This window comes from Caballeronia sp. LjRoot34 (assembly GCF_964253815.1).
In the GTDB taxonomy this organism is placed as follows: domain Bacteria; phylum Pseudomonadota; class Gammaproteobacteria; order Burkholderiales; family Burkholderiaceae; genus Caballeronia.
Map to the genome: position 1 here is coordinate 1,896,857 of NZ_CAXUSB020000003.1, position 209,738 is coordinate 2,106,594.

Genomic DNA, 209,738 nt, shown 5'->3' on the forward strand with positions numbered 1-209,738 from the left:
CTTGCAACGGCGTTCTTTACGGCGTTACCGGGCAGTGCTGGTAGTGCTACGCCCGCGCTGGCGAGCCTTGGCAGTGGCAGTGGTGAGTCGCTCTCGGCAGGGTTGCCGGTGGCTGCGCCTGTGCTCGCTTCCGCGAGCAATCCGGCGCCTCCGGGGTCGCCGTTGGCGGGGCCGGGCGGTGCAGGGACGGGCGTGCCGGGCCTGAGCCTTCCACAGGGCAAGGCGCCGGGCGCCAACCTGCTTCCGTCGGCGCCTACGCACGTCTTGTCATTGGGCAATCGCGTGCCGGCGCTGGCGCCACATGCCGTTTCGCAAAACAACGTACCTGACTCTGTGACGAGCGCCGCGCCGGCGTTGGAACCGCGCTTCGGCGGCGCCGCGCTTGGCGTCGGCGTGCCCGATGGTGCGCAACGAGATCAGCCGGCGGCGTCGCCGTTTTATTTCTTGCGGGACGCGGGCGCATCATCCGGCGCGAACCGCGAGCTGCCGTTGCCTGGTCATGATGTACCGACGGCTGAATCGTTCGGTCTGCCGTCTATCGATGACTTGCTTCCGTTCAACAGCCGCGAGCGGGCGGGGTCGGCGGGTGGCGAGCCCGATCGTGCCGGCGCGTTCTATTTTCTCGACAACGCGCGTGCGCCGCATTCGAACGAGCACTTGCCGCAGACCGGTTCGGCGCATCCGCCATTTGATGTCAACGCTATTCGTCGCGACTTCCCGATTCTGCAAGAGCGCGTGAACGGACGTCAGCTCGTCTGGTTCGACAACGCCGCGACCACGCACAAACCTCAATCGGTTATCGACCGCCTGTCGTATTTCTACGCGCACGAGAACTCGAACATTCACCGTGCCGCGCATGCCTTGGCAGGACGTGCAACCGATGCATACGAAGGGGCGCGCGATACGGTGAGGCGCTTCATTGGCGCCGCATCGGCGGAAGAAATCATCTTCGTGCGGGGCACGACGGAAGGCATCAACCTGATCGCGAAGACCTGGGGCGTGCAAAATGTTGGCGAGGGCGACGAGATCATCGTCTCGCATCTGGAGCATCACGCCAACATCGTGCCGTGGCAGCAACTCGCCGCACAAAAGGGCGCGACGCTGCGCGTGATTCCTGTCGACGACTCCGGTCAGGTCCGTCTCGACGAGTATCAGAAGCTGCTCAACAGCCGCACGAAGATCGTCTCGGTGACGCAGGTATCGAACGCATTGGGTACCGTTGTGCCGGTGCAGGAGATTGTTGCAATGGCGCATCGTGCAGGCGCTCGGGCGCTGGTTGACGGCGCGCAATCGGTCTCGCACATGCGGGTGAACGTGCAGGAAATCGATGCTGATTTCTTCGTGTTTTCGGGTCACAAGCTGTTCGGCCCGACCGGTATCGGCGTGGTCTATGGCAAACGCGATCTGCTTGAAGACATGCCGCCATGGCAGGGCGGCGGCAACATGATCGCGGACGTGACGTTCGAGCGGACTGTGTTCCAGGCGCCGCCAAATCGCTTCGAGGCGGGCACGGGCAACATTGCCGATGCGGTAGGCCTTGGGGCTGCGATCGATTACGTGACGCGTGTGGGTATCGAGAATATCGGGCGCTACGAACACGATCTGTTGGCCTACGCGACGAGCGTATTGCAGCCGGTCCCAGGCGTGCGTTTGATCGGTACAGCGAAGAATAAAGCCAGCGTATTGTCGTTCGTGCTGAAAGGCTATGAGACGGAAGAGGTCGGGCAGGCGTTGAACGAAGAAGGGATTGCCGTGCGTTCAGGTCATCATTGCGCCCAACCAATTCTCCGGCGTTTTGGCGTGGAGGCGACCGTGCGGCCGTCGCTAGCTTTTTACAACACCTGCGATGAGGTCGACAGGCTTGTGTCCGTCGTGCGCCGGCTTTCGTCGCGGCGGTAGGCTGTAAACGAGTAAGGCAGCGTGCGGTCAACGAGGCCGCGCGCTGACAAGATGGCATCACCCGGTCACGGTCCCTATGTGTTACTGCAGGGGGATTATCTCTTGAGAGCCGCTTATCCGCCACGCTCCCTGGGCCACTTTGGGAACGGCCAGACTTCCGCGCCCGGTTGTTCCACGCGGACGACCTTAGCAGCCCGCCCGCGGCATCCACACGACGTTCGGAGGCCGCTTCGTACGTAACTGGACGCAAAGATCTTCCCGGACCCGCAGTCGCACTGGAAAAACCAGCGTGCACCGTTCTTGCCGTGATTCACGTAGTGAGACGCAGTGAGTTGCCCAAAGCGATGGCCGGGTGCTATTTCAATCTGACGCAAGCAGCCGCACGATAGAGTCTTGCGGTACTTGACGCTTTGAGCGTCGAGTACCTTTTCGACGCCGCATGCGCACTTGAAAAGCCAGCGAGAACCATCCTCGCGTGCTACAGCGGTAAGCCTGCCAAACGTCCGGCCGGTGATATCGATTGCCATCTTGAGTTTGAGTCAGCTCACAGCAAAACTGCTTGTCGTAAAAATTCCAGGGCTTTCATTTCGTTCGCGTGACCAGGACGTGCGTTGCCGGCGAGTGTCCTGGATCGGCCTCCGCTATTGGTTCAAAACCTTGCAGACCACCTCGATTGGTCGAGGAATCATACCAACATCATCTTGCGGGGCGGGGCCGTCGTGATATGAAAGCCCGCGATCGCGGTCAAATCCTCATATTATCCGGCGCTATATAGCTGCCATGATTAACGAAGGCGCGCAGGTCGTGCGTCAGCGCATAGCTTTGCGCCCCCTTGATGTCGATCTGACTTTATTGCACGGGTGATGGCTTTCCGCGCTATCGCGGCGGTCCGATGATGTATGCCGACACGGTTGGACTCGCCAGCGTGCTCGCGGGCGTTCGCGAGTTCGCTAAGCAACACCGTTGGTCAGGTCGCCTGCGGGTTATCGTTGGGCTACCGCGAGCAGTCCCGCATCCGCTGTTCCGGTGCGGGCGGCCGCAAGATGCCCTTCGATATCTGCGAGCTCCCTGAGCAACCCCATGACGGTGCATCGTTGCATCTCAAGCAACCCTGGCTCTTCCAGCAACAACGACAGCCGGGCATGCCAGTAATCAGGCCGCATCACATGGGGTGCACATTGAAAAATGGACGCACGCATGATGCGGCTCACGTGAAGAATGTCGTTCTCGATGACTGGATTCATGGCTCACCTCGGGACGTTGCCTTTTCACGAAGTTTGATTACATGGCAAGGACGTTCACGGCGAACGTAGGCACTTGCGCGCGGGCCATGTTCGGCCGCGCACGTAATCTCGAGTACATGAGCTCATGAGAGAACTCGCCACGCGCAGCATTGAACTGCTGGAGCGCGGCGAGTGTGCGACGCCCGGGGTCCGGGTCGATCGGCGTCGCTTCATGGCGTGCCGGCCTGTACCGCCCAACTCTCCCCATACCCGCAGAGGCGGCGAGAGGGCGCCAGGACCTTGCGGGAACCGCGCTCTTGAGCGCAGGGGAAGAATGCGAAATATTTGTCTCGGATGAAAGTTCGATGGGTGCATGGCGGGGGGTATCGTTCAACATCGTCTTGCTCTTCCTCTTGTCAGTAAGAGTCGAGGCTGTGATTGCGCAACCGCGGGGCGATAACACGCGGGCCTACTGGAGGCAAACCACGGAGTAGTCGACCGTACGCCGGTAGACGCTCCTGTTCAGCCATGAGACAAATGTGAATTCAACGTAGGCGTTGGCGCCGATAAAGAGCCAGGTATGCAGAACAGGCGACACGGTTAATTCCTTTGAAAGGGTGCGACGATTAAAGGAAACACGGTTAGGCGCAGTAATTTGCGGGCACGAGAAGGGCCTGCTACTGGGTCGCGGTTCTGCACAGGAGATGAGGACGAAGGTATCGGGGGAACTTTCCCGAAGTCATCGGAGGTGTGCTGATCGCGATGACTGTAGGTTAGTTAGCGCAGAAGGGAGAATCTATTCTACGGTGGGGTCGCGCGATGCCTCGATGGAGTAATCCCGTTATACGGCCGTATAGCGCGCGACGCATCCGGCAAGGGGCCGGCGCTGCTTCGCTAAGGGGAAACGACTAGGCGATGCTCCTCCCCAGTCATACGGGCGTATATGAGCCCGATTGAAAATGCATCGAATGACTGGCTACGAGCTATCAGATACGCAGAGACGCCCACTACACGCTGACGCCGCATGCGGTTGCGGAAAAGGTCTCGACGCGAAGGCCGACCTCCTTACCTACCTGGAGGCGGTCAACGGAAATATCTTGTAATCACCTTCGAATCACGAGGCCTTCTCTCGGAATCGCAAAACCCCATCCGCACTATCCTGCTCAAACAGGAATCGCATCGCTGAATGCAGGCCGCCGGAGCGTCGAACTGGACAAAGGCAAGTCTGTTGTGAATGTGATAGCCGTGAACCCGCAGCAGGTAAGCGACTCACGCGCATACCCCTTTTCACTATATGCACGTAAATCTGCATTGTTTGCAGACGATCCATAGGCGGCCCCGATTGGGGAAGCCGTATCGGCGAATACTATTCGGCGATTCATTATTCTAAGAGCACTAATATGATCAAACGGTTGGCCCTACCGGTGCTGCTCACGTCCATTCTGACCGCGTGTGGCGGAGGGGGAAATAGTTCCAGCTCGACTCCGGCACCGCCTGACAGCTTTGTCGGTATTTACAACGGGACTACCAGCGATTCGCGGGTGATCGAGTCGATGGTGCTGACCAACGGCACCTACTACTATTTTTATAGCGGCCTGCCTACAACTACGGTGGTTCCAGCGAGCGGCACGACAGCAGCAACCACGACTACTACAACTAATCCGGTTGGTGGCGTAGTCATTGGTACCGGCAGCGGGAAGGGGGGAAGCTTCAGTTCGTCGACAGCGTTGGATTACCAGGTGCAAACCACAGGTTTGAGCACAGGCGTTGCAGCCAGCACGTTGTCTGCCAGTTATGTCACGGCAGCATCGATGAGCGGAACCGTTACGCATAATGGCGACGGTATCGCGACCACGTTCAGTTCGACGTATGACAGCGCACTGTCTTCCGCTACGCCCGCTTTAACGACCGTGGCCGGCATTTATACCGGCACGGTGGGGACCACGGCTGGCGGTACTGAGGACCTTACTATGAGTGTTCTTCCAACGGGTGCGGTAACTGGCGCCAGTGCCAGCGGTTGCTTTTTTTCCGGAACGATCGCGCCTCATCTGACGAACAATGCATACGATCTAAACATCACGTTTGCCGCGACCACCTGTACATATAATTCGCTGAATATGCTCGGCATGGGGCTGTACGACTCGACCACCACCACGCTTTATGGAGCGACGGTGAAAGCCGACAATACCGGCGGTATCGTCTTCGTGGTATCGAAAGTCAAGACGTCTTAGGTTGGGTCGTCGCGCCTGAAGAACGTTGTTGGTAGTTTAGAGGGTAAGGCGCGGCGCCATAACGTCGGCTGCTTCTTTGAGTGTTGAAGGTGACTGCGCGGTGATCGTTCTCGTGGCTGAGAGGTGCTCGAACGGGAGCGTCAAAAAACTTTTGATAACGGCGCTTCGTTTGTAGTACAAATTAAAATCGTCAACTCAAAGACGCCACGCCCTGCGGCACCAGGATTTCGAAGTGACGGAATCAATGCGGTCATCGGTGAGGGCGTCGGCAACGCGCTGCATAAGCAAATGCATGCGGTTTGTGCAGCGTATCGACTCAGGAACTCTCGCGCACTACAAGTTCGAAGCCGAGATCGATCACTGGCTCGCGCACCTGCTCTCCGCGAATCATGGCGAGCAGCATTTGCGCCGCGCGCCGGCCGACTTCAGCGCGAGGCGTACGGATCGTGGTCAGGCGGGGGAACGAATGCGCCGATCCGGGCAAGTCGTTGAACCCGACCATTGCAATGTCGCTGGGCACCGATACCCCCCGGCGCAACGCTTCCAGCAGCGCGCCGTGGGCAAGGTCGTCATTGCCGAAAAAGATGCCATCGACATCCGGACGCCGCTCCAGAATCTGCGCGAACAGATCGCAGCCTAATCCTACGGAAGAAGGCGCTGGCGATAAAAATTCGAGCGCCGGGTCATACAGTCCTGCTTCCTGCAAGGCGCGGCGAAAACCGTCGCCACGTTGCATGATCCGGGGGTCGAGCTGCGCTGCGACAAACGCGTTGCGCCTGCGGCCGCGCGCAAGCAGGTGCTCGGCTGCCGCCTGCCCGGCACCGGTCTGTGCAAAGCCGACGCAATGTACGCCGGGGCCGCGCGACATTTCCATGATATGAACACACGGCACGCCGCTCGCATCGATCATGCGCCGGGCCGCTTCCGTGCGGTCGGATCCGGCCACGACCATCCCGCTCGGCGGCGAGGCGAGATAATGGCGCACCAGATCCTCCTCGGCGTCACGCGCGTAATGCGAGTTGCCGATCAGGATTTCAAAGCCCTGCGGTCTCAGCACGCTGTGGATCGAATCGAGGACATCGACGAAAACGAGATTCGACAGCGACGGCACCAGCACCGCGACGGCGTCGCTACGCGACGACGCGAGCGCTCGCGCTGCCGCGTTGGTCACGTATCCCAATTCTTGCGCCGCGTCCTTGACTCGCTGCACGAGGTCAGGCGCGACGGTATTCACGCCGCGCAACGCGCGCGATGCCGTAATCGTGCTGACGCCGGCAAGGTGCGCCACTTGTTCCAGCGTCGGCCGACCCGTACTTCGGGTTTTCCTGTGCGTCGTATTTGTCATAATTTGTCTAGGATAGCGCTACCTGTAGCGTTGCACAAACCTGAAAGTGCAGTGAGCATCCCTGCTGTAAAGGTTATAAACAGTGGGTAGATCGGCCGTGAGCGGCCGTTTTTTGCGAATAGTTGAGATAGCGCTATCTTTGAGTGGTATGAGGCTGGAATGAACGAATCAATGTCGGCAGTGGTGGTAATGGGTGTGGCCGGTTGCGGTAAAAGCAGCGTGGCGGCGGGGCTTGCAGCGGAAATCGACGGCTTCCTGATTGAAGGCGATGCGTTCCATCCGGAGGCCAATGTTACCAAGATGCGCGCCGGCATACCGCTTGGCGATGACGACCGCGCAGGCTGGCTCGACCAGCTCGCAGCGGAGCTGGTTCGCGCGCTCTCGGCGAATCAACGCCCCGTCCTGGCTTGCTCCGCGCTCAAACGCAAGTATCGCGAGCGCCTGCGCCGGGCCGTCCCCGGACTCGGCTTTGTCTTCCTCAGCCTGCCGCGCGATGTCGCCGCCGAACGGGTAGCTGCGCGCGGCGGTCATTACATGCCAGCTACGCTGGTTGACAGTCAGTTTGCCGATCTGGAGTCGCCGGTTGGTGAGCCGCAAACTTTTAGCGCCGATGCGACTTTGCCGGTTATGGACGTTTGCCGGGCGGCGGCGGAATGGTTTCGGACTGAAAATCTCAAGGAAGCAACCGAGATAGCGCTACCTGAAACATTGAGTCCATGACGAATCAAGTTCAGTTTTAGTGCATTGATTAACGCGCCCGATCCGATTCGCGTCTCGGGAGAAGTAAGCCGATTTGATATATAAGTCGACGACTTGGAAGCAACATCTAATTAACGATTGCGAAGCGCTGGCTCGTTTCTTGGCGGCGTTTCAGATCCAGAACTCTATGAAAAAACTCAGAACTGCGGTTATTGGTTGCGGGAAAGTCGGTCACTTCCATGCCAAAGCGTTGGCGAATCTTGAAGGGTCTGAATTCGTTGCCGTATGCAGCACCAATCTGGGCAAGGCCAAGGCTTTCGCCGACCAATACGGTGTATTGGCCTTTGACAACATAGAAGCGATGATCGATTCGGCTTCGGTGGACGTGGTCTGCATTTGCACCCCCCATCCGCAGCACGCTTCAGTGGCGATCGCCGCGTTGAAGAAGGGTTGCCATGTGCTGATCGAAAAGCCATTGGCTTCGTCGCTTGAAGACTGCGACGCGATCCTGTCATGTGCGGAAGAAAACAAGCGCACGGTCGGCGTAGTCTGCCAGCGCCGTTTTTATGAGCCGTGCATGCGAATTAAATCCGCCATCGATGCAGGCAAGCTCGGCCTGCCCGCCATCGCCAGCGTCACCATGCTCGGCTGGCGTGACCAGAAATATTATGAAAGCGATCCGTGGCGCGGAACATGGGAAGGCGAAGGCGGCGGCGTGCTGGTTAATCAGGCCCCGCATCAGCTTGATTTGCTGCTTTGGTACATGGGCGAAGTGGATGAGGTGTACGGCGTCTGGAAAAACGTCAATCACCCGTATATTGAAGTTGAAGATACGGCGGCAGCGTTGGTGAAATTCAGGAGCGGCGCAATCGCCAATATTCTGGTCAGCAACGCGCAAAATCCTGCCTTGTACGGGAAAGTACATGTCCATGGAAATAATGGGGCTTCGGCCGGCGTGCAAACAGACGGCGGGGCCATGTTCATTGCCGGCGTCTCGTCTATTACAGAACCGCCTTATAACGATATCTGGACAATAAGCGGCGAAGAAGCAAATCTTGACACATGGAAAAAAGAAGACGCGGAGCGCTTCGCGTCGGTGGATTCCATGAATTTTTATCATGAACTGCAAATAGCCGACTTCCTGAACGCCGTGAGTAACGGCATCCAACCTTTAGTCAGTGGACTCGACGGTCGCCGTGCCGTGGAATTGTTCACGGCAATCTATCGCAGCGCCGAAGAAAATAAGGTCATTAAATTTCCGCTCCAATAAAAACAGATCCTGCGGCGTTTATAGAAACAGAAATAATTACCATACCTTCAAGGTCCAAGCATGAAAGCAACGAGGTCAAGATTTTTCATAGTATTTCTGCTGTTCGTGGTGACAGCAATTAACTATATGGACCGGGCGAACCTGTCTATTGCGGGGAGCAAGATTCAAGGGGAGTTCGGTCTTTCGCCCTCGCAACTGGGCCTGCTGTTCTCGGCATTTACGTGGACGTATGCTGCCAGCCAGATTCCAGTCGGATACTTGCTCGATAGAATCGGTTCAAGAATTCTTTACGGTACCGCGATTGTGGTGTGGAGCGCCTGTACCTTCGCAATGGGCTTTTCTTCGCACGTGATCTTCACGAGTCTTGGCGCGTCGTTTGCCATGCTGATTATCTGCCGGGCATTGATCGGCTTGGCAGAAGCGCCTTCGTTCCTTTCCAATACCAAGATCATTGCAAGCTGGTTCCCGAAGAACGAGCGTGCGCGTGCTACTTCGATCTACATCAGTTCGCAATATATTGGTCTTGCGGTATTCACCCCGGTTCTCACATTCCTGACCGACAAATATGGCTGGGAAGTGGTGTTTTATTCGACAGGGGGAGTCGGGGTTATTTTCGGAATTTACTGGCTGATCGTTTATCGCGATCCGAAAGACAGCAAAACGGCCAACGCGGCTGAACTTGACCTGATTAAGGCCGGTGGCGGTTATGGCTCGAAAGACCAATCTTCGATCAGCACCAAAGTCAAGGCCAGCGACATTCTCTACTTCCTCAAGAAGAAAACCATCTGGGGCTTGTTTATTACCCAGTTTGCGTATAATTCCACGCTGATGTTTTTCATGACGTGGTTTATCGTTTATCTTGAAAAGGCATTAAATCTAAGTCTGGCTAAAGCCGGTATCGGCGCATCGATTCCGTTCATGATGGCCATGGTCGGCATGCTGACCGGTGGTTTCCTGAGCGACATGCTGTTGAAGAAAGGAAAGTCAGTCACGTTTGCGCGAAAAACCCCGGTTATTCTCGGCCTGGCGCTGACCTCGCTAATCTTCCTCGTCAACTTCTTCGAAAGCGATCCGGTTATCGCTATTGCGATTCTCTCCCTGGCTTTCTTCGGTAACAACGTGGCCAATATCGGCTGGGTAGTATTTACGGATGTCATCCCGCGTAACTTCATTGGAACGATGGGTGGTTTCCTGAACCTGTGCGGAAATCTGTCAGGGATTACCACGCCGATCATATTCGGCTTGATCTTGCAGCGCACGAACAACTTCCACTATGCAATGTGGTATGTATCCGTTGTCGCTATCCTCGGGATTCTTTCGTACATCTTCCTGGTCGGCAAGATTGAAGTTATCGTACCGCCGCCGGAAACGAAGTCTGAGAACGAAGGACTTCAACCCGCTCGATAAACCTTTGTCAGCTTAACTTTGCGGCAGGTTTGATCGCTGCAAAAGCACAGTAGTCGTAAGAGGCCCCGTTCTGAACGGGGCCTCTGTCGTTTCAGGTACCAGCTTGTCTCAAGTCATGCGTAGCGGACTGGCCGGCTATACAAAAACTGGCTAACAAGCAGTCGGATAATATTTTTCCGTAACATTTTAGTAATGTTTCAGATAGTATTTCGTCGGCTTGTTGAAGGCCGGTCTTCTACCGCATCCGGACGGCCCCTTGTGATGCAATGTCGGACCGCACGACAGCAACGCTCCGCCGCTGTTTAAATACTGCGACGACGCGGACCTATGCCGACGGACCGCTTTAGCCTCTGCTCCTGATCATTAAAAGTTCGACGATAAAAGGACTTGTAAAAGCACGATGAAAAGCAACCCTTACCTCACACTCGTGGCAGCAATATCCGCCGCCACGCTTCTGCTGGTTTCCTGCGGCGGTGATTCAGAAACCGGCCAGTCGGCCTCGACCCCAACGCCCACTCAGAACGCGAGTTGTCTCGCGATGGACAGTAACGGGTCGAGTGTCGTCATTGGCTCCAATCTCCCGGGTGACCCGTCGCTCCCGGAAGCAGCGTCGGGTTATCGCACGGGCCTGAAGCCTGTGTACGCGAAGACCTATATGGTCACCACATCGAATGCGTATGCGAGCGCGGCGGGCTGCACCGTGCTCAAGAATGGGGGAACCGCGGCCGACGCGGCGGTTGCTGTGCAGGCGGTGCTGGGGCTGACCGTTCCCGAAGCAACGGGGCTTGGATCAGGCGGGGTGCTGCTGTATTACGATGCATCGAACAGGACCGTGCAGGCGTACGACGGACGCGAGTCAGCACCGGGCGCGGCGACAGAAAACTATCTTCGCTACGTTGATGACGCCAGCGACCATTCCGCGCCGCAGCCAAGCGCGCGCGCAAGCGGTCGCTCAATTGGAACGATCGGCGTGCCCCGTCTCATCGAGGCGCTGCAGCGGGATCACGGCAAGCTTGCGTGGAAGGACCTGTTCGGCGACGCGATCTCGCTCGCGTCCAATGGGTTTCCGATCGGTGGACGGCTTGCCGGCGCAATTGCTTCGAATGCAAGCAGCCTGAGCCGCGACCCCGAGGCCGCTGCTTACTTCCTTAACGCGGACGGGTCACCGAAAGCACTCGGCACGGTACTGAAAAATCCGGCTTACGCCAGCACGCTGAAGGCCATGGCGAGCAACGGCGCGAACGCGCTGTATTCCGGCCAGATCGCACAGGACATAGTGGCGAAGATCGCGACAACGACCGGCGCCGACGGTTCGAAGATCACGCCCGGAAAAACGACCCTCGCCGATCTCGCGAACTATCAGGCGAAACAGCGCAATCCTATTTGCACGACCTATCGAAGCTACTGGATTTGCGGCATGCCGCCGCCGTCGTCCGGCGGCATCGCGGTGGCGTCCGCATTGGGCATCCTCGAGAACTTCAATCTGCAACAGCAAAAACCCACGGCAATCGATCTCGAAGGTGGCAAGCCCACCGTTCAAGGTGTCCATCTGATTACCGAAGCCGAGCGGCTGGCGTATGCCGACCGCGACAAGTACGTGGCCGATACCGATTTCGTCCCGCCGCCGGGCGGCACGTGGAACACGTTGCTTAACAAACCGTATCTGCAGAGCCGGGCGGCGTTGATCAACCTCAACAAGAGCATGGGCACTGCTACGGCCGGCAATTTTGGCCCGGTCTCTCTCGGCGTGGACAAGACGCTTATCGAGCACGGCACGAACCAGTTCACCATCGTGGATGCCAGCGGCAACGTGGTGACTGCCACCACCACGGTTGAGTCGAGCATGGGATCGTTTCACATGACAAACGGCTTCCTGCTGAACAACCAGCTCACGGATTTTTCCGCGAACCCGACCGACACCGCCGGCGCTCCCGTCGCAAACCGCGTGGAACCCGGCAAGAGACCGCGCAGTTCGATGGCGCCTACGCTCGTGTTCAAGATCGCTGCCGATGGCTCGAAAGGCGACTTCGTGATGGCGACCGGCTCGCCCGGCGGCGGCACGATTCCGCAGTATGTCGTCAAGACGGTCGTCGGCGTGCTTGACTGGGGACTGGACGCTCAGCAATCAGCGAATCTGGTCGACTTTGGCGCGAGCAACAGCCCGGTCACGACAGTCGGTGGCGAGCATCCCAACATCAACAGTTCGAACGGCGGTGCGAACGATCCGTTGCTCACCGGTCTTGCCGCATTGGGCCACACCGTCTCTACAGCGGCTCAGGCGAGCGGCGTCAATACGATCCTTCGAACAGGGGCCAATCAGTCGAGCGTCCTGCAGGGCGGCACAGATCCACGCCGCGAGGGCGTCGTGCTGGGAGATACTTTCGCCCGTTGATGAGTGTTCTCGCGCAGCGGCGCCGGCGGTCAAGATCGGCCCGCTGCCTGTCTGCGGATGGGGTTCGCGCGTACGCTATCTGTACGCGCGAACGACTACCCGTTCAAACGATCGTTAAGAGGGAAGGGGGCTGAATTCGCCCGGGAAAATAAAAGCCGGAAGCTTGCGCTAACCGGCTTTTCTAAACCAGGCGGCGTGGCCGTGTTGCTTGGAACCGCGCTCAATACCTTCTTTGACGGTTGCTCGTTCGCTGTGAAATATCGGGTAGCCTTGGGAAACTGACGCTTAGGTTAGGTGGCGCCTGGTCGCCCGTCCATTGAAGGTCGAAGTCATTACGTGCGCGACAACGGCCACGCGCTAATGTTTTGGCTAACCAGAGGATAACGAAATAATTATAAAATTATCGTTCTTCACCACAATTGGCGCGAAGTCAACTCCTCCTCCTCGACTTCGCTGCCTTCCGCTGACTGGAAACCGCATGCCTCTGCCGAATTTTCCACTTTGAATCAAGCTGCGACAAACACCATCGCGCCCGGCGACGCGAAGTGACAGCGTTATTTCGTTGGGAGTGGAAATAATACTGTCACTGCAAAAAGACGATTTCCTATCCTGACAGGGATTCTGGATTGACGAAATTATTGCGCCCTACGCCGCGGCTTGGAGACGACATCGTCCCCGTAATGGCGGACGCAGGATCGCAACCCATCTCCGCGCGTCCAGAGCGGAGTTCTACGCTCACCGGGCCAGTTGGAACGCAGCAACCGACTCCGCCAGTTCCTGAGCCCGTCCCTCGAGCGAATGCGTGGCGGCAGCGGCCTGCTCGACCAGCGCCGCGTTTTGTTGCGTGACCTGATCCATCTGCGATATCGCCGTGCTGACCTGCTCGATGCCCACCGTCTGTTCGGCGGATGCAGAAGCAATCTCGCCCATGATGTCGGTGACCCGCTTCACCGACTTGACGACATCTTCCATTGTCTTGCCGGTGCGGTCGACCTGCGCGCTGCCGGTCGAGATGCGCTCGGATGCGCCTTCAATCAGTTGCTTGATTTCCTTCGCGGCGGAAGCGCTGCGTTGCGCAAGGCTGCGGACCTCGCTCGCAACGACGGCAAAACCCCGGCCCTCTTCGCCGGCACGCGCGGCTTCAACAGCGGCGTTGAGCGCGAGGATGTTCGTCTGGAAGGCAATGCCCTCGATGACGCTGATGATATTCACAATCTCGGAAGAACTATCCGCGATGGTCTGCATCGTCTCGATGACCTGCCTGACAGCAACGCCGCCCTCGTGTGCCGTGTTCGATGCCTGAGCTGCGAGCGTGCTTGCCTGCAGTGCGCTCTCGGTGTTTTGTCGAACGGTCGCGGTCAATTGCTCCATGCTGGCGGCTGTTTCTTCAAGCGATGCAGCCTGCTCCTCTGTTCGTGACGAAAGGTCGCTATTGCCGGCGGAAAGCTCACGCACGCCGGTCACGATTGAGTCTGTCCCACCGCGAACGCCCTTGACGATACCGGTCAGGCTTTTCTGCATATTGCCCAGCGCCAGGAATAGCGCGCCGATCTCGTTGCGCGACGGCGCAGGCAAGGGCGCAGCCAGATCTCCTCCTGCGACACGGCCAACCGCCGACACTGCATCCTGAAGGGGGCGAACGACGACGCGGACAAGTGCCCAATAGACCAGCCCAATCAAGATTCCCGCGAGGGCGACAAGGCTGCCCGTGATCATGAGCATTTGCCGTTCGCTGCGTTTTCGTTCCTCCTTCAATTCGGACAGAGCCTCGTCCTGCACCTTGAAGAACTCGTCGGCTGCCTTGCCAAACGCAACGCTTGTGGAGGTCATGGGTCCCTCGTTCAACGTCACGTAACGCTCAACTTCACCGGCCTTGACGGCCACAAAAACGTCATCAAAAACACTGGTATGCGCCTTGAACGTCTGCTCGAGAACCTGGGCTGCTGCCCGTTCGGCGTCGGTCTCTTTCGGAATAGCAGAAAAGGAGTCGAAGGATTTTCGCGCTGTGGCGTAGAAGCCGGTGGCAGCGGTAGTGGCGCCTTCTCTGCCTTCCGAGCCGGCGGTAATGGCGATATACGCTCGCGCAAGTGCGCTGCGCGCCTTCAGGTTATTGAGGTAGGTGTCCTTGAGATAGATGGTTGCCTGATCGACCGTGATCATCCTGTCGGAGATGTCGACGTGTCGTTGCAGCGACTTTACCGCCACGAGACCAATGCAGAGAATGAGGGCGCCGAAGAGTACGAGGATGGCGACCAGGCCGCGGCGGATGGGGATGTCTTTGAAAGTCATGGCGAAGCCTGAGAGTTAAGAGGACGTCGTATCGACAATCTGTTAACGACAGGTTTTTGTAAGACTTAAGGACACTTTACGAACACTGCGCGGCAGCGGGTTTCGCCGCCGCGCAGCACTCCATTCACACGTCTGCCAATTGCCTCAAGGCTCGTGACGCAAATAGCCTTCTTTCGAGGAATCGCGCATGCTGAACGACACCAGCAGGGAGATCGCGCAAAGCGCCGTGACGTACCAGTAGAACAGCGACTCATTGCCGGCCTGCTTCATCCACAGCGCGACGTATTCCGCTGTCCCGCCGAAAGCCGCATTGCCGACTGCATAGGACAGCCCCACGCCGAGCGCGCGCACTTCAGGCGGGAACATTTCGGCCTTGATGAGCCCGCTGATAGACGTATAAAAGCTGACGATAGCCAGCGCGATCGTCACCAGTACGAACGCCATGAAGGGACTCGTGACATCCTTGAGCGTGTGCAGCAGGGGCACGGTCCCAATGGTCGCAAAGAACCCGAACAGCAGCATCGACTTGCGTCGGCCAATCTTGTCGGAGAGCGCGCCGAACAGCGGTTGCATGCACATGTACACGAACAGGGCGCCGGTCATGACACTGCTCGCGGTCTTCGCATGCATGCCCGCAGTGTTCACCAGGTACTTCTGCATGTAGGTGGTGAACGTGTAGAAAATCAGCGAGCCGCCCGCGGTAAAACCCACCACGGTCAGAAACGCTTTCCGGTGTTTCCACAGTCCGCGCAGCGTGCCTGCTTCCTTCTGCCGGCGGCTTTCGGCCGTTGTCGTTTCGTCGAGCGACTTGCGCAAATACAGCGCGATGAGTGCCGCGGCGGCGCCGACAACAAACGGAATGCGCCAACCCCACGCCTTCAGTTCTTCAACCGACAGTGTCTGCTGCAGGATGATGAGCACGAGCAGCGCGCAGAGTTGTCCGCCGATGAGCGTGACGTACTGGAACGACGCGTAAAACCCGCGCCTGCCCTTGACGGCGACTTCACTCATGTAGGTCGCACTGGTTCCGTATTCACCGCCAACCGACAGCCCCTGGAAGAGCCGTGCGACGAGCAGCAATGCCGGCGCAGCGGCGCCAATCTGCGCGTACGTGGGGAGTACGGCAATCACAAGCGAGCCGCCGCACATCATGAGGACGGAGACCAGCATCGAGGTTTTACGCCCGTGCTTGTCAGCGAGCCGGCCGAAGAACCATCCGCCGATGGGCCTCATCAGAAACCCGGCCGCGAAGACGCCGGCGGTGTTCAGCAACTGGGTGGTCGAGTCGCCGCTGGGGAAGAACGCGGGTGCGAAATACAGCGCACAAAACGAGTACACGTAGAAGTCGAACCACTCGACGAGGTTGCCCGAAGAGGCTCCCACGATGGCGAATATGCGTCTGCGAGTGTCTTGCTTGGACACCGCTTGGGCGTCAGTTAGGTCCGTCATTTTCTATCTGTCCTTTCAGGCCTTTGTTCATTGATATCGAATAGTCGAATCGCTGCGTTGCTTGCGCGCCGAACAATGCAGAACCCGGCTGACGCCGGTGTGCCGATCGGGCGGCGACATCATAGCGTCCCGGCGTTAAATATGTAATCTTCGTAATATTTACTCGGACATCTGTTTGTCACAAAGGGCCCGCTTTTAAGCTTCCTTTGAGGTTTATCGCGGGTGGGCGCGGTGACCTACAGAATTCGCTCGTGCATCAGATTCAACTTCGGGAGCCCACATGAAGATTGACCTTTCCATCCCGAGCATTGACGCCGTCGACACGAAGCCGAGCGACGCTGCAGGGAACGACCTGACGGGAACAGAGGCGGGGTTCGCCCACACGATGAAGAGCGCGTTCGAACACGCGGATGGCCAGCAACACGCGGCTCAACAACAAGCGGCTGCCGTCGACAGCGGGCAGAGCGATGACCTGATCGGCGCCATGCTGGCCAGTCAGCAGGCCAGCCTGTCGTTCTCGATGTTGATCCAGGTTCGCAACAAGCTGATGGGAGCGTTCGACGATGTCATCAAGATGCCAATCTGACGAGACCTGATCTGTGCTCGACACCATCAAGTCCCGTGCTACCGGGCTTTTCTCGAAGGGAAGACTCGCACTGCCTGCTTCCACGTCTGTCACGAAGCTGCTGCCCCTCGTCCTGCTGACGATCGGGTTGACTGCGCTCGCGATGATGTTCCTGCAGTACCAGGACTCCCGTTACAAGCCGTTGTTCGGTGCGCGCGAAACGGTCCCGGCTGCTGACATGATGTCGGTCCTCGACGAGGAGAAGATTGCGTATCGCATCCATCCGAACAGCGGCCAGGTGCTGGTGCCCGAAGACATGCTGGGGCGAGTGCGCATGCTGCTCGCGGCCAAAGGCGTGATAGCCAGGCTGCCTGCCGGCCTTGAGCAGGCCGACAAAAGCGATCCTCTCGGCGTGAACCAGTTCGTGCAGGACATTCGGTTCCGGCGGGGGCTTGAGGGCGAGCTTACGCAAAGCATCGTGACGCTGGAACCGGTGGAGTCGGCGCGCGTCCACCTGTCCATCGCGAAATCGTCATCGTTCATTCTCGGCGACGGCGACAAGAGTTCAGCGTCGGTCGTGCTGAGACTCAAACCGGGCCGTAAGCTTTCGGCCGAGCAGGTCTCGGCCATCGTAGCTATGGTCGCCGGCAGTGTCGCCAATCTCGACCCGGCGCGCGTGGCGGTGGTGGATCAGGCAGGGCATTACCTGTCGGCATCGGATCAGGGCGGCGGCTCGCCAGCGGAGCAGGAAGTCGGCGCACGCATGCGCGACGACGCGTTGCGCAACATCCAGACGCTTTTGGCGCCAGCCTTGGGCGATGGAAATTTCAGGGCAAGCGTTGCGGTCGAACTCAATCGCGATCGCGTCGAAGAAACCCGCGAGCAATATGGCGAAGCGCCCAAGGTGACGCAGGAAGCGACGCGTAAGGAGGACGACGTTGGAGCGCCGGCACTGGGTGTGCCGGGATCGCTGTCGAACCGTCCGGCCGTGGCAAGGCCGGCAAGCGACGCCGGTGAAGGGCCACGCTCGCAGAGAAACGCGACCACGCGTCAATACGCGTACGACCGCAGCGTCGTGCAGACCAGGCGTGCGCCGACGGTCATAAAGCGCATGAGCGTGGCTGTCGTGTTGAACGATGCCGTTGCGCCGGCAGGCGGTAAAACGTGGACCCGCGACCAGCTTGCCAACATCGAAAGCATTTTGCGCAACGGGCTCGGTATTGATAGCGAGCGAGGTGATCAGCTTCTGGTCTCCGGGTTGAGTTTCCAGCCCGCACCGCCTGTTGAGGAGGTGCCGTGGTGGCGCGAACGCGACAACCTCGTGACGATCGGATCGTATGCCGGCTATGCGTTGCTTGCCCTGTTGGCCTTCCTGCTGGTTCTGCGTCCGCTGATCAGGATTTTGCGGCAGTGGGTCGCCAAGCAACAGGATCCGCCGCGCCGGGCTGCAGACGAGGCGATGGTGCCTGCGCTGCCCGCACCGGACGACGTGACGGCGATGGCCGGCACACGTTCTTCCGTGGCACTGCCGCTACTCACCGAAATCAAGCTGCCACCCATAGGTTCAGACGTCGACGTACTCGTCGAGCACCTGAGAGCCATGGTTGGCCAGGACCCGGAACGGGTCGCCGAAGTCATCAAACCCTGGATACGCAAAGATGGACAATCCGATTAGCACGGGCGTGAGCGCGTCACTGCGCTCGCCGGAGATGACGTCCGTCGAACGAGCGGCGATCGTACTGTTGAGCATGGGCGAGGAGCCGGCGGCGGCCGTGTTGCGCTGTCTGTCGCGCGACGAATTGCTCGACGTCACGCGGGTCATGTCACGCATGACCGGTGTCAAGGCGGACGCGGTGCAGGACACGATCCAGACGTTCTTCGATGCCTACCGCGCGCAAAGCAGCGTGCGAGGCGCCTCGCGCTCGTTCCTGCAGCACTCGCTTGAAAAGGCGCTTGGTGGCGTGATTGCCGGCAGTGTTCTTAACAGCATCTATGGCGATGCAATCGGCCCACGGATGGCCCGCTTGCAATGGGCGCAACCGCAGTGGCTCGCCGAGCGTATCTCGCATGAGCATGTCCAGATGCAAGCCATCTTTCTCGCGTTCCTGCCGCCTGAACAATCGAGCCAGGTGATTCAGGCACTGCCCGACGAGCGCCGGGAACTGGTGTTGCTGCAGATCGCGCGCCTGAAGGAAATCGACTATGAACTGCTGCGCGATCTCGAAGTCGTGGTTGATCTGTGCATCGCGAATCTCGGCATTCAAAGCACGACTGTCGAAGGTGTGAGGCAAGCCGCTGACATCATGACCCGGATGCCGGGAGATCGCGCTCGCATGGTCGAACTGTTGCGCGCGCGCGATCCAGACGTCGTGTCCGAAGTCGAAAACCATATGTACGACTTCTCGATTCTTGCGCAGCAAAGCGACACGGCGATTGCCACGATCATGGAGCAGGTGCCGCTTGAGCAATGGGGGCTTGCGCTCAAGGGCGCAGACGCCAGGCTGGTTGAGACGCTGTTGCGGTCGATGCCGCGGCGCCAGGTGCAGGCCTTCGAAGACATGCGGCGCCGCGTCAGCCCAACGCCGGTGAGCCGCGTCGAGCAGGCCCGGCGCGAGATCATGGAGCAGGTGCGCGAACTGGCTGACGCCGGCGAGATCGAGTTGCAACTCGTCGCCGAGGACGTGATGTGATGAAGCAGTACCGCCGTTATGTCTTCCCTTCGCTCGCACACCGCCTGGGTACTCACGACCCTGCGGACACCGCTGCGGCCGTGCTGCCGTTGTTCGACAGCGCTCCGTCGGAGGCAGTGTTGCAGATAGCGCGCGAAGAGGGTTTTCGCGAGGGCCAGGCGGCGGGCTATGCCGAGAGCAAGGAAGCGGTACGGCTTGAAGCGAAGCGTGCGCTCGATGCACTGACCGAGCCGCTTGACGCGATGATCTCGGGTTTTGATTCGCTGCAGGAAGCTTACCGCAGCGAAATGCGTGACGAGATTGCGGGGCTGGTTGAAAAGGTCGCGCGGCAAGTGATTCGTAACGAGCTGGTGCATCGGCCCGAATTGTTGCTCGAGTTCGTCAGCGAAGCCCTGGCCGAGATGCCTAAAGTACCCGCCGTACCCGCGAACGTGGAGGTTCGCCTGAATCCCGGTGAGTATCAGCGCATTCTGGCTGTCGCGCCCGAGCGGGCCGCCGTTTGGCGCCTGACGCCCGATGCCCGCCTCGAACCTGGTGAATGCCGCGTGAAGGCGGGGGACCGCGAAATGGATGCGGGTTGTAGCCAGCGCCTTGCGTTGTGTATCGAACGGATCAGTGCGCATCTCCAGTCGTCAGCGCCTCCGCGAGACATAACACCGCATCCGAACGGCGAGGCTGTCGACAATGCGTAACGCCGCCATCGACCTCGATCTCGATGTTCCGGTCGCGAGACCTATCGGCCGCCTGAGCGGTGTGTCGGGGATGTTGCTGGAAGCCACCGGCTATGCATTCGAAACCGGCCAGCGCACGCGTATCGAAACCACCTCGGGGGACTGGCTCAATGCACGCGTCGTGGGCTTTCGCGGGGACGTGTCGTACCTGATGCCGCTGCGCAAGCAGACCGGGCTGACCTCGGGTGCGCGCGTGATAGCCGAAGCCGACGAAAAGCCCATCCTGATCGGCCCGGCCTGGCGCGGCCGCATTATCGATGGCCTCGGCGAACCGATCGATGGACGCGGGCCGCTTGCCGGCGAAGTGCCGCTTGAACTGCGCCCTCCACGCGTCAATCCGATGAAACGCCAGCCTGTGCGCGGCATTCTCGACGTGGGGGTGCGCGCCATCAACGGTGCGCTCACCCTGGGCCGGGGCCAGCGCGTCGGCTTGTTCGCCGGCAGCGGCGTCGGAAAGAGCGTGCTGCTCGGCATGATCACCCGGCAGACGGAGGCCAGCGTGGTGGTCGTGGGGTTGATCGGCGAGCGTGGCCGTGAGGTGCGCGAATTTATCGATCATGCGCTTGGTCCCGATGGGCTGAAGAAAGCGATTGTCGTCGTCGCGCCCGCCGACGAGTCCCCGTTGATGCGGCTGATGGCCACTGAACTTTGTCACTCGATCGCGGCGCATTTTCGTGACGCTGGAGAGAACGTATTGCTGCTGGTCGATTCGCTGACGCGCTATGCCATGGCACAGCGCGAAGTAGCGCTGGCGCTCGGCGAACCGCCCGCGACACGCGGCTATCCGCCATCCGTATTTGGCTTGTTGCCACAACTTGTCGAAGGCGCCGGCAACGGTGAGGGCAGCGGCAGCATGAGCGCGATTTACACGGTACTCGCGGAGGGTGACGACGAGCAGGACCCGGTCGTCGATACGGCGCGGGCGATTCTCGACGGCCACATCATGCTCTCTCGCGCGCTTGCCGAGCAGGGTCATTACCCGGCGATCGATGTCGCGCGCTCCGTGAGCCGCTGCATGGCGCTGGTGGCCTCCGAGGCGCAGCTCGCCGCAGCGCGCACGCTCAAGGAGATGATCAACCGGCACGCGCAGGTCCGCGACCTGATTCCGCTCGGCGGCTACGTCGCGGGCGCCGATCCGCTGACGGATCGGGCCGTGCATCTCTATCCCCGGATCGAACAGTACTTGCAGCAGGGTGTCGGCGAGGAAGCATCGTTTGCCGACGCGATTTCACAACTCGAGGCGTTGCTCGCATGAACGGCGAACGGACCGTTGTGAGCCTGGCTCGCCTCGTCGAACTGCGCGCGCGGGAACGCGATCGCCTGAAGGTCGAGCAGGCGAGCAAGGAGGCGCTGCGCGAGCGCTATCGCAGGAGCCTGGAGCGCGTGCAGGACATGGTGACTGGCCTCGGCCAGAGCGGAATGGCGAACCTTGCGCTGTCCATCAATTGCGCCGATTTCAAATCGTCGCTGGTCGAGATGATTCACACGCACCTCAGCGATCTGACCCGGCATGAAGCTGACATGGAAGTGAGTCAACGCGCATTGATGAGGGCTTCGCTGAAACACGAGGCACTCGAGCGCACCCTGTGCAGCAAGCGTCATGCAATCCGGCTCGCTGATGAGAAGCGCGGCCAGAAGCGGCAGGATCAACTGGCGACGCAGGCCTGGTACCGGGCACGCCGCGAAGCCGACAGCATTTATTCGATTCGTTCAAACGAAGGGTCACCATGATCAATCCGAACACTCCTGTTGAAAACGCCCAGGCGCTCGCCGACATGCGTCTCGCTTCGGCGCGCAGCCTCATCAAGATGCAGAGGGCTGACGCGACCAGCGCGAGAGATGCATTGACCAAGTTGCAATCAGCACTCCAGAGCTTTCAGACCGCGCTGGGCAAGCTACCTTCTTCCGGCGCGGGCGTCGTCAAATACTCCGCCTCTTTATCCGATCCGGCGGTTGGTGGCGCGACAGTCGGCGCGAAGGCGCAGCCGGGCAGTTATACGTTCTTCGTCGAACAGATCGCATCGGCGCACCAGGTGTCGTTCAGCGGCCTGCGGCCGGTGGCCGCGGCCGGTGCCGGCACGCTGACGGTACAGCTTGGCGATGGAGCTGCGTTCGACGTCGACCTGTCCGCCGCCAACGTCGACACCGACGGCAACGTGACGCCCGCCGCACTGGCGCGTGCGATCAACCAGGCTGTTGGCAACGATGGCAAGGTGAGCGCGTCGGTCGTGAGCGTCAACGGCGAACAGCAACTGGTGATGACATCGGGGCAAACGGGTGAGGCAGGGCGAATCACGCTCGATACCACCCAGATAGGCGATGCGGATCTGAAAGGCGCCCTCGATCAGACGAGGGAGCTGAGTGCTGCGCGCGATGCGATTTTCTATCTGGGCGGCCGGGATCAGGGTACGCGCGTCGTGCAGGCAAACAATACGTTTACAGGCGTTGACGGTGTGAGCGTTACGTTTAAACAGGCAATGCGCGACGGTGATAACCCCATCGTGCTGACCGTGGTGATGGACAACGCCGCGACCGCGGACAACGTGCAGCAATTCGTCGATGCGTACAACACGCTGACCAAAGTGCTGGGCGATCTGACCGCAAGCGGTGGCAACGGCGCGACGGCCGGGCCGTTTTCAGGCGATGCCGGTATTCGCGCGCTGAAGCAGCAGTTGGACACGATGATGCGACAGAGTGTCGACGGCGCGAGCTTGCTCACCTACGGTGTAAGTGCCGATCGCAACGGCAGGCTGTCGGTTGACAAAACCAAGCTCGAAGCGATGCTCGCCAAGAATCCAGCAGGCCTGGAAGCGATGTTCAGCGGCTCCGACATGGCCTTGAGCGGGCGCATGGACAAGTACCTGAAAAGCTGGCTGTCCAGCACCGATGGCCAGATCAAAAAACGTCAGGACTCTGTTCAGTCCGTTCAGAAATCAATTGATAGCAGGAGTTCTTCGCTTGATATCAAGTACGGCCGGATCTACGAACAATATCTTGCGCAGTTCACCAGGGTTCAGAGCCTGAACACCCAGATGGAGCAGACGCTCGCGATGCTCGATGACCTGCCCGTGTTCAGTGGGAGGAAGTAATCATGGGTCTGACCGGCTACGCCAGCTACCACTCGGCCAGTCTCGACGCGCGCACCGCGAGTGCGTCGCCGGTGCAACTGGTCATCGTATTGATGGACGGATTGCTGGACGAAATGGCCCGCGCACGTTCGCACATGGAGAACAGGCGATACGAAGCAAAAGGCAAGAGCATAAACAAATGCATAGGTATCCTGACCGGTCTTAAAAGCGCGCTCGATTCCGAATCCGGCGGCGACGTCGTGACGAATCTCGCGCAGCTCTACGACTATTGCGCGTGGCGTCTGAATGAGGCCGGCTGCACACTGGAGCCGACGATGATCGATGAGGTCGTGGGTCTGGTGACCACCCTGCACGATGCCTGGCAAGGCGTCGAACAGCGCCACGGATAAGACACATGGACCGGACTGAACATCTGCTGGAACTCGCCGTACGTTTGAGAGAGGCCTCGCTGGAGCGCGACTGGACTGTGCTGACGACCCTCAATAGTGAACTCCGTGAGGTGGTGAGCGACTTGTCCGCAAAGCGGACCTTGAGCGAAACGGAGCGCGATGCACTCGCGCTCGTGAAGCCTACCCACCGCGCGGCGATGGCGGTTCTGAACGCCGAGCTGGAGCGCCTCGCAAGGCAGATGACCGGTCTCAGCGAACACCGCACCGGATGGGACGCCTACTTGCGCGACAGCGACGACGGGAGCACGCCTTTATGAGCATGCCTGACGTAATGAGCGCACTGATCGCGCGGACGGTATCCCATCCTGGCAGTGCGCGTCCGGTCACTGGCTACCCGGCACGCGGCGCAACCGGGCTGGGCAGCGGCACAGACCCGCAGGACGTCCTGTTCACGATGGACGGTAACGACCTTGGCGATGCGCCGGACGGAACCGGCGCGCTGTTTGCTGACATCGGCGCGATCGTTTCGGATGCGTCGCATGCGTCGCTGCACCTGATTGCGCAACCGTTGTTGCTGCTACCAGTGGCGCCCGCTGAGGCCTCTGCGACCGAGCCTGATATCGGCATGCCGCTTGTGAATGGGGCGGACCAAGTGATGCCCGCATCCCTCGTCCTGGACACGCCGGCCATGTCTCGGACAGTAGCCCCGCAGCCGCAGGCCGAACCCCTGCGTACGCCGTTCGCGACGGCCCTGACGCTGCGTATGGCACCTGCCGACAAGGCAATCGAGGCGCCTGAGATGGCGGGTCAGGGTGCAGCCGTCAGCGCTGCAGTGGTCCAGCAAGCGGCACGCGCGGCATTGGGCGCCACGGCGTTGCAGGAGCCGCGCCCAATGTCAGCCACTCGGGCACTGCAGCAACCGCCAGGGGGCGAGCTTGCGCTAGCGGCGATGTCGTCATCACCCACGCCATTCGAAAGCGACGCGCCGCTGAAGCCGTTGCAACCCGCTTCTGTCGAGCCGCAGCAGAAACTCGTGGCGCTGCTGGGCGAGCGCATCAGCCTGCATGCGGAGCAAGGCGTGCAGCGCGCGGTGATCCGGCTCGACCCATTGATGTCCGGCAACGTGCGGATTGAACTGCGTCATGAGGCGGGAGCCATCCAGATTTACCTGTCGGCCACGAACAGCGATGTCGTGCGGCAGTTACAGGCCATCACTGACGGTCTGCGCCAGGATCTGGCCAATCGCCAGTTCACCGACGTGGTGGTGCATGTCTCGGCCACGCGCGCGGGCGAACACGGCAGCGAAGGGCGTCAACAGCGTGACGGCCAGGACCCGCACGCGCAGCGAGAACACCGACCCGGACGCGGCCTGGCCCAGGGGGACCTCACCGACACGGCATTCGAACTTGCCGCTCATCATGCGACGCAACTGGGCCATTGATCTCTCCATGAAGAAACGATACCTCTTGTTAGTGGCGGCGTCAGTGCTGACCCTGTCTGCCGCCGGCGGCCTGATGCTGGCCCGCTCCCATGGCGTCTGGCCGTTCGCCGGCGAAACGCGCGAGAGCGAAAAAGAGAAGCGGCCGAATGCGGCCGATTATCGCTATGTGACGCTCGACAAGCTCATCGTCATGTTGCGCAACCCGGTGGGGGCAACGCGTTCGCGCTATCTGTCGATGGATCTGGTGTTCAGCGTGACGAGCTCCAGCAGCCAGAAGGAGATCCACGAGCAATTGCCGATGCTGCGCAGTGTGGCCTATCGGGCGCTGTCCAAATACACGGTGGAGGATGCCCGCCGCCTGACGGTCGATGATTACGCCGCCGTGCTGATGAGCGCCTACGCGACGGCTTATGGCTCGCCCGCGAACATACCGTTCTCCGACGTGCTGATCGGCAAGTTGATGCTCGAGTGACTGTCATGAACGTTCAGAACCGCACCGAATACGCCAGTGTGCAGCGGACCGCTCATGCCTCCGACGGCGCAGCCGAACAGCGCTGGATGTTCCAGTACGTGCCGCTCGTCAAGCGCGTGGTGCGCAACCTCAGTTCGCATGCGGGCGGCGCAATCGATCGCGAAGATCTCGAGCAGATTGGCCTGATTGGTCTGCTCGAGGCGCTGCGCCGATACGGCGAGCCCGATGACGAGTTCCGCCATTTCGCTCAGGTAAGGGTGCGTGGCGCGATTCTCGACGAACTGCGGCGCCAGGATTGGCGGCCACGCGGCGCGCGTCAAGGGGCGCATAGGTTGCGTGCCATGGAACGGACGTTGCGCCGCGAGCTGGGGCGCGAACCGACCCGGGCGGAAGTCTGCGCCGCGCTGGACATCGGAGAGCAGGAGTACGAACAACATGTGCAGGATGATGGCGCAGAAGCCTTCGCGAGCTTCGATGCGATGTTCGCGGAGATGGGCGAACGGCTCGACGAACAGCCGGGCCCGGAGGTGCAGGCTCTCAACCGCTGGAGCCTCACGCAGGCGCTGCTCGCACTGGACGCGCGTGAGCAACAAGTGATTCAGCTGTACTACGAATTCGATCTGGGTCACGCCGAGATCGCGGCAACGCTGGGTCTGACGGCCGCAAGGGTGTGTCAGATAAACAAGAGTGCGCTCAACAAGATGAAAGCGCATATGAATCAGGACTGACGCGTCTCGCGCAAAGGAAAACGACTGTGCAACAGATATTTGGCATTTTCGTGGTGCTGGCTTGCGTGCTAGGCGGCTTCATGTTCATGGGCGGGGATTTCTCCATGTTGTGGCAACCGACCGAGCTGGTGATCATCGTCGGTGCGGCAGTCGGTGCAATGGTGGTCGGCAACCCCCGCCACGTGCTGGTGGAACTGGGCAGCCAGATCCGGAAGGTGATGACGTCCGGGAAGGCGAAAACCCACAAGGAATTCCAGCGGCAACTGCTGCTGCTGATGTATGAATTGCTGCAGGTCGGCCGCGATCTGAAGGCGCTCGACGTGCACGTCGAAGCACCGCACGAAAGCGAGCTGTTTCAGCGCTACCCGCTGGTCGTCGCGTCTCCGAGGCTGCTGGCGTTCATCGTGGACAACTTTCGGCTGATGGCGATGGGCAGGATCAGCGCGCACGAACTCGAAGGCGTGCTGGAGCAGGAACTTGAATCCATTCACGACGATCTCGAACAGCCCTCGAAGTCGCTGCGCAAGATTTCCGACGCAATGCCCGGGTTCGGCATCGTGGTGGCTGTGCTTGGTGTCGTGATCGCGATGAGCATCGTGTCCGACGGCGCGACGGCCGGCGAGATCGCCGAGCGGGTCGCGGCGGCAATGGTGGGCACCTTCCTCGGCATATTCTTTTGTTACGGCGTGCTCGATCCGCTGAGTAACGTGATCAAGCAGGTCGTCAAGACCGAGATCTCCGAACTGGAGTGCGTGAAGGTCGTGCTGGTTTCATTTGCGGGCGGCAAGCCGCCGCTGCTGGCAATCGACAGCGGCCGCCGGCTCGTGCAGTTGGTCAGCAAGCCGAGCTTCGCCCAGCTCGAATCCTGGATCAACGAGCTCGACGGAGCGCGCACGTGAGCAGCGTCCCGGATCGGCCGGATCGGCCGGTGCTGGCGAGGCCGGCGCGGCACAAGGAAGAAACGATCGTCAAGCGGGTCTCGCAGCGCCAGCATGACGATGACCATGGCGGCACATGGAAGGTTGCGTTTGCCGACTTCTGTCTGGCGTTGATGTGCCTTTTTCTCGTGCTATGGGTACTCTCCACGAAGGAGCACGAGACCGCTAAAGGAAAAAGCGCCAGCTCGCGCGGCAGCGTCCTGGATTCGGGTTCAGGCAGCGTGGCTGACGGTAACGGCAGTCCGCAGGCGCCGATGAGCGTGCTCGAGCCGCATCAGCTCGCCGCGCAGGAGGAAGTGATCGCCGACGATGAACCAGATGCCGTGGCGAGCGAGAGCGGCACGCAAGAGGCTGAACCAACGCCGCGTGGTGAGAGCGAGGCCGAACTGCGCGCGGTCGCTGAGCGGCTGGAGAGGCTGGGTATCGAGGCGAATCTGCTGGGTAACCTGCGGATGGTGATGACGCCGGCAGGCTTGCGCGTGATGCTGCACGACACCGATAGCCAGGGACTCTTCGTACTGGGCAGCGCCGTACCCGACAGGAAATTCGATGCATTGCTGCAGCGGATCGGCGCGCTGCTGGCGAGGGTCGGCAACCCGGTTCTCATCGTGGGTCATACGGACGCCGTGCCGTATCGCGAACAGGGTTACGGGGCGCGCTCGAACTGGCATCTGTCGAGTGAGCGGGCCATGGCCGCGCGCGGCAGCCTGTTGCAAGGCGGTCTGGCCGCCGGCAACGTGCTGCAGGTGGTCGGCATGGCCGAGCGCGCACCCTTGAATCCGGACGATCCACGCGGGGCCGTCAATCGCCGGATCGAACTGCTGGTTTTGACGGCGCGGCGCGCGCGCATGATCGAGCAGATGTTCGGCATGCCGCAAACGGTTGTGCCGCTGATCGACGGTGTGGATGCGGTCTGGTCCGAGCAGACGCCGGAGAACGACGCGCTGCCGGAGAACGACGCGCTGCACGATCGGATGACGCAGGAAATTTCATCAGGGACGTTTAACTGAATGGCCTCGACGGCCGTCTTGTGGAATTGCCCAAGAGTATTTGTCCATTTTTATGCCGTCTGCAAGCGGAACATCTGACTATGCGAATTACAAACGGCGCGGGCTTACCCGCCATCAACGAAGCACCCGGCGCGCAGATCGCCGAAGGGCCGGCCATAGTGCCGCGCTCCGCATCTGCCGTTCGACCTGCCGGCGATGCCACGACGCTCAGGCTGAGTCACGCCGAGATGCAGAAGCTGCCCGACGTGGACAGCGAGCGGGTGGCCGACATCAAAGCGGCGTTGCTCGATAGAACGATCGTCTTCGATGCCAGCAGTCTCGCAGCACGAATCGCGCGGTATCACGGAGGTCCGCAATGAGTGTTTCGGCGGCGCTCACGCAGCTTCTTGACGACTTCAACGCGGACCTGCATACCTACCGGCGGCTCGCGCAGATGTTCGACGTCCAGTTCGCAGCGGCCTTGCGTCTCGACGCCGATGCATTGAAGCGGACGGCCGAACAGATCGCGCATGAGGTTGGATTGCTGGACGCGCGCCGGCGTGCTCGCAGCGGCGCCGGCCAGAAACCGCTGAGCATTGCTTACCAACAGACTGGACGGACTCCGGTCACGACGGCCGCTACCGCGCAGCGTGCAACGCTCGATGTGTGCCGGGAGGAATGGAAGGCAGCGGTCAAGCACTGCAAGGCACAGGCGGTTCGCAACGGCAATCTGCTGGCGTCCCAATTCGAAATGATGCAAAGACTGCTGCACGGCGAGAAACATACCTATGTTCCCGGCTGAATTCACGGGGAGCCGTCGTGGCGCCGGCTTTGACGACGTAGCGCTGCCGCTTCCAAAACCAGCGGCCGGCGGCGGTTTCGCGTCCGCCATCGGCGCGGCGCGGGCGGACATCGTCAATACCATCGAACAGGGATTTGGCTCGACGAGATCAGCGTCGCAATCGGGCTGGGCAGCAGCGCAACTGACGCAGCATCTTGCGGCGTTCAGCGACGCGCAAGTGATGGCGCGCACGAGCCCCGTGGCCGCCCCCTCGACGGCAACGCTCGATACAACCCGCCAGGCTTTTGTCGATGAGATCGCGCCTTGGGCGGAGCAGGCCGCCAAAGCGCTCGGCACTTCACCGAACGTGATCGCCGCACACGCCGCGCTCGAATCCGGCTGGGGCCAACGGCCGCTCAAGACGCCAGAGGGGACCACAACGCACAATCTGTTCGGCATCAAGGCGGGCGCCGGCTGGAAAGGCGCGACCGTCGATGCATCGACGACGGAATATCTGAACGGAGCCGATATGAAAATCACCGACCGCTTCCGTTCGTATCAGGATTACGGCAGCGCGTTTCGCGACTACACGCGGCTATTGCAGGACAACCCGCGCTACGAGGCCGCACTGAATGCCGGGGACGACGCGGGTGCGTTCGGCCGCGCGCTGTCTCGCGGCGGTTATGCGACGGATGCCGCCTACGCCGAAAAGCTCGCGGGTGTGGCGAACCAGATTCAGTCGATGAACCGTACACGGCCGCAACGAACGGCGCTCTACACGACGGGTGTCGTCTCGGGTAGCGGCGCGCTCCGTTGAGTGTGCGTCGATTGACAGCAAGCGGCTCGGACCTGAGGCTGCGCCCCGTAAAAGCACCTGACGCTTTTGGGCGGTCCGTAGCAACAATATCTGGCGTCGAGCGGGGGACTCAATCAGCGTTGCCCAGGCAGCGGGCCAGCCCTGCCGGCGCTATTTACTCTTCGGCCGCGCTTGAAGCAGAGGCAACCGGCGTCACGGTGCTCGCGTCGGTCACGCGTGCGGAAATGATCTTGCCCGTCGCGACGTTGCGCACCTGGATCACGTCGTTTTCTCCGCCGTTCTGCATCGCTACGCCGGCAGCGGTGACTTCGATCTGCTGGCTGCGCGCGACGATTCGCACCGGTTGACCTCGCTTGAGCGTTTGCGCGCCGCGCAGGAAGCGTGACTGCACGACCTGTCCGGCGCGCAGCGGGCGACGGCTTGCGCGGCCCGCGATGTCATCGGCATTGTGGATAGCGTCCGGGGTCGCGGCAATGTCGCGCTCCGCCAGCAGCACGTCCGCTCGGTCGATCACTTTGCCCGCTGGTATCGGAGCGCTTGCGACCAACACCTTGGCTTGCACATCGGCGCGTACGACGAACAGCGCGGCACGCGCACTGCCGGGACAACGGGCGGCAAAGCGCATTCGTTTTAACTGCGTGGTGTCTGCGGGCGTGATGTCGAAAGGTTCCGTACAAACGGGCACGGGCCCTCGGGCCGGCAGGACCGTGACATCGATGCGAGCGTCCCGCAGTTGCTGCTTTTGCACGAAACCATCAAGCCATGCGCGTGACGCCAGCGTCACCTGTTGCTCCAGGGACGGAGCGGCATGAGCCGACCCGCAAGCGATGATGGCGAGCAGCAATTTGAAGCCGCCGGGAACACGGTAGAGAGGCATTGATGTCGGCATCGCAGCGAGTTGGAGTGGATCGCATTATAGGAATGCGCAGCGCCAAACGATAGAGGCGCGTTGCGCAATGCTGGATGTATTTTTTGTCCATTTAGGATCCTTTAAGATTTGTGGCGATCCGCAAACAGGCCCGTTACGCTCGCACCTGTTTTGTCTATAGGCTGCCGCCGTGCCGCACCGCGTCACCACGGCCTCATGGAAAAGGAACCGCACGATGGGACTGAATCTGGAACAGGCGTTGGGCGTTCATCCGGCCGCGCTGAAACTACGGGCGGAGCGCACCGGCATTCTCGCAGCGAATCTCGCCAACGAAAGCACTCCGCACTATCAGGCCCGCGACATCGATTTTCGCGCGGCGCTGCAGCGAGAGCTCGATACGCCGGGTGATGCCGCTCCGCCGCGCTTTGCGGACAGCGACTCGTTGTATAGGATCCCCAGCCGTCCGTCACAAGATGGCAACACAGTTGAACTGGGCATCGAACAGGCTGCGTTCTCGCAGAACACGGTCGACTTCCAGACGAGCCTCACCTTCCTGAACATCAAGTTCAAGGGCCTCGCCGCCGCGATCAACGGAAATAGCTAACCACCATGAGCTTCAAGGACATTTCACAGATCGCCGGTTCGGCGATGGCCGCACAAACGGTGCGGCTGAACACAGTGGCAAGCAACCTGGCGAATGCGGGCAGCACAGGCAGTGAAGAGACCGCCTACCGTGCGCGCAAACCGGTCTTTGCGTCGATTCTGGGAGAGGGCGGCGCGCGTGTCCAGGTGCTCGATGTAGTGACCATGAACGATCCGCTGGACAAGCGTTATGAACCCGGCAATCCAATGGCCGATGAACAGGGCATGGTGTTCTATTCGAATGTCAGCCCGGTTGAGGAGATGACCGACATGATGGCCGCGTCGCGGGCGTTCTCGACGAACGCTGAAGTGCTCGCCCGTGTGAAGGGCATGCAGCAGGATCTGCTGAAACTGGGTGAGGGCTGATTATGCAGAGCTATATGGACACCGGTCTTGCACGCAACGCACAAGGTGCCGGTGGTTCGCCGCCGGCTGCCAATGCGCCCGCGGACCAGGCTGCAAAACAGGCTTCAGGCGAGTCAGGTTCACTGTCGAACATGTTCACCACACTGCTGGTCGCGCAGATCCAGAACCAGGACCCGCTTGCACCCATGGAAGCAAGCCAGTTCGTCACCCAGTTCGCGCAAATGAGCCAGGTTGAAGCGATGCAGACGCTGGCAAGTTTTTCCGCCGCCAACGCGGCGTCGCAGGAAGGCATGCTGGTGGTAACGCTGGGCTCGCAGGTGGGCTCGACCGTGATGGTCGCGAGCGATTCGATCGAGATGGCCGGCACGCCTGTCAAAGGCGGCTTCATGCTCGGTCATGCCGCCGCCGATGCCCAACTCGTGTTGACCGGCCCCGACGGTGCAGAGCATCAGATCCCCCTTGGCGCTCAGGCTGCGGGCGAAGTCGGCTTCGAGATCGATCCGGAAAAACTGGGCCTGCCGCCCGGCCACTACACGATGCGCGTAGTGACGGACACGAACGAGAAGCCTCGCATTGAAGTCATGGGCACGCTGCAGAGCGTTCGCCTTGGCGAGGACGGCATCGTCATGTTGAATGTGGCTGGTATCGGCGAGACCGGGACCGGCACTATCACGCGCTTTCTCGGGCGCGCGGAAAGTAACGCCGGGTCGGCAATTTCTCGAAAGGAGCAACAGGCATGAGCTTCAATATCGCACTCTCGGGCATCAACGCCGTCAACAAGCAGTTGAACTCGATCAGCAACAACATCGCGAATACAGCCACATACGGTTACAAGTCGAGCCGGGCCAATTTCACCGCTGCATACATAGGTACCCAGGCAGGCGGCGTACAGGTCGGTTCGGTGTCGCAGTCAATGGATCACGGGGGCAACATGCTCCGCACCGAACGCGGCATGGATGCCGCGATCCAGGGCCGCGGCTTCTTCGTGAGTCGCGACATAGATGGCTCGACGCTGTTTTCCCGGGTCGGCATTTTCGACACGGATAAGGAGGGTTTCGTCATCGACACGCTTGGCCGCAAGGTCCAGGGCTTTCCGGCCAATGGGAACGCAATAGCGGGCGACCTGATTGTGCCGACCAGTGCAATCGGGGCCAAGGCGAGCGATTCGCTGCGGTATGCGGGCAACCTGTCGGCCGACTGGAGCGTGCCCTCGGTGCCGTTCAACAAGGACGAGCCCCTGTCGTACAACGGCTTGTCGGTCTCGACTGCCTACGATTCGCTTGGACGCAAGCACACAGTGACGCAGTACTACGTAAAGGGCCCAGGCAACCAGGTGAGCGTGCAATACACGATGGACGGCAATAGGGTCGGCACAGCGACGACGCTGAGTTTCGATGCCGACGGCAAGTTGACCGCGCCGGCCGACAACGTCCCGCTCGATCTCGGCACGCCGGACGGAGCCTCGCCCATGCGGCTCTCGCTCAACTACACCGACACCACGATGTTCGCCGGCGAAATGACCACCACCAGGAACACGTCCACCGGCTATGCCGCGGGCAACGTGACGGGTCTGTCGCTTGACGAGAACGGCTCGATCATCGTGCAATACAGCAACGGTGAGAAGGCGAGCGCAGGCAAGCTCGCGATAGCGACGTTTCCTAATGAGAGCGGCCTGGTCGCCGTCTCAGGATCAGCCTGGCAAGCCTCTCCTGCAACGGGCGATCCGCTCTATTTCACCGCTGGCAGCAGCATGGCCGGCAAGCTCGCAGTAGGCGCGCTCGAACAGTCGAACGTGGATATGACGTCGGAGCTGGTGAACCTGATGGCTGCGCAGCAGAACTATCAGGCGAACTCGAAGGTGATCACCGCCGAAAACGAAATGATGCGCACGCTGATGCAGGCGTTGTAAGCACCATGGACGCTTTCATCTATACGGCAATGAGCGGCGCGGACCGCGCGCTGCGCGGATTGCAGGTGCGTGCGAACAACCTTGCCAACACGAACACCGGCGGCTTTCGCGCGGACGTGGCGACATCGGAGAGCATGGCGGTGGACGGTTACGGCTACGATTCGCGCCACCTTGCGACGCTGGGCAGCGGCGGGCTCGACAGTACGCCCGGCAAGCTGACCGAGACGGGCCGGCCACTCGATGTCGCCATCCAGGGCGCGGGCTACTTCGCGGTCGAGAGCGGCGACGGGCCGGCGTACACCCGCGCAGGCAGCTTTACGGTGACCGGCGACGGCGCGTTGATGCTGGGCGCGCGCGCAGTGCTGGGTGAAGGCGGTCCGATCATGCTGCCGCCAAACCATGGCGTCACGGTTGGCCAGGACGGCACGATCTCGATTGTGCCCGAAGGGAGTAACGAGACGCAGACGGTTGACCGGCTGATGCTCGTCAACCCCGACCCTACGGATCTCATCAAGAACGAAGCAGGCCTGATCGTGTCGCGCTCGGGAACGAGTTTCGAGCAGGACGACAGCGTCCTGGTGCTGGGCGCGCATCTGGAAAGCAGCAACGTGTCTGCGGTCGAAGAAATGATGCAGACGATGTCGCTGACCCGGTCGTTTGAAATTCAGATGCGGCTCTTCAAGGTCGCCGACGAGATGGCGGACGCCGGCAATCGTCTCATTCGCTCATAACCCTCTCGCAGGACAGCAAAGGCAAGGACACGGTCATGAATTACGCCATGTGGATCAGCAAGTCCGGTATTCAGGCGCAGGATGCCCGATTGCAGGCTATCGCCAACAATCTCGCGAACGTCAACACGGTCGGCTACAAGCGCGACCGTGTCGTGTTCGAGGATCTTTTTTATCGCACCGAGCAGCAACCCGGCGGACAGATGAACGACACCGCCAATGCCGCCGGCGCCCAGATGGGCAACGGCACGCGCCTCGTCGGCACGCAGAAGGTCTTTACCGACGGCGCGTTGCAGACGACAGGCCAACCGCTCGACTTGGCGATCATTGGTAACGGCTTCCTGCAGGTCGAGATGGCCAGCGGCGAGACCGGCTACACGCGGGCCGGCCAGTTGCGCCCGAATGAAGAAGGCCGTCTCGTGACCATGCAGGGCCTGCCGATCCTGCCGGCCATCACGATTCCGAGAGAAGCAACGGGCATCACGATTGGCGACAACGGCGTGGTCTCGGTGACGACCGCCGGCTCGGCCACCGGCACCGAGGTTGGCCGCCTGCAACTCGCCGGCTTCGTCAACCCTGCGGGCCTGCTCGCCCAGGGAGACAACCTCTACCTGGAGACAGCCGCCAGTGGTGCGCCGACTGAGGGCGATCCGGGCGTCGATTCGCTGGGCAAGATCAAGCAGGGCGCGCTGGAAGGCTCGAACGTCACGGCTGTTGAAGAGATGGTCGAGATGATCGCGGCACAGCGTACCTACGAAATGAATACCAAAGTGTTGAGTGCCGCGGACAACATGATGCAGCAACTGGCGCAGGCGGCCCGCTGATGACCGTGGCGCGCATGGGTGCTTCCATCGCACTGGTATTAAGCGTGCTGGGCCTTGGCGGCTGTGCGGCGATCGGTGTGGGCACATCCGCCGCCGAGCCGGAAGACATGCCGGACATGGCGTTCAATGTCCGCAAGGGCGAGGGCGGCGGCGTGTTCGTGCGAGGTTCGCAATGGTCATTGACGTCCGATAGCCGGGCTTTTCGCGTCGGCGATGTGTTGACCGTGGAACTGCAGGAAGCGACGCAGGCCAGCAAGAAGAGCGATACCAGCATCGGCAAGAGCAGCAGCGCCGTGGTCACGAAGCCGCGCGTATGGGGAGCGGAAGTGCCGATCGATGCAGAACTGGGTGCCAAGCGCGATTTCAGCGGCTCGGGCGCGAGTTCGCAGCAGAACGCGCTGCGTGGCTCGCTCACGGTGATCGTGCAGAACGTGCTGCCGAATGGCTTGTTGCAGGTGCGCGGCGACAAGAAACTGATGCTGAACCAGGGCGAGGAAACCGTGCGACTGTCGGGCTACGTGCGCGCGGCGGATATTGGCACGGACAACCGCGTGTCGTCGCAACGCGTGGCGAATGCGCGCATTCAGTACTCAAGCAAGGGTTCGCTCGCGGATGCGAACGAGCCGGGCTGGCTGACGCGGTTCTTCAACAGTCCCTGGTTCCCCTTCTGACAGGAGTTGCCGATGAAACCGAACCGACTGATCGGCATGCTGCTGGGAATGTGGCTCGCGTGTCTTGCCGGGCTCGTCCATGCGCAGGTCGTGGGCAACCTGGTGAACGTCGACGGCGTGCGCGAGAATTCGCTGGTTGGCTACGGTATCGTCGTTGGCCTGAACGGTAGCGGCGACGGGACTCAGGCGAAATATACGGGTCAGTCTGTCACGAACCTGCTCAAGCAGTTCGGCGTGCGCTTGCCCGATGGCACCACTATGCGCGCCCGCAATGTCGCAGCGGTGATGGTCAGCGCGACTTTCCCATCGGGCTACCGCAAGGGACAGACGATCGACGTGACGGTTTCATCGCTTGGCGATGCAAAGAGTCTGCGCGGCGGCACGCTGTTGATGACGCCGCTGCTTGCGGCCGATGGCGAAACCTACGCGCTGGCGCAAGGCAACCTGGTGATTCCCGGCCTCGCGGCACAGGGGCGCAGTGGCTCGAGTATCACCATCAATACGCCGACCAGTGGGCGCATTCCGGGCGGCGCGACCATTGAACAGGAGATCAGCACCGGTCTCGACGCGACACCGTCCGTTCACCTGAACCTGAAGCGGCCCAATTTCCAGACGGCGACCAATATTGTCGACGCCATCAACCGCAATTTCAATCGGCCCATTGCAACCACGCTCGATGCAACCTCGGTGCAGGTGGCCGCACCGGACGAGCCGACGAGCCGCGTGGCTTTTGTCGCGAGGCTGATCGGCATCAAGGTCGAGCAGGGCAGCGATACCCCGCGCATCGTATTTAACTCGCGGACCGGCACGGTCGTTATCAGTCAGGGGGTGACCGTGAAGCCGGCGGTCGTCTCGCATGGCGCGTTGAGGGTGACGATTTCGGAAGGCACTGCGGTCAGCCAGCCGAATCCGTTGGGGGGCGGCACGACGGTTGCCGCACCGGTCAGCCAGCTGAGCGTTTCGGAGCCGGGTGGACGAGCGTTTCAGTGGCCGGCCGGGGCAAGCCTGCAGGCGATAGTCGACACGATCAACAGCACCGGCGCGACCCCCGACGACCTGATGGCGATCCTGCAGGCCTTGGCTGAAGCCGGCGCGTTGTCCGGCGAACTCGTAGTGATCTGAGGAAGCATGCATGCTTGATATCCCATTCAACCACCCGCTGACAGCACGTGAAGCATCGGCCGCCCGGCCCGCTGAACCTGCTTCGCAGGCGGACGATCCTGCCTACCGTGCAAAGGTCACGGACGCTGCGGTGCGCTTCGAGGGCATGTTCATCGCGCAGATGTTGAACGAGATGCGCAAGGCAACGGCACAGATCAACGCGAACGACGATTCGCCCAAGGATGAGGCCAGCGCCGGCATGCTCGATCACGCGAATCTGCTGGTGGCCGACTCGCTTGCCAACCAGCGAGCGTTCGGCATTGCCGACTGCATCGTCGCGCAGATGCTGCCTGCCAGCGGTCAAACGCCGACCGGGCGCTGACCGGCGTTGCACGCCGCGCCCGCGCAAAGACACACCCGACACTCCCGGCATACCCGTTCCCCCTGGATTTCCTAACCTGACGAGACGCACATGAGCCTCATCCACATTGGCCTGTCCGGCACGCTCGCTGCGCAGGCGGCGTTGAACATGGCTGGCCGCAATACCGCCAACCTGAAAACGCCCGGGTATTCCCGCCAGGGCGTGCTGCTGGCAGCGCATTCGACGGGCGGTGTCGGCGTGCAGTCGCTGCTCCGTTTTTCGGACGACTACAAGACGCAGCAGATGTGGGCCGCGAACGGGCCGTTGGGACAATATAAGACCGCGTCGTCGTATTTCAGCCAGCTGGAAAATGTGATGGACATGGGAGACGGCAGCGTCAAGGCCGGGCTCGATGCGTTCTTCAATGCACTCCAGGAGGTCAGCACCGACCCGACCTCGGGGCCGCTGCGCCAGCAGTTCCTGTCGTCGGCGGATGCGTTGGCCAAGGGTTTTAACAACCTGCAGCAGAGGCTTTCCGGCCAACTTGGCGCCGCGCGGCAGCATGGCGTGGCGGCAGTGGACCAGGTCAACGGGCTATCCAGGACCATCGCCGATCTGAACCAGAAGATCGGCGACGGGTATGCAAGCGGCAGCGTGCCGTCCGAGCTGATCGACCAGCGCGATAGCGCAATCGACGCGCTCGCCGGGCTCGTCGAAATTCGCACCTTGCAACAGCCGAGCGGCGCGGTCGACGTGTCGATCGCCGGTGGGCCGCCGCTGGTCGCGGGGTCGCAGGTCGGCACAATGAGCGTGCAAAATCATGCCGACGGGACGTTTTCGTTCTCGCTCAAGTTGGCCGGCACGGCCTATCCGCTGACCGGCGGCACGCTTGGGGGCGAGCTGGGCGCAATTGCGAACTTCGTCGACACGACGCTGCTGCCGCAGATGGAAGCTATCAAGACCCTCGCGGGCGAAATCGCCACGCGTTTTAACAGCACGCTGGCGGCCGGCTACGGCATGAACGGCCAGCCCGGCCAGGCATTGTTCGACTTCGATCCGGCTACGGGCCTGCTCAACGTGCGCGCGGGTCTCACTCAGCAAGACCTTGGTTTCTCGGGCAATCCCGACGAGCCTGGCAACAGCGACAACCTGCTGAAGCTGATCGGCTTGCGCCGCGACAACATCACGTTACCGGGCATTGGCGAGGTGTCGATAGGCGATGCCCTCACGGTGCTGATCGGCAAAGTAGGTTCCGCCAGCCAGCAGAACGAGGCGCTGCTGGGTACGGCCACCAGCATTCGCCACTACGCTGAGGATGCTTGGTTATCGGTGAGCGGCGTGAACATGGATGAGGAGGCCGTGAACATCTCCGAGTATCTGCAGATGTATCAGGCCAACATGAAGGTCATCGCGGTGGCGAACGAACTGTTCGATGCCACGCTGGCGATGTTTTAAGAGGAGCGGCCATGCGCATTGCAAGCAATCATTTCGGCATCAACATGCTCTCGACGCTACGCGCATCGAATTCAAAGATCGCGGACCTGATGGCGCAAACCTCAAGCGGCAACCGGATTCTGCGGCCGTCGGACGACCCTATCGGCACTGTGCGGCTCGCGCTGCTCGAACGCGACAGTTCGATGCTGTCACAGTACCGCGGCAACATCGGTGCGCTGTCGATCCGCCTGCAGCAGAATGAAATTCATCTGGACGGCATGCTGAAAGACGTCATGGAAGGGCACGATCTGATGCTCCGGGCCGCTGACGGGAGTAACAGCCCCAGCGATCTCAACGCGATGGCGGGTCCGCTGCGCACGTTGAAGGACAATCTTTTTCAGTCGGCTAACGCCCGGGATAGTGCCGGCCATTATCTGTTCGCCGGCACGCGCACCGAGACGCCGGCGATGGTCTACGATCCGGCAGCGCCGGTGGGATCGCGCTACCGCTTTGACGGAAACACCGCTCAGCAGCAAGTCGTAATCGGCAACGGCGTGACTCAGGCGGGCAATGTCAGCGTGGAAAATCTCGCCGGGTTGCTGAACCGGATCGACGAAGCGGTGACGGTAATCAGTAATCCGAACGTTGATGCAAACGACCCTGCGACGCGCGCCGTCCTGGTTGCAAGTCTCGATGATCTGGACGAGGGCATTGGGTCGATCAGCGCGAAGATCTCGGGCCTCGGGAGCGCGCAGAACACGTTGTCCCTGCTGGACGAGAACCACGCGGCGATGCTTGTTTCCAATGATGAGGCGACGTATATCGTCGGGCAGGTCGATTTCGCCGAGGCGATGGAAGCGCTCAACGGCTATATGACATCGATTCAAGGCACCTACAAAGTGTACGAGCGGGTGACGCAATTGTCGCTGTTCGACTTGCTGTGACGCGAGGCGCGATATGAATGTGCAAGGCGCTTCGGCAAGTATCGTGCGGGGCGAACGCGCGCCCGTCGGAAGCGGCGGCGTAGGCGCTACCGCAGCGATCGCGCACCTGGGCGCAAAGACCGCGTCCGGGCCCGCGCCTTCGTCCAACGTTGCAAGTGCCTCGCGGATCGCATTCGCGGTTAGTCAGACGCGCCTGAACCAGCAGGTCACCGGCTCCCAACGTTCACTGGCGTTCCTCGATAAAGCCGGGCAGCAGTTGCTCGATCTGAAGGGGGCCTTGGCCAGCAGTCTGGCCGGCCGGCCGGCAAGCCGCATGGAAGTCGACCACGGCTTGAACCGCGTTAACGTGCACTGGAGTGGGCGGCATGCCGCGACGGGCGGCACGCTGGGAAGCGACCTCGCCTTTCACGAGGACGGCGCGGCGCCTCAGTTTTTCCGGATTCGCGGGTTCGAGCTGCGCTCGCTGCTGCAGACCGAAAACGCGGAAACGCTTAACTTTTATCCCAAGGGATCAGGCAAGCCGCCGGTGTCTCTGGCGATCAGCGCCGGCCGTCACGACACGGCCACCACGGTCTACCAGCTCGATCGCACGCTTGCGCCGGCCGGCATTCGAGCATCGCTCGATAAAGGCGGCGCGCTGGTGTTCTCGACAGCCGAAGACAATTGGCCCGGCTTGCGCGACCATTTGATGATCCGGGGCGGTGGCAGTCGCTTTCCGGGGGGACAGCCCAGCAGAGCTGTTGCCGAAGCACTGGCGGGCGCCGTCGAGCCGCAGAAGTGGAGCGTCGCCGACCCGATGGCGCAACGCGCGACGCTGCGCCGTGTGGTGCAGGCACTCGACCAGGTTACGGCGGCACACACTGCGGTACGGGAGGTGTTCGACAACGCCAGCGATGCGATTCGGGACGGAGCCCGGGCAGACATGGCCGCGCGGGAGGCTGTGCCGGCCTTTAGCTCAATGCTTGCGCGTAGCGGCGATTTCCAGATGTTCTCGGCGATTGGTTCCGCGTTGCGGCGCGTGACCCGCCAGGGCGTGGTGGCGCTGTTGAAGGCGGGGTAGGTGGTCCTTGGCTTGATAGGCTGGAGATGCCGAATTCGTTAGACTGCGCTTCTTTAACGATCAATAACTTGGATTTATCGGATTTGTGACGCGAATTTTAGACTCGCTGGAGGCGAGATTGGCTTGGGTTGCGTTGGTTGTGGAAGGCTGCGTGCGGCCATTCGCCAGCGGCCGCTTTCCGGCAGGCATCCTCTTCACGTCGGTCGGAACTGCATACATGAATGCCATGTGGTTCCGTTGGCCGGAACGCAGTTCCTAACGACGCATGAATTGCCCGGGGTGACAGCCCGTGCGACAATTCGTGCTTGAATACCGCGAAAAACGGCCGTCTGATTGTTTTGCTCTTGAGCTTCGCTATCGGATAGCCGCGTACACGTCACCCAAGCTTCTTCGAGCAAGGTTGGCCAGCGTTTCCCCCGACATATGTCGGACTTCCTATGAACTCTCGCGCGCCCGCGCGCATGTTCGTAGTTACCGGAACGCGCCATGAAAAGCCACCTCGACTCCTCGTATCCTCCGATTCATCCCCGCATCGCCATCATCGGCGCCGGACTTGGCGGATTGACGCTGGCACGTGTCCTGCACGTCAACGGCATCCCCGCGACAATCTACGAAGCCGAAGCATCGCCCGATGCGCGAGCGCAGGGCGGCTTGCTGGACATCCACGAATACAACGGCCAGATTGGGCTGAAGGCCGCTGGTCTGCACGAGGAGTTCCTCGACCTCGCACTCCCAGGCGAAGATGCCAAGCGTGTCGTCAACAGGCACGGCGACGTCCTGCTCGACAAGCCCGGCTCGGGTAGTACAACCAAGCCTGAGGTCGACCGGGGCGCGCTGCGTCGTCTCTTGATCGAGTCCCTGCCTGCAGACGCCATCCGGTGGGGCTGCAAGCTCGCACAGGCGAACCGCCTCGCCGACGGGCAGCACCACCTGGTATTTGCCGACGGCTCGACGACAACAGATCTGCTGGTTGGGGCCGACGGAGCATGGTCAAGAGTTCGTCCGCTTGTTTCTACTGCAAAGCCAGCGTACATCGGCACGACCTTCGTGGAGATCAGTCTCTTTGACGGCGATATCCGACACGCAGCCAGCGCGAAGGCAATCGGCAGCGGCACGCTGATGGCGGTCGAGCCGGGCAAAGGCATTCTGGCGCACCGTTACGCGAACGGCACGCTGCACACCTACGTCGCGTTGAACAGGTCTGAAGCGTGGATCGGCGCCATCGACTTCAGTCAGCCCGCGACCGCATTGAAACACCTCGCAAATGAGTTCGAGGGTTGGGCCACCCAACTTCGGGCATTGATCACCGATAGCGACACTGCGCCCGTCGTGAGGCCCATTCATGCCCTGCCGGTCGACCACCGTTGGGAACGCGTTCCCGGCGTTACTCTCGTGGGCGATGCTGCTCATCTGATGTCGCCGTTCGCGGGCGAGGGAGCCAATCTCGCTATTTTTGATGGCGCCGAACTCGGCCAAGCGCTGCGCGACCATCCTGGCGACATAGAGTCCGCGCTGGCGACGTATGAACGGGCGCTCTTTCCTCGCAGCGCCACCTTCGCTGATCAGACGGCTCAGAATCATCGGCGCTTCTTCGGCAACGGCGCTCCTCAAAGCGTGGTGGAGATGTTCTCTGCACGCTAGCCGCATGCCGGGCGGCTGGTCCGGCATAAAGAAGTGGTGCAACTCATCCTTGGTTGAATTCGCTTCTTTGGTGGATCGGGCCAATATCTGCACTTCAGCGAAACCCGTGACAAGTCGGCAGTAACACCAGTCGGCAATGGGACTGAACCTCCGGTTTCCGGCGGTCAACCCCGCCCTCGAGGAAGACCGCATAGGGTCGGCCAGGGAAGTTCGGCATTCGATCAAGTCTCGTGCTAGTCGGGTCGACCGCGTACTTCCGGGTCCGGCCACATCGGCCCTTCGGGATTGCCCACAATCAGTCGACGTGCAACAGTGAGCCATTGTTGCGGGCAGCGGCGTGACGCCAGATGACGAAATGAGTGTTTAGGAATCGAGTGTCCTTGCTACGCCGACACCGGGTCGTGACAACAAACGCAAATCTTGTTTCCGTCAGGGTCTCGAAAGTATGCACCGTAGTAGTGAGAGTGATATTGGGGTCTCAGGCCAGGTGCCCCTTCACATGAGCCCCCAGTCGCCAGAGCGCTGGCGTGCGCACTAGCAACTGCTCCACGGTCAGGGGCTAGCAGCGCAATCATCTGGCCGTTTCCACAATGAGCCGGATTGCCGTCGTATGGTCGGCCTATCAGGAACAGCGGACGGGGTGCGGACGCTGCCATCCAGCCTGCCCATGGTCTGTCTCTCTCGCAGAACTTCAACTCGAGCCGCAGATCTTCCATAACTGCCGAGTAAAACCTGAAGGCACGATCAAAGTCGGTAACGCCCACAAAAACGTGTGAAATCATTTCCATTTTTCCCGAAGGCGAGCGGTGCTCCCGAGCATCATGATTGCATCAGTTCCTCCGGACCTCAATCATTTGCCCCACGCACCGAACGACTGCTTTCTGTCTGCTCATGGGACCGCTTCGGGTCGCGTACTGCTGGTTGCAGCTTTGTGAAGTTCCGGCCGCATATGCTGGTTGCGTGAGGCGCTAACCGGCCATTTTGAGACATTCAACGGCGCCGCTTAAACTGTTGACAATCATTGCTCCCTACACGCACCGAACAAAAAATGCACGCAATTGAACTATTGAGACCTACGACTGCATTGCTGCCGAGCTACATTTCTGCCCTTGAGGCGGGTTGGTCACCTGACAACGTTCGTAAAGAGGTCGCTGCACGCGAACAATTGCACGCTATCGAAGTGAACGCGGAGGCGTTTGTCGACGGTCTGGATGACCCGACCGCATCGGGCGGCCCGATTCCTTTGCCTGATGGCTCGACTGTCGCCCGCCTGCCAAGCGTTGTCCGATGGGTTTGGGACGGCGAAGTTTGCGGCGCGATCGGATTTCGTTGGCAGGCCGGAACCGCCGAACTGCCGCCGTATGTACTCGGACATATCGGTTTCTCGGTCGTGCCGTGGAAGAGAGGCCACGGCTACGCACGGCAGGCGCTCAATTTGATGCTGGGCGAAGCGAAGCGACAGGGTTTGCCCTATGTCGAGTTAACAGTTGATCCCGAAAACATAGCCTCGCAAAGGGTTATCGCAGCCTGCAATGGTGTCTTGATGGAGCGCTTCAGAAAGACGGCGGCCTATGGGCTCGCTGAGTCTCTTCGCTACCGCATTGAGCTACACGACTGAGGAACCTGTCGGACTCGGTTCGGCCAAAAACCGCCAATCGACTTTGGCTCGTAGATCGTCAAGAATGCGAGCACCTTTCCATAGGAAGTGAGGATAAATGCGACGGATTCTTGCAATTGGTGGCGGCGGATTTACGACTGAAAAGGAGCCGTCACCCATCGACGCCTACATACAAGAGTTGTTGGGAAAGTCCCGCCCGCGAATCTGTTTTATTCCAACTCCTAGCGGAGATAACGCCGCACAAATCGACAAGTTCCATGCCGCCTATGGAGCGCTAGGCTTCGAAACGTCAAATCTCTCGTTCTTCAACGGATGGGGTTCCAACGTAATTCCCTACACTGACTATAAGCATCGGCTTTTGAGTCAAGACGCAATATTCGTTGGTGGTGGACATCTCCGGTCGGCGCTGGCGGTTTGGCGCGAGTGGAGGTTGGATAGCACTCTTTCCGAAGCGTGGGACCAAGGTATTCTCCTCGCCGGTATGAGCGCAGGCGCCATGTGTTGGTTTGAGACGGGCTTAGGTGGGCCGTTTGAACAGGGGAATTATGGTTTGCAGCGCGGTTTGGGCCTGATTCCAGGAGCTTGCGCAGCCCATTACAGCAACATCAATATTCCAGAGCGACGCGTTAATTTTCTATCGGAAATGCGCCTTGGAAGGATGCCGCGGACCGTGGCTATCGACGATCGCGCTGCTGTTCTTTTTGCGGATCGAGAGATCGAGAAGGTGGTTTCTTGGGCACCCGGTTCGACTGCTTATCGAGTCGAGAAGATTGACGATGAAATTCTTGAGACGCCGCTAGCCGCTGTTCAATTGCGCGACATCACGGGCCCATGATGCATCGGCCGGTGTGCCAAACCCACGAACTAGATTTCTGGCTTTGGATAGCGTGAAGCGATTTTCAGGGTGGGGTGCCTCCGATCGGGTCAGGCAGACAGCGGCCAGGAGCGAACAGTCAGACCAATGTTGCGAACCGTCAGCAAACGACCTTTGCAATCCTTCGCCTATCTCTCAGCAACAAGTCCTTCAGAATAAATTTTTGTGTAGCGGAACATGCAACATGTTTAAAGCGTCAGGGTACAGCGTTGTTAGTACGCTTCCATTCAATTTCCGCATGCGCATCCCAGTGACGAAGCGCTATCACGCGACCCTCCTCAAGGACAAATTCGAACGTGATGTCGGGAAACGCGCTGCTGCGAAATTGCATGCCTACAAATGTTTCGAGTACGTTTGCAGGTTCGCCCGGACTGCATAACAAGATGTCGCCGTCACGACTTAATTTGATGCCGATCTTTACGCCGAAAGGTGTCTCATAGGTACCGACTAGTTTTGCAAGCAACTCCGCATCAGGACGTATCGGCCGACGAACAAACACGGCCTCGGCCTCATCAAGACGCATCGCCGCACGATCGATGTCGCCCAGGGCGCTAGTAAGGAATAAAACCGACCATGCGCCGTCTGCCTCGTCAACTGGGGTGTCGAAACGGTCGTAATGGAAGTGATTCAGGGGCTGGTTGATATGGCGAAAACCGAATCGAAGTTGTGTGCCGTCAGTCGTGATATGCAGCTGTCCGTATGCAGGGTGCTCGTATGAGCCGACATAATCTCCCAAGTCGTGTGATGGGCGCGTATCTGGAACTCCTCGCGGCACCGAGCGTTCCCGCGCCTTGCGCATCGTGTTCTTCTCCTTTACGCCAAACTCATACAGGCGCGCCGTCCAGTCGGTCGCGTCGAGACCAAGCGCGCGACTATAGAGGTCAAAACCGATCGCATTGCTGAGCGCTGCGCAATGGTCGCCGATCACGAATACGGAGATGCCGATCTTCTCTTTCGGCAAATATGACACCTGCGAATGGAACGCGCGCAAGGCACCGCCATGGCTTGTCAATAGATGCCCGCGAAACACCGCTGTCATCCTCCCCATGCCATAAATGCCATTGAGATCGCACTCGAAGCCTAGAACATCGTTCATTTCGTTTGGCCACGGCAAGCCGGGAGCGAGCGTCGCGTTTAGAACACTCGCAGGGATGAGTTGCTTGCCGTCGATCAGGCCGTCGTTCATCAGCATGATCGACCACCGTGCGATGTCACCCAGGCTCGCGACAATGCTGCCCGCTGGACTGCATTCATCGTCTTTCGGAGCAGGTACTTGCCAAAATTCATCGCTTTCGCGTCGTTCGGAGAAAGGTATCGCGTAGTCCCCTTGGTGATCTGTTTTAGCTTCCCCGTACGTGAACAAGGTCCGGTGCATCCCAAGCGGCGTCAAAATCTCATCCTTGACGAACTGATGCCACGGCTTTCCGCTTATCAACTCGATGATGTGGCCAACCGCCTCGTACATCATGTTGTTGTAGATGATTCGCGATCGCAGCGGAGCGATCGGCTTCATGAACCGGACACGCTCAAAGAGGTCCTTTGTCGAATAGTCCGATCTGTACCAGATCATGTCATAGCGAGGCACGCCGGTTTTGTGCCCGAGCATGTCGCGTAACGTGACAGCGGCGTCGAGTGATTGATCGTAAAATAGCAGACTGGGAACTGCATTGCGAATCGGCTCATCGAAGGTAAGCACTCCACGTTCGACCAGCAACCCTGCGGCGATCGCGGTGAACAGTTTCGTGTTCGACGCAATCGGAAACAGCGTCGAGGCGGTAAACGGCAGCGCATTCGCAGCGTCGCGATGGCCGTAGCCCCGCGCTAGCAATACCTCATCGTTTCTGACAATGCTTACGCCGACCCCCGGTGCGTGCCAGTCGCGCACAAGTGTTTCGGCGTACGCATCGACATCGCCCAAACCTATCTTGCTTGGATCGTTCAGCATCGAACTTCCTTTCAATAGAATGAATCCGTGTAGATCCAGAGCTTCTCGTGAAAACGCGCGACTATCGCTGATGTTAGTGTGACCGCTCTCAGCGGCAGAACTGGACCGGGTCAATCGGGTGCGATCGGCAGCGATAGATTCGCCCCGGGATGGACGCTTCGCTCGCCAACCCATGACCACGGCCGGCCTGGCCGATTTAAGACGATGGGGCGAAGTTCAGCTTTAGTGTCAGAAATTTCGAAAAGGGTCGCACTGAATTGCGGGCCTTTCGTATCGCCTTAAGGACCTGAAGTCACCAATGCTCCGTCTATGATCCCGTTGCTAAGTAAGGCTAACCGCCAGATCGTGAATCCATGTTCAAAGCGAGCCTGGTAGACGTCCCAGCCTTTTCCGCCGACACCTATAAACGTCAGAGTTTGCAGTGTGCCTAGTCGATTTAGCGATTCTCTCAAGCGAGGAAGCTGCTCACGCGTCGCATTCGCCAGTGCCGGGCTCAGTTCCGCATAGTTGGGGTTCCCGGCGACAAGCCCTCCGATCAAGCTCCTAAGGGCCGCTTCGCTGCCCGGGGTAGCCGTCTGGGTTTTGATCTTGTCAGCGACAAAGGCTTCGATCTGCTGTGCGCTCGCCGGATCGATAGGTTGCATTTCGAGCGTGTTTCCAAATTGATGTAGAACCGCCCTCGTCACATGGCCTTGCTGGTCCACGTCGAAGTTGATCGTGCCTTTGACGGATGGAGCGTAGATCTGTGTCGCACTTTCCGGAAAATTCTCGATCGTTCTTTCACCGGTGAACGTGGTCAAGATACGGTCGCCATCCCGCGTAACCCTCAGCACCGAGAATTCGTTTGCCTTATAGGTTCCAACGAAGCGATCAACGATGTCAGGGGCGAGATGGATGTATTGGTGGTCGTCCGATGGCTGGGTCATGTCAGGTGGGCTCACTTGCGCTGCAAAAACTACGAGCGCGATTGAACTGCATACGAGAAAGGCGGCGGTTATAAATCTGGGCTTAACAGCTTTGTGAGTCATGATGCGCAGCCGTCTTTCCAGGAATGATCGCGATTCCGACATACCTGCGACAGACCCGATATAACGCGACTGGCGCTCGCCGACGGCGATGAGAGTCTCACCGTAGGTCGTGAAATCTTGCCCTCCCTTCAGTACTCGTGCGTCGCAGTCAATCTCGATGGCACATCGAAGCCGTCTTAACTGCCACCAGATCGGGAGATTCCACGGCATAAGCACGATCAGGCACAAGCACATTGCCAGTAGTTGCGGGTCGCCTGCCGCAATGTGTGACTTTTCATGTGAGATAACCGCTGACTGCTGGGCGAGGGATGAGTGTGTCAGCCACGTGGGAACAACGATGCGCGGTCGGATAAGGCCGACGACTGCCGGTCCAACGTTTTCAGAAATATAAACCGCCGTTCCCGCGACCGTACTTGTCTCCCATTTTCTTTTTCTGGAATGCAGGTTTAACGCGCTTACAAAAAGGAGAAACGACAAAGCAAGCGATGCGACACACCATCCGCGCTTAAGTACTGCATCCATTGTTTCCAGCCTGGACGGAGCAATCGTAACGTCGATCCAGGTGAGTGGAGACAAATGTGCGGACGTGACCTGCCTGAGAGCGACTACCTTCTGCGAAACCGTGGGGCTGAAGACTTGGGGTACTTTGATTGATATCGACGACATGGCAGTCGGGATCAACAACGAAGTAATGATTGCAATCAACCAATACCACCGGCTTGCAGCCCTACGTCGGCGGGCTAAGTGCTCGGCGCAAAGAGCGGCTATAGAAAGAACCAATGACACCAAGATCGCATACGCCATCCATGTCAGCATCAAGAGTTCTCCTCGTCGGAGTGTTTGTCCAGCAACTCTCGCATGCGACGAATCTGGTCCGGTTTCAAGTTCCTTTCAGAGACCAGTTGTGCGAATAAAAGCTCAGTCGATCCCTTGAAAAGCTTGCTTGTCAAATGGCGCAGCGCGCTCTTCCGAGCAGCCTGCTGCTTCACTGTAGAGAAGTACCGATGACCACGGCCTTCCTCGGTATGCGAAACGTAACCTTTGGTTTCAAGCGTGCGAAGAATCGTGAGCACGGTTGTGTAGGCAAGCTCATCGTGGAGAGCAACACGGACGTCTGCGACTATCGAAGGTCCCAGCTCCCACAATATCTGCATGACGTCGGCCTCGCGGTCGGTAAGGATGATCTCCAAAAGTACCTCCGTCTACTAAAGGTTTAGTAGATGCTAGCACGCCATTTTTGTATGTCAACTATAAATGTAGTTGACATACCTCAGCAATGCCCCGAAGTCATTCGACCTAGCGCAACGGGATAATTTTGGGCGACGTGTTGGATCCGGTCCGTACACCATGTCGAGGTCAGCTATCGAGAAAGTCGAACGATCGGAGTGGGTCGGACAGCGCCGATCGCCGTCAGCCAGGGTCCGGCCAGACAAAGCAGACAGTCGAACGAAGAATTTCCAACGAATTTGGACGACTGCTCATTTACTTAGAAGCGGTCATTGGCGAATTCAATTCTGAAACAAAGCAATCTCGGAAAGAGATAATCAAGTACATCGATCGCGACAATTTTGTAATACACGGTGTCAATTTCTGCTGAAGCCGGGTTCACTCCAGTTCACGCAAGCTGTCGTGCAGTACTTCGACGCGCTGCAAATGGCTGTTGCTGCGATCGAGCAGCCGCTCCGCGACCAGCGAGCAGATTAGATTGACCACCGCAGTCATACCGGCCTTGCTGTCGAACAGCATCAGGCCGTCCGTGTGACAGCGGATCACCCAGCGCGCCAGTCGCGCGGGTTTGCCTGCAATCACATCCGACATATACACAACCGGCACGCCGGCGTCGGCCAGCGCGGCCGTCGCCAGTCCCACCGCAGGCACACGGCGGCGCAGGCCGATGACGATCGCGAGATCCTTCGCGTTCAGGTCGGCTAGATATTCGCCGATCGTGTCGCCGGGCGCGGGCAGCAACATCACGTCCGAACGGACCTGAATCAGCTCTCGCCGAATCATCGTGGCGACGGTATGGCTATGCCGATAGCCAATGATCGCCACCCGCTGCGCCTGCGCGATGGCGTCGACCACTTCGCTCAGCACTTGCGTATCGAGCGAACGATAGGTGTTCGCCATGTTTTCGACTTCGTGTTGCAGATGCGCCTGGATCACATCGTCGAGTTTCGACCCCGCCGTTTTACGGCCCCTGTTTTGGAGATACAGCGGCGAACCGCCGACCTGTGCCGCGCGCGCAATCGCGCGGGCGTCGTCGTAAGACGCATACCCCAGCTTCTGAAAAAACCGCGTGGCGGTTGCCTTCGACACTTGCGCGCTGGACGCAAGTTCAGTGGCGGTTTGCATCGCCAGTTGCCCCGGCGCACTCAGAATCACGTCCGCAAGCCGTTGATCGATTTCAGACAGTTCGTCGTAACACTCCGCAATCCGGCTTTCGATAGACGCTGGCGGTCGCTTCTCTTTTTTTGTTTGAGCGGTTGGCATTTGGGCTGATGGATAGGGAGTTACGCATCGTGGTGCGGTTTCGGCACCGCAAGCGTGCACGTAGACTTGCCTGCACGGCACGAGTGCAGGGCGGCGCCGTGTGGTATGGGCTTCATTATAGGTCTGCGGGCACGAACGTGAAATGATTGTTTCTCTCAAGACCATTTAGAAACACATGTTTTCCGATTTAAATTCCTGAAACACGCGTTTCACTGTCTTCACTGGTACGGATCATGCATTACGTCTTGCATCGTCCACCTGTCTACGGGAGTTTTCAAAGATGTCGAAGCGCCGCTTCTCCAGCCTTGCCCTTGCCGCGTTGTTGCCGTTCGCCGCGTTGATCAACACCGTCGCCGCCAGTGCCGATACGCTCGACGACATCAAGAGCCGCGGCACGATGACAGTCGGCATCGATCCAACATTCGCGCCATACGAGTACACCGATGCAAACAACAACATTGTCGGCTTCGATCCCGCGATTCTCGCGGCTGTTGCGAAGCACCTGGGCGTGAAGATCGAATATCAGCGTCTCGCGTTCAGCGGCATCATCCCCGGCCTGCTCGCGCATTCGTTCGATATCGAAGGGTCGGCATTGAACGTGACTGCTGAACGTGCGAAGCGTCTCGCATACGTGGTCCCGACCAGCAAGACCGTCAACGGCGCACTCGTCCGCGCCGATTTCAAGAAGATCCCGGCGAAAGCCACGATTGAATCGCTGGCCGGCCTGACCGCGGCGGTCAAGAGCGCCAGCGCGCCCGAGCAGATTCTCAAACAGTTCAACGAAACGCTGAAGGCCAAGGGCCTCGCGCCGATCACGCTGATCAGCGTGGATAGCGTGGACCAGACGGTCGCCGCCTTGCTGACGCGCCGCGCCGATTTCGTGTTCGACGATATCACCGTGCTGGCCGGCGTGATCAAGCAGAACCCGAGCAAACTCAAGTCGACCGGTGAACTCGGCCCGTCGCAATGGATCGCGCTGGCGACTCGGCCGGACGACACGCGTCTGAACAAGGCGATCAGCGACGAGATCATCGCGATGAAGAAATCCGGCGAACTCGCCCGCCTGCAAAAAGCCAGCCTCGGCGTGAGCTTCGATACGCCGACGTCCGACTTCATTCCCCAGCAGTAACGCCAGCATGCCGAATCAAATGACAGATCCAGTTCAGACTCTCACCGTCAAGGCAGGGCACGGCCGCACTTTCGAAGTGAAGGCCGGCCAACGATTGACGATCATCGATGTCGAAGGGCAGCAAGCCGCCGACTTCGTGGCACTCGTCGCCTCGAACCATACGGAGAAGCTGTCGCCGACACATACGCGCCGACAGCTTCGCACGTTGTTTTTCAATGTCGGCGACGCGCTGTATTCGTCGTTGGGCCGGCCGCTGTTGCGGGTCGTCGAGGACACCGTCGGCGTTCACGATGCCAATGTGCCCGCGTGCGACGACACGCGCTTTACGGTCGACTTCAACGTGATCGGGCATCGCAACTGCCTCGACAACATGCACGTGGGTCTCGCGCTGTACGGACTGTCGTCGTTCGATGTGCCCGAGCCGTTCAATCTGTTCCAGAACGGTCCGGTCACCGCCGACTGCCGGATGCAGGTCACCGACCCCACCAGCAAGGCGGGCGACTACATCACCTTTGATGTGCTCGAAGACCTGGTGTGCGCAGTGTCATCGTGTCCGCAGGACATCATTCCCGGCAATGGCCTGAAGGTCACCGACATCGCCATTTCCATCCTGCCCGCGACATTCGTCGCCGCCTGAACGGACTCAATCATGCTGCTTCTCAAAGAACCGCCCGCGCGCGCTGCGCTGCCGCCGCAAATCATCGCCGTGCCAGCCGGCGAAAGCCGCGCCATCGAAGTTAAAGCCGGCCAGATTCTTCGCATCGAGGCCAGGCAACCCGGTGCCGTTGCCTCGATGTTCGCCTTCAGCCGGATTAACGACGACGTCTATATGTCGGTTCATCACACACGCGTTTTCAGCAATTCCTATGTGTTGCAGGCAGGCATGCGAATCGTCAGCAACCGTCGCCGCGCGCTGATGGTCCTCGGCAAGGACACGAGCGGCAAGCACGACTTGTTGCTGCCTGCCTCCACGACCGCCTATCTCGCCGAACACGGTTACGCCGGCCAAACAGGTTGCGTCGAATCGGTTGGCGCGGTGATTGCCACGCTCGGCCTCAAGCCGCCGAAAATCCCCGATCCGATCAACCTGTTCATGCACGTCGCACTGCATCGCGATGGCTGTATCGAGCCGCTGCCGAACACCACACGGGCTGGCGATTTCATCGCCTGCCGCGTCGTCACGGACATGGTATTCATCGTGTCGGCGTGTTGCACAGGCATTGCGGGAAACGACACTCCCGGTGCGCTCGAACTGTCGACCGCAGAAGAACTCGACGAACTCTGATTCCGGGAAAACGCCGCAATGGGCTTCGACCCACAAGTGATCCACAGCCTGCCGACCTTAATCGACGGCTGGTTGCTGACCGTGGAACTGACGCTGCTCGGCGCGATCGGCAGCGTCGTGTTCGGCCATCTCGCATTGGCGCTGCAACTGACGCGTTGTGCGCCGTTACGCTGGCTTGCGCGCCTCTACATCAATTTCATGCGAGGCACGCCGGCGCTCGTGCAACTGTTCATGCTGTTCTTCACACTACCGTTGATTGGGCTGGGCGGTCGGCCGATGCTGGCGGCAGCGCTGACTCTGGGCCTGAACAGCGGCGCCTACACGGCGGAAATCCTGCGCGGCAACTTGCGGATCGTGACGACCGGTCAGTATGAAGCCGCGATCGCGCTCGGCATGTCGCCAATCCGTATTGCGCTGCGCATTGCGTTGCCGCAGATGCTCAAAGCGAGCCTGCCCGCGCTCATCAACGAATTCACGATTCTGCTGAAGACCACGCCGCTCGCGTCGGTCGTTGCCGTCACCGAACTGACGTATGCGGGGCAGATCGTGATCGCTCGCACCTATACATCGACGCAAGTGATGCTGTTGGTCAGCGTCGGCTACCTGGCAGTCGCGCTGCCGGTCATCTACGCCGCACGACGTGTGCAGCGCAAGCCGCGCGAAGCACATGCTCCACGCATCGCAACCGGAGGCAATCGATGACGTTCGACCTCGGGGTTCTGTCGGGCTACTGGCCCGAACTCGTGCAAGGGCTGGGGGGCACGATCTGGCTCTGTGCGGCTGGCGCGGTCATGTCGGGCGTACTCGGCGTGTTGCTGACGATCGGTCAACGTCGCGGCGCAGTGTGGCTGGTCGCGCTGATTCGCGGCTACACCGCCTTGACGCTCGGTTTGCCTTTGCTCGTATTGCTATATGTGACGTTCTTCGTGCTGCCGGAGTTCGGCGTGCTGCTGCCGGCTCCGCTGATCGGCACCGTGACGCTCGCGATCTACTACGGCCCGTACGTCGCCGAGGTGATTCAGGCGGCCATCGCTGCCGTGCCTGCGGGCACGATCGAAGCGGGTGTGGCCATAGGCATGTCGCCGGCGCGAATCGCGCGACGCATCATCGCCCCACAAGCGATGCCGCTGTTGCTACCCACGCTGACCGGCCTGTCGATCGGTCTGGTCAAGGATTCAGCGCTGCTCTCCATGATCTCGGTGCACGAGTTCATGTTTGCCGCGAAGGCCGTCGTGTCTGAGACTTACGCGCCACTGGAAGTCTATTTCGTCGTCGCACTGGTCTACTGGGCCGCGACGTCTGTTATCCATCTGTCGACCCGTCATTGGGAGCGCCGTCTTGGCCGCGCCCAACGGGTCGCTTCGCCCCGGTGAATTACATGAACCCGTCCGGCAACACGACGCCCGTTGCACTGAAGGCCAGCGCCATCGTCAAGTCGTTTGGTCAGAATCGCATTCTCGACGGCGTCGACCTGAGCGTCGCGCGCGGCGAAACGGTCTGCGTACTCGGCCCTTCCGGGTCCGGCAAATCGACTCTGTTGCGCTGCCTCAACTGGCTTTCTCCGCCCGATGATGGGGCGATCTGGATCGGCGACGAGCGTATTGGCATGCGCGAAAATGCGAACGGCTCGATCAGCCCGCGGCCCGACCGCGAAATACGCACGCAGCGCAGCCGGATAGGAATGGTGTTTCAGAGCTTCAACTTGTGGCCGCACATGACAGTGCTCGAAAACGTGATGGAGGGCCTTTTGTCGGTCAAGCGGATGAGCCGCCTTGCCGCGAGCGATCTTGCGGTAGAGGCGCTGCGCCAGGTTGGTTTGAGCGGCAAGCACACGGCGATGCCGGCGAACCTGTCGGGCGGACAGCAGCAACGTGTGGGCATCGCACGCACGCTGGCGATGACGCCGGAAGTGATCCTCTTCGACGAGCCGACCAGCGCGCTCGATCCGGAACTGGTCGGGGAAGTGCTCGGCGTAATGCGCGGTCTCGCCGCAAAGGACACGACGATGATCGTCGTCACGCACGAGATCGGCTTCGCCCGCGATGTTGCCGACCACGTGATCTTCATGGACGGCGGACGCATCGTCGAACAGGGGCCGCCCAAAACGGTGCTGGATACGCCATCGTCGCCCCGTCTCCAGCAATTCCTTTACCGCTTCAACCCGGAAACCAAATGATCATGAGCTACACGAATCAACCCACGTCGACTGTTCCCGCCGGCCACGGCAAAGCCGTCCGGCTGAAAGCAGGCGAAGCCGTACGCGTCATCAATACGCATGGTACCCAGGTGGTGGATTGCTGGGCCTGGAATGCGTACGACCTGAACGAATACATGTGCATGGAAACCACGCGAGTGTGGAACCAGCGGCTCAACCCGGTGGTCGGCGACAGCTTCGTGACCAATCAGCGTCATCCGGTGCTGACTGTCGTCGAGGATACAACGCCGGGTGTCCACGACACTTTTATGGCGGCCTGCGATCGCAAGCGCTACGAACTCCTGGGCGTGCGTGGCTATCATCGCAACTGTTGCGACAACATGTTCGAAGGCATGTTCGAACTCGGCGTCACACCGCCTCGCCAAAATCTTGCGTCGTTCAACATCTTCATGAACATCCGCGTGCAGCCCGACGGCATCACACTGCATACGTTACCCACGGTGACGAAGCCCGGCGAATTCATCACATTGCGTGCGGAAATGGATTGTTTCGTCGCGTTCTCAGCCTGCCCGCAGGACATTGTCAAGATCCAGGGGCAGGGCGACAACACGCCGAAGCCTGTGGACATTGTCGTGCTCGACGATTTCGAGTCGGATCTGCAGGGCACGCACTCGTGGGTTCCGCTCGCCTGAGCGTCCCCGTTCATCAACCGATCATCTGGCTCAACGATACATGGCTCTACCCACTCTCGATCCCGGCGCCCCTGCCTTTACGCGCACCGGCATCAACCTCGCGGACCCGCGCCTCGGTGCCGAGGCCGTGCTCACCAGCGACGACTTCTTTGCGCCGATGGCGCGCATGCTCGATCCCAATCCGGCCGTTTTCATCGCCAGCAAATACGACGACAACGGTAAATGGATGGACGGTTGGGAATCGCGCCGCAAGCGCGTGGCGGGCTACGATTTTTGTATCGTCAAGTTAAGCGTGGCAGGGGAACTGATGGGCGTCGATATCGACACCAGTCATTTCACCGGCAACTTTCCGCCGGCCGCGTCTATCGATGCTTGCCGTTGCGACGACGATATTCCGCCCGCCCATGCGCCATGGACTGAGGTGCTGGCGGCGACCGCGCTGAACGGCAACGCGCATCACTATCGTGCGATCGATGCAGCCACTCGCGACATCTATACACACGTGCGCCTGAACATCTATCCGGATGGCGGTGTTGCCCGCTTGCGCGTGTACGGCCAGCCTCACCGGGACTTGTCGCCAGGCGTCGAACTCGATCTCGCGTCCGCCATGAACGGTGCGCGAATCGTCGCCGCGAACAATCAGCATTACGGGTCGGCATCGAACCTGCTGTTGCCGACGCGTGCCGCCAACATGGGCGAAGGCTGGGAAACCCGCCGACGCCGCGAACCAGGCTGCGACTGGTGCATCATCGAATTGGCGACGCCCGGCGAAATTAGTCAGATCAGCGTCGACACGGCGCATTTCAAGGGGAATTTTGCAGACCGATGCTCGCTACAAGGCGCGTTCGTCAGAGCCGGAACGGACGAGTCCCTGATTACGCAATCGATGTTCTGGCCGGTGTTGCTCGGCGAGCAAAAGCTGGAGATGGACAGAGTTCATACCTTTGTGTCGACCCAAAGCATGCCTGTTACACATGTGCGCTTCAATATATTGCCGGATGGTGGCGTTTCGCGGCTGAGGCTGATGGGTCGGTCCTCGACCTTATCCAAAGCAAGCCTTCACCCCCATTAATCCGCAATCTACTCGAGACAACTCACGACTCATGCTTAGCGATCGAGTGGCCGCTTTCTTCCAAAGCGGTCTTTGGCCCAAATCCCAGTCTGAGCGACGGCAATGGGTCGAATAGCGCCGATCGCCGTCAGCCAGGGTCCGGCCAGAAACGGCCAGTCGACATCGTGGCCTCCTTCGTCGACAATTCCTCACGAGAGGGACGATCCAGAGTCCAGGCGTAGAACCAAGAATTGAACAATCGGGTAACGCAAGAATGACATCCCAAGCAGAAATCTATTTAAAAGATTTTCATCGACGCCGGGTAGGAGCAACGCGCCGGGCCTATGGCAACCACCCTGCGCGATCCACCCATGCAGAATACCCGTCTTCCTATCATGCGCTGGCAAAGCGGGTGCCGAATGATGGGATGTCGCGCACCGTGCTCGATCTGGCATGTGGTGATGGACCACTGCTGCAAATTCTGAACGACAGGGGCAACGCAGGAACCAAGTTGATCGGCCTCGACATGAGCGACGGCGAGTTGAGCGCTGCCCGGGCGGTGCTGCCGCAGGATGTTCGCTTAATCAGTGAGCGCGCACAAGAGTTGTCGCTTGATACTGGCTCGGTCGACTACGTTCTGTCGCACATGGCTTTGATGTTGATGGACGACATAGAGCAAGTCATCCGTGAAATTCGTCGGGTATTGCGTGAAGGCGGTAGTCTTTCCGCTGTCGTCGGGCGGGCCTTTCTGACCGGGGAAGTTGGTGAAGTCTTTTTAGACATATTCAGGCCGATTGCGAAGGCGAACCTGACACACCTACCACTCGGTGACGCGCGCACACGCAGCGAAACCGGTTGGAGCGAACTACTCCAGCATGGTTTCGTTAATGTCGTCTTCGAGGACATCGAAGTTGACTGGACGCCTACGCCCGAGCAGTTATGGTTGGACATGCTGGACACTTACGATGCAGACAGGATGTCGGAAACAGCGCGCGCGCAGTTCAAGAGCGAACTATTGTCGGCGTTTGCGCCCATACAACGCGAAGACGGAACGTTAAAGACGGGATGGGGCCTGCGTCTTATCCAGGCTAGTGCTGCCTAACGGCCAGCTCTGGTCGTCCGCCGTCATCGGCGCATGATCATTCGAGGGGCCGTTAAGGCCGGGTAAAAGACATTTAGATGGTCGGGTGGACGGCAGAGAAAGCGAGGTTAGACAGGCTGAATGCAACGACAATGCCGCGCGCGTTCGAGCCTCTCCTCGGACGACGATTTCACGATCTCCTTCGCGCCCGTGGCTCTTGCATTCTGCCACGCGACGATTGACACGCCACCCCTTGCCGAGCATGAGCAGCCTGTCGCCGGCTTCCATAGGCCTTCGCCCGCGAACATACGCCCCGCAGTCAGACCGGCGGTCGTGATGATCGAAGCCTCTTCGTCACTCCGGGCGCGGCCGGCGTCCCGGTTTTTCCGTAGGGGACAGTTTGAGCCAAGATTGTTGCCTGTACGAAGGGCCGGGTTGACGGTGCCGAATTGACGTCCCTGTACTCCACCGCGCGGCGGTCACTCGAGGTTATCGATAACCCATTGTTGAACATCATCCAGCAACGCGATTAGTTTCGCGTTAGAGAACGAAAGGTCACTCTCGGTCATTCCCCTGGCGATCTTGATCTCGCGCGCCTCGATTGCGTCTCCATACCAGCTCTTATAGTCGACCGTCTTGTCTGGAGTCCAATGGGTTGCCGAGTCTCTAAGACATTTCAGCACATGCAGCGCTGCGCGATCTGATCCTTCCTTCTCATGAAACAAGTGCTCGTTCTTCTTGGTGCTGTGGCGACAGTACCCCTTGATCCGCTCGTGGAACGCTATGACAAGGTTCGCACGTGCAAATGTTGTACATCCGTTGATCAGCCGTTCGGTGCCGTCCGCATCCGCTAACAAATGGGTGAATTCGTCTCCGCGAATGATGCAATCATCGCCGCGCCGCTTTGCGTTGACGTCCATGCGCTCTAGCGGTAACCCGATTTCCTTGGCCCCGCTGAGTGTAAATAACGTGCTATAGAGCAGCGCACGAAAGATGACTACGAAGGTACGTAGGTCTATGAGCAGCTGTTCTTTGTTATAGATCGTGGTTTCCATATCGCACGTGATATGTCGAAGAAAAGAATGGATCATACCTAAGTGCGCGTTCGCTGGGATGACACTCACGCGTGAGCTCGCTGGGTCGAATGCCTGGAAAGCGTCGCGCAACCGCCTGATTCAGGTCGATGGACCGTCTGAAAAGGCTGATCACGCGTCGACCGCCGCAAGTGCTCGACAGTCCGTTGTGGATTGGAAACCGTCATTAAGGTGACAAGAGATCGAAGGGCAGTTGTGGGTCGTGAAATGCCAATCACCTTCCCAGAACGACCACCCAACGGCCACCACTTTTTTCAACTGTCGCTGCCGATCCCGCGAAGTCCAATCATTTCCGTACTTTCGTGTCTAACTAACTGCGCACTAGTCCAAGTAATTCCGTTTCCCCACAATAGGCCGTGTCGCGCCCGTCAGCGCGGCAACATGCACGGCAGACCGAACCAAGTTAGCAACGATGTCACGTACGCCCTCTTCCCTCTACCCCAAGCTTCCAACAATACTCACATCACGCGCCTCAGGCACCTCGTTATACGAGAGCACGTTCAGCCCCGGCGCGAAGATACGCGCGTAACGCGCAAGAATCGGCCGGATGCGCGGGATCACCAGCAGGAGCGGGGGCGTCCCCATCTGCTTCATCTGATCGCGTATGCCGGGCATGTTGGCCTGAAACTGCGCGAGGACATTCGGATCGATCGGGAAGTTGTCGAGCGGCACCCTGGTAGCTGCTTGCTCGGCGCGGCTGAGTGCGCCGAGCAGCATGTTCTCCAGTTCCCCCGCCAGGCTGTAGCCCTTGATTTCCGACTTGTGTCCCATCAGCCCAGCCACGATCTGCCGGCGCAGCGCGCAACGAACCTCGGCAGCAAGGAGGATCGGATCCTTGGTGGTTTCGTAGGCTTCGACCAGCGTTGTCGCGATGGTCTCGATGTCGCCAAGCGAAACGTTTTCGGTCAGCAGAATACGGAACACGCGGCGCAGCTGGCTGTGCGTCAAGGCTTTGCCAAGCGCGTCCCCAAGCGCCGGCGCGACAGCGCTCAGCCGATCGAGCATCGCCGTCACGTTTTCATAGCTGAACAACTCAGGCAGATGGTCGCGCACGACCTTTGACAAGTGTGTCGCAATGACCGTCGGGGCGTCGACGACCTGATAACCGAGCCCCAGCGCGTGCGCCTTCTGCGACGGTGCAATCCAGGTGACAGGCATGTCGTAGGCGGGATCGGCGCCGGGAATGCCGTCGAGTTCGCTGTAGACGGCAGGCGAGGCAATCGCCATCAATTTGTCGTCATACACCTGCGCTTGTGCCACCGTGGCGCCGCTCAGGATGATGGCGTACTGCGACGGCGGCAGGCTGAGGTCGTCACGCACGCCAATGCGGGGTATCAGGAAACCCAGCGACTCGGACAGGCTTTGACGGGTCCCGCCAATCCGCTTGATGAGCAGCGCACCTTGCCCTTCATCGACCATGCCCAAAAGCCGGTAGCCGAGCGAGACGGACAGCGTCTCCACGTACGGGATGCTGTTCCAGTCGAGCGCCGCCGGCGCGGTCGCAAGCAGGGCGGCCTGAACCTGCCCGACATCCTCGCCCGCTTCGGCCGCGGTGATACGGCGCGCCATCCTTCGCCCGACAAACGCCAGCAAAGCGGCAAAGACGAGAAAGATTAACGTGGGCATGCCGGGGATCACGGCCAGCGCGGCCATCAACGCGGCGCCGCTGTACAGCACCGAGGGTGATGCCAGCAACTGCCTGCCGACCTGCTGTTCGAAATCACCGGCGTCGCTGATCCGCGTGACGATGATTGCGGCGGCGGACGACAGCAGGAGTGCGGGGATCTGTGCAACGAGACCGTCGCCGATCGTCAGCAGACCATATTGACGGAACGCGTCCGCGACGCTCAGATCATGCATCAACGTGCCGATCGCAAGGCCGCCGATCATGTTGATGATCAGCACCAGGATGCCCGCAATCGCATCGCCGCGAACGAACTTCGAAGCACCGTCCATCGCACCGTAGAAATCGGCTTCGGAGGTGACTTCGGCGCGTCGTTGTTGCGCCTTTTCCTGAGTGATGAGGCCGGCGTTCAGGTCGGCATCGATAGCCATCTGCTTGCCGGGCAGCGCATCAAGCGTGAAGCGCGCCGATACCTCCGAAATCCGCTCGGCGCCCTTCGTGACCACAACGAAGTTGATGATCATCAGGATCACGAATACGACAAGGCCAACCACGAAGTTGCTGCCTATCACGACGTTGCCGAAGGCCTCGACCACTTGGCCCGCCGCATGCGTGCCGGTATGGCCGTTGAGCAGGACGACGCGTGTCGACGCGACATTCAGCGTGAGCCGCATGAGCGTCGCGGTGAGGATGATGGTCGGGAAAGCGGAAAACTCGAGCGGCCTCTTGACGGAGACGCTCACCAGAATAACCACGATCGCCAATACGATATTGAACGTGAACAGTACGTCCAGCACGAAGGGCGGCAAGGGCAGGATGATCATCCCGAGCAGGACGAGCAGGGCGAGCGGAGCGGCGAACCTGGCGCGGCGCAGGCTTTTCAGATAAGGAAACGACGCTTTCATGACTCGTGTGTCCTGGTGAGATGATCTGGAATATCGAAGCCGGCCGGCGGACCCGGGCGGGCGGAGCGCTGGCCGTTACGAAAGGCCTTGATCTGCAATACATAGGTCAACACTTGTGCGACGGCGCGGTATAACGCGGCGGGAATCTGCTGATTGACCTGGCTCGTGTTGTAGATCGCGCGGGCAAGCGGTGGCGCTTCCAGCACCTCGATGCGGCATTCTTTCGCCACCTGACGAATGAACAGCGCCGTTTCGTCGATACCCTTTGCAACGACGTACGGCGCCTGCGCTTTTGAATCGTCGTATTTGATCGCCACTGCGTAGTGGTTCGGGTTGACGATCACGACATCCGCCGTGGGTACCGTCTTGCGGATACCTGCCTGGGCCAGTTGCCGTTGTAATTGGCGGATGCGGTTCTTGACCTCAGGTTTGCCTTCGGTGGTCTTGTATTCGTCCTTGAGGTCCTTCTTGCTCATGCGCTGACCGCGCATGAAGATCCATTGCTGCACGGGTGCGTCGATCAGCGAGAACGCGATCAAAACACCAGACAAGGCCAGCACCGAATTCAGCAGCAGATCCGCGCCGCCGAGCAATGCGTCGGCAAGCGGTGTACCTTGCAGGCGCACGAAACTGATCAGGTTCGCCCGGCAGGTCCACCACAATACGAAGCCGAGCGAGAGCGCTTTGAGAATCGTCGTGGCAACCTGAATATAGTGCTTGGCCGATACCAGCCGTTTGAGGTTGCCCAACGGACTGAGCCGATTGGCCTTGGGCGCGAAATGACCGGGCGTGAAACTCCAGCCGCCGGGAAAGAGCGAACCCGCGACAATGCACAGCGGTACCGCGGCGAGCGGCAGCGTCATCTTGCCAATCATCATCAGGACGCTGAAAAACAGCATGGACGCGACGTTGTCCGTGGCGTTCTCGCCGCTCAGGTCCGCGAACGACAGCGCAAATAGCCTGCGGCAGTCTTCCAGCCAACCGGGAATCACGATCACCAACAGCTTGAGGCTGACGAAGACGCCGATCGCGGTCGACATGTCTCGCGAGCGGGCTATCTGACCTTTTTGCCTCGCGTCGCGCAGCTTCTTCGCGCTTGGTTTCTCTGTCTTGTCAGCCGCGCCTGCTTCGCTCATGACAGCTCCGTGCGCGGCGGCAGCGCGAGTTGGTCCAGCAGATCGAGCACGTGGCTGATCATCTGGTTGAAATGGTCCGGCAGCGAAGGCATCAGTAGCGTGAGAAGGAGCAGGCCGAACATCGTCGTGACTGAAAAGCCGAGCGCGAACAGGTTGAGGGTCGGCGCCACGCGGTTCAGGAAACCGAGGCCGATCTGCATGACCATCGTGGCGAATACCACCGGCAGCGAGAGCGCAAGTGCCGCCGAGAACATCCACGCGAGCGCTAATGCGAGCCGTTTGAGCGCGCCTGTGTCGAAGGCGAGACTGCCCACCGGCCAGATATGAAAGCTCTTGACCAGTATTTGCGTGATGACGAGATGCCCGTCCACCGCGAAGAACAACAGGATGAACACCACGTACATCAGGCTCGACACGACATCGGATGCCTGCCCATTCAACGGGTCGTTGATCTGGGCCATCGACAGGCCCATCTGCGACGAAACCGTTGCGCCGAATATCATTAGCGCGGCCAGCACGAGATGAAACACGAAACCGAGCATTCCGCCGATCAGGATTTGCTCGGCCATGGCAATGCCGCCTTGCAACGAAAGTGGTTCGACCGCCGGCATTGCCGGCAACCCGGGCACGATCACGACGGCAAGCAGCAGCGCCAGCATGATCCGCGCTCGCATCGGGACCATGACCTCGCCGAGTACCGGAGCGCTGAGGAGGGCCGCCACGATTCTGCAGAACGGCCACATGATCGTGGCTACGAGCGGCTGCAACTCCCGGAAAACCTGCTCCATATCAGCCGGCGATGTGCGCCGCACGCTGAAAAATATCGACGCAATAATGCATCAAGCGGTCGGCGATCCACGGGCCAGCCGCGCCCAATGCGACCAGTGTGACAAGCAGACGCGGCAGGAAACTCATGGTCTGCTCGTTGATCTGCGTAGCGGCCTGGAACATGCTGACAAGCAGACCGGTGATGAGCCCCGGCGTGATCAGCACGATCACGATCAGCATCACGAGACGCAACGCGTCATTCGCAATATCCGCGGCCAGGTCCGGCGTCAGCATCAGTAGCTCCGCACGCTGGTGATCAGCGTGTTGACCGTGAGCGACCAGCCGTCGACGAGCACGAACAGAAGCAGTTTCAACGGTAACGAGACAACCAGCGGCGACAACATCATCATGCCCATTGCCATCAGAATGCAGGCGACGATGATGTCGATCACGAGAAACGGAATGAACAGCATGCAGCCGATCTGGAAGGCCGTCTTCAATTCGCTGAGAACGAACGCCGATAGTTTCACGAGGAAAGCGTGATCTTCCGGCTTCTCGACGGGCTGCGCGCCGGAGAGCTTCGCCATATGGGCCAACGTGGCTTTGCTGGTTTGCGCGAGCATGAACCGCGACAGCGGTGCGCCGGCCGTGCGCAGCGCCTCCTGCATGCCGATCTTGTCCTGGTCGTAGGGCAGGAACGCCTTGGTCCAGATTTCCTCGCCGACCGGGCGCATGGTAAGCAGCGTGAGCACCAGTGCGACGCCGGTAACTATGCGGCTCGGCAAGCCTTGTTGCAGTCCAAGCGCCTGGCGCAGCAGCGACAGCACGATCACATAGCGCAGGAAGCTCGTCATCGTCATCAGCAGCGCGGGCAGCAGCCCGAGCAGGGTCATCAGCACAAGGATCTGGGTCTTGACCGTGAACGGCGCCTCGCCGCCCGTGCCGCTCGATAGCGTGAGTGAATCGGCATACGCTGGCAGCGACAGCGCGAGACCCGCGCCTAGAACCAGCAGGCTCGGAAAGTAGCCGCGGCGGGTGCGAAGCGTCATTGCGCGAGTGTCTTGAGGTCGTCCAGCGCGACGATCTTCAAACCGTAGTTCTCGCCCGACACAACCACTTCCGCCGTGCCGATGGCCGTGCCGTTGACCTTGATCACGAGGGGTTCGCCCGCCAGCCGGTCGAGCTCAAGCACCGATCCGTGTTCGAGTCCGATCAGCTCGGATAGCGGCAGTGTGGCGGAACCTACTTCCAGGGTAAGGCGCACCGGAATCTTGTCCAGCATGCGCTGCACACGGGGCACGCGCGCCCCGGAACCTGCCGGATGGCCGGAGTCCGGCGTCATGCCGTCGGAGGTGTCAGAGGTGTCATTCGGGCCCAGATGGATATCGTCGTCAGGATTCATGTCATTCGACATCTTCGAAAGAGGTGAGCCAAAGCGATCCGCCTTGTTCGGCGATCACAGCCCGGTATAGACGCGATCCTTCCACGAGCACTTCCGCTGTGTCGGAAACACGCACCGGAAGAATGTCGCCTGGCGCCAGATTGAACAGTTCGTCGAGCCGCAGGTCGCGAGACAGCATGCGCACGCTTACCGTGATGGGGATGCGTTCGGCGAGGGGTGAATGACGCATCGCGTTAAACGATGAAGCCGGCGACGCAGAAGCGCGCGCCGGTGCGACGCTCGCGAACAGCCGGCTTAGCCAGGCATCGTCGAGCGTGAATTCGAGCGCATCGGCGAGGCCGAGAGCCGGCTCCCGTATCTCGACGCGGATCACACGGCGGCCGCGCTCGGGCGGAGCTACCGGCTTGGTCAGCAGCGTCAGGTCGGGCGACGGCTCGATGCACGTGATCAACGCATCGAGCAGCGCCGTGCTGATCAATGCGCCGAAGCGATGTTCGGTTTCGGTCTCCGGGGTGGCATCGTCGAATAGCGTCGAGCCTTTGTTGCCGTAGTGGCAATCGAGCATCGCGAGCAGCATGCGCCTCGCGATCTTGACGGCGACGCCTCCGGTCGGCAATTCAATACCACGCCAGACCGCTGCGCCGGACGGTGCAGCGCAAGACGCAGTGCTCACGCCGCTGACAGTGAATGCCGCGCCCCGCCGCCGGTTGAAGCGGCTGCTCAGGACACGGTCGACTTGCCTGCCCAGGCGGCCATTGAAATCATCGAGCAGGTGAAATGGCCTGCCGAGCGTGCACGGGTCCAGCACAACCGGTTGGCTGGATGTGAAAGATCCGATGGAAAGTTGATTTGATCTCGACACGGATGGGCTTCTCGATGAACTCGACGAAGCCGTGATTCTCAGGGTCGCGCCGTGGACGCGCGAAGAGTCTTAACAAAATCTAAAAAAGGGGGAGTGGCCTCGACAGGCATTCGCGAGAAGACACAAGAACAGGGCCGATCCGCGCGGGGAGGATCAGCCCTGTTCAGTAACGCCGTAAAGACGTTATTGGAGGAGCGACAGAACCATCTGGCTCATGCTGCCGCTTTGCTTGAGCATCGACGTGCTTGCCTGCATGAGGATCTGCTTCGAGGTCATGTTGGCGCTTTCAGCCGCATAGTCGACGTCCATGATGCGGCCTTGCGCGTCGGTCGTATTGCTCGACATATTCGCAAGGTTGTTATTGATGTGCTCGAGGCGGTTTTGCGACGCGCCGAGTGCCGAGCGCATCTCGCCGACGGCCTCGAGCGCATCGTTGATGGTGTCAATCATCGCGTTTGCGCCGTCGGCCAGTTCCGTGCCTGCGTTGCCGGGGGCGCCATAGTTCGCACTGACTTCCCCAAAGCTTTCGGCGAGCGCCGTCAGCAAATCGCCTACGTTCACTTCCATCGTTTCCGCGGAGCCTGCGCCGATCTGGAACGTCATCGCATCGCTCAGCTTGCCAGTTTCATCCAGCAGCTTTTCACCGCCGTAGGCCGTGTTCGTCATGATGTTCGCGAGTTCGGCGCCGAGCGCGTCGAATTCGGCCTGCATCGCGTCCTTGTCCTTGGCGGTCGACGAGGCATCGGCGGCCTGCGTGGCCAGGTCCTTCATTCGCAGCAGGATGTTGCCGGTTTCATTGAACGCGCCATCGGCCGTTTGCAGCATGGACATGCCATTTTGCGTGTTCTGCATCGCGACGGCCATGCCGCGTGTCTGTGCGGCGAGCCGTGTAGCGATCTGCAGGCCGGCGGCGTCGTCCTTTGCCGAGTTGATGCGATAGCCCGTGCCGAGGCGGGTCATCGAAGTGTCCAGCGCCGAGCGCGTATTCGCCAGAGTGTTCTGGATGGACAGGGAAGCCGAGTTCGTGTGAAGGCTCAACATGAGCGGGTGACTCCTTGAAGGTCTGTCGGGAAAAGGATTGCCGCCTGATGCGAAAGTAAAGATGACGACGCCTTCACAGAACGACCCTCGGGAGGAAAACATTAAATGCGCGTGACGACAGACCCTGTTTGTTGCCACGAATAGTTGCCGCCAATTCAAGCATGTAATTATTATGTAATGTATATTTCATTTTGCTTGTGTAGAGTCTGGCGGTCGCTGCGATGATTCCGAGAGCATGGCGTGCGACATGCGCAGTCACTATGCGTCCTGAGAGGACGACAGAAAAATGAGCGCCGCGGAAGTGATGCGGCGACGAGTAACAGACCAAATATCAAAGATTCGCTCACCGGCAAGCATTGCGGTTCGGGCGAACCGGGGTGTGATTCATGAACAAACAGAAAAATAAGCAGAAAAGGCTCGCAAGCGTGCGGGCAGAGTCCAACGTTGTGCTGCGCACGTGGTCAGCCGTGCGGATGCGACTTCGCTCGCCGGATACGTCCCCATATCCGGCTGCGTCGTTATCGCTACTTCTTTAAACACGAATCCCCGTATTCAGCGTGGTTGCAGAATTTCTGCCAGGACACTGTGCTCCGCACAGTCCGTCCCTATTTTTCGTTTTCCGATTTATTTAACGCATCACGCGACTACATTGGGAGAGTCATGCGCATTGGCGTACTCGAAGACTCGGTCGGACAGGCCCAGACCGTGGCGACCTGGCTCAAGGCAGCCGGCCACGACAGTGTTATCCGGCACGACGGCGACAGTTTTATCGACTTGATCCGGTCCGAACCCCTGGACATGCTCGTGCTCGACTGGGATGTACCCGGCACGTCAGGCATCGGCGTTCTGCGGTGGACCAGAAAAACACTGTCGAACACCTTGCCGGTTATTGTGCTGACCCAGCATGACGGCGAGGAGGATATTGTTCATGGCCTGAACTGCGGGGCGGACGACTATCTCGTCAAGCCGGCCCGGGAACGCGAGCTGGTGGCACGCGTCAACGCTCAGGCACGCAAATACTACCCCGACGCCGATCGGCTCAAACAGATGAGGGTGGGGAACTACACGTTCGATGTCGAAGCGCGTAGCGTGCAGATTGACGAGGCCAGCGGGACCCGCGACATAGCCCTGTCAGTGCGGGAATTCGATCTTGCGCTGCAGCTCTTCCACAATCTGGGGCGCATCGTCACAAAAGACGCACTCATCAAGCAAATCTGGGGAGCCATTGACAGGAAATACGATGCGTCACTGGCCACCTATATCAGCAAGCTGCGCAATGTACTCGGGTTGTGTTCAAGGAACGGCCTTGTGATCTCGACCGTCTACAGTTTCGGTTACAGGCTGGAGCGCGTGCGAACAATCTGATCCTTTAGCCAATGACACGCCGGCCGCCGGCGCGTCGTTGGCATCGCGGGAAAAAGCATCTCCCATCTCGTTTCGCACGAACGTCGCTCACCAATCAGCCACCAATTACGCGGTACCGTTATGGCCCTCACGCGATTTTCCACCAGCGGTTCGTCCAAACGGCGGATCCGCAAAATTGTCTTCACCGCAGTGATGCTGGTGCTCGCCGCCCTGAGCTGGTATCCCGGCGGCGCCACGATGTCCGGCGCGCTTGACCGGGTTTTGTTCGATACCGTCACGCGCTTGTTCGCTCATCCCGTGTCGAACAAAGTCGTGGTCGTCAACATTGACGAACCCTCGATGCGAGAGATCGGCGCCGCGGGCCTGGCTGATTCCTACGCACCACTGATCACCCGATTGCACGATGCGGGTAGCGTCGCGCTGGATCTGATGATCACGCCGCGCACGGACACCATCGACCTGACAGACGCGATGGCGAAACACGGCAGGGTCGTATTGCTGGCGTCGGCGGGAACGGATGGGGTAGGCATTGATCTTAAAACGCCATTGCAGGCGGAACTGAAGAAGAACGCGGCAGCGGTGGGTCACGGCGAAGTGACGATGGGCCATTACGGCGTCGTGAGCGGCTTCATTCCGAATCACGCCAACGGTTCGACCCTGGAGCAGCACATCGCTTTGGAAGCGGTCCGGGTAGGCGGCGAGGTCTTGCCGTCCGGCATGCTGGAAAGTTATCTGCGACCTTATGCCCAGTCGGTCAGCCAACACATGACGAACGCCGTGTTGCTGATGCTGCGGGGGATGTCGGACATTCCGCAATATTCCTATGCCGATGTAGTGCGGGGCCGGATTCCCTCGTCGAGCCTTGCCGGTAAGATTGTGTTCGTCGGTCATTCTGTCTGGCGCGGCCAAGGCGTCTTCCAGACGTCGTCACTTGACGCGCAGACCGTGTCGCGCGCGCAACTCGACGCGTTGATTGCTGAATCCCTTGTCAGCGGGAACCTGGCCCGCGAAGTGCCGGGGATTGTAGCGGTACCGTTTTACGTCGCCATGGCGTTGGTCATGGTGCTGATCTGCAGCTTCACTCAGGGCCGGCGAATGCATGCCGCGGCTGTTGCCTGGGGCGCGCTGCTGTTCGCCATCCCGATCGGGCTGCTCGCTCTGTTCCACTATTGCTTAAGTATCGGCCTTTTGCCAATCGTTTGCGTGCTGATTTATGCGTTCCACGCGTGGGATCGGCTTGCCAGGATGGTCGACGTGTTGCGGCGCGAGATCCGCAAATTACGCGCGATCTCGACAGCGATCGGCGCGACGGAGCCCGCTGCGTCGGACTGGATCTCGGGTCTGGAAACCGGCGATTCGCTCAACGATGTCAAAACCGCCATGCGCGAGATCCGGTCGTGGCAGAAGATGTACGTGAACCTGATCAACCGCCTGCCGTGTCCCGTTTTTCTCGCGGTGAATGACCGCGTGACGGTCTGCAATGCGAAAGCGGCCGCGTTGATGGCCGGGTGGGATTCGTCCGCCGGATCCGGCTCGCCCAATCCGGTTGCGTCGCCGATGCTGAGAATCGAGCGATTGGTCAGCGAGTATTCCGTGGCGACGGAATCGACCAGTCACGAGGTCGATCTGGATGGCCGTGAACACATACTGCTATGCGTACCGTACATGTCGTTCAGTCCGGCCGCTGCGGAAGAGCGCGTGCTCCGTTTGATTTGCCTCGTCGACATTTCAGACGTCAAGGACGGCGTGATGCATGACCGGTTGATGTTAAGGCACGTCGCGCACGATCTGCGTAGTCCGCTGACAACCATGCTGGCGCTCATCGAAGAACGCGCGGCGGAAAGTCAGGAAAGCGTGCCGCAAAGCGATCAGCAATTCCTGGCCGATCTACGCCGGCAAGCCGATTATTCGCTGCGGGTGGCGAAAGATTTCATGCAGCTGTCGCGTGCTGAGCAGCTTGACCGGGACGCGTTTTCGCCTATTACACTTTACGACGTGGCCGTTGAAGCGATGGATCAGGTCTGGTCGACGGCGGAGCGCAAGTCAGTCCAGTTGATCGGACCGATTGGGCAGATTGCCGACACGCTCGTGATGGCCAGCAGCGACATGTTGATCCGGGCGGTGGTCAACGTGCTGGACAACGCTGTCAAGTATTCTCCGTCACATACATCGATTCGGATCGGGATATCCAGGGCAGGGCCAGCCTCGTTCGAACTGTATGTGATCGACGAGGGAATCGGCATCTCGGGCGAAGCCATGACGCGAATATTCGAGCCGTTTTTTCAGGTGGAGACCCATCGCGATGTCGCAGACGGCCTGGGACTCGGCTTGGCATTCGTCAAGGCCGTTATCCAGCGACATGGCGGATCTTTGAGCGTGACGAGTGAATCGGGGATGGGCACGGAGTTTCGTATCGTGCTGCCGGCATTCACCGCTGGCGTGTTTGGGGTGGAACCCGACGCAGGAATCGTTGCAAGCGAGGCCGTTCCATGCCTATGAGTCCGGCGCGGCCTCCCCGGGGCCGAGTGTGCGAAGATCGCTCGTCATAGTCAATCGGGGGCCGATATGGATCGTCTGCAAACGATGCAGGTTTACGTACACATCGTTGAAGGGGGCAGCTTTACGCACGCGGCGCAAGCGTTGCAATTGCATCGTCCCGCCGTTTCGAAGGCGGTCCAGCAACTCGAACAGGAACTAGGGATCAGGTTGCTTAATCGCAGCACCCGCAAAGTCAGCACGACGGCCGAGGGAGAGGAGTTCTACAAGCGTTGCCTTGAGGTTCTGGCAAGCGTCAATGATACTTTCGCGAGCTTTTCCCAGCAGAGGGTTCTACCGAAGGGACGTCTGCGCTTTGACGTAGCCGTGACCCTGGCCAAGGCGATCATCATCCCCGCCTTGCCGGCATTTCAGCAGAAGTACCCCCAAATCGATCTCGTGCTCGGCGCGAGTGACCACCCGGTCGATCTGATCAGCGGCGGTGTCGATTGTGCCGTACGGCTCGGTGAGCACAAGGATTCCAGTATCGTGGCACGCAAAATAGGCGCGATCCCAATGGTCACGTGCGGCTCGCCGGCCTATCTTTCCCGCCACGGCGTACCGCACACGCTCGACGATCTTCGCAGGCACAAGGCGGTGAATTTTTTCAGCGGACGTAATCGCAGGGTGATGGAATGGGCGTTCTGTCCTGGCGGGGAAAGCGTCACATTGAAACTCGACAGCGGCATCCAGACCGACGACTCCGAAGCGTTCCTGTCGTGCGGTCTGACAGGTTTCGGTTTGCTGCAGGGGCTTCGGCCGTCCCTTCAGCCCTATATCAGTTCAGGTCAGTTGATCGAGGTCCTGCAGAACGTGGCTACCGTTCCGAAGCCGGTCTCGATCATGTATCCGAGCAGAACGCATCTGCCAACCAAGGTCCGGGTGTTTATCGATTGGTTATCCGAACTAATAGGGCGTCAATATCCTGCCTGAATTGATTGTTATCATTTCAATAACAATCAGTAACGGCTACAGCCGTATATCGTAAGCAATCCACGGTCTACAGTACTTCATCGTCAGATGCCGGCCTCGGGTGACTCCTGCATGAGTTGATTGCATGAGTGGATCGCCCGAGCTGGTCATCCCGTCTCGATTCGATGAAGGAGTGCCACGATGGATCTGCAACTTAACGGTAAGACCGCGCTCGTAACAGGCGCAAGCCAGGGCCTCGGCCGGGCAATTGCCAAAACACTTGCCGCCGAAGGCGTGAAAATATTGGCCACGGCTCGCAATGAAGCGTTGCTCGCGAGCTTGAGTCATGAAATTGTCGAGGCCGGGGGCGTCAAGCCCGAAGTCCTGCTTCAGGACTTTATGGCTGCCGATGCGCCGGAGCGTATTGCCGCCGCGGCGATGTCCCGGTTGGGTCATGTCGATATCCTGGTCAACAACGCGGGCGGCAGCAGACCCATGGACATCGACGCGCCCGAGGAACAATGGGTCGAAGGCATGACGCTGAATTTCGATCGTCATCGCCAGTTGACGCAGAAGTTGCTGCCGCAATTCATCGAGCGTCGTAGCGGCTCGATCCTTAACCTCTCGGGCAATCTCGAACCCGAGGTGGTTAACGCCGCGATGGTGGCCAAGGCAGGGCTGGTCGTATGGGCCAAGGGGCTTTCCGAGCAACTGGGGCAGTACGGCGTCACGGTCAACTGTGTGCAACCGGGCTTGATCGATACTGCGCAGATCCGCCGGCTTTATCCCGGAGATGAGCGCCGCAAGTTCGCCGAGCGCGAGATTGCACTGGGAGACTTTGGTGAACCGCAGGACGTCGCCAATGCGGTGACGTTTCTCGTCTCGCCCCGCGCCCGCTACATTACCGGCACGGTGTTGCTCGTAGACGGCGGTATGCGCCGCTACTCATTCTGAACGGGAGACGAACCACTATGTCCAGAGCGATCCGTTTTCATCGTGTCGGCGGTCCTGAAGTGCTTCAGATTGACGATGTCGAGGTATCGGCACCGAAGGCACACGAGGTCCAGATCCGCGTCAAGGCCATTGGTATCAATCGCGCCGAGGTCATGTACCGAACCGGTCAGTATGTCATCGAGCCGCGTTTCCCAGCGGCTTTGGGATACGAAGCGGCCGGCGTGGTCGAATCGGTGGGCGAGGGCGTTACCAACGTTGCGGTTGGGGATCCGGTGAGTGTGATTCCTGCCTTCTCTTTCGCGGAATATGGCCTGTATGGCGAGTTGGTGAATGCGCCGATGCACGCGGTGGTGAAGAATCCCGCCGGCCTGTCCTTCGAGGAAGCCGCCGCAACCTGGATGATGTTCACCACAGCCTACGGCGCGCTGATTGAAATGGGCGACCTGCAGGCAGGGGACACTGTACTTATCGGGGCGGCGTCCAGCAGCGTTGGACAGGCGGCAATTCAAATCGCCAATATGGTCGGCGCTACGCCGGTTGCGTTGACCCGCAGCAGCCAGAAACGTCAGGCGTTGTTGGACGCAGGAGCGGCGCATGTGCTTGCAGGCAACGATCAGGACCTGCAGGGACAGGTGATGGAAATCAGCCACGGGAAAGGTGCGCGTATCGCCTTTGATCCAGTGGGCGGGCCGGATGTGGCGAACCTTCTCAGGGCTCTCTCCAGGCAAGGTATATTTTTCCAGTATGGCGCCCTCGACACGCGGGACATTTCAGTTCCGGTGATGGACTTGTTGGGCAAGCACTTGACGTTGCGCGGTTACGAATTGTTCGAAATTACCGGCGATCCGCAGAAGCTGGAACGGGCAAAAGAGTTCATCACTCGTGGCTTGTCTGCTGGCGCATTGAGACCCAACATCGACCGCATCTTTGCATTTGAAGAGATCGCCGAGGCGCATCGTTACATGGAGTCGGGCAGCCAGGTCGGGAAGATCATCGTGACGCTCTAGCCGGTCTGCGGACCAGGATCACGGCGCCGCTGATCCGTATCAGGACCGGCGCGGCCTGCCGCCTCATTTCCAGTTGGCCCGGAAATTTGGAGGGGGCCTCCGGGTCAATGCACCGGTCGAGTGCGAGGCGTTCGGCAAGTACCGTTGAACGATGGACATGGGTTGATCAGTGCCATTCGACACGCTCGCCAGGACGCCAGGCCTACGGGAAAGTCCAGATATTGAGGACACCCTTACGTCTAAATCGAGTCCCTATATTTTTTTAGTCTCTCAGGTTCGGTTTCCCCCCGGGCACCGAACCTTTTACGCCGGAGTTCGCTCCGGCGTCTTTTTCACCTCACGATCACCTCACGATACCCAGGCAGTTCCAGCATGCTGGACGGGACGTTCACCTCGGACGGTCTTTCTACGTCGCCGTAACGTGCACGAAATCGCTGATGATTTTGGCGATCAAGAAGAATTACTCGTCTCGCTTTATGCTTAGTCGAGCTAAAGCGTGCAGACACAACCGGACAGGCCCAATTCAATCCACGTTTGGCCCTCAAGTTTGCAGGGGGACATACCGTTAACCCTGATGACTTGTTCGCGCCAAGGGGGAGCCACCTGGCGGCCGCAGCGTAATTCAACGGGATCCATAGACATGTCCATAGTGCCGGAAAAACGCCCTCAACCGTCGGAAGGCGCGGTCATCGCTGAGTTGACCAGCGAAGTGCGCAGGATATCCAGCGATAAAATCGCGGATATCGACCTGATTAACCGGGAGGCGACTTATCTCGCGATCAATGCGCTGATCGAAGCAGCCCGCGCCGGAGAAGCGGGCCGGGGTTTTGCCGTTGTGGCAAATCAGGTGAAGAACGTATCCGCCCGGATCGGACAACTGACCGGCGAACTCGGCAAGGAATTGACCACGCTCAGCGAGCGCATGGTGACCGAGCTGGAGCGACAGCAAGGCCAGCGGCTCACTGACCTTGCACTGAATATGATCGACGTGATCGACCGGAACCTCTACGAGCGGTCGTGCGATGTGCGCTGGTGGGCAACCGATGCAGCGATTGTCGATTGCATGACGGCCAACTCTGCGGCCGCCGCCGAGCATGCATCCAAGCGACTGTCGGTCATCCTCGACAGCTATACCGTCTACCTCGACATCTGGGCGCTGGACCTCCAGGGCCGTGTCATTGCGAACGGGCGATCTTCGCAATTTCCAGTCGCCGGCACAACGAACGCAGCCCAGCAAGAGTGGTTCACCGCGGCGCTTCGTACCCGCTCGGGCGATGATTACGCGGTGGCTAATATCGACACGGTCACGGAGTTGAACGGCGCGCAGGTGGCCACCTATGCGACGGCGGTTCGGCAGGGCGGTGCGAGTGATGGAAAGGTAGTCGGCGTGCTAGCCGTATTTTTCGACTGGGCCAAGCAGGCGTCGGCTGTGGTGAATGGCGTCAGGTTGATCGGCGAAGAACGGGCGCGAACCCGTTGCATGATCGTCGACGGCAGTGGCCGGGTGATTGCCGACTCCGCCAAAGCGGGTCGCGAGGGTGTCCGTTTCGACCTGCCGACGGGTGCCGCAGACACGGGAACCTTCCGTACGACTCGCGGCTCGCTGGTCGGATACGCGCTGACACCGGGCTATGAAACCTATCGCGGCATGGGATGGTTCGGGGTGATTGAGCAGCAGCCAAGTCACGCATCGTAATCGGGAGTCACGGGGGTGGCGCAAGTGGCGCAACTGCGATCCTCACAGAAGCGATGAACGAATGGTCCCAATGTTCTGCGGGTCCGGGATGCCGGTTTAGCTGGGCACAGCGGGTAAACGAGATGGCGACAAGAAAATGATTGCGATAACATCTCAATACCGTACTTAGCACCGAATCCCCGTTATTTTTGACCCAAAATGATAGCGATAACATTCATAAATAAAAACTCGTGGAGACATTGATGAAGACGATAGGAGCCGTTGCGGTTGCCGAAAAATCGGCCATCGGACGATACAGATGGACCATTTGCGCGCTCATGTTTTTTGCGACGACGATCAATTACATGGATCGTCAGATGCTGGGGCTGCTCGCGCCTTTGCTGCAAAAAGACATTGGCTGGAACCAGATCCAGTACGCGCAGACCGTGATGGTATTCACGGTCGCCTATGCGGTGGGCCTCGCCACGTTCGGCCGGATCGCGGACCGCCTCAGCACCAAGAAGGTCTACGGCAGCGCGATGGCGATGTGGAGCCTGGCCGCCATGCTGCACGCGGTGGCAACGACCGTCCCGGGCTTCGCGGCCGTGCGCGGTCTGCTCGGCTTCGGCGAGGCGGCCAACTTCCCGGTCGCCATCCGTACCACGGCTATCTGGTTCCCGAAAAAGGAGCGAGCGCTGGCCACCGGCCTGTGGAACATGGGTGCCACCATCGGTGGGATCGTTGCGCCGGCGTTCGTGCCGATCGCCGCCGTGATGTGGGGCTGGCGCGCGACGTTTGTCGGGGCGGGGGCGGCGGGTTTCGTCTGGCTGGCAGTCTGGCTGCTGGTGTACCGTCCTCCCTCGGAGCATCCGTCGGTATCGAGCGGCGAGCTGGAATACATCAACTCGGATCGGGACGAAGACAGTGTGCAGTCCGTAAGCTGGCTTTCGGTGCTGAAATACCGCGAAACATGGGCGTTCATTCTCGGTAAGTTGCTGACCGATCCCGTGTGGTGGTTCTATTTGTTCTGGCTGCCCAAATGGCTCAATGAATCACGGCATATCGACATCGGTCATCTTGGACTGCCGTTGATCGTCATTTACGCGATGGCATCCGGTGGCAGTGTTGCGGGCGGATGGTTATCGTCGCGCCTGATGAGCCGATCCAATAAGCCCAATGTCGCGCGCAAGGTCACGATGGGCATCTGCGCGGTGTGCGTCTTGCCGATCGCCACGCTCTCGCACTTTCAAAGCCTGTGGTACGCGGTGTTTGCTGTCGGTCTTGCCGCAGCGGCGCATCAGGGGTGGTCCGCGAATCTTGTCACCCTGGTGGGCGACGTGTTTCCGCGCCGGCTGGTGGGCACCGTGATTGGCATTGGCGGCGTGGCGGGCATGATCGGCTCGTTCTTCTACTCGGGCGTGATTGGCGAGACGTTGCAGCGCACCGGCCAGTATTGGGCGCTCTTCGCTGTCGGTGCATCGGCGTATCTGGTCGCGCTCGGCATCATTCATCTGCTGATGCCACGCATGACGCCCGTGAAACTGAGCGAGCAACACGCGAGCGCTGCATGAAAGCTGGCCTCTCGGCAGGCGTTCGCGAATAATCGCGAACCCGTAACGTAACCAGGGAATCACGACATGGCAGACACCCCGCCCGAACAGGGCTCGACCGGCAAACCTTTCCACCGCCTGTTGCTCACCGGCGCCGCCGGCAATCTTGGCCGGCAATTGCGCGGTGCGCTCGCCGCGTGGGCCGACATCGTGCGCGTCAGCGACATCGCGCCGCTTGGCGAGGTAGCGGCGCATGAGGAGGCGTCGGTCGTCGATCTCGCCGACGAGCACGCGGTTCATACCCTGCTCGAAGGCGTCGATGCGGTAATTCATCTCGGCGGCATTTCCGTGGACGCGCCATTCGATGATCTGCTCGAAGCCAATATTCGCGGCCTGTACAACCTGTACTCGGTGGCGCAGAAGCAGGGCGTGAAGCGTATCGTGTACGCCAGTTCGAATCATGCGGTGGGGTTTCATCCGGTGACCTCGGTGGTCGATATCGACGCGCCGTTGCGCCCCGACAGCCTGTACGGCGTGACGAAGTGCTTTGGCGAATCGCTGTCGCGTTATTACTTCGATCGCTTCGGTCTTGAGACGGTGTGCCTGCGGATCGGCTCGTCGTTCGAGCAGCCGAAGAATCCGCGCATGCTTGTCACCTATCTGAGCTATCGCGACTTTATCGAACTGGTGCGTTGCTCGCTGTTCACGAACCGGGTCGGGCACGCGATTGTCTATGGCGTGTCCGACAACCCCAGAAAGTGGGTGGATAACACGAAGGTGGCGTTTCTCGGTTTTCGTCCACAGGACAGTTCGGCGCAGTTCGAGCATCTGTTCCCGGTCACGGCACCGGACTCGAACCTCGATGACCCGGCCCAGCGTTTCCAGGGCGGCCCGTTCGCGCTTGCTCGTCCGATGGAGCCGCAACGGTGAGCGCGGCAGCGGCCGTGCGTGCGGAGCGGATCGAGGGCACCGGGTCCGCGCTGGTCGGCGAAAGTCCGGTATGGCGGAGCGCGGAACAGGCGCTTTATTGGGTCGACATTCCTGCGCAGAAAATCTTGCGTTGGCGTGTCGAGGCGGGTGAACGATCGGAATGGCGGTTGCCGGAGCAAGTCGCCTGTATCGCTTTCGACAGGCGCGGCACCGTGCTGGCTGGTTGCGAAACCGGACTCTTCGCGGTGACGCTGACTGAAAGTGCTATAGACGACGGGGCCGGAGAAAACGCGCCCGACGGTGAACCGCTCCCGGTCACACAGCGTAAGCTTGCTGCACCGGTTTTCCCGCTTGCGGGCATGCGCTTTAACGACGGACGCTGTGATCGCCAGGGGCGCTTCTGGTCCGGCACGATGGTGCAGGACACGGCGGCGGCGAATCCCGCTGGCGCGTTGTATCGATTCGATGAACGAGGCGTACTGTCGGCGCCGGTCGTCAATGAACTGATCGTACAGAACGGTCTCGCATGGTCGCCCGACGGCAGGACGATGTACCTGTCCGATTCGCATTCGTCGCGCCGCGTGATCTGGGCATTCGATTACGACGTCGAGACGGGCGAGCCGCGCAACCGGCGGGTATTCGCCGACTTGCACCATTACACCGGCCGCCCTGATGGCGCTGCGGTGGACGCGCAGGGTTGCTACTGGATTTGCGCGAACGACGCCGGCCTGCTGTTGCGCTTCACGCCGCAAGGCAGGCTCGACCGGCAGATTGCTGTGCCGGCGTCGAAGCCGTCGATGTGCGCATTCGGCGGACGCAATCTGGATACGCTGTTCGTGACTTCGATCCGGCCGGCGCAGGGCGCCACGGAGCACGACGGCCATTTGTTTGCGGTGCGTCCTGGCATTAGCGGTTGTCCGGAACCCGACTATGCTGGCGAGCTATGAAACGATGTACGGCCGGGCAACGCGCCGCACCGCTATGCGAAGCTTCGACGTCGCTTGTACGGCGTCTCGCGTGCGATGCCGGAGGGCGCGTGGCGTGAGGTAGACTCTGGTTCGCGCACAAATCGGAAGAATGGCCCGAGAAGGATGTGTTGTCCTTCTGGCCATTCCTGCGTAACCGCTGTGCAGCCTGTGAATCAGACTATCAATGCCCAACCCAAAAGAGAAAATGGTCCCGCTTGCCGGCAAGCGCTCGCGTGGCGGACCACGGGATATTCGTTTAACCGAAGTCGCGACGCTGGCGCGCGTATCGCCGATGACGGTATCGCGCGCGCTGAACAATCCTGAGGTTGTCGCGTCCGAAACGCTCAAACGTATCCAGCTTGCCGTCCAGCAACTCGGCTATGTGCCGAACCGGCTGGCCGGCAGCCTGTCGTCGTCCAGATCGCGGCTCATCGCGGCAATCGTGCCGACCGTGACGCATTCGCTGTTCGCCACCTCGATTCAAATGTTCAGTACCGCGATGTCGCGCGCGGGCTACCAGGTGTTGTTGGGCCTGAGCGGATACAGCGACGTTGACGAGTGCCAGGTGCTCGATGCGTTGCTGAGCCGGCGCCCGGAAGGATTGCTGCTGATCGGCGTGGCGCGCGGTTCGGCGCTGCGGGCACGGCTGCTGGACGTCGATATCCCCACGGTCGAAACGTGGGGCATGACCGATATGCCAATCGACATGCTGGTCGGCTTCTCGCACTACGACGTCGGTGTGGCCGTCGCGGAGCGTTTTCTGGCGCGCGGCAAGCTTCACCCTGCGATCATATCGGCCAACGACGAGCGCGCGACTGCCCGTCGCGAGGGCTTCATTCAGACCATGGCGCGTCAAGGTATCGGCAACGTCGCGCAGGTCCTCGTCAAGCCGCCCAGCTCGGTGGCGGAGGGACGCAGTTCGCTCGCCACGATTCTCGCGGAGCGCCCGGACGTGGACGCGGTGTTCTGTGGCTCCGATCTCCTTGCGCTCGGGGTGCTGAGCGAGGCGAGAACTCGCGGGCTGGACGTGCCGTCGCGGCTCGCCGTCTGCGGTTTCGGCGATCTGGAGTTCTCGGCCGACCTGGTGCCGGCGCTGACTACGGTCCAGATGGACGGTGGCCGTATCGGCATGACGGCGGCGCGTTGCCTGATCGACCGGCTCGACGGCTCGCCGGCGCGGCCGAAGATCGATATCGGCTTCACGCTGGTCGGACGCGAGACAGCCTGAGGCGGTCGTGCACAACACCCGGTTCGGATGAGGTAGAGGGTCTACCCTTAATTCTTCGCAGAAATGTTTGCGCTATCATTCGACGTCGACGAGGAGCGTAATCAAAGGGTGTTATTTGATCCCAAAAATGTTATCGCTATCATTCGACGCTGATTTTTTGGGGTAACCAGGAATCCTTCGGGCAGCCCGGGAAGTTATCAGCGCGGCGCAGCGTGACGTGGCGGCTCGCCGCCTACACAAAGATTCGATCGATGAACAGATCGTGATTGCGTGGACCACGCGTATCTCGTGGGCCACGCGTTGGCATTTACAAAAACAGGATGAAGGAGACTCGTAATGAAAAAGCACGCAAACATGAAGGCATTTCTGGTCGCTGGCGCGGCGCTCGGTGCAGGCGCGGTCCATGCGCAAAGCAGCATGACCTTGTATGGCGCGTTGGACGACGCGTTTGTCTACTCCAATAACCAGAAGGACCATTCGAACGTGTATCTGCGCCAGGGCAATCTGTATGCGTCGAAGTGGGGTTTGCGCGGCGTGGAGGACCTTGGTGGCGGCACTAGCGTGATCTTCGACTTGCAGAACGGTTTCGATCCGAACTCCGGCGCGCTGTCGTCATCTACGCAGATCTTCAACCGTGAGGCGTTCGTCGGGCTGCAAAACCAGCATTACGGGACGTTCACGATGGGCCGTCAGTACACGCCGTACTACCTGTTCGTCGGGCCGCTTGCGTCGAGCAACTGGCTGACCGGGGCAACCGGCGCGCATCCGGGCGATATCGACGGTCTCGACACGACGATTCGCATCAACAATGCGCTGGTCTATATAACGCCGACCTGGTACGGCGTGCAGGCGAGCGGCATGTACGCCCTCGGCGGGATTGCGGGCAGCACCGGCCGGGGCCAGACGATCAGCGCCGGCATCAAATATGCGTCCGGCCCGATTGGCCTTGCTGCGGGCTACCTGCGCATGGACAACGCGCAACAGACCACGGGCTTCGACCCTGCATCGACCGGCAGTTTCGGCACGTCTTCGCTGAACGCAGGCTATGTGTCGGCGAAGGCGGTCCAGCACGTCGCTGCCGCGGCCAGCTACACGATCGGCGACCTGATGATGGGCGTGACGTACACGAATGTGGAATACGTGGCATCCAGCCAGTCGATTTTCCGCGACACCGCCGTCTTCAACACCTATGCGGCGGTTGCGGCGTATCGCTTCACGCCGGCCATCGATGTGGCGGGCGCGTACTCGTACACGATGGCGTCGAAGGCGAACGGCATCACCAGCGCGGCACGCTATCAGCAGTATTCGCTCAAGGAGGCTTATCACTTGTCGAAGCGCACTTCGCTGTACGCGCTGCAGGCGTATCAGCGCGCGAACGGCCAGACGCTCGGTGCGAATGGCGCGGGCAACATTGTCGACGCTACGCCGTCTGTCGGCGATTCGCAGAACGCCACACCGTCGTCGACGAATTCACAGTTTGTCGGCATGGTGGGGATCGCAGTCCTGTTTTAGCCAGGTGAGGCCGACGAGAATGCGCTCGCGTTCCTCGTCGGCACCGGCACTCGATGTCTTATGGGCAGCAACGACGGGTGCGCATCGCGACTTATTCATCGCATTCCTTATGAACTTATCCGATACCCCTGTCAGTGCCGTCGCGCTGGAATTGTTGCGCCACGTTGCTCGACGGCATGACGGGTCGTCTATTGGAGTGACCGGTGACGATGCGTAATCTTTGGTGCGACAAACGTATGATGTTTTGCCAGATGACAACTTCCGCGCGAAAAATTGCGGATAGAAGCCATCTGGCGACTAGTCGATCAAAGCCGGGAATGACGCAAACGGACAACCGGGCGACCTCTCAAGCGGGGCCGACCGGGCGGCGTTGCGCGGCTTGCGCGAACATTTCGCTGAATTGATCGAGCACGGTAAGCTCGCCCCGGCCGGCGCGCGTGATGCGATAGAACGAGAACTCGACTGCGGGACGCATCTGGTCGACGCGCACCCGATAATGCTGGCAGATGTGTTCGCAGAACGAGGGCATGACGGCGACGCCGAGCCCTGCGTGGGCCATGGCGATCGCCGTCTGCATATGAGCGACCACGATGCGTTTTCCAGAGGTCACTTCTTCCTTGGCAAGCGTCGCCTCGATCAGTCTTTGCAAAGGGTTGTCCTTCGGCAGCGTAATCAGCGGCACACCGTCCAGCGCACGCCAGTTACCTTCAGTGGCATGTCCCACCCTGGAGTTGTCCAGCGCCGAAACGGCCACCAACTGCACGGGAAACAGCGGAACGCGGTCGATTCCCGAGAGCTGGGAGAAGAAGATGCCAAACGCGGCATCCAGATCGCCTTCCTCCACCATCCGATGCAACTCTGACGGTGGCCGGTCGACGAGTTCGATCTGCGATTGCGGATGCGCTTGTGCGAAGCGGGCAAGAACAGGCGGCATCAAGCTCGCGGCGATCATCGGCGTGCATCCGAGCAGCAGAGAAGCCTGCTTCTGGCGGCCAAGTTCGTTCAACTCGATGACCGATTTTTCCAGGGTCTCCACGATCTTGACCGCGGTTGGAAAAAACATCCGGCCCGCATCGGTCAGCGCCACCGTGCGCGTGGTCCGCTCGAGCAAGCGGCATTGCAATTGCGTTTCGAGTTCGCGGATGATGGCACTGAGCGCGGCCTGGCTCAGGTGCATGCTCTGCGCGGTCTTGGTGAAGCTGGATGCGTTTGCAACGCCGAGAAAAACCTTGAGCTGCTTGAGGGACAAATTCATCTGAGACGTTTCCTTCGTGTATCGGACGATCCGAGCGTGTGTGAATTCTACTCGTCCCGCCGGCACACGAACCGCTCAGGCGAGGCGCAGCCAATGCGCCCCAGCCCTGATCTCAACTCTTTACTGGCGCATCGCCTTCACGCAAACCCGTAACGCCCTTCTTCATCGCGGTTGAGCGGGCGCTTCGTTGCGACATCTTCCAGCCAGCGCACGATTTCACGGCCATCCCGCGTGCCGGTTGCCGCCATCAAATCGACAAAGCGTTTCGGCCCGTCTTCGAGCGCCGCTTCCAGCGATTCAAAACGCGCGCCCGCATAGGCCGGCGGCGTTGGCACGCGATGTTCGAGCGAACGTTGCGTGCCGGGCTTGAGCAACGGCAAGGTGAGATCGAAGCCGGCCTTCGCGGTCTGCGTGGCGCCGTTGAGCGAAGGATCGAGCGGCATGGCCCGCAGGCCGCTTTGCAACACCAGGTCACGGTCCGCCTGGAAGCGGGTAGCGAGCGCCCAGTCCATTTGTTCGTCGGAGAAGATATCGATATCCGGGTCTACGACGAACACATGCTTCACGTTGGCGAGCGACGCGAACACGGCGGCGATCGCGTTGCGTGCTTCGCCCGGCACACGCTGCTGCATGGCGACGCGCACGTTGAACATGCCGCCGGTCGCGGGTCCGGCATAGACCGCCTTGACTTCGCGCACGGCGGTTTCGAGTGCACGCCAGACGGTGACTTCGGTTCGCAACGCCGCGAGCTGGGCGGTATCGGTGCGTGCCATGCTGCGGCCACCGATGGTGCAGGTCTGAAATATCGCGTTGCGACGATGCGTGATGGCGGTGAGGTGAAACACCGGATTCGTTTTGATGCCGCCGTAGTAGCCGAGAAATTCGCCGTAGGGACCTTCGGGGTCTGAATGGCCGCGTTCGTCGAGATAGCCTTCGAGGATGAACTCGGCATCGGCGGGCACGCGCAGGTCGCTGGTCACGCATTTGACGACGCCCATCGGCGCGCCCCGCAGCGCGGCAACGAGTTCCAGTTCATCGGCGGGGATTCGCATGGTCGCGCCCACGTGATCGATCGGGTGCGTGCCGACAGCAAATGCGATCGGCAAGCGTTCGCCGCGTTTGGCGTGCGCGATGGCAATGGCGCGCAGGTCCGACGGCGCGACCAGATCGATCCCCGCGGTGCGGCGACCGCGCAGCATCAAACGCCGCACGCCGACGTTGGTCCATCCGGACTCCGGATCAACTACGAAATCAATCGATGCCGACACATATGGTGCGCCATCGAGATCATGTTGAAGGTGAATGGGCAGCTTGGTGAAATCACATTCATCGCCGGTGAGCACGACTTGTTGAACGGGCGCTTCCTCGCGACTCACTTCCACGAGTTGCCCCTTGGAGCGCAAACGCTCGCGCACGACGTCGAGCAACTTGTCCGGCGTGGTGTCGAAGGCCTTGGCGAGGCGCGACCGGCTCGCGGTCACATTGCCGGCGAGCGAGATGCTGTCGCCCGATGGCCGGCTGATCCAGACCGCGCGCGCGTTGCCTTCCATCAGCGCTGCTATGTCGGCTAGTTCCACCGGATTGTCGTGACGCTCGAGTTCGTCCCCATCGAGTGATTCGAGAAAGCGGCGCAGCCCGAACCGTTCCAGATCGGGCGCGCTCGCGCCGGTTGCGGTGTGTGGAATCTCAGCGCGGGGTTTCAATGTCGTAGTCCTTTAGTTCAACTCGGGTTCAACTTTGGTTCAATGTCGAGTACGTGACCCGCCATTCAGAAACGTGCCGATAAAGCCGTGGCGGCCAGATGCGCTGCAAAACCGCTGGCGCTCGCGGCCGGCATTTCCGGCGCCAGATGCAGGAACTGCTTCACGGCGCGCAGCGTGACGGCGCTGCATGTCAAAAGGGTCGCCGTGAGCGCGTCGGCTTCGGCATCCAGTTCACCCGACGCCACCACGTGGCTGATCAACCCCGCCTGCAGCGCTTGCGTTGCGCTCAGCGAGGCGCGGCTAAGCACCATGTGCGCAACCGTTTTCAACGGCACGCGGCCAATCAAGGCGGACATGACGAGCGTCGGCGGAATGTCGCGTTCCATTTCGGGAATCTGGTAGATCGCGTCGTAGGCGCTCAGCGTGAGATCGCACACGCCCGCCAGCGCGCAGCCTACACCAATCGCCCGGCCGCGCACGATGGCCAGCACCGGCACGCGCACGGCCTTGAGTGCATCGTAGAGTTCGAGCGGCGGCGCGGCCACGATCCGCCGCAGTGTTTCGGCGGAGGGCCTGGAGTCGGCAGCGGGCATCGGCGACTCCCTGCCCGTACAGAAGTCAGCGCCGCTGCTGCGGATGCGCACGAGTTTTACCGCGTCGTCGAGATGGCTGATGGCGTCTATGATCGCCGTGCTCATGGCGGCGTTGAGCCGGTTACCGTTGTCCGGACGATCGAGCACGACGTCGAGCACGTCGCCATGGCGCTGGATTGAAACGAGTTCAGATGACATGAGCGCTTCCTTGCTTGCGATGAATGAATTCCCACACCACGACAGGCGTGGCGGGCATGGCGAGTTCGTCGTTGCCGAAGGGTCTAAGGGCATCGGCGAGCGCGTTGAAGATGGTCGCCGTCGCGGGCGTGATGCCGCTCTCGCCGCCACCTTTGACCCGTAGCGGATTACCGCTCGTCGGGTCTTCCGTGAGCTCGACGCGCAGCGGCGGGACGCTGCCGGCGCGCGGCATGCCGTAGTCCATGTATGAACCGGTCAGCACCTGCCCACTGTCGCGATCGAGATAGCAGCCTTCCGACAACGCCTGGCCAATGCCTTGCGCAAGTCCGCCATGCACCTGGCCTTCGACGATCAGCGGATTGATCGGCTGGCCGACATCGTCGACCGATGTGTAGTTGAGCAACGCGACAATGCCGGTATCCGGGTCCACCTCCAGTTCGCAGATCGCCGCGCCCGTGGGGTGCGCGGGGACACGTCCGTTGAATTCGGCTTCTGCATAGAGCTTTTTGATCGACGGATCGCCGGGCATGCCGTCGGACGCCACATGGCTCGCGAGCGCGAAGAGACTCGCTTGCTGACCCGAAGCGGGGTGGCTGAACCTGCCCTCGGCGAAGTCGATGCATTCCGGCGTCGTATTGAAGAGCGCAGCCGCGATCCGCTTGCCGTGGGCGACAATCTGCGCGGAGGTATCGACGAGCAGCATGCCGCCCAGCCGCATGGTCCGGTCCGAATGACTGCCGCCGCCGATGCTCACGAATGCCGTGTCGCCGGTGCGCAATCGCACGGCCGACATGGGTACGCCGAGATATTGCGCGACCACTTGTGCGAAGGTGGTTTCGTGACCTTGCCCGGTGGATTGCGTGCCTGACACGAGATCCACCATGCCTTCCGGCAAGACCGTCATCTCGATGCGTTCACGCGGCGCGCCCACCGGCGACTCGATGTAATTCGCCATGCCGATTCCCCGTAAGCGCCCATTCGCGCTGGACGCGTCGCGTCGCGCGGGGAAACCGTTCCAGTCGGCGAGTTCGAGCGCGCGTTCCATGTTGCGCATGAAATCGCCGCTGTCGTAGGTGAGGCCCATCGGACTCCGATACGGCAGCTTGTCGCGCGTGACAAGATTGCGCCGGCGCAACTCGGCGCGTTCAATGCCTAATTCAAGTGCCGCCAGATCGAGCATGCGCTCGATCACATGCGTGGCTTCAGGCCGGCCGGCGCCGCGATACGGCGCCGTGGGTACCGTATTGGTCAGGACGGCGCTGACATGTACAGCGGCCACGGGCACGTCGTAGACGGTTGTCATGATGCGCGTGCCGTTGGACATCGGCACATAGGAGACGGTGTGTGCGCCGACATTGCCGATCCATTCGTTGTCGATGGCGAGGATGCGTCCTTCCTTCGAGAAGCCGATCGCGGAACGAATGATCTGGTCGCGTCCCTGATAGTCGGACAGAAACGCTTCGCTGCGATCGCTCGTCCATTTGACGGGACGCGCGACGTGACGCGCCGCCCAGACCACAGCAATCTGTTCGACGTAGACAAACGAGCGTGGTCCGAAGCCGCCGCCGGTGTCCGGACACACCACGCGCAGGCTGGCGGGCGGCACGTTGAGCGCGGCCGCGATGCACAGCTTCTGGCGCACCGCGCCCTGGCTACCCGAGATCAGCGTGTACGTTTCGGCAGTTGCGTCGTAGCAGCCGATAGCACTGCGCGGCTCCATCTGGCAGTTGACGAGACGGCTGTTATGAAATTCGCGCCGCACGACGAGAAATGCTTTAGCGATAATTTTTCGCGCGGCTTCACGGTCGCCGATCTGGGTCTGGAAGCACAGGTTTCCCGGCGCTCCGTCCCAAAGCTGTGGCGCCTGCGGTTGCATTGCATCGGCGCCATGCACGACTGCGTCGATCACGTCGTAATCCACGTCGATCAACTCGGTTGCGTTGCGTGCCTGAAGCGGCGTCTCGGCGATGACCATGGCGATTGCCTCGCCGACATAGCGCACCTTGTCGATCGGCAGCGGGATGTGGCGCTGGTTGAAGATCGCGCCCGTGCTGGACGTGAGGAAGGCGGGCTGCGACGAGATCACGGCATCGGCCGGATTGGGGATGTGATCCACGCCTCTAAAGCCCGCGTCCAGATAATCCTGGCCGAGCAGCACGGCGAGAACGCCGGGCGCCTCGGCGGCCGCCGTGATGTTGATCGAGCGCAAATGTGCATGGGCATGCGGCGAGCGCAGAAACGCGGCGTGTGCCTGGCCGTCGACGTTGATATCGTCGGTGTAATTGCCCTGGCCTGTTACGAAGCGCCGGTCTTCCACGCGTGGAATGGGTTTGCCGATCATGACTTGCCGCTCCCCGCTGCTTCGAGTTCCGGGTACATCTCCCGCGCGGCGTGCCGCACCGATTCGATGATGTTCACATAGCCCGTACAGCGGCAGATATTGCCTTCCAGCGCGTGGCAAATATTGGCTTCACTGAGCGAAGGCGGCTTTCGAAGGTAGAAGTCCACCGCCATGATCATGCCGGGTGTGCAGAACCCGCACTGCAACCCGTGGCACTGTACGAACGCGTCTTGCACAGGATGAAGCGTCTTGCCCTCCGGCGCGGCGAGCCCCTCGACCGTGACCACGCTGCCGCCGCTCGCCTGAGCCGCGAGGATGGTGCAGGACTTCACCGCGACGCCATCGAGATTGACCGTGCACGCGCCGCACTGGCTCGTGTCGCAGCCAACGTGGGTGCCAGTCAGCCGGCAATTCTGGCGTAGAAACTCGACGAGCAAGGTATGGTCAGGCACCTTGTAGCGAACGTCGGCGCCGTTCACCTGCAATTGAACTTCGATCATGATTTGTTTGTGTTCCTTGAACGAACGCAGTGAGCCGACCACGTGCACCGGCTTATGCACCGCAACGCGTTACTTGACGACGGCTTCACTTATGTTGGCGTTGAACCGCTTGAAGAACTCGGCGGCGAGTTTGTTGGCGACCGACGTCACGAGCCGCGAGCCGATCTGGGCCAGCTTGCCGCCAACTTGCGCGTCAGCAACATAGGTGAGCAGGGTGCTTTCGGCTGCGTCCGCGAGCGTGACCGTGGCAGTCATCTTGCCGAAGCCGGCGATCCCGCCTTCGCCGCCGCCGACGATCTTGTAGCCCTCGAGTTCGACTCGTTCCGACAACACCAGTGTGCCCTTGAAGCGCGCCTTGACGGGACCGACCGATGCCACCACGACCGCCGCATATTCGTCGTCGCTGACCGGCGTGAAGGCCTCGCATCCGGGTACGCACGCCTGTAAAACGGCGGGGTCGTTCAAGCCTTTCCACACCAGTTCGCGCGGCGCCGCAATAGTCTGCGATCCGGTAAATTCCATGTTCGTCTCCTGATTAGTTTGACTGGACGCCGCGCGGTTGCAAAAGTGCGTGAAGCGCGCGGCGTGTGTAGGTTTTTATAAGGTGCGCCCGATAGGCGGCAGAGCCGTTCGCATCGTCGGGAAGATTCGACGGATCGACTTCAAGCGCGGCGATGGCCGCATCGGAGCAGTCCGTTTCCAGCGCGCTTTCCGCGTCGGACCAGCGAAATACCGACGCCCCCGCGCCCGTCACTGCAACGCGAATGCCCGTGGTAAACCGCGCGATAAACACGCCGACCACCGCATAACCCGACGCCGGATGCCGGTACTTCGCATACGCCGCGCGCTCGGGAACAGGGAATTCGATTGCGGTGATCAGCTCGCCTGCGTTGAGCGCGGTATCGAAGGTATCGATAAAGAAATCATCGGAGGCGATCCGCCTTGCCGATGTCACGACGATCGCGTTAAGCGCGAGCACGGCGCTCGGATAATCGGCCGCCGGGTCGTTATTCGCGACGGAACCGCCCAGCGTGCCGCGATTGCGCACTTGCGGATCGGCGATGATTCCCGCCAGTTGCGCCAGCGCCGGTATCGCCTGGCGTACCTCAGGCGATGCAGCGACGTTCGCGTGAGTGGTGCTCGCGCCGATGCGCAGCACACCGTTCGCTGTCTGCACGCCGCGCAGTTCCGGCAGCCGCACGAGATCCAGCAGATGCGTCGGCGCGGCAAGGCGCTGCTTCAGCGTGGGAATCAGGGTCATGCCTCCGGACAACGGCCGCGCTTCCTCGTGCTCGCCAAGAAGCGCAATGGCCTCGGTCAGGGATTCCGGCCGGATATAGATAGTCTCGTACATGCTTGTCTCCTGCGGATTGCGGCGCCGGACTATTGACGCGCTGTCCGGTCTTACGCCCGCTTCAAATAAATTTCCAGCGCCGTTGCAAGGGCGACCGGTACTTCGTGCATGGGATAGTGTGCCGCATTCGGCAGGATTTCCATCTCGGCGTTGGGGTACCACGCAAGCCACGTGCTGCGCATCAGCTCAGGAGTCAAAGTCGGATCATGCTCTCCTATGAACACTTTCACCGGTACGGCGTTGCCCGCCACGTCCGCCGACATGTCGCCTGCCGCCCATTGCGGCAGATAACCCGCGAAGGCTTCGGGTCGCGACAGGCGAGCCGATTCCTGTGCGAGGCGGGTGCTCCACGCCGGCGACAAACGCCTGGCCGTAGAAAAGTCGATAATGCCCGCGCGCACGGTGATGTCATCGACCGCGCGTTCGAACCCAGCCAGCCGCGCAGCATCCATTCGTGATCCACATGCTGGCACCGCCGCGATGCCCACCATCCGCTCAATCCGTTCAGGCGCGGCGAGCAGCACTTTCTGCATCGCCATGCCGCCCATCGAATGGCCCAGCAGGCTGAAACGCTGCCAGTCCAGGTGATCGGCCAGTGCCACTACATCGGCGGCCGCTTCAGCGAACGTGTACTCGCCGTCGCGCTCGATGGAACGGCCATAGCCGCGATAGTCGAAGAAAACGTAGGTGAACGCGTCCAGGTCCAGCGCTGGCAGTATCGGCATCCAGTCGGCGGAACTGCCGAACCAGCCGTTCATCGCGAGCACTTTGCGCGGACCATCGCCTACTTTCAAAAATCCGTTGAGCGTCGTCATTTCTCGCCTGTATGCAGGGCGTGCGCCGCGACAATGCGGCCGCGGCATTCGCCGAATCCGATCGATACCGCGCCCGGATGGCTGGCGCGCGCGGTCAGCGTGATTTCATCGCCGTCTTCGAGCGCAATGCGAGTCTCGCCGCCAGGCAGTTGCAATGGGTCCTTGCCGGCGTTCGTCAGCTCCGTGAAGCAGGCCCGCGAGACATCTTCCGCGCCTGAAATGGTGCCGCTGCCGAGCAGGTCGCCGGTGCGCAGGTTGCAGCCGTTGCTGGTGTGGTGCGCGATCATTTGCGCGAACGTCCAGTAGAGGTTGCCCAGATGCGTGAGCGTGATGCGTGCCGGCGCTGTACCCGCTGAGCGCATGCGCGCAGTGCTCAGATACGCTTCCAGTTCAATATCGATACCGCCCGCACGGCGGTCCGCTTCGCTGTCGAGATGCGGCAGCGCGGCGGGGTCGCCGGCCGCGCGCGCCGGTGCCGCGATACGAAACGGCGCAAGCGCCTCTTCTGTCACGATCCACGGTGACACGCTGGAATGAAAGCTCTTGCCAAGGAAGGGCCCCAATACTTGCTCGAACCATTGAATGCTTTTCGCGGACCAGTCGTTGAGCAGGCAGTAGCCGAACACGTGATCCAGCGCGTGATCGATATTGATCGGTTGTTCGGGATCGTTGCCGCGCCCGATGAGCGCCGCCAGTTCCAGTTCGAAGTCGAGCGCCGGCGCGGGACCGAAGCGCACTTGACCTTCTGCGTCGCGATATTGGCCGTACGGGCGCCGCACATTGCCGCCGCTCACGCGAATCGACGAAGCCCGGCCATGATAGGCGATAGGCAGCGACTTGAACGCAGCCGGCAGCGGATCAGCCAGACCCTTGAAGCGTCCATGCCGCTCGGTGTGATGCAGCGACGTCAGAAAGTCGGTGTAATCGCCGATATCGCATGCGAGCCGCATCTCGACATCGGACATGCGTGGCAGGATGAGGGTTTCAAGCTCGCGCAGACGGCCAGGCAGCGGCGTATCGCGGCTCAGCAGGCCAGACAGCGCATGGCGCAGCGCCGACGGGTAGCGGGGCTCGAGCGCCATCAGATCGTTGAGCGTGCCGTTCCTCGATGCTGATGCCGCCGTGCAGGCGATCAGCGCATCGCCGTCCACGAGCCGTGCTTCTGCCAGCGCGTGCAGGTCGACAATCTGCTCGCCGATCGCCACGCCCGCACGCGCGCGGCCATCGCGGATGAATGCGCCGAAGGGCAGATTCTGAATCGGGAAGTGGCTGCCGGGCGCGTTGGCTGATTCGATCCAGCTACGGCGCTCGGGGTCATGTGTCGGATTTAATGAATTCATGCCGGCCGCTTCTGCAGGTTTGCGGTTTCCTCGGTCCATGCGTCGAGCGTGAGACGGGCGTCGGCTCTAAAGCCCGCCAGTTGCTCCGCGGGCGCAGTCGGTACGGTCAGTTCGAGGCGGATGCCGTTGGGATCGAAGAAATAGATGGACTGTACGAAATGATGATCCGTCGCACCAAGCACCTCTACACCGGCGTCCAGGAGCCGCTTCTTCATGAACTCGAGTTCGTCGAGCGCGCCGAGCCGCAACGCGATGTGGTTGACCCAGGGCGGCGTATTCGACGACGGCAGCGCGGCGGTGTTGTCACCGAGATCGAAGAACGCGATGTTCGAACCGTCCGCCATTTCAAAGAAGAGATGCACGTACGGGCAGTATTCACCGGTGCTCGGCACGTGGTCCAGACGAATGACGTGGACCAGCGGCAGACCGAGCAGGTCTTCGTAGAACTTGCGCGTCTCTTCAGCGTTACGGCAACGCCACGCGAAATGATGCAGGCCCAGAACGGGCGGAAGCTTGGACATTGTTTGTCTCCTTGATGACCGGGAAAGCGGGTTAGATTTCGACCGTGTCCACGTTGTATTCGAACAGCCAGTTGTACCGTTCCTTCACGCGTTCCTCGGTCCATTCGCGATCGACATACGCGGCGGCACCCTCAGCGTCGGCGAGTTGAGGATTATGAAAGCGAGTGGCATTGGCGGCCGATCCGCGCACGACACGTGCTGTTCGCTCCAGGCGCAACTCCGCATAACGCGCAAGCGCCCGTGCAAGATCTGCACCGTAGCGTTCGAGGCATCTTGCAAGCAGGTAGCCATCTTCTATGGCCATGCCCGCGCCTTGCGCGAGGAACGGCAGCGTCGGATGGCACGCGTCGCCGAGCAGCGTCATGTTGCCGGAGGTCCAGTTGTTCATCGGCTCGCGGACCATGAGCGCCCACTTGTAGGGAATATCGATAGCGGAAATCAGCGTGTGAACGTCCTCATGCCATCCTGCGAAGTCGCCGTGACATTCTTCGAGCGTGCCTTGTTCGGACCACGATTCGACTTCCCAGCCGGACTTTTCCACCGCACCGACGAAGTTGATCAGCGTGCTGCCGCGCAACGGATAGTGGATGACGTGGGCACCCGGGCCAACCCAGTTCGCGCCGTAGGGCACGCGCAGATGGTCCGGCAAGCGGCTTGCGTCAATCACGCCGCGCCATGCCATGACGCCGGAGAACACGGGCTCGTCCGGGCCGAACAGCGCGCGCCGCACGGTGGAGTGAACGCCGTCGGCACCGATCAGGAGGTCCGCTTCGTAGATCGCACCGCTCACGGTATGCACGGCCACCTTGCCTGAGCCTGCCTCCTGATGCACCGATGCCACTTTCTCGCCCAGCTTGATGGTGTCCGGGCTCAACGCGGCAACGCCCTCGGCGAGCGCCCGGTGCAGATCTGCGCGATGCAGCGTGAAGTAGGGGTAGCCGTAGATTTCCCGCGACTGCGTGCCAAGGTCGAACAGCCGCCATGTCTGTCCGGTGTTCCACAGCCTCACCCGCTTGCCGAGGGGTTCGCATGCATCGTGTTCGAGCGTTTCGCCTATGCCGAGCTGATACAACACCCGCGTTGCATTCGGACTCAATTGAACGCCTGCGCCTATTTCCTTGAGTGCCTGCGCCTGTTCGAGAATCGTGACGTCAAAGCCCTTCTTTAACAACGCGAGCGCAGCCGTCAATCCGCCAATACCCGCTCCAGCAATAATTATTTTCATTCGTCTACCGATTTGTTTATCGTGAAAGTCGGTGTAATCGAGATTATTTATGAATCAATCGATAATTCTGATTAATCGTTCACTCACTCGATGCCTGATTCAGTTACTTTAAAACAACCGTCCGTCGGGATGAAGCAAATTAAACCGAATGAGTTATCACCGAAATTTGATAATCGTGGAATAGGCGTGATTGAATTCAGCATGGCGATGGCGTCCGCGGATAAACCCGGATTACCGGAATGAAAACAAAATGTAATTCGGGATTTGGAAGCCTGGAAGTCCGGGCGCGGCGTTTAAACGCCCCAGCGACGCACGGTGTTTGCCTCCAGGCCGAACAGATCGAGCACGCGGCCGAGCGTGTGGTCGACCATATCCTCGATCGATTCCGGGTTCGCATAGAAAGCCGGCACGGGCGGATAAACAATCGCGCCGGCTTCCGTGACCGAGGCCATGCTGCGGATGTGGCCGAGGTGCAAGGGCGTCTCGCGCACCATCAGGACGAGCCGCCTGCGCTCCTTGAGCATGACGTCGGCGGCTCGCGGGAGAAGGGCGCCCGTAATGCCCGTCGCGATTTCGGAGAGCGTCTTGACCGAACACGGAGCGACGATCATGCCCATCACCGGATATGATCCGCTCGAAATCGCGGCGCCAATGTCGGCGTTCGTGTATGCGACGCTGGCCATTGCGCGCACGTCGGCCACGCTGTAGTCCGACTCGTGGGCGAGCGTGACCTGCGCCGACCGGCTCATGACGAGATGCGATTCGATTTCCAGTTGTCTTAGCAACTGGAGCAAACGCACGCCGTACACGACGCCTGACGCACCGCTGATACCGACGACCATGCGCCGCGGAGGGATTGTTTTGGATTGCATTACGTTCTCCGATTCCACTGTCAATGCTTTTTCGATCCGCATTCACATTTGCGGCGGATAGTAGCACGCTGGCGCTAAAGCAAAACATGCTTAATCTATTTAAAACGGTTAATCGGTAAAAACCCTTGTCAAGTAATCGGATTCTTCGATGAATCCATCGATAATTCGTGATTCAAATGCGGATCTGTCTTCGCTACACTCCGAGCTGCGTACAAAACCGCCTTGCCCGAAATTGCAAAGGTCTTGTGCGCTCAGGTTCATCCGACATCAGAGCGGAATAACGTAAATAATAATTGGAGACGTCTTTGAAAAAGCGATTTTTGATCGGCTGCAGCGTCGCCGTGTTTAGCGCGCCCGTATGGGCGCAGTCTTCGGCCACGCTCTATGGGAGCGTCGACGTCGGGGTGGACTATGTATCGAACTCTCGCGGCACCCACCTGTTCCAGGAGTCGGCGGGCAAGCGCACGCCGGACCGTTTCGGGTTTCGTGTCGTCGAAGATCTGGGCGGCGGCAATTCGGTGATTGCGCGGTTGGAGTCGGGCTTCCTGACCAACACGGGCGCACAGATCAACCCCACCAGTTTCTTCAACCGGATCGCGCTGGTGGGCCTGACGAACAACAGCTTTGGGACGGTGAGTGCAGGCAACATTCCCGACTACATCTATGAGTACATTGGTGCGATCAACAACTCGGTTCCCGGCATTTCATCGTTCTACACCGTGGGGAATCTGGATGGCCTCGCGAACACGCACGCGCTGGTCAACTCGGTGAAATACGATACTCCGAACTTCTATGGTTTCCAGGCCGGTGCGATGAACAGCTTCGGCGGCCAGGCGGGCAACTTCAGCTCGGGGCGGCAGTACAGCATCGGTGCGAAATACGCGCAAGGGAGCCTGAAGTTCGGCGCGGCCTACACCATGTCGCACAACCGTACCGCGGACGTGTTCGGTACCTTCGGCCTTACGTCGCTACTGGGACAGCAGTTGCAGCAGGGAACCCTGTTCAACGCGGCACGCTATAGCACGATCGCTGTGGCGGGCTCCTACGTGATCGGCCCGTTCACGCCGCATCTGACGTTCACCGACGTCAAGCTACAGAATGCGAAGGGAAGTGCCTCGGAGCGCAACTATCAGGCGGGCGTGAACATCGACCTGACCGGCGAACGGATCTATGTGCTGGGCCTGTCTTATAACCGCTCGCTCTTTGAGGACCTGACGTTCAACCAGTACAACCTCTTCCTCACGTACTACCTGTCGAAGAGTACGCAGGTATATGCGGGTGCCGGGTTGCAGCGTGCCTCGGGACCGAACGCTCAAGCGGAACAGTTTGGCTACCAGCCCTCCAGCAATGGCAGCCAGACCGTGGCGCGCATCGGTATCAATCACTTGTTCTGAGAGTGCCCAAGCGGATGTGGCGTTTGGCTCGACGGGATAGGCGGTTTCGTTCGCGGCTTTGTTCACTGTTTTCGATTGCATGATCACAAATTTTTGATTCTGTCGTAACGCAAGGCGCTTTATATTCACCTCGGCCCGATGGTCGAGCCCCGGAGAAGAAAAACGAGTGAATGCCGGGGCAGCCGAGGCGCATCTGACAACGAGGTCCATGGAAGACATGCAAGCAGATCGAACTTTCAATATCGCGGATTTGGTGGAAGAACAGAAGATCGGCCGTTTTGCCGTCGGTCTGTTGTTCTGGTGCTTTCTTGTCATGCTGATGGACGGCTACGACCAGACCGCCGTTTCATTCGCGGCGCCCGCGCTCATCAAGGAATGGCATGTCAGCCGCGGCGGATTCGGGCCCGTGTTCGGCGCCGGCCTGTTCGGTACGCTCATCGGCTCGTTCTTGTTTGGGTACCTCGGCGATCGTCTCGGACGCAAGAAGGCCATCGTGACCGGCACCCTGTTTTTCGGGGTGCTGACGGTGGCGTCGGTATGGAGTACTTCGCTCGATCAGTTAATGCTGCTGCGTTTTCTCGCGGGACTCGGGATGGGCGGCGTCATCCCGAACTCGGTGGCGCTGGTGGCGGAATATGCGCCCAAGCGGCTGCGCGCGACGTGGGTCACGCTGATGTTCTCGGGGTTCTCGATCGGCGCTGGATCGGGGGGGCTGGTGTCGTCGGCGTTGATCGGGCGCTTCGGCTGGCCGGTCATGTTCGTGGTCGGTGGCGTCGGCTCTCTGCTTGTCGGCACGTTGTTGATGTTCGTGCTGCCGGAGTCCGCAAAACTGCTGGTGGTCAAGAGGCGCAGCCCGGAGATCGTGGCGCGGCTCGTTGTCCGTCTGCGACCGGAGCTGACCATCCCGGCCGACGCGCGTTTCGTCGCCGATGAAGTGACGCAAACCAAAAAGCGTTTCGTATTGAAGCTGATTTTCTCCGACGGTTTGCGCGCCATCACGCCGTTGCTGTGGATTGTATTCATCGCCAATTCGATGGCGCTCTATTTTCTCCAGAACTGGCTGCCGATCCTGATGGAAGGCGTCGGTGTCGGTGCCCAGCATGCCAGCTTGATTACCGCGATGTTTTCGGTTGGCGGCGTGCTCGGCGGCCTGATTCTCTGCCGCTATGTCGATCGTCATGGCGTGTTGGCGGTGATCGCGCTGCCCGCCATCGGCTGCCCGATTGTCGCGTTGCTGGGCACGGGGATGTCCGAGACGTGGCTCACTATCGCCGTGTTTTTCACGGGCTTTTGCGTGGTCGGCGCGCAGTACGGGCTCTATGCGGTGGCCGGGATGATCTATCCCACGTCGTTTCGTTCGGCGGGTGTCGGCAGCGCGATTTCGATCGGGAAAATCGGCTCGGTGTCGGGGCCGGTCATCGGCGGAATGCTGCTCTCCATGCATTTGCCTATATCGGACCTGTTCTATGCGGCGACGGTTCCATTCGTCATCGTCGCGGGTTTTTCGGCCGTGCTGGCGATCCTGTATCGCGCCCGTTTCGGCGCCGATCACGCAGCGGGCGTCGTGTCGTCCGAGCCGGTCGAGCACTCAGTCAAGCCGTCGTGAGCGCCTGCCGGTAACGGCTTTTGTTAATTGACCGAGAAGGGAAGTTGATGGGCCGCACTCTCTATGACAAGATCTTCGAGGCCCACACGATCCGTACCCAAGCGGACGGCATGTGCTTGCTGTATATCGATCGGCATCTGATCAACGAGGTGACGAGCCCGCAGGCGTTCGAGTCGTTGCGCCTTGAGCGGCGCATGGTGTGGCGGCCGCGCGCGAACTTCGCGGTCGCCGATCACAACGTGCCGACAATCGGCCGCAAGGAAGGTATCGCCGACGAAATCTCGCGGATCCAGGTCGATGCGTTGCGCGCGAACTGTGCGGCGAGTGAGATCGTGCATCTCGGCATGGATGACGAACAGCAGGGCATCGTCCATGTCGTCGGTCCCGAATTAGGCATCACCTTGCCCGGTATGACGATCGTGTGTGGCGATTCGCATACCAGCACTCATGGAGCGCTCGGCGCACTCGCCTTCGGAATAGGGACCTCGGAGATTGAGCACGTCCTCAGTACGCAAGCGCTGCTGGTCCGGCGCAGCAAGAATCTGCGCGTGACAATCGATGGCCGTTTACCGGCAGGCTGCAGCGCTAAAGATCTCGCGCTGGCGGTGATCGGCCGTATCGGCACGGCCGGTGCGACGGGCCATGCGATTGAGTATGCCGGCGCGGTGGTGCGAGATCTGTCGATGGAAGGGCGCATGACGCTCTGCAATATGTCGATAGAAGCCGGCGCCGTGGCCGGGCTGATCGCCGTTGATGCGACCACGCTGCAGTACTGCCGGGAACGTCTCTACGCGCCGCAAGGTAGCGACTGGGATCGCGCGGCGTTCGAATGGACGGCGTTGCAATCGGACCCGGATGCTCGATTCGATGCCGAAGTCACGATGAATGTGTCCGGGCTGTCGCCCCAGGTTACCTGGGGCACATCGCCGGACATGGTTGCGGATATCACCGGTGCGGTCCCCGATCCTGCTCTTGTCGACGAGCCGGGCCGGCGCGCGTCCTGTATGCGAGCGCTCGACTACATGGGGCTGACGGCAGGCACTCCTATAGAAAGCATCGCGCTTGACAAGGTGTTTATCGGCTCATGCACGAATGGACGGATAGAGGACCTGAGGGCTGCGGCGAGCGTGTTGCGCGCGATGGGTGGTCGTGTTGCTTCCACCATCAGACTGGCGCTCGCGGTCCCGGGTTCAGGCGCGGTCAAGCGTCAGGCGGAAGCCGAGGGATTGCACGCCGTCTTCATGGCGGCCGGCTTCGAGTGGCGCGACCCCGGTTGTTCGATGTGTCTCGCGATGAACGCCGACCGGCTTGAGCCGGGCGAACGGGTTGCGTCGACGTCCAACCGTAACTTCGAAGGTCGCCAAGGTGCGGGCGGGCGCTCGCACCTCGTCAGCCCCGCGATGGCAGCCGCCGCCGCGCTACGCGGGCATTTCACCGATGTCCGTACGCTTGCCGTGAATGGGACGCTGCAATGATCGAACCTTTTTCTTACCACACCGGCGTGGTGGTGCCGCTGGATCGCGATAACGTCGACACCGACGCGATCATGCCCAAGCAATACATGAAGTCCATCGCACGGTTGGGATTCGGTCCGTATCTCTTCGACGAATGGCGTCATGAGGATGTCGGCTATTACGGCAAACCAGCGAGCGAGCGTGTCATCACGGCTGGTTTTGTCATGAATCAACCGCGTTACGCCGGCGCGTCGGTCCTGCTGACACGACGCAACTTTGGTTGTGGCAGTTCACGCGAGCATGCGCCGTGGGCGTTGTTTCAATACGGCTTTCGCGTGCTGATAGCCGAAAGTTTTGCCGATATTTTCTATAACAACTGCTGCAAGAACAAGATGCTGCCCGTTGTGTTGAATGCTAAGGACATAGAAATGTTACTGGCACAAGTCGACGCGGTTCCGGGTTACGCACTGAAGGTCGACCTGCCGGCTCAGACGGTGACCACGCCAATTGGTACCAACCTGCATTTCGATATTGCGGCCTCGGTCAAGACGCGGCTTCTGGAAGGCGTCGACGACGTGGACGCCACTTTGTTGCTGGCGTCGGAAATCAAGGCGTTCGAGGACCGGCGACTAAACGAGAGGCCCTGGTTGTGACGCTTTAAAGTGACTCTGGTCATAACGTTGCTCAGGTGGTGCGCCGACACGCGCTCCATGTTCTAGTCGCCGGATTTTGATGTGCCGCTCGTTGACGCGCCGTAAGCCGCGGACTCGGTTTGGCTTTGCGTGGCCAGTTTCTGTTGAGCCCGCTGCAAGCTTTCCGGGTAATCAAGCTGGTCGTTCGCGGCTGGATCGAATCCTGCCTGCTTGAACTGGATAAACTCGGCCTTCACGTCAGCGCGCGTGGGCGTGCCGTTGTCTTGAGCGATGGCGAAAGCGGGGAATACTAATGCGATGGCAAGTGCTACTGACGGAAAAAATAACTTGGTCATTTTATGTTCCTGCGAGCGGTGGTAGTAGTAGCAACATCGTTTGCGATGCAGCATTCTATTAGTATAACTACCAATTGCCTTTTTTAAAAATTAAATAATTGCAGGAAATTACATTTTGACCAGCGCCGTGCGACGACGCTTGGCTGGCTTTAGATGCCATCGCCTTGATCCGTGAGCCTTGCTCCGGATTCGGCCAGTATGGCTCCCGTGTGTTCTCCTAGCGCCGGAATCCGAAGGTCGGGTTGGCCGGGTTCGCGCAAGAAGCGGATGGGCGTATTAAGGTGCAGATCGCCGTTGTCGTCGGCGAGCAGCATGCCCCGTTCATGCACATGCGGATGCCGCAGGGCCTGGGCGTAATCGACAACAGGCGCAACGCCAATGGATCGTGCTTCCAGCCATTCCATCCACGCTGCCAGAGGTTTGCGTCTGAACGTTTCTGCCAACACCTTTCGCAGCGGATCTTGTGCCGTTCCCGGCACGCCCAGCGCCACGCTCATCAGCTCGGGGTGCTCGATCGCACCAAGCAAGGCCTTGGCAAAACGCGGCTCGCCGGCGCCAAGACAGAGCCATTCACCGTCAGCGGTCTCATAGGGCTCGAGCATCGCATGGCCAAGTCCGAGCGTGGACTCATGTCGTCCTGCCACGAGTGCACCGAATAGGGCGCCCGGACGCGCGCTTAGAGCGACATCGTGCATCGACACGTCCAGATAGTCACCGAGACCCGTTGTCCGTGCCGAAAGCAATGCCATCAGAATGCCGGCGAGTGCACTGTGGGCGCTGCACCAGGACGCCACGGAGACTGGCGGGATGACCGGCTTATGGTTGTCATCGCGGGGCAGGATACCCGCCAGCGCCTGGACAGCGGGATCGTGGCCTGCCATGTCGCGCAATGGACCGTCCTGACCAAATGCGGTGACCGAGCAATACACAAGCCGCGGATTGATCTGTCGCGCGATGACTTGGCCGATGCCAAGCCGCTCGGCTACACCGGGGCTGAATGATTCGATCAAGACGTCCGCGTCACGAATCAATTGCTTTGCCAGCTCCCGCCCGTGCGCTTGCTTCAGGTCGAGCACGACGCTGCGCTTGCCGCGGTTCAACACTGAAAAAGAGTCACCGGCGTTTTGCGTCGTGCGGCTGCGGCGGCCGCCGCGCGTGGGGTCGCCCTCCGGCGCTTCGATCTTCGTCACCTCCGCGCCGTGGTCCGCCATGATCGCGGAAATCAACGGGCCAGCCATAAACCGGGAAAAGTCCAGTACGCGGATGCCTGATAGTTTCAAACCGAACCCTGTCGTGAAATATGGAAAAGCGCACCATCGGTCCGCGTTGTGTTGTGCGGACCGAGGGTGCACCGACTGCAAGCGAGGCTCAGCGGCCCGTGAACTTAGGCGGACGCTTGTCGAGGAAAGAACGGATGCCTTCGGTGGAGTCACTCGATCCGACCAGCGACGACTGCGCGAGGCGTTCGAACAGCCGTCCTGTTTCGGTATCGACGTTCTGGCAGGTATTGGTCACATGCTTGGCGATGCCCACCGCGAGCGGCGCGCCGCGCATCAGCAGCCGCGCGAATTCGAATGTCTTTGCTTCGAGCTCTTCGTGCTCGACTACGGAGCGCACGAAACCCATGCCGCGGATTTCATCCGCGTCGACGGTGCGGCCGGTCATCACCAGGTCCTTGACGTTTTCGATTCCGATCATCTGGATCATCCGCGAGCACGCGCCGGACGCCGGAATCACGCCGATAAAAATTTCCGGCAGCAGGAAAGTCGCGCGATTGGATGCGAACCGGAAATCGCACGATGCCGCAAGTTCAATCCCACCGCCCGCGCAGACACCATTGATGGCCGCGATGACCGGCTTCTCGATCGCTTCGAGATCGTCGAGCATGTCGTGGTTGGCGCGCACATAAGCGCGATAGTGCGGCAGCGGCATGCCACGTTCGCCTTGCAGTTCCTGGACGTCGCGGCCAGCGCTGAAGCCACGGCCCGAGCCGGTAATCACGATGACGCGCACGCTCTCGTCGTAGTTCAGCCGCCACATCGCGGCGCGGATTTCTCCGATCATCGCGGAATTGAAGGCGTTGAGTTTATCCGGGCGGTTCAGCGCGAGTTTCGCAACGCCTTCCACCGGCATTGTCACTTCGATGGTCTTGAATTCATCGTTTTCCACCAGATATCCGCGCGGCCCTGCGGCCCGGTTCAATGTCCAATCCATGTGTGTCTCCTTCAGGGTAGTTTGAGAAAAACTGCTTCGCTTATCGGACTGCTGCAAACTGATCGCGGAGTTCGCGCTTGAGAATCTTGCCGACGCTGTTCATCGGAAAGGTGGTGACGAAATGGACGGCTTTCGGGGACTTGTAGCCGGCAAGCTGCTTGCGCGCGAATCCAATTAATTCGCTCTCCGATATATCCTGTCCTTCGTGTAGCACGACCACGGCAGTCACGGTTTCGCCCCATTCGTCACTGGGCAAGCCGATCACGGCGACGGCCTTGACGCACGGATGCTCCGACAACACCGCTTCGACTTCCGCTGACGAAACGTTCATGCCGCCAGTCACGACCATGTCCTTGGCGCGGTCTACCGCGAAGAGAAAGCCGTCGTCGTCGAGATAACCAATGTCACCGGTGTAGACCCATTCGCCCCGCAGCGTTTTCGCGGTGTCTTCCGGGCGGTTCAGATAACCGGAAAAATTGCTGGGTGAACGCACGGTGATCTCGCCGGGTTCATTGCGCGGCAGCGGCGTGCCGTCCTGCAGGTTTCGAATACAGATTTCCGCATACTTCGCGGGGCGGCCGACCGACGCCAGCAACCGCGCCGGGTTCTCCAGCAGCAGTGCCTCACGATGATGTTCCGGCATCAGGTAGGACACGAGACCTCCCATCTCGCCACCGCCGAAGCCCTGGTAAAAGCCGCAAGGGAAGATGTCGAGCGCGCGCCGGATAGTGCCCGGCGGCATTTTCGAACCGGTATAACCGAACAGTTGCAACGAGTCGATGTTGTAGGTGCCTTTTCTGAGTTCATCGCCGAGCCGGCTCATCATGGTCGGCACGCCGCAGGTATGGGTTACGCCGTGCGTCTCGATCTTTTGGAGCGCATCCCGCGGGTCGAAATCGCGCGTCAGCACGTTGGCGACGCCGTGATAAGCCGCAGCGATTGCCATCCAGATGCCGGCGCCCGAAAAGAGCGGCAGCATCTGCAGGAACGGGCCTGTGCTCGAGACGGGAATTTGCGAGAAAAAATTGTCTATGCTGGAGAGGATCTGGCGATGCGTGCCGAGACATCCTTTAGGCGCGGCGGTCGTGCCGCTGGTATAGCGGATCGTGCGAATTTCATCGGGATCGATGTTGACGGGGACCGTATTCTCGTCGCCGCGTTCCTCGATACTCTGGTAACTCAGCCATTCTGGCGGCACGGCCGCCTCGCCGCGGACGATGACCGTAACGCCGGGGCGCGTCAGAATATCCCGTAACCTGTCGACGAATTCCGCATCGACAATAATGGCGTTCGGCTTGGAATCGTCGAGCAGGACCTCGATCTCACCCGTCGTCAATCCGTAGTTGACCGGCACGGCCAGCATGCCCGCCTTGGCGATGGAAAATATCATCTGAACTGCTGCCGCGCCGTTGCGGATAACCGTCGCGATCCGGTCGTTCTTGGCAAGTTTGATGGCCGCCAGCCCGTTGGCCATGCGGTTAGTGCTTCGATCGAACTCGCTCCAGGTAAGCGCCCGGTCATCTTCAATGAGCGCTACCGCGTCGGGTGAGATCTTAGCGTTGCGAACAACAAGATCCCCGACTCGCAGATTAATCATCTTACGTCTCCTTCTCAGTATTGGCATGTAATTCGGCAAGGCAGATCGTCATGTTATATCCGGTCGTATATAACGAGAATCAAATTATTCGCGTTAGTCCATAGCGATCACCGAATAGTTGTACTGCATTGGGCAGCCAGGACGGGGCCGGTCCTGGCCGCCCGACGTACCCACTTATCAGCTTGTTCGATGGTTTGATAAAAAAATGGTGATTCAGTGTGCGGATTGCATCGGCTACACTCGAAACGCATTCTTGCAGGCGGCCCGCGCCCCGCCGGGGCAGGCGTGACTAAATAAAATATTCAGTAAAATATTCAGGAGACGAAATGCCGTTAATCCACGCGCGTCCGCTTTGGGCGGTGAGTTCATGTTGAACGTTTCCCAACTCGTACAGGAACAGAAAGTCGGGCGTTTTGTGATTGCGCTACTGGCGTGGTGCTTTCTGATCGTACTGCTGGACGGATACGACCAGATCGCGATTGCGTTTGCAGCACCCGCTATTGCCCAGGCGTGGCATGTCAAGGCAAGCAGCTTCGCGCAGGTATTCGGCGCGGGACTGTTCGGCGTGCTGATCGGCTCGTTGTTGTTGGGATTCGTTGGCGACCGGTCGGGCCGCAAGCGGGCCATTATCTACGGTTCCATATGCTTTGGGATACTAACCATGGCATGTGCGTGGACTCAATCGATCGATCAGCTTATCGTATTGCGGTTTCTCGCCGGTATCGGGATGGGTGGCGTCGTGCCGAACACGGTCGCGCTGGTGGCCGAATACGCACCGAAGCAGCGTCGTGCCACCTGGGTGACATTGATGTTCTCGGGATTTTCAGTCGGAGCGGGAGGAGGGGGCGCCGTCTCATCGTGGCTGTTGCCTCATTTCGGGTGGAGCGTCATTTTTTTGTTCGGCGGCGCGGCCGCGGTACTGGTCGCGCTGGCGTCGATCTTCGCGCTGCCCGAGTCGATTCGGTTTCTGGTGCTCAATCAGCGAGACCCGGCGCTGATCAAGCGGCTCGTGCGCCGCATGGACCCGAATCTCGACGTGTCGAAGGTCACAACCTTCGTCCTGGACGATGAACCTGTGGCGCGTGCCGGACCGCGCGCTCTGTTCGGCGGACCGCTGCGTTATGTGACGCCGCTGCTGTGGGTGGTTTTCATCCTTAACTCGCTGGCGTTGCATTTCCTGCAGAACTGGCTGCCGCTGATTTTCGGTATTGCGGGAATTGCACCTCAGCAGGCGGCTATCGTCGCGATGATGTTTCCGGTGGGCGGGACCATTGGCGCGCTCGTCCTAAGCCGTTTTGTCGACCGACACGGCATGGCGGCTATCGTGGCGCTGGCCGCGCTAGGTTGCCCGATCGCTGCATCGCTCGGGCACTCCATGCCGCAACCGTTGTTGATGGCTGCCGTGTTCATGAGCGGCGTGTGTGTGATCGGCACTCAATTCGGTCTGTATGCGCTCTCGGGCATCATCTATCCGACTTCGCTGCGTTCGGCCGGGGTAGGAACGGCGATAGGCATTGGCAAGCTGGGCTCCGTCGCGGGCTCAATGCTCGGTGGCGTGCTGCTCGCGATGCATCTGCCTATCGACCGGCTGTTCATTAACGTGTCGATCGTGTTCGTATTCATCGCGGGATTTTCAGTGATACTTGGCTGGTCGCACCGGGTCAGCAAGGACTTGGCCGCCGCAGCCATACATCCTTCCATATGATGACGCGGAACCAGGGCGGCCGGCGCCTTAAGGCCCAGCGGGTGTCCTGATCGACTCGGCGGCATGGAAGCGCGCGTGGCGTTTTTCGCGAGGCCGCAATAGCGCACCTTGCTGAAACGCCATGGCCGCTTGAGCACCGCAAAGACGTGCTCGACCCGGGCACGTAGCTTCGGCTTGTCGTGGTTCTTCGTGCGGTTCTTCGTGCATTGGCGTCATCGACTTCACCACGGCGTTTGCGCACACGCCAGTGAGTAAAATCCTTCGCTTTCGAGACCTTGCCGGGCGCACCGATGATGGTGGCAGCCCCAATGATGCTATGCCGGGTGATGCTGACCGGCAGGCCTCCCCAAACCCGCGAATGCCGTGGCGCCCGGCTCTCATTGGTATTGCCTGTTAAATCAGGAACAAACCTATGCGATTTGGCGGCGGGGACCATTTGCACAGTCGTCCGAACCCAATACGAATGCAGCCATTAATTTGATAGACAATCTGCTTAATAAATAATTAAATATAGCTTACTGACATTTGCGTCAGTTTCGAGACATTAATAGCTGGCCGATATCTGCTGATAAAAAGAGCAAAAAAAAGCGCGACTAAAAAGTCGCGCTATCAAGAGTACATGCCTGCTCTCGGAAAGCAGCGAATTGATTTTAGCCTCCCAATATCGATTCGCAGTCGCCATTTTCAACAATCAGTTATTTCTGTTTCATCAAGAATTGATTTTGTAATTATTTTGTAGTGCTTTTAACGCAACGGTTATTGTCGCAGATGTACAACATATAAAGATTGACTCTCACTCGAAAGTCCGATTTCTGGCAAAGCAGCCTTGATGGCAAAGGGTTTGACGCATTTAGTCCACTATTTATAATATAGAAATTGATTATTGCGCCGTTCTGAAACTTAATGGGACAACAGCATCTTTTACACTGTGCTCGCTTCTCACACGTGTATCTGGTTGTTGATACCTGAATCATTCGCAAGTGCCTCTCGCGGCACGGCGAACTGAAAGGATCCTTAAAGCTTGGGCCGAGAGGCCCGAATTGCTCGGAGTTACTGAAATGAAAAAGACCCTCATGGTCGCGGCCCTGACAGGCATATTCGCAACCGCCGCTCACGCCCAAAGCAGCGTAACGCTATATGGCTTGCTCGACGCGGGGCTGACATACACGAATAACCAGGGCGGCGCGCACAATTTCAAGGAATCGAGCGGCTCCATCAACGGCAGCCGGTGGGGCTTGCGTGGTTCTGAAGACCTCGGTGGTGGCCTGAAGGCAATCTTCACGTTGGAAGACGGCTTCAACATCGCGAACGGTACGCTGGGTCAAAACAGCCGCATGTTCGGCCGCCAGGCGTACGTCGGTTTGTCGAGTAACCAATACGGCACGGTCACGTTGGGCCGTCAGTATGACTCCGTGGTTGACTATCTCGGCCCGTTGGCTCTGACCGGCACGCAATACGGTGGTACGCAGTTCGCCCACCCGTTCGACAACGATAACCTCGACAACTCGTTCCGTATCGACAACTCGATCAAGTACCAAAGCATGAACTACGCAGGCTTCAAGTTCAGCGGCTTGTATGGCTTTTCGAACGACGCAGGCGGCTTCTCGAACAATCGTGCCTACAGCTTTGGCGCATCGTATAACTATGGCCCGTTGAACGTTGCCGCCGGTTACATGCAGATCAACAACAGCTTGACGGGCAACGTGCTGTCCAACCCGACGAATGGTGCTTTGGGCGGCGATTCGGCCTTCATAGCAGGGCTGCAACGCACGTTCGGCGCTGGCCTGAATTACGCGTTTGGTCCCGCGACGGTCGGCTTCGTGTTCACGCAAACGAAGCTGCAAGATGCGTCCTCGATCACCTCGCAACAGACCGGCGGCAGCGCCAACACCCAGATCGGCAACTATGCACGCTTCAACAACTATGAGTTGAACGCCCGTTACAACCTGACCCCGGCGTTGGTTCTGGCTGGTGAAGATACGTGGACGGACGCGGTCATCGATGGTCAGAAGCCGTCGTTCAATTCGCTCGGCCTGGGGACGTACTACTATTTGTCCAAGCGTACGGACGTCTACCTGCAAGGCGAATATGTCCACGCAATCGATCTGGGCGGCGTAGCGGGTATCGGCGCACCGATCAACGGTGTCGGCATGTCATCGACTCCGAATCAGCTCTCGGCAACGATCGGCATTCAACACCGCTTCTAAGAGCGGTGCTTCCAGGCGGCGGCTCGAGCTTTAAAAAAGTCGTACTGTTGTAGAAGGCGCCGCCTGGTGACTCATGCTGTTCGTTGGGGCTACGTGAACGTCGCGTAGAGGGTTGTCCAGGCACATACCTGCTGTGGGTGGCCTGGATTTCGTTGTGCGTCACGCTTTCATACAGGGCCGGTCGTCGCCAGACGATCGGCCCTGCGTGACTACACGGGAAAAGCAAGAGCATCTACAGGTCCACGACCTGCCATGCATTGATCGACCTGCTGTGCGATCCGATACGTTCGAGGCGTCCCCGAACGAGACCTCCCGAATCGTGGTGACACGTGCTGCTGCATCAATGGTGTGGCCGAGAAGCAGTCCAGACGCATCACTAAGGTACTGGGCGGAAAACCGCTGCCCGTGGTGACTTGCCAGCGCGACAAGAGCCTGAAATAACCCCATCAGATTGCGTACTCATGCTGCGCAACACGGCCAGACACCCTGGTTGACGGTGTCCAATTCTTTTGGCGTTATCACCGCCACCGCCACGACCAGTTCGGCCAACTCTCAACCTACGAAGTTCTCCGTATTCCGCGATGCCCCCTTCATTGCCAGAAGAGTGGGGACCGTGGTCTTAATCCATTTCTTTCATTATGCTGTCACTAAATTACAAAACAATGTGAATCCCATTTGCCAAGCTTGGAATTCAGATGTCACAGAAACGCCGCCAGTCTTTTCAAACGCCTGCACTGGCGCTCACCTGCATCGGCGCGGCGTTGCTGCTCGCCGGTTGCGGCGGCTCGAACGATTCGTCCGACCCCGCACAACCCGCCACGCCGAATACGCCAGCTCCCAACAACCCGGGTGCCGCGACCACGACCGGCGTTGTTATCGGAAGCTATTTCACCAACGCCGTGGTGTGTCTCGACACCAATGCCAACGGCCGTTGTGATCCGAACGAACCTGTTGCACGCTCCAACAATCAAGGCAAGTTCAGCCTGACTGGAACCGGGGCGGCGGTTATCGCGGAAATTGGCCTGGATGCCGCTGAGTTCGATCCCGATACACGCGTATCGAAGCCGGTTGCCAGCAAGGTCGTGTTGCGCGCGCCGAAAGAAGCACCGTCGGTTGTCAGCTTCCATTCGACCTCCGTCGTGCAAGAGATGGAAGCCGGCAATGTACCGTTTGACGATGCCGTGCAGAAGGTCGCTATTTCCGTAGGCGTCGAAAAGTCAAAGCTGCTCGGCGACTTCCACGAAGAAACGAACGTGGCGGTGAAGGCCGTGCTGAAGGACGCTTCGGAAGAAGGTTTGCAGCGCATTCGTACCGCGATTGCTGCCTCGGGCGAGAACGCCGATATCCGCACCGTGCTTGCGGGCGCGGCGCTGACGGATCGCTTCTATCAGACGAAGGCGCCGTATCGCGCGCAACAGGACGTGAGCACCTACGAGGCGGCTCCTGGCGGCTATTCACCCGTGTATACGCAGATGGTGGCTCGCCACGGCTCGCGCGGCCTGTCGAGCCTCAAGTACGATCTGGCCGTCTACAACATGTGGAAGAAAGCGCAGGACGAAGGCGCTCTGACGGCGCTTGGTGCAAAGCTTGGCCCCGATGTCCTGAAGATCATGAAGGCCAACGTGCTGCTGGGCTACGGGGTAAGCGGCATTTCGACGCCGGGTTATGGCAATGAGACACAAGTTGGCATTACTGAACATACGCAGCTCGCGACGCGCATGTTGCAACGCTTGCCAGCTTACTGGAAACAAGTGAGCGACACCGCGAACGTCACGCCGCGCCAGATCGTAACGGTAACGTCGGGCGTGGATCGCGCAGTGGACAGCGGCAATTTCTTCATCCAATCGCTCAAGCGTTCGCAGCCCTCCCTGACGAGCCTCGTGACCTATCCGGCCGCGCCCGCGCCTTATCCGGACAACGGCACGGCGGTGAGTCAACCCGCGGGCACCAACCGCTTCCTGCTGTATTTCCATAAGCTCGACAAGAAAGTGGATCTGGTCACGAAGCCCGCCGATCCGTTGTATTCGACGTATATCGACAGCCTGGCTTATCAGGACTTCAAGAAGGACACCGATCTGATCGCCAAGCAAAGCGGCTTGACGCTGACACCTGAAGCAAGCAGCGCCGGACGCGTGTTGCTTGAGCGCCTGTTCACACCCGCTTTCGTCGACAAGATTGCGAACGGCACCTATAGCTTTGCCAATACCGGCACGGTCACGTTCACGAGCGACGACGGGAAGTTCTCGCCGGTGCTCAATGGCGACGGCGGCACGACGATAAAGTCCCTCGGCGATGTCGGCTCGCTGCTCTATGAGTTGTACGTGATTTCACCTGCCATGAAGAGCGAAGCAGGCGTGGACTTCACGGCCTACATGCCGGTGGCGCAAGCGAAATACTTTGCATCGACTAACGATGCATCGGACTTCTACGACAAGGGACCGGGCATGGCCGAGAAGGGCGATGTCACGCACCGGATGGCGCAGATTCTCGTTGACGACCTGTTCAACGAAGTCGACGCCATTGCTGCCGGCGATCGTTCGCACGCGGCCAAGCTGCGCTTCGCGCATGCGGAAATCGTGATGCCTCTGGCAGTTCATATGGGGTTGAAAGGCGTGTCGCAACCGTTGCCGAAGTCGGAGACGTTTAACTACACGAACAGCACATGGCGCGGCGAGTATGTGTCGCCGATGGCCGCCAACATGCAGTGGGACGTGTATGCCGATGCAGGCGGCAAGCTGCTGGTGAAGATGCTCTACAACGAAAAGGAAACCGACTTCAAGGGCGAGTGTGATAGCGCGAAGGCGAAGGGAACGGCCCATTTCTACGAGTATTCCGCGCTTAAAGCCTGCTATGGCCACGTAGCGAAGATGTAGTAAAGCGAGCGAGCCGCCCAACCCAGTTCGGAACAGGGCGGCTCGTGCCATTACCGGCGCGATCCAACATGTCAACGCGCGGTCCGGCGTTCCCGGGACATCTCAGTACTCAACTACCGCTCAATCGATGAATAATCAAGGCCATCGCATCGGCTACCGAACATTGGGTGGTATCGATGCGAACGTCCGGGGTCATCGGTTCCTCGTAGGGGGAATCGATACCCGTAAAATTCTTGATCGCCCCCTGTCTTGCAAGCTTATAAAGCCCTTTAGGATCGCGGCTTTCCGCGACCGCGATGGGCGCATGCACGTGCACTTCCACGAACCGGTGAGGTCCGGCAACGACGCGTGCCAGTTGCCGGTCGGCGGCAAAGGGTGAGACGGCACAGACCAGCACCAGCAGGCCGGCGTCAGCCATCAGTCGACTCACTTCGCTCAGCCGCCTGATGTTTTCATGCCGATGCTCGTCGGAGAATCCGAGATCTCGACATAGCCCGGTGCGCACGGTGTCGCCGTCCAATAGAAAACTGTGTTTGCCGTCGTTATGAAGCGCTACTTCCAGAGCGCCAGCGAGGGTGGACTTTCCGGCCGCGGGCAAACCTGTAAACCAAACGATGCCGGGCGTCTGTTGAAGCAACTCGGCGCGATCCTTCGCGCCGACTGCAAAAGCATGGGGGTGAACGTGAGGCGGCTTATCGGCTGACAGGTCCATTTAACCTCCACGCAGGTTTATGCCGTTATGCATGACATGCATTCAGTAGCGCCACTGTTCTGATAGATCGAGGGCAAGCGCGAGCTTCTCTTTAATGACCTCCGTGACGTCGGTCGCCGATCCCATGGAACCCTTCTGCGACGCCACGAAGTTCAATGCGGAGGCGTGAATGGGCCGAATCATGCGTCCGTCAATTCCCTTCATTCGCACGGCATTGCGCCTCGTCTCCGCGACGAGATCTCGCGCACCGTTAAAGCCTGGCGTTATATCGACCTGCGTTCGAACTTGCGTCCGCAATGCCGAGGCGTATTCGGGAAACTGCCCGAGCCTGTCGAGGTCGACCAGCAGATCCGCGTCGCCGACCGAGCGCAACGCGCAGAGAATCCACAGCGCCAAAAATGCCCGATAGGCGTTGTCGCCCTCGACATTACGCACATATTGCTCGCAGGCTGCAGCATATTCATCGATCGAGGTAACAGGAGCAGGCGGCAAGCGAACGCCGCACACCTCAATGACCTGCTTGACGATGGGCTCGGCCTGATTGAGGCCCAACACGCGGAACGGAGCAGCAACGAAGAATGGGTTGCTCCATTGTTGGTGGAGCAACCATCCGGAGGCGAACTGCGATGCGGGATTTCGCAAGACGACCGCATGCATTACCTCGGGGAACGCGCTCTTGAACCATGGCAAGCGGCCGAGCGAACGGCAAAATTTGAAGACCGGTGTTTTACCCTGATTCGTCGTCTGGTCACAGAGGTTTTGCAAGTACGCCTGCAATGCCGGAAAGCCAGCATCCGGCACAGGCCCGAAGCGATCCGTACTAAAGCTCTTCCGATACCCGGCCACACCATGCGAGTTGTCCTGGATGAACGGTCGATATTCGGTGAAGTAGGGCGCCGTGAGCGTCGGGTGACCCGAGGTCCAGGTCGGCTCAAGGGCGGGGATATCGGCCGCTCTCAGATCGCCGAGTATGGGATGAAGCGGCTCATAGAACGCCGTCACGGTCTGCAACGCCCGAAAGCGGGACCACACCCACGTTCCCGCGCTTCTCCAGCCGGTGTGCAGGAAAATGCCGCGCGACAGTCCTTTCTCCTGCAGGACGGCATCCTGGCCGGCGGGATCTACAGAAGTGTGTCGGTTGTCATCGGCGGTGCGTGGGGCACTTCCAGATTGCTGCGTCATCGGCTTTCTCTAAAGTCCAGAGGGAAGGTTGGTTTATGTCTGCAGCGTCGGCATCGCCCATTGCCTCAGTTCGCGTGTGTGCGCAATCTACAAGCTGCCATTCGGGCCGCTGTTATAGACGACATGCGAGCGAGGATATCGGGAAACAGCCGATTGGGCCGCAGGTAGTGTAGTTCCGCCCGTCGGGGTCCGAGTTGCCGCGAAACCCCCAACGGTTACGATCAGTTACCCGCGTAGCTGCGTGAGAGGGTGCCGGTTTCCCTTGGTACCAAGGGAAATAACAAAGGTATCCGGCGCTATTCGTAGCAACGATATTTTAAACCCTCGGCAGGAATGCGTCGGCGATAGCGCCCATAACGGCGCGAAGGCGAAACGTCGCGCCAAGGCAGGCTGTGCTCGCACGTGATGACATCGCCGGAAACCTCGATAAGCCAACCGATGCATTCGAAGCCCCCCAAATTCAGATCCTCGGGCAAAGCGCTCGGCTGACACCGCATGCCGGCGGCTGAAAAACACCGGGCGACGTTCTTCCTCCTCTTCCTCCAATAGAAACATCGGTCGATCGCGGTCGAGCGTCGGGCTTGCGTTCAGACGCTCGTTCCTGAAAATTTTTGCCTTGTTTACGCAATAGCCCGGAATAAACACGACGCGACATTCGTTAAGCCATGCATTCCGTAATGCTAATGCGAATGATTGCCATTGTTATATCTATAAACAGGGCAGTGAACGATCCACGATCAATCGATGGCCGTAATTAAAATAGAGGAGAAGTGTAAACATTATGAAAATACATCAGAGGTACTTGAGAACCGGATTTCTTCTTCTGGCTGGCGCTGCACAAATCGACCGTGCCGTTGCCCAGCAGGTTCAAGACGGACCTCAACCGGCAAGCCTGCCGCCCATTCAGGTTCACGGTACTGCGCTGTCCAGCTACAGTCCTTTCAGCGGCGACGACAGCGTCAATGACCCTAAGCAGGTCAGCGCCGCCAGCAAGACCGGCACAAAACTGGAGGACCTGCCGTCCAACGCCCAGGTCATTCCGCGCGCGGTGCTTTCCGAACAGGGCGCGACCATGCTGCGGGAAGGCGTGAGCAACGCGAGCGGCGTCAATGTAGGCGGCCAGGATACGAAGGGCTATTACGATCACTTCCTGATCCGCGGCCTGAACGCCCAGATCTACAGCGATGGCTTTTCCGATGGCGATCTTCTGGGTGGCATCTCGCACTCGCTCAACGGCGTGCAGCGCATCGAAGTCCTGGAAGGGCCAGGGTCGGCACTCTTCGGCAGCGGGCCGCCTGGAGGCACGATCAACATCGTGCACTACACGCCTTCGCCGGAACTGCACTATGGCGCAAGCGTACAAGCCGGGTCGTTCGGAACCGTCACGAACAATGACTACATCACGGGCCCGACCGGCATCGCAGGTCTCAACTACCGGGTTGATGCCACCTTCTCCCATTCGGACGGTTTTCGCGACCTGAGTAGTCACGACTACGAGGTGAGACCTGCGCTGCAGTGGCAACTGGACAATCACACAATCGATTTCGCGCTGGACCTGCGCGAGATCCACGAAACACCGGACTCCTATGGATTGATCTATCTGAACGGCACGCCTATCAGCAATGTGTCGATCGACTCGAAATACTCCACGCCCTTTGCCTTCGCTCACGGAAGCTATGTGCGTCCCACGCTCTCGGATAAATGGCGGATCAACGACATCCTCACCATCAACAACCGCTTTTCGTACCTGCATCGCTCGCTCGACGTGCTGGGAAACGGCGACAGTACGAGCACGAAAGTGAGCGATGGCGAAGTGGTAGGGCGTCAACTGCGCCAGCAGGATGACTCGGACAACACCTTCGACTACCAGTTGGAGCCGGTCTGGCGCTTTGGAACCGGCAGTGTCGCTCACACTTTGCTGACCGGCTTCGAGTACCAGCATCAGACGATCGATACGAAGCGCTCGACCGCCGACCTTCCCAACATCGCCGACGCATTCGCGCCGGTCCCGCCGGAAACCTCCGTCGGCAACCTGACGTTTCTGTGCGACGCGAAGCATTCCTGCGACGACGATCACCTCGCCGCGAACTACTACAGCATTTATGCTACTGATCAGATCGACGTCACGGACAAGTTCAAGGTCCGCGCGGGGGTACGCAAGGATTGGTGGGACACGTCGCTGACGCCGCTCATCTCCGTGCCCGGGCGTTTCGGGACTGGAGGGCAGCCGCTTCTCGCCGGCGTCACGGATACCCGCGATGACGCCCCGGTGAGCTGGAATATTGGGGCCCTGTATAAGCTGCTGCCGTGGATGTCTCCCTACGTCGGCGTATCGAAAAGCCATCTTGCCAACTTCAATTCCGAAAATACACAGAACGGCATTGGCGCGCCCGAGTCCGCGCTGCAGTATGAGGCGGGCATCAAGTTCGCGTTCCTCGACGATCGCCTGGTTTTGAACACTGCGCTCTTCGACGTTTCACGGGACAACGTCGCAACGCTCACCACCATCAACGACGTGGAATCCGTGGTATTCGACAGCCAGAAGACGAAGGGCGCCGAGGCGTCGCTGGACGCCGCAATCACCGACCGCTGGCACCTGTCGGCAAACGTGACGGCCCAACACGCGGTCATTACCGACAATCCCCAGGGCATCACTTCAGTGGGAAATCATCCACAGGGCGTTCCGGCGTATATGGCAAATATATGGACTACGTATGACTTTTCAATCGCCGGTATCCCGGGGTTCCATGTGGGCGCAGGGTTGAACTATCTGGGCAAGAGTTACAGCGATATCACCAACGTCAATTCGATTCCGTCCTACGTGATTGCGAATGCTGCTTTCGGCTTTGAGGCACGGCATTGGGGTGTGGACCTCAATGTGCACAACATCACTGACCGAAGATATTTCATTGCCGCTAACGCTGCAGGCGCGTATGTCGGTCAACCGCTGAGTGCCTTTGTCACCCTCCATTCCGATTTCTAGGATGAGGCTCAGCCGCATTGGAGATCAAGCGATGCATTTGCAATGCCCAAAGCAAGAGCCGTTCGGGTGTCGCGATCTTCTTCATCGTTAATCGACGAATTTTGGCGACCCGAATGTTACCGCGACATCGCCAATGCGACAAAGCCATGTTTTTTGAGCATCTCGCACCGGCAGAGAAAATAGTTCGGATTACCTATCATATAGGGAAAAATGTATTAATTGAAATAGTCCATCCGCCCCTGAATCTCTCGACCGCAGTCCATAATTTACCTAACAAAATGAAATAATAGTTATGTATATGTAATATATTAGTAATAATTAAACCCTAAAGTCGCGGCTCCATTCATTGATATAAAGCATTCGGAGCCGTAGAGTCGATGAGCAAGAAACCCGCATCAACGTCAGTTGTCTCCGCTGAAAACATCATTCCCGACGTTCGCGACATAGCCAATCAAAGCCGCCGGTCGTTCGTCAGGATGAGCGTTCTCCTTCCTACACTTGGCGCAACGTCGATCCTCGCAGCATGCGGCGGCAGCAGCGATTCTGCTTCGGTCACGCCGGTCGCGAATACACCCGCTCCGACGCCGCCAGTAGCGCCCAAACCGGTATCGAGCTTCGGTCTCGCAGTGCTTCCGGACACACAGTTCTACTCGCGTTATGCCACCGCCGAAACCGGCAATCAGTTCAAGAAGCTCTACGGCAGCGAGCCGTTCATGGCGCAGACTCAATGGCTCGCGGATAACGCGAAGGCGCTGAAGATTCCGTTTGTGATCCACGTTGGCGATATCGTCGATCAGGTTGACAAGCCGCAGCAATGGGCAATCGCGGATACCGCAATGAAGGTGCTCGAAAAAAGCCGCTTGCCGTATTCGGTGATAGCGGGCAATCACGACGTGCGTGACGACATCGGCTATGAAGAGAGCGCGGGCAACGGAGCGGGCACCGATGCCACCCGTGACCTCGCGGACGAGCCGTACCTGAAGTGGTTCGACACGAAGCGCGCCAAGCAGCAGGCAACGTTCGGCGGACGCGATCCGAGCGGCTTCCATGAGTACCATATTTTCGAAGCTGAAGGTCAGCGCTTCCTGGTGCTGGGCTTGTCATGGCGCGTATCGGACAACGGCATTGCATGGGCGCGCGACGTACTTCAGTCCCACCCGACGCTGCCTGCGATTCTCGTCAATCACCAGTTGATCGCGATAGCAAACGACGCCGTGAGCCCGCAGGAAGTCGACTACGGGCTGATGCTGTGGGAGAAGCTGATCAAGAGCAACGACCAGATTTTCATGACGGTGAACGGTCACCATCACGGCTCCGCGCACCTCACGAAGATCAACGAATTCGGCAACCCGGTTGAAGAAATGGTGGTCGATTATCAGATGGCTTATCAAGGCGGCAACGGCTTGATGCGCTATTACGAATTCGACTTCACGAACAACGAAATCAAGGCGCTGTCGTTCTCGCCGTGGGTTCGTCAGAAGCCCGCCGAAACGCTAAACAGCTTCGATCAGGCCATGCTGACCGAAGCGAACCATCAGTTCACGATCAAGGTTGATTTCGCCAAGCGCTTCTCCAGTTTCGCGCCGAAGTTCAAGACCGCAGAGGCCACGAATACGTCGCTGACGGCTATTGCGACCTCGCTGATCATGGACGGCTTCAAGGGCATTCCGGTCGCGCCGGAAGTTCCCGCAAAGAACGCGGAAGATTATCCGAAGGTCGCGGAAACGCTGGCGCACTGGCGCTTCTTTGGTGGCACGGTGGGCTCCGCTGTCGCCGACGGCACAGTGATCAACGACGCCTCCGGCCGCAACAATGCCCTCAAGCGCGGGGCGTTGATTGGGAACGGCAGCGCGGGTCAACTTGCCGACATGAAGTGGTCGGACGATCGCCATCGCTTGTCGTCGGCTCCGGGCAGCGTGCAGTTTCTGAACACGGATGGTGCTCGTTTCAGCTACTTCATGACGGACGTTGCCGCAGCCATCAACAAGGAGACGTTCAGGGACGGCTATACGGTCGAGATGTTCATCAAGCTCGACAAGTCGTGGACGGCAGCCAGGAACCAGTGGATGAACATCATGACGCGCGGTGGGCGCCGTGGAGATTTTCCGGCATGGGAAGGTGGCTGGGAAGTATCGCCGCCGGTTCAGTGCGCCATTTCGAACCTGAAGGAAGTGCAATGGGAAATCACGACGACGGAGAAGGGCGACGGCGCGGGGCCCATGTTCGCGAGCACGAACTGGTCCGGCGAAATCCTGCTGGACGCGTGGATGCACGTGGCTATCGTCAATGATCCGGCCGCAAAACAAACGACTATGTATATTGAGGGCGCGCCGGTACTGCGCAACGCGGTGGACGCGGTCGGCCTTGCGACATTCGACTTGCCGTGGGCCGTGGGCGCGGGCTTGGGGAACGACGGTAACCTGAGCGGCGGTTTCCTCGGCGCCATGGGCGAAATCCGCATTACACCGAAGCCGCTCCCGCCGGCGAAGTGGCTGACTGCTCGCGCTTGATAACGCGGTCGTAGTTACGTAGCTATTGCGGGACGGGTTGGGACCGTGTCCCAACCCGTCATCTTTCATTGTGCTGCCACCGAATTACGAGGCAATCCGAAGCTCACTTGTTGCACTTGGGGCGGTTTCAGGAAACAGAATTTAAACGGTTATTGCGGATAAGGGCTACGACGCTGGTGCTTTCGTGCAAACGAAAACAGCTCAAGGTATTTATCGCCTGAAGGCCAAGCTATTCACGTGTCCTGAAGCTCGATACCGGTTTCGGCACACCACCGGCGCAGCGCTCGTTCGGCAGCGTCAGCTTCAAATCCATACCACTCCTCAAGTACACCGCACGATTCGAGCAAATCCTTGAACCGCGAGTACGCGCCTTGCCGCTGGAAAAATCCGTAGACCTGCGTGTACCGGTCAGGCAATTGCTCTGCGACAAAGCGCAGCGCGAGATCACGTCCAAGCTCAAGATCGGTCTTGTGCGGTATGGCGACGTAACGGTCCGAGACTTCAAGATCATCGGGAACATCGTCGTCAAGCCCGTCGGTAACCTCGGATGTCCAATAGATTGCGCCCGTATCCAGGGATATATACGCGCTGTGCTCTGTCGGCGCGGCAGCGCCAATGAACTCGAACGCCAGGATTAGATCTTCGTACTTAACCGTCACCATAGCTGTGCTCCCAACTGTATCCGTCGAAGGCGGAGGTTTTGTCGCGATAAAGCCATCTTGATGAGCAGACCCGAAATGACAAAGGACTGCTCACATAATCATAGAATAAAACTGCTCGGCGGCGGAAGGATGGGTGCCAATCTCGGTTTTTATCTGCCCCTTCCTGATCATATGCATTACTTCGATACCGGACAGGATGATGTGGGCGCAACGAAGATCCTTGAAGCCCAACGTCGGTCGGGTGATGCGTTTGATGGCTCGATGGTCTTGCTCGACCACGTTATTCAGGTACTTGACTTGACGGATCGTGATTGGTGTCTCCCGCTCGGCATTGACCGCGTGCAGCGCGGCCAGATTAGAGCCGCTTTTGTCGATGGTTATCGTCTCGGGTACACCGTTCTGAGCGATCGATTTTTCAAAAAAGCGCCGTGCTGCCGCCTTGTCTCGCTTGGCTCTGAACAGGAAATCAATGGTTTTGCCCGCCTTGTCCACCGCCCGATAGAGGTACTTCCACTGGCCTTTGACTTCAGTATACGTTTCGTCCATCCGCCAGCTCTTGCCTACCGGCTGCTTGTACCTACGGGACATTGGGGCTCACTGGGGGCTCACTGCAACCGCAGCAAGTGGTGGACCCGCCCGATACCGTTTTCATTTGGGTATTGGGAGGGCGACGCTCAGGCGCAGCCGTTGCTACGGCGTTGCTATCGATAACCACGTTGACACGAACGCCACCAGGGAGCCAGCGATGAAAGCAGTCGTCTTTAAAGGAATTGGCGATATCTCACTCGATACCGTTTCCGACCCCACGTTGCAGCAGGATAACGATGCCATCGTACGACTCACGTCGAGCGCAATCTGCGGCACGGATTTGCATATGATTCGTGGCACGCTTGGCGGCATGGTGCCGGGTACGATCCTGGGTCATGAAGGTGTGGGCGTAGTGGAAGAGGTGGGCAAGGGCGTGCGCAATATCAGGCGAGGTGATCGCGTGCTCATTCCATCCACCATTTCGTGCGGCTTTTGTTCGTATTGCCGCTTCGGCTATACCGCCCAATGTGATGTAGCGAACCCGAACGGCCCGAGCGCCGGCACTGCGTTTTTCGGGGGTCCGAAATCGACTGGCCCCATCAACGGCTTGCAGGCGGAATACGCGCGCACGCCATTCGCCAATGCGAGCCTGATCAAGTTGCCCGACAGTATTGACGACGACCGCGCGATCCTGATGTCCGATATCTACCCGACCGGCTTCTTCGGCGCGCAACTCGCGGAGGTTTCGCTCGGGGATACGGTAGCCGTGTTCGGAGCCGGTCCGGTGGGACAGTTCGCCATTGCGAGCGCGTTTCAGATGGGTGCCGGGCGTGTGATCGCAGTGGACCGCCTTCAGGACAGACTCGACAGCGCGCGGTCGCTCGGCGCCGAGGTTATCAACTTCGACGCCGAGGATCCCGTCGAAGCGATCATGGCGCTGACAGGAGGCATTGGCGTAGATCGGGTGATCGATGCAGTCGGCGTCGATGCGCAACATCCGGACAGCGGCCCAGCCGCTTCGGCGGATGAGAAAGAACAGGCGGAGTCCGAGAGCCGCGAGATTACGTCGGAGCGGCACCAGGACGGCCCCAACTGGGTTCCCGGCAACGCCCCTGTCCAAGTGCTCAACTGGGCCGTGGCGGCCCTTGCAAAGGCCGGCACGCTGGGCGTAATCGGCGTATATCCACCCAACGATCGCTTTTTTCCGATGGGTGCGGCCATGAACAAGAATCTCGTGATCAAAATGGGTAATTGCAACCATCGCTCGATCATTCCGCAACTGGTGGAAAAGGTGCGCAACGGCTCGTTCGATCCGCTATCCGTACTGACGAACCGCGAGCCGATGATGAACGTGCTCGATGCGTATAAAGCGTTCGATGCCAGACAGCCGGGCTGGCTCAAGGTAAAGCTCGCGGTGGACGGTTAAGCGTCGCGTATGGGAAAGGAGACTGAAATGCAGATCCTCGAAAGTTCACGCGTGCGAACACCGTTTTCCGCCACAGTGATGCTCGCAGCGGTCCCCATCTTGCGAAAAATGTCGCGAAGTCGTTATCGAGTCGTGGAGATCACAGTCGAGACGTTTTTACTAAGCGGGAAGTATCCTCTTGCTCGAAGATGTACTGATGATCACCGCTACCTTGAAATTACGACGCGCGGGAAGGAGTGGCTCTCAGCAGCATTTCCTCTGGAAAGTACGAAGCGGAGATGACCAAATGGCGTAGCGGCGGATTAAATATCGCCGACGGAATGCATGCATCACGATGCTCGACAAGCGACGGGACGGCGCCCCCTTTCGCTGTGCCTGGACAGACTTCGTTCCTGGTCAGCGAACTCTGTGTTATGGCAAACGCCTGCCGCGGCCCTTTCTCGGGACCGCGGCGAGCCGCTCCAGGCTATGTCGTGCGCCCGTTGCCCGGTGGCCGGCGGCGCTCACACGGGCACAGCTAGACCCAGCCGCCCCGCCGCTTCTTGCGTAAAACGATGGAAATAACGCGCTGTGCGATTCAGGCCTTCGTCGAGTTCGGTTTCCGGTTTCCATCCTAGTGTGTCGATTGCAAACGTGATGTCCGGTTGCCGATGACAAGGGTCGTCCATCGGCAATGGCACGAAGACGATCTCCGACCGCGACCTCGTCAGCTCGATAATTCGCCGTGCGATATCCAGCATCGACAACTCATGCGGATTACCGAGGTTCATCGGACCCGTTATGCCTTCAGGACTGTTCATCAAGCTAATGAACGCGTCGATCATGTCGTCCACATAACAGAATGACCGTGTTTGCAAACCGTCGCCATAGATCGTGATCGGCTTGCCCTCAAGCGCCTGCATCATGAAGTTGGAGATCACCCGGCCATCGCATGGGTGCATCCGCGGGCCGTAGGTATTGAAGATCCGCGCGATCTTGATTGACAAGCCATGTTGTCGCCGGTAATCCACGAACAACGTCTCCGCGCAGCGCTTGCCTTCGTCGTAGCACGCCCGCGGCCCCAGTGGATTTACATGACCCCAGTAGTCCTCCTTTTGCGGGTGAACAAGGGCGTCGCCATAGACCTCGCTGGTCGAGGCCTGAAATATTCGCGCCTTGACGCGCTTGGCCAGACCGAGCATGTTGATCGCACCATGCACACTCGTTTTTGTGGTCTGAACCGGATCATGTTGATAGTGAATTGGCGAAGCAGGGCAGGCCAGATTATAGATTTCATCCACTTCAACATAGAGCGGGAAAGTCACGTCGTGACGCATGAGCTCGAAGTTCGCGCAGTCCAGCAAATGCGCGATGTTGTCTTTCGTGCCCGTGTAGAAGTTATCCACGCATAAGACGTCGTGCCCTTGCGCCACCAGGCGCTCGCACAGGTGCGACCCGAGAAAGCCGGCACCGCCGGTAACAAGAATGCGCTTGCGATGATGCTCTTTCATGATGGCTCTCCAGGTTTAATTGCAGTCAACTGCTCACCTGACGCAGCGTTTCGTTCCAGTCGCGCACGAAGCGGTCGATGTGAAAGCGGTCCATGGCGACCTTGCGTGCACCGTTACCGAGCCCCCTAGCTTCATCCGGATCGCGCAGCAGACGCTGCATCGCGTGGATCAGCGCGCTCACGTCTGTGCCGATATACCCGCTCTCGCCGTTGCGGATGACGGTCGCGAGTTCAGTGGTCGCGAGTCCCACAATCGGCATGCCGATCATCATGGCTTCTACGACGGCGAGCCCCAGGCTGGTCCAGCGAATCGGGTTGAAAAAGAACCGATAACTCGCGCTGAACGCCGCAAGATCCAGATTGCCGATCTCGCCGATACCCCCGGCGGACTTCGCATCCATGCCGACAAGATCCAGCGGAACGTGTGCTTTCACGTTTGCATAGACGTCGTCGCCCAGACGCCGTCCGCGTTGCCTGAGATGGTTGATGACAACAATCCCGCGTGCCTTCTCGCCGGTGTAACGCACGCCTTCGGGAACGATCACGCCATGCTCGATCACCCGCGTCGGCGTGGTGCCGCAGTCCCACATCAGCTGGTTAAAATGCGTGACATGAACCAGCAGCGTGTTGGCGTCGTCAACCCAGTGGCGTTGTTCGAACGCGTTTTCCTGCGGCGGGTCATGTTCTATATACACACGTGGCAGGCGGCGTTGTGTTTCGCTAAGCAGATTGAGGCGGTCGTCGTCCCATTGCGCTTTATGTTGGAACAGAATGACGTCGAATTCCTGAGATGCAACCTTATCTACCGGTAGTTCGTGAACGTTATTACCCCAGGGCAGGACGCCAACCGTGCCTGCGTAACCCGGTGGATGACCGGACTTCGTCACGAGATAGAAGTCGTGATGCGCTTGCGTGAGGTAATACAAATAATTGCCATGGACGTGCCAGGTCAGCACGCGCAGGCGTCGGGAGGGGTTATTCGACATGACTCATCGCCCGGTAAGCGTTGTCCGCTGCGTCGCATCTGTCTGACACGTGCATAAGTTGCTCGAACGCGGCGTCCATGACCTGTTTGACGCCTATGTTTAGGGCGCACGGATGCCCGTACGGGCAGTCACGGAACGCGCATGGTCGGCATGGTGGATAGTGAGCAAGTATCCGGTGTCGCTCGCTGTCCAGTGGCGCCCATCTTTTGGTGTCGCTGCCCAACGCGATCACCACGCTCCGTGTTTTCATCGCAGCAGCGACGTGCGACATGCCGGTGTCGTTACATACAACAAGCCGTGCCTTCGATACCAGCGCAGCCAGGCCGCCAAGCGATGTCTTGCCGGCGAGATCGACCGCTCGTGCGTTTGTCGCGAGCGCGATGCTCGACGTGAAGATGCGTTCGGCTACGGTACCGGTAATCGCGATCTGCCAGCCATCGTCGGCAAGCAAGGAAGTGACTCGAGCGAACCGATCAGCCGGCCACCGGCGTGACGGCAACTGCGCGCCAGGGTGAACGAGGATGAGTCGATCGGAACACAGCGCGAAGGTGTTCATCAGCGCTTCGCATTCGGCACGGTCATTGTTGCTTAGCGGAACCTCAAGGCTGCTGTCTTGCGTCTCGATGCCCATAGCGTTCATCAACGCGGTATAGCGCAGGATCTCCGGCAGCGTGTCCGGCCAGCCAATGAAAATGCCGTCCCTAAGCGCTTCACCGGATTGTATAAATCCGGCATTGGCGCGCGCTCCCATTTTCCCGACAATATCGTTCGCAATGCCGCCGCTTCCATGCATCTGTATCGCGAGATCGAAACGACGTTCGCGCATGGCGTTCCAGAAGCCTTCGAGATGTTCGTTTGTCTCCGCTTGCTCGGGAAATCCGACTGCGCCGGGAAAGATGATCAGTTCATCGACGAGATGCGGGTAGCGCTCCACGAAACTTCGCGCCCACGGAAGACCGATCAAGGCTATGTGCGCATCGGGCTTTGCTCGTCGTAAGGCGCGCAGCGCAGGCACGGCACATAACATGTCGCCGAGTTGAAGCGCGCGGAAGATCGCGATCTTCTCGCTCATAAGAAAAACACCCTGAACTTGAACGCACCGTAGAGGCGCCAATAGATGGAAAGAAATGGAATAAGTACTGATGTACACACCATTTCGATCACGTGGGCGGGTGCGCGGGACGTATCGGATAGCCGCTTGAAGCAGAACCACGCGGTCATCGCAAGCCACGCCGCGGCTGCACAGCCCGCTATACGCGCATGGCCCCATACCGCGGCGCAAAACAAAATGACCACTGCAATAATGATGGCGTAATACAAAAACGGGGGGCCGCGTCGAATACGGCGCTTGTACAACAGTGGATATTTTTTATAAAGCAGCGCGTCAAACTGACTCTTCTTTTGCTGCGATAAACTGATGCCCCAGCGTGCCGGCCTGACTGGATGCAAGACGATCGCGTCGTCGGCGCGGGCGATCGGAATGCCTGCTTCCATGAGCGCGAACTGCAAATCGGAATCCTCGCGCCACGCCGAGGTAAAGCGCGCGTCAAAACCGCCTATGCGCTCAAGCGCTCGTCGATTCGCAAACGTGTTGGCGGTAGCAAACTCCGCGCGCGCGAGTCCGGCTGCATCGTTCTCATAGTCCGTGGGACGGCTCCCGAGCGGCACGATGATACGACCGGATACCGCGCCGACGCCTGTTGCCAGGGCTTTCACGCCCGACGATAACCAGCGCGAGTCCGGCTGGGTATCGTCGTCGGTGAAGGCAATGCTTGCCGCACGCGAGAGCCGCCATCCGGCGTTGCGCGCGCCCGCCGGGCCTTGCGTTGCCGTCACCGGTACATAGTGCACGCACGGCCCGTTCGCCGCGTGTTCCCGCGCGATACGCTCAACGCTGGCGCGAGTCGCATCGTCGGGGCCGTCGTCGCAGACAATAATTTCAAAGCGAGCCGGATCGTAATCCTGCGTCAGCAGCGACGCGAGGCAGCGTTCGAGCATCGCCGGTCGACGGTAAGTGGGAACAACCACGGAGATGTCGGGCGTCCGGGCTGTGGGCGAATCGATTGCGTTCGCGTCAGCTTTACTATGAAACTCGTCGAAGGCATCTGCCGCAAGCGCGCTCATAAATACGCTCATACCCCCACTCCATTTTTTTCGATCAGGAACGAGCCGATCACCAGTGCATCGAGCGGCGAGGTCCAGAACGATTCGAGCGCGTCGCGCGGCGAATTCACCATGGGCTCGCCTCTGGTGTTGAAGGATGTATTGACCAGGATGGGCACACCGGTGCGTCGCCTGAACGCGTCGATAAGGTCGTAGTACAGCGCATGCTGACGGCGATTCACCGTTTGGACCCGCGCAGTTCCATCCACATGACGAACCGCCGGGATATGCTTTTCCTTGGCCGGGCGCACATCGAAGATGAACAGCATGAACGGCGCTACGCCGCCATCCACAAACCACTCGTTCGCGTACTCCTCCATTACCACCGGCGCGACGGGCCTGAAATCCTCACGATCCTTGATCTCGTTGAGCCTTGCCTGCATGCGCGGATCGATGGGCGAGGCAAGGATCGAGCGTGCGCCAAGCGCTCGCGGCCCGAACTCCGTGCGGCCCTGATACCAGCCGATCACCCGGTTGGACGCAAGGATCTCTGCTGTTTCGCCGGCCACATCCTGAAGGCGACGGTAGGGCGCTTTGGTCCATTTCAAAAGTTGCTCGATCTCGTCATCCGCATACCCGGGGCCGAGGTACGCGTGGTCCATCTGCCACTGGCGCGACCGGTCGCCGGATTCGGCGCGCTTGCGATAATCGATCCATAGCGCTGCGCCGAGTGCCGTGCCGGCATCACCGGACGCCGGTTGCACCCATACCTGGGCGAACGGACCACGGTCCCGCACGCGTGCGTTCATCACGCAGTTCAATGCCACGCCGCCTGCCATCGCCAGATTTTCCAGGCCGGTTTGCGCATGCAGCCAGCCGGCAAGCTGCAGCACTGTTTCTTCCAGTGTGACTTGCAACGAATGCGCAATGTCGAAGTGCTTCTGCTCAAGCGGCCCACCGCGTTCGCGTGCTGGCCCGAAGCGTTCAACGAGGCGCGGAGCATCGACCGTATAAGTGCCGTCGTGCCGGTATCTCACGATCTCCCGGAAGGCGTCGACATAGGCGGGCTTGCCGTACGACGCCAGCGCCATCACCTTGTATTCGTCAGAGGAGTGAAGAAAACCCAGGTAGCCGGTCACGCTCTCGTACAGCAGCCCGAGGGAATGCGGCAACTCGACCTGCTTGAGCCGCTTGTATTCCCCATCCACGAATTGTCCGAGACTCGTTGTCACGCCTTCGCCACGGCCGTCCATGGTCAGCACCGCGGTGTCCCTGAACGGCGCGGCGAGAAACGCACTGGCCTCATGCGAAAGATGATGGTCCACGTAGTGCCACTCGAAGCGCATCGTGCGGCCGCCGCTGCGAAAGCGTTTCATCAGATGATGCGGCGCACCGTCTTTCAGTTGTGCTCTCGCATTTACGATATAGCTTAAAAACAAGGGGTCCCAGGGCGATTCGGAGGGATTGGCAAGCGGCTTGAGCCCGGGTTCGAGCGGCAGCTCGATCGTGGCCCCCGCATGCGCGGGCATCGAGGAAAGCAGCTTTGGGTCGTACGAATACGCGACGTGATCAATATCAGCGAGCTCGATGCCGGCCTCTTTGAGACAGTAGTCAATCGCATCGAAGGGTAGTTGCCAGGTTGAGAAAGGCACCGGCCGCTTCGCGTGCTTGATATGCGTGAAACGCTCTTCCTCTGCCGCCGCAATGACGACGCCATCCTCGATCAGCGCAGCCGCGCTGTCGTGGTAAACCGCGTTGATGCCTAATGTGTACATGGGTTGATAGCCCTGGTGACGAAGCGTTTCATGAGGTGGTCAGCATTGCGTCGACGGCGCTCGATGCAGAATCGGCACGCAGCAGTCGCATGGTTGCATCGATTACCTGTCCTACCGTGACGCCGGTAAGACAGGCATGATGTCCTTCGGGGCATACGCTGCGATAACACCATCGGCAAGGCACGTCGTGATGCAGGACGACATGCGGCGTTTGCCACGGCGTATGTTGCGGATTCGTCAACGCGTACAGGTCGACCACCGCGGTACCGAGCGCCGACGCTATATGCACAGGCCCGCTGTTGTTCGACACCAGCACCTTGGCGCGATCGATCAGCGCTGCCAGCTCGCCGAGTTCGAGCGCGCCTGCGAGATTGATTGCTGACCGGTGTGCCCCGCATGCCTGCGCACACACGCCCGCTTCGTCTGCACCGCCGGTGATCAGTACCGGCCAGCCGGTCAGCTCAGAGAGCTGCGCGGCGACCTGTGCGAAGCGCTCGGCAGGATAGCGCCGCGACGCGGCCGTGGCGCCGGGATGCATCACAATGAACGGGGCATCGAGCGAGATACCGCGCTGCGCAAGCTTGAGGTGCAACGACGCGGCATCGCGGGGTAGCACGTTTAAACGCATTCGCTGATTCGATGACACTGCGCCCACGTGCCTGACCAGCGCCAGTTGCCGTTCGACTTCATGCCGTGTGCCGGTTTGCGGTTCGGGCTCGGCAATCCAGTCGGTCAATAGTGCATAGGGATTCTCGCGGCAGTGCGCGAGGCGTCTTGGAATACTGGCTAGATGACACAGCATCGCGGCGGGCATCGGGTTCTGGCTATAGACGGTAAAAATCACGGCGGCGTCGAAAGCTTCTTCGCTCAGGCGCTTGGCGATCGCCAGGTCCACAGCCGCATCGGCGGGACGGTTGTTTTTCACCCATGGGGCGTCGTATTCGATCACCGCATCGACACTGTCGATAAGCGCTGCCGCGCGTGCTCCAGAATGCGATGCCAGCAACGTGATGTGGCGATCAGGTGCCGAGCTACGCAAGGCGTGCAGGGCGGGGGTGGTCATGAGCACGTCGCCAAGGTTGTCCAGGCGCACGCAGAGGATGCGTTTGAGCTCGGCGCCCCACGGCCGTACCGACGTGGCTGCAGGCGCACGGGCATGCGAATCGACGTCGATCCGGACCACCGGCGTGTGCGTCATGTCGTGAGCTCCGGTCGAATGCTGTGTCGAATCGTCAGCGCTGCGTCATGAAGGTTGGCTACCACGTAGTACGGTTGCCGAAAGAGTCCCCGACGCCACACGGTCTCGTTGCCGTTATCGATGAGGAGCGTGCGGCAACCGGCGCGATTGCCTGCCTCGACATCATCGAGAATGTCGCCGGCGAACCAGCTTTCTTCGAGTGCGATCCCGTGTTCACGAGCGGCGCGCAGCAGCATGCCCGGCGCCGGCTTGCGGCAATTACAGAGCCGGTTATGAGGGGCAACGCTGCCGTCGGGATGATGCGTGCACCAGTAGATGCCGGACAGCATCGCACCACAGTCGCGGACGAGTTCGTGCAGGCGCTTATTGACAATATCCAGCGCATCGATTGAAAATTTTCCCATCGCCACCCCGCTTTGATTGCTGATGACATAGAGCGGCAGGTCGAGCTCAGCGAAGATCCGCAGCGCGTCACGCGCACCGGGCGCGAGCCGCATCAAGAGCGGATCGACGTTATGTGGAACATCGGCGAGCAGCGTTCCGTCCTTGTCGAGGAAGATAGCGGGGCGCCGCATGGTGTTACTGCGCGCGCGTATCCGGAACGTCATACGGAAGCCCCGCCGGCTGCGAGCCAAGCGTCGTGCACGTTGTTATACGCATGCCGTGCTGCATCGGCGGCCACGTCGATCCCGGCCACGCGTGCATAGACTTCACTGAGTGTGTCCGCCACGCTTTCCCACGTGAACATCTCCTTGGCGCGCGCGAGCCCTGCCGCGCCCATGCTTTGTGCACGCTGCGGGTCGCGCTTGAGCGTGACCAAGCCGTGGGCGACGGCGAGAGGGTCTTTCGGCGGCACGAGCAATCCGGTCTCGCCATGCGCTACCGAATAACGAATGCCGCCAACGTTCGCGCCGATCACCGGCGTGCTGCAGGCCATCGCTTCCAACGGGGTAATGCCGAATGGTTCGTACCAGGGCGTCGTGACGAATACGTCCGCCGCGTTGTAGTAAAGACGCAGGTTCGCACGTGCTCGACGGCCGAGGAAATTGACGCGATCCGTTACGCCGCATTCACGTGCAATGGCGCGCAAGCGGCCGATCTCGGGCGTCGCGATCTCGTTGGCTTCGTCGGAGTTGCCACCTACCACATAGAGATGGGCTTCCTCGCCAAGCGCGCAGTTACACAAGCCAATGGCACGTACCACCGTGTCGATACCCTTGCGCGGCACCATCCGTCCCAGTTGCAGCGCGATGAAACGGTCCAGCGGCCAGCCCAGTTCCGCGCGGGCAGCATGCTTGTCGACAGGGTGAAATTCCTCGTGGTCGAAACCGCAGGGCACAACGTCGATACGACCGTTATCCGCTTGATAAAGCGAGACCAGGTCCGATTCATCCTGCGGGCACTCGGCGATCACCGAGTCGGACTCGCGCACGAGCCTGTCCTCGATGTCGAAGCGCTCGTCAGGGAAACCATCATCTGCGCCCTGATGCAGGCGCCGTACGCGACCAAGCGCATGAAAGGTCGTCACAAGAGGAATGCCAAGCGATTCCTTCACACGCAGACCGACCAGTCCGGACATAAAGAAGTTGGCGTGCACGACGTCGTAGCGTGATGGTTCATGACGGAAAAATTGGACGACGAAACGCGCGAAGTCCTCCATGTACGGAAGGAGTTGCTCCTTCGGCAACTGGCGTTTCGGGCCAGCCGGTACATTGATGACACGTACCCCGTTCAGGCGCGAGACAAGCGGCAACAACGACTTGTCGCAACGCGTGAAGACGTCGACGTGGTGACCTTTTCGGGCAAGCTGACGTGCGACGTTCGCGACATAGATATTTTGACCGCCGCTGTCGACGCTGCCGGTAGCGGCGAGCGGCGACGCATGCTCGCTGATGAGTGCGATCTTCACAGTGGTGTCCTTTGTCTACGAGTCTTGGTATGCGGCGGCGCCCATGATCAACATCGGCGTGCATCACACACAGCATTCGTTGTGCCCATCGGGAAGCGAACGAAACAAGCGTCGGTTCGTTGCCATACCTACGCATTTTTTTTGCGTGCGCTTCAAGGACGCCGGACAGCGGCGACCGGGCTTGTGAAGAATTACATCGGGTGCGTAGACGCGTCAGGGCCGGCGTCGCCCGTGTCGTCGATCGCTTCCGAGCGACGTACGGCCTCCCGCATTTGCTCAACTTCAAGCGGAATCGCGCGACGCCGGGTCAACGCCCACGGCAGTGCAGCGAACAACGCCAACGCGTCGCGAACAAAAGAACCTTCGCGGCGCATGACGTGCACTGCGGCCCATGTGGCGCGCCACCCTTCGCCCCACGACAAGCGCATCCATGCAACCCACGCGGCATTGCGGGCGAGCAGTCGACGCCGGAGCGCGCTGTCCCGCAGCGGGGAGGGATGGTGATGGACGATCAATTCTTCGGCGTACACAATGGCGAAGCCGCTTGCGAGCACATCGAGTGAGGCCAGCGTTTCTTCGCCGCCGATAAAAAAGCGCGATTCGTATCCGCCTATCTGCCGATAGAGCGGCGTTCTGAACACACAGGCCCCGGCCATGTACCCGATCAGTGAAGGGCCGGGCAAGCCGGCGGCGTCAAGCGGGCTGCGTGCCATCAGCCGGCAGGTCGCGTCGGTGTCGCCTGCTTCGCCGACCAGCACCCGGGCGCTCAGCACGCCGACACGGGGTGACTGGTCCAACAATTGGACCGCGCGCGATAGCGATCCCGGATGCCACCACGTGTCGTCATCGCAGAATGCAACGTACTCCGTACTCGCGCTTGCGACGCCGAGGTTGCGTCCGGCTGCACCAAGGTTTTTCTGTGCGGTAATGAGGGTGACCCCGGGGAAGCGCTCGGCAATATGTTCCGCAGTGGCATCGGTCGAGCCATTGTCGACAACGATCAGACGCGCTCGGTCAGGTAGCGCGCTCAGTCGCGCGAGGGTCTCGAGCACTTGCGCCGAGCGGTTGTACGTCAGCACGACGACCGATATCTTTGGAGGTGCATCCGCGGCCGGCCGGCCGTCCCCTGGGGCGTTGTCGTTCTTCACGTTCATCATGCCGCTAGCTCAAGCTTCCAACAGCGTTCGGTACAAAAGACGTCGTCGTAGCCATCAGGTCCGAACGCCTTGAGCTGGCTTGCGTACGCTTTGACGGCTTCGCGTTTCGCGGCCTGATGGGACGGATCGGCTCGCCAGTTCTCGATGACCGGTGTCGCGATGATGCCGCGCGAAACGAGCTCCGCCATGCGTATTTGCAACTGGCCGGCCAGACGCCGGTAGAGAGCGTCCTCATAAGCGAAGCAGACCAACTCCGGGTTGGCTAGCCAGACATCGGTGCATGCGCGATGCACGAGTTCGTGGTCGGAGTGGAACAAGCCGAGGGGGATCACGAGCGTACGAGCCCCGTGGCGGTGCAGCGACCGATAGAGCGCCTGGGCGATCGCGTCCTGAGTCGGGGCATGCGCGGGCAGTGCAAACGGAACATATTGTGCATCGAGAAAATCCCCTCGATCGGGCACCGCACTCAGGACATCCAGGGCGCGGTGGTTTTCCAGCGAGCGTTCATGCATTGCGTGAGCGGCGTTATCGAAGCCGCACTGGCGGTCCCACTTCGTCATGACATCTGCGGCGGGGCAGCCGGAGAAGACGGTGTAAACGACTGCTCCCGGATGAGCGGCGAGCGTCGCTCCGCAACTGAAGACGGCGTCGTCGAAATGCGGTGACATCACCAGTGGGCGAGCAAGGGTATCGGACATGGCGAGGTGGCAAGAGGAATGTCATCCGAAAACGCAAAACGCGGACCTGGGGTCCGCGTTTAGATGCGTTTGGTCGAGCCAGGTCGATGCGCGGGCCGCAAGCCTGTCCGCCCTGTCTATGCGGTCTGCGAGAATTCCCGTACTCGCGCTCGGATTTGCTCGAGTTCGCCGATTGTAAAAGCGCGCTGCTCCATCTCAATGGCTTGCTGATACGCGGCGCCGCCGGGCAGCCGATTCAACAAGGCGCGGATCTCGCCAGTCATCGTGTGATCAGCCGGTTCGAACGAGTACAGGTGCAGCTTCTTTTCTCCCCGCTCGTACATAAACCACGTACAACTGGCGAACACAGTCACGCCGACGATTTCCTGCAAGCCGAGAATGGTCGTGTCCGGCAAGGCCCACGCCTGAAGCAGCATGATGGCGAGAACCCCAGCGAGGGCGAGGGTAATAGTGGCCGAGAGACCGTCGCGCATGCTCGTGAGCAAGCGCTTTTGCAGATACTCCAGTTCTAGACGTGAGGGTGCGACGAGGGTGTTATTTGGGGAATGATCAAACGGTATGAGGACTGCCATTGCGTTTTTCGTCCAGCGAATAAGGTGTTTTGTACTGCTCTTCAGACTTTAACGGCTCGTGACCGGAAAAGTTGACATTGAAAATTAGGTCCGGGTTTATGGACGCAAAAAAATTATTCGATTGAGGTTTTGGGCTGCGGAAATCCCGGAGCGAGCGATGGAAGCTCAGGTTGTCGGCGCATCTGCGGAGACAATGACCGCGTCATCAACGTCCGTTTCGCAACGCAAACCAGGGCAAAGGATGTTCTCTTCCATCGAAGGCGAAAGATTCGTCAACCACGTTCCCGGGTCTCCGTCCCGCGGGTGTGCCCTTGACGTGCGAAAGACAATGAGGCTGCCGTCGAAGACGGTGGTGCGGCACACTCGACCGCCGACAACATATCGGTTCGATATGCTTAAGGATCGACGGGTGGGGAATCTGCAATGTGATCAGCCAAAGCGCAGCGGGGAGAAGATGGCGACGGCGGCTTCGGTCCGGCTCCGCCGATGCTGTGCACATTAGGCCAAATCCGGCACACGGATTGCACAGGTTGCTACGTCCTTCCCGCGGGAGCAAAAATGGACGCACGCAGCGGAACAAGCACTGACCTCGACCTCGACGTGAACGAAGCTTTCGACCGTCGCTGGCGTATTAGCGAGTGCGCGATTATTTTGCTTCTTTGTACCCTGTGTTTCGCCGGGCTCGCGGGATTACTTGGCTCAGGTCCGATGAGCCACGCATTCGTGCACTTCCAGAGTGGGACTATTACTGACATCCGGTACGAGCGCATCGTTCGGAACCACGGCTCGAGCTGGATGCGGCTTGGATTGGCTGCGGGAACATCGGGCACGATTACCGTACACCTGGATCGGCGAATGATTCATTCGGTAGCGATAGAAAATGTCGTCCCGACGCCGTTGTCTGAGAACGTGTCTGACCGGGGCGTAACTTACGTTTTCAACGTGGCGAACGCGGAGGAGGGCGCATCGCTCAATTTAAAAACGTCGCCTTATCGATTCGGTGTTATTGAAACGACGCTTTCCGCTGGAAATCGACCCGTGAACCTCGTCCAGGTCGTCCTCCCCTGATCATGGACATTGTTCTTCGCGCTGCCGGCGCCTACCTTTTCCTGCTGATCGTGTTGCGCATCACGACCCACCGGGTCAGTCGAACGATGACACCCCTCGACATGGTAATCATGTTTCTCTTTGGTGGCCTATCTAGCCAGGCGGTGCTTGCCGGCGACCAGTCGATTACGGCGGCGTTAGCGTCGGTCAGCACGATTTCGATGCTTCACGTCTTCGTTTCCGTAGCCAAGAGGCGGTGGCCGAGTCTTGGCAGAGTGGCGGAAGGGACGCCTACCATCGTGTACGCAAACGGGCAGTGGGACGAAAGGCGCTTGCGCGAGATGCGCATCTATAAGGGCGATGTTCTCGCTGAAATGCGTCAACGGGGCATTTCGCATCTGGACGACGTCAAATATGCGATTGTCGAAAATCATGGCGGCATTTCGATCATGGCGACTGACACCCGATAACAATAAAGTTGGAATGGTCGTTGCTCCAAGGACCCTTTGGGCGTTTTCTCACGAGCCCGGCAAAATTGGCATTCGGGAGCTACAAATGAAACCGCGGCGGAGTCACGTGGGTCGAGGTGCGAGCCAGTTTGGGCAGTGCCTTCGTCAGTTGCTTCTCCGCGCTATAAACATCAGAAAGAGCGTGGATAAACAGGTCCTGCATTGTCTTAGTGGCCATGGGGAAATCCTTGGTAAGTGAGCGTTGAATGATGTCTGCGCCTCGGGCACGCATCGAAAATGCAATCAACGTAGCCGGTTTAGTACGGCCTCAAGCGGATGATTGTGGTCTGGAAAAAGATAAAAAATTTTGAGCCGGATCTCTTGAAAATTTCCAACGATGTTCTATTTTCGATTCCGTAAGCAGTCGCGGTGTTCGCGCTGCGTGTTTCGATTGGTTTGTCCGAGGCTTGGGCAGACGAACTGGAGCGCGTATGCCGGTTCGTCTCCTGCCGCAATTTGGGAGATAGCAGCCATGAGTGATCTTCTTTTCAATAACAGCCTGTTTGATGAGCTCGACCGTTTTCAGCGTCAGATGTCGTCGTTGTTCACCGGCCTGCCATCAAGCATCCGCGCGTCGCGGCTAAGCGGCTTTCCGCAAATTAACCTCGGGAGCACGGACGACTCCGTAGAGATTGTCGCGTTTGCGCCCGGGATCAATCCGGCCAAACTGGAACTGACCGTGGACAAGGGGTTGCTGACCATCAGCGGCGAGCGTGCGCGTGTCGAGCCCCAGTCGGAAGGACGTTCTTATGCGCAAGAACGCTTTGCCGGCGCCTTCCGCCGCGCAATCGAGTTACCGCGCGATGCCGACCCGGACAACGTGAAGGCGCGCTACGCGAACGGTTGCCTGACGATCAGTATTGGCAAGCGCGAGACGTCGCGCCCGCGCACTATCGCAATTCAATGACCAACCCGTTACCTCATTGGAGGAGAGCATCATGAATACTCAGACCCAGCTCGCCGAACGCAATACCGGCACTGTCGCGCGCAACGGTGACACACAGGCGCAAAAGGGTCCCGCGATCGTTCCTGCCGTCGATATTTACGAGGACGCGCATGGCATCACGTTATGGGCCGATCTGCCGGGCGTATCGCGGGACCGGTTGAACGTCCACGTACAGGACGGCAATCTCTTCATTGAAGGCCAGGCGTCGATCGACACACCTGACGGCCTGCGCTTGCATCACGCGGAGATTCGCGAGCCACGTTTCGCCCGAGCATTTTCATTGAGCGCGGACTTCGATATTGCGAAGATCGATGCCAATCTTAGCGACGGCGTGCTTAAACTCAGCATTCCGCGCCGAGAGGAAGCACGGCCGCGCCGCATTGAAGTCAGCGTTGGATAAATACCTTGAGGCGCCCGCGAATGGTTGACTCCCATCGTGGGCGCCACATCGACAGACCAGCTAACGGGAGCCTGCCGTGGAATTTGAAACTGACTGGAAGACCTTGGGCAAACACCGGGTTCGCCTGCGTGCGACTCGCGGTTTTCCCACCGAGACCTTGCATACGGTGGCCGACGTCGCGCGTCTTGCCATCGAGAACAACATGAGTGCACGCGCAAGACTGGTGGAAGTAGTCTATCGCGACCAGGACAAGGCCTATGACATTTTCGTGGGAACTACGATGCCCGATGACCGGCGCTGCGTGGCGCAGCTCGAAGTTGCCTTGGCCACCGTGCTGGGGGTACTGCCCGAACAGGTCACGATGACGGTCAATGCCGTCGAGCAGAGGGAAGTTGACCTGAACTTTGGCCTCTACGAGCGGCTGCTTTCGCAGAAGCTCGGCTCAGTGCCGCCGATCCAGTGAGCCCGAACGGTCCGTACTCCGCTGACCTCAGCCCTGCCGATGCGATTCGTCGCGTACACGTATTGAACTTCGGTTCAACAAGACACTTTCGCCGGCTTTATTTATGGAGTGATCGGGGTGCCCCTTGCAGGGTAGGGAACGTTTCGCAAAGCTCGGAATGCAACATGCCGCCCCAAGAAATTTCCACTTCTCGCCGCACTTCCGGACGACTGTACACCGTGATCGACAATCATCGCGGCGTCCGATCATGGCAATGAACACGCGGTAACCATGAGTTGGAATAGTGGTTGCTGGATAGACTGTGTCGAGCGATTCTTCAGGCCTTTCCTCACGAGCCTCGGCACATCGTTATTCAGGAGCTGAAAATGAGAGCGCTTCGTTGGCATGGCAAGCACGATATCCGTTGCGACACGGTTGCGGATCCAATCATTGAGGAAGGGCGCGACGCGATCATCAAGGTTTCGACCTGCGCGATTTGCGGCTCGGACCTGCACTTGTTCGATGGCTTCATGCCGACGATGGAAAGTGGCGACATCATGGGCCATGAATTCATGGGCGAAGTGGTCGAGGTAGGTATGGATAACAAAGCACTGCAGATCGGAGATCGGGTCGTCATTCCCTTCACGATATTCTGCGGTGAGTGCGACCAGTGCAAGCGCGGCAACTTCTCCGTATGCGAGCGAAGCAATCGTAACAAGGAGAAGGCTGACAAAGTATTCGGCCATTCAACTGCCGGGCTTTTCGGATATTCCCATTTGACCGGTGGATACGCCGGAGGCCAGGCCGAATACGTCCGGGTACCAATGGCCGACACGACCCACGTGAAAATACCTGATGGTCTGACTGACGAGCAGGTCTTGTTCTTGGGCGATATTTTTCCGACTGGCTGGCAGGCGGCGGTCAATTGCGATATCCAGCCCGACGATACGGTCGCAATCTGGGGCGCCGGGCCTGTTGGGCAGATGGCGATCCGCAGTGCCGTACTACTCGGGGCGAAGCAGGTTGTCGTAATCGACCGGGTACCGGAGCGGCTTGCGATGGCAAAGGAGGGCGGTGCAATTACGATTAACTTCGATGAGGAAAGCGTGCTTGACAGGTTGAAAGAGTTGACCAATGGTAAGGGGCCGGAGAAATGTATCGATGCGGTGGGCATGGAGTCTCATGCCACTCGATCGTTTGATGCCATGTATGACCGCGTCAAACAGGCCGTCATGCTGGAGAGCGACCGGCCGCACGTCTTGAGGGAAATGATTTACGTCTGCCGTCCTGCGGGCATCCTGTCCGTGCCGGGTGTGTATGGCGGCTTGATCGACAAGATTCCGTTTGGCGCCTCTATGAACAAAGGGCTCACATGGAAAATGGGCCAGACGCACGTGAACCGATGGACAGACGACTTACTGCATCGAATTCAGGAAGGCCAGATCGATCCTTCGTTTGTGATTACGCACACGGTCCCGCTGGAAGACGGACCCGGCATGTACAAGACATTCCGCGACAAGGAGGACGGCTGTATCAAGGTGGTCCTCAAGCCATAGCGGACGCGCACCGGTGGCTCACGGTCGCGGTCGGCCGGAAGTCGTGTCGTTATACAGGGTGGGACTACAAGCTGTCAGGCCAGCGTAGCGGAGTTATTAAAAATGAGTCAATATTTAACTCCGTCTTTGCCATTTTCGGCGTCGGCGCACTTTCTCAACCGATGCTCAACGACGTCGGGAGCGGATCGACACAAGCCTGTGTCGTGGCCATGCCCGCGCTTACGGCCCGAAAACAGAAACTCACGGATGGCTAAGGCACCGATGACGACGCAAGAACCGCAAAACACGCAATTCGAAGCCAACGACGACTGGACCCGGCAATGGGTTGCCTCGACAGCGGACTACTCGATTTTCCTGATCACGCCCGAAGGCAAAGTCACCAGTTGGAATCCAGGCGGCGCCAGGATCGAAGGATATCGACCCGAAGAAATCATCGGCCAGCATTTTTCCGTCCTCTACACCGATGACGATCGCCACAATGGAGTTCCCGATGCGCTTATGGACACTGTCCGCCGAATGGGACGCCATGATTCGGAGGGGTGGCGTCGGCGGATGGATGGCAGCACCTTTTGGGCGAGCGTGGTGACGACCGCGCTGAGTGACGCGGGGGGCGCGTTCCGGGGGGCCGTGCAGGTGGTGCGCGACGTCAGCGAGAAACGCAAGGCACACGAGGCCGTGGTCGAAAGTGAACGGCGTTTCCGGCTACTGGTTCAGGGAGTGACGGACTACGCCATCTTCATGCTCTCGCCCGACGGTTATGTGACGAACTGGAATAACGGCGCACGGCGCATCAAGGGATATAGCGAGGAGGAGATCGTCGGTTCGCATTTCTCGAGATTCTATACGCCGGAAGACGCCGCTGCCGGGGTACCGCAGCGTGGTCTGGAGACAGCCACGCGCGATGGCCGCTTCGAGGCAGAAGGCTGGCGAGTACGTCGCGACGGGACGACCTTCTGGGCCCACGTGATCATTGACGCAATCCGCGAACACGACGGAGCGCTCGTCGGCTTTGCAAAGATCACGCAGGACATCACCGAGCGGCGCGAGGCCAATGAGCTGCTGGAACAAACGCGGGCGGCGCTGTTCCAGGCGCAGAAAATGGAAGCAATTGGCAAGCTGACGGGCGGTGTTGCCCACGACTTCAACAACGTACTGCAGGTGCTGAGGGGAAATCTCGAATTACTGGAGAACCGGCATCGCCGGGATGCCTGGAGTGGCGTGCGACTCGCCCACGCAATCGATGCTGTCGAGCGTGGCGCGAAGCTCGCCTCACAACTGCTGGCGTTCGGTCGGCGACAGGCGTTACGCCCTGTCGTGGTGAACCTGGCCGCGATGGTTCGCGGGATCGACAGCATGCTGGCTCGTGCGCTGGGCGAGACGATCAACGTGGAGACAGTCGTTGCTGCCGGCCTGTGGAATACGCTGGTCGATACCCACCAGCTCGAGAATGTGGTGCTGAACCTGGCGATCAATGCGCGCGACGCAATGCCCGCGGGTGGACGTCTCACCATTGAACTGGCCAACGCGATGCTGGACGATCGTTATGTGCGACCCCTCACGGATGTTCCTCCGGGCCAATACGTGATGCTTGGGGTGACGGACACCGGCGCAGGCATGCCCCCGGATGTCGTCGAGCGCGCCTTCGACCCGTTCTTTACGACCAAGCCGGAGGGACAAGGCACGGGTCTCGGCCTGAGCATGGCTTATGGCTTCGTGAAGCAGAGTGGCGGACACATCAGGATCTACAGCGAAGTGAGACATGGCACGACGGTCAGGATTTATCTGCCGAGGTCGATAGAGGCTGCCGTTGATCCACAATCAAGGAACGAGCACACGGTGCTGATGGGCGGCAAAGAGACCATACTGGTCGTGGAGGACGATGCGAAGGTTCAGTCGACGGTGATCGACATGCTGGTGGGACTGGGTTATTCCGTTCTCAAGGCCGACAATGCGGAGCAGGCGCTGACCGTGATCCGCAGCGGCGTTCACATTGACGTCCTCTTCACCGATGTCGTCATGCCCGGCACGCTGCGGAGCCCCGAAATGGCCCGGCAAGCAGCCTTGCTGCTACCTCACCTGAAGATTTTGTTTACCTCCGGGTACACGCAGAATGCGATCGTGCATGGAGGAAGACTGGATCCGGGAGTCGAACTTCTCAGCAAGCCCTATAGCCAGGAAGAATTGGCACACAAGCTGCGTTACATTCTTGGCACGCCGGGAGAGACGCTCCCGGCAACCGCTGACAGCCCGGATACCGCACCAGCCAATGCGGTCTCGCTGCCAGCCACGCCGTTGCATGTCCTTGTGGTCGAGGACGACGCGGCTTCTCTGGATGCGGTCTGTGAAATCCTGCAGATGCTGGGTCATGAAGCGGTGAAGGCGGCGGATGCGGCCCGGGCGATGGAGCACCTGCGCTCTGAGCGGTTCGACGTGCTGTTGACTGACTTGAATCTGCCCGGGACTTCTGGAATCGAGCTGGCACGACAGGCTGTCGCTGCGGATCCCGATCTTCACGTTGTATTTGCGTCGGGGGATGAATTGCCCGACGATCTGTTGTTTGAATTTCCGTCCAAGACGCTGCGCAAGCCCTACGCGATAGACGAACTCAATGACGCCCTTGGGGCGATTCGAGGCGCCTCGCGCTCTGCCAGTCGTTAATCGCGCCGCAGACGTGCGAGTCTCCACTTTGGCCTATGCCTACCCCGAAGGGAGGGAGTCGTCCATCACATCAGAACCGCACGAGGCACCGTCACTTTGTTCTATTCACTGACGGTGTAGAGGTGTAGAGAACCGTTATCATGGCAGTGATTTCAGGCCTCACGACAACACAACCCTTCCAGCTTATCGCTTGCCATTCCGATGTCCATAACAGTTAGCTTCCCCGTCGAAGTGCGCGATTGGATCACCCACAATCTCACCCGCGGCGTTGCGCCACCGGTGATTGTGCGCGAGCTCGTCGATCGAAATAACGCAGTCGAACTCGCGTCGGCAATGGTCGATGCGGTCTCCTCGGCTTTTTTGTACGGCACGGCGTTGCCAGGCGAGACGCTCGAAATTGGCGGTGCGCCGCTCACCTATGAAGCGGAGCCCTTGCGGGTGCCGAACGATCCGCTGATCCGGCTCGGTGAGCGCAAGGTGCGCGTGATTTCGCGTATGTACCGGCCCGCCGCAGTACTGCTCGACAATTTTCTCAGCGCGAACGAATGCGAGCAGTTGATCTCGCTCGCGCGGCCGCGTCTAGACCGTTCGACCGTGGTCGATCCCGTGACCGGGCGGAATGTGGTGGCAGGGCATCGCAGTAGCCATGGCATGTTTTTTCGCTTGGGCGAAACCCCGCTGATCGCGCGCCTTGAAGCGCGTATCGCCTCACTCACCGGCCTGCCTGCCGAGAACGGCGAAGGCCTGCAACTTCTGCACTACGAAGCGGGCGCCGAATCGATGCCGCATGTCGACTATCTGGTCCCGGGCAACCCGGCGAATCGAGAGTCGATCGCGCGCAGCGGACAGCGTGTGGGCACACTGCTGATGTATCTGAACGATGTGGAAGGCGGAGGTGAAACCGTGTTCCCCCAGATCGGATGGTCGGTGGTGCCGCGGCGCGGCCAGGCACTCTACTTCGAATACGGCAACCGTTCCGGGCTCGCCGACCCGAGCTCCCTGCACGCAAGCACGCCCTTGCGGACGGGCGAGAAGTGGGTGGCCACCAAATGGATCCGCACGCGCCGCTTTGCGCCTCGCGTGTCCGGCGTGGAGTGACCCGGGGGGCGGCTGAGCACCCCTCCGGCCCGCTGGGTTTCAGCGCACGAAGACCTCGTCGGCGACCCAGCCCTTCGACGTCAAATACACGCCCTCGCGCAACTGCATCGTGCCTTCGCCTTCGATCACGCGCTTGACCATCGGGAACACGCGTTGCGCGTCGGCACTCCCGGCCCACGGCGCAGGATCGATCTTGTAGGTGTAGATGACCGAGGTGGCGGTCTGGCCGTTCACCTGCGCCGGCCGCTCCCAGCCCACTACCTTGTCGAGCGAAAGCGTGGCCGCGCAGAAATCGGCCGGATGCGTGACGCGCGAGGTGGCGGTCGCCACCACTTCCGGAATATGCAGATAGTACTTCTGACCGTCGGCCGTCAACTGGTACTGGCGCGCGTTCGCGCGGATCTTCTTGCTGTTCTCGTCGGTGCGTTCGACCACCACGTCCTTGCCTGCGACCAGGCCGAGTTTCTCAAGTACCGGCATCTGTAACGCGTCGCGGGTACCGGCGGCCATATCGTCCGTTGTCACGTAGATCGGCCAGTCGTATTTAGCGAGGCACAGGTGGCCACGCTGGGCAAGAAAAGTGTTGATGGTGGCCGTGAAATTCTCCCGGCTGACGTCTTGGCTTTTGTCATGGCAGCCGGCGATCAGGGTCAGGGCGCTCAGGGCGAATGCGCCACAAGCAATGCGGCCGGCGGTGGAACGTCGCGTCATGGTGTTTGTTGCTCAGGTTGGATTGCTAAAGTACGAGTTGAATTTTTTCGACGCACGGCCCCCGATAGGGCAGGCCGCCCGCCTGGACCATGGCTTTGTCAGTTCACGCAGTTGCCGCTGGCCGGCGGCGTGGCGGGCACTTGATAGCCGTCGGTCAGCGTGTTCAGGAAGCAGACCAGGTCCGCGATGTTTTGCTGCGTCAACTGCGGCGCCGAGTGGACCACGCGCGCCTGCGCACCGTCGGCCGCTGTCGTGCCGCCAGCCGCCGTCTGACCTTGGCCCATGGGCAATTCCTCGTCGATATTGCCCTGGTACGCCACTGGCAGATCGTTGAACGACTGGGCCGTCGCACCCGAGGCGGACGTCGGGAACAGCGCGTAGGACGGGTTCTGCACAGGCTGGCCGGGGTTGCCGCCCGTGCTTGGGTACCAGTACTCCGGGTTCGTGTCGCGCGTGTTATAGAAATTCAGCACCTGCACGAGCGAGTGGAACACGCCGTTGTGAAAGAACACGGAGCGCGTCGCGACATTGCGCAGCGTCGGCACTTTGAAGCGGCCGCAATATGGGTCGGGGACATTGACGCCGGTGATCGAATCCGGGCCCGCGCCGCTGCTGGCTGTGCCCGGCGGGTGGAGGTTGTTGAGCGGGCCGCACAGACCCATGTCGACGTACGACGCAGCGGCGTTGCTCGGGATCGGGTCGGGGTTGCCCGGGATCTGCGTGTCGTTGCGCGGCGCACCGATCGCCTGATAGGTGAAGTCGGTCATGAGCGCGACCGAGCCGTTGAAGTTCGCTCCGGCATAGTGGCAGGCTACGCATCCGGCGCCAGTACCCGTGTCATTGAAGAGTTGGAGGCCACGCATTTCCGCCGCTGTCAACGTGCCACCGATCTTGTTGGAGACATACAGGTCGAACTTGCTCGCGTAGGGCGCGAAGCTCGGATCTTCCTGCTGATAGGCCTGGAGGGCGAGACCGATATCGTTGAACGTGGCGTTGGCGTCAGAGAACACGCCTGAGCCGAATGCCTGCTGGAACAGCGCCGCGTAGGACGCTTTCTGTACGGCCTGCACCACGGCGGCTGGCGACGGGTTGTTCATTTCGATCGGATTGAGCAGCGGCAGGGCCGGTTGGGTGGCGAGCGTCGCGGCGCGACCATCCAGCATGAAACCGCCGCCAGGCGCGTTCTGGGTGATGCCGTCCGGGTTCTCGGCGATGTCGTTGTAGGGCGGCGTCATGGATTTATAGCGCAATGAAGGCACGGCGCGCTGGCCCGCCTGCGACGGATCGGAACCGAGTTGCACGGACAGGCTGTTGGGCGGCCCGTACGCGAACTGAGGGTTGTGGCAGGTGGCGCAGGCCATGTTCTTGCCGCCTGACAGATTCTGGTCGAAGAACAACTGCTGGCCGACTTGTGCAGCCACGCTAAGCGTGACCGGCGCCGGGGGCGCGACGACGCCCGATGGGCTGCCCGACGACGTCTGGGTCGAGTCGCCGCTGCCACCGCCGCCACAGGCGGCCAAAATTAGTGAGAGCGCGCAGATCGCGCCGAGGGAAAGTTTTCGCATATCGAGTCTTTGGAACCCTGACTCCAATCGCCGGGCGGTCCTGACAGGGCCGAAGGCCGCTTGGCGATGGGACGGATAGAACGGAAACTGCCAGGCCACAAAAAACGCGGCCCGGCAGGGAGATCACACTTGCCGCAGCGGGAGGCAGTGAGCCGCCTCCCGCGAGCCGCGTGCTTACTGGGCGAGTGCCCAGACGTTGGTCTGGGTTGGGTCCGGGCCCGGAGCGCGCGATGCCAGCGACGTACCCGTCACATCGACCGGGTTCAGCTTCTGCGTGTAGCCTGCCGGCGTGATGTAGGCATGGTTCATCGGACGCACGGAGTCGAAGTGCGTATCCGCGCTGGCCGCGAGTTCCGGGAGGTTCACGATGTTGCTCGCGATGAACGACTCGGTGTACTTCGCGCGAGCGAGGTACGTCTGCGGCTGGGCCGGGTCAGCGACCTGGAACATGTCCTGCAGCGTACGCACCAGCGCGAAGTGGCTGTACTCGTCGCTGTCGATCACCTTCGGGTTGGCCTGGTTCGTCGCCACACCGAAGATCGAGTTGCCGTGACCGTGGTTGCCCGCGCTGTAATCCGTCGTTGTCGTCTGCGTGAACTTGCCGTTCGCGAACGTGAGGGGTTGCTGACCGACGTTCGACGTCACCGGGTTCCAGCCACAGCACGAGGTGGAACTGCCTTCGCCTTCGTCGAACATCACGACGATGGCCACCTTGCGTTGCTTGTTGGACCAGATCGGCGATGCCTGGATCTTCGCGACCACCTGACGTACGTAGTCATCGCCACGCTGGACGATATTCTCGCTGCCGCTGAGGCACGAAGGATCGGAGCCAGTGCCGTGCATGTCGTCGCACTGGTCGGGCATGATGAAGTTCAGATTGCCCACGTCACCGCTCGCGAGGTCGGTGCTGAACTGGTCGGTGTTGTAGCCGGCCGGGACAGGGTACGCCGTCGCTTTCGACCAGTCGGCGGCGGAGTATTGCGTGCCGAAGATGGTGCGGTTGTCGGCGAAGAACTCAGGCAGGCTGCGCGTCTGCTGATAGGCCATGCCAGGATGGTGCTTGGTCTTGTACAGCGCACCCGGAACCTTGAAAGGCCCACCGGCTGAGCCCGGACCCGTGTAGGTGTCCGATATTGCGTTATCGGCAATACTGTCGGCGCGCGGATCCTGGCCCGGGTTCATCGATTCGCTATACGAGCGCCATGTCAGGCCCGCTTGCGAAATCAGGTTGAAAATCGACGGCGCCGTGATGTTGTGGTTGGCGCTGGCGGTGACGTTGCAGGACGAACTCCCAAAGCCCGACAGGTGACTGGAGTCTTGCGGCGGCAACGCGGTAGTCGCGACGAGCGGCTGGCCGTCCGAGGCCTTGCCACCGGTGAACGCCACGTCCGTCGGCGCGGCCGAGGCGGCACAGCCCCACCAGTTGTCGTCCACGATGCCCCAGTCGTCCCCGCCGCCGAGTGCCGTGTAGTTCGGCTCGCTCGGGTTACCCGTCGAGTAATAGGTCGTGAACTGGTTGTTGGCGCTCAGGAACGCGTTGATGTTCGGAGCCTGCGTCGCACCGAGAATCCCCGGGGTGCCCGTAACCGGGGCCACGCTGTGGTTCTCGAGCATGATGATGAAGACGTTGTCGTAGCGCGGGATGCCTTCGACGTTGAACGCGGCCTGCTGGGCTTGCGCAAACGTGATGGGTGCCTGCGTCTGCGTCGGCTTCACGATCGTTGCGGCGCTCACGCCCGCAACACCGACCAGCGACGGGTCGCCGCCGGGCACGGCGAGGTTGTCGGGGTACAGGTCGCCGCGGTCGAGCTTGGTCGTGGCGTAGGTGTAGCGGTTCGCGAGTTGGTTGTCTTCGAACAGCACAGCCTGCTGCTCGGGGCCCGAGAGCTTGTTCACATCGCTGAGTACGTCAGCAGCCGGCACCGACACCGACGCTGCACCCAGGACCGGTGCGCTCAGGCGGTTGACCAGGTTGCTCTTCTCGGTCGCGTAGACTGTGCCGTTCGCTTCGACGAGACGCTGGACTTCGCTCGACATCGGGCTGATCACGACGTTCGTCGCACCCTGGTCGGCGATCTGCGCAGCCGAGGCGCGCAGGATCAGATGGCTCGGGGCGGCTGCACCGGTTGCCGTGTTGGTGGCCTTGGTGCTCACGTCGGCGATCAACGGGCCGCTGGCGGTGGACTGCAGCGTGAAGTGGCCGGTGCTGTCGGTTGTCGTGCTGACTTCCGATGTATCGCACTTGCCGTTGCCGTTCACGTCGACGCACACGGTGGCGCCGGCATAGTAGCCTGCCTTGAGGGTTGGATTGCCGGTCGTGCTGCCAGGCATGAAGCCGGCCGCGGCTACCACACCGCTATTGCTGACCGATGCCGGCGAATTGTTGTCGTTGCCTCCGCAGGCGGTCAGCACGCAGGCTGCCGCGATTGAGGTTAGAAGAAAACCAGTGCGACTTGTTGAAATGACCGACATATGTGGGGGTCCCCGGTTGGATGGGTGTACTAGTTTCTCGTTCCCTTACTTTTACTATTTCGTTCTCTTACTACTTTTAAATCTGGCCGAATTGGAACATCGCCAAATGAAATCTTGGGGTCAGAAACCTGAACGTTTGCTTTCGAAATGATTAGTGCGTGTAGATGTTTCACGATGAGTCGCCCCCTGGATTGGCGAAATTCGTTACCAGAAGAATGTGACAAATCGATGTTTGGATAAACCGCTGAAGTTCTCAGACACGGGTGAGGCAGCCGGTTATGATCACGCCTCAGTCGCAAATGAGAACTTGGGCAGACTTGGTCCATTGCCCCATCAACCTATCTCCCTCGCGCCGATACCCGAGCAGTAAATGTCTGCAATCCTGATCGTTGAAGACGACCCTTCAATAGCCGAACTACTGTGGCTGTATGCACAGCAAGGCGGTGGTGGGCGAGAACGCTTTTGCGCATGCGTCGGGCATTCACCAGGACGGCATGCTGAAGGCGCGCGAAACCTATGAGATCATGCGCGCCGAAGAAGTGGGGTGGGAAGCCAGCAGGCTGGTGCTCGGAAAATTGTCAGGACGTAATGTGTTCAGGCAGCGCTTGCAGGCGCTGGCCATTCTGCCCGAACAGGAAACGGAACTGGATCTGGCGTTCATCCGCTTCAAGACGCTCGCCGACCAACAACCGGAGATCAGTGACCACGACCTCCGAATGTTGATGTCGACTGTCCCTTAAGCAAGAGCCTGGCCGATCTTGCCGAAGCCGATAATTGCGCAGTTCATATGTTGTCCTTAGGTTTACCACGCCCTAAGGGCTCCGAATATCGAATGGAGCGCCCGGCCCGGGCGTAGCGCGTCAGAGTTGCGCCAGACCGCCGTCAACGGCGACCTCGCTGGCGGTCATGAAGCTGCTGTCCGACGACGCGAGAAAGGCGGCCACGGCCCCGATCTCCGCCGGATCGGCCATGCGCTGGAGCGGAGTCATCGCGGCGTAGATCTTCTGGCCCTCCTCACCGAGCGCTTCCTTCGCGAGTTCGGTCGCCGTCGCCCCGGGCGACAGCACGTTTACGCGGATGCCGGTGCCCTTCAGGTCCTCCGCCCAGGTCCGCGCGAGGTTGCGCACTGCCGCCTTGCTCGCGCTGTAGGCGCTCATTCCCGGGGCGCCCGTGGTGCCGGCGCTCGATCCGGTCAGGATGATCGAACCGCCTTCGCCCATCAACGGCAGCGCCTTCTGGACCGTGAAGATCGTACCCTTCACATTGGTGTCGAAAGTTTCGTCAATGTGCTCGGCGGTGATCTTGCCGAGCGGAAGCTGGCTTCCCGCGCCGGCATTCGCGAAGACGATGTCGAGGGTTCCGCGCTCGGCCTTCACCGCTGCGTAGAGTCGGTCGAGGTCGGCCTCGTCCGAGACCGAGCCCTTCACCGCGCGGGCATTGGGCCCGAGGTCGGCCACAGCGGCGTCGAGCGATTCCTGCCGGCGGCCGAAGATGAAGACAAAGGCACCCTCCTCGATGAAGCGCTTTGCTGCGGCGCGGCCGATGCCGGTGGCGCCACCGGTGATCACAGCGGTCTTTCCATTCAGTCTGGTCATGTCGTGCATCCTTCCTTGGAGTAGTACGGAAGCAGGGAACTGCTTGCTTGAGGACAGTATGCAGTTCTGATAACCTAAGGACAAGTATGCACCTTTTGGTAACCATGAAAAATGACTGACTGTACTCAAAATCAAAACTGCGGTGGCCGCTACTCCTACGGGCTCGCCGCCACGCTCAGCATCATCTCGGGCAAGTGGAAGCCGCTGATCCTGTACTTCCTGCTCGACGGTCCGAAGCGCTACGGCGAGCTCAAGCGCAACGTCCACGGCGTCAGCGCCAAGGTGCTGATCCAGCAATTGAAGGAACTGGAGGCCGATCGCGTGCTGGCGCGGACCGACTACAAAGAGGTGCCGCCGCGCGTGGACTACGCGCTGACCCCGCTCGGCCGCAGTCTGGCCGACAAGATTGTCCCGCTGTGCACCTGGGGAACCGAGAACATGGCAGAAATGGTGAGCATTCTCGCCGAGCGCGACAGTTTGCTTTAGCAGGATGCTGAAGAACCGCCGAGTCGGGCGACCCTCCGCGTTCGTGGGAGGGCGGCAGGTCGAATTCTTCCGATCTGAAGTCGGACGGTCTCTGCTCCCTTGACCTGGACCTCATTCCCCTCATGCTTAACATAGTCCTTTGGAGTGCGAAGCACGATTCGAAGTCGTACGTGCGGCGCAGCAAGGCGTTCGTTCCTCGATTAAGTCGAAGCCCCATGGAGGTAAACGAAGAGGTGAAGGCGCTGGTCCGCAATGGCGGATGTATGTTTCCTGAGAGCAAGGAATGAGCAAGACGGCAAGCGCGCCCTGTCACGTCGCACGAACGATATGCACGCACCACCGGCTACGAGGTGCAGCGAATAGCGGGGCCGATGTCCGAAACGGTCCTGGAAGCCGCCATTAATGTTTCACCACCCCCAGCGGCTGCTCAGGGTCGGGAGCACGCATTCGTTGACAGTGAAACCTGACATATTCGCGCTTACTCTGGACTGTCTGTCTCTGAGCTGGTGTCGACTGCCTGGGCGTCGGCCTCTACGTTCCGTGGCTCGGACAAACGTGGCGGGGCCAACGGCGCGCGCATTCGCCTCGCCCCGCAGAAAGACTGGGCGGTCAACCAGCCTGAGCAAGTGGTGAAGGTGCTGAAGGCCCTCGAAGGTATCCAGGGCGAGTTCAACCGCGCACAGCCAGGCGGCAAGAAAGTTTCCCTCGCCGGTCTGATTGTCCTGGCCGGCAGCGCCGGCATCGAGCAGGCGGTGAAGTTGACGCTGACTGCGCCTTACGTATCTCTGTGGATCGTGAACCGCCTTGCGATCCACACTGGGGCGATTACACAGTGACTACAATCTTCCCGAACTGATTGTTGGCTTCGAGGTAACGGTGTGCATTGACTATTTCGTCGAGGGTGAACGTCTTGGCTATCATCGGTTTCAGAGCACTCGATGCAAGGCCAGCCGTAATGAACTCAACGGCTGCCTTTTGACGTACCGGGTCACCCATCGTATTCCAGGTTTTTATCTCGAAGCCAATGATAGTCGGTAGTTTGATCAACAGATCGAGATAGGGGATTTGCGCGGGTTCTTCGCTTAGCGCACCGTGTACAAGCAGGATTCCGCTGGTCTTCATGGCTTTCAGGAGCTTGCCGAAAATCGGTCCGCCTACTGCGTCGAACACGACACGTGCGCCGACACCGTCAGTGATTCGCATCACTTCCGCGATCAGATCCTGCTCGTCAGTCACGACGACCGCCGCGGCGCCGGCGTCGAGCAACTGCTGACGCTTAGCCGCGGTCCGGGTCAAAGCGACAGGTATTGCGCCTACCATGTTCGCAAGCTGGATCGCGGCCAGTCCTACGCTGCTAGACGCAGCGGTGATCAGCACGACGTCACCTGCCCGAAGGTCCGCTGCCTCGATAAGGGCACCGTACACGGTGATAAACATCATCCAGATCGACGCTGCATCTTCAAACGACAGGCTCGGCGGATGCTTCACAACCGCCGATACCGGCGCGAGCACCAACTCGCCATACATGCCGTATTGGTTTTGAGAAAATGCGGGAACAGTGTTCACTGCATCGCCCACAGCAAAACGTGTGACGTCCGGGCCGATAGCGTCGACCAATCCAGCCGCCTCATAGCCAAGCCGACCGGGAAGCTTGACCTCCTCCATATATCCGCCAGCGCGCCACATTGATTCAGCGCGGTTCAGTCCAAGCGCCTTTACGCGAATGCGCACTTCACCTGGCCCTGGCAAGGGCACCTCGATGTCTTTGAATTCGAGAACTTCTGGACCGCCGGTGGTGGCAAATTGAATGATGCGTGACATTTTTGGTCCTTCAATAAATGTTAACAAGCAGAATGAGTTATCGACACTGCCATCAATCCAACGTGCGATCTGTGATCAAACCGGCTTTTGCTTTAACGCCGGGGCCATCGCGACAGCAAAGAGAACATCCTGCCGTTCCACGGTGGTGCGGATCACATCGTCAAGTTCGCGCATCATCTTTCCTTCAGTAATCGACCAGCGCTGGGACGTTCAACCGAATGCCAAGCCTCCGGGCGAATCTATCCAACTCCGTTCGCTCTGGGAAGGCGCTTGACAGGATATGAGTCATTCCAAAACGGGATCAATGCGAGCGACTCGGGTGTCGTTGCAATACCCTAGCCCATTCGCTTTGGCAATGTACCTATATAAAGATCATCTCAGGTTGCCTCAGTTCACATCAGGTATTCACAAGGACAGGGACGGCACGAGGGGATAGCCTGAAGTCGCTTTATCCGGTACCCGCGAAGCGGGTTGCGCCATAGGGTTGCGTCCTAGGCAGGACGCCGGATTCGCCCGCCTCGTTACCATCCGCGATTGCACCGTGCCGATGGGGATCACTTTTCATCCACATTTGGCACTGTGCCGGCTGATCTAGCCCGTAATTTCACTGCTGTGCGATGAGTGCCGACCTGCAGTCGTGCGGTTGACGGGGTTCGTGCTTGCAGTCCGCGCCGAAATCGGATTCTGCAAACATACCGCGCACTGGGGATTGTTGGTCCACCTCGAAGACTGCTGTCATGAATTCGCTGATTATCTTCTCCCTTCGGATCGCTAGGATTCTCCAACAGGTTCGCGGTGGGGCAAGACTCCGATCGGCCACGCGAAATCATCGCGACGGCCGTTGGTCAGAATTTCACCTACGATTTACGGCTACCTAAAGAGCGCATCCGAGTGCATCCGGCGCACAGGTGCCGAGCGAGCTTTTGAGTTTTCAATCCGATGTGGAAAAACAATTCGGCTTCTTATTAACATCTGAAGGAATCAACATGTCACGTATTGTCCAGTTCTCAACCTACGGTGGTCCCGACGTTCTCGAATTCAAAGACATTGACGTACCTTTGCCGGGACCAGGTGAACTACGTATCCGTGTTAAGGCGCTTGGCCTGAACCGAGCTGAATCAATGTGGCGCACCGGAGAATATATTGAGGAGGTCAAACTTCCCGCCCGGATCGGGTATGAGGCAGCCGGCTTTGTGGATGCTGTCGGTCCGGGTGTGACAGGTTTTGCCGTGGGCGATGCGGTCAATACCGTTCCGGCATTCTCGCAAAATCAGTACGGCATGTACGGCGAGCTGGTCGTCGCGCCCGTGTCGGCCGTTGTGAAACATCTGCCGAGTCTGTCGTTTGAGCAGGCGGCGTCGATCTGGATGATGTTTATTACGGTGTACGGCGCCTTTATCGAGGCCGCCAAACTTCAACCGGGCGATTTCGTGCTGATCCCTGCTGCATCTAGCAGCGTCGGATTGGCCTCGATCCAGCTTATTAACATGGTTGGTGCAACACCGATCGCCTTGACCCGGACCAAGGCTAAACGCCAGCAATTGATCGAGGCGGGCGCGGCGGAGGTCATCGTCACTGACGAGCAGGACCTGGTCGCGGAAGTACTGCGAATTACCGACGGTGTTGGGGCACGTGTTGTATTCGATCCGGTAGGTGGGCCGAGTTTCGGCAAGCTTATCAAAGCCATGAAGACCGGTGGGATCCTGCTTGCGTATGGTGCGCTAAGTGAAGAACCTGCACAAATTTCCTATCTCGATCTGCTGATCAAGCTTCCGACGATTATCGGCTATACGATCTGGAGTACCACCGGGGACCCCGTGCGTCAAAAGGCTGCCGTCGAGTTCATCAAGGCGGGCCTCACGTCGGGTGCTCTGACACCAGTGATCGACAGGACGTTCACCTTCGATGAAATAGTCGATGCACATCGTTATCTGGAAGCCAATAACCAGTTTGGGAAGATTGTAGTTACTGTGTAACGGGTGTCGTGGACCGTACTTGAGTTCGCGGTCCACGTACCCGACAACCCCGGAGAAAATGCGGGCAGCGGTCTGGCCGAAAAGACACCGCGTTATAACTAAAGGTACCTATTTAAGGTGGTGATGAGAACGATCGAGATCGAGTCGTTAGCGAAACCCGGTGCGCCAATTGTTCGACCGCCTTGCGTGCTGACCGGTCCATTCATATTCCGGACGAGACTGAATACACCGAACCGGCGCTGAACCGACCCAGGCTGATCGATCATCCGGCCAGATGAGTTCGCGAGGAAAGTGAAGCATCGGACGCTGTACTTGTTCGAGTCCTCAGCCTGCATCCGTTAGCTCGCCTTGAAAGCGAACCCGCGGCCTGCGACGCGCACCATCTGATCGATCCGGCTGACGAGATGCATTTCCATTCTGCTTGGCTTGGCTAGGGTCCAGAGTGCAAGATGTTCGAAGGTGCCGCGGCCCGTAAGCGACCGGGATGCTCCGGATGTCGCGGCTTACGGCCGAAGATCAGCCGTAAGCCGTCGTTGCGCAAATGCGCTTCGAATCTCGCAGAGGGTTGATTGTCGAGCTATCAATTGCAAGCCTTGTGCGCAAAAAAATGTCGAGGGTCATTGGCCCTCTGAAGCCTATTCAAAGTCGCTCGCATGTGCAAATCCATCATTCACTATTCCGCTGCCATGGCTTTGCGAGAACGACATGAATGATTCTTCCCCTTCGGGAACCGAGTCTCGATCCCATTTCATCCCGACAGTCTGTTCGCCAGCGAAATTGGAAACGGTTGTTGCGACGCCTGCGTAAGAATAATAGATCGAAAATAGTGCACGACAATTATCCTCATTACCGGGGAGAGTTGCGCTATCGGGTGTGCGCCAGAGGCCGTCGCCAGGTCTTGAAAAGCCAATCAACAAAATGTTGACATCATAAAATTGATGTTGAATTATTCGATGTCGGCACGAGTACGACCTACTCGCCTTGGCGGCAGCCAAGTGAGAACAGCGGTCTTTTCAAAAACAACAAACACGGCATGGAGGTCATATGGCGGAGAGTCGTTCGCACCTGAAAAAAGGAATAAACATCATCGACGTGGTTGCAATCGGCGTGGGATCTGCGGTCGGGGTATCGATATTTTCGATCATGGCGCCGGCCGCCAAAGTGGCGGGCTCGGGCATGCCGGTCGCACTGCTTATCGCGGCAGTTCCAATGGTCGTCTTTGCGGTTATCTATGCGTACATGGGTTCGATCATTCCGCGCTCGGGCGCGTCGTATGACTGGCCTGCGAAGTTCGTGCATCCGTACGTTGGATTCATGGTCGCGTGGCTGCGTATTCTCGGCAACACGGGTGCAATCGTGGTGTTGGCGCTGGTGATGGTCAAGTACGTATCCAAATCAGTCGTCGTACCCGAAAAGCCCACGATGCTGGCGATCATGTTTGTCTTCTACCTCGCAAACCTGTTCGGGGTGCAGCTCGCGGCGCGGGTCGAGCGCGTCCTGGTTGTGCTCAAGCTGATTGCCTTCTGCGTGTTTGTCGTCGCGGGTTTCGAAACCGTGCAGGCCATGCACTTTCGACCGATACTCGGTTTTGGATGGGGTGGCGTCGTTGCTGCGCTGCCGCTGCTGATCTCGCTGTATATGGGCATCGAAAGCGCGACAGAGGTGGGTGAGGAGATTCAGAACGGCAAGACTGCGATTGGTAAAGGTATCGCATGGGCCGTCGGGCTGAGCGGGATCGTGTACCTTGCCGTGTCGTCGGTAACACTCGGCGTGCTCGGCGCACCGGCGCTCGCCGGCAGCGACGCACCGTTGATTGACGCGGGAAGTCATTTCCTCGGCGCATTCAACAAGCCGTTGATCATCTTCGCGGCGGTCGCCTCTATCTCGACCAGCATCAACGCCATTTTTATGACATTTACCCGCTTCCTTTTCGCAATGGGACGCGACGGGGTACTGCCTCCGGCGCTCGCCAAGGTGCACCCGAAGTGGCAAACCCCTCATGTAGCCACGACTGTCGTCTTCGTATGCAGCGTTGCTGGATTGCTGCTCGGTACTAATCTGGTGTTCCTGTTCCTGGCGGTCAACATCCCGACAATGCTCAAGTACTTCAGCAACTGCTGGTCGGCGGTGCGGCTCGCGAAGCACCATCCCACACTGCATGAGGAAGCGAAGTTCCGGCTCAGCAAACGCGCTGTCATGGGTTGGGGTTATACCGGTATGGCCCTCGCGCTTGCGATCATTGCCGTCGGCATTACGACTGACTGGCGACCGTATGCAATCCTGGCCGTGTGGGCGGTCGTCGGCACGGCTTATTGGCTGAGCGCACGCAGGCGGTCTATTGCAATGACGGAGCGCAGGGCATGACCATCAATACAGAAGCACTCAAGCTGGATTTCCCCTATCTTGCCGAGCGCTGCTATCTGAATACGGCGGCGGCCGGCCTTTCCTGGGCAGGGCAGGGCGCTGCAGCGGCGCAGTTCTACGACAGTGAAAAATCGCGTGGCATCAACGGGCGCCACGAATGGCGCAGTCGTCTGGAATCGGCCGAACGAAACGTGCGCGCATTGTTCGGGGGCTTCGGCGGACACATCAATTTCTTAAGTAATACTACTGAAGCGTTGAACCTCGTGGCGCACAGCATCAAGTGGATCGCCGGTGACGAAATAGTGGCCCTGGCTGATGAATTCCCATCGGTATTGCATGCATGGCACGGTGCACAAACCGCAGGGGCGAAGATAGTCGTGGTCGAGGCCGGTGGCGAGAGCACACGCACGGCCGCACTCTGCAACGCGATCACCGGAAAAACACGCGTGATCGCGGTGTCCCATGTGCACTGGGTAACAGGCACGGCAATCGATCTTCAGCAACTCGGCAGGAAGTGCCGCGACCATGGCGTGCTGCTTGTCGTGGACGGCATTCAGGCGATGGGCGCCATTCCCGTATCGCTGGAATTCGTCGACATCTATTGCGGAGCCGTTTTCAAGTGGTTGCTATCCGGATTCGGTCTATCGATTCTCGCGGTCAGTCAGCGGGCATTCGATCAGATGCGACCCGCCTATGTCGGCTATCCGAATCTCCCACCCGAACGAAGTCTCAACTATGGGCATGTCAACTATCCCGGTATCTACGCACTGGACGCCACGCTGGAACATCTTCAGGCCTATGGCTGGCGCGACATCCATTCGGCCGTGGCGCGCAACGCGGCACGACTCGCGGCGGGAGCCGTGCGCCTCGGCTACGCCGTCGCAGCGCCTCAGGACGCGCGTGCCGGCATTGTCAGTCTCGTCGCCGACGACGCCCGCTCATTGCGCGACGCTCTGGGGAAACGAGGCATCGACGTGGAAGAGCGTTCCGGCCTGCTCCGATGTTCGCCGCATTTCTACAACACGGATGAAGATGTCGACCGCTTGCTAGACGCCTTGTCTGTCCTTTCGGCTTAGCCTGGATGAACACCAAGAATATGACTATTTTTCAACGTCTGAAAGAATTGCAACTGGATTTACCCGATGCACCCAAACCCGCCGCGTCGTACGTGACTGTGGTCGAGGCTTCGAACCTTATTTTTGTCTCGGGACAAGGGCCGCTCATTGGTGCGAAGCCTGTTTATACGGGACGCATCGGCGAAGCGCTTACCGAGAAGCAGGGGTACCAGGCCGCGAGGCTTTCCGCGCTGAATGCGCTGGCGGCGCTCGATGCCGAGATCGGTCTTGAGCGCGTAATGCGCATCGTAAAGCTGACCGGGTGGGTGAGCAGTGCGCCCGATTTCTACTACCAGCATCGGGTAGTCGATGGCGCCTCCGACCTTCTAATCGATCTGTTCGGTCAGGACGGCCTGCATACCCGATGCGCACTGGGCGTGCATGTTCTTCCGTTCAATATACCGGTCGAGATCGAGTTGATCGCAGCACTGAAACCAGGCGCCGCTGACTAACGCCGTCGATTGATCAGCTCGGGCTGGAACTAAAAACACGTTCGTTTAACTCTGAAGATCCACGCTATAAATATAGGAATGCAGATGAAAATATTGAAGCGTCTCACCTGTACGATGGCAATGGCGACACTCGCGGTGTCCACCACAGTGCGTCGCAATCGAGCGTCACCCTCTATGGGGTGATCGACACCAGCCTGCGGTATACCACCAACAACAAAGGCGCAAATGGGCCGGCCGGCCAGTACGCACTGACGGAAGGCGGCATACAGGGCAGCCGCTGGGGATTCAGAGGTGCCGAAGATCTGGGGGGAGGCACGAAAGCGGTGTTCGACCTTGAAAGCGGATTTCTGCTCAACAACGGAACCTTCGACCAGCAGGGCCAATTGTTCGGGCGGCAAGCCTGGGTGGGCCTGAGCAATCCGACATATGGACGGCTGCTCGCCGGACGCATCTACGGCATTCCGTTCGGCTTGCTCAGCGATTTCGATCCGTTGGGAATTGGTAACTATCTTGAGAACGCATACCTTCCGCGGATCGTCGGTGTTCGCTACGACAACACAATCGATTATTCGATCTCTCGCGGCCCCTTCACACTGGAACTGCAGCGCGGTATGGGAGGCCAGCCAGGAAGTACGACTGTCGGCAGTACGAATGCCGCAGCGCTGAGCTACAACCGCAACGGGGCGGAAGTGGGCGGTGTTGCGCAAGAGTCCCGAGACGCAGCCGACCACAAGCTGGTAATTTTTGGCGCAGGTGGCAATTACGCGGTCGGACCGGCAACGCTGTATCTGTTGTACGTCAATGCAAAGCGCGACGCAGGCTTTGCGCCGTCGTCGACGACCGGTTCGCCATTAGCGAACACGAGCCTGTTAGGCAATGCGAACACGGTCGCCGGTGCCAACACGCAGACCGCACGCCGGACGGATTCTTACTTCTCGGCGGGTTTCGGCTATAAGGTGCGGCCCGATATCATTGCTTCGTTGGGGCTGTTTCTCGACAACGTCAGCCACGTCACCGCTGACAACGGCGGCAAGATCAGGACGGGATTTCTGGACGTCGATTATCTGCTCAGCAAGCGCACGGATGTCTATGTGGAGGTTGACCGGAACATCCTGAGTGGAGCATCCGTCACTGATCCCAACAATCCTGTCCTGACGTTCGCGGGTCGCAGTACGAGGACGGGTGTGGGACTTGGGATGAGAACACATTTCTAGGGGAGCGTGACCCCGCGTTTTTTCGTCGGTCGTTTCAGTGCCGGCCGCTTGGACCGGACCGGCGCTGTGGTCGAATCCAGGCTGTCGCCACGTGGTTGGCCGAGCTCTTCGAGGTAGTTATAGACCGTAAAACGGGTGACCGACAGCGATTGTGCGACTCGCTCGACAGCGCCCTTGATCATGAAGACACCGCGCTTCGTGAGTTCTGACACTACCTTCAATTTTTCGCTTTTGTCCATCAATGCAACCGGCACGCCAGCGCGCTGAATGGCCCCGCTCACGATATCTTCGATCAGTTCGTCGATAGTTGGACGATGCCCCGGCTCTTTCGGTTCCGGTTCGGTTTGCCGGGCAAGTAGTCTTCCCAGGCTGGCGTGAAGGAGCTGGTAGTCGGTCAGGTCGGTATTCGCGCAAACGGAAGCGAAGGGCGCGCCTTTCTTATTGCGTAGCAGTACGGTCATCGATAACAATTCTCTGCCATCTTTGGTACGAGACCGGTAGCGCCCCACCGAGGTGGTGATGCCTTTCGACGGCGGCCGGGTGTTCAGCAGGAGGTCGAAGCCTTTATCGTCCACCGGTGCAGCGATAATCGGATCCCCGACTTGCCGCCCCGTCACGTGGCCGTTGACGATCGCGAACGTTGAGTGCGCCGGATTTCGCATGTCATGAAGGATCAACTCGGTATTGGCGCTGATGACTGAACTCAAGCCATCAAGAACAGAAGCCAGAATCTCCAGGAGCTTCTGCTCCTCGTCCCCGGTAGTGATTGTCTTTTCCGACATCATGAGATCAGTCAGTTTTTGTTTCAAGAATCGTTCTCGCTAAGCTGGGCTTTCCGGCAAGGTGCGCACGCCGACCGGCACGTGCAACGCGACTATCGCAGGAGATTTGCTGGACGCGGATTAAGTCCATACCAATCCGCTGACTAGTTTAGCGGCTTTTTCGAAGGCCAGACACCGCGGAAGAAAACTTGAATCGAGGAAAATGCGATCAGGTCACTTCCGCTGTTGGGGTAACGGAAGATCCCGATTGAGAGAGGCTCAGTTGATAATGTCTATCAATGCCCGCGCAGCCTTAAGATCGCTGCTATCCCGGCCCTCCAGGAAGCGCTGGTACACAGGTACGATGAGCTCGCGCGCCTCCCGCGCTTGGCCTTGGCGCCGCTTGAGCGCAGCGAGGCTTGTCGCGCAACGTAGTTCCCACGAGAGAAACTGATGACTCCGTGCTTGCGCAAGTGCATCGCTGAGCATCGCTTCAGCGGCCGATTCAGCAGATGGCCCTCGCGTTGCCAGCAGCAGTTCGGCGTTCACCCGCAGAAGTTCAGGCAGCGAACATTCGTCGCCGGTCTCCATTGCGCGTTCAACAGCTGGGTTGATCAGATCCACAGCTTGTGCGAGCTTGCCATGCTTGGCGAGCAATTGGGCCGTTGCTGACAGAAACGGCGTCAGGGAAACATAGAAGCGCTTCGAGCCGATGCCGACCATCGCCGGGTAGATCGTCTGACTATAAGCGGAAGTAGATCCTGCAAGCAGTTCGAGGAACCCCTGCCACATCTGCGCACGAGCTTTCCAGGTAGATATGCCGTGACGTCGTGTTTCGATCGTCATCGCCACGACCGCTTGGGCGAGAGTCGCCTCGTCTCCGGTCAAGACCGCGAGGGTGCAGACTGCTTCGCTCAGCGCGTAGCAGAGCGAGACGGGATGGTCAAGCTCACGCGCATCGTCGAGCGATTGTTGCGCCGCAAGCCTGGCTTGGTCGATGCGCCCCATAAACCAGTGCGTATGCGCGAGCGAGGCGTGCGACAGCATTCTTTCGTCATAGAGGAAGCGTATGCGCTGTGCTCGGGGAAGTTGAGTGGGCGAGCTGGTTGCGCGCACGAGGTTGGCGAGCGCCTCGCCAACCTCGCCCAGGAACAGATGCGACATGCCTGTCAACCGGTACGCGGCCAACCTGTCGCAGGTCCGCACGGATGACATTGCCACGGCGCTAAAGCGTTCTGAGAGCGGGTGCGCCTTCGCGTATTGTCCGTTAAGGTATAAGCACATCCAGCATCCCCACATGCCGAGCAACTGATACGGCACGTTGCCGGTGCGCGTGGCAATATCCAGTGCGGTGCTGAATGCCGTGCTCGTTTCCGGGCCTACGGCATGGCACAGTAGACACATACCGCGCGCCGAATATAGCTTCATCTCCCGCTCACCGATCGGGGCACCGTTTTGAGCAAGCCATTCGAGAGCCCTGTCGACACGCGCAAGACATTCCTCCAGCAGAGCGAGGTGCATCGAAAGGGGGATGCTTGCGATTGTCAGGTCAGCCGCGATTTTCGGATCTCCTCCAGCCGAAAAGCCCCATTTGATTGCGGCTCGAAGGTCTGCAAGATGCGGTGTGTAGGCGGCGCTCCAGTCAATATCGATCTGTTCCGCCGCCTGCTCTTCGGCGTGCTGGAAAATTCCAAGAAGGTGGCGTGCGTGGCGGCTCGACCATTCGTTCAAGGTGCCGTCGGCGCGCAACTTGTCATGCGCGTAGGCGCGTGTCGTTTCGAGCAGCCTGTAACGAACACTTCCAGCGTCGGGCACGGTGGAGACAAGTGATTTGTTGACCAGTTCGATGAGCGCGCTAACGATTAAGCTAGCCGATATCTCGTCGCTGCTCGCCACCGCCTGAGCAGCTTCCATCGAGAATGGGCCCGCGAACAGGCTGAGCCGGTCTAGCACGGTGCGTTGAATCTCGGGCAGCAGGCTATAACTCCAGTCCAGGGTAGCCCTCAACGTCTGCTGTCTTGGTAGCGCGGTGCGGGCACCAAGCGTGAGGAGTTGAAAGCGATCGTCAAGACGGTCCGCAACGCCCCGCAGGCCCACCGTTGGCACACAGGCCGCGGCGAGTTCAATCGCTAGCGGAATTCCGTCAAGCTGGCGGCAGATGCGCACTTCCAGCGGCAAAGCAGATTCTCTGTCGCTACATAAGTGGATATCGGCGCCGGCGCGCTCCTCAAACAGCCGGACGGCGCCGAATTCACGTGCATCCGCGGCAGTGTCGTCAAGGGGGACTTCGAGCGATGGCACTCGATAGACGTACTCGCCGGGAATGCGTAGCGGCTCGCGGCTCGTCGCGAGAATCGTTGCGCGGGGAGCGATGTGGAGTAGCGTTTCGGCCATTTGCGCGGCGCTCTGGATCAGATGCTCACAATTGTCGAGCAAGAGCAGTAGATGTCGCGTATGGAGACTCGTTGCAAGCCTGTCGAGAGACGGCGTGCCGTCGCCGGGGGGAAAACCCAGGGCCACGGCAAGGGTTGTTGGCAGATAGTCTGCCGATGACGTTGCAGCGAGTTCCGCCAGGTACACACCGTCGGCGAAGTGCGGCATAAGTTGACGTGCGGTCTCAACCGCAAGGCGGGTTTTCCCAACGCCTCCCGAACCGACGAGCGTGATCAGTCGATGTCGCAGCGCCACTTCGCCAACTTCGCGCAAAGCCTTTTCTCGACCGATGATCGGCGAAATATTCGCTGGAAGCCGAACACCGGAGAGCGCCGGGGGCGGCGTTACTGCGACGGGCGCACCGGTTGCAGTTGGCCCTTTCGCGGCGAGTTCACCAATGAACTGGTAACCCCTTCCTGTGACTGTGTGTATCGCGGCACGGTCATCGCCCAGCACTCGCCGGAGCACCGAAATCTGCCCTTCAAGCGTGTTCTCTTCGACGATGCGGTCTCGCCAAACCAGCGTAATAATCTGATCTTTGCTCAAGACTGAGCCGCGGGCCTCGAGCAGAACAAGTAGAAGGTCGAATGTGCGGTCACCAATTTCGACCTTGACACCGTTGTGCAGCAATTCGCGCCGGCGAGGCACAACGACCGTGGTGCCGAACGAAAAATCGTCGAATTGCAGCGTTCGCGAATCCATCTCAGACCCTTTGTGGGAGTGAAGGGAAACTGTCGGAGAGTGGCGTTCAAGTATCGCACAGCCGATGAAACGATAAACGATGAATATGAACGGTGCAGCCGCGTTGTGAGGGAAACCTGCCGTATCTCAGGTCGGCACGGCGTGCAGCAACATGCGTTTTCTCGTGAATGCCGGAATCCGCGCCCGTAATCTCGCAGATTGTTATGGCATAACGAGCCGTGCATTCGGCTTATCCAGCCGCGCCATGCGGGCGTTCCCTGCACGATCAATTCGACGCGCGCGGAAGGTTTGACGCAGGCAGGATGCGGTTTCTGATCTGCGAGCGGTCGTGCCTTTCCGGCAACTCCAGCGTGTGCCGTACTGCGGTCGAAAGTGGGGAACCGCTGCGGTAGCGGTGTCCTGTTGCAACTCTCCAAGCCCTCAACACAAGTCGCTGGCGTTCTGGAGGCATTCAGTCCGCGAGGAATGCAAAGATGTCGGCGTTGACCTCATGCGGGAGGGTCGAGCACAGCCCGTGAGGCGCACCGGGATAGATTTTGACGGTTGAGTTGCGTGTGAGCTGTGCAGCGAGCAGGGTGGAGTTGCCGATAGGTACGACTTGATCGTCGCTGCCATGGATGAAAAGGGTCGGCACGTTGAACTTGTTCAGGTCGTCGGTGAAGTCGGTTTCGGAGAAGGCCTTGATGCACTCATACTCGGCCTGGATCGAGCCCATCATGCCAGCCGCCCAGAAGGAATCGATAACGCCCTGAACCGGCTGCGCACCCGGGCGGTTATAGCCATAGAACGGCACGGCGAGATCCCTGAAGAGCTGCGTCCTCTGCGTCGCGGTCTTCTGCCGGAGATCGTTGAATACCTCAATTGGGAGGCCACCGGGGTTGGTTGGCGTCTTCAGCATGAGAGGTGGCACTGCGCTGATGAGGATCACCTTGGACACGCGCTCGGTGCCGTGCCGGCCCACATAGCGCGTGACTTCGCCGCCACCCGCCGAGTGGCCGATCAGTGTGGCGTCGCTGAGGTCCAGCGCGCCAATGAGCGTCGCGAGATCGTCTGCATACGTGTCCATCTCGTGGCCGTTCCACGGCTGGCTTGAGCGGCCGTGTCCGCGACGATCATGCGCGATGACACGATAGCCTTTATGCAGCAGAAACAGCATTTGCGCATCCCAGGCGTCGGCGTCAAGCGGCCAGCAGTGAGAGAGCACGATCGGCGGCCCGTTGCCCCAGTCCTTGTAAAAGAGTTGGGTGCCGTCTTTCATTGTTAGATGACTCATGTTGCCCGATCGATGAGGAGCGCTTGGGAGCGTCGCAGAAAAGGTTGGGGTACTGGGTTTTGCGTGACGTTAAAACATCAGACAGTTTCCTCTGCCGCATTTGCCGTCTTGAGGTGGAGCGGCTTGGAAGCCGCATGGTCGGCTTGAACTGATGGCCGTTGCGTCTCGCTCTTTTCCGTATCGGATCGCAGAGCGTGTTCGCTGAAAATTTTCGTAACCCAGTCAATGAACGCCCGAACGGCAAATGATATATGGCGGCTCTGTGGATAGACGGCGAAAATTGGCACCGGAAAGGGCTTCGACCTGGGCAGAATCTCGATCAGTCCGCCAGATTGCAAATAGGGGTCTGCCGTAAAGCGCCCAAGCTGGATGATGCCGACGCCGTCGAGAGCGCTCTTCAAATGGGCCTCTGCGTCGTTGACTGCCAGATGTCCTTTCATCCGTACTTCAACCGGCTCGCCTCCGACGGAGAACGTCAGGCTCGCGATCTTGCCGGTACGGCTCGAAAAGCGATTTGTCGCAATGTGGTGGTCGAGCTTCTCGATTGTCGTCGGCGTGCCGTAGAGCTCAAGATATGCGGGACTTGCGACTGTTATCACCTGATATAGACCGACGCGTTTCGCAACGAGATCCGAATCTTTTAAGGTGCCGACACGGATGGCGCAGTCAACCCCTTCCTGGATCAGATCGACGTTCCTCTCGCCGAAACCGAGCATCAGCTCGATGTCGGGATAGCACGCGTAAAACTCGCGGATTTTAGGCAAGACCATGACGTGCCCCAGGGCGCCGGGTATATCGACGCGAAGCCGGCCGCTCGCTGCGAGGCTAATGTCTTTAAAGGATCCTTCGGTTTCTTCGACGTCGGCCAATATTCGGAGGCAACGCTGATAGTATCCGGCACCATGCGGCGTGAGGGCGACTCGACGAGTGGTGCGTTGCAGTAACAGAACGTTCAAATGATTTTCGAGTCGCTGGATGGTCACGGAGACGGACGCGCGCGGTAGCTCCAGGGCATCGGCGGCACGCGTGAAGCTGTTCGTCTCCACGACTCTTGTGAAAACCTTCATGGCATGGAGTCGGTCCATTTTCCCTCTCCTCGGTTATTGCATTGGAATCCCGCTGCACTGGGTACCAGGACGGCGCCGGTTGCTCAGGCTTGCCTCGCCGGAAGTCAGATCGAGCGGCCAATGTCAGACTACCTCTTCGCGGCGTTGCGGTCCTGTTCCAGACCTGATAGAAACTGAGGCGACCTGCGGTGGCTTTTGTAGGTTTGCGCTACAGACAAATGGTCAGGCGACACAAATTGCTCCACGTACGCCTGCCAGAGCCTCTTCGCCGTAGCAATTCAGGACTCCCGAGTGGGCCGCTGGCACAGGCCTGGGCTATGGGGCATACCATGGCGTCGCATCTTTGTGGTGCCGCGGATATCCCCATCCGACAAGCTGTTCACACCTGGCGAACAGGCGGCCGCAATATCCAAAGCATCGGCCCGAAAGTTTCTTCCTATTTTCGCCGCTGGCTCAAGGATTGGCGTCACCAGAGATAATGCTCTCGTCAAATTTTCCTTTTGACGAGAGCGAAGCCGTGAGCTGATTCCGGCGCATGATCGAAGCCGGGTGCTTCGACCTGTGGGGATGGGAACAGGAAGAGGTACCGCCGGGCACATTAAGCGCCGGTTGGCTGCTGTGAAGGTTGGCTTCACGATTGGTCGGAGGCCGTATAGCGATGGTGCTCCAATGCACAGGTCAAGCGGTCATGCCCCCGTCCACGCTGATATTCTGCCCGTGAATGAAGTGTCCGGCGGGCGATGCCAGCAGCAATGCGAGTCCCGCTACATCGGAGGGTTCGGCGATGCGTCGCATCGGCGTCATTGCGACGATAGCCGCCTCACGATTCGGATCTTCCCAGAGAACTCTCGAGAAGTCCGTTCGGACCGGGCCGGGGTTGATCGAGTTGACGTTGATATTGGACGGGCCGAGTTCGAGCGCGAGGTTACGGACGTATTGATCGATGGCGGCTTTCGCCATTGCGTAAAGGCCCAGGTTCAGCGAACCCCGTTTTGCTGCGCGGCTCGACATGAAGATCAACGAACCCTGCTTACGCTTGACCATTGGCGGCACGAGGGCATTCACGATGGCCAGATTCGCCTGTACGTTGTCCCGCATGACCTTGCCCAAGTCTTCGGGGTCCTGGGACAACAGCGCACCGTTCGGCGTGTTGGCGGCTGCATTGAGCACCAGTACATCAACGCGTCCGAATGCTGCCAGCGCTTGTACCGAAAACTCGGCCACACTTTGAGTGTGGCAGACGTCAAGAATTAATCCTCGTACTTCGATCCCCTCCGACTGCAATAACGCTGCAGCTTCTGCTGCTGCAGCCGAGGTACGTGCCGAAATTATCACCGAGGCACCGGCGGCACCGAAGGCCCGCGCAATCGCGAAACCCATGCCCTTGCTCGCGCCCGTGACTACCGCGACACGTCCCGAAAGATTGAACATTTCCATCACGACGCTCCTGAAAGCTTAGGTGCGCGCCGGGGCAGAACGGAGCAGGCCCGAACCGCGCGGGACCGACACTAGCAGCGCACAACTTTCCTGGCTAATGCTTTATAGGCCTAAAGCCATACCTTCGAAGCATGGCGTCCGTTGCATGGAGATTGACTGATCTTAAGGATTGAAATCAGCCCCAACGCGTCCTTTTTGGCGTCTCGACACAGGCAATGCTACGCAGCAAAGACTGGCAGGCCTCATCAGAACGTATCAGGTCGCATCAGATCTGCCAAAGGACAACGCCTTTCCCGGCTTGTACATTGAAGTCGCTGCCCTCGAAGTGGCGACTTGGGTCCCTGTATTGCATCAGGCAGCTTTGCATCAGGCAGATCATTCATCCCAGTTTGGAATGACGGATATCCGGTTTTGAGTCTTCTCGAAGGTATAGCCAATGGATAAATTCCCGACCAACGGGCCGGTGCCCAGTCGCGACGTGGCCGCAGCCTTCAACCAGGAAAATGGACATCACCTTGGTCAGGATTCACCCTTAGCGCCCGGGGTGAGAACCGGGCGTTGAACCGACGGTTTAAGGCGGCTTCGACCCCGACACAATGAGCACCCGAAGCCGGTTACTTGCGATCGTGAGATTAAAGCGAGGCGATCCGCGCGAGGCTTTTCCAGCGATGGCTGATAACGAGGTAAGAGATCATGATCAGGGACGTATTCGTTGTCGATGCATCGGCCCACAGCTACAACCTCTCTGCGGAGAACCATGCCGCCGGTCGATATTCGAAGGCCGTCGTGGACGCCTTTTATGGCGCCCATCATGGACTGTCTCCATCTGGATATCGGATCCCGTATGAGCATTACACGCGAGACTGGACACTCGAGGAAACGGCAAACATGCTGTTTGTCGAAAGCGATTACGACTTCGCATGCCATCACGTGACCCCGATCAACGCATTCAAGGATGGTGGTTGCAGCATTGCGAAAGCCCGTGAAGCCCGTGAGAGGTGGCCGGGCCGCTTTCAGGTCTACGCTGGCGTAGACCCCGTATTTCCAGAGCAGGCGCTCGACTCGCTCGAGCAACAAGTTGAAGAGCTGAAACCGGTTGGGCTCAAGCTTTATCCGAACAGCTATAAGGCGGATGGTGTTATCGGATGGCACATGGATGACCCGGAAATCGCGTTCCCGGTTTTCCAGCGCGCCCTCGACCTTGGGCTTAAGGCCGTCGCCATCCATAAGGCCTTGCCTCTCGGGCCCGTGCCGATGGATCACTATCGGATGGACGACATAGATGCGGCCGCTGACGCATTTCCAGATTTGCAGTTTGAGGTCGTCCACGGTGGCTTCGCGTTCATCGAGGAGACGGCATTTCAACTTGCACGATTCCCGAACGTCTGGGTCAACCTTGAGACTACAGCAAACCTTGCGGTGGCAAAACCGGGCGCGTTCGAACGAGTCATTGCAGGCCTTATTACCCACGCCGGAGATGGGGCTCTCGAACGGATCATGTGGGCGTCGGGTGCCAGTGTTATTCACGGAGAACCGCCGCTACAGTGGTTTTGGGAGCGATTTAAGTTTTCAGACGAGATGCGGGAGCGGGAAGGTTTGCCGGAGATTACTGAGGAGATCAAGAGAAAGATTCTCGGGCTCAACTATCTGCGGATGCATGGGCTCGATGCAAAAGTACTGGCCCGAAACATGGAGGGTGACGAGTTTTCCATCGCTCGGTCCAAGGGCAAAGCGAAACCGTATGAAACGACTCTTGCAAAGGGGCTCGCAGCATGACAGCCATTTCCCAAGAGGGCGTGATTTCTCGGCTGCATGGCGTCATTGACCCATGCAGCGCCGCCACCAGAGTCCCCTTGTCGATTGTTGAAATGGGGATGATCGAGCGTGTCGAAGTCCTGTCGGGGGTGGTGACGGTCGCACTTCGTATGACTTCGCCGCTGTGCCACGCGCTACCTTACTTCGAGATGGAGATCGAGCGCGTGCTTGGCGACGTTCCCGGTGTCGTGGGCGTCAAGTGCACGTTCGACCATGGCGGGAACTGGCAACCCGACAATATGACTTCCGTTGCTCAACGAAAGCTTGCGGAGCAACGGGAGTCGGTACGGCGCAGGGCAGGCGAAAGGGATACCGCTCGCTATCAGGTGCTCAATCCTGTGGGAGTACTGAAGGTTGCGAAATCAGCTTGAGTTTCTGTCGCGACTCAGCTGATCGCATGGCCACGCAACGATGACTTTCATCAATGTCGCTGCCACTGCCGCTATTGAATTAACCTGGAAACAAGCATGAGCTTGAAAAAATTCTCCGGAGAGGCACTCCAGGTCGCATCAGCTTGTACCAAGGACCGACCCAAAGCGGCGCTGTACATTAAGTTCACGCCACTTGAGCAGGCTCCGGTAGCACGAGGCGTATCTGTTCCGCGGAATGGGTTACGAAGTATTCCGCACGCCTTCCCGGATCCAGATTTTCCGATGTTTCACACCGGACGCTATCACTCATCCCCGTTTGGAATGACTCATATCCGATTTCGGGCCTTCTCGACCTACAGCGGAATGGCTAAAGTCCACCTCAACGAATCGGCACCTCGTCGAACGTCTCAGTCCTCACTAGCTACCATAGGAAAGATGATCATGGCTCACTTGTTCACGCCGAAGAAGGTAGGCGCTTATACGCTCTCCCATCGGGTTGTTCTGGCGCCGATGACGCGCCTGCGTACGATTCAGCCCGGTGACATTCCGAGTCCGATGATGGCCGACTTCTACGGCCAGCGGGCTTCGGAGGGCGGCCTCGAAATCATCGAAGGTGTCAGCATCTCGATCGTTGCCCGGTCCTACCTGGGTGCGGCAAGCTTCTATCACGACGGACAGGTCGAAGGATGGAAAGCCATTGCCAATGCCGTTCACGCGAAAGGCGGCCGCGTTTTCATGCAGTTGATTCACGGCGGGCGTCAAAGCCACGTTGAAATGACGGGTGGCGTCGATCCAGTCGCGCCGTCGGTGGTGCCATTCGAAGGTGTTGCGCTGACGAAGGATGGTTTCGTGCCGGCGTCGCCGCACCGTGCGCTCGACATCGAAGAGATCCCCGGCATCATCGAAGAGTTTCGTGTCGCTGCTCAACGAGCGCTCGACGCCGGTTTCGACGGCGTCGAACTGCACGGCGCCAATGGTTACCTCGTCGACCAGTTCATCCAGGACGGCACCAACAAGCGCGCGGATGCCTACGGCGGCCCGATCGAAAACCGCGTGCGGTTCCTGCGTGAGGCCGTCGAGGCGCTGATTTCGGTGTGGGGCGCCGACCGGGTCGGCGTTCGGATTTCCCCGTCCGGTGAATGGGGGGGTATTTCCGACAGCAATCCCGAAGCCACCTTCAGCTATGTGGCAAAGGTACTCAACGACTACAAGATCGCTTATCTGCACGTGATCGAACCGCGCATCAAGGGCGACGAGACGCTGCACGAAGGCCATGCGCCGGTCGCGGTGAAGTATCTGCGTCCGCATTTCACTGGTCCGATTATCGCCGCTGGCGGATTCGACGGCGCCAGCGCGGAAGCCATCGTTGCTTCCGGTGACGCAGACCTTGTGGCCTTCGGACGTCACTTCACCTCGAACCCCGACCTGCCTTACCGCGTCAAGCACAAGCTGCCCCTCACTCCCTATGTGCGCGCCGGGTTTTGGGGCGGCGACGAGAAGCACTACACGGATTTCCCCACTTACGAAGCTGCCGCGACGGCTTAAGTCGACGTCGTTTTCTTATTCACCCAGTTCAGGAGGCTTACATGTCACGTACTATCAAGTTCGCAAAAGCTGGTGGCCCGGAAGTTCTTGAGTTCATCGAGACGCAGGTGCCGGCTCCCGGCCCGAACGAGGTTCGCATTAACGTAAAGGCAATTGGTATCAATCGTGCCGAGTCGATGTGGCGCCTCGATGACTATATCGAGCCCGTCAAGTTTCCGGCGGGTCTGGGGTATGAGGCTGCGGGCGTCGTTGATGCGATCGGCGCGAACGTAACTGGCATCGCGGTGGGCGACGAGGTGGACGTGATCCCCTCGTTTTCCTTTAACCAGTATTTCACGTATGGCGAGGTCATTACCATGCCGGACTACGCCGTGGTGAAGCACCCGAAATCGCTGTCGTTTGCCGAAGCCGCGTCGGTCTGGATGATGTTCCTGACGGCCTACGGCGCGCTCATCGAGGACGCCAAGGTAGGCAAGGGCGACTTTGTCATCGTACCCGCCGCCTCCAGCAGCGTCGGGCTCGCCGCGATCCAGATCGCCAACTACGCCGGCGCGGCTTCCATTGCGCTGACACGAACGTCAGCCAAGCGCAAGCAGTTGCTTGAAGCCGGTGCTACGCACGTGATTGCCACCGACGAAGTCGATATGGTTGCGGAGGTCTTGCGCATCACCGACGGCAAAGGCGCTCGCGTCGCTTTCGATCCGGTCGGCGGCCCTAACTTCCCTAAACTGATTTCCGCGCTGGCCTTTCAGGGTACGGTCTACATCTACGGCGCGCTTGCCGAGGGCGACACACCCATTCCGGTACTGGCAATGATCGCCAAGATGCCAACCATCAAGGCGCACAATGTCTGGCTGACGACCGGTAACGAAACACGGCGCAAGGCTGGAGTGGAATTCATCCTCAAGGGCCTTGAGAGCGGCGCGCTCAAGCCAATAATCGATCGTAGCTTCAAGTTCGATGAGATGGTCGAGGTCCACCGGTATCTTGAGACCAACGGCCAGTTTGGCAAGATCGTAGTAACGGTTTAAGCGGCAACGCGGCGCCACGAGCCGGGATATGAGGTGTTTCTCGCCCGCTCCCGGCGATGCATCTACTTCGCAACGGGCGCCGCGGTCTCGATATATTCCGTCCGGAGTAAAAGCGCTCCGCGGCGCACGGGGCTTTAGTTCTTGTTTCCACTAATCGTCCACGTATTTTGTAGTACTGACCGGATATATCGTGCGTTGTCGCACGGGACTTGCCGGTCCTATTGAGAGTCACACGTCATGTCCACGAAATTGTCCGTTGATCGGCAGGGAAGGCAAACGGCGCAATCCCTATCGAACCGCTTGCCGTTAGCGGGGCTTCTTGCGCTCGCTATGACAGGGTTCATTGCGATTCTCACCGAAACGCTGCCGGCCGGCTTGCTTCCTGAAATAAGTCATGGTCTGGGCGTGCCGGAAAGTTGGACGGGGCAACTGGTGACCCTCTATGCGCTCGGGTCCGTCGCCGCCGCGATTCCTTTGACCGCAGCCACGCGCGGCTGGCCGCGCCGTCGAGTGCTGCTGTTGGCAATTGCGGGGTTTTTTGTCTTCAACACCGTAACAGCGCTTTCTGCATCGTATCCGGTGACACTGGCCGCCCGATTCATGGCAGGCGTTGCTGCCGGACTGACCTGGGGTTTGATTCCCGGATATGCCCGCCAGATGGTCGCTGCGCATCTTCAGGGCCGAGCGATGGCCGTCGCACTGGTCGGCACTCCCATCGCGCTTGCGCTTGGGGTGCCTGCAGGCACGTGGCTCGGTGACCTCGTCGGTTGGCGCGCTGCGTTTGGGTTCATGTCGGCGCTGACAGTCGTGCTCGTGATATGGGTGTTGTGGAAAGCACCGGATCTTCCCGGGCAGGCAAAGGACAAACAACGCGGCGTTAAAGACGTCTTTCTCATGCCGGGCGTGCGGCCGGTCTTATTCGTGATTCTCGCCTGGATGCTCGCCCACAATATGCTCTATACCTACATCGCCCCATTTCTTGTGCCAGCCAACCTGACGAACCATGTTGACTTCGTGCTACTGGACTTTGGGGTGTCTGCATTGCTTGGTATCTGGCTCACCGGCGCCTTGATTGACAGGTGGCTCCGAGCTCTCGTTTTGCTTAGTCTCGGCGTCTTCGCGTTAGCGTCGGCGAGCCTCGGCGTAGATGGAACAGTGGCGGGTGTCATTTACCTTGCGGTCGCGCTGTGGGGCCTCACGTTCGGCGGTGCTGCAACGTTGTTGCAAACGGCGTCTGCCGACGCGGCGGGTGACGGGGCCGACACAGCTCAATCCATGATCGTGACCGTGTGGAACGGAGCGATCGCAGGCGGGGGGCTGATCGGCGGCATCCTCCTCGATACAGCCGGGGTCAGCGTGATGGCATGGGTGCTGCTCGCGTTGGCCCTGGCGGGGCTGGTTGTGGCGTGGCGATCGTGCGCACACGCCTTTAAACCCGGTAGCCGCTTTTCCGTCTAGGTGCCAAGCCGCTGTACGGAGCAGAGAACATTTCGTCAGTCAGGAGTTAGATCATGCCGTTGGCTCTTCTCGCGCTAACCATAGGCGCATTCGCAATTGGTACAACTGAATTCGTGATCGTGGGCCTGATACCCACAATCGCTTCGAACCTGAACGTCAACCTGCCGTCCGCAGGGCTTCTGGTGAGCTTTTATGCGCTCGGCGTAGCAGTGGGTGCGCCAGTTCTCACGGCCCTCACAGGGCGGGTTCCGCGCAAGGTACTGCTGGTCGCATTGATGGCGCTTTTTACCGCCGCAAACCTTCTTGCATGGCGAGCTCCAGGGTATGACACATTAATCGTGGCTCGCGTTTTGAGCGGACTCGCTCACGGGGCATTTTTCTCAGTAGGCTCGGTTATCGCGACTAGCCTCGTGCCCAAAGAGAAATCCGCGAGCGCAATCGCCACGATGTTCAGTGGGTTGACGGTGGCTTTTGTAACAGGTGTTCCTCTCGGCACGATTGTGGGTCAACACTTTGGCTGGCGCGCCACGTTTCTGGTCGTCGCCGCTTTCGGGCTCATTGCAATGACGGGTGCGCTCGTCTTCGTTCCGAAGAACATTGCCCACACGGTGCCCGCATCGATCCGCAGACAGGCTGAGCTTTTTGCGCAGCCGCGCTTGCTGCTTGTCTTTGCGATGACCGCAGTGGGCTATGGCGGCTCACTCATCGCCTTTACCTATGTCGCGCCTATTCTCGAGCAGATATCGGGATTCACTCCAACAGTCGTTGGCGTGGTGTTACTCGTCTATGGCGTATCAGTAGCTGTCGGGAATTTTTGGGGAGGCAAGTTCGCTGATACGCATGGACCCATACCTGCCCTCAAAGTAATATTCGGTGTGCTCGCGGTCGTGCTGCTCCTGCTGGAGGTTACTGCTTCCAGCAAGGCGCTCGTTCTGCTTACCGTGCTCGCGTGGGGCGCCGTCGCATTCGGCAATGTCCCGGCGTTGCAGGTCTATGTCGTGAAGCAGGCGGAGCGGTTTGCGCCCCATTCCGTCGGGGTAGCATCCGGTATGAATATCGCGGCGTTTAACCTCGGCGTAGCCGGAGGATCCTCGGCTGGAGGGCAAATCGTGACCCACCTTGGCCTCATGCACACGCCGTGGATCGCGGCACTTGTCGTCCTCGCCGCTTTGGCGCTCACGACCCTCAGCGGACGGCTGGACGGACGGGCCCGGCGACCGGGCAAGGCGGCCGTGCGGACTGCGTCGACATGTGTCCTTTAGCCCCGAGCTCCAGCCTTAGTCGTTCGGTTCGGCGAGTGGGGTGGGGTGCCGATTGTAGGCGAGACCTGAATGACGCGAAATTCATACCGGTACTTGGAATAAGATTTAATGTTTTCGCACGAGAGCTATTCCTCCGAAGCTAATCAGCGAGACAAGCTTCCGCGAAAGACGCAAATTGCCTCGCCTTCGTACTGGCCAGGCGTCCGGTCGGGTAAACCGCCGACAGGCTTATCGTCGGCAGGATCCAATCGTCCATCACCGAGATCACGACGCCCGATTTCAACTCTGGCGTGAAGGCCCACTCGGATGCGATCGTGATGCCCATGCCCGCGATCACCGCAGCGCGTACGCCCTCTGTCGCGGAGATTTTCACTCGGCCTTGTAGCTTTACCGACACCTCAGCCGTTTCCTTGCGGAACGTCCAGTCCTCGCCGCCGCCGTCTCGTGTATAGATAACAGCCCGGTGTCCGAGGAGATCGGCCGGAGCCTTTGGGAATCCGTATCGCTCGAAGTATTCCGGCGTGCCGATGACACGGCGACGCGCTTCACCGATTCTGCGTGCGGTCATGTTGGAGTCCGCCAATTCCCCCATGCGCAACGCCAAGTCGATGCCTTCGTCGACGAGATCGATGTTTCGATCGTCCAGGACCATTTCAAGATCGAGGTCCGGGTGCTGCTCAAGAAACTCTGACAGCTGAGGCACGATATGCAGTCGCGCGAAGCAGACCGCAGCCGACACACGCAGCTTGCCAGACAGGCCCGAGGCCGCGCCGCGCGCGGCCAGCACGGCCTCGTCGGTTTCTTCGATTGCGCGCCGTGCGCGCTGGTAAAAGCTGGTGCCCGCCTCCGTTGGCGTGAGTGCGCGGGTCGACCGCAAGAGCAGCTTGACTCCTAGCCACTCTTCGAGCTGCGCAATCGCTTTCGATACAGCCGGTTGACCGAGGTCATAGTGGCGGGCAGCGGCAGAAAACGAGCCGGTGTCTACAACACGGATAAAGATCTCGATTGCTGCCAATCGGTCCATCTGGATTCTCCTCTGGAATAAGTGTTATCCGATTCTGCACCTTCTGCACGCATACGGAAATGGTTACATTTTGGTGAACGAGGGTATTGCTCGCCTTTAGAGGTTTTCATGCCAACACCGCGGATCCAGCAAGGCACTGCCATTTTCCCGGCTGATCGGGACGCCGAGTTGACTATTGCCGCCTCGGCGAAAGCGGCGTCGCGAGCATTGCGCGCCGGCGCACGGGCGCCACTGTTCACTCTTGCCGACGCCAGCGGGCAGCCGGTTGCTCTTGAAGACCTGCTTCGCGCCGGCCCAGTCTTGCTGCAGTTTCAAAGGGGGGCGTGGTGTTCTTTTGGGGAAGAAAACGCGACCGAACTTGCGTCCGGTTATCAGGAGGTTGTCGCGTTGGGTGCGAGCGTCGTTGCCATCGCACCACCCTGCAAGATCGCCTCGCGCAATGCAGTCTTTCCGATGCCCGAATTGCGGGACGTCGACATGAAGGTTGCGCGCGCATATGGGCTCGCATTCGAGCTACCGGCCAGCCTTAGGCCTCGATACGAGCAGTTGGGTTACACGCCCCCATCGGCAAGGAAGACTCGCGATTGGCTGGTTCCGCTGCCCGCCACCTATCTGCTCGATCGTGACGGTGTCGTCGTCCTTGCATTTATCGACGTGGACTACCGGAACCACTGTGGTTGTGGGTCGATCCTCACAGCGTTGAAAGCGCTACAGACCAGATATGCAGTGCGTCGTCGTAGCTTTGCGATCTCGCATTGACGTTGTCGCGCGCACCCTTTGTGTCGATCGTACCTGGCGCATACGCCACATGCAGACCTGATGGAAGGAGCGCAGTGCGCAGATTTAGCCGTAGCCCGACCACACGCCGCCGTGGCGCTTTCAATTTAGACGGCGGCTTGAAGTATCGAACGAAGCTGGAGTAACGCGCTTTAATCAGTGTATTCAATCTATAAGCGTGACACCGGTTCGTCCTCAAAACTGACCAGGATCAATCGAGTTGCATCAGGGGTAAGAGCGATGTTTTCCTTCGGGACTTGCACTCGCAAAAGCAGGTGCCAACGTTCTAGTTCATTACCACTGCGGACAAAGCGAAGCGGATGCGGTTGTCGCCGAGATTCGCGAGGCAGGCCGGCACACAGACAAAATTTCCGTGGACCTTCGGACACCGGAAGGCCCGCTTCGACTGGCCGGACGGGTGCGCACCATCACGGATTAGCCATCTTCACCATCTTCCATGATCTCAGGATTGTTGGGCCTCCTCGAATATTGCAGTCTTGAAATGGCAAATTATCCGGAGGGCACAGATGCATAGAATGGTTTCAAGGCGGCAGATGGCTCAAAGCTATACGCGCTCTACCTTTAACAGTCGAAACTTACGGTGGATATCATGAAGACGAGCTCCCTTTTTAAAGTACTGGTTTTAGCCGCGGCGTCTGCCGCGTTGCCTGCATTTGCAAGTGGCTATGGCCCTGCGCCGTTTTATCATCTAGATTCGGGTGCGCCTGCGTCACAACGAGGCCAAAGCGCGCTTACGGTTGCTGCGGAACGCGGCGCCGCGCGCAGCAGTACGGACGATGTAGGTGGCGTAGCGAAAACGACCGTCGGATCCGGTGCAGCGAAGGGGCTGCGTGCACGTTCGTAGTCCATGTTTCGCACTAACCATACTGTCTCTCGTGTTGCAGTCTCATCATGCAACCCATGTTTATGGGCGACCAACACGCTTTGGCAGCGTTTATCGGTTAGCGTTTTACTTTGCGCACCTCATGCGTGAGGACGCAACGACGACGACCGATCCGGATCAACTCTTTGGGTAATCGGGCGGGTAGTGCAACGAGCCTCGCGTTAAAGATTGAACCGGTCCTGCCTTGTTCGAAAAGTACCGTGACAAACGATTGACTACGGGTGAACTGATGATTTCGGATACTGAAAACCGGAAGCTCTACCGGAACGTTCTGGGCAAGCGGATGGCATACGTTGATGAAGGTGAAGGTACGCCGATTCTCTTTCTCCATGGCAATCCGACCTCCTCATATATCTGGAGGAATGTTATTCCACACGTTTCAACGCAAGCCCGTTGCATCGCACCCGATCTGATAGGTATGGGCGATTCGGAAAAGCTGCTTGACGCCGACCCGCGCAGGTATACGTTTTCGCAGCATCGCCGCTTTCTTGATGGATTTCTCGATGAACTCGGCATAGCGAACGATCTGATTATGGTGGGGCAGGATTGGGGTGGCGTGCTGGCAATGGATTGGGCCAGGAGACATCCAGGTGCAACGCGAGGAATTGCCTACATGGAAACGATCGTTCGTGAATTGCGGTGGGACGAAGTCGCTGTGTCCATCCGCGCTCCGCTCGAGCGCTTGCGTTCGTTCGAGGGAGAGGCACTTATCCTGCGCGACAACATGCTCGTGGAGAAGGTGCTTCCGGCGTCAATGTTGCGGTCACTTTCCAATCAGGAGATGGCGGTTTATCGTCGACCGTTCCTGACGGAAGGCGACGACCGCCTGCCAATTCTGACCTTTAACCGTGAGCTTCCCATTGACGGCAGGCCACAAGCAATAGCCAGCATCGTCGCTCAGTACGCAGACTGGATGAAGGAATCCTCTATCCCTAAGCTGTTTATCAACGCCGAGCCCGGGGCAATGCTCATCGGTCAAATGAGGGATTTCTGTAGGACGTGGAAAAATCAGGAAGAGGTCAAGGTGTACGGCGGACACTACCTGCAAGAGAATTCACCCGACGCGATAGGCGAAGCAATTGCATGCTGGATATCAAGAGTTGCGATCGCTTGACACTGATGGCATGCCGCCGCTCAGGCCGGACCGGCAAGCAATGGGTGCGCAGCACAAAGCTCAAGGGTCCAGTTGATGAACGCACGCATTGCCGGAGATTGATGCCGGTTTTGAGGGTAGACAAGCGAAGTTTCCATAGTTGCGGGTTTCCACTGCGGGAGCACCTCAACGAGTTCCCCAGTGCGCAAATAAGGCAGCGCCAGCATCCGGGCAATTTGAAATAGTCCGAATCCCTTGAGACCTACAGCAAGGTGAGCCTCAGCGTCGTTTACGGTGAATGCACCGGGTATTTTGACCTCAACCTCTTTACCCTCCACCACAAAGTGCAGTTCCATTGGGCGTGAGGTACGCGCCGAGATATATTTCACGGCGACGTGTTTATCCAGGTCCTCCAGATTGATCGGCACACCAAATCTTTTCAAATAGCCTGGAGTGGCAGCAGTCAGGAAATGGAAGTCATTCAGGTGTCTTGCCACCATGTTCGAGTCGAGTAGCGCGCCAACGCGAATGGTGCAGTCGACCCCCTCCTCGATCATATCTACACGGCGATCGCTCAGGCCGATGGTGAGTTGAACATTCGGGTACTTGGCGTGAAAGTCGTCGAGCGCGGGTACAAGAATCATCTTCCCAATCGGGCCCGACGTGTCGACTCGCAATTTCCCCCGCGGGGTCATCGCGGTCGTGGAGAAGGACCCTTCAATCTCCTCAATTTCCGCGAGAACCTTGACGCATCGCTCGTAGTAGGCAGTTCCGTCGGCGGTGAGACTCAGGCGCCGGGTAGTCCGCTGGAGCAAGCGAACCTTCAGGTAGGATTCCAGATTTTGAATGATATTGGTGACCGAGGCGCGCGGCAGGTTCAGCGTGTCGGCAGCTTTCGTGAAGCTATTCGTATCGACGACACGTATGAAAACCTCCATTGCTTGCAGTCGATCCATTTACCCTCCGGTCTACGAACCTGGAAATCGCACGGGTGCGGTCACTGGTCCTTGATTATACGTGTTGGTCGCATTAGCAGCGGAGCGGCCAGAACGGCTTTGTCAACGCGACGCGACGTAACTAACCAATTGGAGTGGGAGAGCATCGACGAGTGGCCGGTGTGGGAGAACTGCAGTTAGCTGCAGTTCTCTCAGAAAGGGTGGTGGAGCTTCGTTGCGGCGATAAACGCCCACTAAAATGACTCGCTCCGCGAAATGCAGACGTTGCACGGCCAATGCGACCGGACCGCCTATTCCGGTCCCTATTGCGGTCCGGTAGCAGGTGTGACGGAATCACCCCATCCGCCTCCCAACGCGCGAATTAGATGAACGGTGGACACCACCTGGGTACCGGACAATTGAACTTGCGCGAGTTGTGATTGTAAGACGGTTCGTTGTGAATCAATGACGTCCAGATAATTGACCGCGCCCTCGGCATACTGAGTTTGTGAGAGTTGTGCTGCGCGGGTCGAGGACCGGACTGCCTCTGACTGGGTTTGAGTCTGGGCCTTAAGGATGCGCAGGTCCGCGAGGCTATCCTCGACTTCCCGGAATGCCACCAGTACCTGCTGGCGATAAGTGGCCACGTCCTCTTCGTAGACCGCGCGCGCATTTGCCAGGTTACCTTTGCGGCGTCCACCGTCAAAGATCGGAATCGCCAGCGCCGTGCCAGCTAGCGGCCCTAGCAGAAAAACGCGGGTCGACCAGTTGAAGAGGTCTCCGATCGTGGCAGATTCGAATCCTGCCGTACCCGTTAAAAGCAGAGAGGGAAAATACGCGGACTTAGCAACGCCGATGCGGGCGTTCGCCGCTTGCATCGCATATTCGGCGGCGGCGACATCAGGCCTGCGCTCAAGCAACGAAGACGGAAGTCCCGGCGGCACTTCGATCGTGACCGGCGTAAGCGGGCTAGGCTGCATTGAAAACGCGGACGGCGCTTTGCCCAGTAGTACGGCAAGGCTATGCTCGGCCGCCACACGCAACCGCTCGACGGTCATTTCGTCGGAACGAGCCGTAGAAAGTTCAGATCGCGAGCGAGCCACGTCCAGTTCGCTGATATCGCCCTCCTGATACCGGAGTTGCACGAGGTCGAGCGTCTGCTCCCGAAGCCGGACTGTGTCCCGGTAAACGGAGATCTCGGCATCCAGCTCGCGCAGATTAAAGTAGTTTTGTGCGACGTCAGCTTGCAACGCGAGTCGTACCGAGCGGAACAGTGCTTCGCTTTGCGCCGTGTTCGCGTTTGACGCCTGCACGGAATCCGACACCCGTCCAAACAGATCGACCTCGTAGGACGCCGTCGCCTGCGCGCGCCAGAGGGTTTGACGGGGGACTTCCTGGTCGTCCGGGAAGAAGAGAGAAGCCGGGGACTGCCGCTCTAGAGTCGGTCCGAAGCCTGCGCCAACGGTCGGAAAGCGCTGTGAGCGCACCGTCTGATTGAGCGCGCGTGCTTGTTCCACCCGCGCCGAAGCGCCCTTAAGATCCTGATTCGCGTCGCCCGCCTGCTGCTCGAGATCGTCGAGCGCCGGATCGTTGAAGATTTTCCACCATTCACCCCGCGGCGCTTCCTCGGCCGGCTGCGCGACTTTCCATGAGCCGGTTTCGGCGGGCATCATCTCCGCCCCCCGCGTGCCATTATCAGTGGGCGACGCAGCGGTTGCTTCTTTGAAGGCCGTTGGCACGTTCAGATCGGGGCGCTGGTAGGTCGGCGCCAGCGAGCAGCCGGCGGCTACAGTCAAAATAGGCAGGGCCGCCAGTAATCGCCTGGTGGCTTCCAGCCGGACAGCAAGAAGTCGACGCATGGAAACCCTCACAGATCGGCTGTTGCGTCGACTCCGCGCATCTGGGGCACATGCCCGTGCTTGTCGATCAGGTTGTGTCCACCGGCAAGCATGCGCAGCAGCACATAAAACACCGGCGTCAGCAGCAGGCCGAATAGCGTGACGCCAAGCATGCCGAAGAAGACCGCCACGCCCATTGCGTGCCGCATTTCGGAGCCTGCGCCGAACGATGTGATGAGAGGCACCACACCCATGATGAAGGCGAACGACGTCATGAGGATCGGCCTCAAGCGCAAGCGACTTGCTTCAATCGCCGCGCACACGACGGTAAAGCCCTGAAGTTCAAGTTCGCGCGCGAATTCGACAATGAGAATGGCGTTCTTGGCCGACAACCCGACCAGCACCATCAGGCCGATCTGCGTGAAGATGTTGTTGTCTCCGCTCGTTAGCCAGACGCCAATGAGCGCACAGAGGATGCTCATCGGTACGATCATAATCACCGCGAGCGGCAGAGCCAGGCTTTCGTACAACGCGGACAGCACCAGAAACACCAGCAGGACGCTAATCGGGAATACCAGCACCGCCGAGTTGCCAGCAAGAATCTGCTGATAAGTCATGTCGGTCCATTCGAACTTGATGCCGCGCGGCAGAACTTGCGCCGCAATGCGTTCAGCGGCTGCCTGCGCCTCGTCGGTCGAATAGCCGGGCGCCGGGCCGCCGTTGATATCGGCCGAGGTGTAACCGTTGTACCGCACCACCATGTCCGGACCATACGTCGGCGTCACAGTCACCAGCGACGATAGCGGAACCATTTCACCATTCGCGTTTCTGGTTTTCAGCAGACCGATGTCTGCTGTGTGAGCGCGGAACGGCGCGTCTGCTTGGACGCGGACCTGATACACACGCCCGAAACGGTTGAAGTCATTGACGTATAAAGAGCCGAGATAAATCTGCATAGTCTGGAACACGTCCGTCACCGCCACTCCTAACTGCTTTGCTTTGACCCGGTCAAGCGCGACGTTCAGTTGGGGAACGTTGATCTGGTAGCTGGAAAACGTCGGTCCCAGTTCGGGGGTTGTCGAGGCGACTTTGATGAACTCCTGCGTTGCCGCGTCGAGTGCCGCATAGCCCAATGCACCCCGATCCTCGAGTTCCATCTTGAAGCCGCCCAGCGTGCCGAGTCCCAATACAGGTGGGGGAGGGAACACGCCGATGTACGCCCCTTTGATCGCGCTATATTTCCTGATGAGCTGGCCGGCAATCTCGTGTGCGGACAGCGCTTTACTCGTTCGTTCCTCGAAGGGTTTCAAGGTCAGAAACATGATTCCCGCGCTGGACGAGTTGGTGAATCCGTTCACGGACAGTCCCGGATGCTGCACGGCTGCTTCAACACCCGGCGTGGCGAGCCCGATCTCGGCCATCTTGCGAATCACTTGTTCAGTCCGGTCGAGCGAAGCGCCGTTTGGCAGTTGCGCAAATGTGATCAGATACTCTTTGTCCTGCGCCGGCACGAATCCGCCGGGAACGACCCGTATCATCGCGACAGCGCAGCAAAGCAGCACAACGTAGATGCCCATCATCAGTGCCTTACGTTTCAGCACTTTTTTCACGCCCGAACTGTAAGCCACGGATCCCCTTTGAAAAACCGCATTGAAGCGCTTGAAGAAGCCGCCAAATGCGCGGTCCATTGCGCGCGTCAGCCAGTCTTTGGGTTCGTTATGTCCTTTCAGCAAAAGGGCTGCCAAGGCCGGTGACAGCGTCAGCGAGTTGAACGCCGAGATAATCGTCGAGATCGCGATGGTGACCGCGAACTGTTTGTAGAACTGACCGGTCAGTCCGCTCATAAAGGCAAGCGGTACGAACACGGCCGCCAGCGTCAACGCAATCGCAACAATAGGGCCGCTCACCTCTCGCATCGCTTCATAAGTAGCTTCTTTGGCGGATAGCCCGCTTGCGATATTCCGTTCGACGTTTTCGACCACGACAATGGCATCGTCGACCACAATGCCGATCGCGAGCACCATCCCGAAGAGCGAAAGCGCGTTGATGGAAAAACCGAACGCAAGTAGAAGCGTAAAGGTACCGACAATGGAAACAGGCACCGCTACAAGCGGAATGACGGACGCGCGCCACGTCTGGAGAAAAATAATGACGACGAGAACGACGAGCGCAATGGCTTCAAGAAGGGTATGGATGACGGCGTGAATACTGGCCCGTACGAACTGTGTCGGGTCGTAGATGATATGGTCTTCGAGGCCCGGCGGAAAGTCGGGCCGCAGCTCGCTCATGGTCTTGCGTACGGCCTCCGAAATCTGCAGGGAATTTGCGCCGGGCTGCTGAAAGATCCACATCGCAACAGCCTGCTTGTTGTCGAGCAATGAGCGCTCGGCATACTCGGCGGCGTCCAGTTCGACGCGGGCCACATCGCGCAGATGTGTCACACCGCCGTCGGGCGATGCTTTAAGGACGATGTCTTCGAATTCCTCGACCGTTTGCAGGCGACCCTGAGCATTCACGCTGAGCTGAAGTGGAACGTCGGGTAAGGTCGGAGAAGATCCGACCAATCCCGCGGAAACCTGTACGTTCTGTTCCCGGATTGCCTCGACAACGTCGGTCGCCGTCATATTGTGCTGGGCGACCTTTTGAGGATCGAGCCAGATGCGCATCGAGTAGTCACCGGACCCTTTCAGGACGACTTCGCCTACGCCCGGCACCCGTTCGAGCCGGTCCTTGACGTTGATGACAGAATAATTGCGCAGGTACTTCATGTCATAACGACCGTTCGGCGACACGAGGTGGACCACCATCGTCAGGGTCGGCGACGATTTGATCGTTGTCACGCCAAGCCGCTGCACGTCTTCAGGCAGCCGCGGCAGCGCCTGCGAGACGCGATTCTCCACTAGCTGCTGGGCCAGGTTCACATCGGTTCCCAGCTTGAACGTGATCGTGAGCGTCAGATTGCCGTCGCTGTTCGCCTGCGACTGCATGTAAAGCATATTTTCGACCCCGTTGATCTGCTCTTCGAGCGGAGCAGCCACCGTCGCCGCAATCACTTTGGGGTTGGCGCCCGGATACTGTGCGCGAACCACGACGGAGGGAGGCACGACTTCCGGATACTCGGATATCGGCAACTTGAATATCGAAATCACACCACCGAGGAGAATCAGCATCGACAATACGCCGGCGAAGATCGGGCGATCGATGAAAAACTTGGACAGGTTCATGGAATCCGCCAGAAACGCGTCTGCTTGCGAAACGGCTTACGCCGGCGACGATTGTGTCGTGGTTCCGGGGCCGCTCATCGGCACCATCTTTGCTCTGACGACGTCTTCGGGATGAATGCGCTGCAACCCGTTGACGACGATTCGGTCGCCCGCAACGAGTCCTTTACGTATCACGCGCAGACCGTCGTGCTGATCGCCAAGCACAACTTCCCGGTAGTGAACGCGGTCGTTGGCATCGAGGACCATGACGAACTTCTTGTCCTGATCCGTGCTAACCGCGGCGTCATCGATCAGCACCGCGGCATGCGGTACGCCGCCGCCGACCTGAACGCGCGCATAGAGTCCCGGAACCAGTGTGCCGTCTTCATTATTGAAGCGTGCGCGCACGCGGATCGTGCCGGATGTCGTGTCCAGCCGGTTGTCGACCGAATAGATCACCCCTGTGCGGGAAAAACCGGTTTCGTTTGCTAGTCCCAGCAGAACGGGCACGGTCTCCTTCGAGTCGCGTCCGAGATAACGCAGATAGGTCTGTTCGTCAGCGTCGAACTCTGCGTAAATCGGCGAGACAGACACGAGTGTCGTCAACAGAGGCGCATTCGCGCCGGTCGACACGACATTGCCGACAGTCAGTTCCGCGCGTGACACCCGGCCGGTAACCGGTGCAGTGATATGCGCGTAGGCGAGATTGATCCGAGCAGTTTCAAGGGCCGCTTGAGCGGCCTTGACGTTAGCAATGGCTTCGCGCGAGGCGTTCTGCGCGAGGTCGTAGTCGCGTTTGGCAATTGCATTGTCGGCAAGCAGGCGGACAGCACGGGCCGCGTCCGTCGACGTGTATCCTTCATGCGCCTGCGCAGCAGCCAGTTGCGCGCCGGCCTGATCGACCGCTGCCAGGTAGGGGCGGGGATCGATCGTAAAGAGCGGATCGCCCTTTTTAACGAGGTCACCGTCGCGGAAGTGCACAGCGATGATGGTGCCGGAAACGAGAGGCCGTATCTCGACCTTGTCTATTGCCGCAAGGCGTCCTGAATAGTCTTGATAGTCGGTGATGGTCTTTGCCACCACCGTCGCAACATCGACTTCAACGTGCGAGGTGGCCGCAGCCTCCGCGGCCACCGCTGGACCCGCTCCTTTCAAATGACCCGTACCCAATAGACAGAGGCCGCCCGCTACAACCAGAATAAGGACTCCGATTCGTATAAATTTTGGCCGAGTGTTCATTCGAAACCTCGAGTAGTTTCTCTTACGGGGAGGGCGTCTCTGATCTGGTGTACTCGTGGCAGCAACTATCCCGTCTCTTCGGGCGGGAAACCGACGTCGTGGCCTTCGCTCACGCGACACCTGAGGTCAATAGCAGTTTCGTCAGGAACAGAGTATTGGTCCGTCAAACGCGCGTCCTTGGGCGAACCTGATACGACCTGATGCGACCTGACAAGAACTGCGCTGCTCGCCGGCTGGCGGGACGCGGTCGACAATTTGTCTAATGTATCCCTGCACTACGTCGATCAGGACCACCGCTGCCCGCCCGACTTTCGCGTGAGCAGGCCTGACTTGGCCGCTTGCCATGAGGGGCTCAATCGATCGCCAAAACAGCTTATTCACCACTGCGTTCGCAGTTTGGAAGGCTCCTTTTAGCACGATGATGTAACGGTGATTACGCCACTATTCTCGCGCGCAGAATTCGCACAGAGTCCCCTTTTCTTTGAGCAGCATAGCTTCGTCGAATTGAGTGTTCCGTTCTCTGCGTGTATGGGAAGCGTGACGAGCATCACGCTTGCAAAGATCGTTCGGATACACTCGCCGTAAGCATCTGGGGGGCCTAACTCTTCGCTACGGGCGCCGGAGGTACGGGCAGGATGATCTCAGAAGCGACCTTCCAGTCCTTCCTGATTTTTATCCAGTTGATGATCATCAGAAACGGCTTGGGCGTTCCGTCCTGCCCCGCATACGAAACCGTGATATTCACCGGGGCGTAGGATTGCGCTATGTCTCGCGTCAGGCCGACGACCTTGAGCTTCGAGTAATCCGGCCGAAGCACGACCGGGCCGGAGCTGCCGATGTCGTGCAGCTTCTGATCGATTGCCTCGTTGCCCCAGACGCCTGCCCAGTTCCCCTCGGCGGGGATTGCGCTTTTGGCAACGAGAAGGGCCGAGGGGGATTGCCAGAACATCTCATGCAGAGCCTTGAAGTCGTGCCGGTTGGCTAATTCCATGAGGCCGCCGAACTCTGATTTGATTGTGTTCAGGGTCTGAGCATTCAGTGGCTCTTTGTAGGCGGCAGGAGTAGCCGCGATAGATCCGGCAGAAAAGGTCAGAGCGGTGGCTGCGGCAAAAAGTGTTTTGTACATGATCAGGAATCCTTTGTAAAAAATATCTTAATTCGTGATGGGAAGAAGCCCTAAGATTGCTTCTTGACCGTGTTCGCCGCGCCCCAGAGCGAACCCGGGTTGACGTGATCGGGGTAGAGTTCGAGCATTGCGTTGTAGAGTTGCAGCGCGGTTTTCGTTGACGCGTCCAGGCGATCGAAATCGCGAAGGTATTGCCGCGTTTCGCCGATGATGCGGGGATCATCGGCGTTCCCCGGCACTTTGTGCCCAGCGATTACCGCGCGGGGTTTCAGGGCCTCAAGTTTGTCAAGCGTGGAAATCCATTCGAGCCGGCTCTGCGTATCGGTCTCGCCAAGATAGGGATGAATGCCGTTGTAAACAGCATCCCCGCCGACGATCAATCCGATGGACGGGACGTGCAAGCATGTGGAGTGAGCTGTATCAGTTCGCCCGACATTCAACACGACGAGTTTGTGCCCCTCCAACTCTAGCTCATTGTTTTCCAGCGGCTCGGCGACCAGCAAGCGGTCCGGTATCTCGCCGGGAAAAAGCCGGCGCCAGAAATCGTCGATCCAGGCCGGTGAAAGGTTCTCGTGCATGGCCGCGACCACTTCGGGCGTAGCAGCCGCTCTTGCCTTCGGGAATTGCTCCAGAAGAGCGGCGAGGCCAAAAAAATGGTCGCCGTGCCCGTGCGTAATGTAGATGGTAGTGAGATTCTTACCACTCGCGACCACCCAGTCCAGCAGAGTCTGTGATTGCTCTGACGTGAGAAAGGTGTCGACCAGGACGGCGTCACGTTCTCCATAGATGAGTGTCGACGAATTCGCCACCCACATCAGATCTTCCTTCCCGGCGGGCAGATCGCGACGGAGGCCAGGGCGCTTAATCGTGAGTAAGTCCCATTGAATATTGCCAGTAGCATTGGCGGCACTCATCGTAAATTCCTTTACTGTTTGTGATGTATGGGTCACGAACGGCTCTCATCGGGATCGAGCAGATGCTCGCGGAAACTCGGTGAGATAAGGGTCGAAATGGCCGCCCGGTATCAAAACGAGCCGTTTGGGCTCCAGCGCGCGCTCGGGACGAAATAGCCAGGCGCCTGGTTTGATTCCGCCTTCTGCTGGCACGCTTACATCGAGCCTTAAAATCACGATCGTTTCCTCGCGAGCGGAGCAGATTCCTTGACAGGCAGCATTAAGCTGCGGTAAATTAATTCTGACCGGTCGTCTTGAATTAGTCAAGGATATGCGAAGTGAAATCTCAGCTTGCCGCCAAACGTGGGCCGAAGCCCAAGCCCGATACCCGCAACAATCTCGTTCAGGCGGGGTTGCGGATTATTCACGCTGAGGGCTACGCTGCGACGGGTATTCAGAGCATCGTCGAGAGCGTGAATGTGCCCAAAGGGTCGTTCTACAATCACTTCGCCAGCAAGGAGGCGTTCGGGGCAGAGGTGATGGACGCCTACTTCGATCGCAACGAAGGCAAACTACGCGACATCTTCGGCAATGCCGATGTCGCACCGTTGGTCCGGTTGGAAGCCTATTTTGACGACCGGATCAAGGTGTTTAAGGCAGTCGGCTTCGCAAAGGGATGTCTGTTGGGAAATCTCAGCGCAGAGGTGGCTGACCATAGCGTGCTTATGCGGGAGCGTCTGGCCGGGCATTTTGCGAGCTGGGGCCATTTCTTCGAGATCTGCATTGCTGAAGCGCAGGAGCAAGGTGCAGTCGGCGACCTGCTTCCCGCAGCCATGCTAGGGCGGTTCGTGCTGAATAGCTGGGAAGGCGCGTTATTGCGTATGCGTGCAGAAAAGAGTGAGGCTCCGTTGATCGAGTTCAAGCGGGTCGTCTTCGGCAAGCTTCTCACCTAAGAGGGCGAGAAAAAAGGCTTTGGCCAAACTCCGACCACGCCGTCGTGATTCGCCGGGCGAAAATGCCAACCATTTCCCGTTCCGGCTTGACGCGATGGATCTGCCGGAAGGCAATAGGCATGCGAACGGGGTTAGGGCGCGGTAACTCACGCATATATCAATGGCCACTGGCGATAGCGGCGGTGGAGAGAAACTCTACGAGAATTCCATAAAACAGTTATAGCTTAATGTGATTTTGCCGTTGAAGAGGATTCCTGAAAATCTCACGACGTTCGCTGTCGTTGACTTTTCAACAGCATCGGGCCGGCAAGGGCCGCTCGCATCGCCTTAAAGCGATCGCCGCTGACTCAAGCATAAATTGCGATTGACGATGGTTTAGTCAGACTGCCCGATAAATTTGACATAATGATAATTATCAACAAAAATTTTGTAGCAGCAATATCCTAATGTCGTGTTTGAGCAAGATAGGAATGTCGTGTTTTGGTGCTGGTGCGATGCTGGGAGCTTCCGATCCAACGATGGGAGCTCGCCATGCAGCCAACCGACCTGGTGACGTTGAACATGCGCGAACTCGACCGACTCAAAGTGATTCAAGCTGTGATGGACCGGATGCTCAAACCGGGCCTGGCCGCCGAGCGTTTGCACCTGACGGTGCGTCAGATCGAGCGGCTGGTGCTTCGGTATAAACAGACCGGGCCGGGCGGCGTTGGATCGGCTGCCCGAGGACGTCCTGGTAATCGAAAGCTCGATGAAGCCACGGCTTACCGGGCGCTAATTTTGATCCGAGACCGCTACGCCGATTTCGGCCCGACACTGGCCTGCGAGAAGCTGCGTGAATCTCACGGTCTGACGCTTTCAAAGGAAACCGTGCGGCACCTGATGACTGACGCGGGCCTGTGGATTCCGCGCAAGCAGCGCCCGCCCAAGATCCACCAGCCGAGGAACCGGCGTTCGTGCCTGGGCGAACTGATCCAGATCGATGGCAGCGATCATCGGTGGTTTGAGGAACGCGCGCCGGCCTGCACGCTGCTGGTGTTTATTGACGACGCCACCAGTCGGCTGATGACGCTGCACTTCACCGCGACCGAGTCGACCTTCAGTTATTTCGAAGCGACGCGCCAGTACATCGAAGCGTATGGCAAACCGGTCGCACTCTACAGCGACAAGGCGAGCGTGTTCCACTGCAACCACCCGGCGAGCACGCCCGGCAAGGGTGTAACCCAATACGGACGGGCCTTGTACGAGTTGAACGTGGATACGTTATGTGCCAACAGCAGCCAGGCCAAGGGGCGCGTGGAGCGCGCCAACCTGACCTTGCAGGACCGCTTGGTGAAGGAGTTGCGACTGCGCAAGATCGACACGAAGGAAGCGGCGAACGCTTATGCGCCCCACTTCATTGCCGACTTCAATGGCCGCTTTGGCAAGGCACCGAGGAGTGCGTACAACGCGCACCGGCCGCTCAGGGCGGATGAGAATCTTGATCTGATTCTGACCTGTCGGGTCTCGCGCTGCGTGTCGGCGACGTTGACCGTCCAGTATGACCGGGTGATGTATTTGCTGGACGATACGCCGGCCAACCGCGGCCTGATTCACCACTACCTGGACGTGGTCGAATACCCCGATGGGCGCATCGAGATCCGGGCCAATGGTGCCGCCCTGACCTATCGCCAGTACGATCGCTTATCCGACATCGACCAAGGGGCGGTAGTCGACAACAAGCGGCTGGGACACGTGCTGGAGGTGGCGCGGCAGGTGCAGCTGGAGCGGGACAACCGGCGCATCTCGGGTTCGCCGTCGAGGACTAATCAGGGCGAGCCGGCGAAGCCGAAGATGCGGGCCAACAACACGCGCAAGCAGCGCGCGCTCACGCAAGCGGACCTGAACGGCATCATCTTGAGAACGGCCGAAAGGCGGGTAGCCGCGGTGGGGAAATGACCCTTTCAAGAGAGATTTAGAAGGCTGAAACCAACCTCAAACCAACCCAAAACCCGACATTTCTAATTAGCCCGCACCCCGACATCTGAATCTGGCCTCGACAAATTTGACATCGACATCTGAATCTGGCCTCGACATTTCATTTCATCGACATCGACTGTTGTAGCAGACAGCAACTACATCCATCATCCGTCACGCGCTTTCATAACGGGCAGTCCCAATCCTTAACATGATGCGAGAGGCTCATAAACAGAACGTCCATATCCGGGGTCTTTAGCTGTCCCATGCTACGCGACGTGGCGAGCGCGCCGAGCGAGTCAGGTTCCTGACGGCGCCGGAGCAGCTGAGCGCTATAGGCATCTTCTTTACTGAGCGGGAGGAACCCTTGCGGGGCCCGCGAGGCAAGTTTCGGTCAAAAAGTCGATGACCCCATGAATGGTATCGAGGGCCGCCGAATAATAGATGAAGGTCCCCTCCCGGCGCCCGGATACAAGGTTCGCTCGCAACATGTCCTTGAGGTGGAAAGACAGGCTGGATGAAACGATTCCTAACCGCGCAGAAATCTCGCCAGCGGGCAACCCGCGCGGCCCCGCCGTAACGAGTATCCGGAAGACAGCCAATCGCGACCGGTGCGCTATAGCGCTCAAAGCAAGCATTCTGGTGTCTTCATCCATTTCCATGGTTCATCAATCGTCGAAAGTCGTTTGCTCTGGTTTGACACGCACGGCGGCAAAGTCATCCCCGCTACAGACTGACGGGGAATCGGCTGTGGGATAACACGCGAAATGCCCCGGAGATGTACATCAGTGGACCTCGATCGCCCGAGCATTTCGCACGTCGGCGGTCCTACACTCCCTCGACCAGTACGGTCCTATAGGTCGCGCCCTTGAATCGGTGCTGCGCTATCGCGTGATACTCCAGGCTGTCATACCAGGCACGGGCAGAACGGGTGTCCGGGAACTCCACGATGACCACACCCTCGGGCGCAGGTCCTTCGAGCGGCTGCTGCGGTCCGTAAGCCGCAAGAACCTTGATCGGGTGACCGGCAAAAGATTCGCCGGCCTTGGCCTGGTAAGCGTCGAGTTCGATCTGGTCCTGTGTGCTTTCTCGCACGAAAACGATATACGTGACCACGCTTGCTGCTCCCAAAGAGTAGGCGCAGGATCAAACGCGCTGATTGCACCGCTCAGTCGACCGCATACCGATCGCGTGCGAATTGAGGACGCAGTTTCCGACGATTGCACTCGGCGCGCTGTGCGGTTGATTTTGCATCCGCACGCGCTTCAGTCCCGCACGCTCTTCCGCCAGCGAATCAGCGCCTGGCAGCGTGCGAGCGAAACCCTCTTCGGCTTCCTCAGGCAATCCACCCACCGTCGACCGTCAGACTTTCACCGGTGGTGTAGCTTGCTTCGGGGCTCGCCAGGTACGCTACCGCCGCTGCGATTTCTTCGGGCTTACCGAAGCGACCCACACTGGCGAGTTTCGTCATCGTTGCGTGAGCTTCCGTCCCAGGCTGGGGAGCGAGTTCAGTGTCGATCGGGCCGGGCTGAACTGCATTGACGGTCACGCCATACTGGCCAAGCTCGCGCGAAAGTCCGCGTGTGAAGCCCCGAATGGCAAACTTCGACGCGATGTAAAGCGTTACGCCAGGCAGCGGCGCTGCTTCGCCGAAAGCAGAGCCCACATTGATGATGCGTCCCCAGCCCGTCTTGATCATGCGCTTTGCCGCGTCCTTCGCCAGTTCAATCGGCGCCCGCACGTTCAGATTGAAGTGCGTGTCATACGATGTCTCAGACGACTCAAGGAACGGTCCGTATTCGACGGTGCCCGCGTTGTTGACGAGGATGTCGAGTCGGCCTTCAAATTTTCCGCCAAAGACGCCGTTCAACGAATCGGTCAGCGCCGCGACACCCTCGGGCTTCGCCAGATTGGCGCCGACCGCTTCGGCCTCGCCGCCTGCATCGCGGATCGCATTAACTACGTTCTCTGCACGCTCCGGACTCGACGCGTAATGGACGATAACGGATGCGCCCTCCCGCGCGAGACGGGTTGCGATGGCCGCGCCGATTCCACGAGAAGAGCCGGTCACAAGTGCAAGTTTGCCTTTCAGAGCTTGAGTCATGATTACCTCGATAGTGAAATTTGAAGGGTCTGCTCACATGCCCAAGTGCGGGGACAAGCCGACTGTTGCATGTGCGCCAATGTGTTCATGCATTGGTTGATGCGTATCGTCCGCTCGTGTCGGAATGCACGGTAGTAGTCGGCCAGGAATAGGTCCTATTCCTGGTGGAGTCCACTTTACTGAACCGGGATGCCCAGACGCGAGTCATCGCTTCGCAAGGGCACGAGGGCACAAATGCGCTTATGCGGAACATGCCTGCACGGAATAACTGTTATCGACGGGGGATGCCTTCTGCTGATGCTCTGGGAGTTTCAACCTGCGGGGATCGTGAGCAGCTACGCTCACGCTCAATGCGGATTAAACGCCCTATCGGCCTCAATCACTCAAGGAGATTCGCGATGACACTGCAAGACAAACTCGACGCTTTCAAAGCCGACTTCAAGGCCGGCAAACCGCCCTATTACGCACCGGCGGAAATCCACCCGATCATGGAGCGTGCGACTGCTGAACTGATCGCGAGCGGTCAGGCAGCCCGCGCCATCAAAGCTGGCGACCGCGCCCCGCTGTTCAAATTGAAGGACCAGAACGACAACGACGTCTCGTCGACCGACCTGCTTGCGCAGGGGCCGCTCGTCGTGACCTTCTATCGTGGCGTATGGTGTCCGTACTGCAACATTGAACTTCAGGCGATCAACGAAGTGCTGTCGCAGATTCGCGCCCATGGTGCGAACGTGGTCGCCATCTCGCCGCAGACGCCGGTCAATAGCCGCAAGTCAGTGCGCGAGAACGGGTTGAGCTTCCCGGTGCTGAGCGATGTCAACGGCGAGACAAGCGCAGCGTTCGGCGTGCGCTTCTCGCTGCCTGGCTACCTCGTCGATTTGTACAGGCGCCTGAGAAACGACCTCCCGGTGTTCAACGACGACCCCAGCTGGACTTTGCCTATGCCAGCGCGCTACGTCATTGGCCGCGACGGTATCGTGCTGTACTCGGAGGTTCATCCGGACTACACGCGCCGCGCCGATCCAAGCGACATGTTCGCCGTGCTCGAGAAGGCGACTGCGAAGGTGTAAACGGAGAAACTTACCGACCCCGATTTTGCTGTTTTCGGAAGCCGGCGCGTCAATCGATAAGAGTGGATTTCGGGTCGGCTTCAGTACTGCCACCGTGCCCATCAAATAGGTGCTCGACGAAAGCGACGAAGGCGCGCGCTTTCGTCGTAGCCATGCGACCGGACGGAAAGACTGCCCAGACATCGATGGCTGGCAGCGTCCATTCGGTGAGAACGGCTTGCACAGTGCCGTCGGCGAGCTCGGGGGAGAACATCCATTCTGACGCGACAGCGAGGCCCATGTGCCCCAGCACCGCCGTGCGCATGCCCTCGGCAGCGCTCACGCTTACCCGGCCCGACACGGCCACGGCGACCTCCGTGCCATCGTTGCAGCTAAACGACCACGACTCGCCACCACCTCGCAGCGAGTACACGATCGCCTGGTGCCGGCTCAGGTCTGCCGGTGTCTTCGGAACGCCGGCGTCCGCGAAATAGCGCGGTGTCCCGACCACCAGCCGCCGTCCCCGCAGGATGCGTCGTGCGGTCATCGTCGAGTCGTCGAGCGCACCCATGCGGAGCGCCACGTCGACGCCCTGTTCGAGCAGATCGATGGAGCGGTCGTCCAGAACGATGTCGATACTCAGTTTCGGATGCTGGTCGAGAAAGGACTTAAGCGCTGGCAAAATGTGCAGCCGCGCGAAGGTGACCGCAGCGCCGATGCGCAAGCGGCCCGAGAGTCCGTCCGACGATTCGCGTGCTGCCTGTTCGGCCTGATCCGCCTCATCGATTGCACGGCGGGCGTGCTCGTAGAATCGCTGGCCCGCATCCGTCGGCGCCAGGCCTCTCGTTGAGCGAAGCAAAAGCCGCGCGCCGAGATGCTCTTCCAGTTGCGCAATCGACTTCGAGACCGCCGGCTGGCCTAACTTTAACCGGCGAGCGGCGGCAGAAAATGAACCTGCGTCCACCACGGTTACGAACGTCTCCATCGCGGTCATGCGGTCCATGCGTTGCTCTCCTGCAAACTGTTCATAATCAAATAGCAGGGTATACGAACCGTCTCCCATGCGACCGATTACTCTATGTCTTATCTCCTGCCGGCCCTTCGACGAGCACGGCGGGATTCACGCTGACATATCGCTTCGCCAACGTCTCGTAAAGTGCCGGGGCAAAGAGTTTCGATACCTGACTGGATATCAGCGCTGTAGCCATGAGTGATATGACGAGTGCATGGCCGTTGATCATCTCGATCACGATCACAAAAGCGGTGATCGGGCTTTGCGTCACCGCAGCCAGATAACCGACCATTCCGAGCGCGATCAGCATCGGCAGCTGCATCTGGCCGAACACCAGGTGCAGCGCATTTCCAATACCGGCACCGATCGCCAGCGAGGGCGCGAAGAGTCCACCAGGTGCGCCCGGCAGATACGACCCGACCATCGAGGCCATCTTGAGCACCGGGTAGGCAGCGCTCAGTTGAGCTCGTCCTTCCAGCATTGCCCGCGCTTCGGCATAGCCACTGCCGAACGTATGTCCGCCGGAGGCCACGCCGATCACGGCGATGATCAGGCCGCACACGGCACCAAACGCCACCGGATGACGGTCGCGCCAGGTGTTGATCGACGACGGGATCCAGCGCCCGGTATTCAGTAGTAGCCAGCAGAATACGCCGCCCGCGACGCCAGACACAGCGCCGATCAGTACAACGGCTACTGCGAGCAGGTCTGGGAAGTGGTTCCCTATATCGATCGTTCCGAAATACGTGTAGTTGCCCTGCAATCCCAGTGAAACAATACCGGCGAAGATGATGGCGGTAATCAGCACGCCACTTGTGCGCTGCTCGAAGCTTCGGGTCAACTCCTCGATTGCAAAGACGACACCGGCGAGCGGCGCGTTAAACGCTGCCGACAGACCCGCTGCGGCACCAGCGAGCGCCAGCCGGTGCTCAAGCGCCGTGCCCCGGAGGGCTCGGAACCGCTGAGGATAAAAGCGCCGCAGGTTGAACATGAGTGCCGCACCCACGTGGATCGTCGGACCCTCCCGGCCGATCGTAAATCCCCCCAATATCGAAAGGAACGACACCACGATCTTGCCGACCAGGATTCTTATGCTTAGAAGGCGTGGCGCAAGAGCGCCGCTGTCATGAAGCGTCGCGATGACCTGAGGGATTCCGCTGCCTTCTGATCCAGGGAAAAAGCGTCGGGTCAACCAGACGCCGAGTGCGCCGATCGCCGGGCTGACGGGAAGCGGCAACCACCAGTACCGGGTCGCATACCGCAGAAAAGTGTCGTATCCGACGTCGATCAGCTTCGCGTACAGAACGGCGACGAGCCCGGTCGCGATGGCGCCCAGCCAGAACACGCCGTAATGCAGCCACAACCGTCTGCCACGCTGCACCGCACGTTTATCGATAAATCCCGGTATGCGCATGACGCCGCCGCAAAGGCACGAGTATAAACGATAAGGCACACTGTGCCATATCTCGCGATAGACGGCTCAGTCTTCATGGCAAAGTGTAATAAAAGCGGGAGGACCGTCACTTCCTGCGCGCAGGTCCAAATACCCAGCCGAAAGACTCGATCTCCGATTTGTGTAGCGCCGCCAGTTTCAACAGACAGCGCTCGCCCTTCGTCGTGAGATGCACCTGTACCTGACGGCGGTCCAGGCCGTCGGGTACGCGAACCACCAGACCTGCGGCTTCGCAACGTGAAACGAGTGCGGCTGTACCATTCGGCGCAGCCTGCAGCCGTTCCGCGAGTTCACCGACACTGGCCCATTGCCGGCCGGTAAACCCTCTGACGTGCAGGAGCAACTGATATTGCAACGGAGTTACACCTTCTGCGTGGGTGATCTCCTCCGAGAACCGCAGAAACTGCCGCAGCTGATAGCGGAACTCGGACATCGCCTCTAGATCATGCTTACCTGGCGCCGCGGTGGGTGTGCCTTTGCGGGAGCTCATTCAGTCTCCAGAGATTGGGAAAATGCGGATTGAAAATATGTCATCTTGTGCCTAAACTGGTTCTGAGTTGCGCGTCCGGGTTTCGGTTCGTGCGTGGAACAGGCAGCGAATTCTCCGGCCGCGTGGAGCCGTGTTCGCCGCCTTTGCAGAGGATTCTAAAACGTTCGACGCGGAGGAGACCAATGTCGACGTATCGCTTTGTTTTCAGGTGCCGGTTGCGATGACGTATCCGCGTTAGGGAGCGGTAAATGAATTTCTGCTGCGCCGGCTTCCTACTCGTCGTGTCGGCGGCGCTGGTGTCGATTCCAGCCGTCGCGAGCACTCCACGCGTCCTACATGTTGCGATGTTGGAGACTGGTGCCCATGAACTCAACCTTGAGTATTCAACGCTCAACGTGCGTCACGTCGAAGATGAGGGTCCGAATTCCGGTGAGTATCGCCTGGTCCCGATAATTCACGGTCCTTCATATTTCTCCGCGCTACTGCGCTACGACCATCAGAACTTGCGGGAGCACCACCGGCTGCAGGGAAGCGGTTTCGGCATTCATTGGGACAGCCGGTCGCGGTAGCCGGCAGCGACCGGCACACCACGGCGCAAGGCGACGTTTCAAGGATGCGCTGTTGAATTTTGGGTAATTCCTGGCCCCGGCGGTGCACTACGAGGGCTCTTCAACGATGGTGGCACGGTCGGAATTCAACTCGATCACCTCATCAACGGCGTGCGTGAGCGTAAGGACGGCGCACGCTCCGGGGTTGGACTCTCCCGGCCGGTCGCCGGATGAACAGGCTGTCTTGCCAAAAGTATCACTGAGAGCCGAATTTTTGACTTTCTCGTTGATCTATCCGCAACTGAAGGTCAGGACTGCAGCGCAAGACCGAACAAAGTCAATTCACGCGTAACCGATACTCAAGGATGAAGACCATGCACCTGTTGCTAGTTAGTGTGAACGTCAATCGCAATGCTCATCCGAATATCGTGTTTGCTGTGCTGCAGAATGAGGCAGGAGAATCGGTCAGCGTTCAGATTCGCTTCGATCCAGGCACCAACGTTGACAATCTGACGCTTCGTGAAATAGCGACTCTGGCTCGTGAACAGATGAGGAGAATCGAAGTCGGTTAGGTTCTGCGCTCCTTCATCCAAAAACCGCAGAAACAACTATCCTTGTACCGCTGATCGCCCGTCCGATCGCAACGGGAACCGCCCTGTTGATCGCGTTCGAGCATCGAAACCTGATCCAATGACGCGCGTAATCTCACCGATGGCCACAGCCTTGATATCCAGCCAGATGTCCAGCTATTTAGCCGAAGTTGTACGAGGCAGCGGGGGCACCGCATCTGGAGTCTAGCGATTGGGCCAGAGCAATAAATGACTGAACAGGACTTCGACGATCTGGTGAAACAGGCTACAGCGGTAGACATGGAAATCGCGAGATGTGAGACGAAGGTCCGCGCGCTATGGGCAGATATCAGACGCCATACCCGGCTGGGAAATGCCGCTTCGACGCAGTATCAACGTCTGGTCGTCATGGAAAACCAACTCGGGCGCTGGAAACTGCTGCGCGAACGTATCCGCGCAACGCTCGCCAGAGCAGGAAAGTAGGTCCCGGCCTTCAGCCCGACATGAGCCAACGTGAGCAGTTGCAGTAACGCAGTCCCTCACCTTCTTGCTTGCCCCAGCAAAGCAGTTCAGGCAGCACTCTCACCACTCAAACAACACTCGTCAGTTCCCTGCCGCCCTGCCCCCGGATGATTTTTCTTCGGGCTATGTCGCGAACTGCTTCGCCATGCCCGCGAGAATGAACTCGACCCCTACGCGAAATTCATTGTCCGAGTTTGTTCCCGCCGCAACCCTGGCTATTTCGCGCAGCTTTGGGAACCTGTCATTTGGCAAAGATTCGGCTTCGGCAACATGGGCATCTGAATCGCCATCAAATCCCTCGGTGGCACTGCCGAGCTGGGCCTGCGCGAGGCCGATAATAAACCCGTTGAACGTCCGGAATGCCGCGAGCAGAACTTCTGCGGAGCAGCCGCTTCGCGCGAGTGCCCCCAGCAGTGCCTCCGCCACTTCCAGCGTCGCTTCGTGACTGGTACGGCGCGTCAGCACAAGCGGGATGACATTGGGATGAGAGCGGATCGCCTGCCACATTTCCAGCAGTATTGCCCTTACATCCTCCCGCCAGTCGTCTTGCTCCTCTGGAATACACACCTCGGAAAAAACGGCTTCCACTAGCAGCGTGTCCAGTTCGTCGCGATCGTGAAAGTAGTTATAAATCGTCATCGGACCCGTTCCAAGTACCGCAGCAAGCGCGCGCATGGACAGGGCAGACAGCCCCTCCTCATCGACAATCTTCAATGCGGCGGTCTGAAGCTGCTCGCGGGTGAATTTCGGTTTTGCAGGCATGTTTCCTCTTGACAAAGTACATCGTACGTATTCAAATTCTATTGACGTACATTGTACCTAAATAGACGGTTCCGGAGAGCAAAATGGAAGAAATGAAAGGCAAGGTGGTTCTGGTCACTGGGGCATCCTCAGGATTGGGCCACGCGACAGCGCAGTTGCTGACAACGCTGGGACATCGGGTGTATGGCACGAGCCGCAAACCTGATGCAGCAACCGGTGCAGCGTGGCCGATGCTTGCACTGGATGTCTGTTCCGACTTATCAGTACGGGCCTGTCTCGCTGAAATCCTTGAGCGCGAGGGCCGAATCGACGTTCTCGTCAACAATGCTGGCCACGCCTTCGTAGGCGCGATCGAAGAAACGGATATCGACGAGGCGAAGGCCCAGTTCGAGACGAACTTCTTTGGAGCGCTGCGCATGATGCTCGGGGTCTTATCGTTCATGCGCGCGCAAGGCTCGGGTCATATAGTCAACATCAGCTCGCTTGCGGGCGTCGTTCCCTTTCCGTTTCTGGGAGTCTATGGCGCGAGCAAGCACGCGCTGGAGGCCATTTCCGAATCCCTTGAGTATGAACTAGGCGATACCCGCATCCGCGTCACGCTGATGGAACCGGACGGCATGCAGACCTCCATCGGATTTCATCATCCTCGTGCCGAACACGCGATCCTCACCGCGAAGCGCCTGCGGCTTCTGCGGCAACTTGAGATCAATACCCGCGAACATGGAATCGAACCCAGCGCTCTGGCTCAAGAAGTCGCAAGCGTGATCGAAAGCGATACGCCGCCGTTACGCGTCGTAATCGGCGACATGGCAAAGGAAGTCATTGGTGCGCGCCATACAATGCCGGAGACCGGCTTCCGTCAGATGCTCGCCGGTCGTATACGTCAGATCACGGACGGGACGGCTGAAATGGATAGCGACCGTATCTCATGAGGCGCCCGCTCCTCACGCGAGAGTCAGTCTGGGGTCATGGCACCATTTGTTCTCGCAACTGGGAGCCGATCCGGCCACCCAGAAACAGCAGTCCTTGACTCCCATTACTGTACCTACTACTCTGTCGATAACAGTTCACCGTAGCGAGCCAGCATTGTGGGAAAGAGAGACGACATCGTTGAGGCGACCAAAGCGCTGCTTTGGGAGAAAGGGTATGAGGCAACCAGTCCGCGCGATATCCAGGAGCGCAGCAACGCCGGACAAGGGAGCTTTTACCATCACTTCGCCAGCAAACAGGCGCTGGCGGCCGTCGCTATTCAGGAAGTGGTCGACGAGCGAATCCAGGATTTCGAAGACGCGATGGCCTTACCTGGTAGCTTCATCGACCGGTTCCTGAAGTATGTCGCCCAGAATCAGCAACCGCTTCTGGGGTGTCGTGTCGGCCGGCTGGTCTGGGACTCGGCGGTACAGGAAGAGGAGTTGAGGTTGCCGTTGGCGCAATACTTTCGACATCTCGAAACGCGCATCACCGGAATACTTGAAGATGAACAAAAGACGGGCAACGCGAAACTCAGCATGCCCGCCGACCAGATCGCTCTTCTAATCGTCTCCATTGTGCAGGGCAGCTTCGCGGTGGGCCGTGCCATGAAGCATGCACGCGCTGGCAAGATGCGGAGTGCGCTCCAGGCATTTTTGCGTATCGCGATAGTTGAGAAATAATTTTCGACCAAATTGTACATACTCATAGGTACAATCATAAACAGATTGGAGATGCCAGATCATGACGCAGCTTCAGGAGAAGTTCCTCGACTTGGACGGGCACCAGGTCGCTTACGTCGTCACTGGCCCTGATCCATCAATCGTGTTGCTCCACGGGATCCCCACAAGCAGGCATCTGTGGCGCAATGTCCTCGGGCCCCTGAGTGAGGCCGGTCTGAATTGCGTTGCGCCTGATCTGCTTGGCTACGGCGATTCATCGAAGCCTGAAAGCGCCGACCTGGGAATTGCGTCGCAGGCACGAATCATCGAGGGGCTATTTCAACAGTTGAGCTGGAACGGTGGCGTAGTCGTCGGGCACGATATCGGTGGAGGTGTGGCGCAATTACTTGCGCTGAATTGTCCGAAGTATGTGCGTGGTCTCGTGCTGGTGGACAGCATCGCGTACGACTCCTTCCCTGAACCCGGTATTGCAAGACTGAAAGAGCCGGTAGGGGACGAAATACTCGGCGCGCAAGGGTTCGATCTGCGAAAGGGCCTCGCGAAAGGCCTTCGAAGCGGCATGGCTCAGCAGGAGAAAGTGACTCCCGAGCTGGTCGCTGAGTATGAACGCCCGTTCCAAGGTGTGACTGGTCGGCAAGCGTACCTGAGAGCTGCCAGGGCGCTCCGCACGGAGGAGCTATCGACCCGCGTCTGGGAAATCGAACGGCTGCAAATGCCAACGCTTCTGGTTTGGGGCGCCCACGACACGTTCCAGCCGTTGCCGTATGGCCAGAGACTCGCCAAGGCAATGCCGAATGCGGAACTGGAAGTGATCGAGGAGGCAGGTCACTTTCTACCTGAAGACACGCCGGATCGCCTTGCACAGTTGATCATCCGTTTCGTGAAAACGCGGTTGTGAGAGAGAAGGAACGCGACATGGCACTTACCCTGTCACGACGCATCTACTCTTCGTAACCAGTCTTTTCCCATCACCATTCCCGGTGATTATTCCTGGAGGTACGAGATATGAAAATTGCAGTGTTAGGCGCTGGCGGCGTCGGCGGTTATTTTGGAGCACGCCTTGCAGCTTCCGGCAGTGACATCACGTTTATCGCGCGCGGCAAGCATCTCGAAGCGATGCGCAAGAACGGCCTACGTGTCATCAGCCCTCTGGGTGACGTCACAATACAAAATCCGAAGGTTGTCGACAGCGTGGACCAGGTCGAAGAAGCCGACCTCGTCGTGGTCGCCGTGAAACTCTGGGATACCGAGGCAGCCGCGAAATCGCTGAAGACCCTGACGGACCGCGGTGCAGCGGTCGTTTCATTTCAGAACGGCGTGCACAAGGACGAGGCTCTTGCAGCGCATCTGCCGGCGGATGCACTGCTGGGTGGCGTCAGCTACATCGCGTCTGTCATTTCGGAGCCAGGAGTCGTTACTCATAGTGGCACGCTACAGAAGCTTGTATTTGGTGAATACGACGGACGCCGTTCGCAACGCGTTGAAGAGTTTCTTGCAGCGTGCGTGAAGGCGGGAATCACGGCAGAGATCAGCGACAACATCCGTCAGCTAATCTGGGAAAAATACGTTTTCCTCGTTGGACTATCAGGCACGACATCTTCAGTCCGCAAGCCCATCGGTCCCATCCGCGACAACCCCCGAACGCGGGCATTCCTGCTGGAAGTCATGCGGGAAGCCGTCGCCGTCGCACACGCCCGAAACATCGATCTTCCACCCGACTTCGCTGAAGACCGCCTGGCGTTTTGTGACACATTGCCACCTACGATGACTTCATCTATGCACGGGGATCTTGAGCGCGGCAATCGCATGGAGCTACCTTGGCTCAGCGGTGGCGTATCCGAGCTGGGCGCGCAACTCAACATTCCGACGCCCAAGAACGATGCGATCACCGATATCCTGACACTCTACGCAGCCGGAAAGTAGACACCCACTCGAGGCGAGTTGCTTGCCTTCGCGTTGTCGGCCTGCCTTGCACACGGCGACGAGATACAAGAACCTTGGCGAAAGGCATCGAGCCAGCGATGGGCAGTGCGATGCGATGACGACCTTCAGGAGACGAAAAGATGAATGTTGAACAGTTGACGCTACGTGCGATTACGTCGACGGCGGTTTCCGTGCCGATGGCAAGACCTCTTGGTACGAGCGCGCAAACGATCCGAAATGCGCCCCTGCTTCTGGTATCGCTGGAAACTGAGCAAGGCATTACCGGACACGCGTATGCGTTCTGCTATCTCGAGTCGGTAGCGCAGTCGTTGCCGGTGATTGTCAAATCGCTCAGCGATTCTCTCGCGGGCCAAAAGGTGGTGCCGCTCGAACTGGCGCGCCTGATGTCGAAATATTTCAAGCTGACGGGTCTGTACGGACCCCTGTGCATGATCGCGTCCGCCGTTGATGTCGCCGCGTGGGACGCGCTTTCAATTTCGGCGGGAATGCCACTCGGAGCACTGCTTGGCGGGAAATGCGACCCGGTCCCTGCATACAACAGCAACGGACTCGGATTGATGGCGCCAGGTGAAGTTGCCGACGAGGCCGAGGCACTTTTGTCTGGCGGCTTCCGCGCGATCAAGATGCGCCTCGGTCGTGCGAGTTTCTCCGACGACCTGGCGGCTATCCGTGAGGTACGAAAACGCATCCCTGATGAAATCAGCCTGATGACCGACTTCAATCAGGCGCTCACGCCCGCGCGGGCTATGCAGTACTGCCCTGCGCTCGATGGTGAAGGGGTGTACTGGATCGAGGAGCCCATCCGGCACGATGATTTCTCTCACGCAGCGATGATCGCCGACGCTACGAAGACACCGATTCAGTTGGGCGAAAACCTTGTCGGACTGCCCCCGCTTTTCGATGTGCTGAAATCGGAGGCGACTGATTTCCTGATGTTCGACCTCGATCGCATTGGTGGAGTCAGCGGATGGCAACTGGCCAGTGGTCTGGCATCTGCCAGCGGCAAGGAAGTTTCCTCGCACCTGTTCCCTGAAGTTAGTGCCCATCTTCTATCTGCGACCCCCACTCGACACTGGCTGGAATACGTTGATTGGGCAAATCCCATCCTCCAGGAACCTTTACAGCTCGTTGACGGAAGCGCCGTCATTCCCGACCGCCCCGGCAACGGACTGAGTTGGAACGACGATGCTGTTGCGCGATACCGCCTTGACTAGGCATTGCGACACGAACCTCTCAGGTTATGACCGTGCTTCACGCCCTCACGACTGGGGCATCCCGCGATGAATGTTTCGCGCCGGCACTGCCGGCAAAAAGTCGCATCTTCCTGAACGTACTTCTCTCGACGATGACAGGTGCATCCATGAAACAGATTAGAGGTGTAGTTTTCGACCTATATGGGACGTTGTACGATGTTCACTCGGTCGCCGGGCTCTGTGACCAGTACTTTCCGGGACGTGGACGGGAGATCAGCGTGCTCTGGCGTCAAAAGCAGTTGGAGTACACGTGGTTGCGCAGCTTGATGGGGCAGTACATTCCATTCGAACAGGCCACCTCCGACGCGCTGCTTTTTGTAGACGAGAACATGAAGCTGGGCTTGCCGACGGATCAGCACGAAGCCCTGTGCGATGAGTACCTGAGAATCAAACCCTATCCCGAGGTACGGTCAACGTTGCAAACTCTACGAGCGCAGGGGTTGCAACTTGCCATTCTCTCCAACGGATCGGTGAACTCGATTCAAAGTGTGGTTGATAATTCCGGCTTGATGCCTCTATTCGATCATCTGATCAGTGTTGAGGAAGTCAAGGTTTTCAAGCCGCATGCGCACGCTTATGAGCTAGGTGAGAAGAAGCTGAAACTACATCGCTCCGAACTCCTGTTCGTGTCGTCGAATGCATGGGATGCATCCGGAGCTCGTCACTTCGGCTATTCCGTTTGCTGGGTAAATCGCGCCGGCAACACGTTTGACCGCCTTGGCCAGGTCCCACAATACATCGTACAGAGCCTCGATGCGCTGCCTGATCTTGCGGCATTGACGCCCGCAGCCACATAGTGGTGCCTGACGCCCGAAGCCAGTTCAGACAACATCCATGGCTCGGATCGAAAGGTGCGACGCGTAGTCGATTCCCAATTCCTCCTGGGCAGTCAAACCTTGACGGAGTTGGGCGTCACCGAGTATTTCGACTTCTGGACCAGCGGGTTATAGCAGCGAACACATATCTCTAACCAGAGCTATTCGAAGCAATTTTTGCATTTTTGCGGAGGCTAACGGCCGATACGCTCATCCATGATCAGGCGCGTGCTACGTCGATAGGTTAGATAAGCCCAGATCCAGTTAAGCAGCACGGTAGAGCGATTGCGGCCGCCGGCCAGAAACGAAATATGTGCCACGCCCCAGAACCACCAGGCGGGTGCACCCCATAGACGTAAGCGGCCGAATTCGGCGACCGCTTCCTGGCGCCCTATGGTCGCGAGACTGCCCACGTGTCGATATTGGAACGGGGCCGGCGTAGGCGCGCTGCGCAATCGCGCGCTGATCACTTGCGCCACATAGCGGCCCTGCTGCCTGGCCGCGGGCGCCAGTCCAGGCACGGCCGCCCCGTTCCATCCCATCGACAACGCGGTATCTCCAAGCGCGAATATTCCGTCCAGACCTGGTACCGACAGATCCGCCGATACAGCCAGCCGCCCCGATGAGTCGGTATCCTGCCCAAGCCATTGAGCCGCCGCCGACGCCGCCACACCGGCCGCCCAGAGCACAGTGCGCGCGGGGATGCGCTGTCCGTGTATGTCCACACCGGCACGGTCGACCGACAGCACTCTGGAGCGCAGCCTGACGTCGACGCCGAGCGATTTCATCGAGCGTTCTGCCGCAGCCGACGAGGCGGCAGAGAACGTGGGCAATACGCGGTCCGCCGACTGCAACAGGATGACGTGGGCGTTGGCCGGATCGATGACACGATATTCATCGCTCATGCCATGACGCGCCAACTCGCAGATCGCACCGGCGAGTTCGATGCCGGTTGGCCCTCCGCCAACAATGACGAACGTCATCCAGGCGTTACGCTGGTCTTCATCGGCGGCGTTTTCTGCCTCTTCAAAAGCCCGTAACAGGCGGCTGCGAATCGACGTTGCGTCTTCGATGTTCTTGAGACCCGGCGCGAACTGCGCCCACGCATCCTTGCCGAAATAACCGTGCCGTGCACCAGTCGCCAACACGAGATAGTCGAACGGCACTCGTGCGCTCGCGGTCGACACTTCGCGCGTGGCAGTGTCGACACCAATCACTTGGGCGAGTTGGACGCGCACGTTGCGCTGGTTCCGAAAGAGTTCCCGGATCGGTGTCGCAATGTCGGCGGGCGACAATGCAGCGGTGGCCACCTGATAGAGCAAAGGCTGAAAAAGATGATGGTTGCGCTGATCGATCAGTGTGACGCGGCATGGCAGACGACTGAGGCCCCGCACCGTCTCGACCCCGCCAAAGCCACCGCCCACGACGACGACATGCGGCAATGCGCCGGCGAGCTTCCGTGCTGGCCTGGTGAGGGCCCGTAACCAACGACTCAGCAAACGGTCGAGTGAGAGAAGACCCCCTCCGGCTATCGCGACCACGAGCACCAGCAAGAGGATCGCGAGCCGGTCGTCCGTCGACATCCCGATTGCCGCAACGGAAATCGTCAGCGCGAAGATCAGCGCGGCGAAGCGTGTACCCACTCCCAGCGCGAGCGCAGCTGCTATCGTGATCGCTAACCAGGCTGGCCGAATCAACACTAAAGCAGGTGCACCGAACATCAAGAGACCGGCGTGTGAAAAGACCGGCGAAACATAGTCGGCAATCGACACCGCGAGAGCGATGCGAACGGCGAGCAAGGCAACCGGCGTTCCGCTTCGTTCGATCGCGTCGTAAAGCCGGTCGCCAAGCTGCAATAGCCGGGAGGGGAAGGATGCCATGCCACGCTTTAAAAGATGGTCGACCGAAAGCACGCCCGGCCCGCTGACGACCAACCACCCTAGCAAGGCGACCTTGACACCGATCGCACCCGAACTCATGGCGGAGCCGCCCAACACTGTCTGAGCGAAAAACACCAGTGCTATTGGTCGCGTCAGGAAGCCCACGCTGAGCAATAAGGGCGCAATAACGTGCAGCAAGGCCGCGATACCAGATGGCGCATGGAGAACACTCGAAACGCCGCCTGAGTGAGCCCCTTCTGCCATCGTCATGATCCGATGGACGAACACGACCTGTCCGAACCAGACCCTCGCAATCAAAAGCAACCATGGCATGCAGATCGCGCGTGTCGACGCGGTAAGTCCCGACACGCGATTGAAAGTCTCTCGGATCATGACGATATGACTCCGGGTAGTAATTTAATGATAAGGATATCGAATTATTATGAATAAATCGGACGCACTCGCTTAAACCGAATACATCTCGCAGCGGGGTTATATCGATGTAGTCACCCGGGTCAGCCACATCGGCGAAACGGACAGCAGCGCGGACTCTACATGGCGGTCATACCCCAGAAGAACAAAGACTCCCAGCACGACAAAGACCAAACCGAGCGCGGTCTTCGATACACTACCCAGTGATGCGAGCGGCCTGCGGGACCGAAGCAGCGACACGCGAGAGGCACCACCGAGCAGCACCAGTGGCGCACCCGCGCCCAAGCCGAACACCATCATCAGCAACGCTATTTGTCCCAGGTGGCGGCCTTGCGCGGCGAGCGTCGTGGCGGCACCTAGCGTCGGTCCGACGCACGGGCTCCAGACCAAACCGAGCACAAGCCCGATGCCAAACTGCGATGCAAGACTGTCCCCGCTCAAGGAACTCAGCGCGCCCTGCCCGATGTTGCCCACCCGTGACCCCAGCACCGCAAACCCGGCGGAAAGACGCGTGGACAACATGACAATCCCGAACACGGTCATCACCGCGGCCGCGACACGGCGAAGGAACTCCGGGTCGAGTCCCACATTCACGCCAAGGTTGGCGAACACCGTGCCGACGGCTGCGAACGACAAGCCAAGGCCGCCTGCTAACGCAAGCGTGCCGAAGCGATGTTTCGACAACGCGGACGCGATGAGAATCGGGACGAGCGGTAGCACGCACGGTGACAGCACCGATACGACCCCAGCTACGAAACCCAACGCGTAGGTGCCTGGCCCGAAGTCCATCACAGGGCCGCTTCGAACGTCTTGCGGATAGCTCGTTCAGTGGTCTCGCCGGTAGACCGCGCGACCTCGTGCCCCCCCTTGAAGACGACGAAGGTCGACTGCTGGGTGATCCGCAGGCTCTTCTTCAATGCGGTTTCCGTGTCGTAATCCGCCTCGTAGACAGTCAGCGATTTAAATTCAGCATCGGATGACAACCGGTCGACTATCGGCTGCTGGATCTTGCAGGTCGGGCACCACACCGCATGCAGATATACGACTGTCGGCTTGCCGGCTGCAATCTGCTCGTCGAATTGGGTCTTGTTGTAGGGCACCTCGCCGGCGTACGCGATGTTCGCGAGCGCCAAGAACAGGTATGCCAGCGCCGCTCGTCCAATGATCGGTTTCATTATGTCGTCCGTCTGTGTTCAGTCCGTAAGTAAAGCCTCCAAACGGAAATTCGTCGATGAGACGAGGCGGGTTACAGCGCATCGAAAAAATAAACTGTGCGCAATTTGAAGGCGAGCGCAATCCGGCCTCGGCTCGATCGGTCGAAAGCAAAAAAAACGATTCTCCTGTAACCAAACATTTGTGGCCCGCGAAATAGATGATGTACCCAGCACGGGTACCTTCCATCCCAACTATCGGAGAGATTCAATGTCTGCAAAAACCACTGTTAGTGCCACCCTGCTCGCCGGCGTTGTCGCGAGCTTGCTTGCATCAGTTGCCCACGCAGCGCCACTCACGCAGGCAGAAGCAAGCGCTGCCGTTGCCGCTCACAAGGAGAAGTGCTACGGAGTCGCGCTGAAGGGGCAAAACGACTGCGCCGCCGGTCCCGGCACGACGTGTCAGGGTACGTCCGCGATGGATTTTCAGGGTAACTCGTGGAAGTTCGTTCAGGGCGGCACGTGCGCGAGTATCGAAGTGCCGGGTGGCGGACACGGCTCGCTCACCCCGATGAAGTCCTGATCCGGCGAACGACAAGAGAAACGGGGCGGCCATGGACAATTCCACGATGACAACGGCAGTTGGCGAACCAGACCGCCCCTTTCACGCGACGCCCGGCGCCCACGGGCTCGCCGGTACCAGTTTCAAGCATGAGCACCTGTCTGCGATTCTCGCGGACGGACTGAACGACGGATTCTTCGAGGTTCATGCGGAAAATTATATGGGCGCCGGCGGCCCACCACATCGGGCGCTTGCAACCATCCGCGAGGACTATCCGCTTTCCATTCACGGCGTGTGCATGTCGATTGGCGGGCCGGAAGCACTGGATGTGGCTCATCTCGCGCGCTTTCGCGATCTGGTGGCGCGATACGAGCCGACGCTGGTATCCGAGCACCTCGCGTGGTCCTCACACGGCGGGAAATTCTTCAACGACCTGCTGCCTTTGCCGTACACGAAAGACACGCTCGATAAGGTCTGCGAACACATCAACCAGGTCCAGGAGGCGATCAAACGCCCCATCCTCCTGGAGAATCCGTCGACGTATGTCGCTTTCGCTTCCTCGACAATGAGCGAAACCAACTTCATCCGGGCGGTCTCGCAACGTACCGGCTGCAGTCTGTTGCTGGACGTCAATAACGTTTTCGTTTCGGCAAACAATCACGGCTTTTCGGCCTCAGCGTACCTTGCCGATTTCCCACTTGAACAGGTGGGTGAGATACACCTGGCCGGACATAGCGAGCAACACGACGACGAGAACGAGCTGCTGCTCATAGACAGCCACGATCGTGCCATCTCCGATTCCGTCTGGGAGCTTTACAGGGATGTCGTATCGCGTATCGGACCGAGGCCAACGCTGATCGAATGGGATAGCAACCTTCCGGACTGGCCCGTGTTGCGGGCTCAGGCGCTGACGGCCCGGCGGATCATGGCAGAACACGGATTGTCACTCGTCGAGGAGGTCAGCCATGACGTCTGAAAGTCGCCCGTGCGAGTACGCCGCAGCGTTTGCACCCGGTTTGACGGACCCAGCAGTCGTGGCATCAGAAGGTGTGGTCGCCACGTCGGGAAAAGGCGTAATCAATCGCTATAACGTCTACCGCAATAACGTCACGGTCAGCCTGATCGACGCGCTCGCGGCTATCTATCCTGCTATCCAGCGCATCACCGGCGTCGACTTCTTCAGGGCGATGGCCCGTTTCCACGTTCGCGCGACGCCTCCTGCTTCTCCGTTGCTGTTTGAGTACGGGCGGGATTTTCCCGCGTTCATCGAGTCCTACGAATATGCCCGCGACATGCCGTGGTTGGCGGATGCGGCGCGCATCGAGCGGGCGTGGCTGGATGCCTATCACGCTGCTGACCTGCCCGTGCTTGATGCCGAGGCGTTGGGAAATATTGAGCCAACGTCGCTGGCGGCGGTGCGTTTCAAGCCGCACCCCGCCGCGCGGATTGTGAGATCACCCTATCCGGCCGTCGCAATCTTTGCGATGAACCGGACTGATGGCCCTGTTGCTCCACTCCGCTCAAGCGAAGCGGAGGATGCACTCGTGACGCGACCGGAGCAGGACGTGGTGGTATCGCGCCTGCCGGCCGGTGGCGCGGCATTCCTCATCAGTCTTCTCGAGGGCGCGTCACTGGGTGAAGCGATCGCAGCCGCATTTCAGGAAACCCCTTCCTTCGATCTCCAGGCCAACCTGGCAGGGATGATCTCAGCCGGCGTGTTTACCGCCGTTCAACATGGAGATTGATCAAGATGTCGAACCAACAAGAAGTAAGACTTCCCTTTTCAGGCGTTGTCATATCCGCGGTTGGCACTGCGAAGCGGTTGATCCAGCGGCTCGCGCAACCGTGGCTCGTTCAACTGATGCTGCGGCTTGCTTTGGCCGTGCCGTTCTGGAAATCGGGCATTCTCAAATGGCGCGGATTCCTTCAACTGAACGATACGGCTGTCTACCTGTTCACGGAAGAGTTCAAGTTACATCTCCCTGGTGGTCCCTATCCCTTTCCCCACCCAGCGGTTTTTGCATTTCTGTCGGGCTGCGGTGAGGTGACATTCCCCGTATTGCTCGTACTTGGCTTCGGAACCCGGTTCGCCGCAGTCGGCTTGATACTGATGACGTGCATCATCGAACTGACTGTACCCGACGGCTGGCCGATCCACTTGACCTGGGTGGCGATGGCGCTCGGAATTGCAGCCTGGGGCCCGGGCCTGATATCGATTGACTATCTGCTTGGTGACAAGTCGTTCAGGTCGTGACCCGGCGAATACATCTGACCCGGGCAAGCGATGTGGTTATCCGGGGATGTCAGGTTCGAAACGTTGTCAGCCTGGAACGGCAAACTGCTGGGGAACAGCCGCCGTCGCAGAACGCGACCCGAGTGTTGCTGGCTGAGCCAACCGCGAGCTTCCAACCCGTCCTTCGTGCAATTACCGACGATGATGTCTGGACTTCTCCTCTGCCGGAGTACCTGGCGGAACGCCAAAAAATTGATGTTTGAGAAAGAAACGGGCACGTGTGGTAAGCCCCCGGTAGCCACCGTCCTGTCAAACGAACACGGGCCCAGATTCGACACGAAGAGGCGAAATGAAAACCGGAGAGCTGATATTTCGGCTAGCTAATGAACTGATTCCCGTCGAGTCCAATGCTGTTTCGAAGAGGCTCAACCGGGCGCTGATAGTCGGCCTGACCGCCAGCATGGCGTTGCTGGTCGTGCTCTACGGTATTCGCAGCGACATGCCGGAACTGATACTGACGACGACGTTCTGGGTACGACTTGCGTTCCCAATGGCGACCCTTGCAACTGCAATGAAACTCGCTGCACGTCTTGGCCGTCCCGGCGCGCCGCTCAAGCTTGCATGGTTCGCGGTCGCACTGCCCTTCATGACCATGTTGCTCGTGGCCACTCTTATTCTGCTCGCGACACCACCAGGCTATCGTCTGCAACTGATGCTGGGGACAACATGGCGTGTCACCACAGCGAATGTCGTTCTGCTGTCTCTGCCATCACTTGCCGCTGTGATGCAGGCCATGAAGGGCCTTGCCCCTACTCGCCTTGTGCTGGCTGGCGCAGGCGCTGGACTGCTCGCTGGTGCGCAGGGCCTGCTTGTGTATTCCCTTTATTGTTCAGAGATGTCTGTGCCGTTCTGGGGTATCTGGTATGTACTGGCGATTGTCATAACCACCGGTATAGGTGCTGCGGTTGCTCCGGTCTATCTGCGGTGGTAACCCAGCCTAGAGACAGGAGGCAGGAGGCCGCATCATGCCGTAGAAAATCAGCCTTCCTGACCTACGCATATGGGTTGTACATGCTGATCGAGCATTTGGCCGCAACGAAGACGAGTGTGGATACCTGGCCCACCGCGATCAGGCCGACCACGACCACCCGAGCCAAAACACCCCATAGAGCAACCACAGGCGGCACCCTCTTCGCAATGTTCGCGTGCCGATGAGTCGGGCTAACCCCATCTTTGGGAACCTTGAAAGATTAACGGCCCTCTTGATCGCCAGAATTGGCTGGCCAGATGCCATTGCCTGGGTCCTCGCTCGCATCGGGAATCCATGATTCACTCCGGAGACGGTTCGTGTGCTTGCTATGCTGACGCATGGCTCCAGCGCCGAAACTCTCCGCGGTCACTGCGCTGGCGATTCGGGGCGACCGGTGATAGTCGTCGGGGGTATGACTGCAATTGATATGTCGCTGGTCTGTGCCCTGGGCATCTTTGCAACAACAGTGGGTTTGCCTTGATCAAACAATTCCTCACTTTCCTCATTCACCCCAGCGGTCCAATGAACACGATGCCCTCCGCCTGCAGTGGCCCGACTCTTATGCGGCGCTCCTTAGCGAAGTGCAGCCGCCATCGCCTCGTCGATCAGCAGCGCAAAACGCGCGTCAACATCGGGCACCGTGTAGCCAATTGACAGTTCCAGATATGCGTCGCCTAGCACCAACTGAACGAATGTCGCTGCCCGCAATGCAGCAGTCGATTCGTCAAATCGCTTTCGCAAAATTTTTGCGGCGAAGGCTCGCACGACCTTTGCACTCCTGCTCCGCCTCCTGCTGGCGCTGCGCGCGAGTGGCGGCATCGACCGCGGCGGCCGTGCGACGCGCCGGGCCGACATTCACGTTCACGTCGATCGGCCGGCCGAGCTTATCGGTTAATGCAGCCTTCAGCTTCGC

Annotated in this window: 185 protein-coding genes and 7 pseudogenes (1 of these 192 cut by a window edge); 111 read left to right on the forward strand and 81 right to left on the reverse strand. The window is 59.4% G+C overall.

Going from position 1 to position 209,738, the window contains the following annotated elements:
- A protein-coding gene (locus tag ACSQ36_RS39375; RefSeq protein WP_436186287.1) for a family 2A encapsulin nanocompartment cargo protein cysteine desulfurase crosses the window boundary here: on the forward strand, positions 1-1,899 show its 3' portion. Its footprint begins 108 nt before the window's first position; the window shows 1,899 of its 2,007 coding nt (coding positions 109-2,007); its start codon lies beyond the left edge, outside the window; it ends in the stop codon at positions 1,897-1,899.
- 756 nt (positions 1,900-2,655) lie between these two features.
- Positions 2,656-2,857, forward strand: a pseudogene (locus ACSQ36_RS39380) (hypothetical protein); the annotation flags it as partial.
- Positions 2,858-2,882: 25 nt separating this feature from the next.
- Here ACSQ36_RS39380 and ACSQ36_RS39385 read toward each other — a convergent pair.
- Entirely contained in the window at positions 2,883-3,143 is a 261-nt protein-coding gene (locus tag ACSQ36_RS39385) for a hypothetical protein (RefSeq protein WP_436186288.1), read from the reverse strand.
- 1,379 nt (positions 3,144-4,522) lie between these two features.
- On the opposite strand from ACSQ36_RS39385, the gene ACSQ36_RS39390 reads away from it, so the two are divergent.
- Positions 4,523-5,353 (forward strand): hypothetical protein, encoded by an 831-nt coding sequence (locus tag ACSQ36_RS39390; RefSeq protein ID WP_436186289.1) that lies wholly within the window; start codon positions 4,523-4,525, stop codon positions 5,351-5,353.
- A gap of 316 nt (positions 5,354-5,669) precedes the next feature.
- Here the strand turns inward: ACSQ36_RS39390 and ACSQ36_RS39395 are convergent, their stop codons facing one another.
- Complete coding sequence (locus tag ACSQ36_RS39395; RefSeq protein ID WP_436186290.1) at positions 5,670-6,698, reverse strand: LacI family DNA-binding transcriptional regulator; 1,029 nt, start codon at positions 6,696-6,698, stop codon at positions 5,670-5,672.
- Between the two features lie 159 nt (positions 6,699-6,857).
- On the opposite strand from ACSQ36_RS39395, the gene ACSQ36_RS39400 reads away from it, so the two are divergent.
- The 4 genes from ACSQ36_RS39400 to ACSQ36_RS39415 all read left to right on the forward strand — a co-directional run bounded on the left by ACSQ36_RS39400 (position 6,858) and on the right by ACSQ36_RS39415 (position 12,466).
- Positions 6,858-7,418: a gluconokinase gene (locus ACSQ36_RS39400; protein ID WP_436186291.1), complete on the forward strand. Its 561-nt coding sequence runs from the start codon at positions 6,858-6,860 to the stop codon at positions 7,416-7,418.
- A 166-nt stretch (positions 7,419-7,584) separates the two neighbouring features.
- Positions 7,585-8,667, forward strand: coding sequence for a Gfo/Idh/MocA family protein (locus tag ACSQ36_RS39405; RefSeq protein ID WP_436186292.1), 1,083 nt, complete (start codon positions 7,585-7,587; stop codon positions 8,665-8,667).
- A 60-nt stretch (positions 8,668-8,727) separates the two neighbouring features.
- Positions 8,728-10,074, forward strand: a complete 1,347-nt coding sequence (locus ACSQ36_RS39410) for an MFS transporter (protein ID WP_213762766.1) — start codon at positions 8,728-8,730, stop codon at positions 10,072-10,074.
- A gap of 400 nt (positions 10,075-10,474) precedes the next feature.
- Positions 10,475-12,466, forward strand: coding sequence for a gamma-glutamyltransferase family protein (locus tag ACSQ36_RS39415; RefSeq protein WP_436186293.1), 1,992 nt, complete (start codon positions 10,475-10,477; stop codon positions 12,464-12,466).
- Between the two features lie 735 nt (positions 12,467-13,201).
- Here the strand turns inward: ACSQ36_RS39415 and ACSQ36_RS39420 are convergent.
- Together ACSQ36_RS39420 and ACSQ36_RS39425 are read right to left on the reverse strand one after the other, a co-directional pair.
- Positions 13,202-14,755: a methyl-accepting chemotaxis protein gene (locus ACSQ36_RS39420; protein ID WP_213762764.1), complete on the reverse strand. Its 1,554-nt coding sequence runs from the start codon at positions 14,753-14,755 to the stop codon at positions 13,202-13,204.
- A 144-nt stretch (positions 14,756-14,899) separates the two neighbouring features.
- Positions 14,900-16,204 carry an MFS family transporter gene (locus ACSQ36_RS39425; RefSeq protein WP_213762763.1) on the reverse strand — a complete coding sequence of 435 codons (1,305 nt, stop codon included), beginning with the start codon at positions 16,202-16,204 and terminating at the stop codon, positions 14,900-14,902.
- 280 nt (positions 16,205-16,484) lie between these two features.
- Between ACSQ36_RS39425 and ACSQ36_RS39430 the strand changes: the two genes are divergently transcribed.
- From ACSQ36_RS39430 to ACSQ36_RS39510, 17 genes are all read left to right on the forward strand, one after another.
- On the forward strand, positions 16,485-16,790 hold the full coding sequence (locus ACSQ36_RS39430; protein ID WP_436186294.1) for a flagellar hook-basal body complex protein FliE: 306 nt from the start codon (positions 16,485-16,487) through the stop codon (positions 16,788-16,790).
- Positions 16,791-16,803: 13 nt separating this feature from the next.
- Positions 16,804-18,444: a flagellar basal-body MS-ring/collar protein FliF gene (gene fliF / locus ACSQ36_RS39435; RefSeq protein ID WP_436186295.1), complete on the forward strand. Its 1,641-nt coding sequence runs from the start codon at positions 16,804-16,806 to the stop codon at positions 18,442-18,444.
- The gene (locus tag ACSQ36_RS39440; RefSeq protein WP_213762761.1) at positions 18,428-19,459 is read left to right on the forward strand and encodes a FliG C-terminal domain-containing protein; all 1,032 of its coding nucleotides are present in this window, start codon (positions 18,428-18,430) and stop codon (positions 19,457-19,459) included. Before fliF ends, ACSQ36_RS39440 begins: the two co-directional genes overlap by 17 nt.
- Complete coding sequence (locus ACSQ36_RS39445) at positions 19,459-20,151, forward strand: FliH/SctL family protein (protein ID WP_436186296.1); 693 nt, start codon at positions 19,459-19,461, stop codon at positions 20,149-20,151. Before ACSQ36_RS39440 ends, ACSQ36_RS39445 begins: the two co-directional genes overlap by 1 nt.
- Positions 20,144-21,445, forward strand: coding sequence for a flagellar protein export ATPase FliI (fliI, locus tag ACSQ36_RS39450; RefSeq protein WP_213762759.1), 1,302 nt, complete (start codon positions 20,144-20,146; stop codon positions 21,443-21,445). Before ACSQ36_RS39445 ends, fliI begins: the two co-directional genes overlap by 8 nt.
- Positions 21,442-21,921 (forward strand): flagellar export protein FliJ, encoded by a 480-nt coding sequence (locus tag ACSQ36_RS39455; protein ID WP_436186297.1) that lies wholly within the window; start codon positions 21,442-21,444, stop codon positions 21,919-21,921. The genes fliI and ACSQ36_RS39455 overlap by 4 nt, the downstream gene beginning before the upstream one ends.
- Positions 21,918-23,279 (forward strand): flagellar filament capping protein FliD, encoded by a 1,362-nt coding sequence (gene fliD, locus ACSQ36_RS39460; protein WP_436186298.1) that lies wholly within the window; start codon positions 21,918-21,920, stop codon positions 23,277-23,279. The genes ACSQ36_RS39455 and fliD overlap by 4 nt, the downstream gene beginning before the upstream one ends.
- A 2-nt stretch (positions 23,280-23,281) precedes the next feature.
- The gene (gene fliS, locus ACSQ36_RS39465; protein WP_436186299.1) at positions 23,282-23,668 is read left to right on the forward strand and encodes a flagellar export chaperone FliS; all 387 of its coding nucleotides are present in this window, start codon (positions 23,282-23,284) and stop codon (positions 23,666-23,668) included.
- A gap of 5 nt (positions 23,669-23,673) precedes the next feature.
- Positions 23,674-23,985, forward strand: coding sequence for a hypothetical protein (locus tag ACSQ36_RS39470; protein ID WP_436186300.1), 312 nt, complete (start codon positions 23,674-23,676; stop codon positions 23,983-23,985).
- The gene (locus tag ACSQ36_RS39475; RefSeq protein WP_436186301.1) at positions 23,982-25,109 is read left to right on the forward strand and encodes a flagellar hook-length control protein FliK; all 1,128 of its coding nucleotides are present in this window, start codon (positions 23,982-23,984) and stop codon (positions 25,107-25,109) included. The genes ACSQ36_RS39470 and ACSQ36_RS39475 overlap by 4 nt, the downstream gene beginning before the upstream one ends.
- Before the next feature lie 7 nt (positions 25,110-25,116).
- Complete coding sequence (locus ACSQ36_RS39480; protein WP_436186302.1) at positions 25,117-25,581, forward strand: flagellar basal body-associated FliL family protein; 465 nt, start codon at positions 25,117-25,119, stop codon at positions 25,579-25,581.
- A gap of 5 nt (positions 25,582-25,586) precedes the next feature.
- The gene (locus ACSQ36_RS39485; RefSeq protein WP_436186303.1) at positions 25,587-26,309 is read left to right on the forward strand and encodes a FliA/WhiG family RNA polymerase sigma factor; all 723 of its coding nucleotides are present in this window, start codon (positions 25,587-25,589) and stop codon (positions 26,307-26,309) included.
- Between the two features lie 26 nt (positions 26,310-26,335).
- Complete coding sequence (gene motA / locus ACSQ36_RS39490; RefSeq protein WP_436186304.1) at positions 26,336-27,208, forward strand: flagellar motor stator protein MotA; 873 nt, start codon at positions 26,336-26,338, stop codon at positions 27,206-27,208.
- Positions 27,205-28,257, forward strand: a complete 1,053-nt coding sequence (locus tag ACSQ36_RS39495; protein WP_436186305.1) for a flagellar motor protein MotB — start codon at positions 27,205-27,207, stop codon at positions 28,255-28,257. Before motA ends, ACSQ36_RS39495 begins: the two co-directional genes overlap by 4 nt.
- Positions 28,258-28,337: 80 nt before the next feature.
- A complete protein-coding gene (locus tag ACSQ36_RS39500) occupies positions 28,338-28,616 on the forward strand; it encodes a hypothetical protein (RefSeq protein WP_436186306.1) in 279 nt (92 codons plus the stop codon).
- Positions 28,613-29,038: a flagellar export chaperone FlgN gene (flgN, locus tag ACSQ36_RS39505; protein ID WP_213762748.1), complete on the forward strand. Its 426-nt coding sequence runs from the start codon at positions 28,613-28,615 to the stop codon at positions 29,036-29,038. The genes ACSQ36_RS39500 and flgN overlap by 4 nt, the downstream gene beginning before the upstream one ends.
- Positions 29,025-29,834 (forward strand): glucosaminidase domain-containing protein, encoded by an 810-nt coding sequence (locus ACSQ36_RS39510; protein WP_436186307.1) that lies wholly within the window; start codon positions 29,025-29,027, stop codon positions 29,832-29,834. The genes flgN and ACSQ36_RS39510 overlap by 14 nt, the downstream gene beginning before the upstream one ends.
- A gap of 154 nt (positions 29,835-29,988) precedes the next feature.
- Here ACSQ36_RS39510 and flgA read toward each other — a convergent pair whose 3' ends face one another.
- The gene (gene flgA / locus ACSQ36_RS39515; protein WP_436186308.1) at positions 29,989-30,711 is read right to left on the reverse strand and encodes a flagellar basal body P-ring formation chaperone FlgA; all 723 of its coding nucleotides are present in this window, start codon (positions 30,709-30,711) and stop codon (positions 29,989-29,991) included.
- 226 nt (positions 30,712-30,937) lie between these two features.
- Here flgA and flgB point away from each other — a divergent pair, with 226 nt between their 5' ends.
- The 13 genes from flgB (at position 30,938) to ACSQ36_RS39580 (ending at position 42,383) form a co-directional block, all read left to right on the forward strand.
- Positions 30,938-31,306 (forward strand): flagellar basal body rod protein FlgB, encoded by a 369-nt coding sequence (gene flgB / locus ACSQ36_RS39520; RefSeq protein WP_436186309.1) that lies wholly within the window; start codon positions 30,938-30,940, stop codon positions 31,304-31,306.
- Between the two features lie 5 nt (positions 31,307-31,311).
- Positions 31,312-31,710 (forward strand): flagellar basal body rod protein FlgC, encoded by a 399-nt coding sequence (gene flgC, locus ACSQ36_RS39525; RefSeq protein ID WP_436186310.1) that lies wholly within the window; start codon positions 31,312-31,314, stop codon positions 31,708-31,710.
- A 14-nt stretch (positions 31,711-31,724) separates the two neighbouring features.
- Positions 31,725-32,450 (forward strand): flagellar hook capping FlgD N-terminal domain-containing protein, encoded by a 726-nt coding sequence (locus tag ACSQ36_RS39530; RefSeq protein WP_436186311.1) that lies wholly within the window; start codon positions 31,725-31,727, stop codon positions 32,448-32,450.
- Positions 32,447-33,619 carry a flagellar hook protein FlgE gene (locus ACSQ36_RS39535; protein WP_436186312.1) on the forward strand — a complete coding sequence of 391 codons (1,173 nt, stop codon included), beginning with the start codon at positions 32,447-32,449 and terminating at the stop codon, positions 33,617-33,619. The genes ACSQ36_RS39530 and ACSQ36_RS39535 overlap by 4 nt, the downstream gene beginning before the upstream one ends.
- Before the next feature lie 5 nt (positions 33,620-33,624).
- Positions 33,625-34,350, forward strand: a complete 726-nt coding sequence (locus tag ACSQ36_RS39540) for a flagellar basal body rod protein FlgF (protein ID WP_213762741.1) — start codon at positions 33,625-33,627, stop codon at positions 34,348-34,350.
- A 35-nt stretch (positions 34,351-34,385) separates the two neighbouring features.
- Positions 34,386-35,171 carry a flagellar basal-body rod protein FlgG gene (gene flgG, locus ACSQ36_RS39545; protein ID WP_213762740.1) on the forward strand — a complete coding sequence of 262 codons (786 nt, stop codon included), beginning with the start codon at positions 34,386-34,388 and terminating at the stop codon, positions 35,169-35,171.
- Complete coding sequence (gene flgH / locus ACSQ36_RS39550) at positions 35,171-35,842, forward strand: flagellar basal body L-ring protein FlgH (RefSeq protein WP_436186313.1); 672 nt, start codon at positions 35,171-35,173, stop codon at positions 35,840-35,842. Before flgG ends, flgH begins: the two co-directional genes overlap by 1 nt.
- Positions 35,843-35,878: 36 nt before the next feature.
- Entirely contained in the window at positions 35,879-36,964 is a 1,086-nt protein-coding gene (locus ACSQ36_RS39555) for a flagellar basal body P-ring protein FlgI (RefSeq protein ID WP_436186485.1), read from the forward strand.
- A gap of 10 nt (positions 36,965-36,974) precedes the next feature.
- Positions 36,975-37,325, forward strand: a complete 351-nt coding sequence (locus tag ACSQ36_RS39560; RefSeq protein ID WP_436186314.1) for a hypothetical protein — start codon at positions 36,975-36,977, stop codon at positions 37,323-37,325.
- Positions 37,326-37,415: 90 nt separating this feature from the next.
- Entirely contained in the window at positions 37,416-38,759 is a 1,344-nt protein-coding gene (gene flgK / locus ACSQ36_RS39565) for a flagellar hook-associated protein FlgK (protein ID WP_436186315.1), read from the forward strand.
- Between the two features lie 11 nt (positions 38,760-38,770).
- Positions 38,771-39,682, forward strand: a complete 912-nt coding sequence (gene flgL / locus ACSQ36_RS39570; protein ID WP_436186316.1) for a flagellar hook-associated protein FlgL — start codon at positions 38,771-38,773, stop codon at positions 39,680-39,682.
- 13 nt (positions 39,683-39,695) lie between these two features.
- The gene (locus ACSQ36_RS39575) at positions 39,696-40,742 is read left to right on the forward strand and encodes a hypothetical protein (protein WP_436186317.1); all 1,047 of its coding nucleotides are present in this window, start codon (positions 39,696-39,698) and stop codon (positions 40,740-40,742) included.
- Positions 40,743-41,228: 486 nt separating this feature from the next.
- A complete protein-coding gene (locus ACSQ36_RS39580; protein ID WP_436186318.1) occupies positions 41,229-42,383 on the forward strand; it encodes an FAD-dependent oxidoreductase in 1,155 nt (384 codons plus the stop codon).
- A gap of 383 nt (positions 42,384-42,766) precedes the next feature.
- On the opposite strand, the gene ACSQ36_RS39585 is transcribed toward ACSQ36_RS39580, so the two are convergent.
- Positions 42,767-43,165, reverse strand: coding sequence for a VOC family protein (locus tag ACSQ36_RS39585; protein ID WP_213763029.1), 399 nt, complete (start codon positions 43,163-43,165; stop codon positions 42,767-42,769).
- A 302-nt stretch (positions 43,166-43,467) separates the two neighbouring features.
- Here ACSQ36_RS39585 and ACSQ36_RS39590 point away from each other — a divergent pair, with 302 nt between their 5' ends.
- Positions 43,468-44,001 (forward strand): GNAT family N-acetyltransferase, encoded by a 534-nt coding sequence (locus ACSQ36_RS39590; RefSeq protein ID WP_436186319.1) that lies wholly within the window; start codon positions 43,468-43,470, stop codon positions 43,999-44,001.
- Between the two features lie 97 nt (positions 44,002-44,098).
- Positions 44,099-44,836 (forward strand): peptidase E, encoded by a 738-nt coding sequence (locus ACSQ36_RS39595; RefSeq protein ID WP_213762731.1) that lies wholly within the window; start codon positions 44,099-44,101, stop codon positions 44,834-44,836.
- Positions 44,837-45,071: 235 nt separating this feature from the next.
- Here ACSQ36_RS39595 and ACSQ36_RS39600 read toward each other — a convergent pair whose 3' ends face one another.
- The 4 genes from ACSQ36_RS39600 to ACSQ36_RS39615 all read right to left on the reverse strand — a co-directional run bounded on the left by ACSQ36_RS39600 (position 45,072) and on the right by ACSQ36_RS39615 (position 50,338).
- Positions 45,072-46,994, reverse strand: a complete 1,923-nt coding sequence (locus ACSQ36_RS39600) for a serine hydrolase (protein WP_436186320.1) — start codon at positions 46,992-46,994, stop codon at positions 45,072-45,074.
- 104 nt (positions 46,995-47,098) lie between these two features.
- A complete protein-coding gene (locus tag ACSQ36_RS39605; protein ID WP_436186321.1) occupies positions 47,099-48,664 on the reverse strand; it encodes a M56 family metallopeptidase in 1,566 nt (521 codons plus the stop codon).
- On the reverse strand, positions 48,664-49,038 hold the full coding sequence (locus ACSQ36_RS39610; protein ID WP_047895418.1) for a BlaI/MecI/CopY family transcriptional regulator: 375 nt from the start codon (positions 49,036-49,038) through the stop codon (positions 48,664-48,666). Before ACSQ36_RS39610 ends, ACSQ36_RS39605 begins: the two co-directional genes overlap by 1 nt.
- Positions 49,039-49,453: 415 nt before the next feature.
- Complete coding sequence (locus ACSQ36_RS39615) at positions 49,454-50,338, reverse strand: MurR/RpiR family transcriptional regulator (protein WP_213762728.1); 885 nt, start codon at positions 50,336-50,338, stop codon at positions 49,454-49,456.
- Between the two features lie 280 nt (positions 50,339-50,618).
- Here ACSQ36_RS39615 and ACSQ36_RS39620 point away from each other — a divergent pair, with 280 nt between their 5' ends.
- From ACSQ36_RS39620 to ACSQ36_RS39660, 9 genes are all read left to right on the forward strand, one after another.
- Positions 50,619-51,467, forward strand: coding sequence for a transporter substrate-binding domain-containing protein (locus ACSQ36_RS39620; RefSeq protein ID WP_011494413.1), 849 nt, complete (start codon positions 50,619-50,621; stop codon positions 51,465-51,467).
- 19 nt (positions 51,468-51,486) lie between these two features.
- Entirely contained in the window at positions 51,487-52,104 is a 618-nt protein-coding gene (locus ACSQ36_RS39625) for a DUF1989 domain-containing protein (RefSeq protein ID WP_213762727.1), read from the forward strand.
- A 12-nt stretch (positions 52,105-52,116) separates the two neighbouring features.
- Positions 52,117-52,752: an urea carboxylase-associated family protein gene (locus ACSQ36_RS39630; RefSeq protein ID WP_436186322.1), complete on the forward strand. Its 636-nt coding sequence runs from the start codon at positions 52,117-52,119 to the stop codon at positions 52,750-52,752.
- Positions 52,753-52,770: 18 nt separating this feature from the next.
- Entirely contained in the window at positions 52,771-53,454 is a 684-nt protein-coding gene (locus ACSQ36_RS39635; protein ID WP_436186323.1) for an amino acid ABC transporter permease, read from the forward strand.
- On the forward strand, positions 53,451-54,125 hold the full coding sequence (locus tag ACSQ36_RS39640) for an amino acid ABC transporter permease (RefSeq protein ID WP_213762724.1): 675 nt from the start codon (positions 53,451-53,453) through the stop codon (positions 54,123-54,125). The genes ACSQ36_RS39635 and ACSQ36_RS39640 overlap by 4 nt, the downstream gene beginning before the upstream one ends.
- A gap of 5 nt (positions 54,126-54,130) precedes the next feature.
- Positions 54,131-54,928 (forward strand): amino acid ABC transporter ATP-binding protein, encoded by a 798-nt coding sequence (locus ACSQ36_RS39645; protein WP_213762723.1) that lies wholly within the window; start codon positions 54,131-54,133, stop codon positions 54,926-54,928.
- A gap of 2 nt (positions 54,929-54,930) precedes the next feature.
- Positions 54,931-55,599, forward strand: coding sequence for a DUF1989 domain-containing protein (locus tag ACSQ36_RS39650; protein ID WP_148223132.1), 669 nt, complete (start codon positions 54,931-54,933; stop codon positions 55,597-55,599).
- A gap of 40 nt (positions 55,600-55,639) precedes the next feature.
- Positions 55,640-56,671 carry an allantoicase gene (gene alc / locus ACSQ36_RS39655; protein ID WP_436186324.1) on the forward strand — a complete coding sequence of 344 codons (1,032 nt, stop codon included), beginning with the start codon at positions 55,640-55,642 and terminating at the stop codon, positions 56,669-56,671.
- Between the two features lie 253 nt (positions 56,672-56,924).
- On the forward strand, positions 56,925-57,752 hold the full coding sequence (locus ACSQ36_RS39660; RefSeq protein ID WP_436186325.1) for a class I SAM-dependent methyltransferase: 828 nt from the start codon (positions 56,925-56,927) through the stop codon (positions 57,750-57,752).
- A gap of 458 nt (positions 57,753-58,210) precedes the next feature.
- Here the strand turns inward: ACSQ36_RS39660 and ACSQ36_RS39665 are convergent, their stop codons facing one another.
- From ACSQ36_RS39665 to ACSQ36_RS39705, 9 genes are all read right to left on the reverse strand, one after another.
- Entirely contained in the window at positions 58,211-58,786 is a 576-nt protein-coding gene (locus ACSQ36_RS39665) for a hypothetical protein (RefSeq protein WP_436186326.1), read from the reverse strand.
- A gap of 474 nt (positions 58,787-59,260) precedes the next feature.
- Entirely contained in the window at positions 59,261-61,354 is a 2,094-nt protein-coding gene (locus ACSQ36_RS39670) for a flagellar biosynthesis protein FlhA (protein WP_436186327.1), read from the reverse strand.
- A complete protein-coding gene (flhB, locus tag ACSQ36_RS39675) occupies positions 61,351-62,490 on the reverse strand; it encodes a flagellar type III secretion system protein FlhB (protein ID WP_436186328.1) in 1,140 nt (379 codons plus the stop codon). The genes ACSQ36_RS39670 and flhB overlap by 4 nt, the downstream gene beginning before the upstream one ends.
- Entirely contained in the window at positions 62,487-63,278 is a 792-nt protein-coding gene (gene fliR, locus ACSQ36_RS39680) for a flagellar biosynthetic protein FliR (RefSeq protein WP_436186329.1), read from the reverse strand. The genes flhB and fliR overlap by 4 nt, the downstream gene beginning before the upstream one ends.
- Before the next feature lies 1 nt (position 63,279).
- Complete coding sequence (locus tag ACSQ36_RS39685) at positions 63,280-63,552, reverse strand: flagellar biosynthetic protein FliQ (RefSeq protein ID WP_436186330.1); 273 nt, start codon at positions 63,550-63,552, stop codon at positions 63,280-63,282.
- Complete coding sequence (gene fliP / locus ACSQ36_RS39690) at positions 63,552-64,307, reverse strand: flagellar type III secretion system pore protein FliP (RefSeq protein ID WP_213762714.1); 756 nt, start codon at positions 64,305-64,307, stop codon at positions 63,552-63,554. Before fliP ends, ACSQ36_RS39685 begins: the two co-directional genes overlap by 1 nt.
- The gene (gene fliN, locus ACSQ36_RS39695) at positions 64,304-64,660 is read right to left on the reverse strand and encodes a flagellar motor switch protein FliN (protein WP_436186331.1); all 357 of its coding nucleotides are present in this window, start codon (positions 64,658-64,660) and stop codon (positions 64,304-64,306) included. The genes fliP and fliN overlap by 4 nt, the downstream gene beginning before the upstream one ends.
- A gap of 1 nt (position 64,661) precedes the next feature.
- Positions 64,662-65,522, reverse strand: a complete 861-nt coding sequence (locus tag ACSQ36_RS39700; protein WP_436186332.1) for a FliM/FliN family flagellar motor switch protein — start codon at positions 65,520-65,522, stop codon at positions 64,662-64,664.
- Between the two features lie 183 nt (positions 65,523-65,705).
- On the reverse strand, positions 65,706-66,563 hold the full coding sequence (locus ACSQ36_RS39705; RefSeq protein WP_436186333.1) for a flagellin: 858 nt from the start codon (positions 66,561-66,563) through the stop codon (positions 65,706-65,708).
- A gap of 660 nt (positions 66,564-67,223) precedes the next feature.
- Between ACSQ36_RS39705 and ACSQ36_RS39710 the strand changes: the two genes are divergently transcribed.
- The 11 genes from ACSQ36_RS39710 to ACSQ36_RS39760 all read left to right on the forward strand — a co-directional run bounded on the left by ACSQ36_RS39710 (position 67,224) and on the right by ACSQ36_RS39760 (position 81,199).
- Positions 67,224-67,928, forward strand: a complete 705-nt coding sequence (locus ACSQ36_RS39710) for a response regulator transcription factor (protein ID WP_436186334.1) — start codon at positions 67,224-67,226, stop codon at positions 67,926-67,928.
- Between the two features lie 120 nt (positions 67,929-68,048).
- Positions 68,049-70,427, forward strand: a complete 2,379-nt coding sequence (locus ACSQ36_RS39715) for an ATP-binding protein (protein WP_436186335.1) — start codon at positions 68,049-68,051, stop codon at positions 70,425-70,427.
- A 66-nt stretch (positions 70,428-70,493) separates the two neighbouring features.
- Positions 70,494-71,396, forward strand: coding sequence for a LysR substrate-binding domain-containing protein (locus ACSQ36_RS39720; protein ID WP_436186336.1), 903 nt, complete (start codon positions 70,494-70,496; stop codon positions 71,394-71,396).
- A gap of 180 nt (positions 71,397-71,576) precedes the next feature.
- On the forward strand, positions 71,577-72,329 hold the full coding sequence (locus ACSQ36_RS39725; protein ID WP_436186337.1) for an SDR family NAD(P)-dependent oxidoreductase: 753 nt from the start codon (positions 71,577-71,579) through the stop codon (positions 72,327-72,329).
- A 17-nt stretch (positions 72,330-72,346) separates the two neighbouring features.
- Positions 72,347-73,336, forward strand: a complete 990-nt coding sequence (locus ACSQ36_RS39730; protein ID WP_436186338.1) for a zinc-dependent alcohol dehydrogenase family protein — start codon at positions 72,347-72,349, stop codon at positions 73,334-73,336.
- Between the two features lie 640 nt (positions 73,337-73,976).
- Positions 73,977-75,032, forward strand: coding sequence for a methyl-accepting chemotaxis protein (locus tag ACSQ36_RS39735; RefSeq protein ID WP_436186339.1), 1,056 nt, complete (start codon positions 73,977-73,979; stop codon positions 75,030-75,032).
- 242 nt (positions 75,033-75,274) lie between these two features.
- Positions 75,275-76,582 (forward strand): MFS transporter, encoded by a 1,308-nt coding sequence (locus ACSQ36_RS39740; protein WP_436186340.1) that lies wholly within the window; start codon positions 75,275-75,277, stop codon positions 76,580-76,582.
- Positions 76,583-76,648: 66 nt separating this feature from the next.
- Complete coding sequence (locus ACSQ36_RS39745; protein ID WP_436186341.1) at positions 76,649-77,491, forward strand: NAD-dependent epimerase/dehydratase family protein; 843 nt, start codon at positions 76,649-76,651, stop codon at positions 77,489-77,491.
- Positions 77,488-78,438: an SMP-30/gluconolactonase/LRE family protein gene (locus tag ACSQ36_RS39750; RefSeq protein WP_436186342.1), complete on the forward strand. Its 951-nt coding sequence runs from the start codon at positions 77,488-77,490 to the stop codon at positions 78,436-78,438. The genes ACSQ36_RS39745 and ACSQ36_RS39750 overlap by 4 nt, the downstream gene beginning before the upstream one ends.
- 205 nt (positions 78,439-78,643) lie before the next feature.
- Positions 78,644-79,687: a LacI family DNA-binding transcriptional regulator gene (locus ACSQ36_RS39755; RefSeq protein WP_436186343.1), complete on the forward strand. Its 1,044-nt coding sequence runs from the start codon at positions 78,644-78,646 to the stop codon at positions 79,685-79,687.
- Between the two features lie 336 nt (positions 79,688-80,023).
- Entirely contained in the window at positions 80,024-81,199 is a 1,176-nt protein-coding gene (locus ACSQ36_RS39760) for a porin (RefSeq protein ID WP_436186344.1), read from the forward strand.
- A gap of 346 nt (positions 81,200-81,545) precedes the next feature.
- Here the strand turns inward: ACSQ36_RS39760 and ACSQ36_RS39765 are convergent, their stop codons facing one another.
- From ACSQ36_RS39765 to ACSQ36_RS39820, 12 genes are all read right to left on the reverse strand, one after another.
- Complete coding sequence (locus tag ACSQ36_RS39765) at positions 81,546-82,454, reverse strand: LysR family transcriptional regulator (protein ID WP_213762682.1); 909 nt, start codon at positions 82,452-82,454, stop codon at positions 81,546-81,548.
- A 137-nt stretch (positions 82,455-82,591) separates the two neighbouring features.
- Positions 82,592-84,157 carry a UbiD family decarboxylase gene (locus ACSQ36_RS39770; RefSeq protein WP_436186345.1) on the reverse strand — a complete coding sequence of 522 codons (1,566 nt, stop codon included), beginning with the start codon at positions 84,155-84,157 and terminating at the stop codon, positions 82,592-82,594.
- 65 nt (positions 84,158-84,222) lie between these two features.
- Positions 84,223-84,948: an enoyl-CoA hydratase/isomerase family protein gene (locus ACSQ36_RS39775; protein ID WP_436186346.1), complete on the reverse strand. Its 726-nt coding sequence runs from the start codon at positions 84,946-84,948 to the stop codon at positions 84,223-84,225.
- Positions 84,938-87,289 carry a xanthine dehydrogenase family protein molybdopterin-binding subunit gene (locus ACSQ36_RS39780; RefSeq protein WP_436186347.1) on the reverse strand — a complete coding sequence of 784 codons (2,352 nt, stop codon included), beginning with the start codon at positions 87,287-87,289 and terminating at the stop codon, positions 84,938-84,940. Before ACSQ36_RS39780 ends, ACSQ36_RS39775 begins: the two co-directional genes overlap by 11 nt.
- Positions 87,286-87,789, reverse strand: coding sequence for a (2Fe-2S)-binding protein (locus ACSQ36_RS39785; protein WP_213762678.1), 504 nt, complete (start codon positions 87,787-87,789; stop codon positions 87,286-87,288). Before ACSQ36_RS39785 ends, ACSQ36_RS39780 begins: the two co-directional genes overlap by 4 nt.
- A 69-nt stretch (positions 87,790-87,858) precedes the next feature.
- Positions 87,859-88,311 (reverse strand): CoxG family protein, encoded by a 453-nt coding sequence (locus ACSQ36_RS39790; RefSeq protein WP_436186348.1) that lies wholly within the window; start codon positions 88,309-88,311, stop codon positions 87,859-87,861.
- A 13-nt stretch (positions 88,312-88,324) separates the two neighbouring features.
- Complete coding sequence (locus tag ACSQ36_RS39795) at positions 88,325-89,143, reverse strand: FAD binding domain-containing protein (RefSeq protein WP_436186349.1); 819 nt, start codon at positions 89,141-89,143, stop codon at positions 88,325-88,327.
- 50 nt (positions 89,144-89,193) lie between these two features.
- On the reverse strand, positions 89,194-89,958 hold the full coding sequence (locus tag ACSQ36_RS39800) for an alpha/beta fold hydrolase (RefSeq protein WP_436186350.1): 765 nt from the start codon (positions 89,956-89,958) through the stop codon (positions 89,194-89,196).
- Positions 89,955-91,298 (reverse strand): fumarylacetoacetase, encoded by a 1,344-nt coding sequence (gene fahA / locus ACSQ36_RS39805; RefSeq protein WP_436186351.1) that lies wholly within the window; start codon positions 91,296-91,298, stop codon positions 89,955-89,957. The genes ACSQ36_RS39800 and fahA overlap by 4 nt, the downstream gene beginning before the upstream one ends.
- The gene (locus tag ACSQ36_RS39810) at positions 91,295-91,819 is read right to left on the reverse strand and encodes a VOC family protein (RefSeq protein WP_213762673.1); all 525 of its coding nucleotides are present in this window, start codon (positions 91,817-91,819) and stop codon (positions 91,295-91,297) included. Before ACSQ36_RS39810 ends, fahA begins: the two co-directional genes overlap by 4 nt.
- A gap of 31 nt (positions 91,820-91,850) precedes the next feature.
- Complete coding sequence (locus ACSQ36_RS39815) at positions 91,851-93,044, reverse strand: FAD-dependent monooxygenase (RefSeq protein WP_213762672.1); 1,194 nt, start codon at positions 93,042-93,044, stop codon at positions 91,851-91,853.
- Positions 93,045-93,337: 293 nt separating this feature from the next.
- Complete coding sequence (locus tag ACSQ36_RS39820; protein WP_213762671.1) at positions 93,338-93,916, reverse strand: UbiX family flavin prenyltransferase; 579 nt, start codon at positions 93,914-93,916, stop codon at positions 93,338-93,340.
- Positions 93,917-94,221: 305 nt separating this feature from the next.
- Between ACSQ36_RS39820 and ACSQ36_RS39825 the strand changes: the two genes are divergently transcribed.
- From ACSQ36_RS39825 to leuD, 4 genes are all read left to right on the forward strand, one after another.
- Positions 94,222-95,310 carry a porin gene (locus tag ACSQ36_RS39825; protein ID WP_436186352.1) on the forward strand — a complete coding sequence of 363 codons (1,089 nt, stop codon included), beginning with the start codon at positions 94,222-94,224 and terminating at the stop codon, positions 95,308-95,310.
- Positions 95,311-95,527: 217 nt separating this feature from the next.
- Positions 95,528-96,916 carry an MFS transporter gene (locus tag ACSQ36_RS39830; RefSeq protein WP_436186486.1) on the forward strand — a complete coding sequence of 463 codons (1,389 nt, stop codon included), beginning with the start codon at positions 95,528-95,530 and terminating at the stop codon, positions 96,914-96,916.
- A gap of 47 nt (positions 96,917-96,963) precedes the next feature.
- Complete coding sequence (leuC, locus tag ACSQ36_RS39835) at positions 96,964-98,391, forward strand: 3-isopropylmalate dehydratase large subunit (RefSeq protein WP_436186353.1); 1,428 nt, start codon at positions 96,964-96,966, stop codon at positions 98,389-98,391.
- Positions 98,391-99,023: a 3-isopropylmalate dehydratase small subunit gene (gene leuD, locus ACSQ36_RS39840; protein ID WP_436186487.1), complete on the forward strand. Its 633-nt coding sequence runs from the start codon at positions 98,391-98,393 to the stop codon at positions 99,021-99,023. Before leuC ends, leuD begins: the two co-directional genes overlap by 1 nt.
- Before the next feature lie 62 nt (positions 99,024-99,085).
- Here leuD and ACSQ36_RS39845 read toward each other — a convergent pair whose 3' ends face one another.
- The 4 genes from ACSQ36_RS39845 to ACSQ36_RS39860 all read right to left on the reverse strand — a co-directional run bounded on the left by ACSQ36_RS39845 (position 99,086) and on the right by ACSQ36_RS39860 (position 103,169).
- Positions 99,086-99,358, reverse strand: a complete 273-nt coding sequence (locus tag ACSQ36_RS39845; RefSeq protein WP_436186354.1) for a DUF4148 domain-containing protein — start codon at positions 99,356-99,358, stop codon at positions 99,086-99,088.
- Between the two features lie 149 nt (positions 99,359-99,507).
- Positions 99,508-100,791: a CaiB/BaiF CoA transferase family protein gene (locus tag ACSQ36_RS39850; protein WP_436186355.1), complete on the reverse strand. Its 1,284-nt coding sequence runs from the start codon at positions 100,789-100,791 to the stop codon at positions 99,508-99,510.
- Positions 100,727-101,572, reverse strand: coding sequence for an enoyl-CoA hydratase/isomerase family protein (locus tag ACSQ36_RS39855; protein ID WP_436186356.1), 846 nt, complete (start codon positions 101,570-101,572; stop codon positions 100,727-100,729). The genes ACSQ36_RS39850 and ACSQ36_RS39855 overlap by 65 nt, the downstream gene beginning before the upstream one ends.
- Positions 101,573-101,612: 40 nt before the next feature.
- The gene (locus tag ACSQ36_RS39860; protein ID WP_436186357.1) at positions 101,613-103,169 is read right to left on the reverse strand and encodes an AMP-binding protein; all 1,557 of its coding nucleotides are present in this window, start codon (positions 103,167-103,169) and stop codon (positions 101,613-101,615) included.
- 367 nt (positions 103,170-103,536) lie between these two features.
- Here ACSQ36_RS39860 and ACSQ36_RS39865 point away from each other — a divergent pair, with 367 nt between their 5' ends.
- A complete protein-coding gene (locus ACSQ36_RS39865; RefSeq protein ID WP_436186358.1) occupies positions 103,537-104,874 on the forward strand; it encodes an MFS transporter in 1,338 nt (445 codons plus the stop codon).
- 71 nt (positions 104,875-104,945) lie between these two features.
- On the opposite strand, the pseudogene ACSQ36_RS39870 reads toward ACSQ36_RS39865, so the two are convergent.
- Positions 104,946-105,041 (reverse strand): annotated as a pseudogene (locus tag ACSQ36_RS39870) (transposase); the annotation flags it as partial.
- 891 nt (positions 105,042-105,932) lie between these two features.
- Here ACSQ36_RS39870 and ACSQ36_RS39875 point away from each other — a divergent pair.
- The 3 genes from ACSQ36_RS39875 to ACSQ36_RS39885 all read left to right on the forward strand — a co-directional run bounded on the left by ACSQ36_RS39875 (position 105,933) and on the right by ACSQ36_RS39885 (position 109,954).
- Positions 105,933-107,081, forward strand: coding sequence for a porin (locus ACSQ36_RS39875; protein WP_436186359.1), 1,149 nt, complete (start codon positions 105,933-105,935; stop codon positions 107,079-107,081).
- A 276-nt stretch (positions 107,082-107,357) separates the two neighbouring features.
- Positions 107,358-107,522 (forward strand): DUF4087 domain-containing protein, encoded by a 165-nt coding sequence (locus tag ACSQ36_RS39880; protein WP_436186488.1) that lies wholly within the window; start codon positions 107,358-107,360, stop codon positions 107,520-107,522.
- Between the two features lie 254 nt (positions 107,523-107,776).
- Positions 107,777-109,954: a hypothetical protein gene (locus ACSQ36_RS39885; protein WP_436186360.1), complete on the forward strand. Its 2,178-nt coding sequence runs from the start codon at positions 107,777-107,779 to the stop codon at positions 109,952-109,954.
- Positions 109,955-110,063: 109 nt separating this feature from the next.
- On the opposite strand, the gene cysC is transcribed toward ACSQ36_RS39885, so the two are convergent.
- Both cysC and ACSQ36_RS39895 read right to left on the reverse strand, forming a co-directional pair.
- A complete protein-coding gene (gene cysC / locus ACSQ36_RS39890; protein WP_436186361.1) occupies positions 110,064-110,666 on the reverse strand; it encodes an adenylyl-sulfate kinase in 603 nt (200 codons plus the stop codon).
- Positions 110,667-110,708: 42 nt separating this feature from the next.
- Positions 110,709-111,848 (reverse strand): hypothetical protein, encoded by a 1,140-nt coding sequence (locus ACSQ36_RS39895; protein WP_436186362.1) that lies wholly within the window; start codon positions 111,846-111,848, stop codon positions 110,709-110,711.
- A gap of 781 nt (positions 111,849-112,629) precedes the next feature.
- Here ACSQ36_RS39895 and ACSQ36_RS39900 point away from each other — a divergent pair.
- Both ACSQ36_RS39900 and ACSQ36_RS39905 read left to right on the forward strand, forming a co-directional pair.
- Positions 112,630-114,831, forward strand: a complete 2,202-nt coding sequence (locus ACSQ36_RS39900; protein ID WP_436186363.1) for a TonB-dependent receptor — start codon at positions 112,630-112,632, stop codon at positions 114,829-114,831.
- Positions 114,832-115,208: 377 nt separating this feature from the next.
- On the forward strand, positions 115,209-117,341 hold the full coding sequence (locus ACSQ36_RS39905; RefSeq protein WP_436186364.1) for a LamG-like jellyroll fold domain-containing protein: 2,133 nt from the start codon (positions 115,209-115,211) through the stop codon (positions 117,339-117,341).
- Positions 117,342-117,574: 233 nt separating this feature from the next.
- Here the strand turns inward: ACSQ36_RS39905 and ACSQ36_RS39910 are convergent, their stop codons facing one another.
- Both ACSQ36_RS39910 and ACSQ36_RS39915 read right to left on the reverse strand, forming a co-directional pair.
- The gene (locus ACSQ36_RS39910; RefSeq protein ID WP_436186365.1) at positions 117,575-118,003 is read right to left on the reverse strand and encodes a hypothetical protein; all 429 of its coding nucleotides are present in this window, start codon (positions 118,001-118,003) and stop codon (positions 117,575-117,577) included.
- 90 nt (positions 118,004-118,093) lie between these two features.
- Positions 118,094-118,585, reverse strand: a pseudogene (locus tag ACSQ36_RS39915) (IS6 family transposase); the annotation flags it as partial.
- 163 nt (positions 118,586-118,748) lie between these two features.
- Here ACSQ36_RS39915 and ACSQ36_RS39920 point away from each other — a divergent pair.
- The gene (locus ACSQ36_RS39920; protein ID WP_436186366.1) at positions 118,749-119,957 is read left to right on the forward strand and encodes an alcohol dehydrogenase catalytic domain-containing protein; all 1,209 of its coding nucleotides are present in this window, start codon (positions 118,749-118,751) and stop codon (positions 119,955-119,957) included.
- 503 nt (positions 119,958-120,460) lie between these two features.
- On the opposite strand, the gene ACSQ36_RS39925 is transcribed toward ACSQ36_RS39920, so the two are convergent.
- The 11 genes from ACSQ36_RS39925 to ACSQ36_RS39975 all read right to left on the reverse strand — a co-directional run bounded on the left by ACSQ36_RS39925 (position 120,461) and on the right by ACSQ36_RS39975 (position 131,844).
- Entirely contained in the window at positions 120,461-121,447 is a 987-nt protein-coding gene (locus ACSQ36_RS39925; protein ID WP_436186367.1) for a UDP-glucuronic acid decarboxylase family protein, read from the reverse strand.
- 25 nt (positions 121,448-121,472) lie between these two features.
- Positions 121,473-122,432 (reverse strand): glycosyltransferase, encoded by a 960-nt coding sequence (locus tag ACSQ36_RS39930; RefSeq protein WP_436186368.1) that lies wholly within the window; start codon positions 122,430-122,432, stop codon positions 121,473-121,475.
- Entirely contained in the window at positions 122,422-123,504 is a 1,083-nt protein-coding gene (locus ACSQ36_RS39935; RefSeq protein ID WP_436186369.1) for a glycosyltransferase family 9 protein, read from the reverse strand. The genes ACSQ36_RS39930 and ACSQ36_RS39935 overlap by 11 nt, the downstream gene beginning before the upstream one ends.
- Entirely contained in the window at positions 123,501-124,568 is a 1,068-nt protein-coding gene (locus ACSQ36_RS39940; RefSeq protein WP_436186370.1) for a glycosyltransferase, read from the reverse strand. The genes ACSQ36_RS39935 and ACSQ36_RS39940 overlap by 4 nt, the downstream gene beginning before the upstream one ends.
- Positions 124,565-126,310, reverse strand: a complete 1,746-nt coding sequence (locus ACSQ36_RS39945; protein ID WP_436186371.1) for a carbamoyltransferase family protein — start codon at positions 126,308-126,310, stop codon at positions 124,565-124,567. The genes ACSQ36_RS39940 and ACSQ36_RS39945 overlap by 4 nt, the downstream gene beginning before the upstream one ends.
- Positions 126,311-126,338: 28 nt before the next feature.
- Positions 126,339-127,508: a lipopolysaccharide heptosyltransferase II gene (gene waaF / locus ACSQ36_RS39950; RefSeq protein ID WP_436186372.1), complete on the reverse strand. Its 1,170-nt coding sequence runs from the start codon at positions 127,506-127,508 to the stop codon at positions 126,339-126,341.
- Entirely contained in the window at positions 127,505-128,083 is a 579-nt protein-coding gene (locus tag ACSQ36_RS39955; protein WP_436186489.1) for a D-glycero-alpha-D-manno-heptose-1,7-bisphosphate 7-phosphatase, read from the reverse strand. The genes waaF and ACSQ36_RS39955 overlap by 4 nt, the downstream gene beginning before the upstream one ends.
- Positions 128,084-128,112: 29 nt before the next feature.
- Entirely contained in the window at positions 128,113-129,417 is a 1,305-nt protein-coding gene (locus ACSQ36_RS39960; RefSeq protein WP_436186373.1) for a glycosyltransferase family 4 protein, read from the reverse strand.
- A 191-nt stretch (positions 129,418-129,608) separates the two neighbouring features.
- Positions 129,609-130,574, reverse strand: coding sequence for a glycosyltransferase family 2 protein (locus ACSQ36_RS39965; RefSeq protein WP_436186374.1), 966 nt, complete (start codon positions 130,572-130,574; stop codon positions 129,609-129,611).
- On the reverse strand, positions 130,571-131,272 hold the full coding sequence (locus tag ACSQ36_RS39970) for a PIG-L deacetylase family protein (RefSeq protein WP_436186375.1): 702 nt from the start codon (positions 131,270-131,272) through the stop codon (positions 130,571-130,573). Before ACSQ36_RS39970 ends, ACSQ36_RS39965 begins: the two co-directional genes overlap by 4 nt.
- 116 nt (positions 131,273-131,388) lie before the next feature.
- The gene (locus ACSQ36_RS39975) at positions 131,389-131,844 is read right to left on the reverse strand and encodes a hypothetical protein (protein ID WP_436186376.1); all 456 of its coding nucleotides are present in this window, start codon (positions 131,842-131,844) and stop codon (positions 131,389-131,391) included.
- Between the two features lie 558 nt (positions 131,845-132,402).
- On the opposite strand from ACSQ36_RS39975, the gene ACSQ36_RS39980 reads away from it, so the two are divergent.
- Both ACSQ36_RS39980 and ACSQ36_RS39985 read left to right on the forward strand, forming a co-directional pair.
- A complete protein-coding gene (locus ACSQ36_RS39980) occupies positions 132,403-132,912 on the forward strand; it encodes a hypothetical protein (RefSeq protein ID WP_436186377.1) in 510 nt (169 codons plus the stop codon).
- Between the two features lie 2 nt (positions 132,913-132,914).
- Positions 132,915-133,361 (forward strand): DUF421 domain-containing protein, encoded by a 447-nt coding sequence (locus ACSQ36_RS39985; protein WP_213767778.1) that lies wholly within the window; start codon positions 132,915-132,917, stop codon positions 133,359-133,361.
- Between the two features lie 109 nt (positions 133,362-133,470).
- On the opposite strand, the pseudogene ACSQ36_RS39990 reads toward ACSQ36_RS39985, so the two are convergent.
- Positions 133,471-133,578: pseudogene (locus tag ACSQ36_RS39990) on the reverse strand (DUF892 family protein); the annotation flags it as partial.
- 294 nt (positions 133,579-133,872) lie between these two features.
- On the opposite strand from ACSQ36_RS39990, the gene ACSQ36_RS39995 reads away from it, so the two are divergent.
- The 6 genes from ACSQ36_RS39995 (at position 133,873) to ACSQ36_RS40020 (ending at position 140,500) form a co-directional block, all read left to right on the forward strand.
- The gene (locus ACSQ36_RS39995) at positions 133,873-134,307 is read left to right on the forward strand and encodes an Hsp20/alpha crystallin family protein (protein WP_436186378.1); all 435 of its coding nucleotides are present in this window, start codon (positions 133,873-133,875) and stop codon (positions 134,305-134,307) included.
- A 31-nt stretch (positions 134,308-134,338) separates the two neighbouring features.
- Positions 134,339-134,746, forward strand: coding sequence for an Hsp20/alpha crystallin family protein (locus ACSQ36_RS40000; RefSeq protein ID WP_213767780.1), 408 nt, complete (start codon positions 134,339-134,341; stop codon positions 134,744-134,746).
- A gap of 76 nt (positions 134,747-134,822) precedes the next feature.
- Positions 134,823-135,209 carry a hypothetical protein gene (locus ACSQ36_RS40005; protein ID WP_213767781.1) on the forward strand — a complete coding sequence of 129 codons (387 nt, stop codon included), beginning with the start codon at positions 134,823-134,825 and terminating at the stop codon, positions 135,207-135,209.
- 365 nt (positions 135,210-135,574) lie between these two features.
- Complete coding sequence (locus tag ACSQ36_RS40010) at positions 135,575-136,744, forward strand: zinc-dependent alcohol dehydrogenase (protein ID WP_436186490.1); 1,170 nt, start codon at positions 135,575-135,577, stop codon at positions 136,742-136,744.
- 261 nt (positions 136,745-137,005) lie between these two features.
- Positions 137,006-139,402: a PAS domain S-box protein gene (locus ACSQ36_RS40015; protein WP_436186379.1), complete on the forward strand. Its 2,397-nt coding sequence runs from the start codon at positions 137,006-137,008 to the stop codon at positions 139,400-139,402.
- 201 nt (positions 139,403-139,603) lie between these two features.
- Positions 139,604-140,500 (forward strand): 2OG-Fe(II) oxygenase, encoded by an 897-nt coding sequence (locus tag ACSQ36_RS40020; protein WP_436186380.1) that lies wholly within the window; start codon positions 139,604-139,606, stop codon positions 140,498-140,500.
- Positions 140,501-140,539: 39 nt separating this feature from the next.
- Here ACSQ36_RS40020 and ACSQ36_RS40025 read toward each other — a convergent pair whose 3' ends face one another.
- From ACSQ36_RS40025 to ACSQ36_RS40035, 3 genes are all read right to left on the reverse strand, one after another.
- Positions 140,540-141,211 (reverse strand): hypothetical protein, encoded by a 672-nt coding sequence (locus tag ACSQ36_RS40025; RefSeq protein ID WP_436186381.1) that lies wholly within the window; start codon positions 141,209-141,211, stop codon positions 140,540-140,542.
- Between the two features lie 98 nt (positions 141,212-141,309).
- On the reverse strand, positions 141,310-142,776 hold the full coding sequence (locus tag ACSQ36_RS40030; protein WP_213767786.1) for a cytochrome-c peroxidase: 1,467 nt from the start codon (positions 142,774-142,776) through the stop codon (positions 141,310-141,312).
- Between the two features lie 174 nt (positions 142,777-142,950).
- The gene (locus tag ACSQ36_RS40035; RefSeq protein WP_436186382.1) at positions 142,951-145,248 is read right to left on the reverse strand and encodes an alkaline phosphatase family protein; all 2,298 of its coding nucleotides are present in this window, start codon (positions 145,246-145,248) and stop codon (positions 142,951-142,953) included.
- Between the two features lie 434 nt (positions 145,249-145,682).
- Here ACSQ36_RS40035 and ACSQ36_RS40040 point away from each other — a divergent pair.
- Positions 145,683-145,976, forward strand: a pseudogene (locus tag ACSQ36_RS40040) (homocitrate synthase/isopropylmalate synthase family protein); the annotation flags it as partial.
- Between the two features lie 132 nt (positions 145,977-146,108).
- On the opposite strand, the gene ACSQ36_RS40045 reads toward ACSQ36_RS40040, so the two are convergent.
- Positions 146,109-146,843, reverse strand: a complete 735-nt coding sequence (locus tag ACSQ36_RS40045) for an SDR family NAD(P)-dependent oxidoreductase (RefSeq protein WP_436186383.1) — start codon at positions 146,841-146,843, stop codon at positions 146,109-146,111.
- A 111-nt stretch (positions 146,844-146,954) separates the two neighbouring features.
- On the opposite strand from ACSQ36_RS40045, the gene ACSQ36_RS40050 reads away from it, so the two are divergent.
- Together ACSQ36_RS40050 and ACSQ36_RS40055 are read left to right on the forward strand one after the other, a co-directional pair.
- Positions 146,955-147,329, forward strand: a complete 375-nt coding sequence (locus tag ACSQ36_RS40050; protein ID WP_213767789.1) for a winged helix-turn-helix transcriptional regulator — start codon at positions 146,955-146,957, stop codon at positions 147,327-147,329.
- A gap of 482 nt (positions 147,330-147,811) precedes the next feature.
- Positions 147,812-148,087: pseudogene (locus ACSQ36_RS40055) on the forward strand (peroxidase family protein); the annotation flags it as partial.
- Positions 148,088-148,154: 67 nt separating this feature from the next.
- Here ACSQ36_RS40055 and ACSQ36_RS40060 read toward each other — a convergent pair.
- Positions 148,155-149,150, reverse strand: coding sequence for a zinc-dependent alcohol dehydrogenase family protein (locus ACSQ36_RS40060; protein ID WP_436186384.1), 996 nt, complete (start codon positions 149,148-149,150; stop codon positions 148,155-148,157).
- Between the two features lie 986 nt (positions 149,151-150,136).
- Here ACSQ36_RS40060 and ACSQ36_RS40065 point away from each other — a divergent pair.
- From ACSQ36_RS40065 to ACSQ36_RS40085, 5 genes are all read left to right on the forward strand, one after another.
- Positions 150,137-151,126, forward strand: a complete 990-nt coding sequence (locus tag ACSQ36_RS40065; RefSeq protein ID WP_436186491.1) for a zinc-dependent alcohol dehydrogenase family protein — start codon at positions 150,137-150,139, stop codon at positions 151,124-151,126.
- A gap of 1,044 nt (positions 151,127-152,170) precedes the next feature.
- Positions 152,171-153,490 (forward strand): APC family permease, encoded by a 1,320-nt coding sequence (locus ACSQ36_RS40070; protein WP_436186385.1) that lies wholly within the window; start codon positions 152,171-152,173, stop codon positions 153,488-153,490.
- Complete coding sequence (locus ACSQ36_RS40075; protein WP_436186386.1) at positions 153,487-154,566, forward strand: aminotransferase class V-fold PLP-dependent enzyme; 1,080 nt, start codon at positions 153,487-153,489, stop codon at positions 154,564-154,566. Before ACSQ36_RS40070 ends, ACSQ36_RS40075 begins: the two co-directional genes overlap by 4 nt.
- Positions 154,567-154,586: 20 nt before the next feature.
- On the forward strand, positions 154,587-155,057 hold the full coding sequence (locus tag ACSQ36_RS40080; RefSeq protein WP_436186387.1) for a RidA family protein: 471 nt from the start codon (positions 154,587-154,589) through the stop codon (positions 155,055-155,057).
- A 107-nt stretch (positions 155,058-155,164) separates the two neighbouring features.
- Positions 155,165-156,271 (forward strand): porin, encoded by a 1,107-nt coding sequence (locus ACSQ36_RS40085; protein WP_436186492.1) that lies wholly within the window; start codon positions 155,165-155,167, stop codon positions 156,269-156,271.
- On the opposite strand, the gene ACSQ36_RS40090 is transcribed toward ACSQ36_RS40085, so the two are convergent.
- The 5 genes from ACSQ36_RS40090 to ACSQ36_RS40110 form a co-directional block, all read right to left on the reverse strand.
- Complete coding sequence (locus tag ACSQ36_RS40090) at positions 156,268-157,080, reverse strand: helix-turn-helix transcriptional regulator (RefSeq protein WP_213767796.1); 813 nt, start codon at positions 157,078-157,080, stop codon at positions 156,268-156,270. The two genes, ACSQ36_RS40085 and ACSQ36_RS40090, sit on opposite strands and share 4 nt — an antisense overlap.
- 231 nt (positions 157,081-157,311) lie before the next feature.
- Positions 157,312-160,167, reverse strand: coding sequence for an ATP-binding protein (locus ACSQ36_RS40095; RefSeq protein WP_436186388.1), 2,856 nt, complete (start codon positions 160,165-160,167; stop codon positions 157,312-157,314).
- 451 nt (positions 160,168-160,618) lie between these two features.
- Positions 160,619-161,440 carry an alpha/beta fold hydrolase gene (locus ACSQ36_RS40100; RefSeq protein WP_436186389.1) on the reverse strand — a complete coding sequence of 274 codons (822 nt, stop codon included), beginning with the start codon at positions 161,438-161,440 and terminating at the stop codon, positions 160,619-160,621.
- A 77-nt stretch (positions 161,441-161,517) separates the two neighbouring features.
- Positions 161,518-162,525, reverse strand: coding sequence for a LysR family transcriptional regulator (locus ACSQ36_RS40105; RefSeq protein ID WP_436186390.1), 1,008 nt, complete (start codon positions 162,523-162,525; stop codon positions 161,518-161,520).
- Positions 162,526-163,185: 660 nt separating this feature from the next.
- Positions 163,186-163,944 carry an SDR family NAD(P)-dependent oxidoreductase gene (locus ACSQ36_RS40110; protein ID WP_436186391.1) on the reverse strand — a complete coding sequence of 253 codons (759 nt, stop codon included), beginning with the start codon at positions 163,942-163,944 and terminating at the stop codon, positions 163,186-163,188.
- Between the two features lie 888 nt (positions 163,945-164,832).
- Here ACSQ36_RS40110 and ACSQ36_RS40115 point away from each other — a divergent pair.
- The 6 genes from ACSQ36_RS40115 (at position 164,833) to ACSQ36_RS40140 (ending at position 171,426) form a co-directional block, all read left to right on the forward strand.
- Entirely contained in the window at positions 164,833-165,720 is an 888-nt protein-coding gene (locus tag ACSQ36_RS40115) for an amidohydrolase family protein (protein ID WP_436186392.1), read from the forward strand.
- On the forward strand, positions 165,717-166,130 hold the full coding sequence (locus ACSQ36_RS40120; RefSeq protein WP_436186393.1) for a metal-sulfur cluster assembly factor: 414 nt from the start codon (positions 165,717-165,719) through the stop codon (positions 166,128-166,130). The genes ACSQ36_RS40115 and ACSQ36_RS40120 overlap by 4 nt, the downstream gene beginning before the upstream one ends.
- A 441-nt stretch (positions 166,131-166,571) precedes the next feature.
- Positions 166,572-167,675 carry an alkene reductase gene (locus ACSQ36_RS40125; protein ID WP_213767819.1) on the forward strand — a complete coding sequence of 368 codons (1,104 nt, stop codon included), beginning with the start codon at positions 166,572-166,574 and terminating at the stop codon, positions 167,673-167,675.
- Positions 167,676-167,716: 41 nt separating this feature from the next.
- Entirely contained in the window at positions 167,717-168,706 is a 990-nt protein-coding gene (locus ACSQ36_RS40130; protein ID WP_213767803.1) for a zinc-dependent alcohol dehydrogenase family protein, read from the forward strand.
- A gap of 237 nt (positions 168,707-168,943) precedes the next feature.
- On the forward strand, positions 168,944-170,164 hold the full coding sequence (locus tag ACSQ36_RS40135) for an MFS transporter (RefSeq protein ID WP_436186394.1): 1,221 nt from the start codon (positions 168,944-168,946) through the stop codon (positions 170,162-170,164).
- Positions 170,165-170,217: 53 nt separating this feature from the next.
- Entirely contained in the window at positions 170,218-171,426 is a 1,209-nt protein-coding gene (locus ACSQ36_RS40140; RefSeq protein WP_436186395.1) for an MFS transporter, read from the forward strand.
- Between the two features lie 139 nt (positions 171,427-171,565).
- Here ACSQ36_RS40140 and ACSQ36_RS40145 read toward each other — a convergent pair whose 3' ends face one another.
- Positions 171,566-172,450 carry a LysR family transcriptional regulator gene (locus ACSQ36_RS40145; RefSeq protein WP_436186396.1) on the reverse strand — a complete coding sequence of 295 codons (885 nt, stop codon included), beginning with the start codon at positions 172,448-172,450 and terminating at the stop codon, positions 171,566-171,568.
- Between the two features lie 108 nt (positions 172,451-172,558).
- Here ACSQ36_RS40145 and ACSQ36_RS40150 point away from each other — a divergent pair, with 108 nt between their 5' ends.
- Positions 172,559-173,209 carry a peroxiredoxin-like family protein gene (locus ACSQ36_RS40150; RefSeq protein ID WP_436186397.1) on the forward strand — a complete coding sequence of 217 codons (651 nt, stop codon included), beginning with the start codon at positions 172,559-172,561 and terminating at the stop codon, positions 173,207-173,209.
- A gap of 1,106 nt (positions 173,210-174,315) precedes the next feature.
- Positions 174,316-175,245, forward strand: coding sequence for a haloalkane dehalogenase (locus tag ACSQ36_RS40155; protein ID WP_436186398.1), 930 nt, complete (start codon positions 174,316-174,318; stop codon positions 175,243-175,245).
- Between the two features lie 20 nt (positions 175,246-175,265).
- Here ACSQ36_RS40155 and ACSQ36_RS40160 read toward each other — a convergent pair whose 3' ends face one another.
- The 6 genes from ACSQ36_RS40160 to ACSQ36_RS40185 all read right to left on the reverse strand — a co-directional run bounded on the left by ACSQ36_RS40160 (position 175,266) and on the right by ACSQ36_RS40185 (position 184,515).
- A complete protein-coding gene (locus ACSQ36_RS40160; protein WP_436186399.1) occupies positions 175,266-176,180 on the reverse strand; it encodes a LysR family transcriptional regulator in 915 nt (304 codons plus the stop codon).
- A 302-nt stretch (positions 176,181-176,482) separates the two neighbouring features.
- Positions 176,483-178,018, reverse strand: coding sequence for an efflux transporter outer membrane subunit (locus ACSQ36_RS40165; RefSeq protein ID WP_436186493.1), 1,536 nt, complete (start codon positions 178,016-178,018; stop codon positions 176,483-176,485).
- An 8-nt stretch (positions 178,019-178,026) separates the two neighbouring features.
- Positions 178,027-181,221, reverse strand: coding sequence for an efflux RND transporter permease subunit (locus ACSQ36_RS40170; RefSeq protein WP_436186400.1), 3,195 nt, complete (start codon positions 181,219-181,221; stop codon positions 178,027-178,029).
- A gap of 36 nt (positions 181,222-181,257) precedes the next feature.
- Positions 181,258-182,439 (reverse strand): efflux RND transporter periplasmic adaptor subunit, encoded by a 1,182-nt coding sequence (locus tag ACSQ36_RS40175; protein WP_436186401.1) that lies wholly within the window; start codon positions 182,437-182,439, stop codon positions 181,258-181,260.
- Between the two features lie 598 nt (positions 182,440-183,037).
- Entirely contained in the window at positions 183,038-183,565 is a 528-nt protein-coding gene (locus tag ACSQ36_RS40180) for a hypothetical protein (RefSeq protein WP_436186402.1), read from the reverse strand.
- A gap of 50 nt (positions 183,566-183,615) precedes the next feature.
- Complete coding sequence (locus ACSQ36_RS40185) at positions 183,616-184,515, reverse strand: MBL fold metallo-hydrolase (protein WP_436186403.1); 900 nt, start codon at positions 184,513-184,515, stop codon at positions 183,616-183,618.
- 281 nt (positions 184,516-184,796) lie between these two features.
- Here ACSQ36_RS40185 and ACSQ36_RS40190 point away from each other — a divergent pair, with 281 nt between their 5' ends.
- Both ACSQ36_RS40190 and ACSQ36_RS40195 read left to right on the forward strand, forming a co-directional pair.
- A complete protein-coding gene (locus tag ACSQ36_RS40190) occupies positions 184,797-185,411 on the forward strand; it encodes a TetR family transcriptional regulator C-terminal domain-containing protein (protein WP_436186404.1) in 615 nt (204 codons plus the stop codon).
- 531 nt (positions 185,412-185,942) lie between these two features.
- Positions 185,943-187,346: an ISNCY family transposase gene (locus ACSQ36_RS40195; RefSeq protein WP_436184949.1), complete on the forward strand. Its 1,404-nt coding sequence runs from the start codon at positions 185,943-185,945 to the stop codon at positions 187,344-187,346.
- A gap of 365 nt (positions 187,347-187,711) precedes the next feature.
- On the opposite strand, the gene ACSQ36_RS40200 is transcribed toward ACSQ36_RS40195, so the two are convergent.
- The 3 genes from ACSQ36_RS40200 to ACSQ36_RS40210 form a co-directional block, all read right to left on the reverse strand.
- The gene (locus ACSQ36_RS40200; RefSeq protein WP_436186405.1) at positions 187,712-188,026 is read right to left on the reverse strand and encodes an ArsR/SmtB family transcription factor; all 315 of its coding nucleotides are present in this window, start codon (positions 188,024-188,026) and stop codon (positions 187,712-187,714) included.
- A 166-nt stretch (positions 188,027-188,192) separates the two neighbouring features.
- Positions 188,193-188,480 (reverse strand): DUF1330 domain-containing protein, encoded by a 288-nt coding sequence (locus ACSQ36_RS40205; RefSeq protein WP_436186406.1) that lies wholly within the window; start codon positions 188,478-188,480, stop codon positions 188,193-188,195.
- A gap of 220 nt (positions 188,481-188,700) precedes the next feature.
- Positions 188,701-189,468, reverse strand: a complete 768-nt coding sequence (locus ACSQ36_RS40210) for an SDR family NAD(P)-dependent oxidoreductase (RefSeq protein ID WP_213763571.1) — start codon at positions 189,466-189,468, stop codon at positions 188,701-188,703.
- A 398-nt stretch (positions 189,469-189,866) separates the two neighbouring features.
- Here ACSQ36_RS40210 and ACSQ36_RS40215 point away from each other — a divergent pair, with 398 nt between their 5' ends.
- Positions 189,867-190,538, forward strand: coding sequence for a peroxiredoxin-like family protein (locus ACSQ36_RS40215; RefSeq protein ID WP_213763572.1), 672 nt, complete (start codon positions 189,867-189,869; stop codon positions 190,536-190,538).
- 49 nt (positions 190,539-190,587) lie between these two features.
- Here the strand turns inward: ACSQ36_RS40215 and ACSQ36_RS40220 are convergent, their stop codons facing one another.
- The 3 genes from ACSQ36_RS40220 to ACSQ36_RS40230 all read right to left on the reverse strand — a co-directional run bounded on the left by ACSQ36_RS40220 (position 190,588) and on the right by ACSQ36_RS40230 (position 193,472).
- Complete coding sequence (locus ACSQ36_RS40220) at positions 190,588-191,520, reverse strand: LysR substrate-binding domain-containing protein (RefSeq protein ID WP_436186407.1); 933 nt, start codon at positions 191,518-191,520, stop codon at positions 190,588-190,590.
- A 73-nt stretch (positions 191,521-191,593) separates the two neighbouring features.
- A complete protein-coding gene (locus ACSQ36_RS40225; protein ID WP_436186408.1) occupies positions 191,594-192,943 on the reverse strand; it encodes a chloride channel protein in 1,350 nt (449 codons plus the stop codon).
- Positions 192,944-193,049: 106 nt separating this feature from the next.
- Positions 193,050-193,472 (reverse strand): MarR family winged helix-turn-helix transcriptional regulator, encoded by a 423-nt coding sequence (locus ACSQ36_RS40230; RefSeq protein WP_436186409.1) that lies wholly within the window; start codon positions 193,470-193,472, stop codon positions 193,050-193,052.
- Between the two features lie 248 nt (positions 193,473-193,720).
- Here ACSQ36_RS40230 and ACSQ36_RS40235 point away from each other — a divergent pair, with 248 nt between their 5' ends.
- The 3 genes from ACSQ36_RS40235 to ACSQ36_RS40245 all read left to right on the forward strand — a co-directional run bounded on the left by ACSQ36_RS40235 (position 193,721) and on the right by ACSQ36_RS40245 (position 195,072).
- Positions 193,721-194,041 (forward strand): hypothetical protein, encoded by a 321-nt coding sequence (locus ACSQ36_RS40235; RefSeq protein WP_436186410.1) that lies wholly within the window; start codon positions 193,721-193,723, stop codon positions 194,039-194,041.
- Positions 194,042-194,394: 353 nt separating this feature from the next.
- Positions 194,395-194,592: a hypothetical protein gene (locus ACSQ36_RS40240; RefSeq protein WP_213763577.1), complete on the forward strand. Its 198-nt coding sequence runs from the start codon at positions 194,395-194,397 to the stop codon at positions 194,590-194,592.
- Positions 194,593-194,838: 246 nt separating this feature from the next.
- Positions 194,839-195,072, forward strand: a complete 234-nt coding sequence (locus tag ACSQ36_RS40245; RefSeq protein ID WP_213763578.1) for a hypothetical protein — start codon at positions 194,839-194,841, stop codon at positions 195,070-195,072.
- 162 nt (positions 195,073-195,234) lie between these two features.
- Here the strand turns inward: ACSQ36_RS40245 and ACSQ36_RS40250 are convergent, their stop codons facing one another.
- Entirely contained in the window at positions 195,235-195,873 is a 639-nt protein-coding gene (locus tag ACSQ36_RS40250) for a TetR/AcrR family transcriptional regulator (RefSeq protein ID WP_436186411.1), read from the reverse strand.
- Between the two features lie 83 nt (positions 195,874-195,956).
- Between ACSQ36_RS40250 and ACSQ36_RS40255 the strand changes: the two genes are divergently transcribed.
- The 6 genes from ACSQ36_RS40255 (at position 195,957) to ACSQ36_RS40280 (ending at position 201,519) form a co-directional block, all read left to right on the forward strand.
- A complete protein-coding gene (locus ACSQ36_RS40255; RefSeq protein ID WP_436186412.1) occupies positions 195,957-196,805 on the forward strand; it encodes an SDR family oxidoreductase in 849 nt (282 codons plus the stop codon).
- Between the two features lie 156 nt (positions 196,806-196,961).
- A complete protein-coding gene (locus tag ACSQ36_RS40260) occupies positions 196,962-197,525 on the forward strand; it encodes a TetR/AcrR family transcriptional regulator (RefSeq protein WP_436186413.1) in 564 nt (187 codons plus the stop codon).
- A gap of 61 nt (positions 197,526-197,586) precedes the next feature.
- The gene (locus ACSQ36_RS40265) at positions 197,587-198,423 is read left to right on the forward strand and encodes an alpha/beta fold hydrolase (protein WP_436186414.1); all 837 of its coding nucleotides are present in this window, start codon (positions 197,587-197,589) and stop codon (positions 198,421-198,423) included.
- A gap of 107 nt (positions 198,424-198,530) precedes the next feature.
- Complete coding sequence (locus tag ACSQ36_RS40270) at positions 198,531-199,448, forward strand: ketopantoate reductase family protein (protein ID WP_436186415.1); 918 nt, start codon at positions 198,531-198,533, stop codon at positions 199,446-199,448.
- A 140-nt stretch (positions 199,449-199,588) separates the two neighbouring features.
- Positions 199,589-200,683: an enolase C-terminal domain-like protein gene (locus ACSQ36_RS40275; protein ID WP_436186416.1), complete on the forward strand. Its 1,095-nt coding sequence runs from the start codon at positions 199,589-199,591 to the stop codon at positions 200,681-200,683.
- A gap of 146 nt (positions 200,684-200,829) precedes the next feature.
- Positions 200,830-201,519, forward strand: a complete 690-nt coding sequence (locus tag ACSQ36_RS40280) for a haloacid dehalogenase type II (protein WP_436186494.1) — start codon at positions 200,830-200,832, stop codon at positions 201,517-201,519.
- 212 nt (positions 201,520-201,731) lie between these two features.
- Here the strand turns inward: ACSQ36_RS40280 and ACSQ36_RS40285 are convergent, their stop codons facing one another.
- From ACSQ36_RS40285 to ACSQ36_RS40295, 3 genes are all read right to left on the reverse strand, one after another.
- Positions 201,732-203,810, reverse strand: coding sequence for an FAD-dependent oxidoreductase (locus tag ACSQ36_RS40285; RefSeq protein WP_436186417.1), 2,079 nt, complete (start codon positions 203,808-203,810; stop codon positions 201,732-201,734).
- A 99-nt stretch (positions 203,811-203,909) separates the two neighbouring features.
- The gene (locus tag ACSQ36_RS40290) at positions 203,910-204,638 is read right to left on the reverse strand and encodes a cytochrome c biogenesis CcdA family protein (protein WP_436186418.1); all 729 of its coding nucleotides are present in this window, start codon (positions 204,636-204,638) and stop codon (positions 203,910-203,912) included.
- Positions 204,638-205,024, reverse strand: a complete 387-nt coding sequence (locus tag ACSQ36_RS40295; protein WP_436186419.1) for a thioredoxin family protein — start codon at positions 205,022-205,024, stop codon at positions 204,638-204,640. Before ACSQ36_RS40295 ends, ACSQ36_RS40290 begins: the two co-directional genes overlap by 1 nt.
- 247 nt (positions 205,025-205,271) lie before the next feature.
- Between ACSQ36_RS40295 and ACSQ36_RS40300 the strand changes: the two genes are divergently transcribed.
- The 5 genes from ACSQ36_RS40300 to ACSQ36_RS40320 all read left to right on the forward strand — a co-directional run bounded on the left by ACSQ36_RS40300 (position 205,272) and on the right by ACSQ36_RS40320 (position 208,786).
- Positions 205,272-205,583 (forward strand): BufA1 family periplasmic bufferin-type metallophore, encoded by a 312-nt coding sequence (locus tag ACSQ36_RS40300; RefSeq protein WP_213763588.1) that lies wholly within the window; start codon positions 205,272-205,274, stop codon positions 205,581-205,583.
- Positions 205,584-205,629: 46 nt separating this feature from the next.
- Entirely contained in the window at positions 205,630-206,538 is a 909-nt protein-coding gene (bufB, locus tag ACSQ36_RS40305) for an MNIO family bufferin maturase (RefSeq protein ID WP_436186420.1), read from the forward strand.
- Positions 206,528-207,307: an HvfC/BufC family peptide modification chaperone gene (locus ACSQ36_RS40310; protein ID WP_436186421.1), complete on the forward strand. Its 780-nt coding sequence runs from the start codon at positions 206,528-206,530 to the stop codon at positions 207,305-207,307. The genes bufB and ACSQ36_RS40310 overlap by 11 nt, the downstream gene beginning before the upstream one ends.
- Positions 207,308-207,312: 5 nt before the next feature.
- The gene (locus ACSQ36_RS40315; RefSeq protein ID WP_436186422.1) at positions 207,313-207,816 is read left to right on the forward strand and encodes a DoxX family protein; all 504 of its coding nucleotides are present in this window, start codon (positions 207,313-207,315) and stop codon (positions 207,814-207,816) included.
- 328 nt (positions 207,817-208,144) lie between these two features.
- Positions 208,145-208,786 carry a DUF1109 domain-containing protein gene (locus ACSQ36_RS40320; RefSeq protein WP_436186423.1) on the forward strand — a complete coding sequence of 214 codons (642 nt, stop codon included), beginning with the start codon at positions 208,145-208,147 and terminating at the stop codon, positions 208,784-208,786.
- Between the two features lie 612 nt (positions 208,787-209,398).
- Here the strand turns inward: ACSQ36_RS40320 and ACSQ36_RS40325 are convergent.
- Positions 209,399-209,566 carry a hypothetical protein gene (locus tag ACSQ36_RS40325; protein ID WP_255631268.1) on the reverse strand — a complete coding sequence of 56 codons (168 nt, stop codon included), beginning with the start codon at positions 209,564-209,566 and terminating at the stop codon, positions 209,399-209,401.
- Positions 209,550-209,738, reverse strand: a pseudogene (locus ACSQ36_RS40330) (hypothetical protein); the annotation flags it as partial. The pseudogene ACSQ36_RS40330 and the gene ACSQ36_RS40325, both read right to left, overlap by 17 nt.

Coding starts and splice junctions, on each gene's coding strand:
- ACSQ36_RS39385 (WP_436186288.1), bottom strand. CDS start 3,143: ATGAATCCAGTCATCGAGAACGACATTCTTCACGTGAGCCGCATCATG.
- ACSQ36_RS39390 (WP_436186289.1), top strand. CDS start 4,523: ATGATCAAACGGTTGGCCCTACCGGTGCTGCTCACGTCCATTCTGACC.
- ACSQ36_RS39395 (WP_436186290.1), bottom strand. CDS start 6,698: ATGACAAATACGACGCACAGGAAAACCCGAAGTACGGGTCGGCCGACG.
- ACSQ36_RS39400 (WP_436186291.1), top strand. CDS start 6,858: ATGAACGAATCAATGTCGGCAGTGGTGGTAATGGGTGTGGCCGGTTGC.
- ACSQ36_RS39405 (WP_436186292.1), top strand. CDS start 7,585: ATGAAAAAACTCAGAACTGCGGTTATTGGTTGCGGGAAAGTCGGTCAC.
- ACSQ36_RS39410 (WP_213762766.1), top strand. CDS start 8,728: ATGAAAGCAACGAGGTCAAGATTTTTCATAGTATTTCTGCTGTTCGTG.
- ACSQ36_RS39415 (WP_436186293.1), top strand. CDS start 10,475: ATGAAAAGCAACCCTTACCTCACACTCGTGGCAGCAATATCCGCCGCC.
- ACSQ36_RS39420 (WP_213762764.1), bottom strand. CDS start 14,755: ATGACTTTCAAAGACATCCCCATCCGCCGCGGCCTGGTCGCCATCCTC.
- ACSQ36_RS39425 (WP_213762763.1), bottom strand. CDS start 16,204: ATGACGGACCTAACTGACGCCCAAGCGGTGTCCAAGCAAGACACTCGC.
- ACSQ36_RS39430 (WP_436186294.1), top strand. CDS start 16,485: ATGAAGATTGACCTTTCCATCCCGAGCATTGACGCCGTCGACACGAAG.
- ACSQ36_RS39440 (WP_213762761.1), top strand. CDS start 18,428: ATGGACAATCCGATTAGCACGGGCGTGAGCGCGTCACTGCGCTCGCCG.
- ACSQ36_RS39445 (WP_436186296.1), top strand. CDS start 19,459: ATGAAGCAGTACCGCCGTTATGTCTTCCCTTCGCTCGCACACCGCCTG.
- fliI (WP_213762759.1), top strand. CDS start 20,144: ATGCGTAACGCCGCCATCGACCTCGATCTCGATGTTCCGGTCGCGAGA.
- ACSQ36_RS39455 (WP_436186297.1), top strand. CDS start 21,442: ATGAACGGCGAACGGACCGTTGTGAGCCTGGCTCGCCTCGTCGAACTG.
- fliD (WP_436186298.1), top strand. CDS start 21,918: ATGATCAATCCGAACACTCCTGTTGAAAACGCCCAGGCGCTCGCCGAC.
- fliS (WP_436186299.1), top strand. CDS start 23,282: ATGGGTCTGACCGGCTACGCCAGCTACCACTCGGCCAGTCTCGACGCG.
- ACSQ36_RS39470 (WP_436186300.1), top strand. CDS start 23,674: ATGGACCGGACTGAACATCTGCTGGAACTCGCCGTACGTTTGAGAGAG.
- ACSQ36_RS39475 (WP_436186301.1), top strand. CDS start 23,982: ATGAGCATGCCTGACGTAATGAGCGCACTGATCGCGCGGACGGTATCC.
- ACSQ36_RS39480 (WP_436186302.1), top strand. CDS start 25,117: ATGAAGAAACGATACCTCTTGTTAGTGGCGGCGTCAGTGCTGACCCTG.
- ACSQ36_RS39485 (WP_436186303.1), top strand. CDS start 25,587: ATGAACGTTCAGAACCGCACCGAATACGCCAGTGTGCAGCGGACCGCT.
- ACSQ36_RS39500 (WP_436186306.1), top strand. CDS start 28,338: ATGCGAATTACAAACGGCGCGGGCTTACCCGCCATCAACGAAGCACCC.
- flgN (WP_213762748.1), top strand. CDS start 28,613: ATGAGTGTTTCGGCGGCGCTCACGCAGCTTCTTGACGACTTCAACGCG.
- ACSQ36_RS39510 (WP_436186307.1), top strand. CDS start 29,025: ATGTTCCCGGCTGAATTCACGGGGAGCCGTCGTGGCGCCGGCTTTGAC.
- flgA (WP_436186308.1), bottom strand. CDS start 30,711: ATGCCTCTCTACCGTGTTCCCGGCGGCTTCAAATTGCTGCTCGCCATC.
- flgB (WP_436186309.1), top strand. CDS start 30,938: ATGGGACTGAATCTGGAACAGGCGTTGGGCGTTCATCCGGCCGCGCTG.
- flgC (WP_436186310.1), top strand. CDS start 31,312: ATGAGCTTCAAGGACATTTCACAGATCGCCGGTTCGGCGATGGCCGCA.
- ACSQ36_RS39530 (WP_436186311.1), top strand. CDS start 31,725: ATGGACACCGGTCTTGCACGCAACGCACAAGGTGCCGGTGGTTCGCCG.
- ACSQ36_RS39535 (WP_436186312.1), top strand. CDS start 32,447: ATGAGCTTCAATATCGCACTCTCGGGCATCAACGCCGTCAACAAGCAG.
- ACSQ36_RS39540 (WP_213762741.1), top strand. CDS start 33,625: ATGGACGCTTTCATCTATACGGCAATGAGCGGCGCGGACCGCGCGCTG.
- flgG (WP_213762740.1), top strand. CDS start 34,386: ATGAATTACGCCATGTGGATCAGCAAGTCCGGTATTCAGGCGCAGGAT.
- flgH (WP_436186313.1), top strand. CDS start 35,171: ATGACCGTGGCGCGCATGGGTGCTTCCATCGCACTGGTATTAAGCGTG.
- ACSQ36_RS39555 (WP_436186485.1), top strand. CDS start 35,879: ATGCTGCTGGGAATGTGGCTCGCGTGTCTTGCCGGGCTCGTCCATGCG.
- ACSQ36_RS39560 (WP_436186314.1), top strand. CDS start 36,975: ATGCTTGATATCCCATTCAACCACCCGCTGACAGCACGTGAAGCATCG.
- flgK (WP_436186315.1), top strand. CDS start 37,416: ATGAGCCTCATCCACATTGGCCTGTCCGGCACGCTCGCTGCGCAGGCG.
- flgL (WP_436186316.1), top strand. CDS start 38,771: ATGCGCATTGCAAGCAATCATTTCGGCATCAACATGCTCTCGACGCTA.
- ACSQ36_RS39575 (WP_436186317.1), top strand. CDS start 39,696: ATGAATGTGCAAGGCGCTTCGGCAAGTATCGTGCGGGGCGAACGCGCG.
- ACSQ36_RS39580 (WP_436186318.1), top strand. CDS start 41,229: ATGAAAAGCCACCTCGACTCCTCGTATCCTCCGATTCATCCCCGCATC.
- ACSQ36_RS39585 (WP_213763029.1), bottom strand. CDS start 43,165: ATGATTTCACACGTTTTTGTGGGCGTTACCGACTTTGATCGTGCCTTC.
- ACSQ36_RS39595 (WP_213762731.1), top strand. CDS start 44,099: ATGCGACGGATTCTTGCAATTGGTGGCGGCGGATTTACGACTGAAAAG.
- ACSQ36_RS39600 (WP_436186320.1), bottom strand. CDS start 46,994: ATGGGTTGGCGAGCGAAGCGTCCATCCCGGGGCGAATCTATCGCTGCC.
- ACSQ36_RS39605 (WP_436186321.1), bottom strand. CDS start 48,664: ATGCTGACATGGATGGCGTATGCGATCTTGGTGTCATTGGTTCTTTCT.
- ACSQ36_RS39615 (WP_213762728.1), bottom strand. CDS start 50,338: ATGCCAACCGCTCAAACAAAAAAAGAGAAGCGACCGCCAGCGTCTATC.
- ACSQ36_RS39620 (WP_011494413.1), top strand. CDS start 50,619: ATGTCGAAGCGCCGCTTCTCCAGCCTTGCCCTTGCCGCGTTGTTGCCG.
- ACSQ36_RS39625 (WP_213762727.1), top strand. CDS start 51,487: ATGACAGATCCAGTTCAGACTCTCACCGTCAAGGCAGGGCACGGCCGC.
- ACSQ36_RS39630 (WP_436186322.1), top strand. CDS start 52,117: ATGCTGCTTCTCAAAGAACCGCCCGCGCGCGCTGCGCTGCCGCCGCAA.
- ACSQ36_RS39635 (WP_436186323.1), top strand. CDS start 52,771: ATGGGCTTCGACCCACAAGTGATCCACAGCCTGCCGACCTTAATCGAC.
- ACSQ36_RS39640 (WP_213762724.1), top strand. CDS start 53,451: ATGACGTTCGACCTCGGGGTTCTGTCGGGCTACTGGCCCGAACTCGTG.
- ACSQ36_RS39645 (WP_213762723.1), top strand. CDS start 54,131: ATGAACCCGTCCGGCAACACGACGCCCGTTGCACTGAAGGCCAGCGCC.
- ACSQ36_RS39650 (WP_148223132.1), top strand. CDS start 54,931: ATGAGCTACACGAATCAACCCACGTCGACTGTTCCCGCCGGCCACGGC.
- alc (WP_436186324.1), top strand. CDS start 55,640: ATGGCTCTACCCACTCTCGATCCCGGCGCCCCTGCCTTTACGCGCACC.
- ACSQ36_RS39660 (WP_436186325.1), top strand. CDS start 56,925: ATGACATCCCAAGCAGAAATCTATTTAAAAGATTTTCATCGACGCCGG.
- ACSQ36_RS39665 (WP_436186326.1), bottom strand. CDS start 58,786: ATGGAAACCACGATCTATAACAAAGAACAGCTGCTCATAGACCTACGT.
- ACSQ36_RS39670 (WP_436186327.1), bottom strand. CDS start 61,354: ATGAAAGCGTCGTTTCCTTATCTGAAAAGCCTGCGCCGCGCCAGGTTC.
- flhB (WP_436186328.1), bottom strand. CDS start 62,490: ATGAGCGAAGCAGGCGCGGCTGACAAGACAGAGAAACCAAGCGCGAAG.
- fliR (WP_436186329.1), bottom strand. CDS start 63,278: ATGGAGCAGGTTTTCCGGGAGTTGCAGCCGCTCGTAGCCACGATCATG.
- ACSQ36_RS39685 (WP_436186330.1), bottom strand. CDS start 63,552: ATGCTGACGCCGGACCTGGCCGCGGATATTGCGAATGACGCGTTGCGT.
- fliP (WP_213762714.1), bottom strand. CDS start 64,307: ATGACGCTTCGCACCCGCCGCGGCTACTTTCCGAGCCTGCTGGTTCTA.
- fliN (WP_436186331.1), bottom strand. CDS start 64,660: ATGAATCCTGACGACGATATCCATCTGGGCCCGAATGACACCTCTGAC.
- ACSQ36_RS39705 (WP_436186333.1), bottom strand. CDS start 66,563: ATGTTGAGCCTTCACACGAACTCGGCTTCCCTGTCCATCCAGAACACT.
- ACSQ36_RS39710 (WP_436186334.1), top strand. CDS start 67,224: ATGCGCATTGGCGTACTCGAAGACTCGGTCGGACAGGCCCAGACCGTG.
- ACSQ36_RS39715 (WP_436186335.1), top strand. CDS start 68,049: ATGGCCCTCACGCGATTTTCCACCAGCGGTTCGTCCAAACGGCGGATC.
- ACSQ36_RS39720 (WP_436186336.1), top strand. CDS start 70,494: ATGGATCGTCTGCAAACGATGCAGGTTTACGTACACATCGTTGAAGGG.
- ACSQ36_RS39725 (WP_436186337.1), top strand. CDS start 71,577: ATGGATCTGCAACTTAACGGTAAGACCGCGCTCGTAACAGGCGCAAGC.
- ACSQ36_RS39730 (WP_436186338.1), top strand. CDS start 72,347: ATGTCCAGAGCGATCCGTTTTCATCGTGTCGGCGGTCCTGAAGTGCTT.
- ACSQ36_RS39735 (WP_436186339.1), top strand. CDS start 73,977: ATGTCCATAGTGCCGGAAAAACGCCCTCAACCGTCGGAAGGCGCGGTC.
- ACSQ36_RS39740 (WP_436186340.1), top strand. CDS start 75,275: ATGAAGACGATAGGAGCCGTTGCGGTTGCCGAAAAATCGGCCATCGGA.
- ACSQ36_RS39745 (WP_436186341.1), top strand. CDS start 76,649: ATGGCAGACACCCCGCCCGAACAGGGCTCGACCGGCAAACCTTTCCAC.
- ACSQ36_RS39755 (WP_436186343.1), top strand. CDS start 78,644: ATGCCCAACCCAAAAGAGAAAATGGTCCCGCTTGCCGGCAAGCGCTCG.
- ACSQ36_RS39760 (WP_436186344.1), top strand. CDS start 80,024: ATGAAAAAGCACGCAAACATGAAGGCATTTCTGGTCGCTGGCGCGGCG.
- ACSQ36_RS39765 (WP_213762682.1), bottom strand. CDS start 82,454: ATGAATTTGTCCCTCAAGCAGCTCAAGGTTTTTCTCGGCGTTGCAAAC.
- ACSQ36_RS39775 (WP_436186346.1), bottom strand. CDS start 84,948: ATGTCATCTGAACTCGTTTCAATCCAGCGCCATGGCGACGTGCTCGAC.
- ACSQ36_RS39780 (WP_436186347.1), bottom strand. CDS start 87,289: ATGATCGGCAAACCCATTCCACGCGTGGAAGACCGGCGCTTCGTAACA.
- ACSQ36_RS39785 (WP_213762678.1), bottom strand. CDS start 87,789: ATGATCGAAGTTCAATTGCAGGTGAACGGCGCCGACGTTCGCTACAAG.
- ACSQ36_RS39790 (WP_436186348.1), bottom strand. CDS start 88,311: ATGGAATTTACCGGATCGCAGACTATTGCGGCGCCGCGCGAACTGGTG.
- ACSQ36_RS39795 (WP_436186349.1), bottom strand. CDS start 89,143: ATGTACGAGACTATCTATATCCGGCCGGAATCCCTGACCGAGGCCATT.
- ACSQ36_RS39800 (WP_436186350.1), bottom strand. CDS start 89,958: ATGACGACGCTCAACGGATTTTTGAAAGTAGGCGATGGTCCGCGCAAA.
- fahA (WP_436186351.1), bottom strand. CDS start 91,298: ATGAATTCATTAAATCCGACACATGACCCCGAGCGCCGTAGCTGGATC.
- ACSQ36_RS39810 (WP_213762673.1), bottom strand. CDS start 91,819: ATGTCCAAGCTTCCGCCCGTTCTGGGCCTGCATCATTTCGCGTGGCGT.
- ACSQ36_RS39815 (WP_213762672.1), bottom strand. CDS start 93,044: ATGAAAATAATTATTGCTGGAGCGGGTATTGGCGGATTGACGGCTGCG.
- ACSQ36_RS39820 (WP_213762671.1), bottom strand. CDS start 93,916: ATGCAATCCAAAACAATCCCTCCGCGGCGCATGGTCGTCGGTATCAGC.
- ACSQ36_RS39830 (WP_436186486.1), top strand. CDS start 95,528: ATGCAAGCAGATCGAACTTTCAATATCGCGGATTTGGTGGAAGAACAG.
- leuC (WP_436186353.1), top strand. CDS start 96,964: ATGGGCCGCACTCTCTATGACAAGATCTTCGAGGCCCACACGATCCGT.
- ACSQ36_RS39845 (WP_436186354.1), bottom strand. CDS start 99,358: ATGACCAAGTTATTTTTTCCGTCAGTAGCACTTGCCATCGCATTAGTA.
- ACSQ36_RS39855 (WP_436186356.1), bottom strand. CDS start 101,572: ATGGATTGGACATTGAACCGGGCCGCAGGGCCGCGCGGATATCTGGTG.
- ACSQ36_RS39860 (WP_436186357.1), bottom strand. CDS start 103,169: ATGATTAATCTGCGAGTCGGGGATCTTGTTGTTCGCAACGCTAAGATC.
- ACSQ36_RS39865 (WP_436186358.1), top strand. CDS start 103,537: ATGTTGAACGTTTCCCAACTCGTACAGGAACAGAAAGTCGGGCGTTTT.
- ACSQ36_RS39875 (WP_436186359.1), top strand. CDS start 105,933: ATGAAAAAGACCCTCATGGTCGCGGCCCTGACAGGCATATTCGCAACC.
- ACSQ36_RS39885 (WP_436186360.1), top strand. CDS start 107,777: ATGTCACAGAAACGCCGCCAGTCTTTTCAAACGCCTGCACTGGCGCTC.
- cysC (WP_436186361.1), bottom strand. CDS start 110,666: ATGGACCTGTCAGCCGATAAGCCGCCTCACGTTCACCCCCATGCTTTT.
- ACSQ36_RS39895 (WP_436186362.1), bottom strand. CDS start 111,848: ATGACGCAGCAATCTGGAAGTGCCCCACGCACCGCCGATGACAACCGA.
- ACSQ36_RS39900 (WP_436186363.1), top strand. CDS start 112,630: ATGAAAATACATCAGAGGTACTTGAGAACCGGATTTCTTCTTCTGGCT.
- ACSQ36_RS39905 (WP_436186364.1), top strand. CDS start 115,209: ATGAGCAAGAAACCCGCATCAACGTCAGTTGTCTCCGCTGAAAACATC.
- ACSQ36_RS39910 (WP_436186365.1), bottom strand. CDS start 118,003: ATGGTGACGGTTAAGTACGAAGATCTAATCCTGGCGTTCGAGTTCATT.
- ACSQ36_RS39920 (WP_436186366.1), top strand. CDS start 118,749: ATGAAAGCAGTCGTCTTTAAAGGAATTGGCGATATCTCACTCGATACC.
- ACSQ36_RS39925 (WP_436186367.1), bottom strand. CDS start 121,447: ATGAAAGAGCATCATCGCAAGCGCATTCTTGTTACCGGCGGTGCCGGC.
- ACSQ36_RS39930 (WP_436186368.1), bottom strand. CDS start 122,432: ATGTCGAATAACCCCTCCCGACGCCTGCGCGTGCTGACCTGGCACGTC.
- ACSQ36_RS39935 (WP_436186369.1), bottom strand. CDS start 123,504: ATGAGCGAGAAGATCGCGATCTTCCGCGCGCTTCAACTCGGCGACATG.
- ACSQ36_RS39940 (WP_436186370.1), bottom strand. CDS start 124,568: ATGAGCGTATTTATGAGCGCGCTTGCGGCAGATGCCTTCGACGAGTTT.
- ACSQ36_RS39945 (WP_436186371.1), bottom strand. CDS start 126,310: ATGTACACATTAGGCATCAACGCGGTTTACCACGACAGCGCGGCTGCG.
- waaF (WP_436186372.1), bottom strand. CDS start 127,508: ATGACGCACACGCCGGTGGTCCGGATCGACGTCGATTCGCATGCCCGT.
- ACSQ36_RS39955 (WP_436186489.1), bottom strand. CDS start 128,083: ATGCGGCGCCCCGCTATCTTCCTCGACAAGGACGGAACGCTGCTCGCC.
- ACSQ36_RS39965 (WP_436186374.1), bottom strand. CDS start 130,574: ATGATGAACGTGAAGAACGACAACGCCCCAGGGGACGGCCGGCCGGCC.
- ACSQ36_RS39970 (WP_436186375.1), bottom strand. CDS start 131,272: ATGTCCGATACCCTTGCTCGCCCACTGGTGATGTCACCGCATTTCGAC.
- ACSQ36_RS39975 (WP_436186376.1), bottom strand. CDS start 131,844: ATGGCAGTCCTCATACCGTTTGATCATTCCCCAAATAACACCCTCGTC.
- ACSQ36_RS39980 (WP_436186377.1), top strand. CDS start 132,403: ATGGACGCACGCAGCGGAACAAGCACTGACCTCGACCTCGACGTGAAC.
- ACSQ36_RS39985 (WP_213767778.1), top strand. CDS start 132,915: ATGGACATTGTTCTTCGCGCTGCCGGCGCCTACCTTTTCCTGCTGATC.
- ACSQ36_RS39995 (WP_436186378.1), top strand. CDS start 133,873: ATGAGTGATCTTCTTTTCAATAACAGCCTGTTTGATGAGCTCGACCGT.
- ACSQ36_RS40000 (WP_213767780.1), top strand. CDS start 134,339: ATGAATACTCAGACCCAGCTCGCCGAACGCAATACCGGCACTGTCGCG.
- ACSQ36_RS40010 (WP_436186490.1), top strand. CDS start 135,575: ATGAGAGCGCTTCGTTGGCATGGCAAGCACGATATCCGTTGCGACACG.
- ACSQ36_RS40015 (WP_436186379.1), top strand. CDS start 137,006: ATGACGACGCAAGAACCGCAAAACACGCAATTCGAAGCCAACGACGAC.
- ACSQ36_RS40020 (WP_436186380.1), top strand. CDS start 139,604: ATGTCCATAACAGTTAGCTTCCCCGTCGAAGTGCGCGATTGGATCACC.
- ACSQ36_RS40025 (WP_436186381.1), bottom strand. CDS start 141,211: ATGACGCGACGTTCCACCGCCGGCCGCATTGCTTGTGGCGCATTCGCC.
- ACSQ36_RS40030 (WP_213767786.1), bottom strand. CDS start 142,776: ATGCGAAAACTTTCCCTCGGCGCGATCTGCGCGCTCTCACTAATTTTG.
- ACSQ36_RS40035 (WP_436186382.1), bottom strand. CDS start 145,248: ATGTCGGTCATTTCAACAAGTCGCACTGGTTTTCTTCTAACCTCAATC.
- ACSQ36_RS40045 (WP_436186383.1), bottom strand. CDS start 146,843: ATGACCAGACTGAATGGAAAGACCGCTGTGATCACCGGTGGCGCCACC.
- ACSQ36_RS40050 (WP_213767789.1), top strand. CDS start 146,955: ATGACTGACTGTACTCAAAATCAAAACTGCGGTGGCCGCTACTCCTAC.
- ACSQ36_RS40060 (WP_436186384.1), bottom strand. CDS start 149,150: ATGTCACGCATCATTCAATTTGCCACCACCGGCGGTCCAGAAGTTCTC.
- ACSQ36_RS40065 (WP_436186491.1), top strand. CDS start 150,137: ATGTCACGTATTGTCCAGTTCTCAACCTACGGTGGTCCCGACGTTCTC.
- ACSQ36_RS40070 (WP_436186385.1), top strand. CDS start 152,171: ATGGCGGAGAGTCGTTCGCACCTGAAAAAAGGAATAAACATCATCGAC.
- ACSQ36_RS40075 (WP_436186386.1), top strand. CDS start 153,487: ATGACCATCAATACAGAAGCACTCAAGCTGGATTTCCCCTATCTTGCC.
- ACSQ36_RS40080 (WP_436186387.1), top strand. CDS start 154,587: ATGACTATTTTTCAACGTCTGAAAGAATTGCAACTGGATTTACCCGAT.
- ACSQ36_RS40095 (WP_436186388.1), bottom strand. CDS start 160,167: ATGGATTCGCGAACGCTGCAATTCGACGATTTTTCGTTCGGCACCACG.
- ACSQ36_RS40100 (WP_436186389.1), bottom strand. CDS start 161,440: ATGAGTCATCTAACAATGAAAGACGGCACCCAACTCTTTTACAAGGAC.
- ACSQ36_RS40105 (WP_436186390.1), bottom strand. CDS start 162,525: ATGGACCGACTCCATGCCATGAAGGTTTTCACAAGAGTCGTGGAGACG.
- ACSQ36_RS40110 (WP_436186391.1), bottom strand. CDS start 163,944: ATGGAAATGTTCAATCTTTCGGGACGTGTCGCGGTAGTCACGGGCGCG.
- ACSQ36_RS40115 (WP_436186392.1), top strand. CDS start 164,833: ATGCTGTTTGTCGAAAGCGATTACGACTTCGCATGCCATCACGTGACC.
- ACSQ36_RS40120 (WP_436186393.1), top strand. CDS start 165,717: ATGACAGCCATTTCCCAAGAGGGCGTGATTTCTCGGCTGCATGGCGTC.
- ACSQ36_RS40125 (WP_213767819.1), top strand. CDS start 166,572: ATGGCTCACTTGTTCACGCCGAAGAAGGTAGGCGCTTATACGCTCTCC.
- ACSQ36_RS40130 (WP_213767803.1), top strand. CDS start 167,717: ATGTCACGTACTATCAAGTTCGCAAAAGCTGGTGGCCCGGAAGTTCTT.
- ACSQ36_RS40135 (WP_436186394.1), top strand. CDS start 168,944: ATGTCCACGAAATTGTCCGTTGATCGGCAGGGAAGGCAAACGGCGCAA.
- ACSQ36_RS40140 (WP_436186395.1), top strand. CDS start 170,218: ATGCCGTTGGCTCTTCTCGCGCTAACCATAGGCGCATTCGCAATTGGT.
- ACSQ36_RS40145 (WP_436186396.1), bottom strand. CDS start 172,450: ATGGACCGATTGGCAGCAATCGAGATCTTTATCCGTGTTGTAGACACC.
- ACSQ36_RS40150 (WP_436186397.1), top strand. CDS start 172,559: ATGCCAACACCGCGGATCCAGCAAGGCACTGCCATTTTCCCGGCTGAT.
- ACSQ36_RS40160 (WP_436186399.1), bottom strand. CDS start 176,180: ATGGATCGACTGCAAGCAATGGAGGTTTTCATACGTGTCGTCGATACG.
- ACSQ36_RS40165 (WP_436186493.1), bottom strand. CDS start 178,018: ATGCGTCGACTTCTTGCTGTCCGGCTGGAAGCCACCAGGCGATTACTG.
- ACSQ36_RS40170 (WP_436186400.1), bottom strand. CDS start 181,221: ATGAACCTGTCCAAGTTTTTCATCGATCGCCCGATCTTCGCCGGCGTA.
- ACSQ36_RS40175 (WP_436186401.1), bottom strand. CDS start 182,439: ATGAACACTCGGCCAAAATTTATACGAATCGGAGTCCTTATTCTGGTT.
- ACSQ36_RS40180 (WP_436186402.1), bottom strand. CDS start 183,565: ATGTACAAAACACTTTTTGCCGCAGCCACCGCTCTGACCTTTTCTGCC.
- ACSQ36_RS40195 (WP_436184949.1), top strand. CDS start 185,943: ATGCAGCCAACCGACCTGGTGACGTTGAACATGCGCGAACTCGACCGA.
- ACSQ36_RS40200 (WP_436186405.1), bottom strand. CDS start 188,026: ATGGAAATGGATGAAGACACCAGAATGCTTGCTTTGAGCGCTATAGCG.
- ACSQ36_RS40210 (WP_213763571.1), bottom strand. CDS start 189,468: ATGACTCAAGCTCTGAAAGGCAAACTTGCACTTGTGACCGGCTCTTCT.
- ACSQ36_RS40215 (WP_213763572.1), top strand. CDS start 189,867: ATGACACTGCAAGACAAACTCGACGCTTTCAAAGCCGACTTCAAGGCC.
- ACSQ36_RS40220 (WP_436186407.1), bottom strand. CDS start 191,520: ATGGACCGCATGACCGCGATGGAGACGTTCGTAACCGTGGTGGACGCA.
- ACSQ36_RS40225 (WP_436186408.1), bottom strand. CDS start 192,943: ATGCGCATACCGGGATTTATCGATAAACGTGCGGTGCAGCGTGGCAGA.
- ACSQ36_RS40230 (WP_436186409.1), bottom strand. CDS start 193,472: ATGAGCTCCCGCAAAGGCACACCCACCGCGGCGCCAGGTAAGCATGAT.
- ACSQ36_RS40235 (WP_436186410.1), top strand. CDS start 193,721: ATGAATTTCTGCTGCGCCGGCTTCCTACTCGTCGTGTCGGCGGCGCTG.
- ACSQ36_RS40240 (WP_213763577.1), top strand. CDS start 194,395: ATGCACCTGTTGCTAGTTAGTGTGAACGTCAATCGCAATGCTCATCCG.
- ACSQ36_RS40245 (WP_213763578.1), top strand. CDS start 194,839: ATGACTGAACAGGACTTCGACGATCTGGTGAAACAGGCTACAGCGGTA.
- ACSQ36_RS40250 (WP_436186411.1), bottom strand. CDS start 195,873: ATGCCTGCAAAACCGAAATTCACCCGCGAGCAGCTTCAGACCGCCGCA.
- ACSQ36_RS40255 (WP_436186412.1), top strand. CDS start 195,957: ATGGAAGAAATGAAAGGCAAGGTGGTTCTGGTCACTGGGGCATCCTCA.
- ACSQ36_RS40265 (WP_436186414.1), top strand. CDS start 197,587: ATGACGCAGCTTCAGGAGAAGTTCCTCGACTTGGACGGGCACCAGGTC.
- ACSQ36_RS40270 (WP_436186415.1), top strand. CDS start 198,531: ATGAAAATTGCAGTGTTAGGCGCTGGCGGCGTCGGCGGTTATTTTGGA.
- ACSQ36_RS40275 (WP_436186416.1), top strand. CDS start 199,589: ATGAATGTTGAACAGTTGACGCTACGTGCGATTACGTCGACGGCGGTT.
- ACSQ36_RS40280 (WP_436186494.1), top strand. CDS start 200,830: ATGAAACAGATTAGAGGTGTAGTTTTCGACCTATATGGGACGTTGTAC.
- ACSQ36_RS40285 (WP_436186417.1), bottom strand. CDS start 203,810: ATGATCCGAGAGACTTTCAATCGCGTGTCGGGACTTACCGCGTCGACA.
- ACSQ36_RS40290 (WP_436186418.1), bottom strand. CDS start 204,638: ATGGACTTCGGGCCAGGCACCTACGCGTTGGGTTTCGTAGCTGGGGTC.
- ACSQ36_RS40295 (WP_436186419.1), bottom strand. CDS start 205,024: ATGAAACCGATCATTGGACGAGCGGCGCTGGCATACCTGTTCTTGGCG.
- ACSQ36_RS40300 (WP_213763588.1), top strand. CDS start 205,272: ATGTCTGCAAAAACCACTGTTAGTGCCACCCTGCTCGCCGGCGTTGTC.
- bufB (WP_436186420.1), top strand. CDS start 205,630: ATGACAACGGCAGTTGGCGAACCAGACCGCCCCTTTCACGCGACGCCC.
- ACSQ36_RS40310 (WP_436186421.1), top strand. CDS start 206,528: ATGACGTCTGAAAGTCGCCCGTGCGAGTACGCCGCAGCGTTTGCACCC.
- ACSQ36_RS40315 (WP_436186422.1), top strand. CDS start 207,313: ATGTCGAACCAACAAGAAGTAAGACTTCCCTTTTCAGGCGTTGTCATA.
- ACSQ36_RS40320 (WP_436186423.1), top strand. CDS start 208,145: ATGAAAACCGGAGAGCTGATATTTCGGCTAGCTAATGAACTGATTCCC.